The sequence below is a fragment of the Bacillus sp. AFS012607 genome, from assembly GCF_002558005.1.
Lineage (GTDB): Bacteria > Bacillota > Bacilli > Bacillales > Bacillaceae_G > Bacillus_A > Bacillus_A thuringiensis_S.
In genome coordinates, this window is record NZ_NTVM01000007.1 from 1 (window position 1) to 228,948 (window position 228,948).

Genomic DNA, 228,948 nt, shown 5'->3' on the forward strand with positions numbered 1-228,948 from the left:
AGCTTAGCTTGATAGCGATGGGGTAGCACCACACATCCATCAACTTAAGAATAAACGCCACCAAAACAAAAAAAGCCCCAAAGTTTTCTTGAAAATAAGTTGGGGCTTTTGAACCAGAAAAGTACATTTTCAACTATGAAAACTACGATAAATTTTTCCTTTTTTCCTACTTGCTAAATTCAGCAAGTAAAATATTTTTAAAAGGATTAGGACTGCCAGTTCTACCCAAACTATTCCAATTGACGACCAACGTATGATTGCCTCCAAGTGTACCTCCAACTAGAGTTGTAAACCCTAGAATGCCACCTGAGTGTCCCCATATCGAGACACCGCTTGGCAGCTTAGTTTCATAGATTCCAAGACCATATCCATCGATTCCTTCTTTTCCTGTAGGAACTGTAGTAAGCATTTGTTTTAGTTGCTGTTCCTTCAGTAATTTGCCACCGAGCAAGTAAGAGAAGAATTTGTTTAAGTCGTCAGCAGTAGAAATCATATCTCCAGCAGAGCTACCTGCACTTGGGTTATAATAAGTAACGTCTTTTAGCTCACTTGCTCCGTCTGGTTGGACATATCCACGGGCATGGTTAGTGCCTGGAATAACACTTGAGTTGCCTGGTAGGAATGTATTCGACAATTCAAGTGGTTCAATAATTCGATTTTCAACCTCTTCCGCATAGCTGTTTCCAGTTACTTTTTCAATAAGAATGCCCAGTAATACGTATCCTGTGTTTGAATAAGACCAGCCCTTTCCTGGAGCAAAGTCTGGAGGCAGAGAAACCCCCATCTTCACTAACTCTTCAGCCGTATACGATTTTTTTGTATCCGTAAAATCAGCGTCTTTTGACCTTGAGTATTCAGCGATACCACTTGTATGGTTCAATATGTGCCGGATAGTAATCTTGTTACCATCATATCCATTTCCTTGAATGACACCAGGCAACCAGTCTTCGATGTAGTCGTTTAGCTTCAGGCGATTCTCTCCAGCTAATTGAAGTACAACTGTTGCGGTGAACGTCTTCGTCACACTCCCAATGCGAAAGCGAAAATCTGTTTTCATTGGTTTCTTGGTTCTCAGATCCGCTATTCCAGCGGCATACCCCCACGTTTTTCCACCCTCAGAAGTTTTAGCAAGTATCCCCGGGTATCCAAGTTGCAATGTATCCCGCATTGCTTGCTTGACGGAAGTATGATCTCGTTGCGTATTTGTTTGTAACGAACTAGATACATTCTGAGTGGGCTCTGCTTTTATAATTGAGGTTGGTGTTGTATATAACAGGGAACTTCCAACTATTAAAAGGGCCAAACTTGCACATGTAATTTGACTACGTATTTTCATAAGGCATTCCTCTCCTCTATTCATATTGTATAAGTGTTTGCTTGCTGTTCCTTACTTCCTAACAAGACTTAGGGAAAGGCCCTCACGCATATAGATTAAAGCCCCAGTACAAAGGTATCTATCAATACCAACAATTTGAGCCATTTAAATCTCCATCCCTTCTATAACAAAATTATTCAAAGGTATGAAAGCATATTATGTACCCTTAGTTATTGTTAGGATTAACACAACATGAGACATAACCCTAACCCATATTTTACTTTATTTATCCATAATATGTATTGAGAAAGAATGTAAATTCGAATCCTTTCCGTAACCCAACTATTGATTGTTTTTTCACCTATTATAATTAGTTATTTTGAATTCCATAATAAAAAAACTGTAAAAAAATAACGATTCCCTTAACGTACAGGAAGCGGTTGAAAAATATGTCTATACGCACAATTTTCTTGTTTTGATATGGTGAACCCATCGCCATTAAGCTAAGGTTTTGAAGTACCCACTAAATGAAATTTTTCTTTCTCTACAGTTAGTTACTTTGAGAAGTCATCTCATTTTTTTGTTTTTGGGGTGTTTCTTTTTCTTAACTTGATGGATGTGGGGTCTCGCCACATCCATCAAGTTATCTAAATAAAACACCCTCTAAAAATTAAGAATATTCAAAAATGAAAATAGACATTTATTCACTTCGTTTGTTATAATTCAAACAAAATAAAAAATCGTTTACATTTTACGATATCAAATTTACTGGAGGGGATAAAGATGAAAAAAGCACTTTACATCAATATAGGTGGAGAAGGACACTTAAATCCAACATTAGGATTAGTACATGATTTAGTACAACGTGGAGACAACATTGTCTATTATTCATCAAATGATTTTGAAGAAAAAATCAAAAAAGCAGGTGCACAATTCCGTCCCATCAATCAAGAGGCACAAAGAGAGCTTTCGGAAACTATGAATCTTATGACTTCCCATCCTCAAGAGTACTTATTACACTTCCTTCATGCTATGGAAAGAATTACTGATGCCATTTTTGAAGAAATCTCCAAAGAAACATACGATTACATCCTCTATGATGCACAGTCTTTACCTGGAAAATGGGTTGCATATTTCTATGGGAACCATAATTAATAATCAGCCTGAATTCTATCAAAAATGTTTCGTCGGTTTAAAAGATCTCAATGCGAAAGTAGTACTTAGTATAGGCAAACAATTAATAGTGGAGCAGCTAGGAGATATACCTGATAATTTTATTGTTGGTAACTATCTTCCACAATTAGATATACTGCGTCAAGCGGATGTATTTATTAGTCATTGTGGAATGAATAGCACAAGTGAATCACTTTATTTTGAAGTACCTCTAGTTATGCTCCCATTTATAAATGATCAGCATACGATTGCTGAGCGAGTATACGAACTTGGCGCAGGATTTATGTTAAATATCCAGCAATTATCGGCCGAGGATTTAAAACATGCCGTTAATGAAGTGTTGCAGCATTCGATTTACAAAGAGAATGCCAAAAAAATTAGTCAATCATTCCGTGAGGCAGGTGGTTATATCAAAGCTGTTGATGAGATTGTTACATTTACTCGTTAATTCTGCTATTGTATGCCACTCAAGGCCTATTAACTTAAGAATTTTATATCACCCTACAACAAGAATATAGAAGATAGAAGAAATGCTGGCAGTATCCCATACTCATCAAGATAAGAAATTAAATACCCCATTACTATCAATTCTTAAGTTGATAGTAATGGGGTAGCACCATATACCCAGCAAGCTAAGGTCTTGAAGTAGCCCCTAAACAAAAATTTAAATTTTTCTACAGTAATTTATGTGAATTCAACTCGTTTTTGGGAACATATGTGGTCCTTTTATAATTTGAATTTCTTTTTAAGCTTCTTATATTTTCTGTACGAACGTCTAACAATGTTTAACATAAAATACGGTATTTTAACGGGGAAAGGCAATTTATAAATGAAAGGAAAATAAAAGGTGAAATATGCCTTTTCTAGGTCTCTCCACTTACTATCTTCTTTTGTTTTTAAGAAATCAGATACATCGACCACATATCCCCTTCCTTTTTCCATCATCACATTTTTCCCGTGAACATCACAAGGAGTTAACCCTTGTTCCCTCGCATACTCCAAAGCCTCATTGATATCAAGTATTACCTGCTTAGGAATTTTAATCCCCTTATGAATAGCATCATATAAAGTAATTTCTTTTAAACGTTTCAATACTATGAAATTTTCTCCTTTATATATAAGCTTTGAATAAGAAGGATGATTTCCAATTCTTCGGTATGCTTCTGACTCTTTTTCAATTCCTTCTCCTTCTCGCACGTAAACTTTCACTACCCAATCTTTGTATTCTCTGTGCATGAATACTGCGGCATAATTACCTGTCCCTAAACACTTCCAAAGTCTAGGAATATCTTTAACTACTACAGGCTCGAATTCATCCTCACTTCGTATGCTTACCTCTTTTAATAATTCGTCCTTTATTAATCCCACAAAACTATTTATACTCATCATTCCCACTCCGGTTTTGCTAAAAGGGGCCCACCCACATTTTAACGAAAATATACACTAAGCGAATTTTAGCATAAAACGAGTCATCTTTCTTCTTAAAATAAAAAGATGACTCGTTCTATTTGAACTGTTGAATACTTAATATTTATTCCGCTATTCATAGCCAAAAACTGTACAACATAAAAATATTTCTAACTATTTTCATTTTTTCACAGGCAACTGTATAGGGCTTTTCTTAGTGCAAGTTCTCTTAGTTCATTACCCATGCCAAATCTATATTACTCTATTTTATAATCTAAAACACGGTTTAGAAGTGTAGCAAGATTTTTTTAATTGTTCAAATTCTTGTTCCACTAATATCTTTGTTAGCTAAAACTTTTATTGTTTTAATAGCCTTTTGTTTAATTCCCACAATGCTGTTTTGTTGCTATCCCATTTCAAAAACGTTACTGCTTCCTCGAAGCATAACCATTTATAATTGAAGTGTTCTTTAGATAATGATATGTTTTTTGTAGGGACTTTAACTCCAAAAGAAAATTCTTTTATTACATAAACCTCTTCTCCCCAAAGGAATCCTCCAACTACATCCTCTACTGGTAGTGAAGACACAGAATCTAATTGTATATATGGACATTCTCTTGTAATACCAGCCTCTTCAAACGCTTCCCGTTTTGCTGATTCAATAGGAATCTCACCGTCTTCTCCGCCACCAGCTATTCCTTGCCAATAACCATAATCACTTCGGTTAAAAATACCATATTGAATAGAATCGTCAGTTTTTATATAAGGAAATATCAATACTTGATATGGTGCTCTCATTACTCAACCTCCTCTCGAAAATAAGTTTTAAAGCAATATGAATAAAGAGCCGACATCACAATTCTACATTATTAATGCAGGTTTATAATGTCGGCCCTCTATTTTTAAAGAATTTTATTTTTCATAAACAGGCATACTCTTAACAGAGGAAAAACTGTTTATTCCTTGTCAAATTTGTTTAGCATGGTTTTCCTAAATGTTAGCAGTACCCCATATTATTCAATTGCGCCAGCAACGTCATAATCATTTAAATCTAATTCAATCGGTTGTCCGAGCGCTAGTTTAGCAAGTTCCGCTCCTAGATATGGACCAGCTGTTAAACCCGAAGCTCCTAATCCATTCGCAACGAGAATTCCTTCAAAGTTAGGTAGCGGTCCGATAACAGGTAAGAATCCTGGTGTGAATGGTCTGAATCCAACTCTCGTTTCAAGCATTGTAGCATTTTCTAAGCCAGGTGCAACTGTTAATGCTTTATGGAATACTTCATGTAGACCACCTGCTGTTACACGATGATCGAAACCCGTATCATTCTCATGTGTTGCACCAATTACGACATGACCATTGTCGAACGTTAAAATATATTGATCGTTCGGTGGCATAACAACTGGCATATTTTCTGTTGCTGTATTTTCAATTTGCAGATGAACAATTTGTCCTTTTTGGAATGTAACTAAGAAATTAATTCCTAATGGGTTCAAGATTTCATTCGCCCATGCACCTGCAGTTACAAGAACCTTTTCTGCTAAAATTGTTTCATCGTTTACTATAACTCCAGTAATATGATTTCCTTCACGGACTAATATGGCATCGCCTTTTATAAAAGTTGCACCATGTTTTTTCGCAGCACTTATTAATGCATTGCGTAATAATCTTCCATTTACTCGTGCAGCACCACTAATATGAACAGAACTATATTCGTCTGATAATGCTGGGAATAATTTTTTTGTTTCTTCAGCTGATAAGCGAGTGATTTCACCAATCTCTGGGGCATCTTCACGTCGTTTATAAGCTCGCTCTTCCATTTGATCTAACTTTTTTTCGTCAGTATGTAAACTAATTGCACCTACACGATTATATCCTGTGTCAGTTTCACCGTCTTCTTCTAATTGCTGAATTAACGAAGAATAGTAACGTGCACCGCCTTTAACGATTTTATACCATGCTTTATTACGACGCTGTGATAGCCATGGACATACAATACCTGCTCCTGCATCAGTTGCTTGCCCTAATTGTTGGCGATCCACGATAGTAACATTCGCACCTGCTTTAGCAAGATGATAAGCAGTAGACGCTCCTAAAATTCCAGATCCAACTACAATATACGATTTCATTTCAAACACCTTTTCTCTTTTTGCTAATTATATAAATATAAGAACATTCCTTAGTATAATGGAAGGAATGCTTTTTTCAATGTACTCATCACAATTAATTGTTGCAGCATTGTGACTTTCTTAGTCATTATTTTTTCTTCTTACGGAATAATTCAATTGTTTTATAGCCTTGTGAAAGGATTTCTATCATTTTCTCTAGACGTTTTTCACGTGTTTTTTCTTGTTTCACAGAAAAAAGATTACGTGCCCAATCTTTTTGGTATCCAGGCGTTAAACTTTGATAAAACTTAAGTTCATTCGGATGATTAGCTAATAATGTTTCAACATCTTTAATTCGATCTGCATAATCGGCAACACATTGACTCATAGCAGATGTTTTCATTGTTTTTTTCTTTTCACGTTTTAAACCTACAACAGTAAAGACTTCATCCATACTTACCATTCGTGCAAATTTAATATTGCTTTCTCCCACATAACCATCTTCTCCAACGTTTAATGCCGGAAACATCTCATCACGGTGAATAAACGTACTATAACGAGCATTACCTTTTTTCGGATATGCGAAGAACACGTAACCTTTTTCAATTAGTAATTCTTCATTACTAATAATAAAATTCGTTTGTTTCACCATTTCATCAAGCGTTTCTACAAATATAAAGATAGCATCGTGTTCTTTTGAGAATACAGTTTCTTTACCTGTAAAAATGTCATAATTACTTGGTTCGTTAATTACGACCATATTTGTATACTTATTAAGTTTCAATTTATCAATAACTGACATAATAATCTTCCTTTACATTCAAAATTCATTGTACATACTTTTTCGTACTGTTCTAGTGTATTATATGTATTAAGAAAATCAAACTTTAAATCATATTATTCTGCTGCAAAAGAACCAGTTTTTCATACATATGAAGAAACTGAGGAAACATTAACTATACCGCAGTTTCCGAAACATATTAGACGAAAACCATTTACACCAAAAAATAATAAAGATAGCCGCCTCTGATTAAGTACCGGCTATCTTTATTATTCATAACTTAATAGCAAATAAAGTATATAAAAGCTCTCTATATTGCTCTTCTGTAACCTCACGCTTAGTTTTTGCTCCATAAATAATTTCAGTTACACTATTATTCGTTAAAGAGACATGCCCAGAGTCCGTCAATTTCACTGCAATTGGTCCCTTATTAAAAATAGATTTCTCATCTTCTATTACTCTTCTTTGAACATCGTTTACTACTATCTCATCAATAATATGTTTATAAAAGGCATGACAAACTTTCCATTCTCCTTCAGCATCTATTCTTTCTAAAACATAATTTCCTTTACTCGTATCTTTTCGTCTCACCCGGTACGACCCATTCTTTGAAGAAACAGACTCATCAGTAAAAGGTACAGGAACAAGAGGTACTAATGAAGCTATACCTACATCAATTAAATACTGTACATTAGCATAAGTTAAAATAATTGTTATATGGCCATCCTCAAGTGCCCATGCATTTATATCATTTTTATAAACCGTACCTAATGCCAGTTGTACATCATAGCCACAGTCTTTTAAGAAATAGTAAAAAAGGGTGTTTAATTCGTAGCAAAGTCCACCACGGGAACTAGTTAAAATTTTCTCTCGTAAGTTTTCCAGAGAGATTTGATTCGTATTTTGTGCTATAACGTCTAAATTCTCAAATGGTATAGTATGTGCAAATGAAAAGAGTATAGTAGGTAATTCTTCAAACGTTACTTCATTACGTTTTTTAAGATTTAATCTTGCGAAAAGCTGATCTTGTAAACTTGTCATATTTAGCACCCCTTAAAATTTTATAAGTTTAAATAATATATGCTGATTGTAAGTTTTAAGGGGTACTGTAACAACGTACATTTTATGTAACTGTACCGGTACAAAAAGTCTAACCGACAAGATCACTAAAGATAAGAAGCTACAAATACAAATTTAATAGTTTGTCTATAGGTAAATTATTACAATCGCTTAAATCAACAAAATACTGAAGTTGCCACATTTGGCTCTTTTTAGCTTGATTGCTAACAGGCTTATCCCATATAGGATAAATCCTCATAGCCATCTTGCCTTTTTGATTTTGTGTTCTCAAGATTTTTTCCTTAAGAAGAATCTCTTTAGGCAAAATGAATTGTCCTAGTTTATGATCATCTATACAAGTAATAACTAATAAATCAGGAGCAGCGTCATAAGAAAATGCTTGATTTTGCATATTGTCATCTTTCTCCCAAAAAGAAACAAATTGACCAATTTTATTAGGGGTAACTTTTGATTTTCTAAAACGAATGGTTTTGTTATTTAAGTGGAATAAACATCCTGCATATTCTGCGTTTTGCTTTTCTTCTTTTAGATTCGTAATCATTAAATTGTTAGGTTGGTAAACTATATTATTTAAATTTCGGATCGTATCATTAAAATTGTTCAAAAAAACTCCCCCTTTATTCATCTCTTAGTTTACCACAAACATCAGTTCTTCTATATCGTATATAATCATGAACTAAGTGAAATGGGGGAATTTAGCAGGATATAATTTTTACTTTAATGTACTTAGTTTTTCAATTGCTTGTTGCTCAGTTGCTAAGTAAAAAATGTCATTCCCTTTATTACATTCATAAATAAAGTCTTTTAAGCTTTTACTAGTGTAAATAGAGAAATCCCCAATGATAGCAATCTTTACCTTGTAGTTTATAAACTTTTGAAGGATATCACCCGCAAGACGTGTTTTTAAATCAAAGAAGCTTTCACTTATTAATGACTTGTGGATAATAATATGCTTCGCATCTACCTCGTATTGAACTGTTGCCATAGTATCTAATGCAGACTGAACATCCGATATTAATACCTTATCGTTTCTAATGACCGCAATATTGATTCCATCGATTACTACTTTCTTTATGTCCATAGTCCCACCCCTTTATAATGTGCACCGTATGAGTAAAATTGTTTTACAAAACTTCGTATTAATCATAGATTAAATTAGCCGCAGCTATTAAAATCGCCTCTATTCTTTATTACTAATACGGTCAATGAAATTAATGATAGTTTCTCTTTTTTATATTTTTGAATATATATATGAAATTGCTTTTACTTGTTATAAAAATATTGTGGAGTAACATAACTTAACAAACTATCCAAAGTGTTAATCTCGGCATATGGTTGTATTTTGGTAGTATTCTTGATTTTTTGAGGGTTAAACCACACACCTTTTATATTTATATTTTGAGGACCAGCAATATCCTTTTCTAAGTCATCCCCAACAAATAAAGTATTTTCCGGCTGTAAATTTAGCTTATTTAACGCTAGTTCGAATATACGTTTATCAGGTTTACTAAATCCCACTTCTTCAGAAATAATGATTGTTTCAAAATACCTATTTAAATTCGTGTTAAATATTTTAGCTTTTTGCCTCTGAGTTGAGCCATTTGTTATAATTCCAACTTTAAAGTGCTTCTTTATTTGATTTAAGAAATGAATAGTATTTTGGTCTATTGAAAAACATCTAGGGAAATTATTATTCCAAAAATCTTGGATATAATTGCGTGGCAATCTATACTTCGGCGTGAATTCATCAAACAATGATTCTAAAACTGTCGTTTTATTACTTATGCCATATTCTCTTTTATCGTATTCTTTGAATTTCTGTAACATGTTGCTTTTAGCCGCACCATCTACATTTTCATAACACTTTTCTAAAACAATTAAAAATAATGCCGCTACTGCCTTATCCCTATCAAGTAAGGTATCATCTAAATCAAACAGCATACCTTTATAACACTTCAAATCATTTCACAACCTTTCTAACATTATATAAATCTCTCCAAGTTTGTACCTTTAAACTTTTGGTTTAGCCAGAACATTGTTATGTAGTGATTAACGATTAAATAGAAACTAGATGAGAGAAATCCAAAGTTCTTGGCACACACTCTAGTATTACTGTAGCTTCTTCTATATTAAAATTCCTTTCCCTCTTTTGGTAAAGAAGCACAAGTATATTTTCACAAACTTTAAGAAATTACATACAATTCACATTATTATACATTAGTTTTTCGTAAATATTATTCATACATCAATTCATACGATAAGTTTTTTAATCAATTATTTCTCCATAAAAAGTAATATAGCTAATAATACTTTTTGGTAGTAAACGTCCTATGAAGTTTACTACTGTATCTCCACATAAACTCCAGATAGTACGGCTATAATGACTACCAGAGGTGATATTATGAAAAACTATCATATTCTCGTGGTAGAGGACGATCAAGAAATTCAGGAATTAATTAAACAATTTTTAATGACACAGCATTATACAGTGGTAGTCGCTTCAGATGGACTAGAGGGTATGACACAATTTAATAAGCAATCCTTTGATTTAATTCTCCTAGATGTCATGATGCCCAATCTTAATGGGTTTGAAGTTTCTAAAATGATTCGAAGTCAGTCAAACGTACCAATTATTATGCTAACTGCGTTGGAAGAAGAGGAAGATCAAATGAAAGGATTCGATCTTGGGATCGATGATTATATAACAAAACCCTTTTCATTTCATGTTTTGATTAGACGAGTCGAAGCTGTACTTAGAAGAAGTTATGATAAAAATGTAAATAATCATTTGATATTTAAAGAAGTTCGTATCGATGTGGATGCATATAGAGTCTATGTAAATGATGTTGAAATTATATTAACGACAAAAGAGTTTGAAATTCTACAACTACTATTTCAAAATGAGAGAAAAGTACTTACAAGAGAAAATATCGTAGAGAAGGTTTGGGGGTACGATTATTTTGGAGAAACACGAATAATTGATACACATATTAAAAACCTACGCAAAAAATTAGCTATCCCTTATATTAAAACAATAAAGGGTATTGGTTATAAAATTGATGAATAGTATTGTGAAACTCATGAAGATGAAGCAAATTACTTATAAACTCTTTATGACTACATCTCTCATTTTGTTATCCTTTGCAGTATTGATTTATTTAACTTTATACTTCTTTCTCCCTACGTTTTATGAGCAATATAAAACAGATCAACTTCAAACAGGGATAAACGAAATCATTGATAAGTCTAAAAATCTTACGTTTCAAGATGCGATACCACTTTTTGATGAATACGCAAAAAAAAATAATGCGATGCTTTACCTTCAAAATAAAGAAGGAGTAATTATTTACTCTCCTTCATTTTCTTTTATTCAAAGTGGTACGCAAAAAACAGTAGTTACTAAAGCAACACGATTCGAGAATGCAAGTACCCTTAGCAATTCATATAACGTTACGAAACCAATTCAATTCCAAGATGGTAGTTTAACACTTATAGTCTTTGCTACATTTCAACCGATTGATGAAGCTTCACAGGTTTTAGTACGATTTCTCCCCTATATTAGTATCATTGTGCTCATTATTGGTATAGGAAGTGCTTATTTTTATTCCAGGTTTATTACAAAGCCACTTATTTATATTAATGAAGGTGCACAAAAGATGGCAAATTTAGATTTCTCCGAAAAAATTGAGGTTCGCTCTACAGATGAGTTAGGAGAATTGTCTAATAGTTTGAATGACATGTCTATTAACTTACAACAAGCTATGTTTGATTTAAAAAAAGCAAATGAACAATTAAAAAATGATATTGAAAAAGAAAGAGAAATAGAAACAAAACGCAGAGAGTTTTTTGCGATTGTAGCACATGAATTAAAGTCCCCTCTTACTGTAATGAAAGGATACTTAGAAGGGATGATATACAATATTGGCCCTTATCAAAATCGCGATCAATATTTAAAGAAAAATCATCAAATTATTGAAAGTATGGAACAATTAGTTCGTGAAATTTTAAGCGTATCGAAATTAGAACAACACACCTTCAAACTAAAAGTAGAGGAAGTTAATCCTTCAAAGTTAATAGGTACAATCACAAAAGATCTCGAATTTTTTGCTTCTCAAAAAAGTATCGAAATAATAAAAGAATTTGATTCTGACCTTTCTATTTATACAGATTGTGCTCTTTTAGAAAAAGCATGCAAAAATATTATCCACAATGCGGTTATGTATTCACCACATAATGAAAAAGTCTATATAAAGTTAAGAGAGAATTCTAAACAAGATCAAATCGAAATGAAAATTATAAATACAGGTATCAATATTAAAGATGAAGATATTCAACAAATTTTCAAACCATTTTATCGAATTGAAAAATCAAGGAATCGAAATACTGGAGGAAGTGGTTTGGGGCTATATATTGTTAAACAAATTCTTGAAACGTTAGATATAAAGTATTCAATAAAAAATATGGAACATAGTGTGCAATTTTGCATGAGTATTCCGCTATCTAAACATAAAAACAAATAAACTCTCCTTTAAATAGGGCGAGTTTATTTGTTTTTGTAGTAAGTATAAACTTATTAACAGGCTTTTCGTTTAATGACGTATGCTACTTTTTAAATGGCGATTGTCATAAGTAGTGACAAACTGTATTCAACTTAAATGTTTACCTATAACAGCAAAAAAAGCGAAATTACGCTTAGCAGCAAATTAGATTCTCTTATTTGAGATACATTTCATCTATGAAACTGAAAAGGAGGATGAAAAATGTTTATTCACCTCCATTTTTCAGATTAATTTGGAATTCTTTTATGATAAGCTATATGTAAAGATTAAACATAAAGGATGATTCGTATGGAAATAAGACCAAAGGTAAGTGAATATAACTCCTATTATGCAACGTATACCAACTTGGTATCAGACGGAAATATCATACATATTCTAGAACAACAAATGAAGGAAACGAATCTTTTATTAAAGGGAATTTCTAATAGTAAGGGACTTTTCCGGTATGCTCCTACTAAATGGAGTATAAAAGAAGTAATCGGTCATATAGCAGATACAGAACGTATTATGGCGTATCGATTGCTATCTATCGCTCGAGGCGAGACAGCAGAACTTCCAGGCTATAATGATGATATGTATGTTCTTAGAGCTGCTTTTGATAAGCAATCTATGCAAGATCTTCTTGAGAATTTAATAGTTGTTCGCCAATCTACCCTGTATTTACTTAGAAGCTTAGATAAAGAAGCCTGGTCACAAAGAGGAAATGCGAATAATTCTGAAGTTACAGTTCGTGCATTAGCATACATCATTGCCGGTCATGAGCTTCATCATCTTCAAATTATAAAAGAACGTTATCTTGGTTCTGATGCATATCCAGCAAGTTAATATTTGAAGAACAAGAGTCCTATTTATGTAGGGCTCTTGTTCAGTATTTATAACGTATTAGCACTTAGAATCATGGCAATTAAATGCATTTATTTATAAAATTCACCACATAATATATATGCTATCCTCTTTTATTCTGTACATAATTTTCTTTAGGTTGATATACTATAAACACAATAGTTCTGGAAAGGTGATGATATTATGTATGAACAACAAAATAATAGAGATAGAGATCAAAAAATGATGTTTTCGATGCAAGGAGTTCCCACAAATAAAATTAACATGAATCAATTACCTAAATGGATTAAAATTTTTGGATATTGTGCGTTTGGTTGGATGATAGTATTTAGTTTAATTATGATTGTAGGTTTAATTCTGCAATAACTATACAGATACATAGATAGGTAAACGGGACGATATTTAGATTATACATCTAGGTAATGTTCCGTTTTTTATGTATGATTATCCCATGATATAGGTAACCAATTATACTAAAAAGAACTTGTAGAATATCCTACAAGTTCTTTTTCAAATATTATTAAAACGGGAACAACAAACTATTTTAACATTCAGTACAGGGAGACCATTTTGATTATGGCTTGATTTTATTATAAATCAAATATAAGCTTTTGAAAGGTCTAGATTTTGAAAATTATGTGAATTGAACAGCTACGATGTTTATATTAGATTTCATTTACAACCAACTTCTTCTTACTTAAATACACTGCACGATCTGATTTTTTAGCAACCTCCTGTGAGTGCGTCACAACAATAATACATTTATTCTCTTTATGTGCAAGTTCTTGAAACAGTTCTATAATATCCATTGCGGTTTGCTCATCAAGGTTTCCTGTTGGCTCATCCGCAATCAATAAATCAACATTACAAGATAGTGCTCGAGCAATTGCTACACGCTGTTGTTGCCCACCGCTTAGTTGCAGGACGTTTCGTTTCGCTTCAGCTTCTGAGAGTCCTACCCTCTCTAATAACTGTAATGCTCTTGCTGTTTTATTTTGCACTTTAACACCTGTAATTTCCATTGCTGTTAAGACATTTTGAAGAGCTGTCATATAGGTTATTAAGTTATAAGATTGGAAAATTACAGATACATTTTGATTACGGTATCGATCCAAACCAATTTTTCTAATATCTTTGCCATTATACAGTACATAACCATTTTTAGGGACATCTAGTCCACAACCTAAGCTTAGAGTTGTGGTTTTACCAGATCCAGATGGTCCTAAAATCGTGTAGAAATGTCCTTTTTGAAAAGAAAAGTTAACATTTTCTAGTATCGCTACATTTTTTCCATTACTTTCATAATAATAATCTAAATTTTTAAACTGTAAAATTGTCTCCATATCGAGCCTCCTCATTCATCTTTTAAAAGAATTTGTTTTGGGTTTAAACGTAGAATAGATAATGCCGGAAGAAGCGTTGCTATTATAGCAATAGCTAGTCCAATTCCACCCATTTTTCCTACATCTTCTCCTGTTACACTTACATCAATTTTATTAATCGGATCTTCTTTTTGATTTTGTAGAGTACCACCAGGTCCAGCCATCATTACAGTACCATGTTGCGAGGTATCTGTTTCTTCGCTTGAAGTAGCAATTTCATTCGAAAGTAAATTATCCCCGATATATTGAGAAACTTTAGCTCCTGTTGTTATGGATAATCCAAATGCTAAAATAGCGACACACACTACTTCTACTACGAATTGCGCCATCAGCTTCCACTTTTTCTCTCCAATGGACAATAGAATTCCCATTTCTTTACGACGCCCTTTAATTGATAGCATTATGATTAATCCTAAAATGATCGCACCTGCAATCGATACAATATAAATAATCATTTGAGAAGTCGAAGAGATATTTTCGATAGGACCAATCATTTGCTTGTACAATGAATCATGCGCATCTAATTTATAATAATTAAAATCAATATTAAATTTTCTTGCTTCTTTTTTAAATGCATCAATATATTGTGGATCATTCAAGAAATACACGACTTGAACACTACTTATACCTTGGTCTACTTCTAATTTTTTCATAGTTGAATGCGGCATATATAGTTTATTAGCTGGATCCATAATAGGAGGAGCCTGTTGACCCATTGCTTGCTCATTTGTTTCGTAAATACCGATAATTTCAACCTCAAGGGTTTCCTTCTTATCCCCTGATTGCACTTTAACTTTGTCTCCTACTTTCAAATTGTTTAATTCCGCTAATCGTTTTTCCATTAAAGCTACATTCTGATCCTTCATTTGCTCTGTTATTGGTTTTCCATCAATGATTTTACTTTTTCCGTTTTTAAAGCTTTCTTGTAATGCAGTCTTGCGAACTCCCTCAATCATAAAAGAAGCGTTCATATCGATTTCTGTACCAGAGCTTGAACCGCCTCGCGCAGCCGCCATTCCCACTTTACCTTTTCCTTCTCCTTCTGAAGCTCCTACTAGTTTAAGCCCATCAGAAATACCGAAAGTGTTAGCTATGTAATTATAATCTTTTACATACTTGGACTTCGCTAATTGATCTGTTTCTTTTGCATCGAGCTGCGGCGGATTTGGCATTTCTCCAGTTTCCTTAGCTTTTTGACCTAATTTGTCGAAATCAAGACCTAAAGTAACATCTGCACCAAGTTTTTTTCTTGCAGCATCCGCTGCTTTTTTTGATGCATTTTGGATTGTGAAACCTGAAAGAACCAAATTTGTAACAATCAGAAAAACTGCCATCAAAATTAATGATGTTCCTATCCTTTTTTTCATACTGAGAATTGCTCGTTTCATAAAATTCATTTTTTCTTACCTCCTTGATAACTTGTATTCTATATAGGTTATCTAGAGTTTATATGGAGCTAATCGGTAGTTTAACTAGAGATATAAGGAGTTTATGTGTAGTTATTTACCTGTTTCAGAAAAGCTAGAACACAAATTCAAAAATGCAGCCGTTTTTGAATATTGATAAGGAGTTATTCCGTTTAATAAATTTATTAAAGGTTAAGATTAATTTAATGTATGTAGCACAAAAAATATTTACTGTGTAATTTCTATACAATAAATATAGAGAAACCTATTTGTAAATATTTATATGAGAATGTAAGTTTCCTAATAGAAATTACATCTTTTAATAAGAAAAGAAACAATTTAATATTCTTTTATACGGATATGAACATTAACTTACTTCTTAAATTTTAGTATATATTTATAGTTTTATTTTATTGCAAGCTTTATAATATGATATACAAATTTATCACCTACTATTAGGAAAAGAGAATATTTTATAATTAATTTACAACATAAATTTTGTCCATGTTTTAAACAATATGTATTTTGGAGGAGGTTAATTTGATTTTTTCAAAACTCATTGATCGGTACGCCTTATATGATTTACATAAAAAAAGAAGTGTAGCATTTCAGTTTACTTCCCTTTCTAACACTTCATTAAATATAAAGGACATAGAATCTTTTTATAAAGTACAACCATCACATTTTCATTTTGACATTAAGCATTCAAAGCAGAAAAATGAATACATGGTTGGGCAATTCAACTATAAAAGTTCGGTTCAATCCGGTGATTCACGCAACGACTCTGTAACTGGGGAATTATTCTTACATAAAAATGAAAATGCACCTCATGTTATCTTTGTTCACGGTTGGAGAATGGATTCTAACGAACGTGTGAAAAAAATATTCCACGATCATATGACCAGCCTGAAGTGGAATATGTATTATTTCACTCTACCCTATCATTTTGAAAGAAAACCCGATCAATCCTTATTCAGTGGAGAGTATATGGTAAGTGCAAATATTGAACGAACATTACAAGCAACTAGACAAGCGGTAGCTGACTTACGAGCTTTGATTAAATGGATTAAAGCAAATAAAAATGGGCCCCTGATTCTAATAGGAATTAGTTTAGGCGGATTTATTACTAACTTAACCTCTCTTGTTGAAGAAGAAATTGATGTGTTAGCATCCATTTTCTATGCAAATCGACTTTCTTATTCTATTTGGAATACAACTCCAGGTAAATTTATTAGAGAAGACTTGGAACATCATGGTGTTACGTATGATGATTTAATAGATTATTGGAAAATCACTGAACCGAGTCAAGCATTGCCAAAAGTAAAAAAAGAAAATATTTTATTAATTTCAGGTAAGCATGATCTATATGTGCATTCTGAGGATACAGACTACTTGTGGGAATCTTGGGAAAGACCTCCACGATATATTTATAAATGTGGGCATGCCGGGATCGTTCTTAAACGTAAAAAAATTGCAACTGATACTATTGATTTTATTCAAAATCGATTGAACTCCCCGCACTTATCCAATGTCATGCCTTAAATCGCGAGATTACTAAGTACAAAATCTTATACTTATATTGTTATATTTTTTACTAGTCACCTTTGTAAATCTTCGCCCCTAGCCTTACACGATTGAAAATGAAATAAAATAAATAACTAAGGAACTAATTTACCATATGGAAAAACATTGCTCAACATTTTCACTAGTAGTCCCTGTATATGCAATATTACATATAAAAATCTTTATGTATTCCGTTATTAATTTAAAAGGAAATTATTCATCCATTAATCTATACCATCCGTATTTGCAGTTAAGGATACCCTAATTACATATGAAAAAGAGAGAAGAACATTGGTTAGTTCTTCTCTCTTTGTTTATTTTTAAGATAACTATCTATAAAATTTTGCTTTTCATAATTCTTCATGAGTCTAGAAAAGAATCTAATCCTTTTCTAGACTCAAAAAGAAATTTTTCTAATGTACATAATTACAACGACATTAAACCACTTTGCTCTTAAATCCAATACTTGTATTATTAATTGCATGAAAGTCCTTCTTGAGAAAGGTTTTAATTTCCGAATATTCTGTTGACCGTTATAACATATCCAATTTACAATTTAATTGTGGTGTTCTTTCACAATTAAACTACTTAGAATATACACTTCATTTATTTGAAAACAATTACAAATAGAGGTGCTAAAATGAAAACTAGAGTAAATCCAGAATTATTACAAGGGTTAGAGATGTTTCCGGATCTCGATTTACGCCCGGAAAACTTGCAATCAATCAGAGAAGGAATAGCTCAAATGAGACCACCTACCGTTGTTGATGACTCTCTTTCTTTAACAGATAAAGTCATTGTTGGGCCTGATGATAATCCGTTACCATTACGAATTTATCGTCCAAAATCAAATCATGAATCTTTACCTGTCTTATTATGGATACATGGTGGTGGTTATATCTTAGGTTCTATAGATGATAACGATGATACTTGTATGAGGTTTGCAAAAGAAGCTGGCTGTGTGGTTGTATCTGTAGACTACCGCTTAGCACCTGAACACCCTTACCCAGCACCAATTGAGGATTGTTATTCAGCTTTAAAATGGATTGCTGATAATGCAAAGTCATTAAACATTGATTCAAATCGTATTGGGGTTGCAGGAGTAAGTGCCGGCGGTGGACTAACAGCAGCATTATCATTATTAGCCCGAGATCGAAAATATCCTTCAATTTGTTTACAAATGCCACTATATCCAATGATTGATGACAGAAATGATACACCTTCAGCGAATGAAATTAAAGAGGGATTTGTTTGGAATCAAAAGGCAAATGAAGCTGGCTGGAAAATGTATTTAGGAGAAATGTATGGAACGGATCAAATCCCTGCCTATGCAGCACCTTCTCGAGCTGAGGATTATAGTGACTTACCGTATACTTACACATTTGTTGGTCAATTAGATCCATTCCGCAGCGAAACATTAACCTATGTAAGCAAACTAGCGCAAGCTGGTGTTGATGTGGAGTTTCATTTATATCCAAATGCCTATCACTGGTTTGAAGGGTTAAATCCAAATGCCGATGTATCTATTTATGCTGTGAACGAAATAGTACAAGCAATAAAGACTGGTTTCAAACGAGTATCCAAGGTTGAGGCTTAATCCCATTACAAGATAAATACTTATAAATAGTATATATGTTATCATTTAAACATAATAGCCGATTCTAAATGAGAATCGGCTATTAATATGTAAAATCCGCCTAATATATCAAGGTTGAGAAACAGATATAAGATGTTTAGGCGATGTGTTTATTTCCTCTGCCAATGCTTTTATGTTCATCATGATTTGAAGTATTTCTTCTTTTGTTGTCCTTGGGTTGATAGAGCAAAGTCGAATTACTACTTTTTCTTTTAATTTAGTAGTACTTAGCATAGCAAATCCTCTTTGATTAATTTCTTCCACCAATTTTTTGTTTATTTCATGAATTGTATCTGTAGATGTTAGCTCACATGGAATATAACGAAAAGTAACAATTCCTAATTGGGCGGGTGTTACTACTTCCCAATCTTTTTCTTTCCTTAAAAACTCTTCAACTTGTTCAGCTAGCATAATGCCATGATCAATTGCCTCACGAAAAGCTGTAACTCCGAATGCTTTAAAAGAAAGCCATACCTTTAATGCTCTAAATCTACGAGAAAGTTCAATTCCACGCTCCCCAAAATTCACTTTTTCTTCTATATTAGTTTCTGTATCCTTAATATACTCTGGGATCATACGGAATGTTTCACTTAAATATTGGCTATTTCGAATAAGTACACAACCAACATCATAAGGCTGAAAAAGCCATTTATGCGGGTCTAACGTTAAAGAATCGGCACGATGAATTCCACTTAATAACTCCCTTCCTTTTTCACTGAGAATTGCTGCAGCCCCATAAGCCCCATCCACGTGTAGCCATATATCTTCATCACCACATACATCAGCCAATTCATCGAGGGAGTCCACCGCTCCGCAATTCGTTGTCCCTGCATTAGCAATAACACAGAATGGTTTTTTCCCTTTTAATCGATCTTCTTTTATTTGTTTTCTTAAAGTACTAACTGAAATTTTTAAGTCTTCATCTGTCTCAATTCGGCAAATTTGATGCTGTTTAAAACCTAATACTTTAAGTGCTCGATCTACAGAAAAATGAGTTTGGTTAGAAAAATAAACAATCGCATTTTCTATGTCATTATTCAGCTTGACCTGTCTCGCTACAGTAAGTGCAGTCAAATTAGCCATGGAACCACCACTGACAAATAGTCCTTCAGCTGAATCAGGGAATCCTAGCATTGATTTTAACCAGTTAATTGTCGTTAATTCAATTTGTTCGGCACCTGCACCTACTATCCAAGCTGTAGGAAATACATTAAACCCACTTGCTAAAAAATCTGCTAATACACCAACATAATTGTTAGGACCTGGCACAAAAGCCATAAAATGAGGATGATCCACATGAGTAATTTGATTAAACACATTGTTATTAAGAAAATGAAGTAATTCTTTTGGATTAGATCCGTTTTCCGGAATCGTTTCAATTAGCTTGTCTCTAAAAATATTACTATCAATCGTTTCTGAAACTGGTTTACTTTTTAAATGATTCATATGATCAACAATCAAGTCAACCGCTTGATATCCTAACTGACGCATTTCTTCGGCTGATAGCTGCAAGTTTTTTGTCATTTGATTTACCCCTATTCTATTTAAAAAGGCGAGTTCTTGCTCGCCTTTTCATTTTTTATAATTTGTAATCACAAATTGTTTGTATTGGATTTTGAAGAATCATGTTGATTAAGCAATGGATGTGATTTAATATTTCCTGTATTTTCTTCGCTTCATATAAAGTTTGATCATATCCAAACTTTATTGTAAGTTTTTCTTCAGGGAAGCACATAATTCCATACTTTACATGTGGCTCATCAACAACTTCGTAATCCGTGATGGCAAAATGTCTGTTTTCATTTGAAGAAAAGATTGCTGGATTAGTTGGATAGTTTTCAAAAACCCAAAGATGGTCAGTCAACTCAGTTTTTAATTCACTTTGCTTTTGTATATCAACAAATGAATAGTATGCATACTCATTACATTTTAATGTTTCTAGTTGAACTTTTTGCAGGAAGTCCACAAAAGACTGCGTTTCTGTCCATGCTAATCGGATAGGCAAAACATTTGTGAATAGACCGAACATACTTTCAATTCCTTCTACTTCGGGAGGTCTGACTGATACGAGATTAGGCAATACTACTTCTCTCGTTCCGTTGAATTTGCCAAGTAATATTCCCCATACAGCTAGTAGTGCTGTATTCATAGTTATATTGTTTTTAGTTACAAATGTCTGTAACTGATTAGTCAAATCCTTGTCTAAGGTTAAATCCATAAAAGTGAAGTTTAACCCTTCACTTTTAGATGGGACTTTCTTTTTAGGAATACTAATTTTCTGATTGTATCCTGATAAATAATCCCTCCAAAAATGACGTGCTTTCTCATGATCTTGTACCAAAGTCCAGTCTATGAATGTTTCAAAAGGTTTTACTATAGGTAACCCCGCCGTAGTTCCCGCATTTGTTGTTTCATAGAGCTGGAATAATTCGTCTATCAAAATGCTGACGCTCCAACCATCACATAATAGATGATGGGAACTCCAAATTACCTTATGCTCGTTATTACCTAGTTGGAATATACAGAGACGTGTCATAAGTTCATCATTTTTAAATCCTCGACTTAAATTTTCATTCATCCACTGTTTTAGGAATTCTTGCTGTTCTTGTTTCGTCATCTCAATCAAGTTTTTTATTTCTGAATTTATTTGAACATCATATAGAACAGCTTGCCAAGGTTTTGCTTGTTCATCTTGCACAATTATTGTTCTTAAAGAATCATGACGATCAACTAATTGTTGGAAACACTGAATAAAGAGTTTAATATCCAACTCCCCCTCAAGTGCCCAAATTGTTTGTTCAAAATATGCATTTGTATCAGGTTCATTCGTAGCATGTTCATAAATAACTTCTTGGAAAGGTGCTAACGGGTAAATACGTTCTATTTTTATATCCGGCATTTTTTCTTGTATTTTGGTAAGTGTTTGTTGATTAAGTTGTTTATCTTTAATATTTAGTAATGTAGCTTTATTATCGTTCATTATGTTTACATCATTTGTTTGTGAACTTGAAAAATGGTCTAGCTTTTTAACAAATTGAACCATGTCCCTTAATATAGGAAATGAAAATAGATTTTTTGGTTCAAGCTCAAATCCTTGTCGATACAATCTGACGGACACTTGAATCGCTTTTATCGAATCTCCACCTAAGGCGAAGAAATGATCATTTACTCCAACTTGATCTATTTTGAGTACTTCTTGCCAAATACTAGTTAATATTTTTTCCATTTCAGTTTTTGGAGCAATAAATACTTCATTTGTTTGTTTCTCGGGAGTAGGGAGCGCTTTTCTATCTAATTTACCGTTTGGAGTCAAGGGTAATTGATCCAAATAAACAAAATAAGAAGGAATCATGTAATCTGGCAAGTGATCTCGCAAATGCTTTCGTAGTTCTGTTGTACTAATATTTTGCTCAGTTACCACATATGCAACTAAAAATTTTATTCCGTTCTCATCTGTTTGATCAATTACGACAGCATGTTCGACTTGTTTATAAGTTAGAAGACAATGAGCGATTTCTTCTAACTCTACTCGATACCCTTGAATTTTTACTTGGTAATCTTGGCGGCCTAAAAATTCAATATATCCCTCAGAATGCATTTTTCCACAATCTCCTGTTTTGTATATAAGACCAAAATCAGGATGTGACACAAACGCTTCATTTGTTTTCTTTTCATCATTTAAATATCCTTTAGCAAGGCCCACTCCCCCGATATATAAATCTCCAATTACACCAACAGGGCACATTTTCTTTTCATAGTTCAACACATAATACGTTTGGTTTGCCAAGGGCATCCCGTATGGAATACTATTCCAATGTGATTCCACCTGTTTGACCGGATAATAAATTGACCAAATCGATGCTTCTGTTGCCCCTCCTAGTGAAACTACTTCTGCAATCGGAAAATGTCGTTTTATTTTTTCTGGTAAAGAAAGCGGAATCCAATCTCCACTATGTAAAACTAAACGTAAAGAAGAATGTTCAAAATGAGAACCTACTTGATCCAATGCCAAATCCATGATTGCAGGCACTGTATTCCAAATTGTAATCCCTCTACGTTCGACAGTGCGGATTAATTCTTGCATGTCTCTCGGATCACGAATCATTACTAACATTGCACCTGTGCTTAAAGCTCCGAAAATATCGTATACAGATAGGTCAAAACACATGGAAGAGATACTAATAATACGATCATCTTCATTTACCTCATATTTTTGATTTATGTCTTGAATCGTATTTGTAACCGCTTGGTGAGTAATAATTACTCCTTTTGGTTTTCCTGTACTTCCTGAAGTGTATATAATATAGGCAATATCTTCTGGACCAGCAATAGCGGGCATGTCTTCTGTTGTATAAAATGACAAATCATTTTCTTCATAAAGACTAGGTTCTAATAAAAGCTTGCATGAGCTATTTTTTAAAATATATGTTTGGCGATCTAAAGGATGATCGGGATCAATCGGAACATAAGCAGCACCTGCTTTTAAAATACCTAGCATATTAACAATTGTGTCAACTCGTCTTTTGGCTAAAAGACCCACTTTGTCACCAAGACCAATGCCCTGCTCTTTTAAGAAGTGGGCAATTTGATTGGAGCGTTTATGAAGTTCCGAGTATGTTAACCATTTTTGCTCAAATACCACCGCTACTTCATTCGGTGTACGTTTTACTTGGTCTGTAAATAATTGATACAGAGTAGTTGAAGGTATTTTTTCTGTTGTTTCATTATATTGTTCAATTAAAGTTTGATCCGACTCTTCCATCTGCAAAGATGTTATATCGCTTTGTTTCACCAATTGTTCCAATAAGTCAACAAATTGGGAAAACATTGCTTCTATCACATCAATATCAAACAACTCTTCAACATAATTCCAGCTAATTAATAACTCACCATTTTTTTCAATTACTACATTATCCAAATACACTTGTGGAGTCCGAGCATGAATATAGCGAAGAGAACCAAGTTGTTCCCAAGAGAAAGCACCTGCACCTGCTAACATCGAGGTGAAAACGATTGGCATCACTGCTTTTGGTGTCATTTGATGATATCGAGTAAAATCTCGAATAAAGTTAACTCCATCGTAATGACGATGTTCAAGGCCATCTAATAAAGTAGATTGCGTTTCTTTTACTCTAGTAAAGAAAGTTTGCTCTGGTTTTACATCAACATCCAATAAAATAAGCGATGTGAAATCTCCAACAATCTGTTCTACTTCATCATGAACAGGATAACGGTTAAATACAGTCAAGTTAATTGCTAATCGACGTTGATTACTCCAATATGCCAACACATCACCATATATTGTACAAAGTAGAGCGGAAGGAGTTACCTCTTTCTCTTGTGCTAACTTTCTTAGCTTTGTCCATTTTTTATTATCCAGGATTTTTGTAAGTGATTGGAATTTAGGAGTAGCAATCTCTGCTGGATCCTTTTTTAACAGCAAAGAAGGTGCAAACGGAAAGTCAGGAAGCTTACTTGTCCAATAATCTTTTGCTGTTTTATATTCTTCGCTTTGTTCCATTTCATCATAGATAAACATATAATCTTGAAAATCAAAAGATAAAGATTCTAATTTTTGATTTGGTTTATAATAATAATGCAACAAATCCTGTCCAACAATGTTCATGCTTGCTCCGTCCATTAACAAAGCATCGTATCGAAAACATAATAAATACGTGTCTTCTTTTAAAAGAAAAGCTTTCAATTCAAACAAAGGCCATTGCCCCAAAGGGAATACATGGTTAGTCATTCGAGAACGCTCTTCTTGTAAGCGAGCATGTTGATTCCTATCATCTAAATCTATGAGACTCTCTATTTCAATCTCGTAATCAGGAACGCTTTGTAATATTTGCTGTTTTCCCTCTGGTAAAATTACAGCTCGCAACATTGGATGACGATGGATCACCTTTTGAAAACTTTTTGAAAGACGATTGATATCCAATGTTGTTTCATATTCAAAATATGTTTGAGGTGAAATACCACTTAATTCAAACTGTGAATTCCTTCCTAACATATACGCTGTCTGAACTTCTGTTAAGGAAAATGGATTAGATAAATCTTTAACATGAGTTGGTCTACTTTCAAAGTTTTCCTCTTTATGCTCTAACTTTACACAAGAACTCAGTTGAGCGATTGTAGGGTGCTTAAAAAAATCTGTTGTACTTATTTTTAAGCAGTCTTTTCTTAGTAAATTAATTACTTGAAGTGCTTTAATGGATTCTCCTTTTAATGCAAAAAAATTATCATGAATACCGATTCCCTCAATCTCCATAACTTTTTCCCATGCACACACTAATTTTTGTTCAATTTCATTGCGCGGGGCAACGTATGGGATTGATACATAATCCGTTTGTGTTATATCCAATAACCTTTTTCTATCCACTTTTCCATTTGGATTCAATGGAATCTCTTCTACCTGAATCATTTTTTCAGGAATCATAAACTCAGGTAATTTATCACTTAAATATTTTCTGATCTCACCAAAAGACACCTTGTTATCCGATACATAGTAGGCAGCTAATAATTTCCTATTTCCATACACTTGATCAACAACGATAGCCTGGTTTATTTCTGGATATTCCCTTAATTGAGTTTCGATTTCTCTTAATTCAATCCGATACCCCCGAATTTTCACTTGATGATCCATTCGACCTAAATACTCAAGCTCTCCATTAGGCAACCAACGAACGAGATCACCTGTATGATACATCATTTCTCCTGCCGTAAAAGGACTCGGTACAAATTTTTCATCTGTCAGTTTACTTTTACCAAGATACCCTCGTGCTACCGCTACTCCAGCAATGCAGAGTTCACCGGGAATTCCAAATGGTTTTAATTGGCCATACTTATTCAATATATAGGAATGATAATTCGGATTTGGTTTGCCGATCGTAACTTCTTTGGAAGTGCTCAAGTCTTTTACTGTTGCGCAAATGGTTGTTTCTGTGGGACCATAAATATTTAAAATTGTTGCTTCACTGATACAACGAATTTTTTCAACCAAATCAATGGAAAATGCTTCTCCTGCTAATAAAATAGATTTTAAATCTTTTAGAAAATTTGCCCCTTCTGGATCACTCAAAATCACTTCCATTCGCGATGGCGTTGATTCCCATAAATCCACCTTATGTTTTTTGACCAAATGAGCCAATTCTTTTGTTGCAAACTGTTCCTCTGTAGCAATTACTACTTTTGAACCTTGCGTTAAAGGAAGACATATTTCTAACAAGGAAATATCAAAAGATACACTAGCAAGAAACAAGAATGATTGATTAGCTTTTACTTTTTCTCTCATTACATTTAAAAAATGAACTAGCGATTTTTGTTCTATCATTACCCCTTTTGGATTTCCTGTCGATCCTGATGTGTAAATAACATAAGCCAAATCATTAGGATTATGTTCTCGTACTAAATTACTTTCTTCACCTTGGAAAAGATATTCTTTATCAAGATACAGTACTTCACCCGCAAATTGCGGCAATACTTCCTCTGTTCGCTTACTAAGTAAATATTTTGCTTGACTATCTTGTAACATATATTCAATTCGTTCAGTTGGGTAGTTAGGGTCGATTGGTAAATACGCTGCTCCTGCTTTTAAAATCCCCATCATACCAATAATCATTTCTAATGACCGATCTACCATAACGCCAATAATACTTTCTTTTGAAACACCTTTACTTTGAAGAATAGAAGCCAATTGATTCGCTTTCTTATTCAATTCTCTATATGTCAAAGATTGATCATTACAAACAACAGCAATTTGATCTGGAGTTTTTAATACTTGCGCTTCAAACAAATCTTGAAATGATTGAAACAAGTCTATGCCCGTTTGAAAAGTATTCAATCCTTCTAACAACTCTTTTTCTTCTTCTGCAATAATACAAATATCTTTCAATGCCAAATTCGGATTTTGTGAAACTTGCTTTAAAACATAACAATACGAATTGGCAAACTGTTGCAAAGAAGAGAATGAACGGGACTTACAAGAAATTTGAAATTCAAATTCATTATGTATTTCATTCCATTTTCTTCGTATCCATAGGACTAAATTATTCTCTGCGTATTCTTCTAGCGAATTTTCATTATGTAATCCTTCCATCCCGATTACAATTTGAAAAGGAGTTAAATTGTGTTTAACTAATAATTCAGAGAGCGGATACTCCTGATTTTCATACCCGAATAAAGTCGTTTGTTCAATCTCATTTACTAATTGTTTAAAGGGGTGATGCGGATGGATTTCACTTCCTAAAGGAATCAACTTATTAAGATTCTCACTTTGTTCAAGATTCTTTTCAATTATAGGAATACCAATAGTAATTCTTTCTTGATCTGTATAATGTGCCAAACAAACCCTTAAAGCGGCTTGAAACCAGCTAAATAATAATAAATCTTGAGACTTACTTATTTTTTGTATACTTTTACTAAATTCTACATTCACTATGACTTGAACGTACTCACAAGGTGTTTCTTTATTTAGTTGGTAATCGCTATTAAATTTAAATACAGAAAAATCGAGAATCTCGGAAGATAATTGCTCCTTCCAAAACGCTTCTACTTCTTTATTTTCATGAATTGAACTTCGATCTTTAATGTGCATTTTTACCTTTATCCCCCTAATATTCATTTCTTCTACTCGTTAATTTTTAAGCCAACTTCAAGCCCATGGAGAAACACTTGATGATTATCCAAACATAAAAATTGCTGAATATCTTCAAATTTCATATGACCAACTGAACAAACCCCTAAATTTAATGTTTCAGCAACCATATTTAAGGTAGCAGTGATAATGCCTGACTCAATACAAGCAAATAAATATCCATCTGAACCGTATTTCGGGATGGAAGCGTTCGCATTATAAACCAAATAAACTGAGAAGGCAGATTGAGTAAATAAATCCTGATTAATTAACTCATGATCACTTTTGATTACTTGATCAATGCTGTTTACAATCACAAGACTATTTTTTGATGGGTTATAATAATAAAATCCAGCTTTCATACCCTCTATACGTTTTGGTTTTACATAAACAAAGATATCAATGGGATAGAGCCCCCCTGCACTTGCGTAATGATAGTATATTTTTTCTTCCCTAACCTGTTTTAGAGTTGATAAGAATTGGGAAAATTCCGAAAAACTAATATGTTTTTCCGTATCAAATTGACGACAAGATCTACGTTCCTTAATTATAGTAGGTAGCTCATTTGTTGTTTCAAGTTGAATTTCGGTCGACCGTGCAGCAACGTGCGTGCGATTTAATTGTTCACTCATATACTTATCTAACTTTTCTTTAGAAAAGCGAATCTGGTTGCTATATGGATTTGAAAAAATCTTTTCTTGTGAAGAAAATACTTCTCTTGGGTGTAATATATTACTTACTAACACACGATTTTTTATCATGAGCTCTATGTTTTTTTGTGTCTCTTCTACATTTCCTAACGAAAAGCGCTCTACTAGTTCACTAATTTTCACACCTTTTTGAGCCATAAAATAAAAATCTGGAAACCACTCAGACAGAATACCTGTAAATCTCATTTCCCCTATCAAAACTTCATTATGCAACTTCTCCCAATGCTTAATCGGAGACCAGTAATAAATTTTCTCGCTCATATAACCCTCCATAAACGTTTAACTTATTTTTGAAATGCAATTTTCTAATTTACAAAAATTTTTTTGGATTCTGCTCCTTGTCTCATAGTGATTATAAATACATGCACTTTAACGAAACTTGAAAATAATGAAATAACTTTTTCTTCATTAAAATTTTTTATTTCATCATAAAAAATGATTTCTTTTTGGATATTTCACATCCTTTCCCATAGTAATCCTATAAGGTATAAACCATTTATAACATTGAGAATATTCATGTATTTCCAATGTGAAATTATTGTAATGGATTGGAGAGCGGTTGAATATAGTTATTAAATCAAATAATGTTGAGAAAGTTTTATTTATTATATCGATAAAATTTTATGATGTAATTTATTACAAATAGATTAAGAAAAGAGTTTTAAATTTTTCTTAATCAGTTAGTGTGAAAATATCACATACTATTACATACAATCGAGTTACTTACATTTCATATTCAAAATAGAGAAAAGACACCTTGAATGGTGTCTTTTCTCTATTTTAATTCCTTATACTTTTTACGCCTTTGTTATTTTTAAACGATTTGTAGGAATTAATACAACTCGAACATCTAGTTCGTTATATGTTCGAATATATAATAAACATTATCTGAATTACGAATGTATTTCAGGTAATTTTATAAATAAACTCAAAGATATCTTCTTCTCCTACTGCCACAAAAGAAATAATCTATTGCTTATTTCTTTTATTAAATTGTAATATAATTACAGTATGTGAAATTATATTACATTAACTTTAAAAACGAAGTGAGAATAATCTTCACTTCGCTTTTTTTATTTGCAATCCTTGTTAAATTTGCTCAATGCAGTATTTATTTCCACATTCTTCGCTTTTATTTAATCGGTTTCTCTGTTTTTAAGACAAATGAACTTAATGCAGGAACTTTAATTTTATTGTCATGGACAACATAAAGTGGTTTACTTCCCGCCTGCTTGCTGTCTACTAGTACTTTCCAAGGCCCTTTCGATGGAAGTGTTATTTCAACAGCTTCTCTATTTGCATTGTGAGCCACTGTAAAGTATTCATTTTTATTCCCCTCTATTGTATAAGCTACCGTATTTTTCGGAGCATCAATAAATGATACGTGTGTTTTTATTTGCTCTGCAGATGTCATTCGAAAAGCTGAGTACTTTTTGCGTAATTCTATTAAACCCTTCATATAATCTACTTCATTATTAAACGTTGCACGGCGCAGCCAATCCATCTGGTTAATTGAATCTGGAGATTTGTAACTATTATGATCACCGTATTTCGTCCGCATAAACTCTTGCCCTGCATGTAAAAATGGAACTCCTTGTGATGTTAATAAAATTGAAGAAGACAATTTGTGCATTTGTTTTCGCACTTCTTCACTGTCACCTGAATTAGTTAACTCAAGTTTATCCCATAATGTATGATTGTCATGTGCTTCCACATAAGTTAATACCTGTTCCGGATCTTGATAGGTAGACGAATTTGTATCGTAGTCAATACCTGCCGTAATACCTTTTTTAATACGATCTTCCATGTTTTCCTTTCCATTTATAAAACCATTTTCCTTTTCCTCAAATACACTACCTTTCAACCCATCACGTATATTATCGTTAAAATGAGCAATCCCTTTCATTTTCTCTGCATTTTTTTGATTTGCTTTCAGCTCAGCTGCAAGAGGTGTATTTAAATCCCATCCTTCTCCGTGTAGTATAATAGAAGGGTCAATTTGATTAACAGCTTTACGTATTTCATTCATCGTTTCATAATCATGAATACCCATTAAATCAAAACGGAATCCATCTAAATTGTATTCTTTTGCCCAATATGTGACGGAATCTATCATAAATTTCCTCATCATTTTTCTTTCTGAAGCAGTATCATTTCCTACTCCAGTTCCATTTGCAAATGTTCCATCTTCATTGTAACGATAATAATAACCTGGAACTAACTTATGGAAATTAGATTCAGCAGCGTTATACATATGGTTATATACTACATCCATCACTACTCGAAGATTATTATCATGTAGTGTTTGAACCATTTGCTTCAATTCAGTTATTCGCACAGTCGGCTCATAAGGATTTGTAGAATAGGAGCCTTCTGGAACGTTGAAATTTTTAGGATCATATCCCCAGTTATATTGCGGTTCATTTAAAGTCTCTTCATTTACAGAAGCATAATCAAATATCGGTAAAAACTGAACGTGAGTAACACCTAGATCCTTTATATGATCAAGTCCTGTTTTTACACCTTCTGGCCCTTTTGTTCCTTTTTCTGTTACACCTAAATACTTCCCTTTCTGTTTAATACCACTTTCAGGTTGGATGGAAAGATCGCGTACATGTAACTCATAAATAATAGCATCTTCCGGATTTTTAAATTTTGGCTTTTTGTTTGCTTTCCATTTTTTCGGATTTGTTTCTTCTAAATTAACGACTGCACCTTTATCTCCATTTACAGAAGCAGCACGCACATATGGATCAACCGCTTCAGTCCATGTATCACCAATTTTGACCTTATACGTATAAAAGAGCCCTTTTTGATTCCCCTTTAGTTCTGCTGTCCAAGTTCCCTTTTCACCTTGTTGCATGTTTATTTCAGCACCTATTTTATCGTTCCAGTTTTTATATGTAACTAACTTCGCTTCGCTTGCAGTAGGAGCCCATAAACGGAACTTTGTATGTTGCGCGGTATATGTATTCCCTAAATCGTTACCACTATAATAAAATAAATTATCAAATTCCTCGCTACGAATGACTTTACCAATTTCAGTATTCGTATCAGCTAAGTTTTCTATTTTAACTTTGTATGTTTGTTTTAAATCAATTTTCTGTTCCGTAATTATTTTGACCTTATTAGTAATATCTCCACTATTTATATCATAAGGACTAATATTTTTAATTTTAATGCCTTCAATTTCAATTTTCTTTTCCCTAATATGAAACGGGACATTAGTCGTTACGGTAATTTCATGGAAACTATCAATAGTTGCTTTTTGAATTGAGAGATCTGAAGAAGGCTTAGAGTTATATACTTTTTCATCGCCCGAAAGAATCCATACTTCAGCACGACCGCCCTTTATATTTTCAATCCAACGATCCCCACCATCTTTTTCCCATTCATTTGTTCGAACTATAAATCCTACACGATTATAGTCACCGTCTATTTTTATCTTAGCGTATTTTCCAAATTCATCTTCACCAGTAAATTCATAAGATGTACCATTTGCATTTTCTCCCCATAACCAAAGATTCCAGTCTTTTGTATTTCCAAGCTTCTCTTTGTAATGAATGATAACTTCAGTTGTTTTCGAATTTGAAACTGCCTTCACACCCTGAAAGGAGAAAACAGATGATAACATAACGATTAAAGTAAGTAATAAAACTGTTTTGTTAATTAATCTTTTTATAATTTGCACCACATACACCCTTTCTTCAAATATTACTAGCGATTTATTATGCTTACACTGAATAACACTGCTTAAATTAATCTAGAAATCTCTTTTGCTTCACCTCCATATTGGCTATTTTCACGTATGTATTTCAATGACCTTTTAATACGGAAGCGTTTGCATAAATTGCTTAAAAAAATAGATTTGTGTATGCCCTCATATATTTGTAAATGCTAAAAGGTCAGGGAAATCATTTTAAAGCAATCGTTTGTTATCGCTTTCATTTTATAGACTTTCTATCAAGAGGTCAATATATTATTAATTTTCTGTTTTTACACACTTTAAACCTTATTTATTTGTCGCAACTTCTTACAGATAACGCACCTAATTATTGCTTAGTCAGTTTATTTCCAACAATACATTGCTAAGTAAAAAAACAGCTAATATCCTTAAAATGATATTAGCTGTTTTTTCATAATGTATTAATATATGAATGATAACTATATTTCTAAATTACTTAATTTTTGCTGCATCAAATGCCTTTTGAACTGCTTGAACTTCAGCTGTATTTGCACCATATTTATTAGTTGCCACTCGAATACATGCTGATCTCAATTCTTTGAAATTAGAAGTCATGTTTAACTCATCAGTATTTGCATAATAGAAAATATCAAACATTTTATCTTCACCAATTCCTTTAACAGTCACTCCGTTATGAGTTCCGCCTTTTGCAATGAGATACGCAACTTTATTAATAATACTTGAATTAAAATGAACACCGCCTTGATCCCATCCATTAAAATCGTTAAATTCACTGTAATCATCTGGATAAGGTACTCCAAGTGAAGATGGAACAGAAGCTGGGTTTTCCATATCACGGAAAACAGATCCCGTTTGTTCTCCCATTGTCCAGTTAAAGTTTCCATTATTTACGTATTTCTCAATAGATGTTCCCATAATATCAGATAGTGCCTCATTAATCGCACCGGATTCCCCGTAATATTCAAGATTAGATTCGCTAGAAGTAACAGCATGTGTAAATTCATGTCCAGCTACGTCATATGCTTTAACAATAGGATCACCATATACAAGCATACTTCCATTATTAGCACTTAATGCATTCTGCCAATTCTTCGGATCATTCGTCTCTTCAGAATCCCAAGCGTGTACAACTGAAACTACCTTTTGTCCCTTATTATCAAAGCTATTACGCTTGTATTTATCTTTATAAAAATCAAATACTTTTGTTGCTAAGTAATGAGCACTTACCGCTTTGGGATCGTTAAATGTTGCCGAAGTACTAGTCGCTAATGTACCAGGATAATAGCTTTCTTCTTTAGTAATATCTTTGTAATTCACATCATATGTTTCAATCCCTTGCCCTCTTGTATAATCAGCAAGAGCATATTTGCCATTACTTTGTTTAGAGATACCAAATGAACGAGAAATACCTAAATCATCTTTTCCTGTTCCAGTTAATGATGTAAGACTGCTTTGTTTACTTTTCTTTAAAGCTCCAACTAGTTTGTCACTGGCCTTTAAGTTAGATTCTTGTACCATATTTTTTAACATATCACCATTTTGTGCATTTACTAAATAAGTACCAGAAACATAGTTTGGTGTTGCGGCTTCAAAGGTAACTTGGTATGCATTTTTAGCTTGTCCATTATTTTCATCAACAAAAATAACCTCTTTAACTTCTGGCTCAGTAATAAACTTGATATCGTTCCCGTACTTCGTATAAATAAATTGTTTTGCTTCATCTTTTGATAGATTAATAGGTTTTTTCAATTCTTCTTGTTTTAAATTTTGCGCGCTATCACCTGAAACACTTTTAATAACACCATTATTATCTACATGTGCAGTTAATTGATGGCCATATACTTCTTTTCCTTCGTATGTTTGCTGCATACGTACAAGTGTAGTTCCATCATACGAACCACGTTTTTGAAGGACTTTATAATCTACTCCTGCTTCTCCATTGACTTGTTTTTGGGACAGAGCTTGCTCTGTTTTCTCCTTAAGTGCATCCTTTACTACATTTTCTGGTGCCTTTTGTGACGGTTGTGTAAGTTCACCCGAACGGAACGATTCCTCCTGAATTTGAACTTGTAACTGATCTGTTTCCTCTGCATGACCTACCCCATATGGTGCCACAGCTGTTAAAGCTAATCCTGTTGTTAATGCTACCTTAGTTAATGTCTTTGTGTTTTTCATTATTTCACCTCGTATAATTTTTGAAATAGAAAGCTTGTACAAAGTATACTGTCTATTTCTGTCGGAAAAAAGAGAAAATACACAATTTATGTAACATTATGCAAAATTACATAAATTGTGGTCAATATTATAAATAATGAACGGAACACATATGAACATTAATTTGAATAAAAAAGAGTCCTTTTAGGCGCTCATCCAATTGGTTAATTATCTATATTCATTCTAATAAAAGTGCACTTACATCTAAATAACAACATAAAAACCCACTCTTTACTATTGTAAGAGTGGGTTTAATGCTATTAAAATAACAATTACTATAAGAAACCTTATAATTTATATTTTTTTAGTAATCCTACTAAGTTTTTTGTAAAATTCACCTTTCGTTTTTATATGCTTAAACTGATTTGGATTAATATTTGCTTTTTGTGAGAGTGCTACAATCTCTTCTTTTGTAATTGAATCTTTCGTATTTATAGATGCTATATTTGTGTATTTTCCGTCTTCTGTTTTTGGAATTTCTAAAATCCCTTTATTCACAAGATCAACTACAGCCTTATGCTCTGAAGAATGTAAATCTACACCAGTAATTTTCCAATTACGCATAACTTTTGGCGTGTATACACCGTTCTTTACCTCTTTTAAATATGTAATAGCAAGGTTACGAATGGTTCCACCTGTTTCTCCAAATGCATTCTCTTGTTTAGATGACCAAATTTGTTCAAACTTACGCCCCTCTAAAGCTCCTCCTTTTGCCTGAAGAGCCTCCATTCTGTATGCATTCATTCCCAGCGTCATAACATCGCTCATTTTGATTGGTTTGTTTGTACGAATAGAGCGTAAATTTGTAATTCTACTTCCGTATGGTTTTGTTAAGTCAATTTCGTATTTTACGCCTCCAAAGAAATCGTTCGTACTGTATTTAGATGCACGGCGGGTTTTATCAAAGCTAACGGTTACATCTCCGGCACGAGATGAGTTAAAATATCCTGCTGCCCATTCCATATAGTCTTTTAAATCTTTTCCAGAAATCTTATATACTGTAATCTCTCCCAAGGCATATTGGTAATTATACGCAATATCTTTTTTCTTAATAGGACCTGTATCCAAACGGGCATAATCATTATCAATTTGATGGGCTACTACATCTGCTTTACTGTAGTAGAGCATGACTTCATGAAAGAAATCTGATAAAGGTGTTTCTTGAATCTGAACACTTGGAATACCCTTTATTTCATTTTCAGGAACAAGATTTCTACCCTTTAATTGAGCGACTACAACATTTGCATCTCCTCTCGCATATTCGTGAAAAGGTGTTAGTGTTTCTTCAAGTGTAGGATCAGATAATATCGTTGTTCCATCAGCATTTTTTACAGGTATAGCGGTAGCAGTTTTATCTTTTAAAACCAACTTCCCATCTTGCTTTGTAAAAGTAAGGTCAATACGTGAAATATGTGTTCCATATTTATCTGGCTCTGTAATAATTACGCCATTTACAACTTCTTTTTTTACAAGTTTATGCATGTGAGCCGCAAAAATAGCGCTTAGTTCCGGACAAGCATTTGCAATATCTTGAACACCAGTACCAGGGATACCATTCTCATTTTCTAATCCCATATGCATAACTCCTACCATTACATCTACTTTACCTTCTAATTCCTTAATTGCCTTTTTCGTCTCTTCTACCGGATTTTTCACCACTAAACCATTTAAGTGATCTGTCCCTTTTTCAAAATCACTAATCATTGGTGTATTCATACCAATAATCCCAACTTTAATTCCACCTTTTTCTACAATTGTATATGCAGGAAGAAAGCGCTCTCCATTTTCCTTATAAATATTTCCTGCTAACGTTTTTCCCTTATATTGCTCACTAACTTTTTTCAATGTATCTAATCCAAAGTTGAATTCATGATTTCCAAATGCCCAGGCGTCATATCCCATTGTATTCATCGCTACCATCATTGGCGATTGTGGCTTATCGTTGAATAATTCTACTGAGTTTCCTTGAATTGTATCCCCGGCATCTACTAATATGGTATTTTGATTTTCTTGACGGACCTTCTTTATAACCGTATAAAGCTGCGTCAAACTTCCACTCATATTTGCTCCATCAAGCGCATAATCCCAAGGCATAAATCTGCCATGAATATCTGCAGTACCTAACAATGTAATATTAACTTCAGATTCCTCAGCCTTAGAGATAGGTGGTTTGACTATTACTGCTGTTCCGAGCAGTAATAGAATTACAAAGTAACATACATAGTTCTTCCATTTCATTTTTTGCATAATAATAATATTTCTCCCCTTTTTGTACTTTCGTAAAGTTGTTTGAACTTTAAAAATGTAACTTATTATTCGGGAAACTTCAACTACAAAAGATAATTTTGAAGGTGGTTCTGTTGCAAAAATAAAGAGAATAAATTGCATACATCCCCTAACAGAATTGTATTTTATCGTTTCCTGACAGAATACCCCTTCCTTAAGGGTGTGAAGTGTACTTTCAAAATAAGGATATATCATTCATTATCATTTCAATTTATTAAAACGTGCATATACAATATGTTATGATGATTAATTTTTTGAATTTCGTTGCTGATTTATTTCCTTCTAAATAAAAACACTTTCAAAAAAAATAACCCCGCTCTTCATTTAAGACGGGGTTACACTTATACAGAAAATCGGATAGTTTTATATTTTCTTAAGCTTATTGGTTACTTTCAACTAATTTCATTCTATTTTTGTTTTCTTCTGAATCAATATGAATCAATCGTTTCCCCTGTTTATAATACGCATCAATAAACAGGGAATGATTTTTACTTTTCAATTTCACAAAGCAATTTTATCTCTTTGATTTGTTCTATATGACGCTGTTCATGCAAATAGATTAATTCTATCCACTGATCAAGAAATAATTCTCCAAGAGCTGGATGCATCACTGATTTTTTTACTAATTTAGATTCATCTTCTATTGTACTCAGAAAACGCATCAATTCTTTTCTTGATTCGTTTAGCATATTGAGCATTTGCTCCACTTCAAATGGTTCTATACTTGGTTCAATCATTTCTGGAGCTATAAACTTTTTCGTTCTATCTAATAAAATAGTGTGAATTTCTTTACGCTCATTTTGGGTACTATCTAACTTTTTTAACCCTGAGGAAATAACTGTTATCACTCTTTCATCTAATAAAACTAAATGATGACAAACTTGTGCAATACTCCATTTATCCTTATCTGGTTTCCTATTAAATTGAGCATCACTCAACAAAGAAATTTCCTCAACTAATTGATTTCTCGTTTCATAAAACTTGTCATTTACAAATGTATCCATGCGGATTCTCCTTTCATTGCAACCTACATACTTAAATTTCTACGCTAAAAATATTATCTTCGAAAACAGATTTTCTTTCACTACTATTCCAATTTCATTTTAAAGCCACAAATAAATCAACTTTTAACTTTCCTTCTAGATCTTCAGCAACATTATTTAAGCAAAACTCTAAATTATCTCTATCATAATCTGCACCATACTCACTATTTAGTAGCCACTCTGCATACATGTATTGATACGCTTCACTTAATTTATGAGGTTCATCATAGAACTGGTATAGACCATATGTACCTCCATCTAATCTTTTAAATTGCACATCATGATACTTTTCTTTATCGAAGTTTTCAGGAATCGTAACACATGCATCATGCCGGCACTTATGACTTGCAACAAGTTCAGGATTATCTAATGATATTCCGATAAATGATTGCTCTGGTGGATACAGTTTATTTTCAATTGACCAGTTCAGTAACTTCCCCCAGTGATCTTGCGGTTCAAAGTAGCTACCAGTTCGTCTTATATACGCTACTTCTAATGGTGGTAATTTTTTTATAACAACTTTCATTTATATCTTCTCCCCTATAAATATGTACACTGTTTAATTAGCTTTTTTTAACATTTATTCCTTCTTAAATTAAAAGAATTCTCTAATCATATAAAGTGAAACTTTAATCAGCGGGAGATGAATTTTAATTGAAATATAATTGATTACTATTACTACTACTAAAGTAGTATGTACTTTCATACTTTTATTTGATTTTACATTCTTTTTAAATCGATATATTAATTGTAAGAAAATAAAAAGGTGGAGGATTTTAATTGATTAAAGGAATATACGAAGCGCATTTACCAGTGAGTAATTTACAACAATCTATCAGATTTTATGAAAAACTAGGGTTGAAGTTAGCCTGGAGCGATGAATCAACAGCATTCTTTTGGATTGAGGATGGGAAAAGTTGGCTAGGATTATGGGCGGGCTCTGAATACGAAACAAAATATCATCCTTCTTTACGTCATATTGCATTTAGAGTTTCATATGAGGATTTAAAAGAATCATTATATTGGTTACACTCACTTCAAATTAAAGCTGTTCCGTTTGGGAGTAATGAATCTATTGAACCATTTGTCCGTCCACATCAAGGTAATGCATCTGTTTATTTTATTGATCCAGATGGTAATAGCTTAGAACTTATTTGTCATATTTTTGTACCTAACGCACTAAAACATATAAATGATAAATTATCCTTTAAAGATTGGGAGACACTATTAGCTGACACATTTGAATGAATATTAGTTATAAATCATAATGGCTCGCCTTTATTTTTATAACATGTATAACAATCGTGAATAATAATGTCCTATCAATTTATCATTAAATAAATGTAAAAAATGACCCTATTTATTCATTTTTCATGCGTATGTATGTACATTTGTGAATTTATTCGATATATTATGGGTATTGAATGATTACGAAAAGTGTATAGGTCGCTTATATAACACCTTATATTTTTATATCCGTGAAAACTACAAAGTGTATGAAAATCCATTTGTCAAATGAATTTAGTGCGGAAGGAGGTTTGTGGTTACTTCATAGGGTATAATAATCAGTTTTTACTGATAAAAATATAGGAGGCGACATAATGTTTCGTACGATTTCAAATTTCATGAGAGTAGCTGAGATAAGAAGGAAAATCCTTTTTACACTAGCGATGTTAATCGTTTTTCGAATTGGCACGTTTATTCCAGTTCCTCATACTAACGCAGAGGTATTAAAAGTACAAGATCAAGCTAACGTTCTAGGTATGTTAAACGTATTTGGTGGAGGAGCATTGCAACATTTCTCAATCTTTGCTGTAGGTATTACACCATATATTACAGCTTCCATCATAGTACAATTACTACAAATGGATGTTATACCTAAGTTTTCGGAATGGGCAAAGCAAGGAGAAATGGGCCGTAAGAAATCAGCTCAATTCACTCGATACTTTACAATCATTCTCGCATTCATACAGGCCATCGGAATGTCTTATGGCTTTAATAATATAGCAGGTGGACAATTAATAACAGATCAAAGCTGGACTACATACTTATTTATTGCGACAGTTTTAACTGCAGGTACTGCATTTTTACTTTGGTTAGGCGAACAAATTACCGCTAACGGAGTTGGTAATGGTATTTCGATGATTATCTTCGCAGGTCTCGTTGCCGCGATTCCAAATGTTGCAAATCAAATTTATTTACAACAATTCCAAAATGCTGGCGATCAGCTATTCATGCACATAATAAAAATTGTTTTAATCGGACTCGTAATTTTAGCGATAGTTGTTGGCGTTATTTACATTCAACAAGCTGTACGTAAAATACCGATACAATATGCAAAAGCTGTTTCAGGAAACAATCAATATCAAGGAGCAAAAAACACTCATTTACCTCTTAAAGTAAATAGTGCTGGTGTTATACCAGTTATCTTTGCTTCTGCATTTTTAATGACGCCGCGTACAATTGCGCAGCTCTTCCCTGATTCAATCATATCAAAATGGTTAGTTGCAAATCTTGATTTCGCACATCCAATTGGAATGACACTTTATGTCGGTCTTATCGTTGCTTTCACATACTTCTACGCATTTATTCAAGTAAATCCTGAACAAATGGCTGAGAATTTGAAAAAGCAAAATGGATATGTTCCTGGTATTCGTCCTGGTAAAGCAACTGAACAATATGTAACTAAAATTTTATACCGTTTAACATTTATTGGTGCAATTTTCTTAGGTGCAATTTCTATATTACCGCTCGTATTCACGAAAATTGCTACGTTACCACCTTCTGCCCAAATTGGTGGTACAAGCTTACTTATCATTGTCGGTGTAGCACTAGAAACTATGAAGACGTTAGAAAGCCAGCTTGTAAAACGTCATTATAAAGGCTTTATTAAAAAAGTGAATTAATTATCAAAAACACAGTTGGTTATTTTTCCAACTGTGTTTTTGATTTTATCAGTCCTGTAATATACAGGGCTGTTGCTTTATTAAACTACATCTCCTTCTCTAATAACCGCCCTTTTTTGAAATAAGTCCGTAGTGTTGAACGATTGGCCAAAAATACACCAATCAATATAAGACAAGCTCCCATTCCCATTGTAGGATTTAAGGGTTCTCCTAATACGATATAACCTACGATAATTGCTATTAATGGTGATACATATAACCACGTCGATGGAAATACTGGGTTTGTTTTTGATAAGAGCCAGTAATATAATCCGTGTCCACCGATCGATCCGATAAATATGAGATATAAAATAGGCCATTGTACACTCCATGAAGTTAATACAGTTACATTTGGTTGTTCTACAATAATAGATGCGATTAATAGTAAAATCCCTCCATAAAACATTTGAATTCCGTTAATAAGAAATGGTGATACATTTGATAAATCTGAAAGTATTTCTTTCGAACGAATAGAGCCTATTCCGTAAAATAACTCTCCTATAACTAAAACAATACAAGCAATACTCCATATGAAACTTACTTGTTGATGCATTCCTGGTAAAGAAACAAATATAACACCTATTAGTGCAATAACTAAGGCAACGAGTTGTTCCTTTTGTAATTTCTCCCTATTCCTCTTTGCTTGTATTAATAAAATCATCATTGGTCCCGTAGCAGAAAGAACAGCAGCTAATCCCGAAGAAATATATTGTTCTGACCAATATAAACTTGCGAATGTCATAAATGTTAAACAAAATCCAGCATACATAATACGTTTTGAAAATATATGTGGCATAATTTCTTTTCGCTTTAGTTTAAAAATAATCATAAGGATTATGCCCGCTAAAAAGAATCGAATTCCTGCTGAAAACAACGGTGGCGCCCCTGCTTCAATTCCAATTTTTATTGTTAAAAATGTTGTCCCGAAAATAATACATACTAAAATGTAATTAAAAATGACCATTTTTCTTCCTCCTTTTTACTCTTAAAATGAGTATAGAGGGTATGGTGTATAACAGTGTATCAATACATATAACAGTTACTTCAAGTTGTAGTTGATTCCCTATATATTTTTCGCTTTAATTAAATTAAAAAGAAAAATAGGTGAAACTATGAAGATTGTATTGCGTAAAGAATCAAACATACCGTATTACAAGCAAATATATATGCAAATTGTTGAAAGAGTACAAAGTGGTATGCTTTCACATGGTGAATCCCTTCCTTCTTTACGTTGTATGGCCACAGATTTACAAATCAATGTATTAACTGTTCGTAAAGCGTATAAACAGTTAGAAACGAAAGGGTATATACGCATCGAACAAGGAAAAGGTGCTTACATATATAAACGTGTAAAGAAAGATTTCAAACCGATACCGTATAAATGGCAACAATCAAGATCTATTAATGTTATGCGTTCTCAATATGCAATGAATAAGCACCGTAAATATTATGATTTTTCACAAGCAATTCTGTATCCTCGTCTGTTACCAAATCCATTTTTGGCAGACGAAATGCATAAATTGCTAGATAAAAATCCGATGTTGTTAGCAACTTATGGGCCAGTTCAAGGCGATTATGAACTGCGAGTTGAAATAGCAAATTACTTAAATGAACACCAGAAATTAGTGACGGACCCATCTCAATTATTAATTACAAGCGGAGCACAACAAGGAATTGATTTAATTGCTCAAACATTATTAAAACCTGGAGATATCGTATTAGTAGAAAGTCCATGTTACAGTGCTGCGCTTGACGTTTTCATCAATAAAGGTGTTCAAATCATTCCTATTTCTCTTGATAATCATGGAGTTCGCTCCGACTTAATTGATGATATTTGTCAAAGTAAAAATCCTGTTTTATTGTATACAAATCCCACCTTCCAGAACCCGACAGGTACAGTAATGAGTAAAGAACGAAGAATGGAACTTATAGAACTAGCGGAGCTATATCAATTTTTTATCATTGAAGATGATTCTTTCGGAGAAATATATTTTGAAGGTGCTATAGTCCCACCACCAATCAAAAGTTTTGATAAGGATGGCCACGTGATATATATAAAAGGATTTAGTAAAACGTTAGCACCAGGACTCCGTATCGCAGCACTTTTTGCCGATGGTCCTATTTTTGAATGGCTATATGCAGTGAAAGGTTCCATGGATATCGGTAGTCCTTTATTAACACAGAAGGCACTTCTACCTTTCTTACGTGCGGAACGTATGAAAAATCATTTAGAAAAATTACGTACAGCTTTACAAATGAGACGTGATTTAACAATTGATATACTATCGCCATTAAAAGGACTAAACTTTGAGATACCAAATGGCGGTTTTAATTTATGGGTGAAACTGCCTGATTCGATAGATCCCTTTACCTTATTACAAAAAGCAAATGAAGTAGATGTCTCTTTTTTACCAGGAACAGCTTGTCTATTAAACTACGAAACAAATGATAACCAATTAAGAATTAGCTATTCAATGTTAAACGAGAAAGATATGCCAATTGGATTAGAGAAATTACATGATACAATACGAAACAGTATTTGTTAGAAGTAATAACACAATAGCCAACAATAAATAATACCCGAAAATGACAATGTGTAGTATGGGCTATTATTTATTGTTGAGCTTTTTCGTTATTCTTAACAACCGATTTTAAAACTTGTCTTTCTTTCAATTCTTCAACACTGCCATATCGATCAATAACAATTGCTTTCATTTCCTCTCCTCCTTGCTGTTTATTTTAATAACATACAATTATTTCTCAAATTTTTTTGTCTTGAATTACCATATAATTATTTTTGGGGGTAATTATGCAAGAAGCATTATAAAGTGAAACTTTAATCAGCCCTCACCAATTGGGCTCCTACTGCTCGTTAATACTGGATGAATTTCAAAACAAATCTTACACACATCTTAGAATCATCCAAAACTGTTTTATTAATTAAATTCAAAAGAAATGAGGCTAACTATATGAGTGAAAAGATATTTAAAATAAACGGAATTGATATATGTACAGAAAGCTTTGGGAACCCTAAGAACCCTGCTATTTTATTAATTATGGGCGCTACATGTTCCATGGTTTATTGGGACGAAGAGTTTTGTGAGCTGTTGGCTAGTACGGGGAAATTTGTTATTCGCTTTGATAACCGTGATGTTGGACGCTCTGTTGCCTACGAACCTAGAACTTCCAATTATACAGTAACAGATATGGCTGAAGATGCAATTGGAGTACTAGATGCTTATCATATTGATAAAGCTCACCTATTTGGTATGTCATTAGGTGGTATGATTGCTCAAATTGCCGCTATAAAACATCCCGAAAGAATTTTGACGCTAACTTTACTAGCGACTAGTGTAATAGGATCTGATGACAATACTCGCGATTTACCTCCAATGGATGAAAGAATTTTAACACATCATGTAAATGGCACAAGTATAGATTGGACAAATAAAAACGATGTGGCAGAGTATTTAGTTTCAGGATCTCGTCTATTATGTGGATCAGAACGAATATTTGATGAAAATAGAGTTTATACACAAGTAAAACAAGAAATAGAACGCGCAAATAATTTATTAAGTATGTTTAATCATGCTTTACTTCAAGGTGATGATGCATATGAAGGTGTACTTCACTCCATACAAGCACCTACATTGGTTATTCACGGAACAGATGATACAGCACTCCCATTCGAACATGGCCTCGCACTAATTGATGAAATTCCAAACTCAGTACTATTAACTCTTAAAGGGGCAGGCCATGAAAACCATCCAGATGACTGGGAAAACATAATTACTGCTGTTTCTAAACATACATCTGAAATTTAGACAAACAAATAATTAACAAAAGGGGCACAAATTATATTGTGCCCCTTCTATTTACAAACAAAAACCCATCACTGTATTCGTATGTATAGTGATGGGACTTCTTATATTTTTCTATGTTTAAAAAAATGGACAATCTAATTGATCAACAGATTCCCATAATTTTTTTTTTGCATTTTCGGTGGATGTATTTGTTTCTAGTGTCATGTTTTTAAAAGGGTTTACTTCAACTTTTAATAAGGATGAAGGCTCCACATATAATGAGAAAACATGGCTGCTTGGTAAAGCTTTAGAAACGTCAATATCTCCTACTTGTTTAAATAGTTGCTGCGCAGCAAAAAAGAAGAAATTAGTTGGATTTGATTGTTTATTCAGCCACGCAAGCATTTCAGGTGATACCGATTTATGAATATTGATTTTTACTCGATCACCACGTTTATATCGCCTAGATCGCATACTTCCACCAACTAACTTATCGTTAAGTTTGTAAATCCTAACTCTTTTTGCTTATGCTCTCTATATTTTGGCGAACAAGTATAGACTAATAATCCTCGTGCATTGGTAAATAACGGATTATCTACAAAGATTACATTTTTGAGTCGTCCTTTTTGCTTTAAAATCATTTTTAAACTGTTTTTAATAATTACTGCACCACCGCCATAAATAAACACGTATGGATCGTCTTTCATATCATCAATTTTATTTATAATATCTGTTGCAACACGAGCTGCTAAACCTAATAGTGCCGGCTGTGATTCCTCAACTAATAAGGTATTTCTCGGATGCTTATCATTTAAATAAATTTGATTGAATTCTGTAATACTATCAATCGTCTTAGTTGGATACTTTCGGTTCCATCTCGTGATAATTTGTAATAACGTCTCTTTTACACCATAAGATAAACCTTTACTTAGTTGCGGACGGAAATTTACCCCTAATGAAACAACTTCTTCTGTCGTCCCTGCACCAATATCAAAAGAGAGTAGAGTCTTATCTACAAAATCAATTTCAGAAACTTGATTCGGCTCACATTCTATTTTATGTTTCACAACATTTCCTTCTTCATCGTATACAATGCCCCACGTCCCAGATGCGCCCTCAGGCAGGCATTTACAAAACTCAATTGAAACATTAATTGTCACATCGCGTCCGTTCGGATAATGGAAAATAACCTTATGATTTCCCATATAACGTTTTGCATTTTCAGCAGCTATTTCTTGTGTAATAAGCTGCATAGGAAGAGCGACAGATAAATCATAACGAATATTAATATGGCTAGAAGTTGGACTTTGACGCATAGCGCTTACCGCCAAACCTGATAGTATTGTAATAACCATTAACTCATCCGTTGACTTATTCGATTTCTTCTCTACCTCAGTACCTTTTAATTGATCTTGAATGACTTTTTCTCCAACGATGTATCGTACATTATTTAGCATTAACGATGGCGAACTTATAGTCACATCAATGTGGTTTTCTAATTCAGATAATGAAACATCTACCTCATCTAAGAGTCCTGTAGGCTCACCTATATATAAAGAATAAATACTCGGAATAAAAATAGGGTCTTGCCCTTTCACCATTAACTTCAAACCGTTGTTTCCTGCATCTGCACCAGCTTTTAAAAGTATAGACATAACTACCCCCTAAATTAATCTGACATCCCTTCCAAATATATGCGAGCCCATTCTTTTACATTCAAATGTATTGTAATTTTTTATTTATCATAAAACCAAAATATTGCATACTTACATATTTTATGTAAAAAGTATTTGACATGATACTTTTCCAATTTTATACTTATATTTGTAAAGAGTTTTTTACAATCGAGGGGGGCAATTATTTATTGAATACTAAAAAAACTATTTTTATCATCATTGTTTTAGCATTAATTGCAATAATAGTACATGGCACATATAAATACATCACTGAAGGTTCTATTTTGGGTAGTACGATTTTTGCTATTTCGTTAATACTTAGTAATTTAATTAATCACATTACTTGGGGAGATCCCCACGGTGTATCAGAAGAAAGTCAAGATGAAATGGGCCAACAAATTACATATAAAAGCTTTAAAATTGCGTATTTTGTTCTTGTAGTTATAATGTTCCTTTTATTAATCTTCTCCGAAGGATTTTCTATGGGGGCTAATTTAGATGGCGTTAAAAACCTCCCTCTGTTCATCGCAATTTGCTCTTCATTCTTTATTTATCCTATTGTCGAACTCATAGTTGCAAAACAATATAAGTAAAAAGATGAGGTTTTCTACATGTAGAAAACCTCATCTTTTTATATTTACATACTCTCTACAATTGCTTTTAATTTATTCACAGTCCGCCAATTCCTAACTGTAGCTGGTGTATGTAACTTCTGAAACTGGTTCATTAATTTAGAATTTCGAATGCTATTTTTGAAAAACAAATAAGCAACCTTCTCATCTATATAGCAATCTTCAAGTTCACTTTTAAATGTAAGCAATTTACTACTCTCTTCTTCAGAAAGTACATTAGCTAAAAAAGCAACATGAACACTTTCTCCTTCTAACAATGAATGAACTTCATACGGACATTGTTTAATAATATTTATAAATTCATCATGTGTTCTTAGCATGACTGGAACATCGAAATCAAATTCATTTTTCATTTCAGATTGTATTCGGTCCTTTAGAAAGTTTATACCTTCCTCAGATTCGAACACGATATTACCACTTTGTATATATGTTTTCACATGTTTTAATTCTATTGATTCAAACAATCGTTTTAAATCAGCCATTTTGATTACTTTATGTCCACCGACATTGATTCCTCTTAGTAGTGCAACATAAATTGTCATATTATTCCCCCACAATAAAATGAATTTATCAACTGAATTGATTTTCCCACTCATATTTCTCGGATATTTGTTTTAATTCTTCTAACATATCATGAATAGATAATACCTCAAATAAAATAATAGATTCACTTGAAAAATGGTGATGATAATGATCTGGTTTATAATCTTTTAAATCATTTTTATAACTCCAAAATTGCTTGTCTAATTCAGCAATAAGTTTAAAATGTTCCTCATCAATTTCATTACAACGGTTTCTCAATATAGCAATTATAGAATAAGTTGTTTGTTGTAATATTTCCCTTTCACTTTGTGACCAGTCACAGGTCTCAATTGACACTCGAGCTAAATTATCTATATGGTAAATGATTTGCTGTAATAAATGCAATTGCTTTTGTACAAGTAAAAAGCTTCTCATTTCCTTCTTTGTATGGTGATGATATTTCCAATCTTTCTGCTCATATTGAACAAATTGTATCGCCTTATGCAATAATAAAGTCAATTTAGATAGATCCTGAGCTGTCTCCTTTTTCATACCTTTTCCTGCAAGTAATGCAGTAATCCATTCTTCCATAATATTTGCTGTTTTAGCAAATAGATCCTCTGTACATCCAAAAATCGTTTTCGTGTAGTGTGGTGGGAAAATGAAAAAATTCACTAAAGTAGATACTATAATACCAGTAGATGTAGTAGCTAAACGAATTAAAAATGCAGTAAAATAATGATCTGCCGTAATTGGAATCATAGCTACAGCAGTTAAAGTCGCGACTAATGTTCCCGCATGTAACCTTAGTTTTTGACATGTAACAATCGTAAACATCGCAGCTAATGCATAAGAAATTGCTTGATGGCCTAGGAAAAATGTGAAAGTCATGGCATATGCCGATCCAATTGTTGAGGCCGGAAAGCGAATAAACCCTTTTTTTATTGAGTCTGTTGCAGTTGGTTCAATTGTAACAATTGCTGTTATTACAGCAAAAATAGTTGGGATGTTAAAAAATTTACAAACTAACACTGTAAGAAAAACTGCAATCCCAGTTTTAATCACTCTTCCCCCAACAATATTCCATTGTCTATCTTGATTCATTTTTTATATCCTTCATTTCTGTTTCATTTTATATACATATATTATATATTGTTAAAATAAAAAAACCTACTACATGAATATTCAAGAGTAAGTTTTCTATCTCATTATTTCATTATAGGTAAATGCATTATTATTTGTTGGCCAATTGGTCCCATTCTTCTAAAACCTTTATCTTGGAAGCCGACTTTTGCATATAAATTTTGTGCAGGAATATTTCTTTCATTCACAGCAAGTACAACTTCATTTTTTATTGGAAAATAACGTTTTACAAACTCTTCTAATAATAACAATGACTTTTTAGCGTATCCCTTTCTTTGTCTATTGTGATTAATAGAAAATGATGTTAAAAGTAAAGCATCCTCATTATCCGTGAACTCCTTTACTCTATCTCCCGTTTGCAATGCGAAAAGACCAACCGGTACCCCATTGTAATCTAAAATAACAATCACATTTTTTGTACGATCACTTTTTGCTTTCTCCAGTAATGCGCTTGGATCTGATGTAAACTGAACTTGTTCACTTGGTAAAGTAAATGTTTGTATAACTTCTTTATATTTCTCCTTATACGGAACTAATTGAATTTCCCCTGTGTGTATGTTCATGCTAAACTCTCCCATTTTTTGCTTATTAACTTATACCTTGCTGTACTTTTGAATGCACTCTTCCATCTAAAAAGGTAATTTCAACAAATGAATTTGGATCGTTTCCTTTCCAAGCAAAAATTTGTTTAATTTGTGTAGAATGCTCTACCCCTTCTTCTATAAGTAAATCCCCTTCACAACCAATTAAATCTTTTACTTCTGTATAAGTCATTCCTTCATTTATGTTCGAGAAATGGTTTATATTGATAGACGCTTTCTGTTGCCTTTCCATCACAGTAGAAGAAGTTGCTGTTTGATTTTTCACTTCTTTTCTTTGTTCACACGCTGTCATACTGAAACCTAAGCAAAAACTAAACAATATACATGCGCTTTTTTTCATCATAACAGTTGTCCCTCCCATCATAATTAAACCATATATTCCCTTAAAAATAAACTGAATATTTAATATTATATTCAAAAACCTCGTACAATTAAGTACGAGGCTAATTTCATTTATTCAAATGATTATTTGATTGATCATCCTGTTCTTTTCTTAGCTCTTGTTTTTCATCTTTTGGTAATTGTTTATCATTATCTTTAATTGGATTCGTTTCTCTATTTTCAATCATATCATTTGGAACTTGTGGCATTACTCGGCCCACAATAGCCGCTAATTCATCTAGTATACCTTCACCTGTTTTTCCTTTTTTAATTTGCTTTCCAATTTGTTTGAGGCGTTCATACGTATCAACATCTGCTACAACGACTGCATTAGCACCGTCAGGATCATTTTTTAAACTTTCTGCAACAGAGTATTTAATTGATTCAACTCGAGTTCGATCAAGTTTTGCTTTTACGTCTATACCTACAATTGCATATTTGCCGACTACTACGGCTGTCGCATCATTCACACCTGGCACACTTGCAGCTAAAGATGCTAAATGATCTGCTGCTTTTTCATTTGGCTTATTTGATTTATTCGTATAATTAACATTTTTCATTGAGACATTTTTTTGTTCCGGCTTTTCGTTTGGATTGTCTTTTTTTCCAATACTGCATCCAGTTATAACGAAGCAAAGCATCAATATATATATTAGAGTTTTCATTATTTTCACCACTTCACTATTAAGGTTTAATCATAAATTTTTTCAACAGCTTGCATTTTCTTTACCTTTTCTTCGGCCCCACTATTAGCATTAATGAATATTTGGTACGTATCTTTTCCTAAAGTACCTACAAATTCATAGCAAAGTACTTCATTATGCAAATCATTGACTACTACAGCTTTACGTTCTTCCATTACTTTCACATCCGGATTGATTTTCTTTCTTGCTTCTGCTACAGTTAACTTTGCCGATGGAACTGTTCGTTTTTGATGCGACGCTAAATATTCTTTTGCGGAGAACCCTACGATAGAACCGTCATCTAAAGCAATTTTCATTTGGATTGCTTCTGGATAAATTCGTACTCCATTTTCATTTACTACATACGTAAACACACCAACATTATCATATTGAGAGCTATCATAAAGCTCCATATTATTAAACTTATGGTCCTTTAAAAATTTCAAACCTTTACTACCTGCATCGTTTAAACTAACTTTCTGTTCTTTAATTTCGCGGTTATTCATAACCCAAATTGGATATCCTCCTTTTCCCGTAATATCCATATAGAACTCATTGTTCGTTGCTTCATCTTTAATTTTCACACTATAGAAGGATTCTTTCGCACCTTTTCCGCTTTTCTCAACATCTACTTTTTCATTTCCTTTTAAATTCAAAAACGATTTTGCAATTTTCGCCGCTTCATCTTTAGAAATTGCCTTTCCTTGCGCTTCAAATCCGCCTTTTTTATTTTTTTGCGCACTTGTAAAGGTCGGTCCGAAGTTTGTAGAAGAATATGATGTTACGTTTTTCTCTACAGTTTTCAATCCATCAATAATTGTGTTATCTGCTGGATCGCGATTTGATGCAAGTGCCATTTCTACATCCATCCAGCGTAAATTATTTTTCAAAACAAGATGTTGTACTTTTCTTAGTTCATCTTGTATATTTCCTGCATTTGAATATAAAGTTTGCAACGTTTTATATTCTTGCTCATTTAAAGGCTCTTTTTCTAAATCACGAATGGCTGCACGGTAACTAAAATCACCGATATTCGCTAAAAATTCTTCCGTTTTATTAAATGGCATTAATGTTAAAGGAAGTTGCCCTACATCTGAGCGAGCTTCAGATGTTAAACGCCATACATCCGCTAATGCAGGTGATAAAGATGATCGTGAATTCATCGCAAGTGTTGTGCCAATTTTATCGTGTAATAAATCGACTTCGTATGCTAAATCATGGAATGCACGTTGATAGCTATTTTCCGCTCTAATTAAAACCGCATTTTTCTCTTGGTGCTCTTTATAGCCCCAGTATCCTGTTCCTACTACACCGACTGTTAATAATACAATGATAATACCTCGTAACATTGTCCCACCTCCGCTCTATTTACAGAAAATATGTTTACCGATTTTTTTAATTTGTGGACGAGTCCAAATCCATTTACTAGTCGCAGTATCTGGATTGAAATAATATAAAGCATTTCCTGTTGGATCCCATCCATTAATCGCATCTAATACAGCTTTTTTCGCTGTTTCATTTGGCGTTAAATATATTTGCCCATCCGCAACTGCCGTAAAGGCTCTTGGCTCAAATATTACTCCTGAAACGGTATTTGGAAATGATGCACTTGTAACACGATTTAAAATAACAGCAGCTACTGCAACTTGTCCTAAATACGGTTCACCACGTGATTCCCCGTATACTGCGTTTGCCATGAGTTGAATGTCATTTTGCGAATAACCATTCGGAACATTTGTCCCTTTATTTTGAGATGGTTTATTTTTTTGTGCAGTACTACCACTATTTCCTTTATTGGCAGTGGACTTGTCATACTTCGTTGCCTTCACGAGCATTTGCTTCGTTTTAGCTCCAGCTAAACCATCAACGGGTAATCCGAATTTCTCTTGAAAATTCCGAAGTGCCCAATATGTACCCCATCCGAAAACACCATCCACTTTTCCCGTATAAAATCCGTTATATTTCAAACGAGATTGCAGTTCAATGACATCTTCGCCAGATGCTCCTCTTTGAATGACTTGATTAGAAAAAGCTTCTACATTCTTTAGTTGTATACTACTGACCATTAAAGACAGTCCTATGAACGCAAGTAAAACTGCTATTTTAAAAATAGCTTTTTGGCGCATACTTTTCCCTCCTTAATTACAGAAATGATTTCTTGGTTATGTTTTGTAAAAGCCTCGCTTTTATGTAAAGAAGACAAAAAAATCCAAACTAATATCGTTGAAAAAATATGTAAACAATATAAAAAAAGGATAAAAGGAGTTCATCATGAAGAAATCGTTAAAACGTGTCGCACTCGTCATTCTGTTCCTAACAACATGTTCAAATATATATACAGGCTCATCAATTGTTCATGCGCAGCCGCCGTATGCCAAATGGGGTAAACTTGCCGTAGAAAAGACGAAAGAACAATACCCAAAAGCAGAAATTATTGATTATCTACATATAGGTAGAAAACCCAAAACAGTTCAAATAACTGTTGAAAAATTTAAATTGTGGTTACGTGAAGATGGAAAAGAATATGGTGTTTTTGTTGATGTAGAATTTGAAACGAAGACGGAGAAATTTATAAAGTTGTCGTTTCAGAAGACGAGTAGATAAAGTGAACCCCCACTGTTAAAAACAGAAACAGTGGGGGTTCTTGCATTTCTAAAATTCTTTCCTAAAATTTCGATTCCCTAAAAATCTTACCAATATACAAATAGCGCCAATTACAACAGCTATCCCTATACTATATAAAAGGACTCTACCATATCCTCCTATTCTCGGATCTAAAAAAGGATATGGATACCAATTTACGATTGGACCACGTAATAAGCTATATACAACGTAAAAAAACGGGAATAAGAGCCAACTTGCAGCTTTTTTCCAGGTGATTTTCTTATTTGGTGGATTTAAAATCCAATCTAAAAGCATGGTAATTGGCATGATATAATGCAGCACCGTATTTACCCATGGTATTGCAGTTTGAAGTGATTCTTCTAATCCTCTTAATAGTAAAAAATAAATTAGTCCTGTCGTAAGTATATATACCGTTGCCGCACCACGAAGTATACCAAACTGCTCTGATCGACCAAATGTAGCTGTTCCGATACTGCTTAAAAGGAGAATACATGCAACTAAAATGTTACTTTCGATCGTAAAGAAACTAAAAAAGTTAACTGGATTGAACGGTTTCACTTGTGCCCTGATTATGAATTGCGTAATAATGGCGCTACATGCTAGAAGACTTAAACATAATCTAAATAAAGATAAAGTTTTTTCACCCCTCATACATTCCCTCCTTTTCTTATAAATAATTAGAATTTCCCTGTACATGCTCAATAAATAATTTTAATGGAACGAGCCCACGCTTTGGCATATGACTACTTATAATAGCTACTACTTCTAACTGAGGAATGATAACGATGTATTGTCCGCCATATCCCATAGCGAAATATATACAATACGGTATGTGAAATCTTTCGTTATGTAATACCCACCAGTGATATCCATATGCACCGACATGTTCATATGTTTCAAATTGCGCCCTGCTTGACTCTTCTAACCATTGTGCTGATACAATTTCTTTCCCATTCCAATATCCATTTTGTAAACATAATTTTCCTAATTTTAATAAATCTGTAGATTTCATTTTCATACCGAAGCCGCCAACATATATACCCTGCGGATCTTGTTGCCATTCGTATTCGTTAATTTCTAATGGATCAAATAAATATTTCTTTGCAAACCGCTCTGTCGACATTCCAGTAGCTTCTTGAATAATATAGCTCAGTAAATGAGAAGAACCTGAATTATAATTCATTTTTGTAGCAGGTTTTTCAATTATTGGCTTTTCTAATATGTACTGTACCCAGTTCTCTGATTCTACAAAGTCATTTGGGAATACTACTCCATTCCCAAACTCTTTCCAATCCTCACCAGTAGTCATTGTTAATAAGTGATAAAGCGTCAAATCATGTTTTTCCCCAGGTACATTTTCAATCCACTCTGTAATCGGTGTATGTATATCATTTATATAGCCCTTATCAATTGCAATACCAATTAATAAAGATACGATACTTTTTGTAATCGAATTTATTTTATATAAGTTATTTGCACATTCAGGTGTTTTATAATACTCAGTTGTTAATTCCCCTTTTTGATAAACAAGAAATGTATTCACTTTTTTCTTTTCGAATTTATTTTCTAGTTGCTTGAAATCCAAAAACTTTACCTCCATTTAAATAGTTACTCCATTTATTATATCTTGTTACTTCATTTTAAACATAATTGTGCTCAAATAAAAATAAACCTGTCAGCCATAATGAACTGACAGGTTTATTTTTATAATTTCGTACGAACATTCCAAAGCTCTGGGAAGAATCTTTGATCAAGTACTCGTTTTAAATAAGAAACACCGGAGGATCCACCTGTTCCCATTTTATGTCCAATAATTCTTTCTACTGTTTTCATATGACGGAAACGCCATTGTTGTAGCCAGTCTTCAATATCAATCAATTTTTCAGCAAGCTGATATAAATTCCAATATTTTTTCACATCCACATACACTTCTAACCACGCCGCTTCTACTGTTGCATCTTCTTCATAAGGCTGCGTAATATCACGGTTTAACACATCTTTATGAATAGGGAATCCTTCTTTTACTAATGCTTGAATCGCGACATCATATAGACTTGGTGCATGTAGCGCTTTATGAAGTCGTGCATGTAATTCTGGATCCTTTTCATAAATTTTTAATGCGTGCGGCGTTTTATAGCCAAGTGCATACTCAATCATACGATATTGATACGATTGAAAACCTGAAGCTTGACCGAGTGAATCACGAAACTCAATATATTCTGATGGTGTTAATGTCGCAAGAATATCCCAAGATTGAATAATTTGAGACTGAATTTTTGATACACGTGCTAACATTTTAAAAGCTGGTTGTAATTTATCTTGTTTAATAGATTCAATCGCCGCATTTAGCTCATGTAAAATGAGCTTCATCCAAAGCTCACTTGCTTGGTGGATAACGATAAATAACATTTCATCATGATGGTCCGATAATCTTTTTTGAGAAGATAGTAAACTATCTAATTGTAAATACTCCCCATACGTCATATTCTCTTTAAAATCCGTATGAATCCCTTTTTCCATAATTACTTTTTCATTTTTTTTCATATTAGCCAAACGCCCCTTTTATATAATTCTACTTATATTGGTCTAATAACGGCTCGAACTGGACTTCCATCTGCATCAGTTAATGCAAGTGGTAATGCAATAAGTTCATAATCACCGTCTGCTACATGATCTAATACGACATTTTCTAAAATATGAATTCCATGTTTAAATAATTGATGATGCGCTGCTAATTCTTTATCATCTAACGGATCAACTGATGGTACATCTACTCCGATTAAACGAATACCTTTCTCTGATAGAAAAGGTGCTATGTCTGCACGTAAATGAGGGATCACATCTGGAAATTCTTCAGTTTTTCCATGTGAAGATGTACGTAATAATAATCGTTCTACACCTTCTAAATGAAAGTTTTCTAATTCCTTTTTCCCGATGCTTTCAAGATTAGAAACGTCAATAATTCGTGCTGGGCCAACATAAACTTGAACATCTAAATCCAATACTTTCTTTCCATCATTATCAAAATGAAATGGTGCATCAATATGAGTGCCTGTATGAATACTCATCGTTAACTTTCCGACATTTACCGAGCCGCTTTCTTCTTTTGACCATGAAACTTCATACGAGAACGGTGTGTCTCCTGGCCACGTTGCAATATTATTATTTAGCGGTTGTGAAATATCAATCCACTCTGATGTTTTCATACTTATGCCACAACCTCTCGCTTATTTTCAAACTGCTTATACTTTTCTTCTTTCATAATTCCCTTTAATATTTGTACAGATTTCCACACTTCTTCGTATGTGTTATATAAAGCGACCGGCGCAAGTCTCACTCCATTTGGCGCTCTAAAATCTGGAATTACTCCATTTGCCTTTAGCGCTTTACATATACGTGCTGCTTCTGCATGCTCTAAATAAATGTGCCCGCCTCGACTTTCATCCTCTAACGGATTTCCAATTGTAAATCCGAAATCTTTTAATTCATGATCAATTAAATTCAGCATGTATCTCGTAATATGTAAAGATTTCTCACGTAAACGTTCAATACCAGCATCTTTGAAAATTTCAAGAGAACCAATTAATGGTGCTATACTTAATACGTGAGGTGTACCAATTTGATAAGCACCTGCATAATCAGCGGCTGTTAATGTATGCTCCATATCAAACTGCTTATCTTTTTTAGAACTAAACCATCCAGACAATCCTGGCAGTCTATTAAAATGTTTATTATTTACATAAAGTCCTGCAACACCACCCGGTCCTGCATTTAAATATTTATAATTGCACCAAACAGCAAAATCAACATCCCAATCTTTGAAATGATGCGGAATAGATCCTATTGAATGACATAAATCAAATCCGATATGAATGTCTCGTTTATGTGCTTCCGTTGTTAAACGTTTCATATCAAGAATTTGACCACTTCTATATAAAACAGAAGGTAATAAAATTAAAGCGATATCATCTTCCATCGCATGAATAATATCTTCTTCAGAAAGTGTTCTACCATCTCGGCTTTTCACTCTTACTAGATGCTCATCTGGGTCTAATCCTTTTAAACGTATTTGACTTTGAAGTGCATAAATATCTGACGGGAAAGTTAATTCATCCGCAAGTATTTTTGTACGTATTCCTTTCGGTTCATAAAACGTCGCAATAACTTGGTGTATATTTGTAGTCGTAGAACCGGTTACAATAGTTTCCTCCGGTAAAGCTCCAATAAGAGGGGCTGTAAGTTTACCTAATTTCTCTGAAAGGAAGAACCACGGGTGTTCACCTTCTGTCCAGCCGTCAATGCCATACTCTTTCCACGAATCTAGCAACGTAAGTAATGATTTCTCTGCTCTTTTTGAAAGTAGCCCTAATGAGTTTCCATCTAAATATATAGTACCTTCTTTTTTATAGAATTCAGTTTGAAAATCTTTCAGTTCATCATGTTTATCACATTCAAGCGCATATTCATAATTCGGTTGAAATGGTTCTTTATACATGGTGTCACCTTCTTTTAATTTTCTTTTTATTCTAACTAATTGAAATATATCACCTCAATTGATACGACGTCAATGATATTATGTCAGTTGACTTTATATATGAATTTCTTTTACAATACACTTATATTTTCAGATATTTCAGTATAAAGAGGTGATTCTTTGAAAAACTCTACCCTTTCATCAAGAAAACACCGCTCCTTAGAAACGAAGAAGAAACTACTACACTCTGGTTACACTATTTTTATACGTAACGGATTTCAAAAAACGACAATTACACAAATTATTAAACATGCAGAAACCGGTTACGGAACAGCATATGTATACTTCAAAAACAAAGACGATCTCCTAATTAGTTTAATGGAAGATGTTATGAATCAATTTCATAATATTGCCAAGCGCTCCTTTTTGCCTCAAACGAAGGAAGAAGCTCATAAAATGATTCGAAATCAAGTTAGAGCATTTCTACAACTAGCAAAGAAAGAACGAGCTATTTTACAAGTTGTAGAAGAAGCAATCGGATTATCAAAAGAGATACGTAAAAAATGGGACGAGATACGGGAACGCTTCATAAACAATATTACGCAGGATATTACATACTCTCAAGAAAGTGGATTAGCACAGCCTGAATTAAATAAAGAAATTGTAGCACGTGCTTGGTTCGCAATGAATGAGATGTTTCTTTGGGCGATTGTGAAAAATGATAAAAAATTAGAGTTAGAAGAGATAGTACATACATTGACGGAAATGTATACGACGGGGTTATATAAATAGCACACCTGCAATAAATACGGTGTGCTATTTTAGATTTATAAAAATATTTTATCTGGGTATGGCAATGCTAAAAGGGGCTTTTCAGATAAAGGGAAATATTTTAGTTTTAACGATTCACCATCTATCGATTTCAACTCGCCACCGCTAACTTCACACTCAAACACAACAATAATATATTCTACTTCATCACCATTCGAATATGTATGGCGGTACTTTTCTCCTCCAAATACTCCTTTTTGTTTTTTTACTTGTACTTTCAATCCTGTTTCTTCCCAAACTTCCCTAACTACTGCTTCTTCTGGAGTTTCCCCAAGTTCAATTGCTCCAGCTGGCAAACTCCAGTATTCCCCACCAGGATATTGAAATAAAGTGAAACTTTAATCAGTGGGGGTTTTATTATCCCCCACTGATTATTAGTTGAACCAATCGGGCTTTTACGGGCAGTTGATCCCCCACCTAACTTCTTTGCTTTCGCTGAATTTTGAGATGGGAGTCTTACTGCCCGTTAATGCGAGATAAAATATCCCCCTGTTTATTTTTTATAATAGCAGCTACACTCGGCATGAATATTAGTTCATGCCCTAATTGCTCACGGATTTTTTTATAATATAGTGGTATTGACATACTATTCTCTCCTAATCTATTAATAACTGTATTTTCTGATATTTATTGTATAATATTCTTAATACAAACTTCTATATAGAAAGGATAAAAACATGTCGCAAGAAAAACTTGCAAACAAATTTCTATCATTTACTGAAAGTGGTACTCAATAGATTGAGTACCACTTTTACTTTACATGCTTTTCATTAGCGTACTTTTTCTTCAGTCACCCTACTCACAATTCCAACAATAAATTTATATTCAATCCTTCTCTTCTTATCTTTCTTAAAACCCTCTTTCGTATCAAAAATAAAACACGTTTTCCGAAACCAAATTCGTACGTATACAGACTCTAAGTAAATAGGTTTTATAATTCCTCGTTCTTCAAATTCAGTCCCATCTTTATTTTCAGTTTCCGTTCGAACGAACCACTTATTCCCGATTCCAATCTCAATATACTTCACATACTAACCTCCATTAGGAAATTTCCCTTCTAACAATTCTATTATTTCCCCGGTAAGCGCAGATTCCGACAGAACATGAGCCCACAAAGAAAAAGTAGATTACAAAAATCTACTTTATAACTTATATTTTTGCATTCGCTTATAAAATGTACTACGGGGTACATCTAATAGTTTTGCAGCTAATGAAACATTTCCGTTTGTCTTTTGTAATGCTTCAATCATGCTATCACGCTGTATTTTTTCGCGAAAATTTAGTGGATGTTCTGTTTTATTTTCAACTTGTAACTCAAGTTGTTGTTGATTTCCCATCATTGTTTGTAGCAAAAAAGCGACTTGCTTTTCGCATATTTCCCGTCCTTGCGACAAGATGTAAATGCGTTCTAATACATTTACTAGTTCTCGAATATTTCCGGGCCATGTATGTTGTAAAAATTGATTGCAAATACTCTTTGGAAATACAACATTCCAATTCTTCCGTTCGCAAAAGTGTTGTATAAAATATGAGATATCCTCTTTTCTTTCTATTAACGATGGAACATATAACGGATAAACGTGCAAACGATAATATAAATCTTGACGGAATTTCCCTTCTTCTACTAACCGTAGTAAATCTTTATGTGTGGCAGTAATAATACGAATATTTACTGGTACCTCTTTTGAACTTCCTATTGGAGTTATTGTACGTTCTTGTAAAACACGCAATAATGCTACTTGCATCTCTGGTGGTACTTCACCAATTTCATCTAAAAATAATGTTCCTCCATGCGCTTGTTCAAATTTCCCTTTATACCCTTGACGTCGCGCACCTGTAAACGCACCTTCAACGTAACCGAACAATTCACTTTCCATTAATTCTTTAGGCAGAGAACCGCAGTTAACAGCTATAAAGGGCCCATCTTTTCTTGGGCTATTTTCATGAATCGCTCTCGCAACATATTCCTTTCCTACTCCTGTCTCACCACATACATACACACTAGCATCAGTCGGTGAAACAAGCTTAATTTCTTCTAGTGTGTGTTGAAATGCTTTGCTTGTCCCGGTAACTCCTGAAAAAGTAATTCCTTTTATAAATGCGAAAGCAGAATATGTATTTATTTGTTTGTTTTTCTTTAAATACATACATTTCCCAATCATTCTTTCATTACTATATACTGGTATCTCTAATTTAGTTTCCAATCCATGGTGCATTAACTCTTCAAGCTTCATTCTTGACCAATTATTTATTCGTTCACGAACACTCTTACTCGCAGAAACGATAACATCACGATGATTACAAATAACTACTTGTTCGTCACTATCAATGACATCCAAAAAACGATGAATTAAGTGTAATTCATTTTGATGAACTCTTATGCTACATTCACGTTCTATCGCATGTGCAATTGAAGTTACCATACCGAGCATATATGGATGCGAAAATTCAATTGGACAGGAGAAATCTAGAACACCAATTAATTTCCCGTCATCATTATGGATAGGAGCAGCCGCACAACTCCAGCTATGAGATGCCACGGAATAATGTTCAGTACCACTTATCATAATAGCTTCTTCAATTTCTAGCGCTGTTCCAATTGCATTTGTACCAACAGCTGCTTCTGTCCATTTTACACCTTCAATAAAATTAATATGTTTCGCTCGCTTTAACGTTTGTTTATTTCCACTTAACGATAGAACATAACCATCTGGATCGATTAATAATGCCATCATTTGTAGTTCATCAATGGTTTTTCTCATATTTTGTATTTGAGGTAATGCTATATCAAGAAAAATTTCACTCTTTTTCTTTTGTTCTTGAAAAACATTAGAAGACAAAATTTTCTGACCTTTATTCATATAAGGATTCACATTTGCTTGTCTACATCGATGCCATGACTCTGAAATTCTTTCGTTTATACGGTTCGAATCAAAGACTCCTTCATCAATAAACTTTTTCCATGTATGTAAGTAAAACGGTGAAGCTAACATTGTATCATCTCCCTTTTAATTGTTTTGGAGATCTATAAAACATACTTCTATTATAAAACTGAATAAAAGCGTTTTCAATACAACTAGAAAGATGACACAAATATATTAATAATTTGAATATATTAATTCTCGTCTTTATTCTTTTTTAGTAGCACCATATTTTGTATAATGGACGCAAAGAAAATACATAACCAAAACCACTTTTGTGGATTACCATTTATAAAGAAAACAATCACGGCTATTGCAAATAAAATAGCGGCTGATAAACTAATATATAATTTCGTTCTGACCTGCATTAGTCTTCGCTCCTATTATTTTACAGTACATACTAACTCTTCATTTTTCATCTCTACTATGTACTTCTGTAAAACATATTCTCTTCCGCCATGTTTTTCATACCAATCATGTATTCTTTTTACATGAATCTCGTCACTTCTAATTTTCGATTCAATTTCTTTATACCGTTCAAAACTATCATATTCCCATATGGCAAATACTTCAGACGTACCATTCTTATTACCTTTCATCCAGCGTCCTATTAGCCTAGAGCCATGCTTTAACTGATTAGGTAAGTTCGTGTTATTGAAATGATCATTAAATACTTCTATGAATTCATTTTTCACTACATAGTACTTCCTTCTGTAAAACATACCTCTTCCCCTCTTTTATGAAAAGTATCAGTAAACCTTCCCATCACTACCGTATTATAATACTTTCCATCCGATAGTCTTTTGTCATTTTTCAAAATGCCTTCTACTTCAAAACCTAATTTTTTATACAAATGAATAGCTTTCTCGTTTGTCTCTAATACTTGTAAAGATATTTTATTTACTGCATTTTCATCAGCCCATTTAATAGATTGTTGCAATAGACTCTTACCCATTCTATATCCCCAAAACTCTTTTAAAATACAAACACCAAACTCCACTTTATGAGATAATCTCTTAAAATTTGACCCTTCACATCTTGAAAATCCAACGATTCGATTGTGCACTTCTATAACTAAAAAGAGATTCTTAGTCTCTTCACTATCTGTTTTTATTATTTTTTGAAATCCTAGATCATCTATAAATCCCTCTCCAGCATCTCTATCCATATTTTCAGTTTCTCCATCAATCTGAACTCTAATTTTCGATAACTGCTCTGCATCTTTCTCAGCTGCAGAACGAATTGTATAAGTTAATCCATTTATATGAAACTCTTGCTCTTTTACAATCATGTCAAACTCCTTTCAAATGATTATAATGGCGCTATTACAACTTGTTTACCTTGTTTCTCAAACTCCTGAACAGTTTCTTTACTAGCCTCTTCGTCAGTTATAATAAGATCAATTTCTTTTAGAGACTCTCCTCTTATAAAACAATCTATTCCAAGTTTATTATGTGGAGCTAAACAAATATTTCTTCTAGCAATTTCACTTACTCTTTTACTAAAATAAGCAACTTCAGGTGTTGCAGTACTAATACCTTGTAATGAAATGCCTCCACCTGTAGAGAAATAAAGATCAATAGAAAATCTACTTATCAATTCAGAGGCAAGTGTATCAGTAATATTTCCTGAAGGTTTTACTTTTCCTCCAATTAAATACGTATCAATTTTCTTATATTCTCTTAGATGACCAGCTATTTCTATAGAATTCGTAATAATCGTAAATGATACTTCCGGTAAATATTTCAGCATAGCATTATGAATGGAAGTCCCACCCATAAAAATTGAATCACCTTCTTGTATATATGATGCCGCAACTTTTGCGATTGTGTCCTCATATATTGAGCTATCACTATAACGTTTAGCTGGTTCCACAGCTAAGTTTCTCAATCGTGCAAGTTCAATTGCACCCCCATGGGTTCTTTTTAATAAACCTTCCTTCTCCATAATAGACAAATCTCTTCTTATAGAATCAATAGACATATCAAATCTTTCCGCAAGATCCTTTGCGATTACTCTTCCATCTGTATTAAGTAATTCTAAAATTTTCTCTCGACGTTCTTCAGTAAACATGTTATCACCACCGTTATTGAAGATTCAGAAATTTGAACTTTATATTAATTATATGCACGTTTCTTCCGTTTCACAATATTTTCAATCCTTTTTCTTCCGTCTTTATGCAGTGTTTTCCTCTTTTTCTATTTTGTTAACTTCACATAAAATAAATGCAGATTTGCATATTCCACTAAAAGACTTCTATTTATTTCCTTATTCATGTAAAATTATTCCTATGTTTTACTTTTTAATACAGAAAGGGATTACTATGAAATCATTAATCAAAACGACATGTACAGCATTATTATTTACAGGAATATTAACAGGGTGCAATAGCAATACTACACCAAAACAAGAAAAGAGCGCTCTCGAAAAGAATGCAATGCACTATGGAGAAATAGTTAAAAATGAATACTATAGAGCGACAGTTGAAAATGCAAAGTTTGAAAAAATAGACGAAGAGCGGCGCCTTACTACTCGTGTTATGATTAATAATGTTCGAGACGATGGACAAACTATTGATCTTTCGGAAATAAAATATTTCATACAAGATGAAAAAACTGGTCAGAAATATGAAGGTGAAGCTCATCCGATAGGTGACGAGCACTATAAAAATGTTCCACACGAATTCTCTTTAACTACTGACGTTGTATTTGAACTGAAAACTTCACCAAAAGATTTAAATAATATGTATTTATACATAGATAGCAAAGCTGCGCCGTTAACAAATACATATTGGAAACTTGATAATTTAGTATCTAAATAGAAAGACCAGTCTTATACGACTGGTCTTTTTACATTCATACATTTAACTTTCATTAACACTTATATTAATTTTCTAATAACAACTTGAATAACATCAGCTAAACCAGTGTGCCCTTTCCCTTCAACTCGCTCTTGTTCTCCATTAAAGAAATGAATTACCTTATGTTCTTCACACCAAGTAAGGATATCAATTGGATCATACAGCATATCAACACCTTTTGGTCCACCAGTACTATAGTTTATTTGTTTTTTTGAGTAAACTTCAAACATAATTAATCCACCAGGTTTTATCGTTTGTATCATTTTATCTAATATCATTTTTTTATAATCATCATGAAAATGTCCAAATACCATAATTGCCGCATCATATTCATTTTCTGGCAAACTATCAGCTAATAAATCTACTTTTTTTGTATGCACGTTTACGTTATGCTTCTCTGCCAATTTTTTTGTCTTTTCTAATCCATCTTTCGAATAATCAATAGCTGTTACTTCGTTCCCTTGTCTTGCTAGAAATACAGCATTTCTACCTTCTCCCTCCGCAAATGCTATTACTTTATTGTGATTTGCTAAACGAAATGCTTGTTCTTTAATAAATGTATTAGGTTCTTCCCCGTAAAAATATTCATCTGATTTATATCGATCATTCCAAAAATTATTCATCATCTTCTCTCCTTCTTCATATCATTTTCTAACTACAATTAAAGATATTAAAGAGCCTTTTTATCCTTAATTAATTTAAAAATAAAAGCAGATTAAAAATCCACTTTTATTTTTTTCGCAAGATCTACGATTTTTTGATTTCTTAACTCTTCTTCCATTTTCTCTTCTGCTGCGAGCATTGCCTCATTAATTAAACATCCAGGTTTGTCATGTAAACAACAGTCAAACAATGATGTTTTGCCTTCAATTGCATGTATAATATCTAAAAATGAAATATCTTCCCAATTCTTACTAAGCGAGTAACCGCCCTTTGGACCAGATGATGAGTGTATCATCCCTTCCTTCGTCAACTTAGTTAGTATTTTAGACAAGTACGTTGGTGAAACATTTTGCATTTCTGCTAATTGGTAAACACTAACTAACTTATTTGGTGTGGCCTTTGCCAGAAAAAGCATTGTATGAAGAGCATAATTTGTAGCTTTAGAATATTTCATAGTACAGCTCCTATTGTAGACTCCATGTATCTACAATAACTTTATTTTTTTATTATGTCAAACGTTTGTAATACTCCATACAACATTATTTCTTCACAAGTAATACATCTGCTGCGCAAATCGTCACTTCTCTAAATGGAGAGTCAAATAAAACACCTAGTTCAAAACCATCTTCAGTAAGAGCTATTTCATGATATAGCCACCAAGAACTGTCAAAGTTTTCCTGCATAGAACACTTTGTTACTCCTATAAAGGTTACTTCAAGTTTATCAAATTCACTAAAAGTACCACTGCAATCTAATACGATAGACAAAGTATCTTCTGATTCTCTCTTTATTACTTTAATTACACTATCGTGTAGTGATGTCTTGTGTAACTGAGCGACATTTGACGGAAGTTTTTTCTCAATGGAATTAAAATATTCTACGTATGATTGATCTAATTGTGCCATTCTTTTCTCATAATCTGTTGTCCACTCTTGCATAAGTTTTTTCAGTTCACCTGATGGGTATTCTGAATTAATTGTTATGTTTTGTATAATTGAGTATATCGATTCAGGAAGGAATTTTAATAAATCTATTTTCCTTTCCTCTATTTCTTCCTTTAAACTTTGTATATCCATTTCCGACCATTCTTTTATAGACTCTATAAAACTTACAAATTCTAAAACTTGCATTTTTTTATACCATTCTCTTGTAAAATATTTCAATGACACCTCTCCTAAAATATCTTTACATCCAGTAAAAGCAATACATCCACTTATTATATCATTCCAATAACCATTTTTTCTAAAGAAATAATGTAAAAATGTAAATATTCCGCCTATTATTTATAAAACTTCAGAATATTTACAAAAGTATAAAATTAGAATACATTTTAGCTGTACAAGATTCACCTGTACAAAAATTCAAACAAAAAGGGATGGTTATATGTTGAAGAAATTAGTAGCAGGGACATTAGTAGCGGGTTTTGCATTAACTGGAGGACTAGGTGCAGTAAGCGCTGAGGAAAAAAGTAACACAATTAAGTCATTTGATTATTTAAAAGTGGATGAACAAAATGTTAATTCATTTGCAAAATTAAGTGATCAGGATAAGAAAGATATCCAAATTACTATGGTATTACCTAAGCAAAATGAAAATGGAGATTGGCTAGCTTATGGTTTTACTAGCCGCGAAACATTGGATGCGTATATTGCAAAGGATAAAAAAGCAATTAAAAATAATATTAATCCTTTAGGTAGTGGTGCTGGTAGTACTGATTTTTATGAACATAAAGATAAAGGTGGCCAATATATTTACTGGAGCAGTGGCTTTAAAAACTTACCATCTAGCTGGAATGACAGAATTTCTTCTGTAAGTACAGCGTCGCCTTCTGCAAGTTATTCAACAACACTTTGGGAACACACTTCAACACAAGGATATGGAAAAGGCGTTTTATTTAAACACGCTGATTGGTACGGTAAAACTGCTAATTTAGCTCCTGAATGGAACGATAAAACTTCAGCTATTGACATTAAAAAGTAATAGAGGATTTAATTTCTTCTATAAAAATTCAAACCACTATTCTCTCATTCATTTAGAGAATAGTGGTTTATTATAATTCGATTTAAGCATGTACAGCCTGTCCTACAGCTTGCAATAATGCTTCATGAATCGCTTCAGATAAGGTTGGATGCGCTGCAATATAATCTCTCATTATATCAGCGGTAACTTCTGTATGAATCATTACGGTCCCTTGACCAATAAGTTCAGTTGCATGAGGACCGATAATAGAAATCCCTACAATTTCTTGGTATTTAGGTTCCACAATGACTTTTACTTTACCCGTTTGTTCTCCTAAAATAAGAGCTTTTCCGTTCGCTGTAAAATGGAATTCTCCAATGAGAATATCACCATATTGTTCTCTTGCACCTTTTTCACTTAACCCGACACTAGCTATTTCTGGAGCTGTGTATATACAACGGGGAACAGCGTGATAATTTACTTTCACGTCTTCTCCGCTTGCGTGTAATGCTGCTGTCGTTCCTTCATGGAAGGCAACGTGAGCAAGCTGAATTCCACCGATCACATCACCAACTGCGTAAATATGTGATACGTTCGTTTGCATATGTTCATTCACAGCAATCCCTTTATTTGAAAACTGAACTCCTGCCTTTTCTAATCCTAATTGTTGCACTCGTGGTTTTCTTCCTACAGAAACAAGAATAAATTCTGGAGTTACTTCGTGAGTAATTCCCTCGTATTCAAATGAAGCTTGCTTCTTATAGTTATTTAAACCTTTTAAAACTGCTCCCGTAAAAATTTCCACACCATCTTTTTCTAATTTCTCTCTTAAAGTATTCGCGATATCTTCATCTTCACCAGGTAGTAATTGCGGTGCCATCTCAACTATCGATACTTTTGTGCCGAGTCTACTATAAATACTTGCAAACTCACATCCTATTACACCACCGCCAACGATTAACAATGAAGATGGTACACTCTCAAGAGACATTGCATGGCTACTATTTAAAATCCATTTTCCATCGAACGGAGCGAATGGTAATTCTGTAGGTTCGGAACCAGCTGCAATAATAAAGCTCCCTCCATCAATTACTTCTTCTTTATTTCCTTGTACAACTCGCACACGATGATCCGTTTCGAATTTCGCTTTTCCTTTTACAACTTTAATTTTATTTTTCTTCATTAAATATTGTATTCCTTGGACGAGTTGCTTTACGATTTGTGATTTCCTCGCCTGTATTTGAACCCAATCAATTGAGATATTTTCTGTATTAATCGTAACTCCATAATCATTCGCTTTTCTCACAATGTCATGTACTTCAGCACTTTCTAACAGTGATTTCGTAGGCATACACCCAACATTTAAACATGTTCCGCCAAGGTCAGCTTCATCAATAAGAGTGACATCTTTGCCATTTTGAGCCGCGGTAATTGCTGCTACATAGCCAGCAGGTCCGCCCCCAATAACAACTAATTTACCCATTCTCTCACCTTCTCTTTATAAAAGAATTGTTATAGGTTCTTCTAAATAATATTTAATTGTGCGTAAAAATGCAGCTGCTGGTGCACCGTCTAATACACGATGATCGAATGTTAAACTTAAAGGTAACATACTTCCTTTTCTTAATTTTTTCCCTTTAAATACAGGAACATGTTCAATTGCACCTACACCTAAAATACCAGTTTCAGGTGTATTTAATACAGGTGTGAAATATTCAATACCAAAGCTACCTAAATTACTAATTGTAAATGTCGTTCCGTGCATATCATCACTACTTAAGCTACCTGCTCGTGCCTTTTGTACCACATTCTTAATCTCTTTAGACAACTCTACTAAAGATAAATTATTTGCAAAGCGAATAGCTGGAACGACTAACCCTTTTTCTAATGCGACTGCCATGCCTAAATGCACATGTTCAAATTGATGAATTGCATCATCTATATAAGCGCTGTTCATTTCTTTATGCTCTCCAAGTGCTAATACAACAGCATGCGAGACGAAATCCGTAATAGTTAATTTATTATCATATCTTTTTTGTACAACTTCCGCTATTTCTTTATGTAAAGCAACTAAATCTGTTACATCTACTTTCATCGTTAACGTTAATTGTGCGCTATTTTGTAAGCTTGCGTGCATACGATTTGCGATTGCTTTACGCATACCAGTAACAGGAATCACTTTACTTTCTTCTCGTTCAGATATTTCCGGAACGTTTACTCTTACCTCAAGTACTTTTAATACATCTGCCTTTGTAATCCTTCCGCCAGGACCTGTACCAACTAATGCCTTGATATCCAGATTTTCAGACTTTGCAATTTTCTTGGCTACAGGTGAAATTTTAATTCTTTGCTTCGATACTTCTTTCCCATTTGCTTCTTGATTTTGTACATTTTGTACTTCTATATTAGATGTTTTTTCTTCTACAACATGTGTGCTTTCCTGCATTTCTACCTTTTCATTCGGTTTACCGATGTAGCAAATTACAGTACCAGGCGGCACTCCTTCATCTTCACTTACAGCTATATCAAGTACCGTACCATCAGCTGGCGCTTCAATTTCCGTTTCAATTTTTTCTGAATTAATACTAGCAATTAGTTCTCCTTTTGCTACATTATCGCCTGCTTTAATATTCCAGTTCGTAATAATACCTTCTTTCATCGCCATACCTAACTTCGGCATTACAACTTCTACAGCCATGTGTCTCTCTCCCTTCTCATCGTTTTATTACACATGTAATAAAGATTGGTCTCCAATCATTTCTGATACAGTTTCAATTACTTTTTCTGGCGTTGGCAAATACAACTTTTCAAGTGGTGGCGAGAACGGAACAGGTGTATGTGGTGCTGTAATTCGTTTAATAGGTGCATCTAACAAATCAAAACCTTTATCCGCTACAATTGCCGCAATATCTGTTGCAATACTACATCTAGGATTCGCTTCGTCAATGACGATAAGACGATTTGTTTTTTCAACAGATGATAAAATAGTATCTTCATCAAGCGGTGATAAAGATCGTGGATCAATTACTTCTACTTCAAGCCCCTTTTTCGATAATTGCTTTGCAGCTGCAAGCGCTGTATGAACTTGCTTTCCGATTGCGACAATTGTTACATCAGAACCTTCCCGTTTAATATCTGCTTTTCCTAATGGAATTGTATAGTATCCTTCTGGCACTTCACCTTTCATATTGTAAAGTGTTTTATCCTCAAAGAAGATTACTGGATCATCATCTTCAATTGCCGCTAATAATAAGCCTTTTGCATCATACGGTGTGGAAGGAACAACAACTTTAATACCTGGTATGCTCGTAAATAATGCGTACAAACTTTGCGAATGTTGAGCTGCTGCACTAAAACCAGCGCCATGCATCGTACGTACTGTAACGGGTACTTTTGCTTTACCTCCAAACATATAACGGAATTTCGCACCTTGGTTTAATACTTGGTCAAGACAACTACCGATAAAATCATTAAACATTAACTCAGCTATCGGACGTAACCCAGTTGCAGCAGCTGCCATCGCAGCTCCCATATAACCCGCTTCAGAAATTGGTGTATCCAATATACGATTTCGGCCAAACTCTTGTACAAGTCCTTTCGTAACACCAAGAACACCACCCCAAGCTTCATCATCTTGCAGGTGATCAACTTGTGCACCGCCTGCAACATCTTCACCTATTAAAATTACATTTTCATCACGACGCATTGAGATTTTCATCGCTTCATTAATTGCAGTTGACATACTTACTGTTCTAGTCATAATTTTTCACCCTCCTCTTATTTGTAAGAAACGTATACATCTTTTAATAATTCTTCATCGTCTGGGTATGGACTATTTTCACTAAATTCAATGGATCTTTGTACTGCATCATCTACTGCTTTTTCCATATCAACAAGTTCAGATTCTGTTAATAAACCTTCATGAATTAAATGCTTACGGAAATTCACAATTGCATCTTTTTCGTTTAAATGTTCTTCTTTTTCTTCTGATGTTTTATATGTTTGCGCTTCACCTTCGAAATGACCATAATTACGATATGTCATACATTCAATAATTGTTGGACCATCACCATTACGCGCACGTTCAACTGCTTCTGCAGCAGCTTTATATACAGCTAGAAGATCTTTTCCATCTACTTGAACACCTGGAATATTATAAGCTTTTGCGCGATCAGCGATAGAATCACAACTTGAAGCATATTCAAATGTAGTTGCTTCACCGTAACCATTATTTTCTGCAATAAAAATAACTGGTAACTTCCAAATCGCCGCTAAATTAACCCCTTCATGGAATGTTCCTTCATTATTTGCTCCGTCACCGAAGAAGCAAACACTTACATCTTTTGTTCCTTTATATTTAGCTGTTAATGCTGAACCGCAAGCAAGTGGGAAACCCCCGCCTACAATGCCATTCGCACCAAGCATTCCTTTATCTAAATCGGCAATATGCATGGAACCGCCTTTACCTTTACATAATCCTGTCGCTTTCCCGAAAAGTTCAGCCATCATACCATTTAAATCACAACCTTTTGCGATACAATGTCCATGACCTCTATGTGTACTTGTAATACTGTCACTATCCGTTAAGTGGGCACATACACCAACTGCTACCGCTTCTTCACCTGCGTATAAATGAACGAAACCTGGCAAAACGCCTTGCGCGAACAATTCATGCACCTTATCTTCAAACTTACGAATTTCTAACATTTTTTCGTACATCCAACGAGCTTGTTCTTTCGTAATTTCATTCCCTTTACTTTCAGTTGTTTTTAACATGTCCAGCCCTCCTATTTTCTTGTTCTTCTTTTATATTGCAAGTATTGTGCCAATTTCGAATCCTTGTTTTAATAGGTTTTCTCTATCTTTTAACAATAAAAAAGTGGACAAAATGAGACGTTTGTCTCTTTTTGTCCACTTTTGTTCCCTTAATAAGAGAATTGATACTTTATTCATTATCAAAGCTCTTCTGTAATTTTCGGATGTAAATAATTTGACCAATATGATATGCATTATGAGTTGTTACATTCGCTAGCACTTCCCACCACTTTGCAGAAACAGGAAATCCCACTACATCACTTTCAACCTTTTCTTCATTTATGAGATTTTGCCATTGTAACAGTTTTTCTAGTAGTTTTTCCCGTAATTCATCGAAAGTTTGATTATCTGAGAGCATAAAACTTTTGTTGTTATCTCCTATAGCGGGTACTGCATTCACATTTGATTCTTTATACCTAGTTTGCCACGTAGAGTTCCAATACAGTAAATGTTGTACGATTTCAGCTATACTATTACTCTCTTCATTCGGTTTCCAGAAAGCTTCCCTCTCAGATAAATCCTTAACTGCATCTGAAAATGGCATATACCAACTGGGATCATTTGCATTCGCTAATAGCTGATCTGCTAATACAGCTTTTACATGGACCATTTTTCTTCCCTCATTTCATTATCATATTAATATACACTACTCTATATACGCTGATTCCCTATGATCCCCTTTTTTTACATACAAATTGATTTCATACTAAATGTAAGAATAATAGATTTTCTTATCATAACTCGTTATGATAAAAGAAAAAGAAAGCGAGCGAACAATGAATAAAAAAATTGCAATTATTACTGGGGCTTCAAGTGGATTCGGCCTATTAACATCGCTTGAACTTGCGAAAAAAGACTATTTAGTTATCGCTACAATGCGAAACCTAGAAAAACAAGAAACCTTACTATCTCAAGTTACTAAACTGAACTTACAGCACAATATAAAAGTTCAACAATTAGATGTAACAGATCAAAATTCTATACATAATTTTCAATTGTTTTTAAAAGAAATTAATAGAATAGATCTCCTTATAAATAACGCAGGATATGCAAATGGGGGCTTTGTAGAAGAAATCCCAGTAGACGAATATCGAAAGCAATTTGAAACGAACCTTTTTGGATCTATATCAATCACTCAGCTTGTTTTACCATATATGAGAGAAAAAAGAAGCGGAAAAATCATTAATATAAGCAGCATTAGCGGCCAAGTTGGATTTCCTGGTTTATCTCCTTATGTATCTTCAAAATATGCATTAGAAGGCTGGAGTGAATCGCTTCGCTTAGAATTAAAACCTTTCGGAATAGACGTCGCTTTAATTGAACCTGGTTCTTACAACACAAATATATGGGAGGTTGGTAAACAACTAGCTGAAAACCAATCTGATACAACATCTCCTTACAAAGAATATATGGATAAAATACAAAAACATATTAATAGCGGTAGTGATACATTTGGTAATCCGATAGATGTTGCTAATAAAATCGTTGAAATTGCTGAAACAAAGCGTACTACTTTACGATATCCTATTGGAAAAGGTGTAAAATTTATGATCTTTACGAAGAAGATTCTTCCTTGGAGATTGTGGGAACACCTTGTTTTGAGAAGCTTTAAGAAAATGTAATAAACTTTTTGAAAACTATTTTGAAAGAGGTGCTAATTAAATGTTAGGTTTACCGTATGGGAAAGTGTTTTTAGTGCCGTGGACTGAAGAATGGGAAATTGAGTTTATAAAAGAGAAATAAATTATTGAGGAACAAATTGGCGAACATATTTTAGCGATACACCATATTGGTAGTACTTCTATTCCACATTTAAGTGCAAAGCCAATTATTGATATAGCAATAGAACTAAAAGATAATGCAGTTGGCATACAATGTATCGCAAAGTTGGAACTACTAAATTATAAATACAGAAAAGATGTATTGCCTGAAAGATACTATTTTAATAAAGGAGAGCCACGAACTCATCAAATTCATATGTATGAACAAGGAAATAAATATTTAATAGAACAATTACAATTTCGAGATTACTTAATAGACAATAAAACATCTCGTATACAGTATGAACAATTAAAAATTCAACTTTCACAAGCTAATCCTACTGATAAACATAAGTATGCGGAGGACAAAACAAATTTCATTACATTTATACTAGCTAAAATAAATGATTGAATGAAAAAGACAGAATTTCATACACAGAATAAGAAATCGTTTATTCCTAAGTAAATGGTTTCTTATTCGTTAGTTATCTTATTATTTATACTATCAATTTTTTTATTATACAGCAGGTGGAAAGAAGTAAAATAGTATCGAAGTCATAAAAATAAACGTGAATACCCCAATTACCGAAAATATATATTCTTTCGATTCTTTATCATACTTCCATTCCATCAATGCTCTTAAGATTAACGTCCCACCTAAATAAGTAAAAATGACATAAGCGATATTAACACTTTCAAATTTAAAGATAAATATAAAGCTAGTTATTAAATAAATAAAAAGTAGTCCTATTTCCAATTTTTTATGTAAACTATTTACATGTTTCTTATATCCCCAAAAACCACCCTTGGGCATATTCAATTTTTTTCTTAAAAACTTATCGAGAAAGTAGACAGCTATACAAAAAACAATAGTTATAATCCCAAAAGTAGAAGCTCCCATTTTCACCCCTCCTATTATTTCATTTAATTACTTGAAATAAATTGGACTATATTACGGTTATCCCCTTCTAAATAACTTATGATGCCTTCAGGATATGTCGGCTTCTCCTGTAATTCCTCTAGACTTTTCCAAATTAATATAATATCCTCATGCTCTTTATGCCTTATTTCATTTGTAATGATTTTTTCAACAGTCCCCCAATGTATCAATGTACAATGATGACCATTTTCGTTGCCCCACTCAAAAATATGTTCATTTACAATTGCTAACTCTTGAACATGAACTTTCAAATCGTATTCTTCTATTAACTCTCGAATTATTGCTTCTTTTGACGTTTCACCAAATTCAATAGAGCCACCTGGAAAACGATAAAATGATTCGTTTTCATCACATTGTACTAGTACTTTTGAATGTTCGTCGTTTACAATCATTACTTCAGCCCGTAAATGTGGTCTTATCATTTTCTCACCCTTTATTTGTATGACCATCCATCACCAATACGTATTATAGAATACATTCAAAATAATACCTGTAATTATTAATAACGGAACAATTCCAAACGAAATAATATATTCTTTTGCTTTACTATCATATTTCCACTGCATATATCCTTGAAAAATGTACAACGTCATAAAAAAGAAAATTGGTATATAAGTCATGTATATTGGATTCCAAATTGAACCTATCATCATAAGTACTACATAAGAAATAATGATGATCCATTGTCCCCATTTATGTGATTGACTGACATATTTACTATTCCATCCTGTTTGTCTCAGTATATTTAACTTCTTCCTCACGATTTTTTCTAAAAAAATTAAAATTATAATCCATAACAATAAGACAATTAGTTTCAAAAGAAACAGAAAGGCCTCCTCCTTTACCTTTTCTCCGGCTGATTACTCGGATACGTAGCATTATCTTTATTTTCAACATCCCAACTAATAATGGTCGCACTATCTCGTCCGAATTGATGATGAACATGTTCTAATACATGATGAACACTTTCTTCAAGTTTTTTATTATTTCTATTCATATTATTATACAGATTTACTGGCGTTTCATATCGGCGTTCCCCGCATTCTAATACTCCATCTGTCACCATTACAATTCGGTTCTTTCCAGTACGTAATTCACGAATACCTGATGAATAACAAGGAACAGGTAAATCAAATGTGTTTACATTTCCAATCCATTCGTAAAAATGACGTTGATTTAATGCATATTGTCCTAACTTATGTAACTCTTCATGAAATACATACACTAAACAATCACCAATAGAAAGCCACCATATATAATTTTCTTTTCTTACACATAGTAAGCAAGCTGTTTCACCTTGTATTCTTTTGCACTTTTCCTTAAATGAAGATGACTGAAAAATTGTAAGTATATGATTTTCAACATACTGAAATACTGTATCAATTGGTTCATTCAAAATTATTCTTATATTTTCATATTCTTTTTCGATTGTATTTACTACTAAATCAACACTTTCTGCACTATTATGTCCATCTAATATAGCTGCAAATTCCCATTCACCATTTGACCAAACTAATGCACCATCTTCATTCTTTTTCGCTCCAGCACTTATATTCCCGCCATATTTACCAAGTACAATATCACCATATTGCTTAACTGAAATTTCTCCTAAACACATTTCTATATTTCCAACCCATGAATATTGTGTATTATTTGTTGTATGCATACTCATTTACCATATACTTACGTATTCTTTCGCATAGTTTTTTTATTTTCTCTTCATCACCATATGGTGCACCAGTCCATTTCGCTACTTCGGTTGGTGACCAAAATTCTTTTGGTGTATTGGGATAACGTGGAATAATGTGCATATGCATATGTGGTACACCATTTCCTGAAACAAAAGTGTAAATATGCTCTGCACCTTCGCTTTCTTTTAGCGCTTTACTTACTCTACTTGTTATAAGTCCTAACGCTTTCGCTTCTTCATCTGTTAGTTCAGCAAGGCCAGGTACATGTCTTTTTATATCTATCATTACATAACCTAGGTATGTTTCTTCACTATCCCAGTAGACATGTCCAACGTAAACGAGTTCATCTTCGTAAATAGCTCCACCTGGAACTATAATATTTCCTTTATGTTTTTCGCAAATGAAGCAGTTTTGTTCTACTTGATTGTTTGTTGACATATCCATCACCATCCTTTTCATATATAATATCACAAAAAAAGGAAAAACAGGTTTAACATTCAGAATATTCATTCTTTTGATACTACAACTTTGAAATGAATTTACACCTCATTATTTCTTCAAAAACGCAATCCCAATTATAATCCCAATCACAATTCCGATTACTAAATTATTTGTAAAGTGCCCTTGAAATACACCGATTACAACCCCTATACCGACACCTATTGCCAAAGCATCATTTCTTTTTTTATTTTTAGCCAAAATTGCATCTCCTCCCATCATTTCTCCCTAAACAACATGCATTCACTTAAATGTATTAATATACGCACTATCTCGCTTGAATCTTTTCAAAAAAAGCACTTTAACTTCATATATAATATTTTCCATTTTCTGTACATACTCCTTTTATAATGAAAAAAATTTCAAGTAACCATTAAATATATATAGGCATTTACTATAAGAAAGATCCGTAATTTATTGAAGGAGGAACGATTCAAATGCATCCTCATTGGAATCCAAATATAAATCAACAGTATGTTTATTCCCCCCATCCTGTAAGGAATACATTGCATCATGATTCACAATATATGATGCCGCGCATCGCTAGCCTTGAAAGTCAGTTAGCTAAATTAATCTCATTAATCGAAGAAAATAATCAATTAATTAAATCCATGGAACAACAGCAAAACCAAGTTTGTGCACCAGCTGGAGGTTCTGTTATCGTTCGTATGTAAACTGGATGCAATAAAAAACACACTTTGTAGTATAAAAGTGTGTTTTTTGGTCATTATTTTCTTTTCGTATGGAACCCTTGTGTAATTCGGTCTAATATAATTGCGATTACTACGATAGCTAATCCAGCTTCAAATCCCATTCCGATATTAACTTGTGTTACCGAGCGATATACATCAACTCCAAGCCCAGGAGCTCCTACAAGTGACGCTGTTACAACCATTGATAACGAAAGCATAATGCTTTGGTTCACACCAGCCATAATCGTTCCGGTTGCAAGTGGTAATTGTACTTTAAATAGTTTTTGTGATGCTGTGGATCCAAATGCATTCGCTGCTTCAATTAAATCTTCTGGAACTTGTCTAATTCCTAAGTCAGTAAAACGAATTGTAGGTGGCATTGCAAAGATTACCGATGCAATAATTCCAGGTACTACACCAACTCCGAAAAATGTAATCGCTGGAATGAGGTATACGAATGCCGGCATTGTTTGCATAAAATCTAATGTTGGTTTTAAAAATTTTGAAAAACGTTCATTTTGAGATGCTAATATTCCAATTGGAATTCCGACAATAATTGAAATAATAACAGACGTAAGTACGAGTGCTAATGTTTGCATCGTTTGTGCCCAGTAGTTAATATTTAAAATAAACAATAAGCCGATTAGTGTAAAAATAATTAATGATACTTTTCTCGTTGTGTACCAAATGAGGAAACAAAGGATAATAATCATCAATATGGCCGGTATTATTGTTAAAAAATTAGTGAGTAAATCAACGAATCCGCCGATAATATAAGAGAAACCTCGGAATATGCCTTCAAGGTGCTCATATAAACTTGCAACAAATGAGTCGACCCATTCTCCTAAAGGAATACGTGGTATATTATTCATCGTCTTTCACCTCTTCCTCAATGTTTCCTGCAAGAGCTTGAATGACACTTTCACGTTTAATAATTCCTCTTAGCCTTTTCTTCTCATCGATTACTGGTAACGGATATTTCATCTCCGCCATTTTTGCATATGTCTCTTCCAGTAAAGTATCTAAATACACATGCGGAATATCATTAAGTAATAAATCAGCAATCGGCCATTGTTTTTGAACTGCTTTACTCGCATCATCCGCGGTTAATATACCTAAAAACTCATACTTTTTATTGACAACATATACAGTTGAAACACCTGCATTCCTCATAATTTGAAGGGCTACACGTGGTCCACGATCAATTAATAAAGTTTCTGGTCGTTTTAATATAGATTCCGCTGTAATTACTTTTCCTAAATTCACATCCGCAACAAACTTTTCTACGAATTCATTAGCGGGGCTCATCATAATTTCTTCTGGCGTTCCAATTTGGACAATTTCTCCATCTTTCATTAATGCGATACGATCCCCAATTCGAAGCGCTTCATCTAAATCATGTGTAATAAATATAATCGTTTTTTCCATTTTATCTTGTAACTCTAACAATTCATCTTGCATTTCTTTTCGAATAAGTGGATCTAATGCACTGAATGACTCGTCCATTAGTAATACATCTGGATTATTCGTTAGTGCTCTTGCGATTCCAACGCGCTGCTGCATACCACCACTAAGTTGACTTGGATAATTATCTTTATGATGATCGAGTCCTACTAACTGTAGCGATTCTAACGCTTTTTTCTCTCGCTCTTCTACCGAAACCCCTTGTATTTCTAAACCATATGCAACATTTTGTATAACCGTACGATGCGGAAATAGAGCGAACTTCTGAAATACCATACTCATTTTCGTTCTTCTTACTCTCCGTAACTCTTCTTTTCCCATCGTTGCGATGTCTTCACCATCTATGTATATATGACCTGCAGTTGGTTTAATCAATTGATTTAACATACGAACTAGCGTAGATTTCCCGCTACCAGACAAACCCATAATAACGAAAATTTCTCCAGAGTATACCTCAAACGTTGCTTTTTTTACACCAACGTTCATTCCTGTCTCTTTTAAAATTTCCGATTTGCTTTTCCCCTCTTTTAATAAAGAAAGGGCTCTTTGCGGATGTTTCCCGAATACTTTTGTTACGTTTTCAACACGCACCTTTGTATTATCCATGTCACTACTCCTTTTCTACCCATCTATTCACATAGTGTTGCGATTTTGCAAAGAAATATTACATAAAAATGACATTCATAAGATTTCTTTAAAATTCTCGTTTCCGTTCATAATAAGAATGCTTACTTATACATTTATTTTATAAGGCAAACACTACTTAGGAGGTTTTCGATGCGAAAGAAAATTTGGTTTATATGCCTTGCATTATTTATTACTATGATTTTCACTTCATGTAATGCAACAAATGCAAATTCGAAAGGAAAAATTAAACTTGGTGTAACAAGTTGGAAAGAAAATATTGCAACTGCAAACATGTGGAAAGTTTTATTAGAAGAAAAAGGCTACAAAGTTGAGCTCATGTATTTAGAAAAAGCCGCAATTTGGACTGGTGTCGCTCGTGGTGATGTTGATGCGAATTTAGAAGTATGGCTACCCGTTACGGATAAGCCGCTAAACGATCGTTATAAAGATGATATTGTCTTAAAATCAAAATGGTACGAAGGTACTGGACTTGGTCTAGTCGTACCTTCCTATGTGAAAAATATTAACAGTATTGAAGACTTAAATGCTCATAAAGATGAATTAGATAATAAAATTGTCGGTATCGAACCTGGTAGTAGTCTTATGAATTTAACGAATAAAGCAATGAAAGAATATGATATAAAACTAAAACTTGTCCAATCCTCAGAAGCTGCGATGATGAGTGAATTAAAGAAAGCATATACGAAAAAGAAACCAATCGCTGTTACGCTTTGGAATCCGCATTGGGGTTTTTCAGAATTTGACTTAAAATATTTAAAAGACCCTAAGAAAGTATATGGTGAAAAAGATGACATTTATTACTCCGTTCGTAAAGGTTTCGAAAAAGATCACCCAGATGTTATAAAATACTTTGATAAATGGAAAATGACCGATGAACAACTTGGTACGTTAATGGTCATGTTAAATAAAACAAAAGATCCTGAAGAAGCTGCGCGAAAATGGATTAAAAAAAATCAAGCATTAGTTGATGAATGGGTAAAAGATTAATAAAAAGGCTAGAGAATTAACCTATCCTCTAGCCTTTTTCATCTTATTTTTTCGTAACAACATCATCTACAATTCCATATTCCTTAGCTTCTTCTGCGGTCATAAAATAATCTCTTTCTGTATCATGCGCTACTCTTTCAATCGGTTGGCCTGTTTTTTCTGCAATCATTTTATTAATATCATGCTTTAACTTTAATATCCTTTTTGCTGTTATTTCAATTTCTGTTGCTTGCCCCTGTGCACCACCAAGCGGCTGATGAATCATAATTTCACTGTTAGGGAGCGCAAACCGTTTTCCTTTTGCTCCTGATAATAATAACAATGCACCAAATGATGCCGCAAAACCCATGCATAGCGTTTGTACATCTGGTTTAATTAAATTCATCGTATCTAATATTGCAAAACCTGCTGTCGTTGAACCTCCTGGGCTATTGATATATAAATATATATCTTTTTCTGCATCTTCTGCTTCTAAAAATAATAGTTGAGCTACGACACTACTCGCTACTTGATCATTAATTTCTGAACCGATAATAATAATGCGGTCTTTTAATAGCCTTGAATATATATCATAGGAACGTTCTCCTAATTTTGTTTGTTCTACTACATATGGAATTGCATTCATTTTAAATCCCCCCAATACTTGTTATGCAACGCAAAGCATACAACTGTAGGAAGAAGGTTCTTTTACACTAAATAATAAGACTGGCTGTTTAGATGGTAACTTAGTAAAATCTATTGTCGGAAGAAGTTTCGTTAACAATTCCGGTCTTTCCTCACGAATAGACGTTACAACAACTTCAATATCCTCTGTGAATTCGACTATCTCGATCCCTTCTTCACTTACAGTTTTCAGCCTATTTCTACTCCGAAATAAAGAAGCTTTCACTGCACCTTCTGATACAGAACACAATTTAGCAATATCAGCGATACTATATTGAAAAACATCTTTTAATAATAAAATTGCGGATTGCTGTACATTTAATGAAGACAATACTTTCCCTACCATTTCATGCAAATCTGCAATGTTCTCATGTGGTTCTTCAACAGTGATTTGTTCTCTTATTTTTTCATGAACAGACTTAGACTTCATCTGATCTAACCAACGATTTCTAGCTATTTTATAGACGAGTGTCATACAAATATCTTTATTTCTATATTTTTGAAGCACTTTACACACCGTTTCTTGGGCGAGATCTTCCCCATCCCATTTGTTTTTCGTTAAAAAAGTACAGTATCTTTTTAGCTCTCCATATTGTTCAATTAAAAAATTTATATTTGAATGATTCATATCGATATGATTCTTTAAAACATGAGTTACTTTTGTGCACAAAATAACCACTCCTTTTCAGCGCTTACTTAATAAACGATTCTACATTTAAAAAAGTTACGGGGGTATAAAAAAATAATGTTTATGTTCAAGAATTCGCGGTCATAAATATGTTATGTACAATTTTACGTGAGGAGGAACAAATTTGCCAAAATTAACAATTGAAGGTGCGGGAACTTTTGATGTGAAAGAAGGAACAAAGTTAGTATTAGCAATTGAAGATAGCGGTGTCAACATTCTCCATCGTTGCGGCGGGAATGCACGTTGCACGACTTGTAGAGTAGAAATACTAGCAGGTGATTTCTGTGAAGCGAGTGCGAATGAGAAACATGCAATGACGGAAAAAGGGATTGAAGATCATTTACGATTATCTTGTCAAATGCGTGTACATAAAGATATAGTCGTTCGTCCGGTACTTACAGTTGAAAATTCAAGTCTTGATGCTGGGCCACGTCCGGCGGAGTAAAGCGATGAATTTAAAACAACTCGCTGGCGAATATGCTGCTAACTTTGTAAATGATGGCATGAAGATTGGGCTTGGTACAGGTTCTACTGTATATTGGACAATACAAAAATTAGGTGAGTATGTAAAAGAAGGATTATCATTTCAAGCTGTACCGACATCAAAGGAAACTGAAGCATTAGCACAGCAACTAAATATCCCCCTAATTTCGTTAAACGACGTACAAAGTCTTGATCTTACAATTGATGGAGCGGATGAAATCGATTCAAATTTACAACTTATAAAAGGCGGTGGTGGTGCATTACTTCGTGAAAAAATCGTTGCCTCTTCCTCTAAAGAACTAATTATCATTGCTGATGAATCGAAACTTGTAACACATTTAGGTAATTTTCCATTACCTGTTGAAATCATCCCTTTTTCATGGAAACAAACCGAAAATAAAATTCAGTCTTTAGGGTGTCAAACAACATTACGTTTGAAAAATAATGAAACCTATATAACCGATAACAATAACATGATTATCGATTGTATATTCTCTAATCATATTTCTAATCCTGCCCATTTACACACCCAATTAAAAATGATTACTGGTGTAGTTGAAACAGGATTGTTTATAAGTATGACGAGTAAAGCAATTATCTGCACTAAAAATGGGATAAAGGAATTGTAATAAAAGCTGACTTTTTAAAGTTGGCTTTTTAGTATGTTCATCTTCTCTTAATAGCACTTTATTATGATATACTATGAAAACACAAGCTGATTACACTAGAAAGGACTGAACATTTTGCAATCCAAACTTATAACAGAACTTACTGATTTAGAAACTGCCTTTCACATTCGAAAAGAAGTATTTGTAAAAGAACAAGGTGTCCCTCTTGCAGATGAATTCGATATATTCGATGAAATCGGAGAGCAATGTAAACATATTTTAGTTTATTATCATGAGTTTCCTGTAGGCACAGGGCGTATACGATTTGTTGATGGTGTCGGAAAATTAGAACGTATTTGTATTTTAAAAGATTATCGTACATACGGATTAGGTAAAGTTATCATTCAAACGTTAGAAGAAATTGCTCGTAACGAACAAGTTACAAAAGTGAAGCTACACGGTCAAACACAAGCTGAAGGATTTTATAAAAAATTAGGCTATCAAACTTCTTCTGATATATTCATGGAAGATAGCATTCCACATATACTTATGACGAAAATGTTATCATAATAGAAAGGTGACTATATTGTTTATTCATATAGTCACCTCTCTGTATCTTATTCACTTGAAAGTCTCTTTAGTGAATATTCCAATGAAAGAACTTTTAACTTGAAAGCAAAGAACCTAGCATACATAGTCTTAAAACACCCTTAATGAAATTGGCATTCTCTAGTTTTCTATTCGCACTATATTCTGTTTGCTTTCACTTTAAAAAGAATATTTTATTAAACTCACTATGAATTGTTGTCTAAAATCTCTTGTCTTTCTTCTCTTATTTGACCGATTAATGAAACTACTGAACCAACCGCTTGAATCCAGCTCCCCGTAATCACTATAATCTGTCCATCCTCCTCATTTCCTTCCGAAATTTCTTCCACTTTATCCCGACTAGCTTTCAATTCATCTATTCCACCTATTGCCTGTAATGAATTTCCAGTCGCTTGTAACACATTCCCAACAATGTTATACGATTCATCTATGTCGGAACTATCCTCTAATTCACCACCTATTGATGTAATACCACCTAATGCTTGAATCCAATTCCCTGCAATCACTACTTTTTTTTGTGTATTATCTTCAAATTCTATAATGAGTCCTGTTAAAACCGTTACATTACCAATTGATTGGATTTCATTACCGATTTTTTCAAGAGATATTTCCCCTTGTCCATCAGCTTCTAGGCCGTTCCCTGTTGCCTGTAATACATTCCCCCATACGTTTAAATCTCTTCTTAATTCGTCATTCAATTTTTTAAAAGGTGTACTACCAACCGCAGCAATAATTGTCCCTACTGCAACAAACCAAGCACCAACTATCTCCTTAATCGGATCATCCATTTTCAATCTATCCCGTCATTAATTTACTACTTACAGGATATGAATTTATGCATCTCCATGTTAATAGCCTACTTCTCTCCATTTGAATAAAAATCAATATTTCTTTAATATTATAAATACATCTAGTGTGACATCCCTGTTTGCCGTTAGCTTTTGCTAACGGCTCATTTATTTTTTTCTTGCTTCTCGGAGAATTCTCTAAATACGTTTCCCAATACGTACACATTCTTTATTCCTCCTCGAATACAATACATAACTCAATATAATATCTATATATCGATTAGTTAAACTTGGCTAACTGCTCCTTTATTTATAGTAAAATTAAATTTCTATAATTTTTTTAAAAATCCATCTCGACATCCATAATTCCAAACATTTAAAATCAAAAATATAATTTTATCATCACAGGAAAATTTTCTGAATAACTTTCTTGTTAAAAAGTTTTCACCTTAAAATTTGACAAGCATATGTTATTGAATGGAGATTCTCCATTCATAAGATTCTTACCTTTCTTATCTAGAGCACACTTTAATGTGTGCTTATTTTTAGTTAGAAACTACAACATTCTCAAATAGTATGCATATCAAATTGTTTTTTCAATTATTTTCAAGAGCGGATATTATTCTTTAGTACAAGCACTCTTTCCTTTTAATTAATACTATATATTGATATTCCAAAGAAAGGAGAGCAAAATAATTATGGCTAATTATTTTTATAAAGATGGTAAAAAATATTATAAAAACCAATCGTATTCGAACGATCAAAAAAATAACTGTTTTATTGAAACTCATACGATAACTGGTTCTGAAGAAAATGCAAATGGAAATATACCTTTATCTGTTTTCCTTGAAACCACCGCTCCACAAACTGTATTTGAGGATTTCACAAACAATCATAATAAAACATTAATTCAGTTATTCGTTGTCGGGATGAGTGCACCCGTTCAAGTAACTATTCTAACAAGAAAATCTAGCCGCCCAATTACTACAACATTACAACCTGTTCAAACAAAAATATTTCAAGTTGAAGATTTTCAAAGTCTTACTTTTACGAAACAGGAAGGCCCTACTAGTATAGTTAGTTTATTTGTGCAAAAAACATTTTGTATTTGCTGTAACGATAATAAAGATTCATGTGATGAATATCATCAAGATTGTAATTAATAGATTAACGCACCAAAAGAACCCGTTTTACAAAGGGTTCTTTTTATTTCACTCCATACATTTTCAAAAACATTTTAGAATCATACACAACGATTTTTCTATAAATCTCTCCTTTTCCCGCTATTTTATTAAAATAACACTTTAGTTTAATTAATTACGGGACTTATCATCATTGAATGAAGGGAAGTAAAATTTAGAAAAAAAGACGACGCTGAATACGTCGTCTTTTTTATAAATAGAAAAGCGAATTCTCAAGATTCCCTTTTGCATCAAAGCCCATCATCTCTTAGTTCATGCCTAGGTAAAGCTTACACTGTTTTCCATAATGATAATGCATAAATCCAGTTTGGATCACCATTTCCTTGATAACTCTGGACTGCTTCATATACTTTTCCTTCGTGTAGAACTCTATCTCCCTTTTTATATGCTTTTTTTGCATCCCACGCTTCATATGAAGCGCTTTCAGCTTTTGTAGTAATTGTGAATATATCACTCTGTACGGATTCATTTCCAGCTACATCAACAGCTTTCACTACATATTTATAAGTAGTATTAGCAAGCAGATTTTTATCCATATAAGAAGTTGTATTGGATGTTGCAATCTTTTTCATTAATCCTTCTATTTCTCTATAAATATCATAATGGTCTACACCAATGTTATCGTCAGATGGACTCCACATTAAATCCACACTTGATGCTGTCGTTCCCATACTATGTAATCCTTTTGGTTGTGTTGGTGCTTCTGTATCAGGAGTCGCAACTGTTGTTTTTACTGTAAGCGCTGTACTTTCTTTCGATACATTTCCAGCTGCGTCAATTGCTTTTACAGTATAAGAGTATTCTGTGCTTGGTTGTAATTTCTTATCAATAAAATGAGTGCCTAGTATTGTATCGATCATCTCTCCGTTACGGAAGATTTGATATCCTTTTACCCCTACATTATCCGTAGAAGAGTTCCATGTTAGTTCTACACTATTCGCTGTTACTTTTTTCGTCTGAAGTCCATTTGGAATACTTGGCGCTTCTATGTCTGGTTTCACATCATTAATAAGATTAACATCAATTACATTATAGAATGCATTTGCTGTATCAGCTACATCCCATACTGCTAAAATCACATGATATCCACTACGATCAGTAGGTACATTAATTTTATGAGTTAAATTATTTGAAGCTGCAGAACCATCGTGTTGCACAGTTCCAATTGGTTCAAAATCTGCTCTTGTTAGCGCTTTATTTGGATTCCATCCTTTTTTAGTAATATAGTAATGCCACTTACTCGTTAAGTGAGGCGCAGTATACTTCCAAGTAAATGTATTTTCCCCACCAGTGATTGTATTTTTAAACCAACGATTTGCTGTTTGTTGATCTAAAATACCACCAAATTTTCCGCCTGCTGAAGCAATTTGTCCATCTACTGGACCACCTTGTGGGAACCCTTTTGGAGCTTCTAAACTTTGTGGTTCATACATAACACTTCCGCAGTTTACATTTAGCGCACCATAAGTTGGACTACATAAAGCGGATCGGCTACCGGGCTTTTCAACAAAACCGTGCGCATAAGCATTTTGAGGAATAAGTGTCGTACTAATAATTCCAGCTGTTAATGCTACAGCTCCTAAACTTTTTTTGTTCATTTTCATGTTTTGTAGTTGTTTTAAAAATCGATTATTCATGTTCATGTCTCCTTCTTGTTATACTTTGTAGTGGAATGTGGGCTTTGATGTAAAAGAATAACAAGAGACAAACTTGTACCGATGTATGTATTAATTATGCATACACCGCAGTGAAAATATATTTTTTCCTTGTGAAATATTTCACTTTATGAATATATCATGACATAGAACTCGCCTAAGCATGTGCAGAAGTTGTGCAGAAACAGTGAAATTATTACTAACATATAAAACCACATCCTGAAATCATAAAGTAAAACTTTAATTAGTTGGGGTTTTACGGTCGGTTAATACGGGATAAAATAAAAGTGTGCAGCAGAAATTGTAGACTTAGTTCTCAAAATTCACATTTAGTATTTTCATTTTTTCCATTTAAACAATTCTTCTCTTCTTACAACAGAAAAGTGTCTATATCATTTAATATAGACACTTTTTTCATGTATAACTTTATATTTATTACTGACCTACAAATGTAAAAATTTCATCAACAGCTTCCTTATATCCACCCGATGTTCGGAATGATTCCTTCAAATTCAAAGCAGCCTCTTTATATGAAGGGTTATTTAAAATTAACTCCACACTTTCACGCAATTTCTCCACGGTTAATTCATTCATATGTAATTGAACTCCTGCTCCAAGACTCTCCACTTGCTTTGCGATTGCTGGCTGATCTGCACTTTGCGGTATTACAACGAGCAGAACCCCGTTATATAGTCCTTCATGCGTACTGTTCATCCCGCCGTGTGTAATAAATAGTTTCGTATAAGTAAGCAGTTCGGTTTGAGGCACATAGTGTTTCACAATGAAGTTTTTAGGAATTTCGCCTAGATTACTTATTTTCGTTTTATTACCAATAGACATAACAATTGTATGCTCACTATTCTCAAAGGCCTTCATACACAGTTTATAAAAGTCAATCGCTTCATTAAAAACAGTACCTAATGAAATATAAATCGGACTTTTTTCTTCAATTGAAGTAAAATCAACGTCTCTGTTTTTCACGTGTGCAGAGATAGATGGTCCTACAAATTTATATGTTTCATCAAACGTATCACCAAAAGGCTGGAACTCCTTAATTGTATACACAATAGTAAGGGGTGCAGGATTACAGAAAACTTCATACTGTGATTTTATTTCAACACCATATTTTTCAGCAATTCCCTTCGTTAAGTTTTGAAAATCATTCTGTATTTTATCATGAATTTCTACTGGAATATTTTTTGACAGATGACCTAACATTTGTTCAAAAGATTTTTCATCCTGCGCAAAAGATGTACATGAATTTATGGATGGCAGTTTAAGAATTTGAGCAATTAAGTGCCCACAGCCAAACATAGAATCATGAATTATGTAATCAAAATGTTCACCTTCAATTTGTTCTAGAACACTAGGTATAACAATATCCGCTGTATGTAGAAGACCGTTTATTCTTTCCTGTAAATAATTTCTGCCTCCAGATAGAAACGCTTTTATAAATTTTTGATCATCAATCGTTCGTACAGTAGCACCTGTCTTTTCAATCCGCTCCCTGAAAGCTTCTATTGAGAAATAAACGACCTCTTCACCGCGAGAAATCAATTCTTCTACAACCGGTAAAGTTGGATTTATATGTCCTTCTGATCCAGCGTTAATACATAAAACACGCGCCATTATAAACACTCCTTACGTTAAATCATTTCTATGTTAGCAAGAGTATGGATTCTCTCCATACTCTTTTCTTTGTTGTTCGTATCATATTCCTGCTAAATTGACCTAGCAAGTCTAAAACCGAGATCTTCTATATGAAATGTGGGATGGCTTCGGCGACGACAAGTAGCGCCGCAACCTCTCGCTGCCTCCGCCCAACTACCTCCACGAAAAATGCGGTATGATCCGTATACTTTTTCATCATACAAATCATAGCACCATTCCCAAACGTTCCCTAGCATATCATAAAGTCCCCATGCATTCGGTTCCTTTTGGCCAACGTCATGAATTTGTCCATTTGAATTTTCATTATACCACGCTATATCAAGAAGTTTCCCGTATGTATATCCGGTTGTACTTGCTTTACATGCATATTGCCACTCTGCCTCAGATGGTAATCGGTAGCCATTCGAATCTAAATTACATTTCACAATTTGACCAACATCACTAATAGAATAATATTCTTTTAATCCCGCTATTTTTGAAAGTACATTACAAAACGCAATGGCATCGTTCCATGAAATATTTACAACTGGTTTATGATTTTTTTCAAAATTATTTAATGTACTATTTGTAATAGCATCATATAGTTCCATTGTTACAGCATACTTTGCAAGAAGAAATGGTTGAATTTGTACTAGCCATTCTTTTTTTATTCGATCATTTCTTAATACTACCTCTCCAGCTGGAATATTGACCATTAATGAATCGATTAGTTGAATTAAATCGTTAGTCATTTTCTATTCCTCCAAACGTTCATTTTATATGAACTTATAGTCATATACTCATTACAAAATACAATTTTCAAAAAGCGTTAAATTTTTCATAATAAAAAACGATTAGTTTTATTAAACTAATCGGTAAGATCCACAAAGAATTTTTGTGTTACATTCTATTATTATATGTGCTCTAAAAATTTCCGAACCTCATTTGGAGATTTTAAAACAATAACCTTTTTCTCTTCGGGCAATTGCTCTAACTCTTTTAAAATTGTAGGTCGTTTAGCATTAGGATATTCCCATATCCATTTAAAAAATTGCAAATCAAATCTTTCTTCACATCCCGCGCCCATATCTGGTCTTGTTTTATTTCGGTATTTTACAATTCTTTTAAAAGCACGATAAATACAAATTGTTCTATGAATATCAAGGAAAATAATTGTATCAGCTGCATTCAGTCTGATACCCATCGTCCCGCCATAATTCCCATAAATAATCCACTTCTCATCTTTAATTAAGTTATTTTGAACTGTTATTTGTTCTTCTCTCGGAACACCTTCCCAATTCGGTTTCCAAAATAATACATCAAGATGATGCACCTTAATATTTAATTTATTTCCTAACTGTCTTGCTAGTGTAGATTTTCCTGAACCACCAGAACCAATTAATATTATTTTTTTCATACCTTTACGATACCTTCTATAACTTCTTCAATATCTTCCTTATTAGCAAAAATCCAGAAGAACATTTCTTCATTTAACTTTAATAAATCTGGTAACTGGACAAAATAAGCAATAAAGATAATTTGAATTGAAAGCATAACATACCAAATAGCTTTTAGTTCTTCTTTCGTTAAATCATTTTGTTTATAATAACCTTCAAAGACTTTGCTAACGATATGTAACCATTTTCCTCTTAATCTTTCATCACTAAATAGCTCGCTTAATACACTTGTACAGCAATAACATATATCAAATATTTTTACATTATTTTCTAAAATATCGAAATCTATAAACCCTTCCAGTTTATCATCTTTAAAGATTACATTTGATAGATGCATATCACGATGAATAATTTGTCTCGGTAATGGATGGACCGTTTCCTTGAAATCTGTGTGCATTCGCTCCATCTTTTGAATTACCTCTCGATGAACATACTCATTCTTTTCTAAAATTGGTATAGCCCATTCAAATACCGTCTTATATAAATTTCTTTTTATTAACTCATGATCACTATTCACCGAATGTAATGCTTTGTGCAGATTAGCTATTTCTTCTCCAATTGTACTTGCTAGCCTTTCCAGCTTATCCGTATCTTTTATTTCTAAAACACTTCCGGCAACATACTCATATAAGCAATAATATTTTTCTTTATATAATACATATTGTTCATCATTTTCTGTCTTTACTACTCTCTGTACTTTAATTCCCTTTTCATACAGTTGATCCAAAACATCGAATTCAACTAGAAGTTGGTCTATCGATCCCGTTCTCTTTAAAATATACTCTTTATTCTTGCATATAACCTTCGCTACTTTTGGTTGCATTACAGTAGCTGTGACATGTTCATTTTGAAACCAAAACTTTGCAATTTCCAGTGCTTGTTCCATTTACAAATACTCCTTTTACAATTCTTATTTCTTCCGAAAAATAACCTCACACAGTATTCCCACTCCAACACCAATTGTATAAGCCACTAAATCACTCCAAAAAAAACCGTATCCCAACACGAGTCCACCCAAAGTCGTTGCACGCATGCTATCTATCCATTCAGCATGATACAATTGGCTCACTTCAATCCCGTAGCAAAACATTAAACTAATAAAAGACAACTTCTTCGTCTCTGTTTTAAGAAACAAAAATCCAAAGCCAGTGAAAATCATTAATGCCCATAAAGCATCGCCTAAGTAATCATTTAATAGATGTGGTAGTGCAAAAGAAAACTTCCTTGAGCTAAGACCTAAAATAATAACAACTATAGTAAATAGTGCATATAATACTCTATTTCGTTTCGTATTCATTTTAAAGTCTCCTAATATATAATGTATAACTGTAAATAGCTAGTAAAATAAAGTTATTTTACTAGCTATTTATTAGTTGCTTTTATGATAAGAAAATGTGGATTCATATTTAGATAATAATATGATTTTTCGTCTACTTCTTTCATCTTTTCAACTGCCTTCGGTTCCACTATCTCTTCTAATACAAAATAATTTGTAGTTTCATTTATTATGTCTTGTAGTGACCTTCTGAAAAACTTGACTTCAATAGTAATATTCGGTTTAACCCAAGTATCTATTAATAACTGTTTTTCAAAATAATTTTCACATGGAAACTTTGTGAAATCCATAAAAGGATGATGAATAGAATAAATAAGTTCTCCACCTGGCTTCAGTACACGACGAAATTCTTGAAATACTTGATTCCAATTTTCTAAGTAATGAAGAGTTAACGAACTTACAATCACATCATACGTACTATCTTCAAATGGCAATGTTTCTTGCAGATCATGACAAAGGAACGTTGCTTCTTCTCCTATATTTTCTTTTGCTGCTTTTACCATTTCAGGACTTATATCAATTGCTGTAACATTTGCTCTTCTTCCTATGAATTGAGAAGTATACCATCCAGCTGCACATCCAGCATCTAGTATCTTTTTTCCTTCTAGTTCCTTTGGAATAAGCTCCATCATCGCCGGTCTTTCATAATAACTGTTATATGGATTTGCGAAATCTAGATTTTCTTTATATGTACTCGCTAATTTATCATACGTATCTTTAATCGAATCTTTCATTACACACACTCCTAATACATATTAATTCATTAACTCCTGCTGCTTTTTCTTTGAAAATGATTGTAGTACTAAATCATACGACCAATCAATCATTTTATTTATTTGCTCCTGTTCTATACCCTTACGAATATAAACGGTATTCCAATGTTTTTTATTCATATGATACCCTGGAATAATTGTTTCTGGATAATCTTCTCTTATTCTTAATGCGACTTCTGGATCACACTTCAATGTAATCGCAGCTTTTTCACCTTCTTCATGATTTACTATCGCAAATATTTTATTATTAAGCCTCATACATGTTGCACTCCAACCATCTGGAGAATCTTCTGTCGCTTTTCTTTTCGATAAACAGTACGCTCTTGTTGCATTCATTTTAATTGGCACCTCTTATTCTTTCCCTGTTTGATTACGATGCATCACAATTTGCTTCGTTGCTTGAAATTGTTGCTCACCATAAAACTTTATTAGCTTCTCTCCGCAAAATAGACTAACAATATCAATATGAGATATTTCTCGAAGTAATATTGTAAGCATCTTCTCTCCAATACCTTTATTTCTTACACTCTCATGTATGACAACATCTTCAATGTATGCTCGAAAAACACCATCAGAAACGACTCTAGCAAATCCAATTAATTCATTTTCTTCCCATACTCCAATTGCTATACTATTCTTTAACATTATTTCAATATCGACTTCTTTTCTTTCTGGCCACCAACCGACAGAATCATAAAGTTTTTTATTTTTTCTGCACAGACTGGTTGTTCTTGTTGCAATTTATACGTGTACATATGCTTTCTCCCATCAACCAGTATACATAATATTATTATCCCGCTATTTGCCGTGCAGTAAGACCCCACCTCAAAATTCAGCAAAAGCAAAGAAGTTTGGTGGGATCCGGCTACCCGTAAAACCCCCACTGATTAAAGTTTCACTTTATAATCTCTTTTCAAAAAAGTGCTGACTATGACCTTTCGGGTGATCTTCAACGACACCATACTCCCTGTAACCGTGCTTTTTATAAAATTCTGGTGCTTGGAAACTAAATGAATCTAGCAATATTAATCTACACCCTTTTTCCTTCGCAATACCTTCAATTTCATGTAAAAGTTGGCTACCATAACCGTCATGACGAACTGATTCATCAACCCATAAAAAGTCGATATGAAGGTGATAAAAATACATCGTACCTGTTACGCCACCAAAAATTTTTCCTTCTTCATTTTTTACTACGAGGCTTACTTCTTCCATCGTCTGTCTTGCCTCATCTGTTAAGATGGACATATTATATTGAATAACTTTATTTTTAATATATTCTCCTTCAGTGCGTGTACCGTTCTTTATATGTTTCATATATATTGCTTCCTTTCAGCTCAGTAAGCTACATTTTATTTTTTCTCTTTAAAATACTAATACATACGAATCCACCATATGTAACAAAGCATGAAAAGCCAATTATCCCTGGTACAGAGACATAGCCTATCCTTATGTAACTTATAACTGCGAAACAAGTGATAGACAATAAAATAGATGGCCAAAATATAAGAGCTGTTTTTCTTCGCCCTCGTTTCGATTTACTTTCTTTCTCTTCAGAAACACGTGTACCAAAAAGCAATACAATACAAATAAGGATTGCTGCAAAGTAAATTGTATCTAATGACAAATTGTGATTATATAGTGCGATTCCAACTTCAAGAGCAATAATCGTTAAAATTAAAATAATGATTGTTGAAGTCTTTAAGTTTCTTTTCAACCGCTCACTCCTAGCATGTTTTCACTATATTCTTTGTATATGTACTTTAAAACTACTGCAAAAGCTTCATCTACCTCTTTATTTTCACGTCGATTCGGTAAATCTTTTCCCCCAATCACATAAAGAAGCGGAAATTCGTTAAACATTCCTATTATACCAATATTTATTGTAGCTGTGAGCAATCCACCTGTCATATGAGCTAAATGATAATATGGGATTTCTTCATACTCTCCTTGTTGTCTTACCATGCCACTAATAATTGGCTCCCATAATTCTGGTTCTGATTTATAACCTTGAAAGGTTTGTATCAAAAGGGCAAGAACTTCATTTAAGTCTCCAATATTTTTCTCATCTCTAGCATTCTCTTGTATATGAATTTTTGAAAAGTACGTTTGTACATACATTTTCACAGCATCCCATCCACCACAGTGCATTACAACTGACTGTGCAACGTAGCTATCATGACAAGCTATCATTACCTCGACCGCTTGACTAAGTGTTAAAGAAGTTCTTCCTTGTAAATGCGGATATAACTGCGTACTATCTTCATGCGGATTAAATTTAATGTGATGAAGTATATCATTCCAATTATGTTTATTTTCCTTCACCATTTGTGCTACTACAAATCCAATAACTAATTTTGCTGCTGATGCTAACGGAATATTTAATTCACTATTATATGAAGCAACTATACGATTGTTTTTTGTAGAATAAATTTCCATTCCCACATAATTAGATTGTACCTCTTTTATTTTATTTATGACAGTTTCCATTTCCATCCCTCTTTTCATATCGTTATATTAACTTCTAATAATTCAATATTGAATATAAAAAACCTTTTCATCAGCTATTAAAATAAGAAAAAGGTAGCATGAATTTTTTCTTGCTACCGAAAAATATTTATTCTTCTATAAGATTTTCAGGACCGTTAAGCTCCAGCTGATAAAAAGCTAAATCTAGCCATTTATTAAACTTATAACCAGCTTTTTTTATTGTCCCTGCATGAACAAATCCATAGTTTTGATGCAAGGCAATACTTTTCTCATTCTCTGCATCAATTCCAGCAATTAAGGTCATATACTCTCGTTCCTTCGCAATTTTAATTAATTCTTTCATGAATAAAGACCCAATGCCATTTTTTCTATATGTCTTATCTACATACACAGAATGTTCAACTGAATATTTATAAGCAGGCCACGCTCTAAATGGGCCGAATGTCGCAAATCCTACTACTTTATTATCTAATTCGTATATGAAAATTGGATACCCTTCGGCCTTTTTTTGTTCATACCAATCTATTCTATTTTCAAGGGTTACAGGTTTATACGCATATACAGCTGTTGTATAAAGTATCGCATCGTTATAAATATCTAAAATGTATGCTAAATCTCTTTTCGTTGCTTCCCTTATCATTGTTTTCTTCCTTTCATCATGTTCATCTTATTTCACTATCTTTTTAATAGTTTTATTTTACCGAAATTTCCGATTTTTATCTACGTACGAATACTAGCTTTTCGGAAACCATCAAATATATTTATTGCAGCAGATAACGTATAGAAGAAAATTCCTCCCCCAATGAGCCACGTTTTAAACTCCTCTGTGGAAATAGTAAATGCATTTGCCAAATACGTAATAAATCCTGTGTTAAATAAATGTGGATTTACTACAATTACAATGAATACTATCGTCCCAGCTACTTGAAGAATAGCATTTCCAATCGCCAATCTTTGCGTCCATTTTCCTTGCACTAATTTATAAAGGGATATACCTATTTCAAAAACGATCATAATTACAACAATTGGCCAGTACTGCAGTAAAACATCTTGATTAAAAGTTGGCGAGACAAACTTCAGTCCATTTTCCGTACCATTGTATACGCCAACGAGATGATTCGCATAGAAGTAAAGTGTAGCCCATATTGCCGTCCACATTAGACCTCCAAACACTTCAAACTTTGAGATCGCCTTTTTCTTCGGGATATACGCAATATTTTTCAAATCATCCGGCGTCCATTTTTTTAAACTTGTTGTTAATGGTTGTGGGTCCTTTTCTTTATCCGTTCTTTCTATAACAGCAAACACAACTGTCAGCCAGAAAAATACTTGGAAACCTACTTCAAACGTTCTTCCAATGCCTTCACCTATCAATTTTAAAATAACATTTAATACAGCCTGATCACCACTATAACTAATAAAATTTTCTGCAACCATTGAAATAAGCGCAATTACAACTGCGATTGGTAAGATCATTTTTAATAATGTCATATATACATCAAAATAACGTGGTCCAATTAAATGCATTGGTCTATCCAAGTACCCATTAGCTAATGCAACTGGACTTCCCAATTTTTCAAGAACTCTTTTTTCATCATCTTCATTATAATCATCCGGTAACATATCCTCGATTGTTGACCGTAGTTCAAGAATAATATCTTCACGATTTTTTTCAGGTAATCTCTTCGCTACTTCCTCGACATAAATATCAATTAAATTCATTCTTGTCCTCCTTTAATAAGTTATAAAGTTCCTTCGAATCCTTTATCCATTCCTTTTTTAACTGCAAAAATATCTCTAATCCGTATTCACTTAAAACGTAATACTTACGCGGTCTACTCTCCGTTTTATCCCAACTACTCGTCACTAGCTCTTGCTTTTCTAATCGGCGAAGTAGTGGATATAAAGTACTTTGATCGATTGTGATCCCTGATTTCTCCAATAATTGGACAAGTGAATACCCATACTGCGGTGTTCTTAACTGGCTTAAAACCGCTAATGTTAATGTTCCTCTTCTTAGTTCAGTAATTAACGAATTTAATAAAGCATCCATTCACTCACCTCTTTCCCATTACTATATGTCATACAGTATATGTTTTATACTATGTATCGTACAGTATTAGTGTGATAAAAACAATATTTTTTACCAAAAAACGGATAATAAAACACACTAACTATATGATTTGCGCTTTTCTCACTAACATATATAACATACTTATCTTTTTTAATCAGTGGGGGTTTGGTTCATTCCCCACTGATTATCAGCCCTCACCAATCGAGCTGTCTGTTAATGCGGGATAAACTCTCCGTTTTCTTTATGCAATGGAACAACCTCTACAATCGCCTCAACATTAATTACTCCGTAAACATGCGGATATTCTTGACCGTTAGAAGCAAGTTCATATTTTACTTCTGCTTTTAATAGGGCTGGATCAATTGTAAGTAATAAAACATCTTCTTCATGCTTGAAATATTTTTCTGCAACTTTTAAAGCTTGATCTACTAATGAACAATGAATAAATCCCTCTTCTATAAGTGAATCTTCATTAATTTCTCCAATTATTTTTGCGATTTCCCAATTACTTTTCGTAATTACTTTTGTAATCATAGTAACTCTCCCTTTTTAATTTATGTAATGATATAATAACACTAAATTTTCAACACGTTCTTAATAGATTGGGGGACTTATAATACATAAACCTCACACTGCATTACAAACCATTATTATAAATATGAATACAAATGAACATTGGCATGATTTTATTTGTTACTGTCAGCATCGCGAAGCGGGACTTCGAAAATTAGCTTATAAACATTTAGAGACATTTATTTCAAATGCAAAGAAATGGGAATCAAAAGATCAAGAAGAGTTTGCCATTTCGCTGTTTACTATTTTAGATGCATTAAACGAAAAAGATGAGGTCTTAACTTTCTCACTAAATAGTTTTCTAATTGATATTCTATATAGATGGACAGAAAACAATCCGATTGATTCAAGACCTTTTAGATGGATAGGAATTTATATGGACTCTAGCAATAAAGAAGACGATTTAGAAAAATCCCTTCGAAAAGCGATTGAATTAGGTGGTTATACCGAACAAAAAGCCATGATATACCTAGTTTCTAATTACATCAATACTTTAGAATTTGGTACAAATGAATTCCCTTCAGGTTATTGCGGAGATTTAAGCGAATGTATAGAAAAACTTCCCTATATGCTGCAATTAATTAATAGAATTCAGAATAAGAACATAAAGAAGCTACACATTGGTCAAATACAAGTACAACTACACCTTATTCTAGATTGGTTAAAACATACACAAATTCCAGTAGATGCCGTTCGTATACGGGAAAAAGGACAAACTAAGGAATTAGAAAAGGTCATTGTATATTATTTATACAACAGCTCAAGTCGTTAATTCATCTTGTACAGAGATAATGAATTTGTTTAAAAAACGCCAGTCATGTTATTCAAAAATCGGGTTATATAACGGAATAAATTATTGTAAAAATTAGAAACATTTGAAATAATCGTTATTAAGTTGAAGCAGAGCGAATGCAGAAAAAGGTGATACGACTTTTTCTTACTTAAGAATCGCGAAACAGTTAAAAATTTTAATTAATTATATTCCGAAAGGGTGTGTGTAGTATCTTATCAACTAATGTTTTTACTTATAAATCTAAGGATGGAAAAACAGTAATAATTAGAGAAGCTAAAGAACAGGATGCAGAAAGAATACTAGATTCTGCTTCAAAAGCTTTAATAAACGCTCCATACACGCTAAGTACGGTTGAGGATGTAAAAAAGGTGCGTATCGATGCTATTCAAAAAACGTTAAAAGCTTATCATGAAAATCCAAATTATGTACAGTTTATTGCTGAAGTTGATGGTAAGTTAGTCGGTGCAATAGATTTTAAGAACGGAAACAAAGAAAAAATTAGTCATCAAGGGGCTTTCGCGATGACCATACTACCTGAATATCGAAATTATGGTATTGGAAGAGCTCTTCTAGAAACGTTAATCAATTGGGCTAAAAATAACAGTAAGATTGAAAAAGTTTGTCTTGAGGTAATGGAAGATAATCTAGGTGCAATCCAGTTATATAAGAATCTAGGCTTCTTTGAAGAGGGTAGAAAAGCAAAGGGTGTAAAATTGGATGATAGCTATCAAAATTTAATATTAATGGCTTTATTCGTTTAAAATTGAACATTATTCAACAATGGGCGATATTGTTGAATAAAACTTAGATTTTCAAACGACTTTATTGTTATATTTTTAAGTACAGTGAAGTATCTTATATCGAAAATTAAATAACTATGTTTTAACCCCGTCCTAAATTTAGAGCGGGGTTATACTTGTTTTAGGTTTTAAAATTAAATAACTTTATTGTCATTTTACACATCTACCATTTCAATATAAAAAAGAGGATTTTCATACAGTACTAGAAAATCCTCTTTTTATATTTATCCCACATTAGCTTGCAGTAAAACTCCCCACTGATTATAGTTTCACTTTATTTTAATCCTTTAATTAAAGGTGACGCTTCCCCACTATGGAAAATCCATAAATCATGAAGTGATCTCGTACATCCGACATATAGTAACTTTGCATCATGTTTTGTGTTTTTGTAATGTTCTTCATCCACATCAATTAAAAGCACCGCATCAAATTCTAAACCTTTCGCTAAATAGACAGGTACTACTGAAATACCACCTTCATATTTACTTTGATCTGCTTCAATAACGTTTACAGCCAATCCTGCTTTTGTTAATTTCTCATATATATCGCGGCATTCATCGTCTGTTCTTCCTATTACCGCAATGGTTTTCACATCTTCGTTTTGTAGATGTTTTAACGTCTTCATAATCTCATTAAATTGATCTTCTGCATGGATTACCTTAACATCTTCACCACTGCGAAAAACTGGTGTTGCGAGCCCAACTGGAATCTCTGCATTTTTAATTATTTCGTTCGCAAATTCTATAATTTCTTTTGTAGAACGATAACTTCTCGTCAGTTCATAATAACCTGTTTCTTGGAATACTTCTTTAAAAGCACTCCAATCTTCAATTCCTTGATAATCATAAATTGCTTGAGATAAATCACCTAATATAGTAAAAGAATTACCTAGTGTAATTTCTTTTAATACATAAACTTGGAATGGTGGAAAATCTTGCGCTTCATCAATAACGACGTGATGGAATTTCTGTCCGATTTCAATACCTGTTATGCGGTGATGTATGTAAATTAAAGCTGGTAAATCTTCTACATACACTTCTTTTTTACGACAACTCTTTTCAGTTTCTTTCACAAGTTCTTCAGGCAATACTTCGAGTATTTCTTTACTTTTCAATATTGAACTATATAGTGAAAGTGGGCTCATTTTCGGCCAAAACTTCATATAAGTGTTCAATCTCTTTGTCGCTTCTTTTTTTAATAATTTCTTCTCGTTTGTTTCTCCATACTTTTTCAGTTCAATTTCAATCCAGCGCTTCATTCGGCCGACTAATCTTTCTCTTCTTTTCTTTAATGGATAATGTTTATATTCAACTTGCATCCATTTTTTTATGTCTTCTACTGGAATAATAGCTTTGTCCCATGCCTCAAAATCACTTGTTGGTATTAATTCATTTTCAAATTGAATCATTCTCTCTTCAATAAAGAACTTAAATTCCAGTGTACCTTTCAATTTACCGAGCATAACCTTTTCTTCATCACGATTAATTGAAAATGCTTCTTTCAATTTTTCTTCTGTCTGCTTTAGTTTCACTGAATCATCTAACGTGCGTAATGCCCAATCCGGAAACGTTGTTTGACTAATATTCCCTACACCTAATTCAGGAAGTACACTCGAAATATAGTCTAAAAACAGACTATTCGGCGCAAATACGATCATTCTCTCAGCTTCTAGCTGCTCACGATATTCATAAATCAAAAAAGCAAGGCGATGTAAAGCAATTGTTGTCTTTCCGCTCCCTGCAACCCCTTGAATTAATAATGGCAAGTTTCTTTCCGCACGAATAATATCATTTTGTTCCGATTGAATCGTTGAAACAATATCCTTTAGTTTATTATCTTTATTCTCACCTAATCGATATAGAAGAAAATCATCGGCATGTGATACATCTTCATTTCCTTTTACATATGTATCAACGACACGTTCAAGTTCTCTTTTTCGAATAGAAATGTTTCGTTTTAAATACACATCACCTTCTACTAACCCATCTGGTGATTGATAAAATGCTAATTCTTCTCCACCGGTAAATGAATAAAACATACTTGCGACAGGTGCTCTCCAATCAATAATGATTGGTTTCATCGTGTCCATATCCGAAACCCCTACTTTTCCAATATAAATCGGCATAGCTGCTTCTTTACCATCTTCCTGAAAATCTAACCTTCCAAAGTACGGCTCTTGCACACCAATACGTAAATTTTGTCTATTAGACTCTCTCATACTTTCAAGAATTTGCTCCTTAAAATCTTCTCCATAATAAACTGGGATTTTTTCAAGCTTATCCAATTGCTCATCCATCGTATGCAAAGTATCCTTCATTTTTTGTAACTCATCTTCAAATATGTTGCTCATTTCGACGATTCCCTCCTGTCCGTTCTAATTTTTCAGTCGAAGTATCATTGTATTAAAAATCCAATCATAAAGTCAATAGTTTCTATTTAAATTTTCCGAAAAAACTTACTTTTCATCTTTCTAATTTAAAAAGAATATGCAACATTTAAATCACACAACTACACATATATTAAATTGATGTATACAAAAACGACAATTATTCACACAATAAAAGTAAAAAGAGTAAGGATTTAATCCCTACTCTTTTTTACTTTTATTCGATATGATAAACATTCATTTAAAGAGGATCGCTCTTTATATTTCCCAGCTTCAAAATCATGCGCTCCTCCTGGGAAAATCCCAACTATACTTAAATGAGCCTCGGCACATAAATTACTAATCTCACCTACAGCATAGCAGCGTAAAGATTGTGTCACGATATCATTTGAAGAATCTATTTCCCACCAATGGTCTAGCATTCTTGCATTTTCACTATCATATTCATACTTTCGCATTGCAGAACCTATCGGCATTTCTTGTCCATTGGCCTTTTCCCAATATAACGGTTGATAAATATCAATAAGTGCACATCCATCATCCATCATCCAATTTTTAATTCGTTTTAATAGAATCAATTGTTCCTCATCTGTTCCTACACCAAATCCGTCTAAATAAATAACAACATCAAACTTTTCTTTAAAGTTAATTTTATAAAAATCGGCGCAATGAACCTCAATATCATTAGTAGCATGTTCTTTTGCAAACATAGCTAACTCCGGTACAAGCTCAACAGTAGTCATTTTTACATTCAAATTAGACATCGCCCTTGCAAATCCGCCATTTCCAGCTCCTAGTTCTAACATCGTCTGAATTGGATATCCAACTTGTTCTTGCACTTCTTTAGCAACTTCCTGTAACCAATTTTCATTATTTATATCATAGCTTATTAGTTCAAATTGTTTTTTATAAAATTCTTTTACATTTAATTCGTTCATTATTATTCTCCTCCTGCAAATTATTTTTCTGTTACAGGTGAGAAACTAAATTTCTAATGCCCATGAAAAATCCTCCTTTTGATTTCCCTATATTTACAATTCATCAAAATAATAAGAATTTTGAAAGTGAAAGTATAAAAAATAGATAATGGATTATTCCACTATCTACTCTTTAGCTACTTTTATTTTTCTTTTTGATACTCCACCCAGTCACCAGAATCAATAACTTTCAATATCATCTTTTTATCTTGAGCGATATACACATATGCTTCTATTTCCCTATCAGCAACATATACTGTTTGCGTGATTCGATCATATAAATCGGTCTCCGCATTACCTGTATATTCTTCTAGTTCATCTAACTTACACAATATCTCATCATTTACTACATAAACTTCTCCATACACCTTTTCTTCAATCGAATAAGTCATAGCCGGATATCCTTCATTCGTATCAAATAATTTTCCATATGTCCAAGCTCTGTCTGCAATGCACGTTGCACCTAACATATAATGAGCATTCGTTTGTCCTCTTCTTAACGTGCCATAAACGAAAACATGATACATAAAATCTTATCCCCTTTATATGTCTCTACTTTCTTATTTGTAAATAAGCACGAATCATAAAGTAACTCACTTCATTCGGAAGCTGTTCTTTAATAGATTTCAGACCACCCTCAGCATTTTGAACGGCAGTTTCAATAAGAGATTCATACTCTGCTGGAACAAAACTTTGCCACTCTACTTCCATTCCATCCTCGTAGCAGCGAATTAAATGGTTTTCGATTGTTTGTCTTGATAAGTTACGTTCTTTTGCAATCTCATTCAAATCAATACCTTGTTTATACATTTCATACGTTTCTAAATGAGAATTTGCGGACGCTTTTCCTGACTTTTTACGCTCTGCAACTACTTCTGTCTTAATCGTTTCAGCGTAATTTGGATTTTCCTCAATAAAATGCTGAACTGCTTGTAAGAAGTGCGAGCCATATTTCACAAGTTTGTGTTCTCCGATACCTTTTACCGTCAACAATTCGGAATCACTTTGCGGCATTTTCACGCACATATCTTTTAATGTTTGGTCAGAGAAAATAACGAACGGAGGTACACCTTCTCCTTGTGCAATTTCTTTACGTACTTCACGAAGCACTTCAAATAAAGGATGGTCTTGTACAATTTGTCTTGTCTCTACTCGTTCTTTTCGTAAAACATTCTCTTTACCAAGTAATACTTCTTTCCCTTTTTCTGTTACTTTTAACGTCGGATAAGTGCCATGTTCAACTGCAATTAACTCATCTGAAATTAAAAACTCAATAAACTCACTGACCTCTTTTACACTACGGTTCGATAAAAGCCCATACGTTGGTAAAGTATGAAAATTAAATTCAATAACTTTCTTATTTTTCGACCCCGTTAATACTTGCGCTATCATTTGCTTCCCAAAGCGTTGGTTCGTTCTAATCATGCATGATAAAACCATTTGTGATTCCCTTGTCACATCAATGCTCTCGCGATCGTCTGTACAATTACCACAGCGTCCACAATCTTCTTTCGGTTCTTCTCCAAAGTATTGCAAAATGAATGATTGTAAACATTGTTCTGTATGACAGTAATCGGTCATATTTTGCAATTTTTCAAGTTCATTTGAAAAACGTGATTCTCCAGTTGATTGATCAATTAAAAAACGCTGTACTTGTACATCTTGAGAAGAATATAACAATATACATGTGCTATCTAATCCGTCACGACCAGCACGTCCTGCTTCTTGATAGTAACTTTCCATATTTTTTGGAAGCTGATAATGAATTACGTAACGAATATTCGATTTATCAATACCCATCCCGAATGCAGATGTTGCTACCATTACACTTACTTCATCTCGTAAAAAGAGTTCTTGTTGCTCATTTCGATCACTATCACTCATACCAGCATGATATTTTGATACAGAAACTCCAGCCTTCATTAAATCTTCATATAACTGATCGACTACTTTTCTAGTAGCTGCATATATAATCCCAGATTCCTTTTGATTTTGACGAATATAATCCGCCAAATATGCATTTCGATCTTGCCCTTTAATGACAGAAAACGATAAGTTCTCACGCTCAAACGTTGTCATAATTGTATTTTCTTGATTAATTTCAAGTGTGTTACAAATGTCCTCACGTACTTGCGGTGTTGCTGTTGCTGTTAATGCTAATACGAGCGGTTTTTCTGGAAGATAATCTAATATGCGATGTATATGTAAATAACTTGGACGGAAATCATGTCCCCACTGTGAAATACAGTGTGCTTCATCAATCGCAATCATAGGGATTTTCATATCGATAAGTTGGTCAACAAACTCCATCGAATCAAGACGCTCAGGCGCGACATAAAGTAATTTGTAATGTCCTTGTTTCGCTAATTGAATTCGCTGATTTGCTTCGGCAATAGAAATAGAACTATTAATATATGTAGCTGAAATGCCATTCTGTACCAATGTATCTACTTGATCCTTCATAAGTGATATTAAAGGCGATATAACCAACGTCGTTCCTTCAAATACTAATGCCGGAATTTGATAACAAATCGACTTACCGCCACCCGTTGGCATAATACATACTGTATCTTTCCCATCTAGTACATTTTTAATTGTTTCATCTTGTCCTCTTCGAAACGAAGAATAACCAAAATAGGACGCTAAAAGTTCTTGTGCTTTAGTAAACAAAAAAGAGTCACCTGCTTTTCTTTATCTTTCATCTACTTCTATTATATCAATCACTTATGCGACTTGAAAGAGATGAATAGATGCTTATTATTTTTTCGTTATTCTATGTTTCTCCACCTATTTAATATGAATTAGCATCCATGTTTTATATGTTTTACAACATTTATAACGTAAATCCAGTAAACATGAAGAAAGAGTTTCAATTTAAATATTCATTTTATTTCCCTTTCTTGAATACTACTAATCGTATACATATAAATTCAGGAGGTTTCTATATGAAACATCATAATATGAGTTCCATCACGGCAAAAAAGAAAACAACACAACTCCAATTCTCTAATAATGATGCGTGGAAATATGAATCATACTATAAGTACCAACCATTATTCTCTTATAAAAAGCTTTTTAATTTTCTTTCTCAACTTTTTAGATGTTAATATATGCGCAAAAAATATATCATTCGCAGAATTTTTCTCAATATTAAATGTATAGACTTACTACAATTCAGTTGTTACCATATATAATAATCTGTTGGATAAACCCCTTAAGTTGACCTGCTTATATTAGCAGGTCTTTTTCATGATTACTTACTTCTACACCTCAATCTCACTTCCAAGTCTTTTTTCCATTTTATAACCATATTTAAATCCCAACAATTAATGATAATCATAAATTGTTGGGATTTTAATTGTTCACATATAATTATGCAATTCTTCTTTCTCAATACACAAAACACATTTTACTTGTTACTATGAAAGTACTCCAGATGAGTTTTTGCTCATCGACATTATCTAGTTAATGGGGCCTGCCGCGGGAAGCAGGTCTCTTTGACTTTATTAAGGTCCCAATTTCATTTGGACACATTTACCAGGTTTTTTCAAAAGAATTTTATGATAACATTACGTAGTCGAGTCCGACATCTCGGCAATACCCTTTTGAGGGTCTGTAACTTCCCTTGCAGACCCTCTTTTACTTTATATTCAATTTATTCATATATACCACAAGATCATTCACCTAATTTCTCCAATTCAAATTCCCTAAAAATAATCTAGGACACGTAACTAAACATAAATCTATATCATACTTTGAGTTATACATGTTCAAAGGAGTGTTACTATTTATGTATTCTTATTGGCAATCGTATTACTCCCCCTACCATAACCCTTATGTAAACTATGATTTATCCGTACGTAACTACCGAATTAGTAAAAACGAGAATTTTTTAAAAGGGTATATGCGTTCTTTATGGGAACAACACGTCGCTTGGACGAGATTGGCTATTATAAGTATTGTATTTAATTTACCCGATGTTAACGTTACTGTTGGACGCCTTCTACAAAACGCAACACATATGGGACTATCACTTGAACCATTTTACGGTGAAGATGCAGTAAAAAAATATAGTGCATTAATTAAGGATCACTTAGTCATTGCAGCAGATCTTGTTAAAGCCGCAAAAACTGGTGATCAAAATGCAGCTGCCGCTATAGAGAAAAAATGGTACGCTAATGGTGATGAAATCGTTGAGTTTCTTAATAACATCAACCCATATATAGGAAAAGAAGAATTCCGAAAAATGTTTTATGAACATTTAGCACTAACGAAAGCAGAAGCACTTACCTTCCTAAATAAAGATTATGAAGCAGGAGTACAACTTTACGATAAAATTGAAAAAGAAGCATTAGAAATGGCCGACATGATAACAAACGCAATCGTAAAACAATTCCCACAAGTATTTCAATAAAGTGAAATGTTAATCAGAGTAGGTATTACTACTAAGTAATACTTGATAAAATAAGTCGATTCCCAAACATAAATCGGCTTATTTAACTTTCTCTCCATGATATTTCACCTCTCCTCTTTACATTTAGCTTATATCGATATATTTTATTAATATCCGTTTTTTATAGGAGGAAATAGTTTGATTAACGCGATTGGGCTCGTTTTTATACTTACAAATAAACACGAGAAAAAAAAGAAAGTTTACCTAAATGAAAAATTTGCACTAATAGATATTATTGATTCTAAAGAAGTATTTGATGATGAAGGGAATCCTTTAGTAGAACTAACATGTAAATACAGTATATATTTAGATGAAAAATATTACTGTAAATCTCTCGATGATTATACTGGACAAGTATTTCCTTTCTTAAGTGCAAAAATAGGAAAAGGTCTTCTAAGAAACTTAAACTACTACTTTTCTTACGTTGATGCCTATGATAAGAAACCACCAGTTAAAGAAATAAGACCGCTGATGAAACAAGTAACTAACAGATAGCGAAACATACAAAAAAGGAAAGCATCTAGCTCTGGATGTTTTCTTTTTTATTGAAAACTCATTCATTCTCATCCTCTTCTAAAAGTATGTATCCAAGCATATTTTAAATTAAAAACATTGGAGGATTAGACTGAATGAAATACTCAGAAACAATTATAAGTAAACGACTTCGAATGCTTAAAATGACGGGTATGTTTTTCATGCTAGTATTAATAGCATGGATTGGATATACAAAATTACTTTATGAAAACGGATTTCTTCAAGAAAAAAAGAATTCAGTAGAAGTAATGAATACTAGCATTACAGGAGAAATAGAGCAGCTTTTTCATATAAACTTGCAAGGTTATCGAAAAACAAACCTTGATGCTGTTATAGAAGCAAGTAAAACCGATCCAAGCGAACTATCCCTAATTGAACTGGTCAACAAATCCTGCTCGCGAGATTGCATAGGTGAGCCAGTAACATATGTAAACTCAAACAATGGATATATCTTTTATAAGGAATCTAATGGAACTAATGTAGCTATAACGGTTAAAAAGAAAGACACATGGGTAATTGTAAAGAAATCTGTTCAAGATGGAATATAACCACCCTAAAAAAGAGTACGTATCGTACTCTTTTTTATTATTAATACCCTTCATCTTCATCTCTACAATGGCATTTCGGTTTCGTTTTACAATGACATTTTTCACACTCACATTTCGGTTTCTCTTTGCAACAACATTCGTGAAAATCACTGCGTTTACATCTACATCTCCCAAACATTAAATTATCCCAAAATTTATTACAATTTCGGGAATGCCCACAATGACAAGTATTCCCCATGGATATGCTTCCTCCTTAATAGAATTCATCATATTCTATGTTTGAAAGTATACAAAGGCTTGTTTATTAGTCTATTTTCTCCATATTATAACTAGATTTAGAAGATTACATAAAAATAAAAAGCCGTCACATGACGGCTTTTTATTTAGCAAACTACTCTTTTGTATAAAAAAATTTAATTCCTTTCGTATCTAACCAAGCCGTTACTTTGTCCAGTTCGTTCCCTTGACGATAATCTGTCTCGAAATACACAAGTCCTTGGTTATTTCCGGGAGATATTATTTTAGAAGTATATCCAAGCTTATCCATCATTTGAATCATGTCAGGAATTAAATTTACACCAAATTCATAAGTAACTACTTTGTTATATTTATTCACTATAATTCCAACCCCTTCTTGTTTCTTTATTGGCTCAACAGTTTGATTTATAAACCAAGCTAACGGTTTATTTCCAATTAGCTCATTTAAATCACATTTTCCGATACCAGCTACATTCCCTGTTTCTGTGTATTGCCAAATATCACATGGATACGCCGGTTTGTTACCACCATAACGAGGAATCCATACAAAATCAGAATTGACATTTGCCATTCCAAATGGAGCATACATATGATGAGCAATATATAAACCGACCTTCTTAGCTCCTAATCTACGTAATTCATCAATAAATGCTTGTGCACCCGCTCTCATATCATTCATTGTTTTTACTTCTACGTCAGCTACCCAAACTGTGGCATTTTTTTCACCACGGTTCCAAAAGTCTCTTGCTTCTATCCGTGCATCCTCTACTGAAACGAAACGACAGAACGCATAATTACCAAACGGAATATTTCTTACTTTCATTGCTTGTACATAATTATTATATAAAGGATCAACATAAGTTGAACCATCTTGCACACGTGCAATTACGAAATCTAATTGTGGGGCTGCGATATCCCAGTTAATATTGCCATTCCATTTTGAAATATCTACAATGTAACCCATTATTCATCATCTCCTTTTTTATTATCATATTCAGAGATTGTATTTTTTGCTCTTATCCCTTAAACAATCAAGTCAGTTTTTTAATTAGCAGTAGAGATTTTGTATTCATTGATAATGATTTAAAATTTAACTTATGTATCGAAAAATAGAATATTATTATAGATTTAAAAGATGATTATTCAAAAAAACTAAAGTATATAATTAAAACCACCTTTTTGATAGGTGGTTTTAATTATATACATTGTCCATATTTGTGGTTACATAGTATATTATCGTGAGCCATTAAAATAATAAAAGCCAACTTGTATTTTTAACCCACTGATTAAAGTTTTACTTTATCTCACATACTCATAGTACCACTTACGCGCATCTAACCAAGTTGTAAATTTATCGATATTTCCAGCTGGATAGCCATTCGTTATAGCATAACCAATGCCATCTTTCTGAACGACAATTTGTCCATCAATACCCGCATCAACCATCGCTTGAGCCAAAGCTTGTAAATTACTAAATGCTACACCGCCAGTTTTTACTTTGAGCAAATCCACTGTACCTCCTCCAGTTTGTCCTGTAAGAGCAAACACAATAGAATTAGCGATTTTATCAACATTCCATTTTGCCATGTCAGATTCATTATCAATAAATCCTAATTCTATAAGAATAGCAGGTGCTTTCGTCCCATTTAATACCGCTAAATCTGTACGCTGTTTTGCACCTCGATCACGCCATCCAATATCTTTTGCTAGTTGAGCTGAGATTTTAGCCGCCAAGTCTTTCTGATCATAATACAGAACCTCAACACCCTGTCCATTTCCATCGCTTGCATTAAGATGAAAAGAAATAACTAAATCCACAGCATGGGAATTGCTTTTACGAATGATATTATTTAAATTTTGTGATTGAGTTGTTCCTACCTCGTCCGTATCGTCATAAACCGTGTGTCCTAAGGCTCTTAACTTAGCCGCCACGGCATCTTTAACTTGCCTATCCAGAACGTGTTCTTTCCGATTCCCGAAATTAGCACCTTGAACAATACTATTATGTCCTCCGTGCAAACTATATCTAGCCATTATTCATCAACATCTCCTTTCTTAATATTCTATTCAAAACTTGTCTTATTGCTATTCCCACTTACAATCTTAACTGTACCCATACACCCTACATTTTCTAAAATTGACGGCACGAACAAAAAAGCATCACCCTTTCGGCGATGCCTAAGCTCCCTAAATAAATAGAGTTTAAAATCACTGAAACTTCACCTATATTTCCTCCCCTTCCTTCACAGCTTCTTTCAACCTCTGCAACATATACCCAATCCCTTTACACCCCTCTAGCGGATATGTAATCATTTCTTCTGGATATAACTTTGTCACTACTTTTTTATGCTTTTTTCCTGCTAGTAAGACGATTTCGTCAAACTGTAATAAACTTTTATCTACCAACTGTTTTTGTAATTGCTCTATACTTATTACCTCATCGCTTTTTGAATCAAATGCAAGATCATAGTTTTCTAATACAATATCATTTGGTCTTAAAAATCCATGTTTCGCTGATAATATAACCCAGTTTTCGAAAAACATAGTTGCGTATGCCTGACATGCTTTTCCGAACGGACTAATATATACATCTTTTGCTTCCATCGGTCCGTAGTTTGAGTGCTTATCCCAAATTTTCTTTTTTCCACAAGGAATTATACATAGCCTTTTCATATATATTTCTACTCCCTTTACTTCTGTAAATAAAATTCGTTATTTTGTACATTTTTCTCTCGAAATACTATATAATAATTCCGAAAGCTAAAATTACACATTTTACCATATACGTACTATGGATCACTCTCATTGCAAATATTATAATACCATAAAAATTTTTGCTTTTTTTCTTCAAAATATTAAATATAAATTTTAACATAAGGATGTATAGATATAATTAAAAAGGAGGTTCATAAAAATGAAAAATATTATCCCTGCACTATTAGTCTATTTTATCGTTTGCGTTATTTCCGTTATCATCCCAGCATCTGAAGGCTATAATTATGTCGGCTGGAAGTTATTTGTTGGGCAAGTGTATGCGATACCTATTTTCTTCATTACTGCGATAATCACATTTTATATAAACAAGAAAAAATCTTACGAATAAACGATTATAAGGATAGCTAACGCTATCCTTATTTTAATTCGTTAATCAAATCTAAAATAGCCCTTGCAGTACTTTGTATCCTTTCTTCCGAAAAGTCAAACGCAACACCTGTATTTATATATATTTCCTGTATAGGTAAATTCCAATCTGAACTCGCTCCCTCTTTAAAGAAAGCAATCGCTTGTTCCTGATTCTCTCGATAAATTTGAAACAATTGCATCGCTCCTATTTGCGCAATTGCATATTCAATTTTATAAAAAGGAAACTGAACAAAGTGAAATGACTCGAACCAATTTCATTCTCTACTCCTGCAATATCAACTGATGAATATTGATACCTTTTACATAGTTCAATATATTTCTCATCTCGCTCTTCTGGTGAATGGTTTGGATTTGTATAAAGCCAGTGCTGGAATACATCTCCTGAAACTGACGATATTAATAACGATAAAGTACGATATAATTGAGCTTGCTGTACTTCTTTATAATCATCCTCTTGCGTATAAAAAATATTAAGCTTATCCATTAATAGTAATTCAAGACTAAGGGAATAAAGTTCCGCCACCTCTTCACGAAGGTATCTTTCCTGCATACTACTTTCATTGTTAAATTGTTTATAAAAGTGAAATGCATGCCCCAATTCATGTATTAATGCATGAATCGCATAAAATGAAGAACTAAAATTAGAATAAACAAAAACGTCTTTACTATGAGATAAGGTAAAGCAAGCAGCTCCTGGTGCTTTATTTTTCCGTTCTTGTACGTCAATTAATCCTGCTTTCCTTATATGAGTAAATTCCTCATGAAAACATGAATCTGTCTTCCGCAACATTTCTTCAATTCCATCCAATAAATTAATATAATTTTCAAATGGATATTTTTGCAAATTACAAGGAGCAAGATCCCAGGGACGATACGTTTTTACATCAAGATTCTTTTTAAGAAAACTTCCTAACTGTTTCCAAATTGGTACAACACACTTTTCTATCGACTCATGAAACTTAAAACAATCTTCAATACTGTAATCTCTATTTTTTTGTTTAAAGGCATACTCACTATAATTATTAAATCCTGCATTTAATTTTCTGTTTTTTAGAGATAAAAAAGGACAAGTAGCCAATCTGACTACTTGTCCTTGCTGTTTATGTGTACTCAATAAAATTAAGCTTGGAATGCTTCTGTTAATACTGGTACGATTTGTTTTTTACGAGATACAACACCTTTTAATGTAGCTGTGTTGTTTTCTAGTGATACGTTGTATGCTTTCTCAACAACGTTTGCTGCTTTACCGATCGCAAGACCGACAGAATCGTTAGTTAAGATATCAGTTACAACGAATAAGAATAGGTCTAAACCTTTTTCTTCTACTACTGCAGAAATTACTTTTTCAAGTTCCGCTTGGTGTACAAGAACGTCCTTTGTATCAACAGCGTTTACTTGTGCGATTTCAACTTTCGCATTACCCATTTGGAATTCTTTAGCGTCAAGAGAGATTAATTGCTCCATTGTTTTTCCGCTTAAGTCAGCACCAGCTTTTAACATTTCTAAGCCGTAGCTATCAGCATCTACACCAGCGATTTCCGCTAATTCACGAGCAGCTGCTACGTCTTGTTCTGTGCAAGTTGGAGATTTGAATAGTAAAGAATCTGAAATAATTGCAGATAACATTAAACCTGCAACTTCTTTACGAATTGTAACGCCATTTTCTTTGTACATTTTGTTTAAGATTGTAGCTGTACATCCAACTGGCTCACAACGATAGTATATAGGATCGCTTGTTTCAAAGTTAGCAATACGGTGATGGTCAATAACTTCTAACACACGAACTGATTCGATATCGTTAGCACTTTGTTGACGCTCGTTATGGTCAACTAAAATAACGTTGTCCACTTCGCTTGCTACTGTCTCAACAAAACGCGGTCCTTCTACTTTAAAATAGTCTAACGCAAATTGAGTTTCACCGCTGATTTCGCCTAAACGTACAGGCTCAGCATTCATTCCTAATTCTTTTTTCAATTCTGCATAAGCAATTGCAGAACAAATTGCATCTGTATCTGGGTTTTTATGCCCGAAAACTAGTACTTTTTCCATGTTTTCCACCTCTTCATGAAAAGGATATCTTAAAGAAGCAAATATGACAATATTTAAAGCATATTTTTTTATAAATAATTGCACTTTCTTCTATATTTTTCATCATTTTCATAAAAAAAATCATCTAAAATGAATTAGATGATCGAAATATATGTTTCAATTAAAATAGTGTAGGAGCTTGCACTACGTTGTTAAAAGCGAAATTTGAAGCTAAGCCATTATTCACAAGGTTTACATCTATAACTTGATAAAACGCATTTCCAGTGTCTGCAATTTCCCAAACAGCTAAAATAAGATGGTATCCACTACGATCAGTTGGTACATTTGCTTCATGCGTTACTGTTGTCCCTGGTCTAGCCCCACCGTCATTTTTCACATAGAATGGCACTAAATCTAAATCTGATCGCGTTAAAGGTTTATTTGGATTCCAGCCTTTTTTCGTAATATAATATTTCCACTCTTTCGTACTATGAGGAGCAGTTAGTTTCCACTTGAATGTATTCGTCCCGCCATTTAACGTAACTTTCTTCCACCTATCCACAGTTTGAACATCTAAAGCAGGAAAATGACCAGCCCCTGCAATTTGTCCATCAGAAGGTCCTAGTTGCGGAAATCCCCCTATCCCTTCTACACTTTGTGGTTCATATTGAATCGGTCCACAATTTACATTTACCCCTTGCTTACATAAATAAGATCGGCTCGCTGGTGATTCTACATAACCATGAGCTGAAGCCTTTTCTGAAAATCCAAATGTTAATAATCCCGTAAGTAATACGCCACCACTTAAAATAACTTTCTTCATCTTTTGTAAACTATTCTTTTTCATTCTTTCATCCCCTTCCGATAATAAAGCGAAAATAACTATAGTTGGCTAGTCATCTTCTCTACATTTATTATAAGACGAGAATCATTACTAAAAGAACCCTCTAAAAACTTTCTCAAATTCATTTAGTGCGTTAAATGGATTATATCAATAAATTTATTTAACACCGCCAGAAAAATATAGACGGTGTTAAAATAGTTTCTTATTATTCAGTATGATAACCTTTTAATCACAATTTATATGCATTTATAATAAAGAACCGTAGCATCTAACTTTCCATTCGGAGAAATTGCATACCCTGGTATTGTTCCAACTTCTTGGTAGTCTAGTGATTTGTACAATTTATTGGAAGGATCTCCTTCTCTAGTATCTAATACTAAAAGAGACCTGTTTTCTTGCTTCGCTCGTTCCTCTGCTTTTTGCATAAGCAATCGTCCAATACCGTTACGTCTAAAGTTTGGATGAGTCATTAATTTGCAAATCTCGGCTCTATGAATTCCGTTAGGCTTTGTAACTAATTGTAATTGAATACTCCCTGCTACTTCGTTGTTTATTTTAGCCACATACAATATCACTTCTGGCGCTAATACTGTTTGCCAATACTTTGTTGCGTCTTTTTGTTCCAGTGGAGGCAAAAAACCAATTGATGCCCCATCATTTACAACCGTTTTCAAAAGTTTCGAAAGTTCTTCCATATCATTTTCTAGTTGCTTAATTTCTTCAATTACTAAATTTCGCATTACTTTTCCCCCTTTTGTTTCATTGTAACAATTTTTAAAGAAGGAATAATGAAATAATAAGATGAATTTATTTAGGATATGATTTTTTTAGTGAAAGGATAACTATATGAAATATATATTAGATAGAACATATGCAAAAGAATTACTCGAATGGGCATATGAACAAAACCCGGGCCCTTGGTTTGAACATTCACTACATGTTGCTCATGCAACTGAAAACATAATTATAGAGCTTATCAAAAAAGGGTATGACCTAGACGCTGACATAGCATATAACGCTGCCCTTTTGCATGATATCGGAAGATACAAAGGTTTTACCAAATCGGTCATTCATTCCTATGATGGTTATATGTATATGAATGATTTAGGATATGCAGGAAACGCCATTATTTGTGTGACACACTCGTTTCCCTGTAAAAATGAACATATAGATATCGCAGCGGAATGGCATCTCGTTCCTGACCATATGAAAAGCCGGTTGGTTGCAATATTGAATGAACATAGTAACTACGACTTATACAATAAAGTAATTACTCTTTGTGACGCTCTTGCTGACGCGGATGGCTTTACTACGCTGGAAAGAAGATTAATTTCCGTTGGTTTGCGTCATGGTACAACATCTCATACATCTTTACATTGGAAAGGGTTTTATGCAATTAAGAAAGAATTAGAAGCTTTAATCGGTAAGAGTATATACACAGTTCTTCCTGATGTAGAGAATTCGATTTATGAAGATATAGAATACTAAAGTGAATACAAATTTAATTTCACATAAAAAAACGTTTTAAACATAAAGTTTAAAACGTTTTTTTATTCAATGCTTTTGATTTTTCAGTTCTGTTAAACACTCTTGCACTAAAGTTACCGCTTGACTCATCGCAGCTCCGCCAGCAAATGCTGCTGAAACACCACATGCTTCCAGAATCTCTTTATCCGAACATCCTTGATCAAGACAACCTTTTGTATGATAAATTGTACAATACTCATCTTGCGTTGCTAAACTAATTCCTAATGCAATAAGTTGTTTTTCTCTTTTTGTTAAAGCACCCTCTTGAAAACAAGCTTGCGTAAACGCATTATATGTCTCAGCGATTTCAGGAATTTGATTTGTAAAACTACCTATACCTTCTTTATAATGATGTAGAATATCATTTATCGAACTATGTTGCTCATGTTCCATCTTATTCCCTCCAGTCATATTATCCATACCTATTGTAGTATGCGATGAAATGGAGGCAATATACCTTCTTTTAAATCAAGAATTTTCAGTTAATTTACGTTATAATTTTAAATTATCATCTACTATAACTTTTTCTCTAGAACTTTTCCTTTCAACCTCTTTACTTCTTTCTTCCCAAAATGTTAATCCTTCAATCCCTACATTTTTAGGATCAAATACTGGATCTTTCCCTTCTTTTTTCTGCGTTTCATAGTCTTTTAACACTTTTAATGCGATTTTACTTAATAATAGAATCGCGATTAAGTTTAACCATGCCATACTACCGATTCCTAAATCTCCGAGATTCCATAAAAGCGACGCTGATTCAACACTACCGATGTAAACCATAATTAAAAATCCAAATTTTAAAACTGGTTTTAACCAGCCATACTTCAATTGACGATCTAAATAAGTAAGTGTCGTTTCAGCGATATAGTAATAAGCGAGTAACGTTGTAAATGCAAAAAAGAAAATTGCAATTGAAATAAATATTGGACCAAACCCTGTCATCACAGTTTCAACTGCTTGTTGCGTATAAATTGGACCTGCTTCCACACTTCCTATGTTTTTTACAATAGCGCGTTTCCCTTCAGGTATAACATTATACATACCTGTAATTAATATCATAAGAGCTGTCGCTGTACATACGACAATTGTATCGATATATACGGAAAACGCTTGAACTAATCCTTGTTTTGCAGGATGCGATACTTCAGCAGCAGCCGAACTATACGTCGCTTCTCCGACACCAGCAACGTTTGAAAATACAGCGCGTTTTACGCCCCATGCAATAGCTGCACCAACAATTCCACCAAACATTTCATTTACACCAAATGCGCTAGAGAAAATTAAAGCAAACATACTTGGAATCTCCGTTACATTCGCAATTAATATGATACATGTAACAATTACATAACCAATTGCCATAAATGGAACAAGCATTTGAGAAACGCCAGCAATTCTCTTTACACCACCAAAAATAATTGCTGCTAGTAACACGACTAAAAATATACCAGTTATATATTTGTTAATACCATTAGAGTTTTCAAATCCAACTGCGATACTACTAGATTGAATACCTGGTAATAACACGCCATATGAAAGTGTTACAACTACCGCTACAATGACTGCAAACCATTTCATTTTTAAACCTTTCTCAATGAAATATGGAGTACCGCCGCGATATTCATTCCCTACTTTACTTTTGTATACTTGAGATAATGTTGATTCAACAAACGCGCTCGCTGCCCCTAACAAAGCCATTACCCACATCCAAAATACAGCTCCAGGCCCGCCGAAAGCGATTGCTGTCGCTACCCCTGCGATATTACCAATTCCAACTCTTCCTGATAAGGCTAAACAAAATGCCTGAAAAGATGATATTCCCGTCTCTGAACTCTTTCCTTCAAATAATAGTTTAATCATCTCTTTAAAATAACGAATTTGCAAAAAGCGTGTTGCAATCGTGAAATATACGCCTGCCCCTAATGCAAAAACAACTAAACCGATACTCCACACTTGCCCTACTAACCATTCTACTAAATTCTCCATCCAAATCCCCCTTATCATTCTTTTGAAAAACAATTTTGTATATAAGAAAACGGACAACTATTATCAAACTTTCTAGTTGTCCGCATCTTTCATTATTTCATCCCTCAATTTTTGTCAGTAAAACGCCCTATTACTTTATATTTACCCAAACACTTTTCACTTCTGTATAATTATCAAGCGCATATGAACCTAATTCGCGGCCAATACCAGATTGTTTGTATCCACCAAATGGTGCAGCTGCATTTTCTAAGTTATAATCATTAATCCACACTGTTCCTGCTTTTAATTTATTTGCCACTTGATGACCCGTTTTGATATTTTGCGTCCATACACCCGCAGCAAGGCCATAAGATGAGTTGTTCGCTCGTTCAATTACTTCTTCTGTCGAATCAAATGGAAGTACAACAACAACTGGTCCAAATATTTCTTCCTTAACGATTGTCATATCGTCTGTAACGTCTGTGAATACAGTTGGCTTAACGAAATAACCTTTTTCAAGCGCACGTTCACCACCAGCCGCAACTGTAGCACCTTCTTTCTTCCCTTGCTCAATGTAATTTAACACACGCTCTTGTTGTTTCTTAGATACGAGTGGACCCATCTCCGTTCCTTTCTCCATACCTGCTCCAAGTTTTACGTTGTTCGCCATTTTCACAAGTGCATCTACTACAGTTTCATAATGTTTACGATGAACAAATACACGTGATCCTGCGCTACAATTTTGACCGTGATTATACATAATACCTTGGAATGCACCACTAATTGCTTCTTCCAAGTCCGCATCTTCTAAAATGATATTTGGTGATTTGCCGCCAAGCTCTAACGTTACATGCTTAATCATTTCTGCAGACTGACGCATAATATACTTTCCTGTAACAGTAGATCCTGTAAAAGCAACTTTATCAATGTCATGATGATTTACAATTGCCGCTCCTGCTTCAGGACCAAAGCCTGGTACAAAGTTTACAACACCGTTTGGAAATCCAGCCTCTTTAAAGAGTTTTGCTGTATATAGTAAGGATAAAGGTGTTTGCTCTGCTGGTTTTAATACGATCGTACAACCTGTCGCCAGTGCAGCTCCCATTTTCCAAGAAGACATAACGAGCGGAAAGTTCCACGGAATAATCTGACCTACAACACCTACAGGTTCATGTCTCGTATAGTTTAAGTAATCTTTTGAAATCGGGATTGTTTGCCCAATAATTTTTGTAGCCCATCCTGCGTAATAACGATAATTTTCTACAGTCGCTGAAATATCATCCTCAAGTGCTACTTGATACGGCTTCCCATTATCTAAAGCTTCTAATTGCGCTAACTCTTCTCTATGTTCTTCAATTAAATCTGCTAATTTATAAATAAGATGCGCTCTTTCAGCAGTAGTCATTTCTGCCCACGGACCAGATTTAAATGCAGATCTTGCTGCTTTTACTGCAGCATCAATATCCTCTTCTTGCGCTTCACATACGACTGCTAAAACATCTTCTGTTGCTGGATTGTACGTTTCAAACGTCTTTCCGCCAATAGCAGAAACAAATTCGCCATTAATAAACATTTTAATTTCTTCATTTAAAAACGCTTCCACTTTTGGTTTCAGCTCAATATTTGTCTTTAACATTATGTTCTCCTCCTTATTTAAACAGCTGCATGAGCTGCAATATTTGATAAAATCGTTTGAAGCTTTTGATCTTCGTTAACAGTTAATCCTAGTCTTGGATAGCGAGAAGGTCCTCCCGCTTGCCCATGTAATTCCATGGAACGTTTAACGATTTGAACATATTTCCCTGACCCTTCAAGAAACTCGCAAAGTGGTAAAATAGCATCGTTTATTTCCCATGCTTTTTCTAATTCACCATTTTGAAAATGCTCATACATTTTTGTAACGAGACCAGGAACGATATTTCCTGCTACTGAAACCCATCCCGAGGCACCAACTAAATATGATTCCATAACTAAATCTTCAGAACCACAGAAGACTTGGAAAGCCCCTTCACTTTGTCTTACTAAATCTCTTGCTTTTCGAATATCTCCGCTAGATTCTTTAATATGTGTAACATTTTCACACTCTTTTCCAATACGGAGCATTAGCTCTGTACTCATATCAACACCAGAAGTAAATGGATTATTGTATAACATAATTGGTATATTTACAGAGTTTGAGATTTCTTTAAAATGAAAATAGATCTCCTCTTCCTTCGGTTTACAATAGTAAGAGTTTATAATTAATGCACAATCCGCTCCGTGCGCTTCTGCATGTTTCGTATATTCAATTGTTTCTTTCGTGGTTTCCGCAGCAGTTCCAACAATGACTGGAATACGGCCATCAATTTCTTTCAAAACGGTTTCTACCATTTTAAATCGCTCTTCTTTTGATAAACTTACAAACTCTCCTGTACTTCCATTAATGATGATGCCTGCAACCTTTTGTTCGATAAAGTAATTTACATTTTGTTTTACCCCATCCCAATTAATTTCCTGAAATTCATCCATCGGTGTTATTAATACTGGAAATGCCCCTTTAATTTTTTGCATATTTATCTCTCCTTATCACATTTTATTTTAATAAGAACCCTGCCGGAAATGGATCCGTAGGGTCTAATAGAAACGTCTGCATTCCTGTAATAAATCCTCTACTTTCAAAACGGAAAATGTACCCTAGCTCCTCCTTCTTCACTTTTTCCACAGTTATAAAACTATTAAATATACTTTCATTTTTAAAAGGTTTATCCGCCATATAATCATTTTTAAATAACGCATGAACATAGGAAACGATAGTAGAAACAAAACCTGGCGAACGTACGATAAAGTTATCTTCATGAAATGTAATCGACTTTATATGGTTCTTTTCTTTTTGCGAAGGATCTACTAAAATAAGCCTTTTTATTAGCGACTGTTTTTGTATAACCTGCAGTGTAGCTTCTCCCCATCTTTTCAATTCTGGAATGTTTTCAACACGAATTTCTGGCGAATACGCACCTTTTTCTACAACTGCATATACTTTATCTGCTTGTATGAGAGAATAACTTACATTACCAACCTGTAAATTTTCCTCAATCAAATAGCAAAGTTTGCTTTCAAACGAAACAGATACAACTTCATCATTCTCTACATACGCATGAACTAAAAATATTCCAGATAACGTTTCAATTTTGTATTGATTGGACTCTCTCTTTTTTAAATACCCACTTTCGAGTAACATCGTTATTACCGCAACAATGCCCCCATAATGAAGCGGAATCGAACCTTCATGATTAAAAAATAATACAGCTGCATCCACTTCATTATGGATAGATGGAACGACAATACACCCATTCAAACCGATAAAACCACGTGGTTCATTTAATAAAAGCTTCCTCTCTTCTGCTAATTCACCTGAAAATTGTTCATTTAATTGCTCCAAACTGTAGTAGTATTTGCATGGTACGTCTTTCATTACACGAAATGCCTCGCCATTTACATGTACGTCTACTGCTGTATACATTTTTTGAATGTTCATTTTATATCCTCCGTTTCATGTTCCATCGGCGGAATTAGCAAAAATCCTTCTTTGAGTGGATCCATTTCATTGTAAAAAAATTTATGCATACCCATAAGCCAAGCTGATCCCGTAATTTTCGTTATGACAGCTTCAATATTTTCAACATGTGTCGTATTCACGACATATCCTTTAAATAAAGAACCAACGATACTCTCATGAATGAACTCTTCACCAATTTTGATTTCTTTTTGAGCGTATAATACAGCTAGCTTCGCAGATGTTCCTGTACCGCATGGGGATCGATCTATTCCGCCTGGTGGTACAACAACTGTATTTTTCACATTCGCACATTCATGAGTAGCATCTGTATAAAATTCAACATGTGTTAATCCTCTAATAAACGAATACTCTGGATGAATGATTTCAAACTTCTCATTAATTGTGTTTCTTATATGAATCGCCTTATCGATGATTGTAGATGCATTTTCTGGTACTAATTCTAGGCCTACTGAATTCGCATCAATAATGGCATAAAAATTCCCTCCATACGCAATATCAGCCTCTACAGTTCCAATGTCTTTGACGTGTACAGTAATATTTTTCAATAAAAAAGCTGGTATGTTACAGAAAGATACCTCTTTTGCTTTTCCATCTTGAACAGCAATATCTACTTCCACTAAGCCAGCCGGGGTATCTAGTTTTAAAGAAGTAATCGGTTCAACTACTGGAATTAAACCTGATTCAACTAACGCTGTACATACACCGATTGTATCGTGACCGCACATCGGTAAGTATCCACCTGTCTCTATGTATATAACACCTATATCAGCCTCAGGATGACACGGGTCTGTTAATAATGCCCCTGACATTACATCATGACCACGCGGTTCATTCATTAACAATTTTCGAATCCAATCATATTCCTTTTTCATATGTAACATCTTCTCTGCCATCGTCTCTCCAATCAACTTTGGAAGTCCGCTAATTAATGTCCTCGTTGGATTCCCGCCCGTATGTGTATCAATAGTCGTAAAGACTCTTTGTGACCTCATCCGTTTAACACCCTTTCTGTAAAACGACTCAAACGAAGTGGTTCAATAGGAATAATTGTCTCTTTTTCATTTAATAACTCTTCAATTACTTTCCCAGTAACTGCTGCAAGACTAATCCCATCCCCTTCATGTCCAGCGGCAATGAAATAATTCGGAATATGTTCCACTCGTGAAATAATCGGCAAATGATCTTCTGTCCACGGACGTAAACCAGCGTAAGAACGAATTACCATCATATCTGCCATTTTCGGATAAAAGCGAGTCGCTCTATTTGCGATACATTTAATGACTTCATTGTTTATTCTCGTATGAAACCCTACAAATTCACGACTACTTCCAATTAAGAAATTTTGACTTTCAGTAGGCTCAAATACGAGCGCAACCCCGTATTTTTCAGTTAAAGCATCTACTTTTCTTTTTCCGCCAAATTTAGAAATTAAATAACCGAATTCCATTACTTTACGGCATCCTACATGTTGTTGCCTTGATGCTACTATAATATGCCCTTTTCTCGGTTCAATTGGTATATTTACATTTAACATCTGACCAATCTTAGGAGCCCACACACCGGCTGCATTTACAACTTGTTTTGCTGTAAAAGTACCATTCGTAGTTTCTACAACAAATGAACCATTCGTCTCTATTTTCATACTCTTTACTTCGGTCTGCTTAAAGGCTTTTGCGCCAAACTTTTGTGCCTCTGACAGAAGCGAGAAAGCAAGGAGATATGGATTCACAGTTGAATCCGTCGCACATTCTAAACCGCCTAATAAATCATCAGCAAAAAAAGGCGACTCTTCTCTTATATCTTGCCTATCAAGCATTCGAAACGGTAATCCAGCTTCTTTTTGCCGATCTACCCATTGCTGCGCAGCTTCCATCTCTTCGTCTGACTCACATACGAGAATACTTCCTGGTGCCCTATATTCAAATGAATGCTCTAATTTTTCACTTAAATCAGTTACTAATTTTTGACTTACTAAAGACATTTGACTATCAAACCCTGGGTCTTTATCAATGGCCAAAATATTCCCATCACACCGTGAAGACGTCCCGCTGACAAATTCTCCTTTTTCAATGATTGTTACGTCTCTTCCGTATTTTGAAGTGTAATAAGCGATAGAACACCCTATTATTCCACCACCTATAATTAAAACGTCGCAGTGCCTCACAATATACTCCTCCTTTCCCTAAACCTCTCACTTTCTTTTATGCAATTGACGTGCCAATTCTGCACATATACAATTTCCATAAACAATATTTTTATTTGTAAAAATAATTCAAATTTATAGTAAATAGGTGTATTATTTTTTTATCACTGTCAAATTTTTTATACATAACGGGAGGATATTATGGCATTTTCATTTCCGACTATACAAGAGTTTTTGGAAAGTATTTTAATCGATCATACATGTAGCCTTAATCACATTAAGCAAGTAAACGGAAGGTTTTATTATCTCCCTTCTACTACAGAAGAATATAATTGCGCCATTATTTATGTAGATGACTCATTCACTGCATTAATTGACACTTTTTCTTATGAATTAGCTGTTATCATCCTTAACGAAAACGATGAGCCGATATTCTGTATAACCTCTCAGCAAATGATTCCATTTCTTTATAAGTCCTACAATGAACTACAGTCATTTTATAACACCGTAATACAAACAACTGACTCTTCTGTTACAGTCATTGATAGTAAAGAATGCGTTCGAACTTGGACAGATGGTGCTGAAAAAATATTTTCAGTCAACCATAATGAGATTATTGGGCAACCGATTACTCGTTTTTTTGATTATAAAGACTTGGAAATTTTACAATCTTTACATGATGGAAAAAATATAGTCGCTCAGTTCCATCAGCCTCGTCCCGATTTATTCGTATTAATTAATTCAAATCCAGTTTATTGTAATGATGAAATTATAGGAGCAGTCGTTTCAGAAACAGATGTTACAAATCAAGTCGCTTTAAATGAAAAACTATTTAATATGTCACATGAAATGCACCGTTTAGAACAAGAAGTGGCAAAGTATAAAGATGAATCCGATCCATTCCTTGCGATGAATGGGAAAAGTCCTGTTATACAAAGAACGATACAATTAGCTAGAAAAGTTTGTTCGGTGAAATCAACTGTTTTAATACTTGGGGAAAGCGGAGTTGGAAAAGAAGTATTTGCGAAAGCAATTCATGAAGCAAGTGAAGCAGCGAAGGCGCCTTTCATTTCGATTAACTGCGGGGCAATTCCAGAAGCTTTATTTGAAAGTGAATTATTCGGTTACGAGCGTGGGGCCTTTTCTGGAGCGAATAGTAAAGGGAAAAAAGGTAAAATCGAACTCGCACAAGGCGGTACTTTATTCCTCGATGAGATTGGCGAAATGCCGCTCGATATGCAAGTAAAACTGTTACGTGTACTACAAGAACGAAAGTATTACCGAGTTGGCGGAGAAAAAGAAATTAATATTGATTTCCGCATTATCGCTGCTACAAATCGGGATTTACAAGAAGAAATGAGAAAAGGAACTTTCCGAGAAGATTTATATTATCGTTTAAATGTAGTTAGCCTGCATATTCCACCGCTGCGTGAAAGACGAGAGGATATTATCGAACTCACATACTCATTCTTAAACGATTTTTCGATCAACTATAACCGACCAATTCGTGACCTACCTTCAAGCATTATGTATGAACTGCTTCATTACAATTGGCCAGGTAATATTCGCGAACTTCGAAACGTTGTTGAACGGCTTGTGGTATTCGCAACAGACGGAATTATAAAACAAGAATATTTACCATTTCATACGACTGAAACTTTAGACAACCATACAGCTCATTCCCTATTACTCAGCAACAATAATACAATCCTTTCTTTACAAGAAGAGATGGATGAGCATGAGAAAAAAGTTATTGAAAGGGCTTTACGAATTTTAAATGGGAATAAATTAGAATGCGCAAAACAACTTGGCGTAACAAGGGCTACTTTATATAACCGTTTAAAGAAACTCGGACTTCAATAAAGAATCAGTATGCACCAATCAGGCGTTTATAGGTAGCCCTCTCCCCTCTATATTGGCATGATTTTTGCATATATAATTTGTGCAAACCGAACTAGAGGAGGAATACATATGACAAATAAAAACAACTTAATCGTTTGTCGTTGTGAAGAGGTTACATATGGACAACTTCAATCGACAATTGCTGAATATAACTGCTCGGCAAGAGAATTAAAACTAAGAACACGTGCTGGCATGGGATTTTGCGGTGGTCGCACATGCAGAATAATGATAGATCGAATGATAGAAAATGCGAATCCTGACGTAACTCTTAATGAACTACCGTTAAAATATCAACCACCAATACGTGCAGTTACTTTTGGATCGGTAGGTGAAAGTAAATGAATAGAATTACACATCACCCTATTTTAGGTACTTTACAAAGTAGTGAGCGTATTACTTTTCAATTTAACGGTCATCAATACGAAGCATATGAACATGAAACGATAGCTGCTGCCCTGTTAGCAAATGAAATACGGACATTAAGAGTTCATGAAGATAGCGGGACACCGCGAGGTATTTATTGTAATATCGGGCACTGTTCCGAATGCCGCGTGACAGTAAATAATCAAACAAATGTACGCGCATGCTTAACTGTTGTAGAAGAAAACATGGTTGTTGAAAGCGGGAAACAGCATCCGAATATCGTGAGAGAGATGGTGAAAAAACGATGAGTGATGTAATTATCATTGGTGCAGGACCAGCGGGATTATCTGCTTCTATCTCTTGTGCTCGTTTCGGACTAAAAGTGCTCGTTATTGATGAATTTATGAAGCCGGGCGGGAGATTGTTAGGACAGTTGCATCAAGAGCCTACTGGAGAATGGTGGAACGGAATAGAAGAATCGAAGCGACTTCATGAAGAAGCAGAATCACTTTCAGTACATATCAGGTGCGGTGTTTCGGTCTATAATTTAGATAAAGATGAAAACAATTGGTTTGTACATACTAATATCGGTACGTTAGAAGCACCGTTCGTACTACTTGCTACTGGTGCTGCGGAATATTCTATTCCCCTTCCAGGCTGGACACTTCCAGGAGTGATGTCAATTGGAGCAGCTCAAGTTATGACAAATGTTCATCGCGTGCAAGTTGGAAAAAAAGGAATCATTATTGGTGCTAACATTTTGTCTTTCGCCATTTTAAGTGAATTGCAATTAGCGGGAATTAAAGTAGATCATATTGTACTCCCTGAAAAAAGCGAGTTAAGTCAAAAAGCTGGTGAACCTGAAGAAGTTTTAAACTCTCTTTTAAATGCAGCACATCTCGCTCCTTCTGCTATTTTACGAATAGGTAGCCACTTTATGAAATATGATTGGATTCGAAAAGCTGGATTAACATTCTATCCAAACAGCGGAATGAAAATAAACGGAACGCCACTTCACCTTCGGAAAGCAGCTCTTGAAATTATCGGAACAGATCAAGTTGAAGGTGTACGTATTGCTAATATTGACTCTAAAGGAAATGTTATTAATGGATCAGAGAAAATATATGAAGCAGATTTTGTTTGTATTGCCGGGGGATTATACCCACTTGCCGAACTTGCAGCTGTAGCTGGTTGTCCCTTCCATTACATTTCAGAATTAGGCGGACACGTTCCTCTCCATTCCGAAACAATGGAAACCCCTCTTCCAGGTTTATTTGTAGCTGGCAATATTACAGGCATTGAAAGCGGAAAAATTGCGATGGCGCAAGGAACTGTTGCAGGTCTATCAATTGCTAAATATGCAAGTAAAAAACGTGATATAGTCGACCAACAATTATATCACGCCATTCAAAACGTTCACTTTGTTCGTCAGAAAGCTGCAATTCAGTTTAATCCGATGGTAGATATCGGTAGACGAAAGATGAATGAAATTTGGCGTGATTATTCTTCTACATATGCACATACTAAAAAGAGCTGCTGAGATTATTCTCAACAGCTCTTTTCTCTACTCATCCGAGTTATTAAATTTCGCTAATGCGTAAATACCTTCTTCATCATCTAATTCAAGCTGTAATCTCGCTGCGAATGAATTGACATTATATTCTCTGTCAAGCAATAAGCGTAATGCTTCGATTAAGTTTGCTTGAATTAAAATTTGCTGGCGACCATTTACCTCTACTTCCGCAGAGAAACCGTAGTCATCGTCATACATGAGTTCAACTAACACTTCTTCTGGACCCACTTGTCTTTTTTCAGCTATATATACGCAAAGCGCATTTATTAATTCTTGTTCAGAAATTTTTATTGTTTCCATGCTACTTCATCTGCCTTCTTTTTACGTTGGTCTTTGAAGTATTTAAATGCACGAACTGCTAACATTACGATACCAGCCATTACTAACATATTTACCATAAACGCTAATACAGAACCAAGAGCTCCCATATTTGCAAATAAGCTACCCATTAGTAAACCACCAAGACCACCTAGTAATAAACCTTTCATAAAGCTTCCTTTATTACTTTTTGGTGCTGTGTTTGTTGCTTTCGTTTTTGAATCTGGAGTCGTTTTTTGAGAATTTACATTTGAGTCTTTTTTGTTTAAATCAACTTTTGACTTTTGACCTGAACTTGGTGTAAATGATTTTTTACCAGATTTGTAACTTTTCGCTGCCGCATGATCTACGAACATAAAGCTGCTAGCCCCAAAGATAACCATAAATGCTGTCATTACTGCTACAAGTTTTTTCAACATATTATATCCATTCTCCTTTTATATAGATATATGTGAAATCTATCTTTCTAGTAAATTCAGAATGATAGATTTGTTTTTAAGAACATTTTAAAGGTTCTTATGAACTTATTATATGAACTTTTGTCGGAATATGCAAGTATTATTTACTTCCGACAGTTTGGTGACAAAGGAAAATTTAAGCAAAACAGAATTGACTTTAAATGAAACAAAACATATTATAAGTTCATAAGAACTTTTTATTATTTTGGAGGTGAAAAGATGGAAACATTTCATCTCACACGAAACGAAATGGCTACCCTTCTTCTATCACTAAGAGGATGGAATACGAAAAAGCCTCTCGGTATTTTACAAGAAGCTTGGGCAAAGTCACATAAAAAAGATATTGAAAGCGGACAAAGCGTTACAGCTTTTATTACTACCGCACTTTCACCTATTTTTGAAAAGCTGATTAAAATTGACGATACTGATGTCGGTTTTTCTTTAAATGAAATAGTTGCGCTTGGCAATCAGATTGAAAACACAAGTTTCTCTGTAACTGCTATGCAAAACTGGGTGAAACGAGATATAAAAGAAATGATTGGCTCTCCTCAAAAAGGGAAAAAATATTCAATTGAACAAGCAGCCTTACTATTTATTGTCGAAGATTTAAAAACAGCACTTGATTTTGAATCCATTCGTAAGCTATTACGCCTTATTGTAAATGACCCAGCCGATCGAAGTGATGATTTAATCAATCCTGTTCATTTATATGTAGCATACTCTTCTCTATTTGAAGAACTCAATCAAGGGAATTGCTTACAATTAAATGCAACAGATACCGTTCATACAATTGAAAACATTGTAAAAGAAAAAGCTGATAAAATCGCAAGCAAGTTCGATCAAATTAATAACGAACAACGCGAAGCAATTCGTAACGCTATTATCATTGCGACCCTTTCTGTACATACCGCTTATGTACAAATGTTAGCAAAGCGTTACGTAACAGCAACGTTATTTTTACAGAACTTAGATGTGAAGCCTTAAAAAATAGGAGCAGAAATGCTTCTATTTTTTTATAACGGAAACAAGCAACCATCTGTTCCAAATATACAACAAATGCTTGCTTGATTTATTTAAATTTAAGTTTCATTTCATATAAAGCCGTAGTATTACGCATATCTACAAGTAGTGTCATTTAAGGTTCCATATATCCCTCTAACCCTCATTACATTCAGAATTAACTGTTTTTTAAATGTGCTATTTTCTCATTCTTAATTCTATGCATATCATACACTTTCACTTCATTCTCTATATATGATTTTACTTTTTTAAATTCAGCTTTCTCATAACAACGAATTGCCCTTTTGTTGTCTTCCCTTACCTGTAATACAACTGCTTGTATATCGGAATCTAAAAACGATTTACTTATGAAATACTTTGTAATTTCTGTTCCAAGTCCTTTTGAATATAAATTCGAAACGCCAATAAGAATAGAGTATTCCATCACATAGGTATCATCATATTTCGTCTTTTTTAATCCGACTCTTCCTATTACTTCATCTCTCACTATTATTACATGATAACTTGCATAAGACCGCGCTAATTTTTTAGTCCAATACTCCCGAAGTTCTTCTATTGTATATCGCTTAAATGGTTTCACATCTGCTATGTTATGTAATTCTTCGTCGTTATACCATTCTAATATAATTGGTAAATCATCCAATTATAGAAGACGTTCTTTCCAGTTCACATTTCCACCCCATCTATTTTATGTTTTCAAACCAATTTAAAAAGAATATGCATATTCTTTTTTAGGTAATCTCACTATCTGTTGAATAAAAGGGGATTTTTCTATAATATCCTCTAACTGCCCCTCACTATAGACGTAAATACCACCTACATATGAACTGTACGCCTTTTTCTCAGTTATTACTGCTAAAGTGCTATTTTCCTTTTTAAAATCACCCTCTAGTCCTTTTTCAAAAGATAAACTTTTGGCTTCTGAAAAATAAAGCTGAATTAACGTCGCTAATTGTACGTCCTTTGATTTTGCAAAGTACTTTATTTCATTTAAAATGATTTCATCTTGTAACGGAAGAAAGTCCTCTACTTCTAACTTCTCTCCGTTATGAAAGAAGTTTTGAAGTTCAGGAGTATAGAACGAAAGATTTTTCTCCTCTATCATTTTAAAAATTGTTTGCAGCAATATGTCTTTTCCTATCACAAACGGGTGGCCAAATCCATTATTGTAAAGCCCTTCTTTCATTTTCATTAATTGTTCAATGAAGGGGATTCCCGATTCTTCAATAACAAGTTTACCGTCAATTAAACGCATGTTAGCAATCAATTCTTCTATCTGTAAACCTTCTAATTCAAGCGATGAGTAATATATATCTCTATTCCAAAAATCTAATTGATCCATTCCTAATGAATTAAATAAGAGCTCATCTATAATTGGAAAAACTCCATCTTCTGTTAAAGCTTTCGTTACATCATCTAATAATCTAGGTGTTTGATTTAAAATCGTACGTATTTCTTCGTCCTCTTGAATGATTCGTACCGTCCACTCACCATGATCTTCACCCGATATTTGCTGAAAACAATGTGAATATGGCCCATGTCCAACATCGTGTAGAAGGGCTACAGTAGATACTAGCTTTCGTTCATATTTCGATAAATGTATGTCACGAATCTCAGTAAGATGTTCTATCACTTTATTTACTAGCACATATACACCTATCGAATGTTCTTCTCTTGTATGTATTGCGTTCTCATGTAAAAAATAAGTATGTCCTTGTTGTTTAATATGCGTCAACCTTTGAAATGCTTTTGTATCTATCAATCGAAGGATATCTCTATCACGAATAGAGATTGGTCCATAAATCGGATCTGTAATATACATACGTTCTCCTCCTATTTTTGTAAATGAAAGACCTATACCATTATACTTAATTTTCAGTCTATTATCATTGATATATGAGAAATTCTTAATAATCTTTTCATTAACCCTTCATAAAAACGCGGCTTATATCCTTTACTATAATACTTATGAGAGACATAAAAGAATTGAAATAGCAATCCCCTATGTAAATAAGGTATAATCTACATATAGTGAACCTTTTATGTGATTAAATAAAAGGTTCTTATACTCAAAAATTCATAAACTAGAAGGTGCAACAATGTTAAGTAGTTTTATTCATTCAGTATTAACGTTTTTTGAAGGATTAGGTTATTGGGGCATTATGCTTGGACTTATGATTGAAATTATCCCAAGTGAAATTGTCCTTGCTTATGCAGGATACTTAGTATTCAATGGAAGTATCTCATTTATAGGCGCTGTTGTATTCGGTACAATTGGCGGTGTTATTGCTCAAATCTTTATTTATTGGCTTGGACGATACGGCGGACGCCCTATATTAGAACGTTACGGAAAATATATTTTCATACATAAAAAACAAATAGATGCTGCAGAAGATTGGTTTAATCGTTACGGAACTGGCGTCATTTTTACAGCACGCTTCATTCCAGTAGTGCGTCATGCGATTTCAATTCCTGCTGGTATTACAAAAATGCCTTTACTACGTTTCACTACATTAACAGCACTCGCAATCATCCCTTGGTCAATCATTTTCATTTATTTAGGTGAAAAACTAGGTGAAAATTGGGAGAATATAAATGATATTGCTGGTCCGTATGTGAAATCATTCGCAATTGGTGGCGTCGTACTTATACTTTTATACTTCGTTATAAAAAAATGGACAAAAAAGCGTAAAAATCTCGCTTAAGAATATAATAAAAACCGCTATAAATTCATTCGGAATTATAGCGGTTTTTTATTTATATATGAATTAATCTTCAGAAATTATATAACACCTTTCCATCTACATTTACATGGATAAGCAACCATTCGATCATTCTTTTCGTATATTATCTCAAAAAGGAGTGATTCCCCTATGCATTGGCAGCAAAAAATACCATACTTAATCGGACGCCCTATCGGTATTTCCTTCATAAATGGGCAAGGAACTTCCGGCGTATTATGTTCAGCGCATGATGGTCAATTATATGTGTATGAATACCTTTATCAAGCTCAGTTCGCAATGAAACATTATGATTATAGACAGGTTCAAGATATACATGCATTCCCAAATTGTCCTCACCAAAATCCTCTATACTAAAAAAATCGGAACGGCTCATAGCCATTCCGATTTCTATACTTTATTTCTCAGAATAAAATTTCTGCACTGCTTCATCAAAATAAATCCAACCTTTCCAGCCCAAATGAATCGTATCTTTTAAGAAATACTTATCATATTCATGGCCAGAGAAATCAACTACTGGATATCCTGCTTTCTCAACCTGTTCTCGAACTTTTTTATAATACACTTCACGGCGTTCTTTCGGGAATCCAGTATAATCATACCAAGGCCCATTTACAGGTACAGAAATAAAGAGCGGTTTGACATTTTTCTCTTTAAATAAATCTAAAATAATTTGTAAATCATTATATTCTGGTGATTCATCATATGTTTCATTTGCTCTAAAGTTTTTTAAACCTTTAAGTTTTTTCTTCAGATTATTCTTATGATAATACGGATTTTCAATTCCAAATGTATTTGTAGTAGACTCAGCTTTCCCTTCTTGTTCTGCGTGTTTACGTGCGTCTTCCCAAGAAATTGAACGAAGTCCGCTATTTGTTTTCTCTTTCATCGGTTCGATTTTAAATAAAGAGTTAAATAAATCTCTATGATCTAAAATATTTCGATGCATATAAGCAAGTGGTTTAACTAAACCTGCTTTTATGTTATGTTTCGTATCATTATATACAATACCTTCTAATGAATTTTTTAATATATCATCTTCTTGAACAACTTTATAATCTAATAGCCGTTTCGCGATTTGCTTCTTCATTTCTGGATTTATCTCATCATTAAAAATAAAATGATATGCTTGTTGTTTGGAGAAATTATTAGTGAAATCCCCTTGTGATACACCAGTCTTTGTAAACCATTGTGGTGAAAGAACAAAGACTACTTTTTTACCTTCTAATTCATCCATAGTAGATGTCATATTTAAAATATGAGCTAAACTTTGTGTACCGCCAGTTCCAATTAAAAACGGTGTAAAACCAGCTGGATTTACTTTGAAATAATTAGACGGATGATATGCATCCATTCGTAAAAATTCTGATGAACCGTACATCGGTAAATACTGTGAATTATCTAACATTTTTTGCTGTAAGAAAACACTTTGTAATTTCTCTTTTTGTAAAGAAGTAGCCGCATCTTCTACCTTCTTATCACTAATAAGCGATACTAAACTTTTCGATGGGATTAGAATGATAATGAAAAAAAGCACACACGCTAAAATTATAGGACCAAAAGCATGCTTCATTTTCATCTTCTGTCCCTCTTTCTATCGTTATTAACTTGTAACCCTTGTCTTTGACACGCCATCTTTTCTCTCCTTTTTCTCTATACATGATGTTCCATTCTATTTGTCTATTATATACATGTATGTATTTCCTTCCTTGTTCTATTAAATCCTATAGAAATAGCGCAAGAAAATGTTTCCATAGAAACACGTTAATTATACAAGATTCTACATAAATTTCACACTGGAATTTTAGTAATAATTTTATTTTTAAGTCGTAAAAAAACATATGAAATGTCTATATTTCATTCGGAACTGTACAAAAAAACAGACTATCACATACGTGAAGTCTGTTTCCCCATTCTTTTATTTTTGTACATCTGCCCATTTTAAACTTGTAGCTGGACCAAATTGATGTACATATAAATCTTTCACATATGGTTTTTGTAAGTAAGATAATCCGCGCTGGAATACCGGTGCAATTACTGCATCATCAAGTAGCATTTTTTCAGCATCCTGCATTGCTTTCCAGCGAGCCTTTTCATCATTACCTAATTCTGTTTTAATCTTCTTAATTAACGCATCATATTCTGGGTTTGCATATTCTGTATTATTAACACTACTTCCAGAAAGGAATACTTCTAAGTAAGTCATTGGATCTGGATAATCCGGTAACCAGCGTGATAACGACATTTCATATTCTTTCTTCTTCTCTAGTGCTAATTTTTGCGTATGTGGTTGCAATTTCACATTCACTTTTAAACCTGGTAAATTTTTCTCAAGCTGCTCTTTAATGTACTCTCCAACTTTTTTAAAGTTTTCTAAGTCATAATTTAATAGTTCTAACGTCACTTCATCTGTAACTGTTTCTTGCTTTGCCTTTTCCCAATATTCTTTCGCTTTTTTTACATCAGTTTTATTAAACTCACCTGCCGTACTTCTAAAATCTTTTTTATCTGGTCCCTTTAAAAATCCTTTTGGTACGTAATAGTTTGCAGCAACCGAACCATCATTTAAAAATGAATCCGCAAGTCCTTTCTTATCAAAAACTGTACTTAGCGCAAGACGTGCATTTTTATTTTTAAGAATCGGTACATTTTCATTAAATCGGAAGAAGTACATAACTGGATCTGTATATTGTTTTAGCTCTTTATTATTTTTATATTTATCCACGAATTCTGTAGAAATAACAGCTCTATCAACTTTATCTGTTTCATATAAATTTACCGCAGTTGAAATTTCTTTTACAATTTGATAGTTTACTTCATCTAACTTCACTTCTTTTTTATCCCAATACTTATCGTTTTTCTTCATTGTAAAGCTAGCTTCATGCTTCCACTCTGATAATGTAAATGGTCCATTATATACCGCTTTATTTGCTTCTAATCCGTATTTATCACCTTGCTCTTTCGCATATTTTTCGTTAATTGGATAGAAGGATGGTAAAATTAATAATTTCGTAAAATACGGTACAGGATGTTCTAGCTCTACGACGAACGTTTTATCATCCTTCGCTTTTACTCCTAATTCATCTAGACCTAGTTGTTTTTTATTTATCTTCTCAGCGTTTTTCACATCGTACGCAATGTATGCATATTGAGAAGCGGTATCTGGATTAATCAATTGCTTCCAAGCGTATACGTAATCATGAGCGGTTACTGGATCTCCGTTTGACCATTTCGCATCACGCAAATGAAATGTATATGTCTTTCCATCTTTACTCACTTCATATTTTTGTGCGCCTGCCTCAATTACTTCATCATTTTTCGATAGACGGAATAGTCCTTCCATTACGTTATTCAAAACGTTAAACGAGATTGCATCTGTGACTTTCACTGAGTTTAACGACGGAATTTCACCCGTTTCTAGTAACTGTAATACTTTCTTTTCATCTTTCGGCTTTGTTGTAGTTTTTTCTTTTGCGCAGCCAACTAAAAATGAAGAAACTAATAGAGTACTAACTAATGAGTAACGAACAACTTTTTTCATTTAAAAACCCCCTCTATTTTTAAGGTAAGTAACGACGAGCACCAGCGTATTCTTCTATATATCCTGGTGTATTTAGTGGTATAATCTCTACCGACCTTTCAGCTCTTGGTGAGTGAATCATATTGCCATCACCAATATACATTGCAACGTGATGGACACTACCTTTCCCTTGATCATGTGCAAAGAAAATTAAATCTCCCTTTTGTAAGTTTTCTTTATCAACTGCAACCCCTGCTCTTGATTGCGGTCCAGAATCTCGCGGAATTGTAATGCCGTGCGATTTATAGATCGTATGCGTGAAGCCAGAGCAATCAAATCCAAAACCACTTGTACCAGCCCATATATACGGTAAACCTAAAAACATTTTCCCTGTGTTAATTAAATCATCAGCGGTCGGTTTTGGAATATCAGTTTGAGAGCGGTAAACTGTTCCATCATTTTTTCGTAGCCATGCTTTCTGACCATTTGGCAACAATACACGGTATGAAATTGTGTCTTCACTTAATAGCGGCAGTCTTGTATTATAACTGACTTCAAGTGATTTATGTTTTTCAGAAGGATTTATATATAAAATCGCTGTTGGCTTTGTTATTAACACAAAAGGTTCATTTGTTTTATCTGCAAATTCTTGATTATATGTTAATTGCTTTTCAGGCATCCAGCCCGGATAACCTTCTTCATTTCGTGGCGTTGGCTGTCCATGCACTAATACCTTCACCCACTCGCCTTTCTTATCAATAACAGTTACTTCTTGACCGAGTAACGCTTGTGTTTCTAATTTATTTGCATTTGTTAACCATAGTTTCTCGTCAAGTGTCATTGATTTCGTCCATTTCCATAGATCCACTGGATTTGTTGCACTCGGTGTATCGATTGGCCTTAATGCATCAGGTGCTGTCCATAACGTTGCAGCAGATACATCTATAAATGCTTTATTATCCTTCTTTTCTTCAGCATTTGCCGATGTAAACGATGAAAATATAAATAAAGTTGTTAAAAATGCAGTTCCTACTTTTTTCATATATATCCCCCTAAAAAAAAATAGTTTACTAGTCTCTTCTCCTAAGACTTACTATTCACTGTCGATTGAAGGTTTACCTTTGATCCAGAATAAGTCATTCCTTCCGGCTCTTCCATTAACCAAAGCGGTGCATCAAGATCAAAATAATGAATATTAGGATGCGCTGCCGCTAAATGCGCAACAGCACTAACGGAAAGTGAAGATTCCATCATGCTTCCCACCATACACTTCACACCAGCTGTTTCTGCGATATCTGCAATACGCCATGCTTCACGTATGCCACCACATTTCATTAATTTAATATTAATTAAGTCTGCATATCTTCCTTGAACGAGCTTTAATGCATCACTTGCTGAAAATATACTTTCATCGGCCATAATTGGCGTTTGCACACGATCTTTGACGTACTTTAACCCATCCCAATCTTTCGCGTGTACTGGTTGTTCAATAAATTCTATATTTAAATTACGATTTTCCATCCCTTGAATGATAGAGACCGCTTCTTTTGGACTCCAACCTTGATTCGCATCTAAACGTAATGTCGTATTTCTTGGTACCACATTTCGAATTGCCTCAATACGTTCCAAATCTAAATGCGCCTCTTTACCCACTTTAATCTTTAATGTTTGAAATCCTTTTTCTATATGTTTCTTCGCTTCTTTTGCCATTAATACAGGCTCATCCACACTTACTGTAATATCCGTATAAATTTCTTTCTTCCCGCCTAACAATGCATATAACGGCACCTTTTGATATTGGCAATATACATCATATAAAGCGATATCTACCGCTGCTTTCGCACTTGAATTTCTAATACAACTCATTTGAATGCGCTGTAGTAACTGCTGAAACTGAATGATATCTTGACCAATTAAACATGAACGCATCGGTCCTAAAATCGCTTCTTCTATTCCACTGGTGAAATCACCCGTAATAACTGGCGTTGCGGCTGCAGCTCCCTTACCAATCACTCCTTCATCTGTATGAATATAAACATCTATACTTTCAATTTCTGTTACAGTACGAAGCGCGGTTTTAAACGGTGTATGAAGTTTTACACGTCTACGATTTACTTTTACATCTGTAATTTTCATTTTGTTCATCCTTTCGTTCTCCAATGAAGTGAAATTTTAATCCACCGGAGATTTATACCCACAGATTATTAAGTAAACCTATTGGGCATTTACTCTCCTATCTCTCTACTTTGTTTCCGTTTACTTTTGATGTAGGATGATAATGTGAAATAAAAAAATCCAGCCATAAGAATGATTCTTACGGCTGGATTTTGTCTATGATTGAGTAGACAAAGCAGCAATCTGATTATATTTTTTCTGTGCATCTTTTAGCGCTACAAGTAACGCTTTTTGAGAAGAGCCGAAATATCGGTTCTTTACTTCCATTACTAACGCCGGGTCATTTATATTTTTATGTAGAAATAAATATTTAACAAATTGAGATGTTAATGCAATTGTCGCTGAGCAGTCTACATCTACAATTTCCCCTGTATCCTTAACAAGTACAAATGCTACGAAATAGCTTTTAAACTTTTCAGTAATGGGATTATTTTGAGGTGCTTTCGCATCCCCTACGATATAAATTGTATTTGAAGCGTACAACAGCTATCTTCCTTTCGTATACGAGGATAACGGGTTTCTTAATAGTCGTATGAGCGAGGAACTCAACGTTGATTAAAAAATGTATCCGCTTACCTTGTATTATAATATAATTGACAGAATTTTAACAACATTTATTTTAGTGCATATTCCATATCTATGAAAATAGCTTAAACTCTTCATTTTTACAATATGTGATTATTCCTTGTACCATTACATTCATACATAAAAAAAACAGTTAGCGACGGCTAACTATTTTTTTCATTACTTGGGCATCACAAATATAGTTTCATTTGACTTAGAAAATTGATACTCTTTTCTCGCAAACTTCAAAATTTCTTCCTCATCGTCTGTTAAATTTTCTATGTTAGTCTTTAAAGAATCTTTATCTTTCTTTAAAGATACTAATTGTTCCTTTTGATCCGTAATCGTACCTTTCTTCTTATCAATTACTTCTTGTTGTTTCGTTAAAATATATTGAACGTACAGAGTAGTTGCTGCAATAAAAAGGACCATTAAAATAAGTCGCCTTAACTTCTTTTTATTTATCCTACGCTTGTCACTAGGTTGTGATAACTGCTCTGGTATATTAGGAACATTTACTCGTTTGAGTTTCCTCATTCAAATCCCCCTAACCCATATTTTTCACTACCATCGGCACGTTTTCTTACTAAACTAAATTCTATTCTTATAAAATAAACTCCTTCACAAAAATATCCCATAAATTAACCAATTAAAGATAGCATTCGACGACATTTCCATATTTACACCGATTTTTTTTATACATGCTGCTATAAAATAGTAGTTTCTGTAATTCTTTTTCTACTATTGTAGAAGAGTTTTTTCACACACAAAATTCCTTCCCTACATATCCATGTTATAACATGCTTACAAGGAGGGGAAATATGCATTACCGCACATTAGGTAACACTGGAATAACTGTTTCTGAAATAGGTTTTGGGGCATGGGCAATCGGTGGTGATGAATGGGGACCTGTTAACGATAAACAATCTATAACTGCTATAAAAAAAGCCATTGAGTGTGGTGTGAATTTTATTGATACTGCGGATGTGTATGGTTTAGGACATAGTGAAAAGTTGGTGGCTACCGCGATTAAAGGACATCGTAATGATATTATACTATCAACGAAAGGTGGTTTAATCGGACATCACTACGACACTAATGGCGTTCCTGTATATGATACTCCTGAAAAAATCATCGCCGTATTTGAAACAAGTTTACAACGTCTTCAAACAGATTATATTGATCTTTATTTTTGTCATATTTGGTGGCATAATCGTAGAGAAACAGAAGCATTTCTACGTGCATTTGACATATTAAAACGTGATGGCAAAGTAAGAGCAGTCGGTGTTTCGACTCATGATTTACAATACATTCATCATTTCAATAACAACAACGAAATTGATATCGTACAACTTGATTACAATATATTAAATCGAAAACCAGAAAAAGATATATTACCATTCTTACAAGAGAAAAATCTAGGGGCTGTTATTCGTGGTCCATTAAAAATGGGCATTTTAACTGGAAAATTTACAAATAAAACAATTTTTCCAGATGGAGATTTACGCAAAGATTGGCCAAATGAAACTTGGTTTCAAGAAGACTTACAAACCGTAGAGAAACTTCGGTTGCTCTCAAAAAAAAATCAGACCCTAGGGCAACTTGCACTTCGCTATGTACTCTCTCATCCGGCAGTAAGTGTTGTAATTCCTGGTGCGAAGTCAGGAACGCAAGCACAAGAAAATGCAAATGCATCTGTTCGCCCTATTTTGAGTGATGAAGAGCTTAACTATATTCATTCAATATAAAAAGCCCAATCCGGGCTTTTTAATTTGGCAAACTAATATCATACTCCATTCGCTTCGCTGTGTCCTCCGCAACATGCACACCTAACAAGTTTTTCACAATATGAAATGCCATATTAATTCCAGCTGAAATTCCGGCAGATGTTATAATATGTCCTTCATCTACAAACTTTACATTTTCTATAACTTCAACATTTTGAAACTCATTTTTAAACTTTTCAATACTAGCCCAATGTGTTGTTGCTTTTAACCCTTCCAGTAAACCTGCTTTCGCCAGTAATAACGCTCCTGTACAAACTGAAGTCATCAGCTTTACTTCTTTCATTTGTTGGCGAATCCATTTTATTACTATTTCATTTTTTATTTCATATTTTCTAGCACCTAGCCCACCCGGAATTATTAAAATATCCACTGGTGGTAAATTTTCAATACTATAATCTGGCTGTACCTTCAATCCATTCCTTGCTGTAATCATTTCTCCATTCTCGCTAACTGTATAAACAGTAAATGGTTTTTCTTCATTCACCTCAGTTACAGAAAAAACTTCAAATGGTCCTGCAAAATCTAACACTTCTACTTCATTAAATAAAAATATACCAACACTCCATTTATTCATCATAAGTTCACTTCCTGTTTCAAATGATGTAAAAGGTGATCATATCCTTTTTCTAATGCAATATCATACGCTGTTTTCCCATCATTTTTCTTTATCATCTTATTAGCTCCATTTTTAAGGAGTAGCATAATTATTTCTTCATTTCCTAATAATGCCGCTTCGTGAAGTCCTGTCCAGCCACCACTTTGCATAATATTTACATTTGATCCTTTTTCAATTAAGAAAGCAACAAGTTCACTTTGCTTGTTCGCGATTGCTGCTTGCAAAGGCGTATTTTCATTTTCGTTTTTCGCTCTACTATGTATATCTGCACCGCTTTCTAAAAGAAAACTCGCTATTTCTTTTTGTCCAAAATAAGCTGCTAAATGAAGTGGTGTCCAGCCATCTTCACTACATTCGTTAACAATACTTGGACTCGCCTTTATAAACTTCACTACTTTTCTCTTATGACCACTTATAACAGCTTGTGCTATTGATTGTAAATGCTCCATAATAATCTCCCATCCTTCAAACTATTTAAGCATCTCCTTCTACATGTTCTATTAATTATTACATTTTCCTTTTAAAACCTTAAGTTTACATAATAATATTATATATCCCTTTTTGTGCTTAATGCTGAATAGCAATAATGTTAAAAATACTGCCTTTAAACAATGAAGACCATGATTTCATTAGAGTTACTGAAAAAGCAAGCAAAAAACTATACACATAGTTTTCATCATATTTGTTCAGTTGCATGAAATAAAACAGGTAATGTTTATTCTGCTATTCATGCTTTCAACATATCAAATAATATTATTCCAATAAAAAACAATCCATTTTTAAAATGGATTGTTTTTTTATTTCTGTTTTATGCGGTTTATTTTTTTGTATTTTCAATGAAGAAATAATTACGTTTACAAAAATGAAACGCCACTATCTTCGTCCCTCTTATATTGAGTTTTTCGTTTGAAAACAAAAAACTTTTTTCACCTTACGTTTGAAAAAAACATATGTAAAATTCTCTAAAACAGCTGCCTTATCATACTAATCTATAGCAATTCTGTCTTCTTCCCTTACCTGTTTCCTTTAACACATACGATTTTAAAACAAGCGCCGTTAATGAATCTGTTAATGTTTTATATGATAAATTTGATAATGCCAATAGATCGTTCGTATATAACATTCTATGCTTCTCTAATAATAATAGCACTAATCGTTCAGACGGTTTTAATGCCTCATCACTTTCTAGTATAAAGTCTATATTTTTCATTTCTCTAATTATTACTCCTTATATAAAAAAATACTTTAGTGCTAATTTAATATAAAAATAATACACAACAAAATTTGAAATATATTAAAATAACATTACTTTAGGACACTATTATACTATAACATATAAAAAGCATTTGCCGAAATAGGAAATGCTTTTTATATTGCTTATATAATTCTTCAAAAACCACATTTAAAAACGGTTAGTCATTCTCTAAATATGAATGACTAACCGTTTTCCAGCTTCTTCTCAATTAACATGTTTTACCTTAAATATTTATTGCAATATGCGGCTTACTGTAATGACTTGTTCCACCGCCACCTACTACTACTTTACCGCCTTTTTTAAAAATTAATAATTTACTTGAAGAAGCACTATTACTTCAGCATTATTACTTGTTGCTACATAAATTACATAACCACTCTTTGATATACAAGTTTCCCAATTCGCATCAAATTCTGATCTTACTACACGATTTGAATACACTTGATTTTCAATTCTATCTTGTTCTACGTTTTCCAAATTTATTCTCTCCTCTTCCCTGTATAGTTATATATATTAAAATAGCGACCGATTTTAACATAAATAGTATATGTAATTAGTAGGAGAATGCTTAGACAATGGAAACGAAATAGACTTCAAAAATTTTACAATTGAAACTTCTCTTTAATCATTTCCGCTACTTCTTTTGCACTCAAATACGTGTTATTAATTTTTATATACTCTTCTTTTTCAATTTCACCATGAAGAGAGTTTAATCTATGCTTTTTCATCGTCTCTTTCAAATTATTTTGAGACCACTCAATATCTCTTTTTTTCGGTTTATGTTCTAATCTATTCGGACTTTTATTCCGTTCTAATCTTTCATCTAATTCCGCTTCCAGCTCTATAAAATACACTGTCCCACCTTTTGATTCAAAAATACTTTCTACATAATGTATATAATCCCAATCCGATTGGAGGTCAAATGCCCATATATACGTAAAAATCATTCCAGATAAATCACTTTTAGATACTTCTTCAAATATTTCATTACGAAATAAACTTACTAGCCTTTTTGCTTCTGTCGTACTGTAATCAAAAATTGGACTTACTAAATCAATTGTCATGTGGTTATGAAAAAGTTTTAAACCGGTTAATGTTGCTAATTCTTGACCCACTGTCATTTTCCCAACTGCTTGTGGGCCAAATATTAATATAAGTTTCATTTATTTCCCTCCGATCTTTCTCTATAAACAATTACATAAAATTAAAAATAAGGCAGCCGATTTTTAATCGATTGCCTTATTTTTTTATTCATAGTATTAGTTCTATTCTTTTCGCACAGCTTCAAAAGTAAACATTTGATTTGCATTTGACGGTTCGTTTTTATAAGCATATTCAGCAGAGCAAGTAATATTAGAGAAACCTATACTTTCTAACAGAAGTTTAAACTCTTCTATTCCATACCAACGTACCGCAAAGCGTTGTAGTTCTGTTTGTACTAACTGTCCTTTACTCCACTTTTCATATTTCAAATATGATACAGTAACTTGGTTCAGCCAATCTATTTCAATTGATTTATTTTCTAATGTGATTCCGTCTCCGCTCGGCAAAGAAAAAGTCGATGTATGAATTTCCCCAGTCTTCCAGTCATACGGAAGCATAATATCTACGATTAATCGTCCGCCTGGATTAAGATGTTCATAAAAATATTTCAATGCGTTTATAGAATCGACACGATTTTCAATTAAACAAAAAGATCCAGTAGGAATGATAATTGCCTCATATTTATGCGGAAGTGATAATTGTTGCAAGCTTCCTTCATATAAATTAGGATGTAAGCCTCTCTCTTTACAGCGCTTACGGCAAGAATCTAGCATTTCAGGTGAATAATCTATCCCATCTACTGTAAAACCAGCCTCTAGAAGTGGAATGATGACACGCCCTGAACCTACTGCAGCTTCGAGGATTCTTCCTCTACAATCTTTTAAACGTTCTTTGTAATACTCAATATCACCATTCAAAGAATAACCGACTGGTTTTGTGTAATCATACAGTTCCGTACAAAGTGTACTATAAAAACTAAACATTTATTTTCTCCTCCGTTTTTACGTACGGAAGATTTCAATTCAACTAATCTTCCTGTACCTCGAATTTTAATGAGATTTTGAAAGAGCTGACTGTCATAATATATCACTCACTTTCCATAGAATATAATGATATTGTATTACATAACCTTCCAATTTGAAATATAAAAATTAAAAATTCAGACTGTAAATTAAAGAGCTTACTTTAGTAAGCTCTTTAGAAAAAATATTTATTTCACAATCGGCAATGTCACTTCACTTAATTTCACTGTAAGTTTCGTTCCAGCTTTCGGTCTAATTGTATAATCATAATCACTTGCAATTAAAACAACTCCGATTTGATGCCCCACTTTAAATACATAATCATCTGGCTGCATGTCCCATGTAAATGCATAATCTTTGCCCGGTTGAATCGCTGTTGAATTTTCTATACTCTTTAAGTTTTGTGGATCCATCCAGCCTCTCGTTACGATTTCCGGCTTCGCTCCTCCATAGTCAACAAGTAATGCTGTTAAATTTAATACAGATCGATCAATATTTCCTGTAATTGAAATCTTTGGTATACCACTTATACGCGTATCTTTTTGCAGTACAGGCATTGTATATACTAATCGATTGGCTACTTCTAATTCTGGGTTTGCTACTAATTGATTTGATTTTATTTGTGCATCATCTACGAATGAGAAAACTTTATTAACCGATCCCATACTTAGTCGCAAATTGACTGATTTATTACTTAAATACATACGGATTTTTGAAGGTACAGCCGCTGGATCTGGCCAATTTTTTATCTTTTGCCACGATTTATTTTCTCTTTGCACATCAACCATTGGTTCATCCATAATTCCATTTTCAATTCCGTACAACCAATAATCTAACCATTTATTTTGTGTTTGCTGCCAGTTATTACTTGATGTCCCACCGTGTCCACCTTAATATAGCCACATTTTACGAGGTACATCATTTTCTCCAAGAGCATCCCACCATTGTGCGAACTGTTTCGTTTTAACATTCCAATCGTTTAAACCATGAACAACAAATACACTCGCTTTTACATAATTTCTTTTATCCCAAAAATCGTTATAATTACCCGTTTTCCGATCTTGTCCAGCAGTAAGTTCTGTCATTATCGGACCACAAACTTCTGGATTCTTTCTTGTCAGTACTGCTTCTGCCATATTATCTGTATCTTCTCCTTGATATCCGCCTGGAGCAATGACTGCACCATTTGCACGATAATAATCATACCAACTACTAATTGCTGCGATTGGAATAATTGTTTTTAAACCTTCAACTCCAGTAGTCGCAACAGCATTTGGTAATGTACCATTATAAGAAACTCCAGTCATACCTACATTTCCTGTAGACCAATTTGCCTGAACTTCCTCACCCTGTTCTGTAAATGCTTTCGCGCGACCGTTTACCCAATCAATAACAGACTTTGTACCGAGTATTTCTTGTTCATCTCCAGTTGTAGGGCATCCATCTGATTTTCCAGTACCGATACTTTCGCCTAGAATAACTGCATAACCTCTTGGCACGTAATAGTTCCCATACGAACCAAGATTAACTGCTCCATACGGTTTTCCTTCATACGCATACAATTCTTCATCTACATTATATACAGGAACATCTTTTAATCCAGATCGATATGGACTCATTTCATAAATAACAGGAACCTTCACATTCGGATCTGTCTTTGGACGCATAACTTTTATCGATACTCTGTCTTTCTTACCGTCGCGATCACTATCAACTTCTGTCTCTACATATAAATTTTCGATAATAGCTTCATCGAGAGAATAAATCGGCTTTATCATCCCATTTTCTAATTCAATTTTCGTATTTTTAGTCTCTTCCTTCTTCTCTGCATGCACATCCATAGTAAAGCTAGGTATAATTGTTGCAGATAGCATTGCTGACAGTGTAATTGCCATTTTCTTTTTACTCAAAATGTTCCCTCCCCTTATTCGTTCTCTTTTACTATATAAAAAATAACTGAAAATTCAGTTTTATTTTTATATAAAAGTTGAGAAACTCAAAGATTTCTTATTAAGTAAAATTTAATGCAGGTGTGAAAGTATTTTCCCACTCCCCCCTTCTTTATAAAGTGAAACTGTAATCAGCACTCACCAATCGGGCGTTTACGAGCAGCAGGGCCCCCGTCTAACTTCTTTGCTTCCACTGAATTTTGAGGTGGGGGTCTTACTGCCCGGCAAATAGCGGGATAAATAGAGGAAAAGACAACCGATATTTCTATCGATTGTCTTACATTCCATTTATTATTTTTCTAACTCTTTAAAGGTATCTTTCAAGTCTTTATCAGATACCTTTATATCTGCATTTTTAAGCAGATCTCTAGTAACTTGTTGATGGAATTGAGGATCTTGTATACGTTGCTGTTCTAATTCTTTACGAATATTCTCTTTCTCTTCCTCATACGATTTAAGCTCTTTTTTATCCGTTAACTTAATAATATGATATCCGAAGGAAGATTTAACAGGTTCACTCAATTGACCAACTTCTAACTTATATGCAGCATCCTCAAATTCTTTCACCATCATACCTGGTCCAAATTCAGATAGTTCTCCACCTTTCTCTTTAGAACCTGGATCCTCTGAATATTGTTTAGCCAATGCCGCGAAATCTTCGCCACTATTTAATTTTTCTTTAATTTCTTTTGCTGTCTTTTCATCTTTCACTAAAATATGGCTAACTTGAAGCTTTGGCTTATAGTGATCTTTAAAATCTTTTTCCGTTACGGTTGCTTTAATAGCTTTTTCAAAAGCGAAAGTAAGCTTTAATTTCTCTTTCAACTGATCTTCATTTTTCACACCATTAGATTCCATATATGTATTAAAATTATCGCCCATCTTGTCTTTTAATTCTTTTAGTTGTTTCGTTACCTCTTCATCCGTAACTTTATATTTATCATCTAATACTTTCTCTACTACCATTTCAGATAAATTCTGTTTACCGTAGTTTTCTTTTAATTTTTTGTTAAAATCACTTTCTGAAATGCTTCCTGATTTTGTAGTTACAATATTATCTGATGAACCACATGCGGATAAAGATAACGTCATCCCCATTAAAATGCTACCTATTACTAATTTCTTTCTTTTCAAATCCGAATACCTCACTTCATTAAATTCAAATGTAACTATGTAAATGTAACGTTTCCCTGTGAACTTCACGTGAATTTAATGAAAGTAGAACATTTGCTAATTCTCCATTTAATACATCAATTTTGAAAATTATGGTGATTCATCCTGTATCGCTAACCTCTAAAGCTGCAAAAAGGACTAATATTTTCATTAATCCTTTTTCACATTTATATAAAATTGAATTTCTCCATCTATAGAGGAAACTCCATATTCAAAACCATGTCTTTCTAAAATACTTTTCACTATCGCTAGTCCTAATCCTGTACCTGATTTTTCTTTACTACGAGAAAATTCTAGTACGTAAAAAGGCTCCCAAATTTTATCGATATCTTTAATTTTTTCCGTATGAATGCCATTTTTTATTTGAAAATATATACTTTTATTTCTATCTTCTAAAGTAATTATTATGTTTTGATTTGCTGAATATTTTATTGCATTAGAAATTAAATTTTGAAATACCATTCTCATTTTATTTAAATCTGCATAAACGATTGTATCGCTCGTATTACAGTTTACTTGCAAGTTAATTTCTTTCGAATCCAGTTCAATCTGATGCTTATCTAATATACTCTGGACCAGTGGTTCAATAGGGAATTCTTCTTTTTGTAAAATATCTCTTTCTAGTTTAGAAAATCGTAATAGTTCTTCAATTAAGTTTGATATTTGATCTGTTTGTTTAATAATTGTATCTACGTAAGTCCCATCATCTAGTCTATCTTTAATCCCCATAGAGTATGCTTTTACTAATGCGATCGGTGTCTTTAATTCATGCGTCACATCACCCATAAATCGTTTTAAATGTTCATTACGATCAGTTAAATCTTGATGTGCTTCATGTAGTTTTTCGCTCATGATATTAATACTATTGGCCAACTCTCCTATTTCATCATTCGTTTTCACTTTCGTTCTTTTAAACTGCAAATGTGAAATATCCTGAGCTACATCACTTAGCTCTTTCAGTGGCGTCGTTATTATTTTTGAAAGTATCCACACAAGTAAAATAATAAGAAGCAGCGAGAAACATACGATGTATAAGTAAAATGTATTTAACGTACTTATAATTTCATTTGAATTCGCAATAGAAGTCCCAATTAAAATTATCGTATCATCTTTCGCAATATATTTAGCAAAAAAACTCGCTTTTACCTTTCCTTGATCGTACAGTTTATTCGATTGCCCTTCCGTCTTCACTTTCATGACTTCGTCTTTCGTAATCCAAAGCTTATTTAACGTCACTTTCTTTTTCGTAAGTTGCATGCGTAATGCTTCGTTCATAGCATCTTCTGACTGATTAATTGGCGTATACGCAATTGTAACGTTGTTTTCACTTTCAATTGTATGAATAACATCCTCTATATTTTCCACTGTTGTATTTTGTATTTGTGTTGTAAATTTATTTAAGTTTTCACGTGTTTTATAAATATTATAGTTCGGTAAGAGATTGTTAATGAATAATAACGAAATCATAAAGATGAGAATAACAGTTGCAGAAATACTGAAAAATAACTTTTTTCCAAGTTTATTCACTTTGTTCCTCCAAACTATAGCCCAGCCCGCGATGCGTCTTAATAATATTTTCTCCAATTTTTTTACGCAGCCTTCTTACATGTGTATCAACAGTTCTCTCTTCTCCAAAATAGTCAAATCCCCATACAATATCTAGCAATTTTTTACGAGTTAAAATCGTTCCTTTATGATTTAAAAAGCATTTTATTAATTCGAGCTCTGTTTTTGTAATTTCTAACTCTATATCATTTTTATATACTTTATTTTTGGCGAAATTTATCTTTACATCTTGTACTTGAATAATATCATCATGCTGAATAAGCTTTTTCGCTCGTGTAATTAGTACTCCTGGATGAAATGGTTTTTTTACGTACTCATCTGCCCCACTTTGAAGCGCTGCTAATTCATCTTCGCTTTCACTTTTCGCCGTAAGCATTAACACTTTTACGCTTGAATTCTTTTTTATTTCCTGACAGACAGTAATACCACTATGTTTCGGCATCATCCAATCCAAAATTGCTAAATCAATTTTTTCATCATAAAACATTTGAAGTGCTTCCTCTCCGTCTTTCGCTAATAAAACTTCGAAGCCTTCTTTTTCAAAATAAGCTTTTAAAATTCTTAACATATCTTGTTCGTCATCTGCAATTAAAACTTTCATATTTTTTCCTCCATTGCTTTTAAACAAAAACCAATTGTATCATACAACATCTTTGTTACATGAATGTGACAGAAAAATATTTAAAGCTTTTGAGGGGATAGTAATGGTGAGGTGTTGTATTATGATAAAAAAAATCGGGGTCATTTCTCTTCTTTTATTTCTATTATCAACAAATGCGTTCGCAAAAACCAATCAACAAATTGAAGTATTTGATTGTCAAAAAGAAATGGTCATTCAAAAACAATCTTTAGATCCAGTAATCCAAAAAGAAGCAGTTCAATACGCTAAAGCAATAACCGGTCCATTTAAAAACTTAAATGTCGTTCCAAAAGATGGCTATATGATAAAAATCCCATTATCTAAGCCGGTTTCTATTACTAATCAATGGTTACACACTACAATAGACGAAGTACTTATACTGCTCCCACTAAATGAAAAGCCTTATATTATGCTTTATGATGATGAAAATAATCCGCATTTTTATTATGTAAAAGGTAAACCAGGATTATTATTGAAACAAATGAACGTTAAAACGTAATTGACTGAAAAGGAGTCACCTTATAAGCTAAATTTTAAAAGCTAAGGTGCTCTTTTTTATAATAACAATTTAGTAAATGAAATTATAAAAGTTGTTTTTTTATATAAGGGTCGCAACTTCATATATATCAGCGATTTTTAAGATATATCGATTTACCAACAAAAACCCTGTCCGTAGCTATTCTTTGGATAGCAATCTCTATAATAGTTTGTAGTGACTCGATCCCTTATATAATCCCCCTTTTACAAATCCATTTGCAGTATAAAACACATCCCCTTGCTTCGTGTCAGCATGTAAAACAATCACTTCAAAATACTTTTCCGCATGACATAATAGTTGGTTTAATAATAAGTTCCCTAACCCTATACGCCGATAATCCCTTGAAATATAAAATCTCCTTAACCGCACAATCTTATTGTCTTTTGTGTACGGATCCTCATTTAAACCTCCAACTCCAATTAACATATCACCTTGGAAAACACCATATAAACATTCTCCAGTTTTATTGAATACATTTATTTTGTTTTTATATTCATTTATTAGTCTTATAAGGAAATTAAAACCTTCTTCTTCACTGTCTTGAACGAGATGACTGAATTCATACTCCATTAAATTTTCTATTTTTTGAATATGTATATCTTTCAAGTCCATTCCCCCTAAGTACGAAAACATATAAAATGCTCGAGAATCATTTATTCTGAGCATTTTTATGGTTGTTACTTTATGTAATTTATAGCGTGCGTATTCTTCACTTCATATCTAAACCGATAATACAGTTGATTAATTTTATTATGAAAATATAAGAGCCTTGCTACAATCTAGTGTGTGATAAGGCTCTTTAAAGTTGTTTAATTCTTATCGAATTAAAGCATGTGTTTTTTTAAGTGTATACATTCACCATTTATAAATTCTCTCAAATATACTATAAGTTTATATATTTCTCATTCTTCTCTAACAGGTTCAAAATAAATTGTAATTTGTTAATCGATATGTTTGTGTAACCACTGTTCAAATATCTTTAACTGTTCTTCAGTATGAAAGTAATGTTCACCCGTCTCCATAACTTCTAATTCACAACGATGTTTTTTTATAAAATAGTTAATAGTTTCAAATTCGCACAGTTCATCCTTGGCTCCGTACATAATATATGTATCTATATTCCATATATTAATAGGATGTTCTTTTACATAGCATAAATAATCCCAATATAACTTTTGACCAATAGGTGTCTCTATAATCATTTCTTTTTGCAAAAGCTCTGGTGTTACATTAAACCATTTCATCATATTTTCGATAATTCGTTCCATATTAACTACTGGTGATAAAAATAATGCCTTTTCTACCACATCATTTTGATAAGCTAAAAGGCTAAAATACGCTCCCATACTACATGCAAACACGTTTATTTCTTTCCAATGTTCTTTGGCATAATTCATAATTATAGATAATTCACTAACACAAATCTGTACTTTGCAAGGAGTATTATCATCTTTTCTTTCTCCATGCTCAGGTAAATCAAAGCTTAATACTTGATAACCTTTTTGTTTGGCTTCTTCAGCTAATATTTGAATAATTGTATCTTCCTTATTTGACATATTTCCATGTACTGCAATAAAAATTTTATCACTCTTATCTCCCCATAAAACCGCAGGAATATTACTAATTTTAAAATTATTTTTAATCATATTCCCTCCATAAACTAAGACATATAGGACTTGGCAAAAAACGCACACACTTTATTTACCTCTGTACAGCAGGTAATATCCCCTTCAACTCCATTAAATCATCTATTACTACATCAGCCTGAGCAAGTTCATCTTCTTGCGCAAAATCAAAATTACATCCAATCGCAAGTAAACCGTTGTCTTTCGCTGCATTTATATCAGATAGCCTGTCACCAACTACCGCTGCCTCTTTTATATCATATTTGTTCATAATACTTTTAACTAAGTCACCTTTATTTAGCGATTGTATTTGTTCAATACTAAACGTTTCAGTCACCCACTTGTCTAAAGCATAATAAGTTACGATTGCTCGTAAATATTCAGTTAAACCATTACTAGCAATGTAAATTGAACAATTATTTTCTTTTATATATGTAAATATTTCTTTTACATTTGAATATAAAGCGCCTTTTCCGCTTTTTATGTTTTCAATTAGTCTATCTAAAAAATATGCATCTGTTTGTTCTCTTACTTCAATAGAATGGTCCGGTAATAAAGCTTCCCAAACTTGCGGTAACGGCACACCCATAATTTCTCTATATTTATTAATTGGTGTTACTGTATCCCATAGTTGTAGTGATCTTAAGTGATTGAAAGTATCATCTAACGATAATTCTAAAATTTTATCTGTTTGAAATAACGTTCCGTCCATATCAAAAATTAACGCTTGTAACATGTCATTCTCCCCTTTTGAACTATAAGTATTACTCGATATATTTTTCAGCATCTCAACGATAATTTCTGAACAATAATTTGCGGCAGTTTTCGCGAAATCATCATAAGAAACTTGAGCTTCATCATCTGCACTGTCAGAAATACATCTTATAACAAGAAACGGTATATCATTTATGTAGGCGACATGTCCAATTGCTGCTCCTTCCATTTCTGTACAATGAGGTGCGTATTCGTCTATTAATTTCGCCTTTAACTTTGAATCTTCAACAAAACATTCACCGCTGACGATTCTTCCTTCATGAACCCTAGTACGTAAACTACTACTATTACATGCTTTACGTGCTAACTCTACCAATTCCTTACTTGCGATAAATTCTTCCTTGAACGGAAATAAGTTTTTCATTTGATTTTTACTTACATCATGATGGGTTACGTTAGTTGAAATAACTAAATCGCCAACTTTTACATCTGGATGTAACCCACCAGCAACGCCTGTATTAATGATAGAGTCTACATCAAATTTATGAATTAATGTTTGCGCGCATGCAGCTGCATTTACTTTCCCTACACCAGAACGTGTAATAATTACTTCTATCCCCATGAATTCTCCAATATAAAAAGGCATTCCCGCTATTGTCTGTTCCTCTTGTATAACTAGTTTTTCTAAAAGTAAATCTATTTCAATTTGCATTGCTCCAATAATGCCGATTCTGTTCATGTATGTAGTCTCCTTTATTAATTAATCCCTTTAATCCTCTCAGACATAACCGACAATAAAAATTTCGGAAGTACAAGTTGTCTCTTTAACCTTTTCGGCTGTGAGAGTAACCTATACAGCCATTCAGTTCCGGTATCCCTCATCATTTTCGGTGCTCTTTTTACAGTACCAGATATTATATCAATCATGCCTCCGATACCAATAGATAGCGGAACGTTTAATGTTTGTATGTTTTCATAGATGAACTCTTCTTGTTTTGGTGAACCTAGTCCTACTAGTAGTAAATGCGGCTTGAATTGCTTAATTTTCATTTTTATTTCTTCTATTTCTTCACCATTTACAAATCCATGCTGTCCTTTAAACTGCGCTCCTGGGAACTGCTCATTTAATTTTTCTAATGCCTTTTTATTACTTTCTGGAGCGGCTCCAAAAAGAAAGACACGATATTCATTGTCGTTACAATATTTTATTAAATCGTGAGTTAAATCCGCTCCAGTAACACGTTCTTTCAAAGTTCCTTTTAATATTTTCGAGCCAATTATGACACCAATCCCATCCGCTGTTATTAAATCCGCAGATAGTAACATCTTTTTAAACTGCTTTGATTTTTCCGTATTTTCCTTTGCAGACATAACAATTTCAGGATTTGCAGTTACTACAAACCTTGGTTTCTCTTGTTGTTCATGTAGCCAACCTTTTAATAAACTTATAGCTTTTGCATATTCTAAAGTTGAAAAAGGTATACCTTTTATAAACTGCTGATCCACTATACTCTCCCCTTACATAAGCTGCAAATATTCATCAATATCTTTAGAAATTTGAATAAAAGCCTTATTCCAAAATTCATAATTTCTTATATCTATTTCAAAATATTTTTTCATAAGCTCCTCTACTGGAACCTTTCCTGTTTCTCGTAAAAACTCTTTATATTTCGAATAAAAAGTACCTTTACTTTCTTGAGCGATTTCTAATAAACTAAAACTTACTAAATATCCAAATGTGTATGGATAATTGTAAAAAGGAACATCTGCTATATAAAATTGAATATATTTCATCCATACAAACGGTTGGTATTCACTTAAAGCATTTCCATAAGCTTCTTTCTGTGCCATTATAGATAATTTCTCAATTTCATCAGCACTTAAAGGACCCTCTTTACATTTTTCATAAAATGTTTTTTCAAACTGATACGATGCTCGTATTGCCATTACATAATTAAAACTATTTCTTATTTTCCAGCTAAGTAATGACTTTTTCATATCTTTACTATCCGTTGTTTCAATTAGATAATTTAAGAGTACCGTTTCAAAGAAAATAGATGCTGATTCAGCCGTACTCATTGGCAAATTATCATCTAAAAAAGATATAGATTGTTCGAAACTCATATTATAAAAATGCCAAGCGTGTCCTAATTCATGAGCGAGCACTCTTACACTATCTATACTCCCATCATAGCGCATTGAAATTCGTGATTTTTTCTCACTGAAAAATGGAGCACAAAACCCACCTGGTGGTTTATTCTCTCTCGGTTCAGCATCTACCCATCCACTTTCTATCGCATTACGTGCAAATTCTGCTAATTCTTCATCAATATTCTTACATGCATCATAAACGTTTTGTACTGCTACTGAAAAAGGAATTATAACCTCATTACTTTCCTTTACTGTCATAAGTTCATGCCATGTAATTGACTCTTTTCCCTTCTTATACACGTTTAAAGCACTTACTAATTTATCAAGGTTTTCTTCTGTCGCATTCCACATTTGGAATAATACAGCTTCTGAAATGCCATTCGCATGAAAAGATTGTGTTAAAATCTCTCTATCTTCTATTTCATTACTCTTTGCATTACGCAATCTCCCTATTTGATTTAATACAGTAGCAAAGATTTCTTTTTCCTTATGTAAAGTACTTGTAAGTAACTCGAATACTTCTAATCTTTCCTTTTCATTTTCACTATTCATTGCAATATTATTTGCTTGTCCAAAGGATAATTGTTTATTATTGTGCTCTATTTCTATCCTATCCCGTAATTGTATGTACATATCTTCCCACGCACTAAGTTCATTTTTTATAAACTTAATATTAATATTATCGGAAGTTTCTACTTCACTATGTTTTATTATTTGCTGTACTTCACTTTTTAGTTCCTTCACTTTCACATTCAATTTAGTAAGGTCAGATGAAACACTTTCTTCAACCCATTGACAATACAAATAGTATTCTGCTTTTTCAATAGCTTGTATAAGCTTTGAAAGAACCTCTACATCTTTTGTTACAAAATATTGCTCTTTCAACTCTAAAATCGGAAATAGAATATCCTCATTCAAATACAATCGATTTAAATCCCATCTAGCAATTTCTTGCATTTTTATAGCCGCCTCCTATTTTTACAAATAGTTACAGATATTTCTTCCTACACAATTATATATGAAATAAAAAAATTTCGATATCCTTAAATATTCAGATTCCTATAAATGCATTCTTATTTATATCTTTTCTTCTACCATAAAGTATCATTTTACATAAAAAAAATACTCCCTCTACAGGATTGCATTTGATATAGGCTAACTTCAAAGGTTTCATCTTCATCCATACCATATCGACCGATTATCACAGATTAAAAAATAAAAAAGGATTGATCAAAAGATCAATCCTTTACTCTACTTCATTTAAGAAAAATAACGTTATAACGCCAGGACCTGTATGTGCACCGATTGCTGCACCAATTGTATTTACGATAAATACTTCACAGCCAAATCTTTCAGTAATTAATGCTTTTAACGCTTCAGCTGTTTCTAAGTCGTCACCGTGAGTCATAGCGATTGTTTGACCTTTAAGGTATTTTCCACGTTCTTCCATAATATCAACAATACGGCTTAATACTTTCTTTTTCCCTCGTACTTTTTCAAGTGGGACAAGTTTTCCTTCTTCCACGTTCAAAATCGGCTTAATGTTTAATAAACCACCGATAAATCCTGCTACTTTACTTAAGCGCCCGCCTCTAACAAGGTACTGTAAGTCAGCTACAGTGAAGATATGTTCCATATGGTTCATTAGAAAAGCGACACGTTTTAATATGTCTTCTTTTGATGCGCCGTTTTTTGCCATTTTGGCAGCTTCTAATACGACAAGCCCTTGACCAAGCGAAGCACATTTCGTATCAATAATTTCTAAATCTAAATCTGCATATGTTTCTTTTACTTCCTCTTTAATGACAACTGATGATTGATATGTACCAGACAGTTCAGATGAAAAAGCTAAATATATACAAGGATTACCTTCTTTTGCATAAGAAACAAATTTTTCTTGGAAAGTTTCAAGTGAAGGCAATGACGTTTTATAAACAGCGCCTTCTCTCATTTTTTGCAGTAATGTAACTGACTCTAATGTTACTCCATCTAAATACTCTGTTTCTACTTCATCATATACACGGAGTGGAATTAAATCAATATCATATGCTTGCAGCAATTCTACTGGTAAATCCGCCGCACTATCCGTAATGATTTTAACACCCATTTTTAAACCTCTATTCTGTTATAAATATAAAATAATAAAATAAAAATAGTACTTTTAAATTATATACGTAAAACTTAAATGAAGAAAGGAAAACACTTTATATTGTATGCACTATTCTTCAAAACTTGAACTATTAATGAAAATGGTTCTATTTTAAACACCTTTTTCTTATCATTTTTCAATAACACGAATAATTTTATAAGTATTTTGTATCATCATATTTTAATTCTTTATCTTAATATAATCTTTTCAAATTTATACTGTTTAAAATTTAAAAGCCACATCCAATAAAGGAAATGGCTTTTAAATTTCCATAAAACAACCAAACTTTATTTCCCATCACATTGTTCTCATTATTATTTTGGCGATGTTAATGATTAATATTTATAGCCTGTACTATATTCACCTGTAAGAATCACTATATAAAAAAACAGGTTAAACATTTTATAAAATATTTAATTTTACTAGTAAAGCTAATAAAATTTGGAGAAGAATTTGAACATTTACTGCTATGTCTGTATCCGTAGTCGTAACTGTAACATTTCTAGAATTTCTAATAACAGTTTCTTGTTTATTAATTTGTTTAATAGATGATTTTTGAAACAATTCTTGTGCTACACGATCAGCTTTTTCACTATCTGCTATAGAAATACTTATTATAACCACAATAGCTGCTTGTAAAGCTGCTTGAATAGATAACGCAGCTTTTGTATCAGTAGTAGTAACTTCTACATCTGCTGAATCAACTATTGTAATAGATTCTTCAGAAATTTGATAAGTTTTACTTTCTTGCGCAGCTGCTTCTGAAACGCTAGCATTTTTAAAAGACGGATGAGGATTTGAAGAATCTAATGCACTCCACTTTTTATTTCCATCTGAATGACATGTTTTTTCCATAAGTTCACCCCCTTTCAATCTAAATAATTATTAACCTGTGATTGTATTTCAGAAATAATACTTTTAATTTGCTGCTTTTTTTCTGGCGATAAATTTTTTAGTTTTTCTTCATTTATCCCATGCCTATTAAAAATATCTGAGAGTAAAAGGTCTATAATTATATTCTTTTGATCTTTATCAAACTTAAAGGAAGAAAATTTATTTAAATCATCCATTTACAATGTTCACTCCTATCAGTTTTCTATAAAAATTTCAAATAACTACCAGCATTATATGTATTTAAATAACAATTGCTTGGACAAGTAACTTAATCTTCTATTTTCCCTTCTTTTTACTAATGAAATCAAAAGGCTGTCTTCTAATGCGAAGACAGCCTCCCGTTACTTAACATATATAAGTTTTAATTACTGTTAAATAATAAGTTCACCTTTGCTATTGTATAGTTATCCCCACTTACCTTCCCATCAATCTTGAATTTTAATTTAGTCATAATAAGAAGTCCAAGCTTGTACCACATATTACAACAAAAAAATATTTACTTTGAGTGAACCATTATAGCTAAATATAAATGGGATAGACACTTTATAAAATGTTTAGTTTAACTAGTAACGCTAATAAAATTTGAAGGAGAATTTGAATATTCACTGCAATATCTGTATCAGTAGTTGTTACGGTTACGTTTCTGGAATTTTTAATAAATGTTTTTTGTCTATTAATTTGTTTAATAGATGATTTTTGAAACAATTCTTGTGTTATTTTATCTGCCTTTTCACTATCTGCTATAGAAATACTTACTACAACCACAATAGCTGCTTGTAACGCAGCTTGGATGGATAGCGCAGCTTTTGTATCTGTAGTAGTAACTTGTACATCTGCTGAATCTACTATTTCAATATATTCCTCAGAAACTTGATCGATTTCATCTGTTTGTATAGCTTCTTCTAAAAAATTTGCATTTTTACTATATGAATAAGAATTTACTGATTCGGAATCCTGATTTATTGGCTCAGAAACCTGTTTTTTTGGTTCACAATCCTTTTTTATTGGCTCAGAATCCACTTTTTTTCGTTCAGAATCCCGATTTAATGGATCCCGGTTTTTCTTTCGTCTACAAACTTCACAATCACACATAAAATCACCCCTTTTAAACTAAAAAATTAGCAATATTAAAATATTGGCTAACTACTAGCATTTTATGTATTTTTTAATAATTTGTTTGGACAAGTAACTTGAATTTATATTTTACTTCTAATTCTTTTTTGTAATAACAAAAAATAGCCTTCTAACAAGAAGACAACCATCTTTTATTTCACATTTATATAAAAGACCCATACTTAAATACACTTAACTTCATATAATATTTTTAGAATGAGTAGTCGTTACTGAAGGGCACTTTTCGAAGTGCTCTTATCTTTAATCTCCCTCTTTTTCAGGAAGAGTTTTTTTACTAAATCCTAATATGATTTGTATCACTAATGCTGGCGATTACCACATTTCCTTAATAGCTTCAATGAATACAGTAGCTACTAATTAAAATATCCCTATGATTTTCTCTACACTAAAAAAATCGTGCGTTATCGAACACATGAACTATTTTTTATTTTGACTATGTAACACTAAATTCACAACATTATTATCCTATATTTGGTGAAGCCTACATTTCAATGCCAGCAACCCCACACTTTTAACTAATAACTTAAACAAATGTGCTATCTCAAGGTTCCTTTGATATAGTATCTTATGTTCTATATAATGAAGAGAGCGCTAGTATTCGGAAGGAGCATGTATATGAGTATTCAACTAGCTACATCTAACGATTTAAAATGGATTAATAATCAATATGAATCAATAGGATTTGTACGAAGTGATTTAAAGAGAGATAAAGTTGCAATTATTACATATAACAACGAGTATGCAGGTGTTGGACGATTAGTCCAAATAGATGCAGATACTATAGAAATGGGCGGGATTTTTATTCTCCCTAAATTTAGAGGGCTACAATTAGCTGGTGAGCTTGTTTCATTTTTAGTAGAAACTGTAAAAAAATCACAAATACAAGATGTATATTGTCTTCCTTTTGAGGAATTAGAAAACTTTTATAAGAAATATGGCTATACTGAAGTCGATACTACGAAAGAAGCAGTCCATCCAATTATTCTAAAAAAATATAATTGGTGTTTGGAGAACTACGATAAACACGTTCTACTATTTAAATTGTAAATATAATAAAAAGTATATTCTCAATCGTTTTTCTATCAGTACTCCTAATCGGAGCCTAAGGATTAATCAAAGATATTTTATCTCTCCTTTTATAAATGGCTGATTAAAACTCAATGTTCCGTCAATACTATAGGTAACATGATTGTATTTCTCCATTCTCCCTTGGAGAGGAGCAGTTAGCTTTTGCTAGCTGCTCTTTTATTTTTTCAAAAAGTCACATAAATATCTTTAATTCCAAACATTCAAAAGATAAAATGTGATAAGATTGTTATGAAGATATTTACCAACTAATAAATGCGCCCTAGACTTACGTACTAGGGCGTATTTATTTTTTAGTATGTAATTTCCTTCACTCATCTATTATCCACAAAATAAGTATCATACGCTTTATCAAAAACATATCCTAACTTTTCTGCTAGGTTAGCAGATGTAGTATTCGCTGCGTCCCAGTTTGGATACTTTCCATTTTCTAAGCAATCCAATATAAGAGCTGCACTAACTACAGTTGCCAAGCCTTTTCTTCTATGATTGTGATCAGTCGCAACTTCAATTTCAATTCCATCATTATAAATACTATACGAGGATGCACCACATACAACTTCTCCGTTATATAAAATGCTATAACCTATACCACGGTTTATATAATCTTCTACCGACTGAAATTGACTTATAAAATCTTCAGAGATTTTATGTAATGTAGGGCTATTTGCGATATGCTCATCTATTCTTTTTAACTCATATCCTTTTGGAAGTATTGATATAAAAGACTGTAATTTTGAACGATTAAAACCTTCTGAATTTCGTTTGAACTTATAGCGTAAAAACTTATCTATTTTTCTTTCATGGAATGTTTCTAAGCGTTGTTTCCACTCTTCACTATTTACGATAACTAAAATTCTTTCAGGAATGTTACGTAATAACTCTTCTGTTTCTTGCACATTTGGGTCTCCAGCGTAAAATGTGAAAATTCCTACCGTAACTTGTGCTACTGTTGGATTTTCAAGATCATTTACCCAAGCAGTCCCCATATGCCCTTGTAAATAAGAAAGTAAAATAACGTTATTGAAATCATCAAACATAGAAACTAGTTTTTTTCTTGTATGTATATTCGCTTCATGTATCATTTACATTCCCGCCTTCTATAAAATCAATCTTATTCTAAATCTTTTAGAATAAACTTATATAATTTTTCAATCAACCATTTACCATATAAGAAAACACCTATTAAACTAAATTTTTATATAATTATAAATCATTCACAAATATAAAATTATTATAACATCTAATAAAAAAAGAGTATCTCACTTTTTAAACTTTAGAATATACATCGTGTATGTATAAACCCTCAACATAATGTATGAGGATTTATCAAAAAATGCGTTATAACTCCTTCTTAGAAATAAAAGATTCCATTTCACCATTTTTATATACTTTAGTCAATTTAACAACTGACTTGTACGTGTTAACGTCATCCTTTATCATTTTTTTCAGCTCTTCTATTTCGATATTACCAGTTCCACTCTCTACCTTTAAACAATTTGAAATGTTTAAGTATCCACTAGATGCGAAAAGAATAACGAATGTAATATCAGGAAAATTAATGAACAGCATTCCAAACTTCAAAGGGTTCGCAGCAGTATCCGATAAAACTAATCGAAAATCTAACAGTTCAGGTACTTGAACAAAATCCTTAGAAACAATCGCTTCACCTACAATTGCAAATTGCTTTACTACATTCCCAAGTTCATCTGTAAATTCAGTACATATAGGTGCATCAATTGTTTTCGCTTGTAAAGATAAATTTAATTCTGGATTATGAAAATCAAAAAAGATTGTACTCCCCTCTGTTAAACATTGCGGGCACACATTTCCTAGCAAGCTAAAGTCCTCTTCAATATATTTAACTTTCGATTTGCAACTACAAACTTTTCCTATTCGGATTACATCAATTTTTGAGCAATCTACAAAAATAACCTCACTGTCTTCTTGTACGAATGATACAATCCCTTTCATCGCATTAAATGAAAGAAAATAAGATACAACGATTTCGTTTCCTACTATTACAATACTTTCAACTTTAGTATACGGTTCTAGACTTTGTAAAAATTCACATATACTATTTTGGCAACACCCACAATCACGTTTCGGCTCACAATCCACTTACACTCCATCCCTTCTCTATATAGAATAGCTAATACATATATATGAAAGGAAAACAAAAAAGCTTGGACAATATAACTTTAACGTAGGAATATCGTTATCTATTCATAATATTAGTACGGGAATTACACCAATAATGAGTAATAACACATAATTTTTACTATAAATACATATAACAATTTCATCTTTCATGAAAAAAACGTTATAATGAAGTGTAGCCTCTACGATTACGTTATAAAGGAGATTAAAACAATGGCTAAAATTAAAGTATACCAAGTAAAAGAAGAAAATATGGAAGCAGTAAAAAACATCATTGATGTTGAGGAACAAAACCCAACTGCTGAAAACTTACAAAATCTATATGCATGTGTATTAGAAACTGAAGATATGGTATTGCCTGAATCATACATTGAAGAAGATATCTTAATCGATTCTATGGAAGTTATGGTTAACGCTTCTCAAAGCAAAGTAAGAGACTTAGGTGCATACGATGTAATTGAAGTTCAAAACAAAGGTAAGAAAACACAAATTTTATTACTTGCAGACGAAGAATACGAAATTATTGAAGGCTAATCTAACACCATACATACGAAAAAGCTCCTTTCCAATTGGAAAGGAGCTTTTTCATTACGCTTTTGATGTTTCACTTTTTTTATTTGTTTGTTCTTTCTTTCTTAATTACCATGCGCTCATTTCCCATAAAGAAAATGAATATGAATGCTAATCCAGCTGGTACCAATGCCCACATGAATGTTTGAACAATTGAACTAGAAAGAGCATCAATAATCTTATCTAATATTTGCGGAGGGATTTGAGATCTTGCCGATTCTGATAAAATGGCTCTTGAATCCCCTAATGTGTTTGTATTCATTCCCCCGCTCATGCCTTTAAATGCTTCTTCTAATTGATCTTGGAAACCTGTTCTTTGGATCATTCCGAAGATTGTAATACCAAGTGTCATACCTAATGAACGAATGAAATTACTCGTCGAAGTCGCAGATCCGCGCTGTTCCATACCGAAGTTGTGAATAGCTGCCATACTTAGTACAGAGAATGAGAAGCCGACTCCAAATCCGATAATAATCATATACACTGTTAATAATACACGACTTGTTTCTGGCGTTAATGTGCTTAATAAAAATAGTCCAATTAGCATAATAACCGCAGAAATGATCATAATGTTTCGGTAGCTAAGCTTTGTCGTTAAAAACCCACCTAACTGCGCTGTTACGACTGAGCCTAACATCATTGGTAAAAGTAATAATCCCGAGTTTGTTGCAGTGCCACCGTATACACCTTGAATGAATAATGGAATGTATACAGTTGCTGACATAAACGCAGCTCCGTAACATAAAGCAATAATTGTACTCATTCCGAACAAACGTTGTTTAAACATCTCAAATGAAATGATCGGTTCTTCTACTTTACGTTCAATAAAAATGAATGCAATAATTAAAATAGCGAATCCACCAAATAAACTTAAAATAAAGTTAGAATCCCAATCATACTTTTGTCCGCCAAGTTCAAGCGCAAACATTAAAGAAACTACTGCTCCAACTAAAGTAATTGCGCCAAACCAATCAATTTTTTGCTTTCTATGAACTCTTGACTCTTTATAAAAGAATGTAATAAAAATAAGTGCTAAAACGCCAAGCGGTAAGTTAATATAAAATACCCAGTGCCAGCTTATGTAATCTGTAATATACGCACCAAGCAACGGACCAAAAATACTTGATAAACCAAATACTGCTCCGAATAAACCACCCATTTTCCCACGCTTTTCAGGAGGGAAAATATCAAAAACGATAGTAAACGCGATCGGCACTAATGCCCCGCCGCCAATACCTTGAATGGCACGATAAATCCCTAACTGTGTAATATTTTCAGCAGTACCACAAAGTGCCGAACCAATCATAAAGACGATTAAACCGAAAATAAAGAACCTCTTTCTACCATACATATCTGATAGTTTTCCGAATATCGGCATACCTGCCATTTCTGCGACCATATAGGCAGAAACGACCCATACAAAGTTTTCAAGGCCTCCTAAATCACCAACGATTGTTCCCATCGCTGTAACGACAATGGTATTATCCATTGATGCCATTAAAATACCTAGCAATAAGCCCGCTACAACAAAGCCGAGCCTATTATTCTTCTCAACCATAACCTTGCTCTCCCTCATACTACTTATATTTGTTTATGTTCTTTTACGACTGCATTACTTTTTTGGTTAAAACTAGTATGATATTCTACAATACTAATTTCACATCCAGGACCAATTGTAACGTTGTTTCCTCTTACAACTTCAGCAATCGTATGTTCTAAATAGATATCATCTCCTTCAATGATAGATGTTTGGAGGCTTCCAGCATGATTGGTAAATGGAATAAATCTCACTTTTTTACGAACGGTAATCTTCTGACCGCCAATTTCTCTTACTTTGCTACCTTCATAACGAAGTGAAATTTCAATATTTTCAGCATTAAGTAATCCATCACTTTCAAGGCCACCAGTTAGTGATAGTTCTTCAACTTCAATATCTCCTTTTACATTTAAAGCGCCTTTCACATCTACGAAATCACCAGTTAATTTCCCCTTAACTTCTATCATACCTCTTACTTTTATTTTTTCAATATGAGCATCACTATGCATTTGTGTATTTCCGTATACTTTTACAGATTCCGCATCTACATTTCCTTGTACTTCACTATCTCCATACACGACATAACTTTTCACTTTCATATTACCGCACACTTCACTCGTGCCGTACGTTTTAAATTCATTACAGCTCATATCATTAGAAATCGTTCCTTCACCGCGAATCTTTACTTTATTATAATCTCCGCCCGCTGAACTACCAGAACCATTAACAGTAAGACTGTGTTGATGTTCCATATCATTTTCTCCCTTCCATTAAATCTGCTTAATTTCTTTTACATTTGCGCTTTTATCAACAGTAAGAACACCCGTATATTCGATTAGTTCAATCTCACAGTTCGGTCCTACCGTAACATTATTTCCTCTTACCGTTCTTATGTGAGCATAATCAATATCGATATTGTCACCTTCTAATAGTTCAGCCTCTAATTGCATACCAAATACTGATTTAAACAGCCTACTAAAAGTACTTAGTCTATGCTTTACTTTAATCGTTTGACCACCAATTTCTTTCGCTCGACATGTACCGTGAATATTAATATTTATTTCATCAGCGCTTAATAATCCGCCAATTGTAAATTGTCCTTCTGAAGAAAAAGTATCCACTTCACAATTACCGTCAATTGTAGCTTGACCATTGACCTTAAATTCTTCACCAGTGACATTTCCACCTATCGTACCTTTTCCTGCAATTTTCAAACTGTTTGCCTTTACATCTTGCGTAATTGTTGCTTTCCCATCAATTCGCATCGTTTCAGCATGAACTGTGCCATCGACTTTACCAGATCCGCTAATTCGTGCACTGCTACTTTTCAAATCGCCAGTAACTGCACCGTAACCGTTACATTCAAATTGCTCACATTCAACATTTCCATTCACAGTTCCTTTTCCGTTTAATTGTACTTTATGAAACTCGCCGCCATTGGATGAACCGTAACCATTTATAATCAAATTATCTGTACGCATACTTTCTCCTCCACTACAACAATTTAGTTTTTAATGCTTCGGTATATTTCATAATCGCTTCGCGTAAAACGATTTTAGTGCCTTTTTCAAAAATTAAATCGTCCACGTTTGAAACTAATAAACATGTAGAAATCCCTAATTTTCGGACAACGATTAAATCACAAGTTTTATGTTTAATTGCTTCATAATTTTCACGTAAAACTTGCAAGACCATTTTTCCTTCTTCTAAACTAATCTCTCCCGATTGTAGTAATTCTTCTAACATGTACACATAAAGAATATCTACAAATTGAAACTCTGCTGTTTTATTCGTTTGTTCTATGAAAAATTGTAAAACTGGTTCTGATGCAATCTCCTTACGTAAAATGTCTTCCTTTGTTAAAAGAATTTCTCTCACACTCGGTGAAAACATATTCGCTAGTTCATCAAGTGATAAATCCTCTTTCATCGTTTGGATCTTATCGATGCGCTCTAATATCTTTTCTTTCGGAAAAAATGTCTCTTGACCCGTGAATGTTGACTTTCGTACAAACCAATCTTCCGGTATTAAATTTTTTCTCTTCCACCTATATAACTGTCCGTATGAAATACCAGTTAGTTCTAATAAATCTTTTTTTGAAATTAAATCTGTACTCAACTGTATAACACCCCTTCCTGATAACAATGCAACATAACACTGTTACGCTGTAAATAGACTTTTATCACAAGTAGGGTAACAATGTGTAAAACAAACCTATTCCCACATACAAAAAAAGGCTCTTACACATCTTATGAAAATGCGCAAAAGCCCTTATATATCAAGATTTAAACCAAATATTATAAAAATCAATCCAACCTTGTGAATTAATCATTATACTTTGGACTTTTTCATGTGTACTTACCTCTTGTTTATTACGATATAAAGGAATAATATGAATTTGACGTAACAAAGTATCCTCAATATCGCGTAACAGTGTAACTCTTTTCTCTAATTCTTCTTGTTTAAAATAAGGAGACAACTTTTCATGAAAGTCCATGCTGCTTTGTCCATGAATAAAACTATTTTTTGTAAGAAACATATATAATAGACTATCTTCTATTCGTTCACTTATTGTGGCACTATCATGCATCATATCGGCCTTTTGTATCGTACTTACTTCCAATAGCTCTTCTATGTCAAGAAAATTATTTTCTACACGAATCCCGTACTTCACACACTCTTTTTGTATCCATTGTGCATCTTCAACATGATCTCGTCCTGTAAATGTGTAGAGTTGTAGCACTTCATTATGATAAGTACTCCTTTTAATTAAACTTTCTACATCTTCCTCAATCTCTACAATGCTTTCACCTGCTAATATTAGTTTCTGTGCCACTTCTCCACGTTCTCCGCCGAGTTCTTGAACGATTGTATAACCATGAATGATTTTATATAATGCTTTCCGAAATAACTCATCTTGCATTGGTCCTTCTTTCGTATGATTACATGTTATATATGTCACGTTCGACTCAAGCCGAGACAATTCTTTATTATGTTTTTCTTTATCTTTATACTGCGCCTTTACTAAAACATCGTATGTACTTACACCTTGTTCTACATTCCACAACTCAACACGATCTAAAAAAGGTCTTTCACGAAAATATAAAGGATGACCTTCTAAAATGAACAAATTTTCATTACTTTTATATAATTGAAAAGGCCCTGTTCCAATTAGCTCTCCTGCTTCATCTTTATTCACGATAGAACACTGTTCTGCACTTAGCATATGTAAAAACATTCGATTTTCCGTATGTAATTGAATTTCGACAACGTAGTCATCCACTGAACGAATACTTTCAACGTGTTGTAACATCCATGCGTGTGCATTATTTTCCAGCTTCATAAATCGATTCAATGAGTATATAACATCATGTGCAGTAAGTTGTTTTCCATTATGAAAGTGAACTCCTTTTCGTAAATAAAACGTCCATATTTTTTCAGCATCATTATATTCCCAGTGAAATGCAAGTCTTGGCTCTATAATGTTTGTATTACCGTCTACATACACGAGTGTATCGAATATATGTTTTACCATATGGCATTCTGAACGCATTGTAGCGTATACAGGATCTAATGTGATATCTAAATTCATTTGTACTTGCAACCGGAGTACATCTCTTCTCCCTTCAGATGTCATTTCAATCTTATGACCAAATATTGAATCCACCCAGGAGTGATATTCTTCCTTTACTAATGGAAAATGTGAGCTATAGCGTTCCACAAATATGCTCCCGCTTTTCACATCCCCTTTTTTCGTTATTTCTTTTCCTCTATCTAAAATTAAAGATATCGGGTCCTTTTGAAATATTAACTTAGAACGATTTCCTCTGCCGCGACCTGGAAACCACTTGATCCAATTTAACTCATCTAATTTTTTTATAATTAATTTACTATTACGCTCTGTACAAAATAATGTTTCAGATATATTTTGCACTGTTACTTCCAATTGTTCTCCCTCTTTTTCCCCTTTTCCATAAGCACTCCATAGTTCAATGTATTGATCTAAAATAAACATCATAATCCCCCTAAAAGGTGAAAAATACTCCCTATTGTTTCTACACTTTTTCCAATTCTTCTTTCATCTTATCATTTCAATATAGAAAGGAGGAATTAATATTGAATTATCTCTTACTTCGTTACAATAAACCTATTTTTATTAGACTGTGTGGTGAATTATTAACCAGAACGACTGAATCTATGTTAGCTATCATTATGATTATTTACGTCAATAAAATGTTAAACGGCAATGTAATAATAACTATGCTGATTTTCGGATTACAGCCACTTTCAGACATTTTATTTACACTTATTGCTGGAGGAATTACTGATAAATATGGCCGGAAAAAGATTATGTTACTCGGCTTATTGCTACAAAGTGTTGCAATCGGTAGTTTCGTTTCCGCTCAATCCGTTTTTATATTTGCACTGTTATATGTCATTAATGGCATTGGCCGTTCCTTATATATTCCGGCTCAACGTGCACAAATTGCTGATTTAACAAAAAAAGAGCAGCAAGCAGAAATTTTTGCTCTCCTACAAACGATGGGAGCAATTGGATCCGTAGTCGGCCCTTTAATCGGTGCAAGTTTTTATAATACTCACCCAGAATATTTATTTATCGTGCAAAGTGTAACCCTTACGATATATGCCGTTGTTGTTTGGACCCAGCTCCCAGAAACCGTTCCACCAATAAGTATGTCAAAACAAACAGTTGAGGCAAGTTCACCAAAGCAATTTATTTTTAAACATTACGCCATATTCGGTCTTATGGTTTCTACACTTCCTATTAGCTTTTTTTATGCACAAACTGAGACGAATTATCGTATTTTTGCAGAACATGTATTTCTTAATCTCGTATTCATACTCGCATTTATTTCAACATGTAAAGCCATTTTGGAAATCATTCTACAAATCTTCCTCGTAAAATGGTCTGAACGATTTTCTATGGCGAAAATCATCCTTATTTCTTACGCCTGCTATACAATAGCTGCAGTTGGCTTTAGTTATTCAACGACGATATTGTCGTTATTCTTCACCTTACTCTTTTTAGTCATTGGAGAAAGTATTGCTCTAAACCATTTATTACGATTCGTTTCAGAAATTGCACCTCATGATAAACGTGGTTTATATTTTTCAATTTACGGTATACACTGGGATATATCTCGAACGTGTGGACCAGTTATTGGTGCAGTTTTATTAAGTAAGTTAAATGGAAGTATGCTGTTTTATATTTGCGCTAGTTTCTTATTAGTTGGAGGTATTGTACAAGCGTTATTTGTTCAAAATTTGGAACGAAAAAAAATCGCAAACCAGCCTACACATAATTTATAAGTTACTACTTTTTCAGTAGATCAACATTTCTTATTGGATGCATGCTAAAAAACAAAAGTGAAGTATTTCGCATATGAAATGAGACGTTCCTTGTTTACAACTAAAACACCTCACTTAAAGAGCGAGGTGTTTTTGAAATCACTTAATTTCTTATCCTGCCATTTTATTAATACTATCCTCTGGTGAAAACACGGAAATATGATCTACATTACCAGTCGATTTTGGAATGACAAATTTTAACTCATACTGGTTATTTACTTTGTATACATATATTTTGTCTCCACCATTCCCTTTAACTGAAGATGGTTTTCCTAACACTTTTTCAATTTCTTGTAATGTAATCGATTTTAGTTCTGCATGATATGAGCGTACATCAAAAACTTGTGACCCTTTATTAAATCCAAAAACAACATTTTTATTTGTAAAAGTTGCGTACATTCCGTTCCCTGCTTGTTCGGTTTTATTCGCTTTCCCCCATGCTTTTTCTATTTCTTCAATATCCCCTGTATGGGCTCCAAATGGTACATTAGGTACTTTTCCTTCTTTTGCTAATTCAAACAAATCTTTAATGTGGTTAATTGATTTTTGATTAAATGTTCTATTTTTCGAATCTGGCTCAGTTGATGGTTTTGTTGTTTTTTCATTACTTGGTTTTGTTTCAAGATTTTTCTGTTCTTCTGAAGAATTACTTTGTTTATTTTTATTATTTTCCAAAGTTGGATTTGTTTCGTTTTTTTCGTCTGTCTCTTTACATGCGGCTAGCGCAAACATACATGTAAACACCAAAAATAACATAACTATTTTTAAATATATTTTCATCATTTTTACCCCCTATTGCATCTTATTTATTTCGTTAACCAACCCATTACACTACTTTTCAAATTATGTTTGTTCAAAAAAGTCAGTACTTCACTCTCTCAAAAAGCTTGTACAAAATATATTACAAAAGCTGTTTCTAAAAAGTAACCAAGTCTGTTATATCCGAAGTAACTACCTCCTGATAAACGAAACCATTTTCATCTCCTTATTTAACCCTTCTCTTCTCAATGACAATATCCTCTATCTATCACTTAAAACATGTTGTCACAACAGCTCCTTCAAACAGAAAAAAAACCAGTAGGAAGTGATTACTCTTTTCCTACTGGTTGAAATGAAATTAAATGGTAAATCTTAGCTTCTTAAAAAGTGTAGCGATAGTGTTTTTTACAGTTTCAAAATTATAAACAAACGTGTTATCTCCACTTAATGATGAAATACATGTTAAACCTGCAGCTTTAATAAAAGCTTTTACATCTACAAGCATAGAATTAGCCTCCATGAATTTAATTACAATCATTATAACAGGTGTTTTACGATGCTAACATGAAAGTAATAAATAAATTTCTATTATGAATTTATCCTGCTATTTGCCGGGCAGTAAAATCTCCACCTCAAAATTCAGCAGAAGCAAAGAAGTTAGATGGGCAGGGCTGCCCGTAAAAGCCTTATTGGTTCAACTAATAATACACCAATTCAATGTCATAAAAAAAAGCTGCCCCAAAAGGACAGCTTCAAATATGTATATTATACTTCGATTGATTTACCATCTTCAACAATATGATAAAGTAAGTGCGCTAAATGATGAATTGGACCGTATTCTTCCTCTTCCTCATCTGTTTCGCCTTGGAATTCAAGATCGTTTAAGTATAGCGCTAAAAATTGATAATATAGTTTTAAATCAAATCCGTAGCACGCAGTTGGTTCTTCATGATCCCCTTCATATTGTAACATTAAGTATTGATCATTTCCTTCTGCATCTTCTGCATCAAAGAATACGAAGAAGCCAACGTTTGTATCTAAATCAAATAAATGACGAGTACCTTTTTCAGTTGCTTTATTGAAGTCCTCTTCACTTAATTTATGTACTGTTGTCGCTTTTGCATTATCTTCTTGATGGAAATTTACTGTAAATGATTTCAATGCTGACACCTCCTGATTGTATAATACTAGCATAACATATAAAAAGGACTGCTTACAAATGTAAACAGTCCTGCTACATTCATTTCCGCATTGCTCGTAGTAAAAAACTCACAATGAAAATCAAAATAACCGCACCAATTAAAGCAGGAATGATTGCAAATCCGCCTATTACAGGACCGAAACTACCAAGTAATTTCGTACCAATCCAAGAACCGATAATACCAGCAATAATATTACCAATTACACCACCTGGTACATCCCTTCCAGTAATTAAGCTTGCAAACCATCCTAATAAACCACCAACGATTAAAGACCAAATCATATAATAACCTCCTTTATATTTAACCAATCAAAATATAATTAGAAACAATTGCTTACCATTAGTTATGTGACATTTTTCATAAGTTATTCATGCTGCTCAACTATAAGACTTTTGAGAATAATACAGACTGATAAACCATTTTTCGGACTAACGATTTATCCGACTTATTATTAACACATTAAGGACAATCTGGCTTCAATATTGTTCGCATAAACTCTTCTTTAAAAGCAGGATAGTTAAAACCAACAGCAATTCTTTGAATCGGCCGACCATCAAACCTTGTTGGTTCAGCTATTTTTCTAAAGTCAGCTACACTTTGGCCCCTAGTCACATCATTTGTCGTACTAATCCACACTGCCGATTTTTTATATTCAAAAATACTATCATTTATAAACGAGACAAACGGTAGTAAATCGTGTATAGGGCTTCCACCAATACCCGGATATTCTTTTTTATAGAAGTTCTCATAATAAAAATCAATCATTGGTTTAATGAGTTTCGCCTGTCCAGTTCCTTGTTTATCTATTATATTGGCCATTTCAGGCGTAATAAGCGCGCCCTGTGTTACATTTAACGGGTATATACTAGCGTTTTTCGCATATTTCATAACAATATTTGCTGCAATTGGATCACCATAAAAATTCGCTTCAGATACTGGTGTAACATTACCTGGAAATAGGAAAGCACCGCCCATTATATAATACGAACAAATACGATCCATTATATTGGGATACAATAAAAATAACGTAGCAAGCGTCGTTAGTCTTCCTGTCGCCACAATTATAATATCTTCTGGACAAGGTTCGATTAATTTGATTAATTCACAAAAATTTTCTCGTTTACAAATTCTCATCTCAGGTGGATTAATAGGACCTAAACCGTGATCCCCATGGATTTCAGGGAAAAACAAAGGTTCTTCAGCTGTCATCGGCCTACTCGCACCTTCAATAATTTTTACATGTGTAGCATAGTACCTTTCTAAAAAATAAACATTTTCCGTAACGATTTCTCGTGATACATTCCCGTACTCTGCAACAATACCTAGAATATCTAATTTACATGTTTTATTTGCATAAATTAACGCTACGGCGTCATCAATACCAAAGTCTCCAAAAAAGATGATTTTCTTATTAACTATTCTCACCCCTCTTCAGCATAATCTACTATTATTATTATGTGAAAAAGACAAGGCGGTGAAACAGCGCAAACTAAAAAAGCCGCCTATTTATTGGCGACTTCAATCTTTTTATAAGACAAATATGCTAGTACATTTTTACTCGAATCGTATTTCGGGTTATTTCCTTTTCTCGGCTCTCTCATATGTGTCTTTTCAAATCCAGGAATGTCCGGCATTTTCCCCATAAATTCAAGCATTTCTTCCTCAGTACCTTCAATGCGTACACGAATCATTATAACTATTCCTCAATTCTCAGTTTCTCTGTACTAAGTATATCGTACTTCAGAAAGACTGCAACACATTTATCTTTTTAATGTTGTACTTTTTTTACATATAAACATAGCCATTTCAGTATAGAATGAATCTACTTTATTATTTTTAAATTGAATATTAAAATATCCCTTCATTTCGTTTGGTGCTTTCATCATACATTCTGTTAATTTTTCGCGCTTTTGTACAGGGACATTCATCATATTACACCACCAGTCAAAATCAAACTTCTTATCAAAAGTAAGACATGACTGCATTTGCAAACCGTTTTTTTCTAATAAAGTAAGCCATTCTGTCTTTTTTAGAGCTCGTTCATGACTTGGGTCCCGCTTTTTTTCTATAAAATTATAAAATGTATCATATTCATTATTTTCTGGCGAAACATTATCTATTAAGATGAATAATCCATTATCCTCCAACGTACGATTTACTTCAAAAATAAATTGAGCCGGATTCGTAAAATGATGGGCTGCAATCCGGCATGTAATTGTATCAAAAAAATGGTCTGCAAATGGTAAATCCTCTGCGTTTCCTACTACAAAAGACACATTTCCATGACCATTCTGCTTTATAAAACCTTTTGCTTCTTCTAACATCTGTTCTGTTAAATCAAGTGCAACTACTTCTTCAAACATAGGTGCTAACATATTCGCAACATGTCCGCCACCAGTAGCAACATCAAGAAGACGATTATTATGGCGAGACGCAACTTGTTGAACTACATATTGTAAGTCCTGTCCTTTAGCATGTATTTTACTATTCACATACTTATCTGCATTACTGCCAAACTGTTTTTTCACAAGCTCTTCCTTACTCATTTTATCATCTTCTTTCTATTGTTATTTACATATACGATTCATATAATTATTACAATTCTCTTCATGTATTTTCAAATCCTCTTTTCATCTCACTTCTTATCAAGTTTACCTATAATCAAAATAATATAATTTTACGTTTTACTATTAAACAAAAAAGGCTACGGGAACTTGTCCCCTAACCTGACTAAATATTTACTACATTTTTATTTCTTCGTATATATCTATATAATATAAATCCTCTTTCAACTTCATAATAACATCTACTTCGTTATAAGTAGCCTCACGAGCATGTAAACCAAATTGATCCATACCAATCCATATCCACCCAGGTGTATGATATAAAACATCTAAGTTAAAATAATCTAATTTAGTAAGCTCCGATGTAATAAATTTATCTTTATTAGCGATTTGTTTATCTAGTAAACCATATTCTTTACCATTTTCAAATAACGATATAACTTTCCCTACAATCGGATGTTCACGAACAATAAAATGATATTCCTTTTCCTCTACATTTGCCACAATCAAACGAGAAACAGATAAATCAGCCCCCGAATTCGACATATTTGTTTATTCACCTCCTTATATAGGTTTCTTCAATATAATAACAAATGAATATTCAAATTAAGTTAATATAATGTAAAAAATAAAAAGCTGACTTCCCTTTAGAAATCAGCCTTTACAATTTGATCAACTTTATACTTTTACAAATTATTATAATGTTTCTTTTTCCTCATCATTTCCGGAAACTAAACTTCCTATAGCATCCGCTGTTACTTCTACTACAAATTCACAAATACCTGCTACAACTTCTCCAATTACTTCATCCATCTTTTTACCCCCTTATTTTATGCAACTTATTTGTAGTATAGAAGAAATTGGTGAATGTAAACTATCGAAAAAGGTGACATAAACCTTACAAAATTGTAAGCTCTTTCATCCCTTTACTTACTTCCTTTGAAACTCCAAGTATTTTTAGCAGACATATAGGCCATCATAATATGAAGAAAGTAATAATCTAGTGTCAGGAGGCGTTTAATATATATTATGTAAAATTAATTAAAGGTCAATCTTTCTACGCTTTTGACCATCGTTTCTTAGTGTCTGAAGAAGAAGAAGTTTCTGAGAGAATTTATAATTACTTACGACGTAATGAATTTTTTGAAGTACGTAAAGAAGAATATTCTGCTTAATTACAAAAAGCATTAAGAAAAATATCATCTTATTATGATATATTCTTGATGCTTTTATGTAAATTGCTTCTTTTCAACAATTGTTGTGGACTCTATTATAATATTCTAGTATTTGTCCAAGATAATTCATCCCTATTTCCGTATTTCAGTATATGAAGAGGTTGTGAATATGACTCATATCATTGATTATTAAGCTACTCAACCTATAAGTAAAACTGATGCAACAACTTTTGCAATCCCCTCTTCTCCAAACAAAGTAATTCTAGCAAATTTGAAATTGAGAATTTCAAGTAGAGATTCACGTAATAATCGAGTAGAATTAATAGCTACAGTTGGTGTAGAAGGTATAACTGAGATTTCACAAGTTTTATTCCGAATTTTCCTTGATAACATTGAAATTTTCAATACACAAGTAGGTATTGAATCAACAAATTCTGAACAATTTTACGTACAAACATTCCAAGCTACAGACCAAAACGTTAGCAGTGGAACACACGAATATTCATTAACTGTAGAAAACCTTATTAGTAGTGCAAGTACAGAAGTTGCTGGTCCTCTATCTTTTAGCGCTTTAGCTATTGGACAAGAGCGTAAATATTGCTAATTGAAATTAATGTTTAATTTTGTACTTTGGAAAAGCAAGACGTAGTTATACGTTCTTGCTTTTTTATATTTATCCTTACTTTCTATTAGCTTTAATCATGAATTTTTTACGTTTTGCTTCATTTATTTCATCAATTAATACATCAAATTTTTTACAAATCAAAAAGATTGAAATCCAATTATGAAACACGTAATATAGACTCTGACTCTAAAAAAGTTCGTATAAAAATACTACATAAATAAGGAGGTTTTATATACGAGTTTTTCATTTTAAAAGACGGAGAGGTTTTATGTTATGTGGCGTAATAAAAACGTTTGGATTGTTTTAATTGGGGAGTTTATTGCAGGTCTAGGATTATGGCTTGGTATTCTTGGCAACCTTGAATTTATGCAAAAATATGTCCCTTCTGATTTCATGAAATCAGTTATATTATTTATCGGACTATTAGCCGGTGTTCTAGTTGGACCTATGGCTGGCCGTGTCATCGATCAGTATGAAAAGAAAAAAGTTCTTCTTTACGCTGGGTTTGGTCGAGTTTTAAGTGTTATTTTCATGTTTTTTGCTATTCAATTTGAAAGTATCGCATTTATGATTGCATTTATGGTTGCTCTTCAAATTTCAGCAGCATTTTATTTCCCTGCATTACAATCTGTAATTCCACTCATCGTACGTGAGCATGAGTTATTACAAATGAATGGTGTACATATGAATGTTGGTACAATCGCTCGTATTGCAGGTACTTCACTAGGTGGAATTCTTTTAGTTGTGATGAGTTTACAGTACATGTATGCCTTCTCAATGGCAGCATACGCCTTATTATTCCTCTCGACTTTCTTCCTACAATTCGAAGACAAGAAATCAACAACACCAAGTAAACAAGCTGCAAAAGATAATAGCTTTATGGAAGTATTTCGTATTTTAAAAGGAATTCCTATTGCTTTTACAGCACTTATATTAAGTATCATCCCTCTATTATTTATAGCAGGGTTTAATTTAATGGTTATTAACATTAGCGAAATGCAACATGATCCTACGATTAAAGGGTTCATATATACAATTGAAGGTGTCGCATTTATGTTAGGTGCCTTCGTAATTAAACGTCTATCTGATCATTTCAAACCCGAAAAATTACTATATTTCTTCGCAATTTGTACTGCTTTTGCACACCTGTCATTGTTCTTTAGCGATATAAAATGGATGGCTCTTACATCATTTGGTTTGTTTGGGTTTAGTGTTGGCTGCTTCTTCCCTATTATGTCGACAATTTTCCAAACGAAAGTGGAAAAAAGTTATCACGGTCGCCTCTTCTCATTCCGTAATATGTTTGAGAGGGTTATGTTCCAAATCGTCTTACTTGGCACAGGGTTCTTCTTAGATACAATTGGGTTACAATATATGGTTCTCATCTTCGGAGTCGTTTCATTATTGATTATTTCTATTTCCCTTTCTAAGCAGAAACATTATGAAAAACAGCATTCACAATCTGCGAATTTATAAAATAAACAAAGAAGTATGGATATAATATTGAATCCATACTTCTTTGTTCTATAATACGCCTATTTATTACGTTTATTGAAATTACCTAAAGGAGTATCCCCCTTTTATTTCGAATAGATTATAAAGAGTACTCTTTATAAAAGGAGTGGTAAAATGTCTGATGGCATTGAAGTATTTATTGTCCTGCTCTTTGCAATTGCTCTGTTTAGCATCCTAAACTTTTTAGCCATTTCCTTATCTGGACATAGTTTTAAAAAAAGAATCGTGGCAGGTTTCATATTTTTACTACTGACTCCCATTGTCTTTTTGACTATCGCAACATTTGCTTCTATATTCGATAAAGCAGGATTTGGCGCAGGTACGTTAGCCTTTATGATCGCAAGCGTATATATATTAAATGGAATAGTGCTTCTGCTTTCCTCTTTATTTATCCTCAAAAAAGATATAACATAGGCTATGGTACTAGCATGAATCTGACTTTACACTAGATTCATGCTTCTTTAATTTCTCCTAAATTTTTATATGAAATTAAATAATTCTTTAAAAAAATTTAAACTTTATTTATTATAATATCCCTATCGTATTCGCACGTTTATTCAAATTTAAAAGAAAGGAGCACAAAATGAAAAAGGTTCTACTTACAATTCCTATACTAATCATCCTACTTAGTGGATGCAGCAATAACGATATATACGGTTCTTGGGAAGTCGTTGACAATAAAAATGGTGAATGCCCTGTATATTATAAATTTGAAACAGTTGTCAAAAAAGAAAATAAAGAGGAAATTGTGCAAAATTTAGTAGAAATGCAAACCACAAAGAATAAAGACGATTTATATAAAGGCTCAGTTGTCAAAAATTCTAATGTATATCACATTGATTATGGTAATTCATTTACATCAGAGCAAACTTTAAAAGTTGCCGACGGTACATTAAATGTATACTTTTTGACAGCTGAAAAATTATGCACGTATAAAAAGAAATGATTACATTTCAGAGGAAACGCAGAAAATATTTTCTGCGTTATTTCACTTTAGAAATCTTCCACAAATACTTAATAAAAACTATCAAATAACTTAAGTTATATAAAATGAATCCTATAATAGACATTTCAATTAACACGTCTACGCTATTTACATCGATACTTTTCAAAATAGGCTAATACTTCCTCTAAATTTGTCAATCGTTTTAATTTTCATAAAAAAATGATAAAATATAAACATGTGTTTTCAGAATAATTAAAAACGCAGAATGAAAGCACTGTTTTAGGAGGGGTTTTGATGACTTACACGTTAGCAACTAGAATGAAAGCATTCCAATCTTCTATATTTAGTGAATTAGGAGCCTATAAAAAAGAAAAAATTGCAGCAGGTCATAACATGATTGATTTGAGCATCGGAAATCCTGATATGCCGCCCGCTGATTTTGTAAGAGAAACAATGGTACATACAGCGAGTGAGAAAGAGAGCTACGGGTATACATTATCAGGTATTCAAGAATTTCACGAAGCTGTAACTGAATATTACAACAACACTCATAACGTTTTATTAAATGCGGATAAAGAAGTTTTATTATTAATGGGTTCACAAGACGGGCTCGTTCATTTACCTATGGTTTATGCAAATCCAGGTGATATTATATTAGTTCCTGATCCAGGATATACAGCTTATGAAACAGGTATTCAAATGGCTGGTGCAACATCTTACTACATGCCTTTAAAGAAAGAGAATGATTTCTTACCAGACTTAGGGGTCATCCCTGAAGAAATTGCCGCTCAAGCGAAGATGATGATTTTAAACTTCCCAGGGAATCCCGTTCCAGCAATGGCCCATGAAGATTTCTTTAAAGAAGTAATCGCATTCGCGAAAAAGCATAATATTATCGTTGTCCATGATTTTGCTTATGCTGAATTTTATTTCGATGGTAATAAGTCAATTAGCTTCCTCTCTGTACATGGTGCTAAAGAAGTTGGTGTAGAAATCAATTCTTTGTCAAAAAGTTATAGTTTAGCAGGTAGCCGTATTGGATATATGATTGGAAACGAAGAAATTGTTCGTGCACTTACTCAATTTAAATCTAATACCGACTACGGTGTATTTTTACCAATTCAAAAAGCGGCATCTGCAGCACTAAGAAATGGCGCGGTATTTTGTGAGAAAAACCGCGATATTTATCAAGAACGGAGAGATACTTTAGTCGATGGATTCCGAACATTTGGTTGGAATGTCGATAAGCCAGCCGGTAGTATGTTTGTCTGGGCTGAAATTCCACAAGGATGGACTTCTCTAGACTTCGCTTATGCATTAATGGATCGTGCGAATGTCGTTGTTACACCTGGTCATGCATTTGGACCTCACGGAGAAGGCTTCGTACGTATTGCACTCGTTCAAGATAAAGAAGTGTTGCAACAAGTTGTTGAAAACATTAGAAATAGCGGCATTTTCGTCCTTGAAAAAGTAAATGAATTAGTTAAAAATTAGTTCCCACTCCCCTGCTTAACTTTAGCAGGGGTATTATTAATTGGAGGTACTTTCATATGCATATTAAAGACACACTTCCCCATCGTTATCCATTTTTAATGATTGATAAAGTAATAAATGTAAAACAAGATGAATTCGTTACAGGATATAAACTCATTACAAATAACGAATGGTTTATAAACGATAGTCACAAACATATGCCTCATATGTTAATTGTAGAAGCACTTGCTCAGCTTAGTGCATTTGTACATACAAGTGATTCTGAAGGACTAGGATTTCTCTCCTCTTTAGATGGAGTTGAATTCCACGGAAAAGCATATCCCGGTGATAAACTTGATTTACATTATGAGCTAACGCGCAATCGTCGAGGTTTTATTCTTGGTAAAGGTATTGCAACTGTAAACGACCAGCCTATTGTAACTATAGAAAAACTATTAATATATCAAGCAGATTAAAGCGTTCCTTATATTAGTTGGAAATATCTATTCTCAACCAATTAAATAAATAAGAAAATATATTACGTAGTTAGGAGCAGGGAAATGGAACGTACTATCGGTATCGATGCTGGAGGCACATTAACGAAAATAGCTTATTTTAACGAAAAAAAGCTATTAACTTTTGAAAAATTTTATTCGCATGAACAACATAAAATAATAGATTGGATTAAAAACAACAATGGCATAAAACAAATATGTATTACGGGTGGTAAATCGAAACTATTACAGCATCTGCTTACAGGTTCATATAAAATAATAGAGCTAAACGAATTTGAAGCTACTCTTGCAGGTGTCCAATACATATTAAAAGAAGAAAAACATGCTATACGCAATTTTATTTTAACCAATATCGGTACAGGTACTTCTATCCATTACGTTTATAATGAACAATATATTCGCGCTGGTGGAACCGGAGTTGGCGGTGGGACTATTATGGGACTTTCAAAATTGTTAACAAATATAGATCATTTTGAAGATGTAATCCCTCTAACAAAAGTAGGATCTAGAAAAGAACTAGATATTACGGTTGGAGATATTTATGGTGGTATTCTTTCCCCTATCGATAATAACTTAACTGCTAGTAACTTCGGAAAAGCAGCCATTACAGAATCAAATAATAGTAGCTCCGATATACTAGCTACTGTACAAGGACTTGTCGGTGAAGTCGTTACTGCATTAAGCCTTCAATTCGCTGAAACAAAAAACATTGAACACATTATTTATATTGGTTCAACTTTATGTAATAACATACAACTTCAACATATTATTAGTAGCTACACCGAATATCAAAATAAAACACCAATCTTTTTACAAGATGGTGGTAATAGCGGTGCAATTGGTGCATTACTTCATGCTACGAAATAAAAAGCTGACTTTTGTCAGCTTTTTAGAAATGGCACTTCAAATTCAATAATTGATTCCCCGTTCTCTCCAATTCGCTCCACGCTTATTCTATCAATCACACAATTTAACTTCCCATGAAAACTAGGAATCTCCTTCACTACTTCAGCAGCTAACGCGACACTTTCTTTTCTTCCGACTGTTACATGCGGGATGTATGGAATATCTTCTTTCAAAAATTGTAATAATGATCCTGCATTCTATGATAAGAAATTTTGTATACTAACTCCATCTTCTCCCCTCCATTATTTCAACTGGCTTACTGGATATTTAGCAAATAAAGATTTCCGAAAATCTTTATCTTCCACAAGCATTTTAATTTTTTCTTCATTGCCGTTAAAGAACTTTATAACTTTATTTTTATCCCATATATCTTTTTCTTTTGGAAAATCATCGAATTCCCTATGCAAAATTGATAACATTTCTTCCCTCGTTATCTTAAAGTTTTTATTTTCTATTTGAAACTCATAAGCTTTTGCGTTTGGTACTAAAATTACTAGATAGGTAGCATTAAAGAGAAAATTCTTCTTCATCGTATCTTTCTCATCAAACCAATACGTCTCAATCATTTCTTCTGTAAGAGCCCCACTCCCTTTTGCGCCATAGTTCACTTTTATATTTTCATTTTCTAAACTTATACTTTGAACTGTTCCACCACCGGGTAAATGATTAATAATTGCAACCACATCTGAATTATTACCAACGTATGTCCCAGTATATTTCTTAAAATCATCTGACCTAACATCATATATAGCTTTTATTCTTTCCCCGTTAGAACAAGCCGTAATAAATAAAAAAATTGTTAGCATAACGATCATGTTATGATGCATATATTTCATTTAGCATCCCCCATTTTTATCGATATTTCGTTAATTACAATATTTACTTTCAAATCCCTTTTTAAATATACGCATTTTAATCAAAATTAAAAATTTTCATTTTTTATGTTTACAATTATCCATTAATTGTATATACTTACTAACGTAAGAAAAAAATTCTAAAAGGAGGTCGAAGGAAATGATGAAATTACAATTACATGCATTAACTTTAGCGTTAACTGCACCTGTGTTTTCTGGACAATTAAATATGAATTCGACCACCCTAATGGAGAATTGAAAATCGTACTTTATTTCATTTAATTCATAAATTCGCCACAGGAGGTCGTATACTTTCCTGTGGCTTTTTCACGCCCCGCCATAGGAGAACTGTATCTTCCTGTGGTTTTTTTGCGCGGTTTTTTTAGTCTCTTACATTATTTTTCTAAGAAAGGAGCAACATTCAATGACTATTAGCGTATTGTTTTTAAGTATTACGATTCAAAGAAATACAATTTCCAAAGATGAAATTCTTCATAATGAGCAAATTGAAAAAGCTATGAATGATGTTAAGGAGCGCCAAGCACTTTACTGTGATCACCTGTAATTCCTTTTCGAAAGGAGGAATTCATTTATGACTTTTCATATTTTCTTTTTTACGACTGTGCTTCAAAAAAATACTTTATCTGAAACTGAAATCATTCGTAAACAACAGTTAAAACAACTGACTGATAAAATAACTGACATTAAAAGTTCATACTACACTCAAATGTATTAAAAATATATTTTAAAGGGGTAATATATTCATGAAATTTAAAGCATTCTTTTTAACAATCACCATTCAAAAACGTAAGCTTTCACAGAAAGAGATTTTACGTGAGCAACACATCCAAAACATTATGGACGAAGTAAAAGAGCGCCAATCTTCTTATTACACTCGTCTTTTCTAAATCACTTATAAAGGGGTAATTATCCAATGAAATTTAAAGTATTCTTTTTAACCATTACCATTCAAAAAAATAAATTTTCTGAATCTGAAATGCTTCATGAACGACAAATTAATCAGGCTATGGATTCTGTAAAAGAAAGACAAAGTCATTACTGTAGTCATCTGTAATTCCAATTCGAAAGGAGAAATTCACATATGAAGTTTCACCTTTTCTTTTTAACGATTACGATTCAAAAAGAAACAATATCTCAAAATGAATTAAAACAAGAAAGACAATATAAACAAGTTATTAATGAAATTCGAGATCGTAGAAGCAAATACTACACTCACCTTTAATCGTTTAACTATATAGAATTGAAAGGAGTCGATTTTGATGTTGATAGCGCGCTGTAAGGAAATGATTTGGATAGTTCAGAGGGATTCCACATAGTTTTATAGAGCCTTATATCACACAAGTTCATCACTGAATTTGATGTATAAAAAATATATAATAAAATCAAATCAACCCACTTTTAATTATTTTTTATAAACAAAAGATACACCACTTAAAAAGCGGTGTATCTTTCTCAGGTTTTACTATTTCCGATTACTTCTCTTCGTCTTAAACAATCTCACTAAGTTCGAAACAACTGTTTTTGTTACTGCATAAGCTGGTACTGCTAAAATCATTCCGATGATTCCAGCAAAGTTACCTACCCCTAAAATTAGGATAATAATTGTTAATGGGTGGATGTTTAATTTCGAGCTCATAATACGTGGTGAAATAATATTACTTTCAAACTGTTGTACAATTGTTACGATAATAATTACGTATAAGGCTTGCATCGGAGATACGAACAGTCCTACAATAACAGCTGGCGCTGCCCCAATAAATGGACCTAAGTTAGGAATGATGTTTGTAAATGCTGCAATAATTCCTAAAACGAAAGCGTACGGTAAATCGATAATTAAATAACCGATAAAAGTAAACGCACCTACAAATATACAAACGAGCGCTTGCCCTTGAATATATGCAGATAATGTTTCGTTCGTTTCCTTAATGATACGAAGCCCCTCTTCACGGTAAGACTCTGGTAATAAACTTACCGCTTTTCCTGGAAAGGCATGTCCATCTTTAAACATGTAAAATAAAATGAACGGTACAGTAAATACAACTAATGCAACGTTCGTGATAATACCAAATAAAGCCGTTGCACTCGACGTAATTGTATTTGGTATATCTTTTAAGTATTCAATCGCATTTTTTTCAATTGTTTCAATGGAAACGTAGTTTTGTGTAGATAACCATTCAAACAACCTATGATGTGATAATTCTTGTATGTATACTTTTCCCTCTTTTATGTAGCCTGGCATATTTTTCACTAAGTCCATTAGCTGTTGTGAAATCGTAGGAACAACTATTCCAACGCCAACCGCAGTTAATGTTATGATAAAAAGATATAACATTAATATCGCTAAATTTCTAGGTACTTTTTTATTCTCCAAAAAGATTAATACAGGATTAAATATGAAGTATAAAAAAAGCGCGATTAAGATTGGGAAAAATAATGTTGATATGAAGATACCAATCGGTTGAAATAAAAATGATATTTTTGTGCAAATAAATATGATTCCTACAACCATTAGCACTTCTAATGTCCAAAAGTGCACTTTTGATTTCAAAAAAACGGCCTCCTTTAAACTAGCACTTCTCTTCATTGTACCAAAATAAGTATGAATTTCACATAATATTTTCCTTTACAATATTCCAAAATACCGATAAATACACTACAATGAGATTACATACAAATTTGCAGGTAAAGGTGATAAAAATGACACAATGCATCATTTGCAGAAAAGATACGAAAGAACTTAGTGAACAATATGTCATTCCAGAAATATTATGTGGATATTATTTCACAAACTCAATTTGTGATACTTGTCATGAACAAATGACAACAAATATTGATCGTCCTTTAATTAGGCATAAATTGAGTCAATTTAAGATTGAACAAATGAAAAGACAAATTGATTCCCCACTCTATACGAATGAGCACGGTGAGGAACTTGCGGCTGCTGAGACTGATGTTGTCGAAGTAAGCGACGAGATTCTTTATTCTAATGCATTAATTATGAAACTATGTAAAAAGCACGATATTTCCTTACATAATGAAATTTGGAAAGAGGAACGTGTAACGAAAGTAGCGAGTTCTATTCAACGTGAATTACTATTAGATAACCGTAAATATAAAATGAGTGTATTAAAAATGGCTTATACATTCGCTGTACAAGCAGTTGACGGCTACTTTGAAGATCAAGATGCAATTGATATTTCTACCATTCTCTCCAATGCAGATTTCGTGGAACTAAAAGAAAAAAGCATTGTACGTGATTTAAGCAAAAGTTCTTTATGGAATACGCTAAATACAAGTAGTGAAAATCATTACTTTATTTTACTTAGCGATAAAGACGGCCTGTTTTGCTTCATTCGTTTGTTTGACATCTTTGATGTTGTCGTTCATTTATCAGAAAAAAGATTTGACCTTCCATCGCCGATTGTCGGTGTAAATAATGTGAATACGCAGAAATTTTATGTCCAAAGTTTAAAACAGTATATGGATGGGCTGTTTAAAGAAAAAGCACCTACTATATAACAGAAACCAGAACATACGGTCTCCTTTCTTGATGAAAAGACACTGTGTTATAATGAGTATGAAAAGAACAATACAATCACATAAACCAATTATAAATTGTATATAAATAAAAAAGACTAGTGTGCGGCTACACACTAGTCCACGTAACTTAGCAGATTGGATTGTTCATTTATCCTATTTGTTTCTTACAAACAAAACAACCCACATTCTATAAGCATAGGTGGGTTGTTATTTTTTGAGCTTGTCTATTAAAACGACGACGAACGTTAACAATGCAACGAGAAACAGTCCACCTTGCAGTAGCAACGCTATTTCACTCACGTATTATCACCCCCCTCCTACTCGGAGAAGTGATAATTGAACAACCAACCGCACCTTAAGTTACCCTTTAATTTTACCATATTTTCTAATAATTTACGATGAAAACCCGCAAGCGAATAACTTGCGGGTTTTTTATCCCGTATTAACAGGCAGTGAACAAAATAAAGCAATAAATATGTGAAACTTTATTTCTCACTATTTTTTTAATGCATATGCATCAGCAATCATTTCACCAACCATTTTATTTTCTTCTTTCTTCTCGTTTTTCAATAATGGGAATAACAATTCTGCCACTTCATACGCTTCTTCTAAATGCGGATATCCTGATAAAACAAACGTATCAATTCCTAACGATTCATATTCTTTTATCCTTTCTGCTACTGTATGTGGATTGCCTACAAGTGCAGTACCTGCCCCACCTCTTACAAGTCCGATTCCAGCCCATAAATTAGGGCTTATCTCTAACGACTCTCTCGTACCTTTATTTAAATGTGTCATCCTCTTTTGACCAACCGAATCATATCTTGCAAATGTCTTTTGAGCAAGCTCAATTGTTTCATTATCCACATATTGAATTAAACGTTCTGCCTCTTCCCACGCTTCTTCTTCTGTTTCTCTTACAATTACGTGTAATCTAATGCCAAATCGTACTGTACGCCCCTTCTCTTCTGCAAGTTTTCTTACTTCTTCTATTTTCTCTTTCACTTGCTCTGGTGGCTCTCCCCACGTTAAATATACATCACTATGTTCAGCTGCTACTTCTTTTCCAGCAGCTGATGATCCTCCGAAATATATAGGAGGATATGGTGTTTGAACTGGCGGGAATACAACTTTACTATCTGTAACTTGAATATGTTTTCCTTCTAAAGAGATCGTTTCACCTTGCAATGTCGATTTCCAAACTTTTAAAAATTCATCCGCTGCTTCATATCTTTCATCATGCTCAAGATATAATCCATCTCCTTGTAGTTCAACTGGATCTCCTCCAGCTACTACATTAATAAGTAGTCTCCCATCTGAAATTCTATCAAATGTAGATGCCATCCTCGCTGCAACTGTAGGTGACATTAGTCCTGGTCTCACTGCTACTAAAAATTTTAGTTTTTCTGTTTCAGCAGCAAGAGCTGAAGCTAACACCCAAGGGTCTTCACATCCTTGACCAGTTGGAAGTAACACACCCGTATATCCTAAATAATCAGCTGCCGCAGCAACTTGCTTATAATAACCATATTCAGCTGCTCTTCCTCGTTTTGTCGTTCCTAAATATCGACCATCTCCATAAGCCGGAATAAACCATAATAATTCCATACCTTTACACACCCCTTATTTATTTTGAAACGTATACTAACAAATTCTATATAAATTACCCCTAATAATTTATATGTTAATTCCTAGTCTCACCTTTAAAATTATCTCGCCATCTTAAAAACTTCACTTCTAGTAAACGTACTAGAGAGTCAGAAAACTTCCCAACAAATGCAAAGATAATTATGCCGACAAATACGATATCTGTATTTGAAAATTGCCTTGCATCCATAATCATATAACCAATACCTTCTGTAGATCCCATAAGTTCTGCTACTACTAAACTCACCCATGCAACACCTAACGATAACCTTGCTCCTAGTAAAAGGTTAGGCAATGCAGATGGTAAAATTAGTTTCGTAATTAGTTTTCTTTTGCTAAACTCTAACACTCTCGCAACATCAAATAACTTTGAATCCACACCTCTAATACCTAAAAATGCGTTTACGTATAAAGGAAAAAATGCACCATCTGCAATTAATAGCACTTTCGATGTTTCACCAAAACCGAACCATAATACGAAAAGCGGCGCAACAGCTAAATGAGGTACAGTTCTTAACATTTGCACAGATGGGTCTAAATATTGCTCACTTCTCGTTGAAAATCCAACAATCGTTCCTAAAATGATTCCTAAGCCCCCACCAATAAAGAAACCAGCCGCAGCCCTGAATACACTAATACTTAAATGGCCGAATAACTCTCCTGTTTTAATAAGCTCTTGGAAAGCTAGAAAAATATCTAATGGTGTTGGTAAAACTGTTTTAGAAACAAGACCGAATACGCCAGCCAACTGCCAAATTATTAATATAATAACCGGTATAGTAATCGCCCTTACTAAAACTTTTACATTTAACTTTCGTACCTTCTTTATGCCATTTTTCTTAATCGTTATACTCGCTGGTTTCATAACAGCTTTCGTATTTTCCACTTTACAAAACCTCTTTTCACTTCGCTTTCAATGCTTTTTCTACGAAAGAATTATCTACAACTTTTTCCGTCTTAATTTCTTTCTTTATAGAACCGAGCTTATATTGAAAATCCGCTGTCTTTTGTTGTTCTGCTATTATTTCCTTCGTTACCGGAACTAAAATTGGTTTGTCGTGATTAAACACTTCTTTTACAATCTCTGCATCTATCTTTTTTACAGAAGTGTATACTTTTATTGCTTCATCTAAGTTAGCATCTTGCCATACACGTGCTTTCTCATAAACTTTGAGGAATTTCTCAACTAATTCTGGATGTTCTTTCGCAAATTTTGTCCTCGTAATTAAAAATTCTGGTGAAGAGACATTTAATGTTTCACCGTCTGCAATCACCTTCGCACCTTTATTTAACGTATGTAATGATATGAAAGGGTCCCAAATCGCCCATGCATCTACTGATCCTGATTCGAATGCAGGCTGCGCTTCATCTGGTTGTAATTGAATGACATTTACATCTTTTGCATCAATACCTTCTTTATCAAGTGCTCGATACAATAAATTAAAGGCACTACTTCCTTTTGCTACTGCAATTTTTTTACCTTTTAAATCTTTTACACTCGCAATCTTGCTATCTTTTTGAACGAGAATTCCAGTTCCTTTTCTCGCATAACTTGTATTGGCGATTTCGGTAAATCCAACACCTGCTGCTTGCGCTGAAATGACTGGAGAATTCCCTACTTCACCAAAGTCTAACCGGTTTGATGCGATTGCTTCAAAATAAGGAGGTCCACTTTGGAACTCTGTCCATTTCACTTTAACTCCTTCTTTTTTAAACTCCTCTTCAAACCATCCCTTTTTCTTTGCTAGTAATAGCGGGCTTAATCCTTGCTGTATACCAATTTGTATTGTTACATCTTCTTTCTTACTACTTACTGTACTTTTTTCACATCCTAATAAAAATACTGATATAGCTAAAGCAAAAGAAAGAACTTTAAATTTTTTATACATATAAAATCACCCTTTTCCTATATACTTGTTTGAATCAACCCTCCATATTCAAACTGCTGTAATACTTTCGTTCGAAGTTGTTGGAACGATTGAGAAGTTTTATTTCGCGGATAAGGCAAATTATTTTCAATCACTTTATGTATTTTCCCTGGTTTTGCACTCATAATGATAATTCGGTTTGAAAGATATATCGCTTCGTCTATATCATGTGTAACGAATATCATTGTTGTTTTCTTCTGCTCCCAAATATTCAGCAATACTTCTTGCAAATGACTTCGAGTAAAAGCATCCAGCGCTCCAAAAGGTTCATCAAGTAATAATACATTCGGATCTCTTAATAACGCTCTCGCTATCGCAACACGTTGTGACATCCCGCCTGAAATTTCTTTCGGATACGATTTTTCAAAGCCATCTAACCGAACGATTTCAACCCATTCTCTCACCTTATCTTTCACATACTTATCTTTTAACGACAAATCTGCCGCTATATTTTCTTCAACTGTTAACCATGGAAAAAGCCTATGCTCTTGAAAAATAAAACCTTGTTTCTTGCTCGTTTTTAAGATAGGCTCCCCGTCAATAATAACTTCACCTTCAAAATCATTATCTAGACCTGCAACAATTTTTAGTAATGTACTTTTTCCGCACCCACTCGGACCAATTACTGTAACAAAATCCCCTTTCTCTAATTGAAAATTAATATTCTCTAATACTTGAACAGTACCAGTTTGTTTCAAAAAATATTTTGATACCCCATCAATTGAAACAGTCATTTCTTCCCCTCCTTAAAATGATTCATATAAATGAACAGATTCAGTATTTGTGCAATAAAAAAACCAAAGGCATTTTATCAACAGATAAAATGCCTTTGGTTTCTCCAATCAGCAATACGTTATGGAATTAAGTACATATTATACAAATATTTCCGATAAGTCAACTGGGTTTTAGCGAACATTATTTATTTTTAAAGATATCAGCAGTCCCTTTTATTATTTTTGGAAGGAACGTTTTAATTGTATCCATTAATATATAAAGAGCTTCCTTCACATAACCACCTTCGAAATTTCCTAATGGTTCTGGTAATTCATCCTCATCTAATATGAAGTATTCTCCATTTGGAAGTACCATAATATCAATGATTAAATCTTCGAAGGAAACCACTTCGTCTTTTATTTGTGTATTTTTTACGATATTAAAATAGGAACCTAAATACTTCCCTTTTATATCTCTCCATACGTATAAATTGTACGGACAATCTTTCCAGTAATATGCGATTGTATAACTCCCTTTTGGGATTGTTAACTTAGTATCATTTGCAGTCATTGTAAATGAATACTGCACCTCGTGAAATAAAACAATACTTTGTGATTGCTTTTCAAGTAATAAACACTTGTGATCTACTATTGTTGAGTTATATCGGATTTTTCTTTCTATAATTTCAATTTTCGATGTAAGTAACTTATTCATTATTTTGTTTCCCCTTACACTAGTTCTATCCTCAATTATATCCATTTATATAGTGATAAAGAAGTATATAGTTTTTTATATAATGATTTATACAAGAAAAACTCCTTCTTATTTAGAAAGAGTTTTTCACTTCTAACGGAAGTTTATTTGTTTTTATGTAACTAACAGCACTATTACTCATGTTTTAACTTTTCCTTAACCGCATCATAAAATTTTCGTTCTTCATCAACATTTAAGTGCACACGACTTACTGTTTTAGAAAATCCATATAACAACTGTGCTTTCACTGGCTCTTTTAATGTTATTTCAAAAGTAGCAGGTTCTTTTATGAACTCCATAACAGTTGCATCCAATACCTGTTTCCCTTCTTTTGCCGTTAGCAATTCATCCTTGTAGAACGCAATATTATCAATTTGTGTAAATGGTATAACAATTTTCTTTCCTAATCCAATTTGAATGATTACTTGTTCTTTTGTTACGATAAGTGGATTTTTACGCATCGCTTGTATTTCAGCTAAAAAATAAAACATTGCATATACATTTAAAATAAGTAACACCCATGCTACAACCGGATTCCATTGATGAAACAAATAATGAAAACCGATACTTTCTATTAAGGTCGCATGGATGATCATGATATATACACCTATTGCACCAGTCTTTTTGTGATATGAGTATACGGATTCACCTTCTGGTACTTTTTCACGCCACGATAAAAATGCATAATAGATTAACTTACACTCCGTTACAATGATATCTATTAATTTATTTCTTTTCATAGTAGCGTCAAACGCAGCATCAATCGCATAAGAAAAGGAATAATTTTCTCTTCTATGTTTTTTATATTTTTTTATTATTTTAGGAAGCACTCTAACAATTTTATAGAGACGGAATAATTCTAGACCTACAAATGCAATTTCAGCCGCAACAATAATATAAGAGATGAATGAAAAAGCTTGTAAATAGTAACTTGGAATAATAAATCTTGCAAAAATATATCCAGCTATTACAACAGGAAATATATACGTTAACGAGTATCTTTTTCGAATAATGAAGAAATACGTGATGATTGGAATGACAAACATGCAATCTAATAATGACCCAAGCACAACTTCTTTCGGCGCAGCTGGTACTATTGGAAGGGCATACAATAAGTAGTTTGATAGTATTATTAAAGAGACGAGTCCAATCCAAATACCTTTTCGCCTTCGCGATAGTGTAACATTCATACGTTCACTCCTTTATTTAAAAACCTCATTTAAATGGTCTTTATAAAATGAAATGGCACGTTCAAATTCTTTTACTTCCTCTACTTTCACGACAGTTTCAAGTAATAATTTCATAGCTGATTCGTGATCGTTTACATTATATTTTGCTAATGATAAAAATACTTTCATTGGATCGTTCTCTGGGAATTTTTTCACCCCAGCTTCTAATACTGTAATTGCCTTTTCATATTCCCCTATACAACGATATGTACTTCCTAAACCAATATAAGCACCGCAAAGTGATTCGCCATCAAGTCCATTTGCGATTGCTTGCTCATAATACGGAATTGCTTCTGTTTCTAGCCCCATTACATCATGTATCCACGCACACTGATACAGTACTTCTGCATCCTTTGTAAAGTTTGTTAATCCTATAAGCATCTCTTTAGACTGCGCATATTTCTTTTCATTTCTAAGTTTAATAGCTTGCTTTAATAAATGTTCCATAGAATCCACTCCTCACCAATTATTCTGTGTATAGCTCTTGATTGGTATACGCTTCACATTCGTGTAAAAGTAAAATTCCCACCAATTAAAGTTTCGCTTACTTATTACTATGCGGATTCATTCTTATCTAAAAACTTAATTTTAAAAAGCAGTAACACGATTACATAATATCTCTAAGCTTTTGACAATTTCTTTCGCTGTTTCATCTTTCCCATTACACAACTTCCCTTTACCATCCTGTCCAATTACATAATGTACAGCTCCGCGCGAATATAAAGAATGTGGTGAATTCGCAATCATTACATTCGCCCTTGCTTCTTTCATTCTATTTTTCGCTCTTTCAAATAGTTCTTCTTCATTTAAATCACTTTCAAGTTTAAAACCAATAAGTACTGTTTCTGGATCCCATTCTTTTATTTGTTTTAATACTTTTGGAGCCTTTTGAAAGTGAATAATCGGTGCTATATCACTTGAAATTTTTCCGTTCATATTAAGAACATTACCATCTTGATCACAAATCTTCTCCACAATCCAATCTGATCCAGCCGCGGCCATAATGACCGCATCAACCTTTTCATGTGTGATGATACTTTTCATTTTATCTTGCAAATCAACAATTCCTTCAAATGGATGTAATTCTAACCCTCTATGTACATCGCTCGGTTTCTCCGCAAAATAACCGTGTAAATATATAACATGTGCCCCTTTAGCTAGAAGTTCTTCTGCCATTATCCTTCCGATTGTACCTTTAGCCATATTCGTATGCCCGCGTACTTGATCCCATTTTTCTAGACAACCACCGCTCGTAATTAATACCTTTTTCCCCTTCATTGTAACCATCCCTTACTAATTTTTCTTACGAAACCATTCGGTTCCAAAGTCAACTATATCACGCTGTTTCATTAGACGACACGTTGCATTCCCTATCTTCCCGTTTTTTACAGTTCCTTTTCGCTCAAACTCCACACCAATTTCAACAAACTTCTCAGATTCGTAATCCATTTCAACAAACTCTTTCCACACTCTCTCACCGTTTTCTATAATAGGTGCTCCTACTTGTATTAACTCACATGTACCAGTACGCACCTCGGATAAATGAACAGACGTATTGGAATCATATCCAACACCAATTAATAATACGTACCCGTCTAAATCATATATTTTTCTTAATGGAGATTCTTCTCCAAAGCTCATTGATAACGAATGGTTCATTGTTATTTCTACTGCATGTTTTCCCCATGCAGCAAAACTTCCTAACGGATGATTACTACGTACTACATTCGGATATGTACGAAAACATTCAACTATTTCACCCATTCCCCTTGTTGGGGTTATACGTGAATCAAATGCCGGGACGTTATCTCGGATAATTTGCCACCAGTCTTCCGGTACAGGTGGTCTTGACCAATGTTTCGGATCGGATAAATCCGAAGATTGCGTTGGCATTATTATCGTTCCTTCTTCCGTAACAACTTTCATTAATGCTTCTACTACGGCAACCGCACCACCAGATATCCAGCCGATAGAACTTAGTGATGAATGAACGATAATTGTCATTCCTTTTTCGATTCCTAATGCTTTTAAATCTTTTGTTATTGTTTCGATTGTATTTGGAAATTTTGTACTTGCTACTATATCATTCATTTTCATATTGGTTCCCCCACTAGCCATGTAAATTTAAACTTTTATATAAATATATTATCATATTTTTCTTAATTTTTAACTTAATCATATTGATTACTACAAAAATATGTATATTATTATACTGAAGACTCAAAACTCTATTAAAATCGTAGATAATGATGAACGAGAGTTTTTTGAAATGAAGAAAAATGTAGATCTTATTTTTTCAGACTATACTCCATATGCATATTTTTATAATATTTTTCCAAATAACAATGAAATCTTTCGATTTCCTTATATTTTTCTCCTAAACTTTTAACTCGAAAACCAATTCTTTTATAAAATTCTACCGCCCCATCGTCTGTCTCTGCTTCTATATAAGTCAATTGATATATTCTTACAACCTCTTTAATCATTTGCAGTGCAATTCCTTTTTGACGATAATCTGGATCCACTGCTATATGACATACTCGTGCTTTAGTTGCTCCGATTACTTCTATACCTATACAAGCTTTTTCTTCATATTTGTACAAAGTCCCTTTATTATTTTGATAAAGTAATACTGCTTTCTTTAAGCTTATTTCATTTGGACCGACGGCATATTGTAGCACATTTAATATTGAATCTTTTTCAAGTTGTTCAACAAGTTGTAAATTCATACTTTCATCCCTTTCTACGAAAAAATACTAGCTCTTAATAAAAAGAGCTAGTCTCATTACGCCGTTATTTTTTCTTCTTTTTTTACAACGACAGCTACATAACTATGAAGTATCATCCCAATAATAACGAGACTCATACCAATCCAAGATAATGATGACGGAATTGGTGCAGATAACCAGATCAGCTCTCCTACTAGCGCAAATAAAACTTCACCAGACTGCGTCGCTTCCACTGTTGCTAGTTTTTGTGGATCATCTTTCACAAGATCTGTTGCAAAGAAAAATAATACTGTCGCGATTAACCCTGAACTAACTGCTACAATAAAACATTGAAAAACTTGGCTACTTGACGGTAATCCGCCAGTTGATACTTCGTAACCAGATAATAAAAACCAAAATGGTAAACTTGCTAATGTCATACCGAGTACTCGCTGAAATACATCTAATTCCCCTTTACAAACTTGCATCATTTTTCGATTTCCAAGAGGATACGCAAATGCTGCAATAAGTACAGGAACTACACATAAAACGGTTTCACGAATACCTAATGAAGAAGCATGTTCTACTTGCATGAGAACAACACCGAATAAAATAATACCCGACATAACTAATTCCTTCATCGGAAGTTTTTTATGTAGTGGATCCACCGCAAAAAATGGTGTTAACAAAATCCCTGCAACGATTGTAATTTGCCATGTTGATGCAACAAGCCAACCTGGTCCGAACGCTCCAGCAAAACTAAGCGGTGCATAAAAGAGACCAAATCCAACGATACTCCATACTAACCATTCTTTCGGATTGTTTTTCATATATTGAAAGAGTTGCTTTAAGTTCCCTCTATACATAACAATAAGTAATAGCATTGGAACCATAAAATAATACCGTAATGATGCACTCCAAATCCAGCTTCCACCTTCTAAGTCCATTGCCCGGTTTAAAACAAAGGTAAAGGCAAAGAAAAATGATGCCAGTATCCCTATAACAATTGCTTTCATTGTAAAACCCCTTGTTTAGTTTCTCCCTAATACTATACAACAAAATAAATATAATTAAAATTCACAATCTTTAACTTGTATGTAATCTAGCTCTATATAATTTCCTCAATCGACTTATATGTGCTTGATGATATCGATTATGATCTGCTATATGCCAAATTCCCCATCTTATAGTCGCAGTTTCCCCTTTTTCATACAAAACTTCCCGCGTTAAATCAGTTTCTGTTAGTTTCATACATTCTTCATGAAACAATTTTTGCACTGCTTCATAATCTTGCATTAACTCTTGCAACGTGTATTTTCTTAAACTCGGCATTTCTCCTACTTCATTCAACATAGGACCATATTTATTTTCAAATGTTGTTGGAACATCTTCTCCCTTGAAACGATACACCCAATGTAAATCGACAACTGCTAAATGCTGAAGTAACTGCCCAATACTATTTTCATTATTTTCAGACCCTTTATAGGATAGTTCGTTCTCTTCAGTACCTTCTACTAACCTTTGCAATCTATTAAACGTATCAGCAACCGTCGCATACAAAATCGCTACTTGAAGGTCCATATTTCTTTCTAAATGGAGATCTTTCATGCTAAACTTCCTCTCTTAAAAGAACAACACCATATGTTCATCATCACTATACACACCATTCATTTTTATAGCCCTTTTTTCAATTCCGTACGTTTTAAATCCCATTGATTCATATAATCGTTTGGCTGGTTCGTTCGTTGACACAACCCCTAAGTTCAATTGCTCTAGCTTCATCTCTTTTGCCCTTTCAATTGCTTTACGTATTAAATCACGTGCAAGACCACTTCTTCGATTTTCAGTATCTACATACATTGCAACGATATGCCCTTTATGCTTATATGCATCCTTTTCTTCTGTTAATAAAGTAACAACCCCAACTAAACGATTTTCATTATTAAAAGCACCAAATGTAAAACTACTGTTAGATGAAAGATTACTAGCAACGCGTTCAAGAGGGTTTTCTTGACGTACTGCTTCTTCATAAGTCGTTACAAATGCTTCTGGGTTTACTTGTAGTGCTTGTAAACGTAACTCCCAATATTGTTTTGCATCCGCTTTTGTAAGTAATCGAATCATTTTATCTTCCCCTTTTTCATTTACATAATATTTTTATAGGTTATTATTTTTTAATTCATACTCTTCTTTTAATATACTGTAACGATAGCGATGAATGAACTTCCCCTGTCTCAATCGATCATTTCTCATTAACCCTTCACATACAAATCCGGCATGTTCATAACTCTTTTTAGCTTGTGTATTATCTTCATCTACACGTAACCAAATTTTCTCCAATTCAAACTGGGAAAAACCTATATGTAACATGCTGTTTAGAGCTGCCATTCCAAATCCTTTACCCCAATAGTCTTTATTTCCAATCGCAATTCCTAGTTCTGCATTTTTATTTGTTTTATCAAAATTTTTAAGGTCTACCCATCCAATATGTATACCTTTCTCAGTAACAATTGCCCTTTGTTCATAACCATTTTTTCGGCTTATACAAGCTTCAATCCAGTTTCTCGTATCTTCACGAGTGAACGGAGGATATTGATCTGGTACGACTAAATGCTTTGTTACATCTCTATCTAATGACCATTGATAGCGATCTTCTACATCATCTAATGTCAATTCTCTTAATTGAACATATGGTACATTCATTTTTCTCTCCCCTTTTTATTTACCAATAGAAAATCCTTCGAACACTCTTCCACCATACTGTTCTAACGTCTTTTCTATAAAATGAATTAATTCATTTTTCTCTCCCGTTTTATAAAAATGATCAAAAGCGGCTACAAATTTGTTTGCATATTGCTCATCATACCTTCTTAGCACTCTAATGAACCATTTTGAACTCCCAAGCCACCTACCATTTACTCTTAATACATATTCATGTACTAAATCCGCTAATAGATTAGCGATAAACAATTCTTCTTCTCTTTTCGTTGCACCAATAAAGTCATCTAAAGTATCCGTAATAAAATATCGCTTCTGCTTAATCGTTTCTTCCGTCCATTTATCTGGTCCTTTATGTAGTAAACCATTCGCTTCTTTTTTTAATTTCTCAACAATTTCCTTTTCCCCTTTTAATGCAATCCCTTCTGAAACTAATTGTGGTAACGAAGGTCTCCCTCGATCACAATCCATTTTGAAAAAGGTTTTATATGTTTCAAAATTATGAACAAACACCTCAACAGGCCATCCATTACTATAGAAAGATTCTCTATAACAAGAAGTTAAACTTTGATCGACTATTACAATATCAAGGTCAGATGTTTTCGTCGCTTCTCCTCGTGCAACGCTTCCGCCGAGTAAAGCTACATCACAATTCGGAAATTGTGATGTAATTATGTTTTGTGCTGCTTCAATTGGTTTCATAACCGTTCCTCTTTTCTTATTTCACTTTCTTTTTTTCAGCTCTTTCTCTCGCTTTTTTTATATAGCTTTCTGCATCTGGTGTTTTACATGATGTCGCACCGTGATCAACCTCTACTTTTCCAATTTCACGCGCAATTCCAATCGTTTGTCGCTCTAAGTCTTCATTACGAATTCCTATTGCGATTAAAGCACTATTCATCGCTTCTTTTTTTCTATTTTTTTCATTATGTATATTTTCTTTAATCTCTTCTAAGTACGGAGAGAAGAAATCATCATGTAACGCTTTATTTTTAATCGCTATATTTGCTAATAAAGACCAGCCAGCTCTTCCAATCCATTCATCATTAAACTTTGTCCACTCTTCCATTCTTTCTATTGCAATTGGCGAAGTACATATAGATGTCATAAGAAGATCCATTAAACAGTAATAATCAACATCCTGAACCCAACTATTAAGCTGTTCTGTCGTTATTTTCTTCGGATCTAAAATATAAGTTGCTAATGTCATTGCGTCCATATTTTTTGTTTCCCACAATTCAACTGCTAAATCATGATCTTTTTTTAGCTTCTTTTTTAACAATTTTAAATTCGCAAAACTAACTCCGAATAGTGGCTCTTTCGCTCCGTGGTTTTTATACGTTTTACGATTTTGTTCTGTTCCATATTTCTCTAGTTGCTGCATTACTTCCTCAAGAAACATATACCCACCTCTTTATCTTTTATGTTGACTTTATACATGTATGCACGATATATTCTACATTACTTTTTGGTTTTCCTATATTTATTTTTTAAATACGGTATGTGAAATTTCTAAACATTACACAGCCACACCATCAAAAAACTGTACCAGTTAAACATACAGTTTTTTGATGGTCCTCTCTATCATTTGGTCTATCCCCTATTTTTCAACTAATTTTTTTACATCTGACCACTCTTCTATTGACCCTGCGTCCGGAAAAACTGTAACTACATTAAAATTCGCACCTTTTTCTTTCCCAATTTGTTTAGCAGCTAATAAATTCGCTGCCGCAGAAGTTCCTATTTTTATACCAGTATCTTTGTAAAAACGTGCCATTTCATACAGGGTATCTTCATATGAATAAGTCCATTGTTTTTCTATCAAATTTTCTTCCTGTTCTATGAAATGTTGTTTCCTTCCTAAGCCGAACCCACCTGATCCAGCATATTTCTTTAAATCATTTGGTGGTTGTTCCGAAGCATAAGGCAATTCAGCAGGCATTACTAAATGTAGTTCAACATTTTTTGTATAATTCTTTATTGCTGTATAGCCTCCCATTAGAGTTCCACCAGTACCAGCAGATGCTACCCATGCATGTATTGGTTTTCCAATCATTTGTGCAATAATTTCTCGCCCTGTACCTTCAATATGACTTACTATATTTGCATTATTATAATGTTGGAATAAAAAGTATAATTCTGGATTTTGTTTGCTAATCTCTATTGCCTTCTCAATTACTGCGTAAAACCCCTTACATTTATCAACTAAGATTACGTTAGCACCATAATATTTGATTTTATTTAATAGAGATTGACCAGTTGCAGAACTTAACACTAACGTGCATTCAATCCCTAAACAATTACAAATACACCCAATTGACCTCGCTAAGCTTCCACCACTATACTCTAAAATATTTTGTTTTTTGTCCGCTTCTTGTAAATATTTATTAATCATTCCAAGTGCGGCCCTATCCTTAATTGATCCTGTAGGATTATGCCATTCACATTTAGCATAGATAGAAAGGTTCTTCGTTTCTTCGCATTCTAATTTCATGAGAGGTGTATTTCCAACATGTTTAGAAAACTCTTTAAAATGTTTTACTATCATACTTTTATACCTCCTTCATAAATTATGTTTATTACATTTGCTCTTAGCCAAAATCTTTCTACATTTTAATAACTCTCTCAATAAGATTTTCTTATATAAAAATCCCTACAAACACTGTAGGGATTTATGTCTAAATCATTTTGTTACACTCTATTTCATATAATAATAGTTTCTTTATTCAGATGCATTCATAAGCACAATTCTCCAACCATCTGGATCCTCTATTGTGGTTCCTTTCTCTATCCAATACGGGTTTTCTGGTTCCACCTCATGATAGCCCATATTACTTAATCGATTCACTATCTTTTCAATTTCACCTTTATTAGGCATATAAAAAACTAGTAAATTATCTTTTGTCGGTGCCGGACATGGACTTCCATTAACATGTGTAGTAAACTCCAAATGATATTCTTCATCTGGTAAACCAAACATAACCCCGTCATATCCTTCATGATTGTGAAATTCCCCTATACGTTTTAATCCTAATCCTGTTTCATAAAAACTTATCACTTCTTCAAATCTATCTGTTGGTCTTGCAATTCTAAATTGAACCCAATTCTTCATGCAAATCTCCTCCTTTTCATTTTCCAAAGCTTTATAGTAATTAGTATAGGTTACATATATTCCCTTTAACATCCCTCATTAGTGTGAGCTTCCTAAGTTGAAAGACCTATAAGTTAATAAACAATAGGACTTTCGTATAAAATTCATATAAAATTAGTTATATAAATGTAGAGATGAAATACAAGCTATTACGTATGAAATAGTTCTCCTTGCAGGGCCTTTATATACCGATCAGCAGATCTTTGTACAGCTTTATTTGCATCTTCCACCACACCATGAAATGCATTATATAGTCGACTAAATTGGATATCTTTTACTTTCTCTGCCATATCTCTAACTTTATTCGCTGGTAATGGAATAAGATTGGGATAACTATACATAAAACTTACCCATTTTTGATCCGAAACTACTTGTATAATATCACCTGATAACAAAATACCTTTCCCTTCATTACCGTCTTTCCAATGTATAACAGTCCCGCCCTTAAAATGGCCTCCTAAGCGATGTAATATAAGTTCTTCCGATAACAAAAGATGCTCCCCAGACCAAAATTTAATTTGCTTACTCGGACGAACCACCCACTCTTTATCATCTTCATGAATATAAATAGGTACATTGAATGTTTCTGCCCATTTAACTTGTGTAGAATAATAATGTGGATGAGAAAGTGCTATTGCTTGAATACCACCTAAATCATATATACGTTGTATCGTTTTATCATCTAAATAACTAATGCAATCCCACATAACATTTAGAGTTTTACTTTGTATTAAAAATGCTGTTTGTCCAATCGCAAATTTAGGTTTAGTAGTAATGCTATACAAACCGCTTTCTTCTTTTATTATTTCGTTTTTGTATAAATTGCTATTTTGCATTGTTTCTAATGTTGTCCATGACTGCCCAATTGGATTAACATATTGTCTTTCCTCATTACAAATTTTACAACGAGAAGGTGCTTCTTCATTTTCGGGATACTGTACTCCACATGTAGTACAAATATAATTATTCATATTCCCACTCCTTTTTTTATGTAATTATTTCTTTACCAATATTTTAATAAAAAACAAAAATATTCGAATCAATAATTGGAACGAAAATGAAGTGATACGAAAGTATGATTAGTCTCCTTTCGTTTTAAGACTTTAGTCTAATTCCTATAAATTTTTTATTTCCTACTTCCAAGAAAATAGAGTTTTAATTTTATTAAAACTTTCTAATATATTTAATCCTTTAATCGTTAAAAGAAGGAGCAAATCTTCATAAAATAAACGAATAAATTAATAGTTTTTGTCAAAATTTTAACACAACAATACTTACTAACACACATCAGGGGGATATTAGGCTTAAATTAAGGAAAGATTTTAATAAAAAGCATTATAATGCTTTATGAAGGAATTACTGCATTAGGTGCTATTATGTTGTACGAGGTATTTAATATAGAAGTTTGTTGATAGAAATATCGGATCAATTAAATTTGATGATTGAAGAGTTTGTAACGAGAGATGAATATTGATTTCAAGCTTCATTTTAGGGGAAATAAACATCACAAACTACATGAATTAAAAAGTAGCCTTAAAGCAAAAGTCATATCCATGAAATGTTTAAATTCATATACAATTTTATACAACCACTTTTTTATAAAGCAAGAAAAGTGGTTGTATGTTTTAAAAAGTATTTTTTGTTACAAAATCATGCTACACATTTCATTAAACTACAACTACTCATTTTCTTTTTTCTTCTTTTGTTCCTCAGATGGCTCTTCTGTTGGATCTGGTTCTTGCTCATCCTTTTTGTTTAATTCATTATTTTTTTCCTCCTGTCTTTGTTCAGAAGGTTCCTCCGTTGGATCTGGCTCCTTTTCATCTTTTGGAGCTGGATTACAGCCAATTAATAATCCTACTGTAAATATGCTTGTCATTAATATTGAAAGCATTTTTTTATAATTCAATTAAAGCACCTCCTAAAATTAATATCCCTTGTATTGTTTCCAATTCACCATTCAATTTATCCAATCATTTGTGATGTTTCTTCCAAAATGACATTCCTTTAAAATCTTGCATACTTTTTGCCAAACTTTTTTACACTTGTAAAAAAGTTTTTTTGCATTTCCCTACCTATAATTGCTAATATAGTAGAGTAGAACTTTTATAGAGAGAAGGAAAATTATGCACAATGGAATTCGAATGACAACTTTGGTAAAAAGGGCTATGTTGGTTTGTGCGGGGGTATTATTTACATACGAAGCCGCTTTAGGATCAGTACATACTGCTTTAGCTAGTACAGAGGATGAAGCAAAATCTGTTCAACTTGTAAGTGAGATTCAAACATCTCTTGCTCCGAAAGAGGCTCCAAAGCATTATAACGGACAAGTTAGAAAAGTCGCTTACTTAACATTTGATGACGGTCCCGGAAAATACACAGCTGAGCTTTTAGATATGTTAAAGAAAGAAAATGCAAAAGCAACATTCTTCCTAATTGGTTCAAACGTAAAAGCTTTCCCTGATCTTGTAAAACGCGAAGATGCTGAAGGCCACTACGTTGGGATGCACAGTATGACTCATAACTACAAGAAACTTTACACTGAAGGTCATTATGTAGATGAAATGAAGGAAGATCAAGGCTTAATCGCTGGTGTTTTAGGTAAATCACCAGTATTAACTCGCCCATCTTACGGATCAATGCCAGGATTAAACGAAGCTCTTCGCAACAAAGTTGTAGAAAATGGCTTAAAGGTTTGGGATTGGACAATTGATTCTTTAGACTGGAAATATAACAAAATGCAAGTTGATGCTGCATCTGCTAAAATTGTAGAGAACGTACTACATGGTGCTACAAATCCAACAGAAGTTATCCTTATGCATGATATTCATCCACAATCGGTAAAAGCAGTACCTGGAATTATTAAAGGACTGAAAGAAAAAGGATATGAATTAGAAGCATATAATGAGAACGAACACTTCCCATTAAACTTCTGGCATGATAATCGTATGTAATGAAAAGACTTGATTCCCTCTAGTAGGTTATCAAGTCTTTTTTATCGTTTTGGGAAATTTCTTTGTTGCTCTTCAATAAAAAGAATAATCTTTTCTCTGTCCTCTTGTGTAATACTTATAGAAAATTCGTACTCCTCTTCCTTACACCATGAAGGGGTAAGTTCCTGAGATAATCGGACTACAATTTGAAACTCATCTTCATTTTCCCCCATTAATTCAAACGCTATATTAGGCTCTATGAAATCTAGTTCGGTATATGTAGGATTCGGTAATGATTGAAACCATTTTTTCATACGCTGTAAGTCGAACGTTTGTAGAAAAGGATCCATCGTTTCAAAAACTTTATTTCCTTCTGACAGTTTCGCTTTTACTATTAGCCAATTTCTATCACACTCCTCTTTTGCATCTTTAAATTGGTATTTCACCACCTCTAAATGTAATACTATTTTTTTATTTTGAAAATTCATAAATTCCTCCTCTTCTTGCTATAAAACTTTTACTTTATAAATTTGAAATTTATACGCCTTTCTTAACTTGTAAGACACTTTCTATCTCCCATTAATTTCAACTCTTAGATATAATGATTTTTATTTACTAATACATATGACTGATTTTAACATATCATCCTTTATACATTAAATAAATTTGATTTGCAATATAATCTGAACTAAAGTGAAGTCCATTCCTTATCCACCACATGATAATCCCTACCAAAGAGGCTGTTTTAATATCAACTGCAACGTAATCATCAGGTAAATTCTTTTTCGTATTCTCTCTTCTCGTTTCTATTAATTGCTTTAAAAATAAAAACAATTGCTCCTCAAATTGATTCATTTTAAATAATATAAATAAAAAATTTCGGTGAATATATAAATAATCTAGCAATTGTGTTAGCTTTTGTTTTTCTGATAAATCTTTTGCATGTATTAAATCAACAATTTTATTTGAATGCTCATTTAAAATTTCGCTAGTGATTTGGTCTAGTAAATCTTGAATATCTTGATAATGCAAATAAAATGTTGTTCGATTTAACCCTGCTTTTGTTGCGATTTTCTGAACCGTTAAGCTTGAAATAGTAGGATTCGCCAATTAGCAGGTGCTATTGGAACAGCAGTTATTATCACGGTGTATACAATTCAATCCACTTCACACATTTCACAGTTATCTAGTGAGAATGGAAATATATCAGCTATGCAAGTAACAAACTTATCTTCTATCTATAGCTCAAGTGATGCGTACGTATTTATGTTAGTCTTATCTATTGTGGCTTTAATTATTGCATGTTTCACGCCTAAAAAAGTAATAATCAAAGATACGAAAGTAAATCTTCAAACAAAAAATGATAATTAAAAATTAAGCACTTAAAAGATGGTTCCAGAATTGTACCGTATCCATCTTTTTAAGTGTTTATGCACCATAATTATAATCCTTAATTACTATTTGAAGAGATTGTATTTTAATAAATAATCCTTAGAATTCTTAATACGGAATAGCTTATAAGTACATATTAATTATAAGGAGTGATATATTTATGGATTTTCTTTCACCTGAATATTTGTCTGCCTTATTAGCAATTATCGTAATCGATTTAGTGTTAGCCGGAGATAACGCCATTGTAATTGGATTAGCAGCAAGACGATTACCGAAAGATCAACAAAAGAAAGTTATCATTTGGGGAACCGTTGGAGCAATTGCTATAAGAGCTCTTGCTACTTTAGTTGTCGTTTGGTTATTAAAAATACCAGGATTACTTTTAATTGGTGGTGTACTTCTTATATGGATTGCTTACAAATTAATTGCTGAAGGCAAAGACCATGATATTAAGGCAGAAGAAGGATTTTGGTCTGCTATTAAAACCATTATCATTGCTGATGCGTTAATGGGTATTGATAATGTACTCGCTGTTGCAGGAGCTGCGCATGGTAACTTTTCTTTAGTAATCATCGGGCTATTAGTTTCTATTCCTGTAGTCGTATGGGGCAGTACATTGATTTTAAAATGGGTAGATCGTTTTCCTGTCATCATTACGATTGGAGCAGCGGTTTTAGCTTATACTGCTGCAAAAATGATTGTAGATGAGAAATGGTTCGCTGGATTTTTCGAAAGTAACCCTTTCATTAAATGGGCATTTATCATTATGATCATTGTTGGTGTAGTGTTCTTCGGAAAAGCAAAACAAAAAGCAACAGCTAGTTCTGTCTAATAATGATGTTATATTTACAAATAAAAAGCGCTATTCATATGAATAGCGCCTTTTATTATTTAGCTTCCCCTTCCGGAGTCGTTTTTACCTTCGTTTTGTTTTTATCACGATTGTTATAGTTATACTTCGAACGATCTACTGGAGTGAATCCTTCCGGTGTGTAGAATCGTAATAAGTCACCATTTACGACTTGGTCAGAGTATTTTAGTGAGTTTTGAACCATTTGTTCATTTTTCTTTATTTCATCTGTAAATTCTACAGGTTTTCCAGTTGTTGTATCATAGTATTTGCCGTTTAGTGCAGTAACAGTTGGGCTTACGTAGTTACCGTTACGGAACGCAACGACTTGTTTATGCTCTGGTGATAATAAATCTGAACCGAATTGAACATAGTTTTTCGTATCTGTACCTAGTAAGTGTAATAACGTAGGAAGAACGTCAATTTCACCGCCATATTGATGTTGTACGCCACCTTTCACTCCTGGTACACGAACGATTAAAGGCACACGTTGTAACTGTGCATTTTCAAATGAGTTCATTTCTTTACCCATTACTTTTGACATTGCTGCGTTATGATTATCTGAAATACCGTAATGGTCTCCGTACATAACGATAATTGAGTTATCATATAAACCAGATTGTTTCAAGTAATCGATGAAGCCTTTTACAGATTCATCTAAATAGCGTGCTGTTTGGAAGTACGTATCTACTGATGAATCACCTGTTGTTGCTGGTTCAATCGTTGCTTCTGCCTTATCAATTGGATAAGGGAAATGGTTCGATAACGTAATAAACTTCGTATAGAACGGTTGTTTCAACGTTTGTAATAACGGAATAGATTCATTAAAGAACGGTTTATCTTTTAATCCGTAGTTTACTACGTCTTTTTCATTCATATCGTAGTATGACGCATCAAAGAATTTATTAAAACCAAATGATTTATAAATATCGTCACGGTTCCAGAATGTTTTGTAGTTACCATGGAATACTGCTGATGTGTATCCTTGTTGTCCTAAAATAGCTGGTGCTGATTGATACGTATTATGAGATTTCGTTGTAAAGACAGAACCTTGCGGTAAACCAAACATTGAATTCTCTAACATAAACTCCGCATCAGATGTTTTCCCTTGTCCTGTTTGATGGAAGAAGTTATCAAAGTATAGCGTATTCGCATCTTTTGTAAATGAGTTTAAGAACGGTGTAACTTCTTGACCATTTAATTTGTAATCAATTAAGAAGTTTTGGAATGACTCTAAATGAATATAAATTACGTTCATTCCCTTTCCTTTACCGAAATACTCAGGATTTGGACTTGCATAAGTTGATGTTAAATAATTTCGTACTTCTGTCATATTATCGCCATCAGCTAATGCTCGTTCTGTCGATGCTTTCGCACTTTGAATTCCATCATAAATTGTGTAGTTGTATGCCCCTAAATATTTCACAATATAATTACGGTCAAACGTTCTTGTTAATAATTCAGGACGGTCAGACTCTGCAAGACCTAAATTAACACTGAATAATAAAATACCTGCTACAAATACTAGAGATACTTTATGCTTCGCAACACGAATTGGTTTTGGATTTGCAAATTTTGTTGCAACTAACACAATTAATATAATCGTGTCTAAGAAGTATAGTGGATCATAAAGATGTAGCAACGCAAGAATACTACCACCTAAATCTCCAAAGTTATTCGTTTGTGTTAATGTTGGGAACGTAATAAAGTCACTGAAAAAGCGATAGTAAACTACGTTTGCATATAAAAGAATCGACAATAACAAGTTGATAACAATTAACCAAATATAAGATCGCTTCCCTTTTGCAAATAATGCAAGTCCTAAAAATAGAACTGCTGAACTAAGCGGGTTAAAAAACAGCAAGAATTTTTGGATTGTGTTTGAAATTCCTAAATTAAATTCCGTTACATAGGCTGCATACGTTTTGAGCCACAATAAAATAACGGCAAACAGAAAGAATCCAAAATGATTGCTTAACACACTTTTGCTCTTTAATAAGAACTGTTTCATTTCTCCACCTCTTTTGATCATCCAAGGCTTATTTTTTATAAGTCTGTCTCTCTATTCGATTTTTCTTCTTCAAATAGATTTTTTTATTTAACTATATGAAGAATATTAGTAATTATAATTTGAAGCTTGTATTTATTCAACTATTTCTTTTTAAACATTTTGACCTTGGTTTCTATTTAATAAAATAAATTTGTAACATTTCCTGTTTTCTCCCAAGATTCATCCACTAATTATGACATCCCATACTATATACCTTTATAAACTCATTCGCAAACTATTCTATCTCCAATTTTGGTACATATTTCACATGACAAAATAATGTTATTTAATTATATTGCTCACCTTACATTCCCCTGCTTCAACTAAATCTTAAAGTCATTACATCTCTTCCATACATGAAAAATCCTCATGTTCACTAATATTATATTTGAATAATTATTCATTTACCCCCACCAATGGTGTTATGTTTTCTCGACAAAAAAACTCGCTCTAAAAAGAGCGAGTTTTTTCATTATATATTATTGACCTTTGTACATTGCATCTACTTGTTTTTGAAGTTCTTCATTTTCTAAGTACTCATCGTAAGTTGCTTCTTTATCGATTACACCGTTTGGCGTTACTTCGATAATGCGGTTTGCAATTGTTTGTACGAACTGATGGTCATGAGATGTGAATAACATTGTACCTTTGAAAGCAATTAAACCGTTGTTTAATGCAGTGATAGACTCAAGGTCTAAGTGGTTCGTTGGATCGTCAAGTGTGATTACGTTCGCACCACTTAACATCATTTTAGATAACATACAACGAACTTTTTCGCCTCCAGATAATACAGAAACGTTCTTCTTAACTTCTTCACCTGAGAATAACATACGGCCTAAGAAACCACGTAAGAAGCTTTCTGACTCATCTTGTGGAGAGAATTGGCGTAACCAATCAACTAAGTTATAGTCACTGTTCTCAAAGTATTTAGAGTTATCTCTTGGGAAGTAAGATTGAGATGTTGTGACACCCCATTTGAATGAACCGCTATCTGGCTCCATTTCACCCATAAGGATTTTAAATAATGTTGTCATCGCGATATCGTTACGACCGATAAATGCAACTTTATCACCTTTATTTAAAGTGAAGTACACATTATCTAACACTTTTTCGCCATCAATTGTTTTAGAAAGGCCTTCAACAGTTAATAAGTCATTTCCTATTTCACGCTCAGGTGTGAAGCCAACGAATGGGTAACGACGTGATGATGGTCTAATATCATCTAATGTAATTTTATCTAATAATTTTTTACGAGAAGTTGCTTGTTTCGCTTTAGATGCGTTTGAGCTAAAGCGTGCAATGAAGTTTTGTAACTCTTTTACTTTCTCTTCTTTTTTCTTATTAGCATCTTGTGTTAATTTTAAAGCTAATTGGCTTGACTCATACCAGAAGTCATAGTTACCAACATAAAGTTGAATTTTACCGAAATCAAGATCAGCCATGTGCGTACATACTTTATTTAAGAAGTGACGGTCATGGGATACAACGATTACTGTATTTTCAAAGTTCATTAAGAAGTTTTCTAACCATTGAATCGCTTTTAAGTCCAAGTGGTTGGTAGGCTCATCTAGTAATAGAATATCAGGTTTACCGAATAATGCTTGAGCAAGTAATACTTTTACTTTCTCTGCACCAGTCAATTCTGATAATTTTTTGTCATGAAGATCTTCACCAATACCAAGACCTTTTAGAAGGATTGCAGCTTCTGACTCAGCTTCCCAACCGTTAAGCTCAGCGAACTCACCTTCAAGTTCTGCAGCACGCATTCCATCTTCATCACTAAAGTCTTCTTTCATGTAAATAGCATTTTTCTCTTGCATTACTTTGTAAAGTTGCGTGTGACCCATAATTACTGTTTCTAATACTGGGAACTCTTCATATTCGAAGTGGTTCTGTTTTAATACTGCTAGACGCTCACCTGGCGTAATATGTATATCACCTGTTGATGGTTCAATTTCTCCAGATAAAATCTTTAGAAATGTTGATTTACCAGCACCGTTTGCTCCGATTAAACCGTAGCAGTTACCTGGCGTGAATTTTATGTTAACATCTTCAAATAATTTGCGATCCGCGAAACGCAAACTAACGTTACTTACTGTAATCATTTGTGTCCTCCTACTAATACCGCTTATTTCAGCGTTTTCTCACCTATTGTCTTAAAAAATCGCATATTACGACTCAATTATTGTAGACTATAGCTATTATATAGTAGAAGCTGGATGAATAGCAACGGTTGATTACTATTCATCCCTTTTCTATCTTGAATAAAATGTACGTTTTTAACGAAATAATATTATATAGAAGCATATTTCATAATGAACAGAGATATGAAAGATGAAAAATTCGCAAAATATAAAGATGTGATGGACAAATTTATTAAATAAGAAGAATCCCCTTTTAAAAGGGGATTCTTTTACTTTCTTTTACTTAATTTTTTCGTATAATTCTTCATTTTATTCGTTAACCCTATTAACGCAGGTATCAATATTGGCATCACAATAATAGCTAATAATAACAGTGCAACACCAACAACAGATGCTACTTGTATAAGCGTCAATACACCTGAAGGGATTAATGCAGCAAATGTACCACCTAAAATAAGTGCCGCTGATAATACGACTCCTCCTATGTGACGAGATGCATTTACAATTTTCGTTGCTGGGTCCCCCTCTAGCTCATTGTATCTCATCATTACGAAAATGCTATAATCCACACCTAAAGCGACTATCATTATAAAACTAAAGAATGGTACATTCCAGCTCAATGACTCTACGTTTAGTATGTGTGTACTAATTTGTTCACTTATACCAAGTGATGCAAAATAAGCTAATATTAAAGATCCAATAATGAAGATTGTATTTAAAAATGACCGTGTAATAACGAGTAATACAACCGCAATTCCAATTAACATAATTGTAGCTGTACGTAAGAAATCTTGGCCCGTTACTTCTTTTAAATCAACGTTTCTTGCTGTTGTACCGCCGATCGCTTTTTTTGTTGATTTTAATTCTGTACCATTTAATGTACCTTCTATCGTTTTATTAATTTCTTCAATGATTGGCATCGCTTCTTTTGAATACGGATTTACGTCTAAAATGATTGTCATTTTAGCAGCCTTTCTATCATGTGACATGTACGTATTCAATGCTTTTTGGAAATCTTCTCCCTCTAAAACTTCTTTTGGAATATAAAATTTCTCAGAGCTTTTTGATTCATTCAATTCTCCTAAATATTTCTGAGCATCCCCTAGTCCGTTACTTACCTTTTCGAGCCCTTCTGTACTTTTAGATAATCCTGATTGTAATTGCCTCATCTGTTCTTGCAAGTCTTTCAGCCCGGTTAATAACTGGCCTTGCCCATCATTTATTTTTGTTAATCCGGTTTGTAACTCAGATGACTTGTTCGCAATTTGTTTAGAACCTGAAGCACCTTCATCTAATCCATTTTTAAGATCAGCTGCTCCTTTTTGTAATTTAGTAACTCCATTGTTCATTTCTTTTAAACCGTTATCCACTTTCAATAACGATTGATTCGCTTCTTTAAATGAGCCCATCGCCGCTTTATGATGCGTTGCTAATTGATTTAATTCATTTGAAAGCACACCTAATTGCTTCTGAGCCTCTTTAGCAATTCCTATCGTTTGTAGTATGTTCGGATCATTTGCTAATTCTGGTTTCGTTTGAATAAAATTGGTCATTAACACTTCAATTTGTTCATAACCTTTTTTCGCACCATCAATGGCTTGAGAAATACTTCCGAAGTATTGATCGTAAGAGCTTAAACCTTTTTCTAACTGTGCATAACCAGCATGAAGTTGTGAAGTTGCATTAGATAAAACATTTATATTTTCATTTACTGAAGTTAATCCACCCTCAATTTGTTGCGCACCTTGTGCTCCGTCATTTATACCACTTGATAGTTGATGTAAAGCTGTTCCTAATGCCGTTACACCGTTTTTCGCTTCGTTTGTTCCATCAATTAACTTTTGAACGTTTGCAAGACTATTTGAGTCTTTACTACCCATTTTATCTTTCGCAGCAGTTAACCCATCATTAATGTCCTTTATACCACCATTGGCATCTCCTAACCCCGTATTTAGTTCTCCAGCTTGTTTATTTATATATAGTTCTTTTATCCTTTCCCCAGTTGGACGCGTCGGTGAATATACTTCTGACACACCTTTCACTTTCAAAATCTTATCAGTTAGTTCATCTAAAGTTTGAAGAGAACTCGCCTCGTCTAACTTGTTATCCGATTGAATGACTAACGTACTTGGTGAAGAAAAACCAGGTGGAAAATGTTCTTCTATTACGTTAATCCCCTTTTTCGATTCATATTTATTATCTACTTCAAATAAATCATTGTAATTTAGTGTGTTAGAATATTTCATTAGGAAAGGAATCGATATCACAAATACAATGATTAAAGCTGCGAATGGTCTTACTACTGAGTTTTTCGCAAGAAATCCCCATAAACGACTATCCTCATGACCTTTAAATGTTTTTACTGGATAAAACATTCCTTTTCCTAAAAGCACCATAAAAAATGGATTTAACGTAGTTAATACGAGTAATAATACTGCGACACCAATTGCTACGGCTGAAGTAGATTGATATAATTTAAAACTCGCTAAAGCAAGAGATGCAAAACCAATTAGTACTGCTATCCCACTATATAAAACGGTTTTCCCTGCCGATTTAAACGTTTCTTTCGTAGCTAAAAATGCATTTTCTTGTTTACTTAATTCTTCCTTAAACCTTGTATATAATAAAATGTTATAGTCTGTTCCAACCCCAAACAGGACAACAACTACAAACACTTGTGTAAAGTTAGAAAACGGAAAATTAAATTGATCTACTAGATGGGCAATAATCCCCATTGAAACTAAATATGATACACCCACTGTAAGCAGAGAAACGATTGGAACAATTGGTGAACGAAATACAATGATTAATACAACTAAAATGAAAATGATAGAAATAACTTCTGTCTTTTTCACTCCCTCTTGAGAGGATGTAAGAAAATCACCCGCTATTAAATCACTTCCTGTTAAGTACGTTTTAACTCCCTTCGGTTTAATTTTATTATGAAGCCCATTTGCAATTTTTGATATTTCACCATGTTTTTTATCTACAGAAATTTGCGTTAAAATGGTCGTATTGTCTTTAGATATCAATTGTTTTTCCAAGTCTTTATTATCTAAATGTGAAACAACTTCCTTAATTCCTAATTGCTCTTTTTCATTTTGTAAAGCGTTGATTGTTTTTATTATTTCATCTTTTTGCTCAGTTGTTAAAGCTGCTTTACTTCCACTATTAAAAACAGCTATAACATCATATTTTTCTGTCCCGTCTTTATCCATCTCTCTTATCATTTTGTCAGCGATACTACTTTGCTCTGTATTCGGAATCGTAATATGCCCTTTTTCTTTCACTAATTTATCCATATTAGGCATCGTTACGATCATTGTAATAGTAATAACTATCCATAATAGAAAAGATAAACTTCTCCAATTTTTTAGCTTACTCATTTTAATCATCTCCCGTTTTGAAAGTATAATGTTAGTTCCGGAATGAATATTCATTCCTATTATTTTGAAACTATTTTTAGGAATGAACGTTCATTCCTATCATTCTATTGATTTATTCTATAGACCCTATTAAACTAATCTTTTCCGGAATGAATGTTCATTCCTTTGGTTGCACAAATACCCTCTCCTACTTTCATTTTTTAAATCTATTTAGGAATGAATATTCATTCCTGTCCTTATAAAGCTATAGAATCAAATGATTCTAATAGCATTCCAAGAGCTTTCTTCCAATTCTTTTACTAACTCTTTCGAGTATTCTAATTGCCCTGTTGCAATTACTTTCGTTAATGCTTCTAGCGGCTGATATACAATAATAATTAAAGCAACTGGAGGCAATGGACGAAGAAAACCTTTTGCGATTCCATCTTCAATAATATTCATAAAGAAGCCTATAAAATCGTCAAATATTTTCTTACTTTGTTCATCAAGAAAATAACTGTCACAGTGAGAATTTGTAAATAAAAAAGCGTCCACATTGTTTCTCGCAAATTCAAATAAACGGTTGTACGTATGACTAAACTGTTCACGAATATTTGCTTCAACAGGAAAATCTGTTTTTATCATTTCAGAAAGCTCTAACATACTTTTTGAAAATAATGAGTTAACTAGTGCCTCTTTATTTTCAAAATAGCGATAAATAGTACCCGCACCGACTTTTGCCTTTTCAGCGATCATTGGAATTGTCGTACCATCGTAACCACGCTCTGCAAAAAGTTGCATCGCAGCATCAAAAATATCCTCTTGTTTGTTTTTAGCCATTTTTTCCACCTCTATTTTTAGGAATGAAAATTCATTCCGTTTTTAATTATAAATTACAAGGACTAAAAGTCAAGTGCGTAACTACGTATAGTTGCAATTTTAATCCCTTGTTTGTGAATCAATTTATATCAGCGGTTTTTAGAATACATCGACTTACCGACAAAAACGAGAACCAAAGAGAAAACCGTCCCAAATTTTGTTTGGGACAGCCCCATTTCCTATTTAAAGCTTAAAAGAAATCATAAATAAAAGCTTTACGTACTGGAACTATATTCTCAAATGCTTGTATTTCCTCTTCGCTTCCGCTAATGAATTCTAGTTCATTAAGTTCTAACGGACGCTTGTAGCCAAACATTATTGTAGATAATGCGTTAATATCCAGCTTAATTCCTTTATCTATTGTTTCCTCTTTCATAATTGTTATTTCATGATTCGCAAGCCTCACTGATACGTTGTTCCACGGAGCAAATGCGTCTGTAATGTGTAGAATCACTTCTTGCTGTACATTGTTCCAGCTCAACTCATATTGTTTTAAAAACTGCTCTACATCTACAATTCTTCCCATAAAATATGGTTTTATTTCTGTCTTCACGCGTGGCTCTTGCAATGAATATAACAACGGTTCGTTTTCACTTACTGTCATTTCAAGTTCTTTAATCATAGAATCATGCTGGCAAATAAAGTTCCACAGACCATTTCGTGCTTCATTACGTAGTGGTACAAATTCTTCTACTGTCATTTTATAGTTTTCTATTTTGTATAACATGTAACCTGCTGCCCTTTTATTTTCATCATAGTAAATCGCTAATGTTAAATCATCATAAACCGCTTGTAACCACCAGTTCTTCTCTCGAACTAGCATACCTGAAAAACGTTCTGCAAATACTTCATAGAGCTTTTCGACCTCTTCTGGATGCTTTTCTTTATTGAAACGTTTCACAGTACCATTCACTTGTTTTTTCATCACTAAATCGCTCTTAGTCATATGACATGTGACTAAATTCGCACAAAGTTCCCAGCCGTATTTACGGTAAAATGAAACAGCAAATGGATGTAACATAGAGACTGTATAGCCATCTTTTTTCATCGTTTGAAGTGAATATTGAAGTAGCTCTTTTACATACCCACTTCTTCTGTACTCTGGATACGTCGCTACTCCTGCAACGCCACCCATTTTAAATTTTTCTTTACCTATGTAAATATGAAACGGAATAAGATGTAGTTTTGCTGCTAAGTCTTCCCCTTCCATAATGCCGTATATTTCATGACTTTCCTTCATCTTTGTAAGTTGCTGCTGTAATCGTTCCTCATCTACTTTATATTGAAAAGCGTATTCTGATAAACGTAATGCTTCTCTGAACTTATCTTCTTTTAATTGTATGACATTCATATAATTCTCCTCCATTCCCTGTTTGAATTGTATCATAATTCTTACTTTTGCAGTTCGGTAAGTGAAATTACAAGGACGTTTTAACAAAAAAAGCAGATACATCACGTATCTGCTTTCCATCCTTATTATTTAGCTAACTTTTGAAGTTCATCAAAGAATGTAGGATATGATACACCTACGGCTTCTGCACCTTCAATAATTGTTTTTCCTTCTGCCAGGCAGCCAGCAATCGCAAGCATCATTCCGATGCGATGATCACCATAACTATTTACTGTATTGCCTTTTAGAGCTGATTTTCCGTAAATGATCATGCCGTCATCAGTTGCTTCTATTCGAGCTCCTAGTTTCGTTAACTCAGCAACGACTGTATCAATACGATTTGTTTCTTTTACTTTTAATTCGTGTGCATCTCTAATAACTGTAATACCTTCTGCTTGTGTTGCCGCTAAAGCGATAACTGGAATTTCATCGATTAGTCTTGGAATAATATCCCCACCAATTTCAATTCCTTTTAATGAAGATGTTTCAATCGTAATGTTTGCAGCTGGTTCTGATGCGCCTTCGTTAATCGGCTCTACAGTAAATGTAGCACCCATTTTCTCTAAAACATCAATAATACCTGTACGAGTTGGATTCATTCCTACATTTTGTAATACTAGTTTACTATTTGGGATGATTGCACCTGCTACTAAGAAAAATGCTGCTGATGATACGTCACCTGGCACTTGAATGTCTGTTGCTGTTAATTTTTGTCCACCTGATAGCTTCACTGTTTTCCCTTCGCGAGTTACTTTAACACCAAATGCTTCAAGCATTCTTTCCGTATGGTCGCGTGAAATATGTGGTTCTGTAACAGCTGTTACACCTTCTGCACGAAGACCTGCAAGTAAAATAGCTGACTTTACTTGTGCACTTGCAACAGGAGAAATATATTCAATTGCTTTTAAATCTCCGCCACGTATTGTTAGCGGTGTAAATGTTCCTTCTTCTCTGCCGTCAATGTTTGCACCCATTTGTTTTAATGGGTTTGTTACACGCTTCATCGGTCTTTTTGCGATAGATTCATCACCTTGTACGCAAGAGAAAAATGGTGTGTTAGCTAATATACCTGACATTAATCGAATTGTTGTACCAGAATTACCAACATCTAATACAGCTTTCGGTTCTTGTAAACCTTCTAATCCTTTACCAACTACAGTAACTTCATCACCGTTTTGCGTAATTTCTACTCCCATTTCTTTAAAACATGAAATAGTACTTAAACAGTCTGCACCGGACAAGAAACCTTTAATTGTTGTTTTCCCTTCTGCAATCGAACCGAACATAACAGCACGGTGTGAAATGGATTTATCACCTGGGATTGTAATATTGCCATTCAATCCGTTATTAACAGGTTGTATTGTTCTTTCTTTCACGTTTTTCACCTTCTCATTTAAATTGTTTCATAAGTTTGGTATTCTTCTTCTCCAAGCGCTAGCTTTGCTTTCATACGATCTTCTTCCCTTTGGAAGCTAATACGTAATACCCCAAGCAGTCCTTCACGCGCTTCTAATATTTGCAAGTTCGTAATACTAATTTCCTCGCGCGCTAAAATACTCGTAATATGAGCCAATGCCCCCACCTTATCTAATACATCAACGTATAAGTCGTGATAAGCAGGAATTGCACCACTCTTTCTTACTGGTAAAGAATCACGGTATTCTTTCGCATCTGCAAAATAGTTTTGAATCTCGCCTGCATCTCCAGTAGAAACTGTCTTATATAAACCTTCCATTTCAGAGATCCACTCTTTTAATAATACCATTAAATGCTCTCGATTTTGCTTTACAATATCACTCCACATTTTCGGACTACTAGATGCGATACGTGTAATGTCTTTGAAACCTCCAGCAGCTAGTTGATGAATGAGCGGATTATCTCCTGCATGCTTCTCAACTTGCTTTACTAAACCTGCTGCGATAAGATGCGGGAAATGACTAACGATCCCTGTTACATAATCATGTTCTTCTGTATTTAAAACAAGAAAATGTGATCCTGTTCCTTTTAACCATACTTTAAGGTCTTCCACTTGTTCATTTGGTACATGATTCATCGGTGTTAAAATGTAAAATGCATTTTCAAATAAATGCGCCTTTGCGCTTTCAACTCCCGTTTTATGAGAACCCGCCATCGGATGTCCCCCAATGAAAGAAACTTCCTTTGAAAATAAAGCTTCCGCTTCGTTCATAATAGACCCTTTTGTACTACCAACATCAGTCACTATAACATCTTCTCGTAAACGGAATGACGCAAGTTTGTGTAATAACTTCTTCGTTTCTTCAACTGGAGAAGCAAAAACAATTAAATGTGCCTCTTCACATGCATGTTGTAAATCAACTGCTATTTCATCTACTACGTGTAATTCTTTTGCACGCTCTACTTGCTCTTTAAATATATCATAACCTGTTATCATTACATCGTGCTCTTTCTTAATTGCTAATGCGAGAGAGCCTCCTATTAAACCTGTTCCAATTAATACTACCTTTTTACGCATTTGCCTCATCTCGAGACTTACTTTTTTTATTTTCAAAGTGTTGTTTTAACACTGAAATCACTCCTTCATTTTGCTCCCTTGTTCCAACTGTAATACGGACACCATTTGGGAATGGACGAATAATAAACCCTGCATGTGCGCAAGCTTCATAAATCTCTCCAGCATTATCTACCGGTAAGAAGATGAAATTAGTTTGTGACGAATAAAATGGTATACCGTTTTCCTTACAGAAACTCTCGTATTGCTGTAATCCTTCTGTATTCACGCGAACTATTTCTTTAATAAACTCGTCATCACTAAAAGCAATTGTAGCTGCTTTTTGCGCTAATGAAGATACGTTAAATGGTAAACGTACAACATTTAATTTCTCAATTAGCTCTTCCTGTCCGATCGCATATCCAACGCGGAAAGAAGCTAATCCGTATGCTTTAGAAAACGTTCTAAGTACAAGAATGTTTTTATGTTTTTCTAAAAGCGGTAATGTCTCAGGGAAGTCTTTTGCTGTTACGTATTCATAGTACGCTTCATCAATGACAATTAACGTATTTTCACTAATGCCTTCAATAAATTGAGTTAATTTTTGCTCATTCACATATGTGCCCGTCGGGTTGTTCGGATTACAAATCCATACGATTTTCGTATTATTATTTACCGCTGACGAAATTTCGTCTAAATCGTATACACCTTTATTTAAAGGAATTTCTTTCACTTCACAGCCTTCAATAATCGCATGATGACGGTACTGCGGGAATGTTGCACCTGCTGTTACAATGTTATCTCCCGCTCGTAATACGGCGCGGCTTATTATTTGAATGATTTCATCTAAACCACTACCACAAAGTACTTGTTCCATTTGCACATGCAACTTATCTGCGATTGTTTGACGGAGCGTTGTAGCACCTCCGTCAGGATATAAAGAATGTTCCAACCAAGATTTTTGCAACTCTTCTAAAACTCTCGGTGAACAACCGAATGGATTTTCATTCGATGCTAATTTCACAAACGAATGATCTCCGTACACTTCTTTCATTTGTTCTGGTGATTTACCTGGTTTATATGGTTGTAATGATGATAGTTGATCCTTTACTTGCACGTTAAACCCACCTTTTTATTAAAATTCTTTTGCGTAGTTATTGTGTTGCATAATGTTTTGTTTTAATAATTCCATACGATCTTTTCCGAATTGTTCGACTAGTGCATCTGCAAGTTCCCATGCCACAACAGATTCAGCTACTACACCCGCTGCTGGTACTGCGCAACTATCAGATCTTTCAATACTCGCTTGGAATTCTTCTTTCGTATCAATATCAACGCTTGCTAACGGTTTGTATAAAGTAGGAATTGGCTTCATAACGCCTCTTACGACAATTGGCATACCTGTTGTCATACCGCCTTCTAAACCGCCGGCATTATTCGTTTTTCTCGTGTATCCTTTTTCTTTATCCCACAGAATTTCATCATGCACTTTGCTTCCAGGTTGTCGTGCCGCTTCAAAACCTACGCCAATTTCAGCACCTTTAAATGCATTTATACTCATAATTGCACCAGCAAGTTTTGCATCTAATTTACGATCGTAATGAACGTAACTACCAACGCCAATTGGCATACCTTCTGCAATGACTTCCACGATGCCACCGATTGAATCTCCACTACTTTTTGCGTTGTCAATCGCATTCATCATTTCTTGCTCTACTTCTTTATCTAAACATCGAACTGGTGAGTTTTCAGTAATTGTTTGAATTTCTTCAATTGATAAGTTTGAAATATGTTTTGCTTTTACTCCACCAATTTCAAGAACATGTCCTGCAATTTCCACGCCTAATTCGCTTAAAATTTGTTTTGCAACTGCACCAGCAGCTACACGAACTGTCGTTTCTCTTGCAGATGAGCGCTCTAATACGTTTCTTATATCACGATGACCATATTTAATTGCTCCATTTAAATCCGCATGTCCGGGACGTGGTTTTGTAATTGTACGTTTCATGTCTTTACTTTCTTTTTCCGAAATTGGCTCGGCACCCATTACTTTCGTCCAATGTTTGAAATCATCATTTTTTACGATTAACGTAATCGGTGATCCAAGTGTCATCCCGTGACGAACACCACTTACAATTTCAACTGTATCTGTTTCAATTTGCATGCGTCTTCCGCGTCCATGACCTTTTTGTCTTCTTAATAATTCTTTATTAATATGTTCCGCCGTAAGTGTCAAACCTGCTGGTACACCTTCTAAAATAACTGTTAACTGCGGTCCATGTGATTCTCCAGCTGTAATGTATCTCATTTCTCTTGCCCCTTTACTATTTTTTTGTACAAAAAAGTCCCTACTGAGCGCTCAGTAGGGACGATGTTTATCGCGGTACCACCCTAGTTGTAGACAACTGTCGTCTACCTCTCTTCTTCTTTAACGATCGTTTGACCGTCTTCCCCTCCATAAGTTGTCGGGAAAGATGCTCCAAGGCTGTAATTCATGCTTACCTTTGTACTGATTCACACCGACCATCAGCTCTCTTTAACAGTGAGATAAGCACTACTGTTTCCTCTTCAATGCATATATGATATGGAATTAAGATAATTTATTTTTGAAACCTTTTAACTCATCCATGAATCTATGGAATTCTGGAATGTCCATTTGTTGTGCAGAATCTGATAATGCAACTGCTGGATCTGGATGCACTTCAGCCATTACTGCATCGGCGCCAATTGCAAGTGCCGCTTTCGCTGTTGGTAATAATAAATCTCTGCGTCCAGTTGAATGTGTTACATCAACGATAACTGGTAAATGTGTTTCTTTCTTTAAAATTGGTACTGCAGAAATGTCTAATGTGTTACGTGTTGCTCTTTCGTATGTGCGGATACCACGCTCACAAAGAATAATTTGATCGTTGCCTTGCGCAATGATGTATTCCGCTGCGTTAATGAACTCATCAATTGTTGCTGCTAATCCACGTTTTAATAATACTGGTTTGTTAACTTTACCTACAGCACGTAATAAATCGAAGTTTTGCATGTTACGTGCACCAACTTGAATTACATCAACGTAGTCTAATGCCATTTCAACATCGTTCGGATTTAAAATTTCACTAATAATTGCTAAGTCGAACTCGTCTGCTACTTGACGTAAAATTTGAAGTCCTTCTACTCCTAAACCTTGGAAATCGTATGGAGATGTTCTCGGTTTGAATGCACCGCCGCGCATTAATTTTAAGCCTTGATCTTTCATCGCTTGCCCTACTTGACGAACTTGCTCTAAGCTTTCTACTGCACAAGGTCCCATGATGAACGTTTGTGCTCCGTTTCCAATCAATTCACCTTTTACATCAACGATTGTATTTTCTTGTTTCTTTTTACGTGATACTAGTAACGCTTTGCGGTTATCATCTTCTTGTAACTCTAAGCTTGCTTTGAAAATCGTTTTGAAAATATGTTGAACAGTTGATGTTTCGAATGGTCCTTCGTTATGCTCTGCGATCATATCAAGTACTTCACGCTCACGTACTGGATCAAAGCGTTTCGTACCTTGTACTTGCTTTTGCTCTCCAATTTTTTGAACAATTTCACCACGTTTGTTTAAAAGGTGTAATAGTTGTAAGTTAATTTCATCTACCTGTTTACGTAATTGATCTAATTCATGATTTGCCATTTGGAAATCCTCCTCTAATGTTTTAAAAGTATAGTAAGAGAATAAAAGATTCTCTATTTTCTGAACTGGTTAATTATACAAATTTATAGTGGAATCGATACCTCTTCTTATTTTAAACTAATAATTCGTACAAAGACATGAACTACTAGTTAAAAACCCACTTTTTTGTACAAAAAAGCCCTACTGATGCAATCAGTAGGGACGATATTTATCGCGGTACCACCCTAGTTGTAGACTTCTTTCGTCTACCTCTCTTCATTGTTAACGATCATCTGACCGTCTTTCCCTTCATAAAGACAAATACTATCTTTACTACGAAAAAGATGCTCCAGGACTGTAATTCGCTCTTGTTTTTGTACTGGTTCGCACCAACCACCAGCTCTCTGTTACAGGGAAACAACAACTACTGCTTTTCCTTTCAATGCATGACTATTTTATTTTCAAGTTGGACCACTAAAATACAAAAAGTCCCTACTGAATAAATCAGTAGGGACGATATTTATCGCGGTACCACCCTAGTTGTAGACTAACTTTCCGTCTACCTCTCTTCACTGTTAACGATCAATTGACCGCTTTTTCCTCATAAAGACAAACTATCTTTATTACGAAAAAGATGCTCCAAGACTGTAATTCATGATTATCCCTGTACTGGTTCACACCAACCACCAGCTCTCTGTTACAGTAAGACTAACCACTACTGTGATCTCTTCATTGCACTTTGTTTATTCAAATGTTTTTGAAATTGAATAAGTATGATTCGTATTATAGAACGCTTTTTAAAACACTGTCAACAACTTTTTATATATTTTTTTAAAATTCCACTTTCATCCTATACTTCTTTTTGTAAATCACCCATTACAATTCCTATGCGAATTATTTCATTTTCTAGTAAATGTAAAACATATTCCTCTACTTCATACTGAACTAATAATTCTTTTATTTGTATGATTTCTTTTTCAAATAAAACGGCTTCGTGACATGTTTGTAGTAAAATAAAAAACACATTTGCAAACATTTCTTTATGCGCTTTCATACTTTCTTTTTTATGAAGCATTTCAATCAATAACTGCTTCATTTCCTCACCTGTACATTTACCATGTACACTTGAAAATGCACGAGACATAATACATAATCCTTTTTCTAATATTTCATCCATGTATAAGATAATACGTAAAAGCATTACATATTCTCTCGCAGTTATCTCACCCATTTTTGGTCGTTCTCGTAAAAATACACTGAGCCAAGCTGTCCAAAATTTTTGTTGTTCTTTTACGCTTAATGTTTTGACGTAATAGCATAAAAACTGCATAAATTTAATTTTATTTTCTTCATTTTCTAGTATGAGTAAAGGGTATAACCACTCTGTTTTTTGCTCCCAATATAGTACACATTTAATAAATACAAAGCTAAGCCACTTCAAGAAAGCTTCCCTCGTATGCGGATGTAATACTTCCAAATGTTCTATCGCATACTTAATAAAACGCTTCATTTCTGTAAATAAAGGTAAATTTATTTGCGTGTAACATAAACCAGCCCATGCATATTCCGTAATTTCATTTTGTTTTTTTAAATCTAAGTATGGTAACAAATATTTTCGGCACCATTGCTTTTCAATATGATATAGAAATGTAATATCTGCTATTAAACGAGCAAACATAAAGTTTGTTCGTTCCAAATTAACTCTTACTTGTTCTTCAAATAAAAATAAATATTCATATACATTACGATCGTATAAATGATCATATGATAACAACTTTAATAATACAGCCGTCATTTTCCCAACAGGATGCTGAATTGATTCATTGTAAAAATCTTGTTTTCCAAGCTTAAAATCCGTATCACTCTTCATAACTTGAGGAAACACTGAAAAAGCAAAGCGTTTTACAACACGTATACTATTCTCTTCTAACTCTTCTAGTCGATTACTAATTTCATATAGAAAACTACTAATTAACCAATGATAAGCAGTATTTCTAACAAATTTCTGCAATAGCGGAATAATTTTTTGGATTTGATCATTTGTCAATCCTCGGTTATTTCGCCATTCTCTAATACAAACAAACCATACTTCATTACTTATTTCTTGCACTCCTACTAATTGATATGCGAATGAAATACTCCACTCTGTATTCAATTTACATGCTTTTGATAACATCTCTAAAAAATGGCGTTGTTCAAAAACACCATCTTGCGAAAATTGCCGAACTTGCTTCATAATTTCAACATCTTTCAGCTGCAATAATCCGTCAGCTGTTACATTACAAGTAATGCTTTGCGCTGTATCCTCTTTCTTTTGTACACTGTATCGTTCAGAATGAAAATGAGGATGCTTTTGCTTCATTAACTCATACCCATTTGCCGTAGATGGACTATTTGAATCACACTTGAATAATAAGTCTAATACGAGACATGCATCAAATACCCTCTCTTCTGTAAGATGCTTTATTACAGTTCGAGTGACTTCTTCTTTTGTTTCTTCTAAACAATGTGCATAATGCCTTTTTAAAAGTTGAAAAACTTCGTGTTTATAAGTGAAATCTAAAAGAAGTCCTTCATGTAACAACCATTTCATTTTGTCATCTACACGAACAAAAATATTTTTATTCATCGCGTCAATTGCAATTCGCTTTTGAAGTACACTATTTGCTTCTATCATTTCTGTAATATAATAATCCGCTTTTTTCTCATTGTTTTCACATAAATAAGTTAGACACTCTTTTACAATTTGTATTAAAAATGCAAGATCATTTTGATGAAAATCTTTTTCTACATCTTCCTTATTTCTTTTTTTCAGTGCCGTTTGTCTTAACGACAACATTCTCAATTTTTCTAATCCGATCATCATAATTGGAACAGCATAATGGGTGATATATGGCCTCATCTTTTCGTTCCAAATTTGCTCCACATGAGAAAATGTAGATACTGGTAAGCGACTCGATTCCTCGAGTTCTATTGATTCTTGCGTATCATTTCCCCATTTTCTTACACGTTTCAACTTCAGTTTTCCATCTAAAATAAAAGTTAGTAACAATAAGGCAATTTCCTTATGCTCAGGAAAAGAACATTTTTGCAGTAACTTAGAAATCTTTTCTATAGAGCTACTATCTTTTTCAGCTGTTTCTAATAAAAAGAGTGTCCATCTTGCAAACAACAACGGATCCATCTTACTCTTCGTTTCGTTTAAGTAGTTACAAATCGTTCTCCATAATAACGGTGATATTTTAGAATAGTTTTTATAAATTAATTGAAATAATTCTTTCTGATGACTAAAAAGAAATTGTTCCACTAACCATTCTGCAAGTAATTCATCTACTTCATTATAGTTTGGCGTAAGCATAAACAAATTTTGTAATTTACCTTCTGCTTCTAACCATTCGATCCATTCATAATCATGAGCAAATTCCACAAAGTAACGAACTGTTTCAATTTTTTTAATTGATTGCTTTATGTATGATAATTGTTCCTGTTCTACTGACGGGGGAACCGTTACAATATCCCGAATACGCATTCTTTTCGTAATATAATTATCGCCCATTAATTCCGCCCAGCGTTTTACCGCTTTTACGAGGGATTGATGATTATTCACTTTATTCGGATACACAATTGGTCTTATCCCTAAATGTTCCCAGTGGTACGTATTTTCCCCTTGTGCGACAAAAGCAAATCGTCTTGTACTTGGTGGTAAACCAGTTGCTAAATATTTCATTACTGGGTCATTATGACTATATCCAACGAATAAAACGGTGTAATTCGAGAATAGATCGACTAAAAATCTTCTCGCCCACCCTTCGGTTAAGTAAGCCCTTCCAAAATCACCGTCTGTTAAAATTAAAGCCTCTTTCTCCTGTTCTACATTACCATGTATATAAGCAAGACCTTTAAATGCTCTCCCAGTCGGTAAAGCTGGAGCATAATAAACATTGATATCTCTATTTATTTCCTTAATTGCAGTTGTAAAATGTTGATCAAAATTTGTTGTTACAATGCGGATATCTGTATCTAAAGGAAATAACCTTGGAATTGCAAAATGCAATGGATTCGGTTTTGATTTCTCTATATGAACAAGATCTCTTGCAACTTGATGTACATCTTTTGTTTTTGCAATTTTACCAAGATAATAATCATGTGGTTCTGTTATTTCACGTTTTTCGACATATAACGTTTTTGCAATTGCATCAACTAAATCATCAAAATTCGGTAAGTTTGATTTCCCTTTCATAGAAACTCCCGCTCCAACAAATAACACTAACTTTCCTTGCTCAAGGTGATCGATTAACTCATCTGGAATTTCTACTTCTGAAGTAATCCACATCCTGGATTCCCCCTTACCTAAAAATGTCATACACTCTCATTTTACTATAACATTTTTCCGTTGTTTTTATAATATTTAGACTAAATTCCGAACATGAAAAAGTTTTACGTAAATAAATCCGTTACAATGTATGAACTCCAGAATTTATTGAAAAACTATGTATAAATCGGAGGTGTGAATTTTGAATGATTTCACAGTAGTGCTTATCAAGTTTATATCGTGCATTATCGCATTTAGCATTGGGCTTGCTTTATTTTTCCCTGCAACGTTTGTTCAAATTATTTCATTCAGTCTCTTTGTTACAATCGTATCCTACATGTTCGTTGATAAAATCATTTTAAATCGAATTGGCAATACTGGTGCCATTATGTCGGATTTCTTATTAACATATTTAAGCGTATGGATTTTCGGTAATATTTTATTAGACAACTATATGCAAATTGCATGGGGCAGTATCCTTTCTGCCATCGTCTTCACTTTATCTGAAGTAATCGTTCATCGCTTCTCTAACTCTCATACAAGGCACAACAATGATAACATTCGTATTAATCGCCGCTTTGCATATGGTACGGAATTTGCTGAAGAACAAAATATATTGGATAAAGACAAGAAGAAGTAACATTTTAATGCAGGAGCACCCTTTTTAATTATGTGGTGCTCCTTTTTTGTATATTTTCATTATGGTACGTGAAATTATATAAACGATTATTTCAAAATATCGACTTACCGACAATATTTGACGCTTTTTTCTAATAAAAAAACTACCTCTTATTTAGAGGCAGCCACTTTCAAGTCTTTTAATGCAACAACATCCGCAAACGCTCCCAATACTGCGTTATGATGTTGCACAATATCTTCAGCACGTAACACTTCTGTATTAAATGTACTATGCGCATCACTCACTAACGTTACTTTATATCCTTCACTACATGCTCTGCGCGTTGTCGTATCTACACAATACTCTGATTGCATTCCCGAAAGAATAACGTGTTCAATTCCTTTCTCTTGTAACACTTCGCTTAAGTTTGTCTTATGGAATGAATCTGGCGTCGTCTTTTCAACAATATTATCTCCTTCTTGCGGAGCGATGGCCGCATGGATTCGCCATCCATCCGTACCTTTTTCTAACGGATGGTCTTTAGGACCGTTATGTTGGACATAAATAATTGGGATATCATTTGAACGACATTCCCCAATAAGCTCTTGCAGTGTTTGTAAAAACTTTCCCCCATTATGTACTGGCATTCCAGCTGTATACATACCCGCTTGCACATCAATTACGATTAACGCTTTTTTCATTTCGCACAGCTCCCTTCGTTTATATAAGCCATTGCATATTCATTATAATTGTTTGTATTCCATCATCCAACAATCTTCTAATTTCCCCTCATGCAGCTCATGTTCCTTTAAAATCTTTACTTTTTTAAATCCGCATTTTTCATAACACTTTATCGCTCGTTCATTATTTACTTTCGGATCCATTGCGATTGCTTCTGCTCCCATTTCACCCATAATGTATGTAATTGCTGCCTGAACGAGTTTTTGTCCAATTCCTTTTCCCCAATAGGCTGGTTCACCGATAAATTGGTCCATTCCCCATACATTTTGTGATTCTTTATAGCCATATAACGCTTTCCACTCTGAATCAACTGGGTACATTTGCATGTAACCAATCGGAACGGTATCAAATTCTATTAAACATCTTTTTTCATTACTGTTTGGATTATGTATAAAATGATCAAGCACCTTTTCTACAGACTGCGGATTATCTCGTCCTTCGTAATACCGCAGGACTGCTGGGTCCGTTAACCATTTAGAAACGATAGATGCATCATCTTCCATTACGTATCTAATCAATAAACCTTCTTTTTGAAAAAGCATATTATACCTCTATTATTCCTTTATATTTTTTCTTGATGTTATATCTTTCATTGCACCTACTAATGCATATGGTAGTAATGTAATCGCAAAAAATGCTGTAAATACGTTAAATTGCGGGATTGTATAGAGTGTGAACCATTCAGTAAAAAATTGAGAATTTAATATTCTATTAAAAAACTCTCCGCCTGGCCTAAAGTTTGGTGCCCACGCAGTTATTTCACACAAAATAAAGTGAAACTTTAATCAGTGGGGGTTTTGTTCATCCCCCACTGATTATTAGTTGAACCATTCGGGCTTTTACGGGCAGTTGATCCCCCACCTAACTTCTTCGCTTTCGCTGAATTTTGAGGTGGGGGTCTTACTGCCCGTTAATGCGGGATAAACAGTAACTGAACAATAAAAAATGCCCCTAGATAACGAAACCAAGTCCGTTTCCATATAGGTCGTGCATTTTTTAATATATCCCCCATCTAACCCCCTCCTTAAATATCCGTCATATTAATTATACACTTTCCTCACTTTATTTGTTAAAATTTTCTATATAATTAATACTGTTGGGGGGAATACATTATGTCTAATCCTATATTTACATCCACTTTAATCATTCTTAGAGGAAACTCCGCAAGTGGTAAAACAACGATTGCAAAGCAACTACAAGAACATTTCGGACAAGGTACACTTTTAGTATCACAGGATGTTGTGCGTAGAGATATGCTTAGAGTACACGACACAATGGGGAATTTATCACATGATTTACTATTTGAAATTACAAAGTACGGAAAAGGAAAATGTGAATTTGTTATTTTAGAAGGTATATTGAACAGTCGTAGGTATGGTGAGATGTTAAAAGAATTAATTCGTTATTTTGATAAAAATGCATTTACATATTACTTTGATTTATCATTAGAGGAAACTATTAGACGACATAACACAAGGGACAAACGACATGAATTTGGTGAAGATTCCCTACAAAAATGGTATAATCCGCACGATACAATTGAGGTTTCCAGAGAAACTATTTTTACAGATAACTTTACGCAAAAAGATATATTTGATGCGATTCTTAATGATGTTGCGATACAAAAACAAGACTAATATAATATGTTAGTCTTGTTATGTACTTTGTGTTTCCGTTTTTATAATTGAACAATCTTTACATAAATAATAGTATATATTCATTTCCCCAAACTGGAAATCAACTACTGAAATAAGTTCACGTTCCTCGATATCTTGTGTAATTGTAGCAACATACTATTCTTCTCTACTTCTCAATAACCTTCTGTTCTACTTCCTTACCTCATTCTTAATAGTTTTTCTAAACATGATACAATTTTTATGTTTTATTACAGTTTTATTAATAAGTCATTTAAGAATCCTATTATACTTCCACTAAAAAAATAAAAGCCAGCCTCAATAAAGAGAACTGACTTCTATTTAGATCATTATAGTTACTATAAAATTTTTACTTTAACAGTTTTTCTTCCCCAATTCATAGCTTTACTTTTTGACCCCATTAATACATCAATACGATTACCTTTAATTGCACTTCCAGTATCACCAGCGATAGCTTCTCCATAACCTTCTACCCATACTTTAGATCCTAATGGGATTACTTTCGGGTCAACTGCGATAATTCTCATATTCGGATTTGCCGTTAAATCATGCCCCATCGCAGTTAAAACGCGTCCACCATATGTACCATTTTCACTTGGATCAGCAGTATACGCTGTCGCTACTACCGTTAATTCACGTTTAGCAGACTGTATATTGTTTTTTGATACTTCTTTCGCTCTCTCTTCTTCTTTAGCTTTTGCTATTTCTTGCGCTTTCTCTTCTTCTTTGGCTTTTGCTATTTCTTTTGCTTTCTCTTCTTCTTTAACTCTTGCTATTTCTCTTGCTTTCTCTTCTTCTTTGGCTTTTGCTATTTCTTTTGCTTTCTCTTCTTCTTTAGCTCTTGCTATTTCTCTTGCTTTCTCTTCTTCTTTAGCTTTTGC

At 33.5% G+C, this 228,948-nt stretch carries 234 protein-coding genes, 13 pseudogenes and 3 other annotated features; of the genes and pseudogenes, 64 read left to right on the forward strand and 183 right to left on the reverse strand.

Features of this window, described 5'->3' with window-relative positions; translation table 11 throughout:
• Window positions 1–166 precede the first annotated feature (166 nt).
• Window positions 167–1,336, reverse strand: a complete 1,170-nt coding sequence (locus tag CN409_RS07630) for a serine hydrolase domain-containing protein (protein ID WP_000702513.1) — start codon at window positions 1,334–1,336, stop codon at window positions 167–169.
• A gap of 762 nt (window positions 1,337–2,098) precedes the next feature.
• On the opposite strand from CN409_RS07630, the gene CN409_RS32260 reads away from it, so the two are divergent.
• Complete coding sequence (locus CN409_RS32260) at window positions 2,099–2,470, forward strand: glycosyltransferase (protein WP_240518620.1); 372 nt, start codon at window positions 2,099–2,101, stop codon at window positions 2,468–2,470.
• Complete coding sequence (locus CN409_RS32265; RefSeq protein ID WP_229145180.1) at window positions 2,454–2,936, forward strand: nucleotide disphospho-sugar-binding domain-containing protein; 483 nt, start codon at window positions 2,454–2,456, stop codon at window positions 2,934–2,936. The genes CN409_RS32260 and CN409_RS32265 overlap by 17 nt, the downstream gene beginning before the upstream one ends.
• A 278-nt stretch (window positions 2,937–3,214) precedes the next feature.
• Here the strand turns inward: CN409_RS32265 and CN409_RS07640 are convergent, their stop codons facing one another.
• The 4 genes from CN409_RS07640 to CN409_RS07655 all read right to left on the reverse strand — a co-directional run bounded on the left by CN409_RS07640 (window position 3,215) and on the right by CN409_RS07655 (window position 6,805).
• On the reverse strand, window positions 3,215–3,874 hold the full coding sequence (locus tag CN409_RS07640) for a protein kinase family protein (RefSeq protein WP_000026523.1): 660 nt from the start codon (window positions 3,872–3,874) through the stop codon (window positions 3,215–3,217).
• A gap of 378 nt (window positions 3,875–4,252) precedes the next feature.
• Window positions 4,253–4,693: an NUDIX hydrolase gene (locus CN409_RS07645; RefSeq protein WP_001202616.1), complete on the reverse strand. Its 441-nt coding sequence runs from the start codon at window positions 4,691–4,693 to the stop codon at window positions 4,253–4,255.
• Window positions 4,694–4,908: 215 nt separating this feature from the next.
• Entirely contained in the window at window positions 4,909–6,024 is a 1,116-nt protein-coding gene (locus CN409_RS07650; protein WP_086390558.1) for an NAD(P)/FAD-dependent oxidoreductase, read from the reverse strand.
• Window positions 6,025–6,151: 127 nt separating this feature from the next.
• Entirely contained in the window at window positions 6,152–6,805 is a 654-nt protein-coding gene (locus tag CN409_RS07655; RefSeq protein ID WP_000110861.1) for a YdeI/OmpD-associated family protein, read from the reverse strand.
• Between the two features lie 27 nt (window positions 6,806–6,832).
• Between CN409_RS07655 and CN409_RS32760 the strand changes: the two are divergent.
• Window positions 6,833–7,037 (forward strand): annotated as a pseudogene (locus CN409_RS32760) (hypothetical protein).
• A 20-nt stretch (window positions 7,038–7,057) separates the two neighbouring features.
• On the opposite strand, the gene CN409_RS07660 reads toward CN409_RS32760, so the two are convergent.
• From CN409_RS07660 to CN409_RS07675, 4 genes are all read right to left on the reverse strand, one after another.
• Complete coding sequence (locus tag CN409_RS07660) at window positions 7,058–7,825, reverse strand: arylamine N-acetyltransferase family protein (protein WP_000202738.1); 768 nt, start codon at window positions 7,823–7,825, stop codon at window positions 7,058–7,060.
• A 139-nt stretch (window positions 7,826–7,964) separates the two neighbouring features.
• Entirely contained in the window at window positions 7,965–8,468 is a 504-nt protein-coding gene (locus CN409_RS07665; protein WP_001058784.1) for a MepB family protein, read from the reverse strand.
• A gap of 108 nt (window positions 8,469–8,576) precedes the next feature.
• Complete coding sequence (locus tag CN409_RS07670; RefSeq protein WP_000351862.1) at window positions 8,577–8,945, reverse strand: DUF4180 domain-containing protein; 369 nt, start codon at window positions 8,943–8,945, stop codon at window positions 8,577–8,579.
• Window positions 8,946–9,127: 182 nt separating this feature from the next.
• Window positions 9,128–9,805: an HAD family hydrolase gene (locus CN409_RS07675; protein ID WP_000895696.1), complete on the reverse strand. Its 678-nt coding sequence runs from the start codon at window positions 9,803–9,805 to the stop codon at window positions 9,128–9,130.
• Between the two features lie 460 nt (window positions 9,806–10,265).
• On the opposite strand from CN409_RS07675, the gene CN409_RS07680 reads away from it, so the two are divergent.
• The 4 genes from CN409_RS07680 to CN409_RS07695 all read left to right on the forward strand — a co-directional run bounded on the left by CN409_RS07680 (window position 10,266) and on the right by CN409_RS07695 (window position 13,632).
• Window positions 10,266–10,931 (forward strand): response regulator transcription factor, encoded by a 666-nt coding sequence (locus CN409_RS07680; RefSeq protein ID WP_000800727.1) that lies wholly within the window; start codon window positions 10,266–10,268, stop codon window positions 10,929–10,931.
• The gene (locus tag CN409_RS07685; RefSeq protein ID WP_001084893.1) at window positions 10,924–12,384 is read left to right on the forward strand and encodes a sensor histidine kinase; all 1,461 of its coding nucleotides are present in this window, start codon (window positions 10,924–10,926) and stop codon (window positions 12,382–12,384) included. The genes CN409_RS07680 and CN409_RS07685 overlap by 8 nt, the downstream gene beginning before the upstream one ends.
• Before the next feature lie 327 nt (window positions 12,385–12,711).
• Window positions 12,712–13,248 (forward strand): DinB family protein, encoded by a 537-nt coding sequence (locus CN409_RS07690; protein ID WP_000405918.1) that lies wholly within the window; start codon window positions 12,712–12,714, stop codon window positions 13,246–13,248.
• 201 nt (window positions 13,249–13,449) lie between these two features.
• The gene (locus tag CN409_RS07695) at window positions 13,450–13,632 is read left to right on the forward strand and encodes a hypothetical protein (RefSeq protein WP_000273237.1); all 183 of its coding nucleotides are present in this window, start codon (window positions 13,450–13,452) and stop codon (window positions 13,630–13,632) included.
• 299 nt (window positions 13,633–13,931) lie between these two features.
• Here the strand turns inward: CN409_RS07695 and CN409_RS07700 are convergent, their stop codons facing one another.
• Window positions 13,932–14,609 (reverse strand): ABC transporter ATP-binding protein, encoded by a 678-nt coding sequence (locus tag CN409_RS07700; protein ID WP_000447865.1) that lies wholly within the window; start codon window positions 14,607–14,609, stop codon window positions 13,932–13,934.
• A gap of 11 nt (window positions 14,610–14,620) precedes the next feature.
• Window positions 14,621–16,045 (reverse strand): ABC transporter permease, encoded by a 1,425-nt coding sequence (locus CN409_RS07705; protein ID WP_001010216.1) that lies wholly within the window; start codon window positions 16,043–16,045, stop codon window positions 14,621–14,623.
• Between the two features lie 549 nt (window positions 16,046–16,594).
• On the opposite strand from CN409_RS07705, the gene CN409_RS07710 reads away from it, so the two are divergent.
• Together CN409_RS07710 and CN409_RS07715 are read left to right on the forward strand one after the other, a co-directional pair.
• Window positions 16,595–17,596 (forward strand): alpha/beta hydrolase, encoded by a 1,002-nt coding sequence (locus CN409_RS07710; protein WP_086390562.1) that lies wholly within the window; start codon window positions 16,595–16,597, stop codon window positions 17,594–17,596.
• 661 nt (window positions 17,597–18,257) lie between these two features.
• A complete protein-coding gene (locus CN409_RS07715) occupies window positions 18,258–19,214 on the forward strand; it encodes an alpha/beta hydrolase (protein WP_000857939.1) in 957 nt (318 codons plus the stop codon).
• Window positions 19,215–19,322: 108 nt separating this feature from the next.
• On the opposite strand, the gene CN409_RS07720 is transcribed toward CN409_RS07715, so the two are convergent.
• From CN409_RS07720 to CN409_RS07755, 8 genes are all read right to left on the reverse strand, one after another.
• Window positions 19,323–20,777 (reverse strand): pyridoxal phosphate-dependent decarboxylase family protein, encoded by a 1,455-nt coding sequence (locus CN409_RS07720; protein ID WP_000164809.1) that lies wholly within the window; start codon window positions 20,775–20,777, stop codon window positions 19,323–19,325.
• Between the two features lie 55 nt (window positions 20,778–20,832).
• Window positions 20,833–27,849 carry a non-ribosomal peptide synthetase gene (locus CN409_RS07725; protein WP_141527695.1) on the reverse strand — a complete coding sequence of 2,339 codons (7,017 nt, stop codon included), beginning with the start codon at window positions 27,847–27,849 and terminating at the stop codon, window positions 20,833–20,835.
• A gap of 32 nt (window positions 27,850–27,881) precedes the next feature.
• On the reverse strand, window positions 27,882–28,859 hold the full coding sequence (locus CN409_RS07730; RefSeq protein WP_140161797.1) for a SagB/ThcOx family dehydrogenase: 978 nt from the start codon (window positions 28,857–28,859) through the stop codon (window positions 27,882–27,884).
• An 871-nt stretch (window positions 28,860–29,730) separates the two neighbouring features.
• The gene (gene pulA / locus CN409_RS07735; protein WP_086390565.1) at window positions 29,731–32,289 is read right to left on the reverse strand and encodes a type I pullulanase; all 2,559 of its coding nucleotides are present in this window, start codon (window positions 32,287–32,289) and stop codon (window positions 29,731–29,733) included.
• Between the two features lie 486 nt (window positions 32,290–32,775).
• Window positions 32,776–34,479 carry a M4 family metallopeptidase gene (locus CN409_RS07740; protein ID WP_000799184.1) on the reverse strand — a complete coding sequence of 568 codons (1,704 nt, stop codon included), beginning with the start codon at window positions 34,477–34,479 and terminating at the stop codon, window positions 32,776–32,778.
• Window positions 34,480–34,812: 333 nt separating this feature from the next.
• A complete protein-coding gene (locus CN409_RS07745) occupies window positions 34,813–36,765 on the reverse strand; it encodes a bifunctional metallophosphatase/5'-nucleotidase (protein WP_014895270.1) in 1,953 nt (650 codons plus the stop codon).
• Between the two features lie 527 nt (window positions 36,766–37,292).
• Window positions 37,293–37,808: a DinB family protein gene (locus CN409_RS07750; protein WP_017763234.1), complete on the reverse strand. Its 516-nt coding sequence runs from the start codon at window positions 37,806–37,808 to the stop codon at window positions 37,293–37,295.
• Window positions 37,809–37,902: 94 nt separating this feature from the next.
• Complete coding sequence (locus tag CN409_RS07755) at window positions 37,903–38,373, reverse strand: AraC family transcriptional regulator (protein WP_017763235.1); 471 nt, start codon at window positions 38,371–38,373, stop codon at window positions 37,903–37,905.
• 254 nt (window positions 38,374–38,627) lie between these two features.
• Between CN409_RS07755 and CN409_RS07765 the strand changes: the two genes are divergently transcribed.
• Both CN409_RS07765 and secY read left to right on the forward strand, forming a co-directional pair.
• The gene (locus CN409_RS07765) at window positions 38,628–39,095 is read left to right on the forward strand and encodes a VOC family protein (protein ID WP_000589643.1); all 468 of its coding nucleotides are present in this window, start codon (window positions 38,628–38,630) and stop codon (window positions 39,093–39,095) included.
• A gap of 353 nt (window positions 39,096–39,448) precedes the next feature.
• A complete protein-coding gene (secY, locus tag CN409_RS07770; RefSeq protein ID WP_017763236.1) occupies window positions 39,449–40,753 on the forward strand; it encodes a preprotein translocase subunit SecY in 1,305 nt (434 codons plus the stop codon).
• A gap of 85 nt (window positions 40,754–40,838) precedes the next feature.
• Here secY and CN409_RS07775 read toward each other — a convergent pair whose 3' ends face one another.
• Window positions 40,839–41,756 carry a DMT family transporter gene (locus tag CN409_RS07775; RefSeq protein ID WP_000234339.1) on the reverse strand — a complete coding sequence of 306 codons (918 nt, stop codon included), beginning with the start codon at window positions 41,754–41,756 and terminating at the stop codon, window positions 40,839–40,841.
• Window positions 41,757–41,904: 148 nt separating this feature from the next.
• Here CN409_RS07775 and pdxR point away from each other — a divergent pair, with 148 nt between their 5' ends.
• A complete protein-coding gene (pdxR, locus tag CN409_RS07780; protein WP_086390566.1) occupies window positions 41,905–43,338 on the forward strand; it encodes a MocR-like pyridoxine biosynthesis transcription factor PdxR in 1,434 nt (477 codons plus the stop codon).
• A 423-nt stretch (window positions 43,339–43,761) separates the two neighbouring features.
• Entirely contained in the window at window positions 43,762–44,616 is an 855-nt protein-coding gene (gene mleBCA, locus CN409_RS07785; RefSeq protein ID WP_001290768.1) for a BCA family alpha/beta fold macrolide esterase, read from the forward strand.
• Window positions 44,617–44,733: 117 nt separating this feature from the next.
• Here mleBCA and CN409_RS07790 read toward each other — a convergent pair whose 3' ends face one another.
• Both CN409_RS07790 and CN409_RS07795 read right to left on the reverse strand, forming a co-directional pair.
• Entirely contained in the window at window positions 44,734–45,069 is a 336-nt protein-coding gene (locus CN409_RS07790) for a hypothetical protein (protein WP_001257762.1), read from the reverse strand.
• A gap of 11 nt (window positions 45,070–45,080) precedes the next feature.
• Window positions 45,081–46,250, reverse strand: a complete 1,170-nt coding sequence (locus CN409_RS07795) for a ParM/StbA family protein (RefSeq protein ID WP_000025620.1) — start codon at window positions 46,248–46,250, stop codon at window positions 45,081–45,083.
• A gap of 209 nt (window positions 46,251–46,459) precedes the next feature.
• Between CN409_RS07795 and CN409_RS07800 the strand changes: the two genes are divergently transcribed.
• Window positions 46,460–46,864, forward strand: coding sequence for a hypothetical protein (locus CN409_RS07800; RefSeq protein WP_001093136.1), 405 nt, complete (start codon window positions 46,460–46,462; stop codon window positions 46,862–46,864).
• Window positions 46,865–46,908: 44 nt separating this feature from the next.
• Here the strand turns inward: CN409_RS07800 and CN409_RS07805 are convergent, their stop codons facing one another.
• The 7 genes from CN409_RS07805 to sleB form a co-directional block, all read right to left on the reverse strand.
• Window positions 46,909–47,445, reverse strand: coding sequence for a DUF1697 domain-containing protein (locus tag CN409_RS07805; protein ID WP_000158573.1), 537 nt, complete (start codon window positions 47,443–47,445; stop codon window positions 46,909–46,911).
• A gap of 28 nt (window positions 47,446–47,473) precedes the next feature.
• Window positions 47,474–48,529 carry an aromatic acid exporter family protein gene (locus CN409_RS07810; RefSeq protein WP_001070855.1) on the reverse strand — a complete coding sequence of 352 codons (1,056 nt, stop codon included), beginning with the start codon at window positions 48,527–48,529 and terminating at the stop codon, window positions 47,474–47,476.
• A 104-nt stretch (window positions 48,530–48,633) separates the two neighbouring features.
• Window positions 48,634–49,146 (reverse strand): GNAT family N-acetyltransferase, encoded by a 513-nt coding sequence (locus CN409_RS07815; RefSeq protein ID WP_003278429.1) that lies wholly within the window; start codon window positions 49,144–49,146, stop codon window positions 48,634–48,636.
• Between the two features lie 10 nt (window positions 49,147–49,156).
• Window positions 49,157–49,513 (reverse strand): hypothetical protein, encoded by a 357-nt coding sequence (locus CN409_RS07820; protein WP_000976437.1) that lies wholly within the window; start codon window positions 49,511–49,513, stop codon window positions 49,157–49,159.
• 106 nt (window positions 49,514–49,619) lie between these two features.
• Window positions 49,620–50,216 carry a YhcN/YlaJ family sporulation lipoprotein gene (locus CN409_RS07825; protein WP_000854056.1) on the reverse strand — a complete coding sequence of 199 codons (597 nt, stop codon included), beginning with the start codon at window positions 50,214–50,216 and terminating at the stop codon, window positions 49,620–49,622.
• Between the two features lie 26 nt (window positions 50,217–50,242).
• Window positions 50,243–51,583 carry a germination protein YpeB gene (gene ypeB, locus CN409_RS07830; RefSeq protein ID WP_000943737.1) on the reverse strand — a complete coding sequence of 447 codons (1,341 nt, stop codon included), beginning with the start codon at window positions 51,581–51,583 and terminating at the stop codon, window positions 50,243–50,245.
• 15 nt (window positions 51,584–51,598) lie between these two features.
• The gene (gene sleB, locus CN409_RS07835) at window positions 51,599–52,360 is read right to left on the reverse strand and encodes a spore cortex-lytic enzyme (RefSeq protein ID WP_001249046.1); all 762 of its coding nucleotides are present in this window, start codon (window positions 52,358–52,360) and stop codon (window positions 51,599–51,601) included.
• Between the two features lie 145 nt (window positions 52,361–52,505).
• On the opposite strand from sleB, the gene CN409_RS07840 reads away from it, so the two are divergent.
• Window positions 52,506–52,838 (forward strand): DUF3889 domain-containing protein, encoded by a 333-nt coding sequence (locus CN409_RS07840; RefSeq protein ID WP_000749154.1) that lies wholly within the window; start codon window positions 52,506–52,508, stop codon window positions 52,836–52,838.
• Window positions 52,839–52,886: 48 nt separating this feature from the next.
• Here CN409_RS07840 and CN409_RS07845 read toward each other — a convergent pair whose 3' ends face one another.
• The 5 genes from CN409_RS07845 to kynU all read right to left on the reverse strand — a co-directional run bounded on the left by CN409_RS07845 (window position 52,887) and on the right by kynU (window position 57,354).
• A complete protein-coding gene (locus tag CN409_RS07845) occupies window positions 52,887–53,510 on the reverse strand; it encodes a Pr6Pr family membrane protein (protein WP_001213866.1) in 624 nt (207 codons plus the stop codon).
• A 16-nt stretch (window positions 53,511–53,526) separates the two neighbouring features.
• On the reverse strand, window positions 53,527–54,444 hold the full coding sequence (locus CN409_RS07850; protein WP_000346246.1) for a serine hydrolase domain-containing protein: 918 nt from the start codon (window positions 54,442–54,444) through the stop codon (window positions 53,527–53,529).
• Window positions 54,445–54,563: 119 nt separating this feature from the next.
• On the reverse strand, window positions 54,564–55,403 hold the full coding sequence (kynA, locus tag CN409_RS07855; protein ID WP_097981609.1) for a tryptophan 2,3-dioxygenase: 840 nt from the start codon (window positions 55,401–55,403) through the stop codon (window positions 54,564–54,566).
• Window positions 55,404–55,435: 32 nt separating this feature from the next.
• Window positions 55,436–56,065: an arylformamidase gene (kynB, locus tag CN409_RS07860; RefSeq protein WP_086390569.1), complete on the reverse strand. Its 630-nt coding sequence runs from the start codon at window positions 56,063–56,065 to the stop codon at window positions 55,436–55,438.
• A 2-nt stretch (window positions 56,066–56,067) separates the two neighbouring features.
• Window positions 56,068–57,354: a kynureninase gene (gene kynU / locus CN409_RS07865; RefSeq protein WP_097981611.1), complete on the reverse strand. Its 1,287-nt coding sequence runs from the start codon at window positions 57,352–57,354 to the stop codon at window positions 56,068–56,070.
• A gap of 159 nt (window positions 57,355–57,513) precedes the next feature.
• On the opposite strand from kynU, the gene CN409_RS07870 reads away from it, so the two are divergent.
• Complete coding sequence (locus CN409_RS07870; protein WP_000798548.1) at window positions 57,514–58,125, forward strand: TetR/AcrR family transcriptional regulator; 612 nt, start codon at window positions 57,514–57,516, stop codon at window positions 58,123–58,125.
• Between the two features lie 35 nt (window positions 58,126–58,160).
• Here the strand turns inward: CN409_RS07870 and CN409_RS07875 are convergent.
• The 8 genes and pseudogenes from CN409_RS07875 to CN409_RS07915 all read right to left on the reverse strand — a co-directional run.
• Window positions 58,161–58,493: pseudogene (locus CN409_RS07875) on the reverse strand (NUDIX domain-containing protein); the annotation flags it as partial.
• A 151-nt stretch (window positions 58,494–58,644) separates the two neighbouring features.
• Window positions 58,645–58,749: pseudogene (locus tag CN409_RS07885) on the reverse strand (phosphohydrolase); the annotation flags it as partial.
• Window positions 58,750–58,934: 185 nt separating this feature from the next.
• Window positions 58,935–59,192 carry a DUF3977 family protein gene (locus tag CN409_RS07890; protein WP_000873836.1) on the reverse strand — a complete coding sequence of 86 codons (258 nt, stop codon included), beginning with the start codon at window positions 59,190–59,192 and terminating at the stop codon, window positions 58,935–58,937.
• 114 nt (window positions 59,193–59,306) lie between these two features.
• Window positions 59,307–61,157 (reverse strand): sigma-54-dependent Fis family transcriptional regulator, encoded by a 1,851-nt coding sequence (locus tag CN409_RS07895; RefSeq protein ID WP_086390572.1) that lies wholly within the window; start codon window positions 61,155–61,157, stop codon window positions 59,307–59,309.
• A 122-nt stretch (window positions 61,158–61,279) separates the two neighbouring features.
• Window positions 61,280–61,453: a hypothetical protein gene (locus CN409_RS31725; RefSeq protein WP_016098613.1), complete on the reverse strand. Its 174-nt coding sequence runs from the start codon at window positions 61,451–61,453 to the stop codon at window positions 61,280–61,282.
• 15 nt (window positions 61,454–61,468) lie between these two features.
• Window positions 61,469–61,807 carry an NIPSNAP family protein gene (locus CN409_RS07905; protein WP_000499995.1) on the reverse strand — a complete coding sequence of 113 codons (339 nt, stop codon included), beginning with the start codon at window positions 61,805–61,807 and terminating at the stop codon, window positions 61,469–61,471.
• On the reverse strand, window positions 61,780–62,376 hold the full coding sequence (locus tag CN409_RS07910; protein ID WP_086390573.1) for a GNAT family N-acetyltransferase: 597 nt from the start codon (window positions 62,374–62,376) through the stop codon (window positions 61,780–61,782). The genes CN409_RS07905 and CN409_RS07910 overlap by 28 nt, the downstream gene beginning before the upstream one ends.
• Before the next feature lie 20 nt (window positions 62,377–62,396).
• Window positions 62,397–63,158, reverse strand: coding sequence for a DeoR/GlpR family DNA-binding transcription regulator (locus CN409_RS07915; RefSeq protein WP_086390574.1), 762 nt, complete (start codon window positions 63,156–63,158; stop codon window positions 62,397–62,399).
• Window positions 63,159–63,408: 250 nt separating this feature from the next.
• Here CN409_RS07915 and CN409_RS07920 point away from each other — a divergent pair, with 250 nt between their 5' ends.
• Window positions 63,409–63,906 (forward strand): hypothetical protein, encoded by a 498-nt coding sequence (locus CN409_RS07920; RefSeq protein WP_000838461.1) that lies wholly within the window; start codon window positions 63,409–63,411, stop codon window positions 63,904–63,906.
• 59 nt (window positions 63,907–63,965) lie between these two features.
• On the opposite strand, the gene CN409_RS07925 is transcribed toward CN409_RS07920, so the two are convergent.
• From CN409_RS07925 to CN409_RS07935, 3 genes are all read right to left on the reverse strand, one after another.
• On the reverse strand, window positions 63,966–64,571 hold the full coding sequence (locus tag CN409_RS07925; RefSeq protein ID WP_141527696.1) for a class I SAM-dependent methyltransferase: 606 nt from the start codon (window positions 64,569–64,571) through the stop codon (window positions 63,966–63,968).
• Between the two features lie 89 nt (window positions 64,572–64,660).
• On the reverse strand, window positions 64,661–65,062 hold the full coding sequence (locus CN409_RS07930; RefSeq protein WP_000877653.1) for an Rrf2 family transcriptional regulator: 402 nt from the start codon (window positions 65,060–65,062) through the stop codon (window positions 64,661–64,663).
• A gap of 85 nt (window positions 65,063–65,147) precedes the next feature.
• Window positions 65,148–65,771, reverse strand: coding sequence for a DUF4085 domain-containing protein (locus CN409_RS07935; protein ID WP_086390575.1), 624 nt, complete (start codon window positions 65,769–65,771; stop codon window positions 65,148–65,150).
• Between the two features lie 220 nt (window positions 65,772–65,991).
• Here CN409_RS07935 and CN409_RS07940 point away from each other — a divergent pair, with 220 nt between their 5' ends.
• Window positions 65,992–66,588: a hypothetical protein gene (locus tag CN409_RS07940; RefSeq protein WP_000914437.1), complete on the forward strand. Its 597-nt coding sequence runs from the start codon at window positions 65,992–65,994 to the stop codon at window positions 66,586–66,588.
• Between the two features lie 82 nt (window positions 66,589–66,670).
• On the opposite strand, the gene lpdA is transcribed toward CN409_RS07940, so the two are convergent.
• From lpdA to CN409_RS07965, 5 genes are all read right to left on the reverse strand, one after another.
• Window positions 66,671–68,050, reverse strand: coding sequence for a dihydrolipoyl dehydrogenase (gene lpdA, locus CN409_RS07945; RefSeq protein ID WP_086390576.1), 1,380 nt, complete (start codon window positions 68,048–68,050; stop codon window positions 66,671–66,673).
• 15 nt (window positions 68,051–68,065) lie between these two features.
• Window positions 68,066–69,265: a dihydrolipoamide acetyltransferase family protein gene (locus CN409_RS07950; RefSeq protein ID WP_086390577.1), complete on the reverse strand. Its 1,200-nt coding sequence runs from the start codon at window positions 69,263–69,265 to the stop codon at window positions 68,066–68,068.
• Window positions 69,266–69,292: 27 nt separating this feature from the next.
• Complete coding sequence (gene acoB / locus CN409_RS07955) at window positions 69,293–70,327, reverse strand: acetoin:2,6-dichlorophenolindophenol oxidoreductase subunit beta (protein WP_000198898.1); 1,035 nt, start codon at window positions 70,325–70,327, stop codon at window positions 69,293–69,295.
• 17 nt (window positions 70,328–70,344) lie between these two features.
• Window positions 70,345–71,343, reverse strand: a complete 999-nt coding sequence (gene acoA, locus CN409_RS07960) for an acetoin:2,6-dichlorophenolindophenol oxidoreductase subunit alpha (protein ID WP_000921275.1) — start codon at window positions 71,341–71,343, stop codon at window positions 70,345–70,347.
• 169 nt (window positions 71,344–71,512) lie between these two features.
• Entirely contained in the window at window positions 71,513–71,992 is a 480-nt protein-coding gene (locus CN409_RS07965) for a DinB family protein (RefSeq protein WP_000233778.1), read from the reverse strand.
• A 166-nt stretch (window positions 71,993–72,158) separates the two neighbouring features.
• On the opposite strand from CN409_RS07965, the gene CN409_RS07970 reads away from it, so the two are divergent.
• A complete protein-coding gene (locus CN409_RS07970; protein WP_016098615.1) occupies window positions 72,159–73,004 on the forward strand; it encodes an oxidoreductase in 846 nt (281 codons plus the stop codon).
• A 40-nt stretch (window positions 73,005–73,044) separates the two neighbouring features.
• Window positions 73,045–73,554 (forward strand): annotated as a pseudogene (locus CN409_RS07975) (GrpB family protein).
• 105 nt (window positions 73,555–73,659) lie between these two features.
• On the opposite strand, the gene CN409_RS07980 reads toward CN409_RS07975, so the two are convergent.
• From CN409_RS07980 to CN409_RS08005, 6 genes are all read right to left on the reverse strand, one after another.
• A complete protein-coding gene (locus CN409_RS07980) occupies window positions 73,660–74,043 on the reverse strand; it encodes a DUF4181 domain-containing protein (RefSeq protein ID WP_000501282.1) in 384 nt (127 codons plus the stop codon).
• A 23-nt stretch (window positions 74,044–74,066) separates the two neighbouring features.
• Entirely contained in the window at window positions 74,067–74,504 is a 438-nt protein-coding gene (locus tag CN409_RS07985; protein ID WP_086390579.1) for an NUDIX domain-containing protein, read from the reverse strand.
• Window positions 74,505–74,534: 30 nt separating this feature from the next.
• Complete coding sequence (locus CN409_RS07990) at window positions 74,535–74,900, reverse strand: DUF4181 domain-containing protein (RefSeq protein ID WP_086390580.1); 366 nt, start codon at window positions 74,898–74,900, stop codon at window positions 74,535–74,537.
• A gap of 23 nt (window positions 74,901–74,923) precedes the next feature.
• The gene (locus CN409_RS07995) at window positions 74,924–75,748 is read right to left on the reverse strand and encodes a PP2C family serine/threonine-protein phosphatase (protein ID WP_140161798.1); all 825 of its coding nucleotides are present in this window, start codon (window positions 75,746–75,748) and stop codon (window positions 74,924–74,926) included.
• Window positions 75,732–76,232, reverse strand: a complete 501-nt coding sequence (locus CN409_RS08000; protein ID WP_057187477.1) for an HIT family protein — start codon at window positions 76,230–76,232, stop codon at window positions 75,732–75,734. Before CN409_RS08000 ends, CN409_RS07995 begins: the two co-directional genes overlap by 17 nt.
• A gap of 90 nt (window positions 76,233–76,322) precedes the next feature.
• The gene (locus tag CN409_RS08005) at window positions 76,323–76,490 is read right to left on the reverse strand and encodes a glycine zipper domain-containing protein (protein WP_000508401.1); all 168 of its coding nucleotides are present in this window, start codon (window positions 76,488–76,490) and stop codon (window positions 76,323–76,325) included.
• 218 nt (window positions 76,491–76,708) lie between these two features.
• On the opposite strand from CN409_RS08005, the gene CN409_RS31370 reads away from it, so the two are divergent.
• Window positions 76,709–76,945: a hypothetical protein gene (locus CN409_RS31370; RefSeq protein WP_000553346.1), complete on the forward strand. Its 237-nt coding sequence runs from the start codon at window positions 76,709–76,711 to the stop codon at window positions 76,943–76,945.
• Window positions 76,946–76,998: 53 nt separating this feature from the next.
• Here CN409_RS31370 and CN409_RS08015 read toward each other — a convergent pair whose 3' ends face one another.
• Window positions 76,999–77,835 (reverse strand): ABC transporter permease, encoded by an 837-nt coding sequence (locus CN409_RS08015; RefSeq protein ID WP_001059837.1) that lies wholly within the window; start codon window positions 77,833–77,835, stop codon window positions 76,999–77,001.
• Complete coding sequence (locus CN409_RS08020) at window positions 77,828–79,033, reverse strand: quaternary amine ABC transporter ATP-binding protein (RefSeq protein WP_000370608.1); 1,206 nt, start codon at window positions 79,031–79,033, stop codon at window positions 77,828–77,830. Before CN409_RS08020 ends, CN409_RS08015 begins: the two co-directional genes overlap by 8 nt.
• A 171-nt stretch (window positions 79,034–79,204) precedes the next feature.
• Here CN409_RS08020 and CN409_RS08025 point away from each other — a divergent pair, with 171 nt between their 5' ends.
• Complete coding sequence (locus tag CN409_RS08025) at window positions 79,205–80,062, forward strand: glycine betaine ABC transporter substrate-binding protein (RefSeq protein ID WP_001227626.1); 858 nt, start codon at window positions 79,205–79,207, stop codon at window positions 80,060–80,062.
• Window positions 80,063–80,105: 43 nt separating this feature from the next.
• Here the strand turns inward: CN409_RS08025 and clpP are convergent, their stop codons facing one another.
• Both clpP and CN409_RS08035 read right to left on the reverse strand, forming a co-directional pair.
• Window positions 80,106–80,687 (reverse strand): ATP-dependent Clp endopeptidase proteolytic subunit ClpP, encoded by a 582-nt coding sequence (clpP, locus tag CN409_RS08030; protein ID WP_000991620.1) that lies wholly within the window; start codon window positions 80,685–80,687, stop codon window positions 80,106–80,108.
• A 21-nt stretch (window positions 80,688–80,708) separates the two neighbouring features.
• Window positions 80,709–81,395: an RNA polymerase subunit sigma-70 gene (locus tag CN409_RS08035; RefSeq protein WP_000337517.1), complete on the reverse strand. Its 687-nt coding sequence runs from the start codon at window positions 81,393–81,395 to the stop codon at window positions 80,709–80,711.
• A 142-nt stretch (window positions 81,396–81,537) separates the two neighbouring features.
• Between CN409_RS08035 and CN409_RS08040 the strand changes: the two genes are divergently transcribed.
• The 3 genes from CN409_RS08040 (at window position 81,538) to CN409_RS08050 (ending at window position 83,074) form a co-directional block, all read left to right on the forward strand.
• Window positions 81,538–81,858, forward strand: a complete 321-nt coding sequence (locus CN409_RS08040) for a 2Fe-2S iron-sulfur cluster-binding protein (protein ID WP_001125391.1) — start codon at window positions 81,538–81,540, stop codon at window positions 81,856–81,858.
• A 4-nt stretch (window positions 81,859–81,862) separates the two neighbouring features.
• A complete protein-coding gene (rpiA, locus tag CN409_RS08045) occupies window positions 81,863–82,525 on the forward strand; it encodes a ribose 5-phosphate isomerase A (RefSeq protein WP_001049995.1) in 663 nt (220 codons plus the stop codon).
• A gap of 114 nt (window positions 82,526–82,639) precedes the next feature.
• Window positions 82,640–83,074 carry a GNAT family N-acetyltransferase gene (locus CN409_RS08050; protein WP_001190875.1) on the forward strand — a complete coding sequence of 145 codons (435 nt, stop codon included), beginning with the start codon at window positions 82,640–82,642 and terminating at the stop codon, window positions 83,072–83,074.
• Between the two features lie 224 nt (window positions 83,075–83,298).
• On the opposite strand, the gene CN409_RS08055 is transcribed toward CN409_RS08050, so the two are convergent.
• Both CN409_RS08055 and CN409_RS08060 read right to left on the reverse strand, forming a co-directional pair.
• Window positions 83,299–83,901: a DUF6944 family repetitive protein gene (locus tag CN409_RS08055; protein ID WP_000342605.1), complete on the reverse strand. Its 603-nt coding sequence runs from the start codon at window positions 83,899–83,901 to the stop codon at window positions 83,299–83,301.
• A 7-nt stretch (window positions 83,902–83,908) separates the two neighbouring features.
• Window positions 83,909–84,127, reverse strand: a complete 219-nt coding sequence (locus CN409_RS08060) for a hypothetical protein (RefSeq protein ID WP_000337734.1) — start codon at window positions 84,125–84,127, stop codon at window positions 83,909–83,911.
• Between the two features lie 472 nt (window positions 84,128–84,599).
• On the opposite strand from CN409_RS08060, the gene CN409_RS08065 reads away from it, so the two are divergent.
• A complete protein-coding gene (locus CN409_RS08065; RefSeq protein ID WP_000024965.1) occupies window positions 84,600–85,064 on the forward strand; it encodes a hypothetical protein in 465 nt (154 codons plus the stop codon).
• A gap of 308 nt (window positions 85,065–85,372) precedes the next feature.
• Here CN409_RS08065 and CN409_RS08070 read toward each other — a convergent pair whose 3' ends face one another.
• The 16 genes and pseudogenes from CN409_RS08070 to CN409_RS08145 all read right to left on the reverse strand — a co-directional run bounded on the left by CN409_RS08070 (window position 85,373) and on the right by CN409_RS08145 (window position 97,072).
• Entirely contained in the window at window positions 85,373–86,740 is a 1,368-nt protein-coding gene (locus CN409_RS08070; RefSeq protein WP_001065141.1) for a lytic polysaccharide monooxygenase, read from the reverse strand.
• Between the two features lie 453 nt (window positions 86,741–87,193).
• A complete protein-coding gene (locus CN409_RS08075; protein ID WP_000124873.1) occupies window positions 87,194–88,387 on the reverse strand; it encodes a macrolide family glycosyltransferase in 1,194 nt (397 codons plus the stop codon).
• Between the two features lie 92 nt (window positions 88,388–88,479).
• The gene (locus tag CN409_RS08080) at window positions 88,480–89,160 is read right to left on the reverse strand and encodes a formylglycine-generating enzyme family protein (protein ID WP_097981614.1); all 681 of its coding nucleotides are present in this window, start codon (window positions 89,158–89,160) and stop codon (window positions 88,480–88,482) included.
• A gap of 161 nt (window positions 89,161–89,321) precedes the next feature.
• On the reverse strand, window positions 89,322–89,825 hold the full coding sequence (locus CN409_RS08085) for a DNA topology modulation protein (RefSeq protein WP_000720572.1): 504 nt from the start codon (window positions 89,823–89,825) through the stop codon (window positions 89,322–89,324).
• A complete protein-coding gene (locus CN409_RS08090; RefSeq protein WP_000434083.1) occupies window positions 89,822–90,751 on the reverse strand; it encodes a phosphotransferase enzyme family protein in 930 nt (309 codons plus the stop codon). The genes CN409_RS08085 and CN409_RS08090 overlap by 4 nt, the downstream gene beginning before the upstream one ends.
• A 24-nt stretch (window positions 90,752–90,775) precedes the next feature.
• Window positions 90,776–91,162, reverse strand: a complete 387-nt coding sequence (locus CN409_RS08095; RefSeq protein ID WP_001093451.1) for a ribosomal maturation YjgA family protein — start codon at window positions 91,160–91,162, stop codon at window positions 90,776–90,778.
• A 65-nt stretch (window positions 91,163–91,227) separates the two neighbouring features.
• On the reverse strand, window positions 91,228–91,935 hold the full coding sequence (locus CN409_RS08100; protein ID WP_000655260.1) for a class I SAM-dependent methyltransferase: 708 nt from the start codon (window positions 91,933–91,935) through the stop codon (window positions 91,228–91,230).
• Window positions 91,936–91,956: 21 nt separating this feature from the next.
• Window positions 91,957–92,310 carry an MmcQ/YjbR family DNA-binding protein gene (locus CN409_RS08105; RefSeq protein ID WP_000994625.1) on the reverse strand — a complete coding sequence of 118 codons (354 nt, stop codon included), beginning with the start codon at window positions 92,308–92,310 and terminating at the stop codon, window positions 91,957–91,959.
• A 15-nt stretch (window positions 92,311–92,325) separates the two neighbouring features.
• A pseudogene (locus tag CN409_RS08110) lies at window positions 92,326–92,729 on the reverse strand (GNAT family N-acetyltransferase).
• Between the two features lie 145 nt (window positions 92,730–92,874).
• The gene (locus tag CN409_RS08115; RefSeq protein ID WP_000680538.1) at window positions 92,875–93,291 is read right to left on the reverse strand and encodes a GNAT family N-acetyltransferase; all 417 of its coding nucleotides are present in this window, start codon (window positions 93,289–93,291) and stop codon (window positions 92,875–92,877) included.
• Window positions 93,292–93,319: 28 nt separating this feature from the next.
• A complete protein-coding gene (locus CN409_RS08120; RefSeq protein ID WP_000828002.1) occupies window positions 93,320–93,691 on the reverse strand; it encodes a hypothetical protein in 372 nt (123 codons plus the stop codon).
• Window positions 93,688–94,464 carry a serine hydrolase gene (locus CN409_RS08125; RefSeq protein WP_000450757.1) on the reverse strand — a complete coding sequence of 259 codons (777 nt, stop codon included), beginning with the start codon at window positions 94,462–94,464 and terminating at the stop codon, window positions 93,688–93,690. Before CN409_RS08125 ends, CN409_RS08120 begins: the two co-directional genes overlap by 4 nt.
• Before the next feature lie 127 nt (window positions 94,465–94,591).
• Window positions 94,592–95,104: a GNAT family N-acetyltransferase gene (locus CN409_RS08130; RefSeq protein WP_097981616.1), complete on the reverse strand. Its 513-nt coding sequence runs from the start codon at window positions 95,102–95,104 to the stop codon at window positions 94,592–94,594.
• An 80-nt stretch (window positions 95,105–95,184) separates the two neighbouring features.
• Complete coding sequence (locus tag CN409_RS08135; RefSeq protein ID WP_001048843.1) at window positions 95,185–96,186, reverse strand: HAAS signaling domain-containing protein; 1,002 nt, start codon at window positions 96,184–96,186, stop codon at window positions 95,185–95,187.
• Complete coding sequence (locus CN409_RS08140; protein WP_000339346.1) at window positions 96,173–96,517, reverse strand: PadR family transcriptional regulator; 345 nt, start codon at window positions 96,515–96,517, stop codon at window positions 96,173–96,175. The genes CN409_RS08135 and CN409_RS08140 overlap by 14 nt, the downstream gene beginning before the upstream one ends.
• A gap of 234 nt (window positions 96,518–96,751) precedes the next feature.
• Window positions 96,752–97,072 (reverse strand): DUF952 domain-containing protein, encoded by a 321-nt coding sequence (locus CN409_RS08145; RefSeq protein ID WP_000629079.1) that lies wholly within the window; start codon window positions 97,070–97,072, stop codon window positions 96,752–96,754.
• A gap of 124 nt (window positions 97,073–97,196) precedes the next feature.
• On the opposite strand from CN409_RS08145, the gene CN409_RS08150 reads away from it, so the two are divergent.
• Both CN409_RS08150 and CN409_RS08155 read left to right on the forward strand, forming a co-directional pair.
• Entirely contained in the window at window positions 97,197–97,883 is a 687-nt protein-coding gene (locus tag CN409_RS08150; protein ID WP_001095278.1) for a hypothetical protein, read from the forward strand.
• 221 nt (window positions 97,884–98,104) lie between these two features.
• On the forward strand, window positions 98,105–98,665 hold the full coding sequence (locus tag CN409_RS08155; protein WP_000337120.1) for a GNAT family N-acetyltransferase: 561 nt from the start codon (window positions 98,105–98,107) through the stop codon (window positions 98,663–98,665).
• A 313-nt stretch (window positions 98,666–98,978) separates the two neighbouring features.
• On the opposite strand, the gene CN409_RS08160 is transcribed toward CN409_RS08155, so the two are convergent.
• The 4 genes from CN409_RS08160 to recQ form a co-directional block, all read right to left on the reverse strand.
• Window positions 98,979–101,054 carry a HelD family protein gene (locus CN409_RS08160; RefSeq protein WP_000065164.1) on the reverse strand — a complete coding sequence of 692 codons (2,076 nt, stop codon included), beginning with the start codon at window positions 101,052–101,054 and terminating at the stop codon, window positions 98,979–98,981.
• A gap of 230 nt (window positions 101,055–101,284) precedes the next feature.
• The gene (locus CN409_RS08165) at window positions 101,285–102,028 is read right to left on the reverse strand and encodes a class I SAM-dependent methyltransferase (RefSeq protein ID WP_001004294.1); all 744 of its coding nucleotides are present in this window, start codon (window positions 102,026–102,028) and stop codon (window positions 101,285–101,287) included.
• Between the two features lie 182 nt (window positions 102,029–102,210).
• On the reverse strand, window positions 102,211–102,594 hold the full coding sequence (locus CN409_RS08170) for a gamma-glutamylcyclotransferase family protein (protein WP_000274901.1): 384 nt from the start codon (window positions 102,592–102,594) through the stop codon (window positions 102,211–102,213).
• 25 nt (window positions 102,595–102,619) lie between these two features.
• The gene (recQ, locus tag CN409_RS08175) at window positions 102,620–104,737 is read right to left on the reverse strand and encodes a DNA helicase RecQ (protein ID WP_000494275.1); all 2,118 of its coding nucleotides are present in this window, start codon (window positions 104,735–104,737) and stop codon (window positions 102,620–102,622) included.
• Between the two features lie 1,120 nt (window positions 104,738–105,857).
• Between recQ and CN409_RS08185 the strand changes: the two genes are divergently transcribed.
• The 3 genes from CN409_RS08185 (at window position 105,858) to CN409_RS08195 (ending at window position 107,602) form a co-directional block, all read left to right on the forward strand.
• Window positions 105,858–106,481, forward strand: a complete 624-nt coding sequence (locus CN409_RS08185; protein ID WP_000287734.1) for a hypothetical protein — start codon at window positions 105,858–105,860, stop codon at window positions 106,479–106,481.
• Window positions 106,482–106,658: 177 nt separating this feature from the next.
• The gene (locus CN409_RS08190; RefSeq protein WP_000606231.1) at window positions 106,659–107,015 is read left to right on the forward strand and encodes a hypothetical protein; all 357 of its coding nucleotides are present in this window, start codon (window positions 106,659–106,661) and stop codon (window positions 107,013–107,015) included.
• Window positions 107,016–107,149: 134 nt separating this feature from the next.
• Window positions 107,150–107,602, forward strand: coding sequence for a hypothetical protein (locus CN409_RS08195; RefSeq protein WP_000877576.1), 453 nt, complete (start codon window positions 107,150–107,152; stop codon window positions 107,600–107,602).
• Between the two features lie 391 nt (window positions 107,603–107,993).
• Here CN409_RS08195 and CN409_RS08205 read toward each other — a convergent pair whose 3' ends face one another.
• From CN409_RS08205 to CN409_RS08215, 3 genes are all read right to left on the reverse strand, one after another.
• Window positions 107,994–108,824 (reverse strand): GH25 family lysozyme, encoded by an 831-nt coding sequence (locus CN409_RS08205; protein WP_000540626.1) that lies wholly within the window; start codon window positions 108,822–108,824, stop codon window positions 107,994–107,996.
• Window positions 108,825–109,159: 335 nt separating this feature from the next.
• Entirely contained in the window at window positions 109,160–109,894 is a 735-nt protein-coding gene (locus CN409_RS08210) for an N-acetylmuramoyl-L-alanine amidase (protein ID WP_097981618.1), read from the reverse strand.
• A gap of 189 nt (window positions 109,895–110,083) precedes the next feature.
• On the reverse strand, window positions 110,084–110,533 hold the full coding sequence (locus CN409_RS08215) for a DUF6884 domain-containing protein (protein WP_000824878.1): 450 nt from the start codon (window positions 110,531–110,533) through the stop codon (window positions 110,084–110,086).
• A gap of 241 nt (window positions 110,534–110,774) precedes the next feature.
• Between CN409_RS08215 and CN409_RS08220 the strand changes: the two genes are divergently transcribed.
• Entirely contained in the window at window positions 110,775–110,963 is a 189-nt protein-coding gene (locus CN409_RS08220) for a DUF4017 family protein (protein ID WP_000789485.1), read from the forward strand.
• Window positions 110,964–110,991: 28 nt separating this feature from the next.
• On the opposite strand, the pseudogene CN409_RS08225 reads toward CN409_RS08220, so the two are convergent.
• From CN409_RS08225 to CN409_RS08240, 4 genes and pseudogenes are all read right to left on the reverse strand, one after another.
• A pseudogene (locus CN409_RS08225) lies at window positions 110,992–112,052 on the reverse strand (M3 family oligoendopeptidase); the annotation flags it as partial.
• A 71-nt stretch (window positions 112,053–112,123) separates the two neighbouring features.
• Entirely contained in the window at window positions 112,124–113,053 is a 930-nt protein-coding gene (gene ppaC, locus CN409_RS08230) for a manganese-dependent inorganic pyrophosphatase (protein ID WP_097981620.1), read from the reverse strand.
• Between the two features lie 160 nt (window positions 113,054–113,213).
• On the reverse strand, window positions 113,214–113,879 hold the full coding sequence (locus CN409_RS08235; protein ID WP_000742282.1) for a lytic polysaccharide monooxygenase: 666 nt from the start codon (window positions 113,877–113,879) through the stop codon (window positions 113,214–113,216).
• A gap of 233 nt (window positions 113,880–114,112) precedes the next feature.
• Window positions 114,113–114,616, reverse strand: a complete 504-nt coding sequence (locus CN409_RS08240; RefSeq protein WP_001245262.1) for a GNAT family N-acetyltransferase — start codon at window positions 114,614–114,616, stop codon at window positions 114,113–114,115.
• Window positions 114,617–114,722: 106 nt separating this feature from the next.
• Between CN409_RS08240 and CN409_RS08245 the strand changes: the two genes are divergently transcribed.
• Window positions 114,723–115,364 (forward strand): HD domain-containing protein, encoded by a 642-nt coding sequence (locus CN409_RS08245; RefSeq protein WP_000874108.1) that lies wholly within the window; start codon window positions 114,723–114,725, stop codon window positions 115,362–115,364.
• A 66-nt stretch (window positions 115,365–115,430) separates the two neighbouring features.
• Here CN409_RS08245 and CN409_RS08250 read toward each other — a convergent pair whose 3' ends face one another.
• The 7 genes from CN409_RS08250 to CN409_RS08280 form a co-directional block, all read right to left on the reverse strand.
• The gene (locus tag CN409_RS08250) at window positions 115,431–115,823 is read right to left on the reverse strand and encodes a carboxymuconolactone decarboxylase family protein (protein ID WP_001999958.1); all 393 of its coding nucleotides are present in this window, start codon (window positions 115,821–115,823) and stop codon (window positions 115,431–115,433) included.
• A 72-nt stretch (window positions 115,824–115,895) separates the two neighbouring features.
• Window positions 115,896–117,386, reverse strand: a complete 1,491-nt coding sequence (locus CN409_RS08255) for an alanine/glycine:cation symporter family protein (protein WP_081143709.1) — start codon at window positions 117,384–117,386, stop codon at window positions 115,896–115,898.
• A gap of 130 nt (window positions 117,387–117,516) precedes the next feature.
• Complete coding sequence (locus CN409_RS08260) at window positions 117,517–119,001, reverse strand: aldehyde dehydrogenase family protein (RefSeq protein ID WP_000920980.1); 1,485 nt, start codon at window positions 118,999–119,001, stop codon at window positions 117,517–117,519.
• A gap of 17 nt (window positions 119,002–119,018) precedes the next feature.
• The gene (gene dapA / locus CN409_RS08265; protein WP_001169450.1) at window positions 119,019–119,915 is read right to left on the reverse strand and encodes a 4-hydroxy-tetrahydrodipicolinate synthase; all 897 of its coding nucleotides are present in this window, start codon (window positions 119,913–119,915) and stop codon (window positions 119,019–119,021) included.
• 22 nt (window positions 119,916–119,937) lie between these two features.
• A complete protein-coding gene (locus CN409_RS08270) occupies window positions 119,938–120,879 on the reverse strand; it encodes a proline racemase family protein (RefSeq protein ID WP_001025577.1) in 942 nt (313 codons plus the stop codon).
• A complete protein-coding gene (locus CN409_RS08275) occupies window positions 120,876–121,913 on the reverse strand; it encodes a proline racemase family protein (RefSeq protein WP_001257539.1) in 1,038 nt (345 codons plus the stop codon). Before CN409_RS08275 ends, CN409_RS08270 begins: the two co-directional genes overlap by 4 nt.
• Complete coding sequence (locus tag CN409_RS08280) at window positions 121,910–123,085, reverse strand: NAD(P)/FAD-dependent oxidoreductase (protein ID WP_081143710.1); 1,176 nt, start codon at window positions 123,083–123,085, stop codon at window positions 121,910–121,912. Before CN409_RS08280 ends, CN409_RS08275 begins: the two co-directional genes overlap by 4 nt.
• A 180-nt stretch (window positions 123,086–123,265) precedes the next feature.
• On the opposite strand from CN409_RS08280, the gene CN409_RS08285 reads away from it, so the two are divergent.
• The 4 genes from CN409_RS08285 to CN409_RS08300 all read left to right on the forward strand — a co-directional run bounded on the left by CN409_RS08285 (window position 123,266) and on the right by CN409_RS08300 (window position 126,869).
• A complete protein-coding gene (locus tag CN409_RS08285) occupies window positions 123,266–124,927 on the forward strand; it encodes a sigma-54 interaction domain-containing protein (protein WP_097981621.1) in 1,662 nt (553 codons plus the stop codon).
• A gap of 108 nt (window positions 124,928–125,035) precedes the next feature.
• On the forward strand, window positions 125,036–125,308 hold the full coding sequence (locus CN409_RS08290; protein WP_000182619.1) for a (2Fe-2S)-binding protein: 273 nt from the start codon (window positions 125,036–125,038) through the stop codon (window positions 125,306–125,308).
• A complete protein-coding gene (locus tag CN409_RS08295; protein ID WP_001080019.1) occupies window positions 125,305–125,637 on the forward strand; it encodes a (2Fe-2S)-binding protein in 333 nt (110 codons plus the stop codon). The genes CN409_RS08290 and CN409_RS08295 overlap by 4 nt, the downstream gene beginning before the upstream one ends.
• Window positions 125,634–126,869 carry an NAD(P)/FAD-dependent oxidoreductase gene (locus CN409_RS08300; RefSeq protein WP_016098630.1) on the forward strand — a complete coding sequence of 412 codons (1,236 nt, stop codon included), beginning with the start codon at window positions 125,634–125,636 and terminating at the stop codon, window positions 126,867–126,869. The genes CN409_RS08295 and CN409_RS08300 overlap by 4 nt, the downstream gene beginning before the upstream one ends.
• Window positions 126,870–126,893: 24 nt before the next feature.
• Here CN409_RS08300 and CN409_RS08305 read toward each other — a convergent pair whose 3' ends face one another.
• Window positions 126,894–127,202: a YxcD family protein gene (locus tag CN409_RS08305; RefSeq protein WP_000447759.1), complete on the reverse strand. Its 309-nt coding sequence runs from the start codon at window positions 127,200–127,202 to the stop codon at window positions 126,894–126,896.
• Window positions 127,190–127,639: a hypothetical protein gene (locus CN409_RS08310; RefSeq protein ID WP_000914478.1), complete on the reverse strand. Its 450-nt coding sequence runs from the start codon at window positions 127,637–127,639 to the stop codon at window positions 127,190–127,192. The genes CN409_RS08305 and CN409_RS08310 overlap by 13 nt, the downstream gene beginning before the upstream one ends.
• A gap of 258 nt (window positions 127,640–127,897) precedes the next feature.
• On the opposite strand from CN409_RS08310, the gene CN409_RS08315 reads away from it, so the two are divergent.
• Window positions 127,898–128,662 carry a DUF1836 domain-containing protein gene (locus CN409_RS08315; RefSeq protein ID WP_000447231.1) on the forward strand — a complete coding sequence of 255 codons (765 nt, stop codon included), beginning with the start codon at window positions 127,898–127,900 and terminating at the stop codon, window positions 128,660–128,662.
• 193 nt (window positions 128,663–128,855) lie between these two features.
• Here the strand turns inward: CN409_RS08315 and CN409_RS08320 are convergent, their stop codons facing one another.
• Both CN409_RS08320 and CN409_RS08325 read right to left on the reverse strand, forming a co-directional pair.
• Entirely contained in the window at window positions 128,856–129,341 is a 486-nt protein-coding gene (locus CN409_RS08320) for a GNAT family N-acetyltransferase (protein ID WP_240518622.1), read from the reverse strand.
• A gap of 63 nt (window positions 129,342–129,404) precedes the next feature.
• A complete protein-coding gene (locus CN409_RS08325; RefSeq protein ID WP_017763259.1) occupies window positions 129,405–130,520 on the reverse strand; it encodes an HD domain-containing protein in 1,116 nt (371 codons plus the stop codon).
• Between the two features lie 277 nt (window positions 130,521–130,797).
• Here CN409_RS08325 and uptA point away from each other — a divergent pair, with 277 nt between their 5' ends.
• Window positions 130,798–131,403 (forward strand): undecaprenyl phosphate transporter UptA, encoded by a 606-nt coding sequence (uptA, locus tag CN409_RS08330; protein WP_000952913.1) that lies wholly within the window; start codon window positions 130,798–130,800, stop codon window positions 131,401–131,403.
• A gap of 168 nt (window positions 131,404–131,571) precedes the next feature.
• Window positions 131,572–131,796, forward strand: coding sequence for a hypothetical protein (locus CN409_RS08335; RefSeq protein WP_000558692.1), 225 nt, complete (start codon window positions 131,572–131,574; stop codon window positions 131,794–131,796).
• Between the two features lie 40 nt (window positions 131,797–131,836).
• Here the strand turns inward: CN409_RS08335 and dltD are convergent, their stop codons facing one another.
• The 6 genes from dltD to CN409_RS08365 form a co-directional block, all read right to left on the reverse strand.
• On the reverse strand, window positions 131,837–133,018 hold the full coding sequence (gene dltD, locus CN409_RS08340; protein WP_000782293.1) for a D-alanyl-lipoteichoic acid biosynthesis protein DltD: 1,182 nt from the start codon (window positions 133,016–133,018) through the stop codon (window positions 131,837–131,839).
• Between the two features lie 339 nt (window positions 133,019–133,357).
• On the reverse strand, window positions 133,358–134,980 hold the full coding sequence (locus CN409_RS08345) for a peptide ABC transporter substrate-binding protein (protein ID WP_097981623.1): 1,623 nt from the start codon (window positions 134,978–134,980) through the stop codon (window positions 133,358–133,360).
• A gap of 19 nt (window positions 134,981–134,999) precedes the next feature.
• Window positions 135,000–136,001, reverse strand: coding sequence for a C40 family peptidase (locus CN409_RS08350; protein ID WP_000755414.1), 1,002 nt, complete (start codon window positions 135,999–136,001; stop codon window positions 135,000–135,002).
• Between the two features lie 41 nt (window positions 136,002–136,042).
• Window positions 136,043–137,104: a dipeptide epimerase gene (locus tag CN409_RS08355; RefSeq protein WP_001038454.1), complete on the reverse strand. Its 1,062-nt coding sequence runs from the start codon at window positions 137,102–137,104 to the stop codon at window positions 136,043–136,045.
• A gap of 186 nt (window positions 137,105–137,290) precedes the next feature.
• Window positions 137,291–137,617: a DUF3870 domain-containing protein gene (locus CN409_RS08360; RefSeq protein ID WP_000271316.1), complete on the reverse strand. Its 327-nt coding sequence runs from the start codon at window positions 137,615–137,617 to the stop codon at window positions 137,291–137,293.
• 261 nt (window positions 137,618–137,878) lie between these two features.
• The gene (locus tag CN409_RS08365; protein ID WP_001228728.1) at window positions 137,879–138,235 is read right to left on the reverse strand and encodes an FtsB family cell division protein; all 357 of its coding nucleotides are present in this window, start codon (window positions 138,233–138,235) and stop codon (window positions 137,879–137,881) included.
• 284 nt (window positions 138,236–138,519) lie between these two features.
• Here CN409_RS08365 and CN409_RS08370 point away from each other — a divergent pair, with 284 nt between their 5' ends.
• Window positions 138,520–139,446, forward strand: coding sequence for an aldo/keto reductase (locus CN409_RS08370; RefSeq protein WP_000559372.1), 927 nt, complete (start codon window positions 138,520–138,522; stop codon window positions 139,444–139,446).
• Between the two features lie 19 nt (window positions 139,447–139,465).
• Here CN409_RS08370 and CN409_RS08375 read toward each other — a convergent pair whose 3' ends face one another.
• The 10 genes and pseudogenes from CN409_RS08375 to CN409_RS08420 form a co-directional block, all read right to left on the reverse strand.
• Window positions 139,466–140,062, reverse strand: coding sequence for a DJ-1/PfpI family protein (locus CN409_RS08375; protein WP_000981426.1), 597 nt, complete (start codon window positions 140,060–140,062; stop codon window positions 139,466–139,468).
• Window positions 140,059–140,550, reverse strand: a complete 492-nt coding sequence (locus CN409_RS08380) for an ankyrin repeat domain-containing protein (RefSeq protein WP_097981625.1) — start codon at window positions 140,548–140,550, stop codon at window positions 140,059–140,061. The genes CN409_RS08375 and CN409_RS08380 overlap by 4 nt, the downstream gene beginning before the upstream one ends.
• Before the next feature lie 530 nt (window positions 140,551–141,080).
• Complete coding sequence (locus tag CN409_RS08385) at window positions 141,081–141,311, reverse strand: hypothetical protein (protein WP_000789031.1); 231 nt, start codon at window positions 141,309–141,311, stop codon at window positions 141,081–141,083.
• A gap of 268 nt (window positions 141,312–141,579) precedes the next feature.
• A pseudogene (locus tag CN409_RS08390) lies at window positions 141,580–141,833 on the reverse strand (hypothetical protein).
• A 125-nt stretch (window positions 141,834–141,958) separates the two neighbouring features.
• Window positions 141,959–142,519 (reverse strand): AAA family ATPase, encoded by a 561-nt coding sequence (locus CN409_RS08395; RefSeq protein WP_000767068.1) that lies wholly within the window; start codon window positions 142,517–142,519, stop codon window positions 141,959–141,961.
• 102 nt (window positions 142,520–142,621) lie between these two features.
• Window positions 142,622–143,383, reverse strand: coding sequence for a class I SAM-dependent methyltransferase (locus CN409_RS08400; protein WP_000490920.1), 762 nt, complete (start codon window positions 143,381–143,383; stop codon window positions 142,622–142,624).
• 227 nt (window positions 143,384–143,610) lie between these two features.
• Window positions 143,611–145,332 (reverse strand): annotated as a pseudogene (locus CN409_RS08405) (Xaa-Pro dipeptidyl-peptidase).
• Window positions 145,333–145,662: 330 nt separating this feature from the next.
• Window positions 145,663–146,505: a peptidylprolyl isomerase PrsA gene (locus tag CN409_RS08410; RefSeq protein ID WP_015945822.1), complete on the reverse strand. Its 843-nt coding sequence runs from the start codon at window positions 146,503–146,505 to the stop codon at window positions 145,663–145,665.
• Between the two features lie 189 nt (window positions 146,506–146,694).
• Window positions 146,695–148,071 (reverse strand): sensor histidine kinase, encoded by a 1,377-nt coding sequence (locus CN409_RS08415; RefSeq protein ID WP_097981626.1) that lies wholly within the window; start codon window positions 148,069–148,071, stop codon window positions 146,695–146,697.
• Window positions 148,064–148,711: a response regulator transcription factor gene (locus CN409_RS08420; protein WP_000865984.1), complete on the reverse strand. Its 648-nt coding sequence runs from the start codon at window positions 148,709–148,711 to the stop codon at window positions 148,064–148,066. The genes CN409_RS08415 and CN409_RS08420 overlap by 8 nt, the downstream gene beginning before the upstream one ends.
• 121 nt (window positions 148,712–148,832) lie before the next feature.
• Here CN409_RS08420 and CN409_RS08425 point away from each other — a divergent pair, with 121 nt between their 5' ends.
• A complete protein-coding gene (locus tag CN409_RS08425; protein WP_000591758.1) occupies window positions 148,833–149,249 on the forward strand; it encodes a hypothetical protein in 417 nt (138 codons plus the stop codon).
• A gap of 198 nt (window positions 149,250–149,447) precedes the next feature.
• Here CN409_RS08425 and CN409_RS08430 read toward each other — a convergent pair whose 3' ends face one another.
• From CN409_RS08430 to CN409_RS08470, 9 genes are all read right to left on the reverse strand, one after another.
• Window positions 149,448–149,894 carry a GNAT family N-acetyltransferase gene (locus tag CN409_RS08430; RefSeq protein ID WP_000651652.1) on the reverse strand — a complete coding sequence of 149 codons (447 nt, stop codon included), beginning with the start codon at window positions 149,892–149,894 and terminating at the stop codon, window positions 149,448–149,450.
• A 335-nt stretch (window positions 149,895–150,229) separates the two neighbouring features.
• Window positions 150,230–150,934: an alpha/beta hydrolase gene (locus CN409_RS08435; RefSeq protein ID WP_017763266.1), complete on the reverse strand. Its 705-nt coding sequence runs from the start codon at window positions 150,932–150,934 to the stop codon at window positions 150,230–150,232.
• Window positions 150,935–150,989: 55 nt separating this feature from the next.
• Window positions 150,990–152,366: a 5'-methylthioadenosine/adenosylhomocysteine nucleosidase gene (locus tag CN409_RS08440; protein ID WP_086390593.1), complete on the reverse strand. Its 1,377-nt coding sequence runs from the start codon at window positions 152,364–152,366 to the stop codon at window positions 150,990–150,992.
• A 17-nt stretch (window positions 152,367–152,383) separates the two neighbouring features.
• Window positions 152,384–153,133 carry a WecB/TagA/CpsF family glycosyltransferase gene (locus tag CN409_RS08445; protein WP_000372659.1) on the reverse strand — a complete coding sequence of 250 codons (750 nt, stop codon included), beginning with the start codon at window positions 153,131–153,133 and terminating at the stop codon, window positions 152,384–152,386.
• Window positions 153,134–153,145: 12 nt separating this feature from the next.
• Complete coding sequence (locus tag CN409_RS08450) at window positions 153,146–154,735, reverse strand: M3 family metallopeptidase (protein WP_097981628.1); 1,590 nt, start codon at window positions 154,733–154,735, stop codon at window positions 153,146–153,148.
• 289 nt (window positions 154,736–155,024) lie between these two features.
• The gene (locus CN409_RS08455; protein ID WP_000538298.1) at window positions 155,025–155,885 is read right to left on the reverse strand and encodes a DegV family protein; all 861 of its coding nucleotides are present in this window, start codon (window positions 155,883–155,885) and stop codon (window positions 155,025–155,027) included.
• Window positions 155,886–156,329: 444 nt separating this feature from the next.
• Complete coding sequence (locus tag CN409_RS08460; protein WP_000415813.1) at window positions 156,330–156,782, reverse strand: spore coat protein; 453 nt, start codon at window positions 156,780–156,782, stop codon at window positions 156,330–156,332.
• 14 nt (window positions 156,783–156,796) lie between these two features.
• Window positions 156,797–156,997: a spore coat protein gene (locus CN409_RS08465; RefSeq protein ID WP_000342252.1), complete on the reverse strand. Its 201-nt coding sequence runs from the start codon at window positions 156,995–156,997 to the stop codon at window positions 156,797–156,799.
• 367 nt (window positions 156,998–157,364) lie between these two features.
• The gene (locus CN409_RS08470) at window positions 157,365–157,913 is read right to left on the reverse strand and encodes a spore coat protein (RefSeq protein ID WP_000332789.1); all 549 of its coding nucleotides are present in this window, start codon (window positions 157,911–157,913) and stop codon (window positions 157,365–157,367) included.
• Window positions 157,914–158,570: 657 nt separating this feature from the next.
• On the opposite strand from CN409_RS08470, the gene CN409_RS08475 reads away from it, so the two are divergent.
• Entirely contained in the window at window positions 158,571–159,002 is a 432-nt protein-coding gene (locus tag CN409_RS08475; protein ID WP_000027164.1) for a GNAT family N-acetyltransferase, read from the forward strand.
• A gap of 353 nt (window positions 159,003–159,355) precedes the next feature.
• Here the strand turns inward: CN409_RS08475 and CN409_RS08480 are convergent, their stop codons facing one another.
• Together CN409_RS08480 and CN409_RS08485 are read right to left on the reverse strand one after the other, a co-directional pair.
• Window positions 159,356–160,126: a GNAT family N-acetyltransferase gene (locus CN409_RS08480; RefSeq protein ID WP_000581062.1), complete on the reverse strand. Its 771-nt coding sequence runs from the start codon at window positions 160,124–160,126 to the stop codon at window positions 159,356–159,358.
• A gap of 256 nt (window positions 160,127–160,382) precedes the next feature.
• Entirely contained in the window at window positions 160,383–161,162 is a 780-nt protein-coding gene (locus tag CN409_RS08485) for a BC_2878 family exosporium-associated protein (RefSeq protein ID WP_000340384.1), read from the reverse strand.
• A gap of 252 nt (window positions 161,163–161,414) precedes the next feature.
• Here CN409_RS08485 and CN409_RS08490 point away from each other — a divergent pair, with 252 nt between their 5' ends.
• Window positions 161,415–161,735, forward strand: a complete 321-nt coding sequence (locus CN409_RS08490; protein ID WP_097981630.1) for a hypothetical protein — start codon at window positions 161,415–161,417, stop codon at window positions 161,733–161,735.
• Between the two features lie 79 nt (window positions 161,736–161,814).
• Here CN409_RS08490 and CN409_RS08495 read toward each other — a convergent pair whose 3' ends face one another.
• The 5 genes from CN409_RS08495 to CN409_RS08515 form a co-directional block, all read right to left on the reverse strand.
• On the reverse strand, window positions 161,815–163,329 hold the full coding sequence (locus tag CN409_RS08495; protein ID WP_141527697.1) for an MDR family MFS transporter: 1,515 nt from the start codon (window positions 163,327–163,329) through the stop codon (window positions 161,815–161,817).
• Between the two features lie 23 nt (window positions 163,330–163,352).
• A complete protein-coding gene (locus tag CN409_RS08500; RefSeq protein ID WP_000401029.1) occupies window positions 163,353–164,060 on the reverse strand; it encodes a hypothetical protein in 708 nt (235 codons plus the stop codon).
• An 18-nt stretch (window positions 164,061–164,078) separates the two neighbouring features.
• Window positions 164,079–164,789, reverse strand: coding sequence for a bactofilin family protein (locus CN409_RS08505; RefSeq protein ID WP_001258382.1), 711 nt, complete (start codon window positions 164,787–164,789; stop codon window positions 164,079–164,081).
• Window positions 164,790–164,802: 13 nt separating this feature from the next.
• Entirely contained in the window at window positions 164,803–165,426 is a 624-nt protein-coding gene (locus CN409_RS08510) for a YhbD family protein (protein WP_000102242.1), read from the reverse strand.
• Between the two features lie 160 nt (window positions 165,427–165,586).
• The gene (locus tag CN409_RS08515) at window positions 165,587–167,323 is read right to left on the reverse strand and encodes an ABC transporter substrate-binding protein (RefSeq protein ID WP_044782803.1); all 1,737 of its coding nucleotides are present in this window, start codon (window positions 167,321–167,323) and stop codon (window positions 165,587–165,589) included.
• 101 nt (window positions 167,324–167,424) lie between these two features.
• On the opposite strand from CN409_RS08515, the gene CN409_RS08520 reads away from it, so the two are divergent.
• Window positions 167,425–168,639 carry an MDR family MFS transporter gene (locus tag CN409_RS08520; protein WP_044782804.1) on the forward strand — a complete coding sequence of 405 codons (1,215 nt, stop codon included), beginning with the start codon at window positions 167,425–167,427 and terminating at the stop codon, window positions 168,637–168,639.
• Window positions 168,640–168,789: 150 nt separating this feature from the next.
• Here the strand turns inward: CN409_RS08520 and CN409_RS08525 are convergent, their stop codons facing one another.
• The 9 genes and pseudogenes from CN409_RS08525 to CN409_RS08565 all read right to left on the reverse strand — a co-directional run bounded on the left by CN409_RS08525 (window position 168,790) and on the right by CN409_RS08565 (window position 173,749).
• On the reverse strand, window positions 168,790–169,461 hold the full coding sequence (locus tag CN409_RS08525; RefSeq protein ID WP_015945824.1) for a YjgB family protein: 672 nt from the start codon (window positions 169,459–169,461) through the stop codon (window positions 168,790–168,792).
• 23 nt (window positions 169,462–169,484) lie between these two features.
• Window positions 169,485–169,655: pseudogene (locus CN409_RS08530) on the reverse strand (aminopeptidase); the annotation flags it as partial.
• Between the two features lie 140 nt (window positions 169,656–169,795).
• Window positions 169,796–169,942, reverse strand: coding sequence for a hypothetical protein (locus tag CN409_RS08535; RefSeq protein ID WP_000959552.1), 147 nt, complete (start codon window positions 169,940–169,942; stop codon window positions 169,796–169,798).
• Window positions 169,943–170,202: 260 nt separating this feature from the next.
• Window positions 170,203–170,598, reverse strand: coding sequence for a hypothetical protein (locus CN409_RS08540; RefSeq protein WP_000834883.1), 396 nt, complete (start codon window positions 170,596–170,598; stop codon window positions 170,203–170,205).
• 79 nt (window positions 170,599–170,677) lie between these two features.
• Window positions 170,678–170,920: a GlsB/YeaQ/YmgE family stress response membrane protein gene (locus tag CN409_RS08545; protein WP_000638310.1), complete on the reverse strand. Its 243-nt coding sequence runs from the start codon at window positions 170,918–170,920 to the stop codon at window positions 170,678–170,680.
• Window positions 170,921–171,098: 178 nt separating this feature from the next.
• On the reverse strand, window positions 171,099–172,064 hold the full coding sequence (locus CN409_RS08550; RefSeq protein WP_001223689.1) for a nucleoside hydrolase: 966 nt from the start codon (window positions 172,062–172,064) through the stop codon (window positions 171,099–171,101).
• A 77-nt stretch (window positions 172,065–172,141) separates the two neighbouring features.
• A complete protein-coding gene (locus CN409_RS08555; protein WP_000621885.1) occupies window positions 172,142–172,330 on the reverse strand; it encodes a DUF3970 family protein in 189 nt (62 codons plus the stop codon).
• A gap of 69 nt (window positions 172,331–172,399) precedes the next feature.
• Window positions 172,400–173,185 (reverse strand): class I SAM-dependent methyltransferase, encoded by a 786-nt coding sequence (locus CN409_RS08560; protein WP_000031314.1) that lies wholly within the window; start codon window positions 173,183–173,185, stop codon window positions 172,400–172,402.
• 195 nt (window positions 173,186–173,380) lie between these two features.
• Window positions 173,381–173,749 (reverse strand): hypothetical protein, encoded by a 369-nt coding sequence (locus CN409_RS08565; protein WP_000071474.1) that lies wholly within the window; start codon window positions 173,747–173,749, stop codon window positions 173,381–173,383.
• Window positions 173,750–174,225: 476 nt separating this feature from the next.
• On the opposite strand from CN409_RS08565, the gene CN409_RS08575 reads away from it, so the two are divergent.
• From CN409_RS08575 to coaW, 8 genes are all read left to right on the forward strand, one after another.
• Entirely contained in the window at window positions 174,226–174,378 is a 153-nt protein-coding gene (locus CN409_RS08575) for a YqbF domain-containing protein (protein ID WP_074789873.1), read from the forward strand.
• Window positions 174,379–174,583: 205 nt separating this feature from the next.
• Window positions 174,584–174,982, forward strand: a complete 399-nt coding sequence (gene exsC, locus CN409_RS08580; RefSeq protein ID WP_223837280.1) for an exosporium protein ExsC — start codon at window positions 174,584–174,586, stop codon at window positions 174,980–174,982.
• 294 nt (window positions 174,983–175,276) lie between these two features.
• Entirely contained in the window at window positions 175,277–176,479 is a 1,203-nt protein-coding gene (locus CN409_RS08585) for an MFS transporter (RefSeq protein ID WP_000269259.1), read from the forward strand.
• A 153-nt stretch (window positions 176,480–176,632) separates the two neighbouring features.
• Entirely contained in the window at window positions 176,633–176,932 is a 300-nt protein-coding gene (locus CN409_RS08590; RefSeq protein WP_001279466.1) for a hypothetical protein, read from the forward strand.
• A gap of 169 nt (window positions 176,933–177,101) precedes the next feature.
• Window positions 177,102–177,464, forward strand: a complete 363-nt coding sequence (locus CN409_RS08595; RefSeq protein ID WP_000757025.1) for a hypothetical protein — start codon at window positions 177,102–177,104, stop codon at window positions 177,462–177,464.
• Window positions 177,465–177,758: 294 nt separating this feature from the next.
• Window positions 177,759–178,958: an LL-diaminopimelate aminotransferase gene (locus tag CN409_RS08600; RefSeq protein WP_141527698.1), complete on the forward strand. Its 1,200-nt coding sequence runs from the start codon at window positions 177,759–177,761 to the stop codon at window positions 178,956–178,958.
• A gap of 56 nt (window positions 178,959–179,014) precedes the next feature.
• Entirely contained in the window at window positions 179,015–179,413 is a 399-nt protein-coding gene (locus CN409_RS08605) for a 3-hydroxyacyl-ACP dehydratase FabZ family protein (RefSeq protein WP_000547638.1), read from the forward strand.
• A gap of 84 nt (window positions 179,414–179,497) precedes the next feature.
• Entirely contained in the window at window positions 179,498–180,319 is an 822-nt protein-coding gene (gene coaW, locus CN409_RS08610; RefSeq protein WP_000442491.1) for a type II pantothenate kinase, read from the forward strand.
• Window positions 180,320–180,333: 14 nt separating this feature from the next.
• Here coaW and CN409_RS08615 read toward each other — a convergent pair.
• Window positions 180,334–180,549: pseudogene (locus CN409_RS08615) on the reverse strand (2'-5' RNA ligase family protein); the annotation flags it as partial.
• 51 nt (window positions 180,550–180,600) lie between these two features.
• Window positions 180,601–181,194 (reverse strand): DUF4825 domain-containing protein, encoded by a 594-nt coding sequence (locus CN409_RS08620; protein WP_097981633.1) that lies wholly within the window; start codon window positions 181,192–181,194, stop codon window positions 180,601–180,603.
• Between the two features lie 442 nt (window positions 181,195–181,636).
• Between CN409_RS08620 and CN409_RS08630 the strand changes: the two genes are divergently transcribed.
• The 5 genes from CN409_RS08630 to CN409_RS08650 are packed head-to-tail and all read left to right on the forward strand — an operon-like array spanning window position 181,637 to window position 182,455.
• Window positions 181,637–181,777, forward strand: coding sequence for a YrzI family small protein (locus CN409_RS08630; RefSeq protein ID WP_000156193.1), 141 nt, complete (start codon window positions 181,637–181,639; stop codon window positions 181,775–181,777).
• A 27-nt stretch (window positions 181,778–181,804) separates the two neighbouring features.
• On the forward strand, window positions 181,805–181,948 hold the full coding sequence (locus tag CN409_RS08635; RefSeq protein WP_000142727.1) for a YrzI family small protein: 144 nt from the start codon (window positions 181,805–181,807) through the stop codon (window positions 181,946–181,948).
• A gap of 28 nt (window positions 181,949–181,976) precedes the next feature.
• Complete coding sequence (locus CN409_RS08640; protein WP_000668963.1) at window positions 181,977–182,120, forward strand: YrzI family small protein; 144 nt, start codon at window positions 181,977–181,979, stop codon at window positions 182,118–182,120.
• A gap of 26 nt (window positions 182,121–182,146) precedes the next feature.
• Window positions 182,147–182,287 (forward strand): YrzI family small protein, encoded by a 141-nt coding sequence (locus CN409_RS08645; RefSeq protein ID WP_000669805.1) that lies wholly within the window; start codon window positions 182,147–182,149, stop codon window positions 182,285–182,287.
• A gap of 27 nt (window positions 182,288–182,314) precedes the next feature.
• Window positions 182,315–182,455 carry a YrzI family small protein gene (locus CN409_RS08650; RefSeq protein ID WP_000668498.1) on the forward strand — a complete coding sequence of 47 codons (141 nt, stop codon included), beginning with the start codon at window positions 182,315–182,317 and terminating at the stop codon, window positions 182,453–182,455.
• A 240-nt stretch (window positions 182,456–182,695) separates the two neighbouring features.
• On the opposite strand, the gene CN409_RS08655 is transcribed toward CN409_RS08650, so the two are convergent.
• Window positions 182,696–183,781 (reverse strand): AI-2E family transporter, encoded by a 1,086-nt coding sequence (locus CN409_RS08655; protein WP_097981635.1) that lies wholly within the window; start codon window positions 183,779–183,781, stop codon window positions 182,696–182,698.
• A gap of 149 nt (window positions 183,782–183,930) precedes the next feature.
• Here CN409_RS08655 and CN409_RS08660 point away from each other — a divergent pair, with 149 nt between their 5' ends.
• Window positions 183,931–184,752 carry an HNH endonuclease gene (locus tag CN409_RS08660; protein WP_000189714.1) on the forward strand — a complete coding sequence of 274 codons (822 nt, stop codon included), beginning with the start codon at window positions 183,931–183,933 and terminating at the stop codon, window positions 184,750–184,752.
• Between the two features lie 228 nt (window positions 184,753–184,980).
• Here CN409_RS08660 and CN409_RS32270 read toward each other — a convergent pair whose 3' ends face one another.
• From CN409_RS32270 to CN409_RS08765, 21 genes are all read right to left on the reverse strand, one after another.
• The gene (locus tag CN409_RS32270) at window positions 184,981–185,073 is read right to left on the reverse strand and encodes a putative holin-like toxin (RefSeq protein WP_001289320.1); all 93 of its coding nucleotides are present in this window, start codon (window positions 185,071–185,073) and stop codon (window positions 184,981–184,983) included.
• A gap of 195 nt (window positions 185,074–185,268) precedes the next feature.
• Window positions 185,269–186,381 carry an FMNH2-dependent alkanesulfonate monooxygenase gene (gene ssuD / locus CN409_RS08670; RefSeq protein ID WP_000422253.1) on the reverse strand — a complete coding sequence of 371 codons (1,113 nt, stop codon included), beginning with the start codon at window positions 186,379–186,381 and terminating at the stop codon, window positions 185,269–185,271.
• A gap of 76 nt (window positions 186,382–186,457) precedes the next feature.
• Window positions 186,458–187,306, reverse strand: a complete 849-nt coding sequence (locus tag CN409_RS08675; protein WP_000432136.1) for an ABC transporter permease — start codon at window positions 187,304–187,306, stop codon at window positions 186,458–186,460.
• 16 nt (window positions 187,307–187,322) lie between these two features.
• Window positions 187,323–188,309, reverse strand: a complete 987-nt coding sequence (locus CN409_RS08680; protein ID WP_097981636.1) for an aliphatic sulfonate ABC transporter substrate-binding protein — start codon at window positions 188,307–188,309, stop codon at window positions 187,323–187,325.
• Between the two features lie 17 nt (window positions 188,310–188,326).
• Complete coding sequence (locus CN409_RS08685) at window positions 188,327–189,082, reverse strand: ABC transporter ATP-binding protein (protein ID WP_000218578.1); 756 nt, start codon at window positions 189,080–189,082, stop codon at window positions 188,327–188,329.
• Between the two features lie 181 nt (window positions 189,083–189,263).
• The gene (locus CN409_RS08690; RefSeq protein WP_001037871.1) at window positions 189,264–189,776 is read right to left on the reverse strand and encodes a ribonuclease FAU-1 family protein; all 513 of its coding nucleotides are present in this window, start codon (window positions 189,774–189,776) and stop codon (window positions 189,264–189,266) included.
• Window positions 189,777–189,949: 173 nt separating this feature from the next.
• Complete coding sequence (locus CN409_RS08695; protein ID WP_097981638.1) at window positions 189,950–191,005, reverse strand: hypothetical protein; 1,056 nt, start codon at window positions 191,003–191,005, stop codon at window positions 189,950–189,952.
• Window positions 191,006–191,017: 12 nt separating this feature from the next.
• Window positions 191,018–191,491, reverse strand: a complete 474-nt coding sequence (locus tag CN409_RS08700) for a tetratricopeptide repeat protein (RefSeq protein WP_042598051.1) — start codon at window positions 191,489–191,491, stop codon at window positions 191,018–191,020.
• 141 nt (window positions 191,492–191,632) lie between these two features.
• The gene (locus tag CN409_RS08705) at window positions 191,633–192,322 is read right to left on the reverse strand and encodes a phosphopantothenoylcysteine decarboxylase domain-containing protein (RefSeq protein WP_097981639.1); all 690 of its coding nucleotides are present in this window, start codon (window positions 192,320–192,322) and stop codon (window positions 191,633–191,635) included.
• 15 nt (window positions 192,323–192,337) lie between these two features.
• Window positions 192,338–193,135 (reverse strand): AAC(3) family N-acetyltransferase, encoded by a 798-nt coding sequence (locus CN409_RS08710; protein ID WP_141527701.1) that lies wholly within the window; start codon window positions 193,133–193,135, stop codon window positions 192,338–192,340.
• A 197-nt stretch (window positions 193,136–193,332) separates the two neighbouring features.
• Window positions 193,333–193,773 carry a GNAT family N-acetyltransferase gene (locus CN409_RS08715; protein WP_097981642.1) on the reverse strand — a complete coding sequence of 147 codons (441 nt, stop codon included), beginning with the start codon at window positions 193,771–193,773 and terminating at the stop codon, window positions 193,333–193,335.
• A 56-nt stretch (window positions 193,774–193,829) separates the two neighbouring features.
• Entirely contained in the window at window positions 193,830–194,768 is a 939-nt protein-coding gene (locus CN409_RS08720) for a DMT family transporter (RefSeq protein ID WP_000644594.1), read from the reverse strand.
• Window positions 194,769–194,838: 70 nt separating this feature from the next.
• The gene (locus tag CN409_RS08725; RefSeq protein WP_000653847.1) at window positions 194,839–195,360 is read right to left on the reverse strand and encodes a DinB family protein; all 522 of its coding nucleotides are present in this window, start codon (window positions 195,358–195,360) and stop codon (window positions 194,839–194,841) included.
• Between the two features lie 15 nt (window positions 195,361–195,375).
• Window positions 195,376–195,876 carry a GNAT family N-acetyltransferase gene (locus tag CN409_RS08730; protein ID WP_000620322.1) on the reverse strand — a complete coding sequence of 167 codons (501 nt, stop codon included), beginning with the start codon at window positions 195,874–195,876 and terminating at the stop codon, window positions 195,376–195,378.
• Window positions 195,877–195,909: 33 nt separating this feature from the next.
• Window positions 195,910–196,455: a GNAT family N-acetyltransferase gene (locus tag CN409_RS08735; protein ID WP_001102493.1), complete on the reverse strand. Its 546-nt coding sequence runs from the start codon at window positions 196,453–196,455 to the stop codon at window positions 195,910–195,912.
• A gap of 15 nt (window positions 196,456–196,470) precedes the next feature.
• Entirely contained in the window at window positions 196,471–197,172 is a 702-nt protein-coding gene (locus tag CN409_RS08740) for a nucleotidyltransferase domain-containing protein (RefSeq protein WP_000802430.1), read from the reverse strand.
• A gap of 16 nt (window positions 197,173–197,188) precedes the next feature.
• Window positions 197,189–197,872 (reverse strand): DNA alkylation repair protein, encoded by a 684-nt coding sequence (locus CN409_RS08745; RefSeq protein ID WP_000478212.1) that lies wholly within the window; start codon window positions 197,870–197,872, stop codon window positions 197,189–197,191.
• 198 nt (window positions 197,873–198,070) lie between these two features.
• Window positions 198,071–199,018 carry a PLP-dependent cysteine synthase family protein gene (locus CN409_RS08750; RefSeq protein ID WP_086390608.1) on the reverse strand — a complete coding sequence of 316 codons (948 nt, stop codon included), beginning with the start codon at window positions 199,016–199,018 and terminating at the stop codon, window positions 198,071–198,073.
• A 174-nt stretch (window positions 199,019–199,192) separates the two neighbouring features.
• The gene (locus CN409_RS08755) at window positions 199,193–199,582 is read right to left on the reverse strand and encodes a VOC family protein (protein WP_000800678.1); all 390 of its coding nucleotides are present in this window, start codon (window positions 199,580–199,582) and stop codon (window positions 199,193–199,195) included.
• A 188-nt stretch (window positions 199,583–199,770) separates the two neighbouring features.
• Window positions 199,771–200,592, reverse strand: a complete 822-nt coding sequence (locus CN409_RS08760; protein ID WP_001067271.1) for an MBL fold metallo-hydrolase — start codon at window positions 200,590–200,592, stop codon at window positions 199,771–199,773.
• 707 nt (window positions 200,593–201,299) lie between these two features.
• Window positions 201,300–201,530, reverse strand: a complete 231-nt coding sequence (locus CN409_RS08765; RefSeq protein WP_001106986.1) for a hypothetical protein — start codon at window positions 201,528–201,530, stop codon at window positions 201,300–201,302.
• 217 nt (window positions 201,531–201,747) lie between these two features.
• Between CN409_RS08765 and CN409_RS08775 the strand changes: the two genes are divergently transcribed.
• Window positions 201,748–202,575, forward strand: a complete 828-nt coding sequence (locus CN409_RS08775; RefSeq protein WP_000551449.1) for a peptidoglycan-N-acetylglucosamine deacetylase — start codon at window positions 201,748–201,750, stop codon at window positions 202,573–202,575.
• 41 nt (window positions 202,576–202,616) lie between these two features.
• Here CN409_RS08775 and CN409_RS08780 read toward each other — a convergent pair whose 3' ends face one another.
• Entirely contained in the window at window positions 202,617–203,042 is a 426-nt protein-coding gene (locus CN409_RS08780) for a WapI family immunity protein (protein WP_001010973.1), read from the reverse strand.
• A 154-nt stretch (window positions 203,043–203,196) separates the two neighbouring features.
• Window positions 203,197–203,658 (reverse strand): annotated as a pseudogene (locus tag CN409_RS08785) (TetR/AcrR family transcriptional regulator); the annotation flags it as partial.
• A 42-nt stretch (window positions 203,659–203,700) separates the two neighbouring features.
• Here CN409_RS08785 and CN409_RS08790 point away from each other — a divergent pair.
• The gene (locus tag CN409_RS08790; protein WP_000288051.1) at window positions 203,701–203,925 is read left to right on the forward strand and encodes a hypothetical protein; all 225 of its coding nucleotides are present in this window, start codon (window positions 203,701–203,703) and stop codon (window positions 203,923–203,925) included.
• Window positions 203,926–204,106: 181 nt separating this feature from the next.
• Window positions 204,107–204,778, forward strand: a complete 672-nt coding sequence (locus CN409_RS08795) for a TerC family protein (protein ID WP_000346946.1) — start codon at window positions 204,107–204,109, stop codon at window positions 204,776–204,778.
• A gap of 55 nt (window positions 204,779–204,833) precedes the next feature.
• Here the strand turns inward: CN409_RS08795 and ltaS are convergent, their stop codons facing one another.
• The 11 genes from ltaS to CN409_RS08855 all read right to left on the reverse strand — a co-directional run bounded on the left by ltaS (window position 204,834) and on the right by CN409_RS08855 (window position 225,073).
• On the reverse strand, window positions 204,834–206,807 hold the full coding sequence (ltaS, locus tag CN409_RS08800; RefSeq protein WP_000808776.1) for a lipoteichoic acid synthase: 1,974 nt from the start codon (window positions 206,805–206,807) through the stop codon (window positions 204,834–204,836).
• A 518-nt stretch (window positions 206,808–207,325) separates the two neighbouring features.
• A complete protein-coding gene (locus tag CN409_RS08805; RefSeq protein ID WP_000633860.1) occupies window positions 207,326–208,951 on the reverse strand; it encodes an ABC-F family ATP-binding cassette domain-containing protein in 1,626 nt (541 codons plus the stop codon).
• Between the two features lie 308 nt (window positions 208,952–209,259).
• The gene (locus CN409_RS08810; protein ID WP_141527699.1) at window positions 209,260–212,376 is read right to left on the reverse strand and encodes an MMPL family transporter; all 3,117 of its coding nucleotides are present in this window, start codon (window positions 212,374–212,376) and stop codon (window positions 209,260–209,262) included.
• 252 nt (window positions 212,377–212,628) lie between these two features.
• Entirely contained in the window at window positions 212,629–213,195 is a 567-nt protein-coding gene (locus tag CN409_RS08815) for a TetR/AcrR family transcriptional regulator (protein WP_001107300.1), read from the reverse strand.
• Between the two features lie 229 nt (window positions 213,196–213,424).
• Window positions 213,425–214,585, reverse strand: coding sequence for a GNAT family N-acetyltransferase (locus tag CN409_RS08820; RefSeq protein ID WP_140161801.1), 1,161 nt, complete (start codon window positions 214,583–214,585; stop codon window positions 213,425–213,427).
• A 125-nt stretch (window positions 214,586–214,710) separates the two neighbouring features.
• Window positions 214,711–216,000 carry a 3-phosphoshikimate 1-carboxyvinyltransferase gene (aroA, locus tag CN409_RS08825; RefSeq protein ID WP_044782816.1) on the reverse strand — a complete coding sequence of 430 codons (1,290 nt, stop codon included), beginning with the start codon at window positions 215,998–216,000 and terminating at the stop codon, window positions 214,711–214,713.
• A gap of 17 nt (window positions 216,001–216,017) precedes the next feature.
• A complete protein-coding gene (tyrA, locus tag CN409_RS08830) occupies window positions 216,018–217,118 on the reverse strand; it encodes a prephenate dehydrogenase (protein ID WP_001228126.1) in 1,101 nt (366 codons plus the stop codon).
• Window positions 217,111–218,211, reverse strand: a complete 1,101-nt coding sequence (gene hisC / locus CN409_RS08835) for a histidinol-phosphate transaminase (RefSeq protein ID WP_044782817.1) — start codon at window positions 218,209–218,211, stop codon at window positions 217,111–217,113. Before hisC ends, tyrA begins: the two co-directional genes overlap by 8 nt.
• A gap of 18 nt (window positions 218,212–218,229) precedes the next feature.
• A complete protein-coding gene (gene aroC / locus CN409_RS08840) occupies window positions 218,230–219,402 on the reverse strand; it encodes a chorismate synthase (RefSeq protein WP_001269426.1) in 1,173 nt (390 codons plus the stop codon).
• Between the two features lie 53 nt (window positions 219,403–219,455).
• Window positions 219,456–219,675 (reverse strand) — a binding site (T-box leader).
• A 9-nt stretch (window positions 219,676–219,684) separates the two neighbouring features.
• Window positions 219,685–220,761: a bifunctional 3-deoxy-7-phosphoheptulonate synthase/chorismate mutase gene (locus CN409_RS08850; RefSeq protein ID WP_001273573.1), complete on the reverse strand. Its 1,077-nt coding sequence runs from the start codon at window positions 220,759–220,761 to the stop codon at window positions 219,685–219,687.
• A gap of 194 nt (window positions 220,762–220,955) precedes the next feature.
• Window positions 220,956–221,192, reverse strand: a binding site (T-box leader).
• 54 nt (window positions 221,193–221,246) lie between these two features.
• Window positions 221,247–221,482, reverse strand: a binding site (T-box leader).
• A gap of 108 nt (window positions 221,483–221,590) precedes the next feature.
• Window positions 221,591–225,073 carry a DUF4020 domain-containing protein gene (locus tag CN409_RS08855; RefSeq protein WP_141527700.1) on the reverse strand — a complete coding sequence of 1,161 codons (3,483 nt, stop codon included), beginning with the start codon at window positions 225,071–225,073 and terminating at the stop codon, window positions 221,591–221,593.
• 181 nt (window positions 225,074–225,254) lie between these two features.
• On the opposite strand from CN409_RS08855, the gene CN409_RS08860 reads away from it, so the two are divergent.
• A complete protein-coding gene (locus CN409_RS08860) occupies window positions 225,255–225,692 on the forward strand; it encodes a YndM family protein (RefSeq protein WP_000997702.1) in 438 nt (145 codons plus the stop codon).
• Window positions 225,693–225,841: 149 nt separating this feature from the next.
• On the opposite strand, the gene CN409_RS31375 is transcribed toward CN409_RS08860, so the two are convergent.
• The 4 genes and pseudogenes from CN409_RS31375 to CN409_RS32170 all read right to left on the reverse strand — a co-directional run.
• Complete coding sequence (locus tag CN409_RS31375) at window positions 225,842–226,372, reverse strand: cysteine hydrolase family protein (protein WP_000709533.1); 531 nt, start codon at window positions 226,370–226,372, stop codon at window positions 225,842–225,844.
• Window positions 226,373–226,414: 42 nt separating this feature from the next.
• Complete coding sequence (locus CN409_RS31380) at window positions 226,415–226,954, reverse strand: GNAT family N-acetyltransferase (protein ID WP_000898780.1); 540 nt, start codon at window positions 226,952–226,954, stop codon at window positions 226,415–226,417.
• 12 nt (window positions 226,955–226,966) lie between these two features.
• Window positions 226,967–227,185 (reverse strand): annotated as a pseudogene (locus CN409_RS08875) (YfzA family protein); the annotation flags it as partial.
• Between the two features lie 155 nt (window positions 227,186–227,340).
• Window positions 227,341–227,424: pseudogene (locus tag CN409_RS32170) on the reverse strand (YfzA family protein); the annotation flags it as partial.
• A gap of 100 nt (window positions 227,425–227,524) precedes the next feature.
• On the opposite strand from CN409_RS32170, the gene CN409_RS08885 reads away from it, so the two are divergent.
• The gene (locus CN409_RS08885) at window positions 227,525–228,049 is read left to right on the forward strand and encodes a kinase (protein WP_000070084.1); all 525 of its coding nucleotides are present in this window, start codon (window positions 227,525–227,527) and stop codon (window positions 228,047–228,049) included.
• A gap of 356 nt (window positions 228,050–228,405) precedes the next feature.
• On the opposite strand, the gene CN409_RS08890 is transcribed toward CN409_RS08885, so the two are convergent.
• Window positions 228,406–228,948: 3D domain-containing protein (locus CN409_RS08890; protein WP_240518624.1), on the reverse strand; the 543-nt coding region annotated here is incomplete at its 5' end.

Excerpts from the sequence above, each read along its gene's own strand:
- CN409_RS08650 (WP_000668498.1), top strand. The coding sequence starts at position 182,315 with ATGAAGTTTCACCTTTTCTTTTTAACGATTACGATTCAAAAAGAAACA.
- CN409_RS08490 (WP_097981630.1), top strand. The coding sequence starts at position 161,415 with ATGGCTAAAATTAAAGTATACCAAGTAAAAGAAGAAAATATGGAAGCA.
- CN409_RS08370 (WP_000559372.1), top strand. The coding sequence starts at position 138,520 with ATGCATTACCGCACATTAGGTAACACTGGAATAACTGTTTCTGAAATA.
- CN409_RS07745 (WP_014895270.1), bottom strand. The coding sequence starts at position 36,765 with ATGCAAAAAATGAAATGGAAGAACTATGTATGTTACTTTGTAATTCTA.
- secY (WP_017763236.1), top strand. The coding sequence starts at position 39,449 with ATGTTTCGTACGATTTCAAATTTCATGAGAGTAGCTGAGATAAGAAGG.
- CN409_RS31725 (WP_016098613.1), bottom strand. The coding sequence starts at position 61,453 with ATGCAGGTCAGAACGAAATTATATATTAGTTTATCAGCCGCTATTTTA.
- CN409_RS08705 (WP_097981639.1), bottom strand. The coding sequence starts at position 192,322 with ATGAAGGGGAAAAAGGTATTAATTACGAGCGGTGGTTGTCTAGAAAAA.
- CN409_RS08345 (WP_097981623.1), bottom strand. The coding sequence starts at position 134,980 with ATGAAAAAAGTTGTTCGTTACTCATTAGTTAGTACTCTATTAGTTTCT.
- CN409_RS08815 (WP_001107300.1), bottom strand. The coding sequence starts at position 213,195 with ATGGCTAAAAACAAACAAGAGGATATTTTTGATGCTGCGATGCAACTT.
- CN409_RS07705 (WP_001010216.1), bottom strand. The coding sequence starts at position 16,045 with ATGAATTTTATGAAACGAGCAATTCTCAGTATGAAAAAAAGGATAGGA.
- CN409_RS08290 (WP_000182619.1), top strand. The coding sequence starts at position 125,036 with ATGACAAATAAAAACAACTTAATCGTTTGTCGTTGTGAAGAGGTTACA.
- lpdA (WP_086390576.1), bottom strand. The coding sequence starts at position 68,050 with ATGGGTAAATTAGTTGTTATTGGGGGCGGACCTGCTGGCTATGTAGCA.
- CN409_RS08885 (WP_000070084.1), top strand. The coding sequence starts at position 227,525 with ATGTCTAATCCTATATTTACATCCACTTTAATCATTCTTAGAGGAAAC.
- CN409_RS08185 (WP_000287734.1), top strand. The coding sequence starts at position 105,858 with ATGTATTCTTATTGGCAATCGTATTACTCCCCCTACCATAACCCTTAT.
- CN409_RS07940 (WP_000914437.1), top strand. The coding sequence starts at position 65,992 with ATGTTGAAGAAATTAGTAGCAGGGACATTAGTAGCGGGTTTTGCATTA.
- dapA (WP_001169450.1), bottom strand. The coding sequence starts at position 119,915 with ATGCAAAAAATTAAAGGGGCATTTCCAGTATTAATAACACCGATGGAT.
- CN409_RS08780 (WP_001010973.1), bottom strand. The coding sequence starts at position 203,042 with ATGAATTTTCAAAATAAAAAAATAGTATTACATTTAGAGGTGGTGAAA.
- CN409_RS08025 (WP_001227626.1), top strand. The coding sequence starts at position 79,205 with ATGCGAAAGAAAATTTGGTTTATATGCCTTGCATTATTTATTACTATG.
- CN409_RS08145 (WP_000629079.1), bottom strand. The coding sequence starts at position 97,072 with ATGATTACAAAAGTAATTACGAAAAGTAATTGGGAAATCGCAAAAATA.
- CN409_RS07970 (WP_016098615.1), top strand. The coding sequence starts at position 72,159 with ATGAATAAAAAAATTGCAATTATTACTGGGGCTTCAAGTGGATTCGGC.
- CN409_RS08855 (WP_141527700.1), bottom strand. The coding sequence starts at position 225,073 with ATGTGGATTACTTCAGAAGTAGAAATTCCAGATGAGTTAATCGATCAC.
- CN409_RS08300 (WP_016098630.1), top strand. The coding sequence starts at position 125,634 with ATGAGTGATGTAATTATCATTGGTGCAGGACCAGCGGGATTATCTGCT.
- CN409_RS07730 (WP_140161797.1), bottom strand. The coding sequence starts at position 28,859 with ATGAGCGAGAAAATTTATTACTGGTCTCCGATTAAGCATTGGGAGAAG.
- CN409_RS08170 (WP_000274901.1), bottom strand. The coding sequence starts at position 102,594 with ATGTATCATGTTTTCGTTTATGGCACGTTAAGAAGAGGACAAACGAAT.
- CN409_RS08275 (WP_001257539.1), bottom strand. The coding sequence starts at position 121,913 with ATGAGGTCACAAAGAGTCTTTACGACTATTGATACACATACGGGCGGG.
- CN409_RS08325 (WP_017763259.1), bottom strand. The coding sequence starts at position 130,520 with ATGTATATTACAGATCCGATTTATGGACCAATCTCTATTCGTGATAGA.
- CN409_RS07655 (WP_000110861.1), bottom strand. The coding sequence starts at position 6,805 with ATGTCAGTTATTGATAAATTGAAACTTAATAAGTATACAAATATGGTC.
- CN409_RS08310 (WP_000914478.1), bottom strand. The coding sequence starts at position 127,639 with ATGTTGAAAAAACTTGTAGCAGTAATGACAGCATTTATGGTTATCTTT.
- CN409_RS07815 (WP_003278429.1), bottom strand. The coding sequence starts at position 49,146 with ATGGGAGAGTTTAGCATGAACATACACACAGGGGAAATTCAATTAGTT.
- CN409_RS08560 (WP_000031314.1), bottom strand. The coding sequence starts at position 173,185 with ATGAGTAAGGAAGAGCTTGTGAAAAAACAGTTTGGCAGTAATGCAGAT.
- CN409_RS08590 (WP_001279466.1), top strand. The coding sequence starts at position 176,633 with ATGTCTGATGGCATTGAAGTATTTATTGTCCTGCTCTTTGCAATTGCT.
- uptA (WP_000952913.1), top strand. The coding sequence starts at position 130,798 with ATGTTAAGTAGTTTTATTCATTCAGTATTAACGTTTTTTGAAGGATTA.
- CN409_RS07690 (WP_000405918.1), top strand. The coding sequence starts at position 12,712 with ATGGAAATAAGACCAAAGGTAAGTGAATATAACTCCTATTATGCAACG.
- CN409_RS07740 (WP_000799184.1), bottom strand. The coding sequence starts at position 34,479 with ATGAAAAACACAAAGACATTAACTAAGGTAGCATTAACAACAGGATTA.
- CN409_RS07840 (WP_000749154.1), top strand. The coding sequence starts at position 52,506 with ATGAAGAAATCGTTAAAACGTGTCGCACTCGTCATTCTGTTCCTAACA.
- CN409_RS08135 (WP_001048843.1), bottom strand. The coding sequence starts at position 96,186 with ATGAATTTAATTGATATTTATGTCGAGGAAGTAGCGAAGAGATTACCT.
- CN409_RS08850 (WP_001273573.1), bottom strand. The coding sequence starts at position 220,761 with ATGGCAAATCATGAATTAGATCAATTACGTAAACAGGTAGATGAAATT.
- ltaS (WP_000808776.1), bottom strand. The coding sequence starts at position 206,807 with ATGAAACAGTTCTTATTAAAGAGCAAAAGTGTGTTAAGCAATCATTTT.
- CN409_RS08715 (WP_097981642.1), bottom strand. The coding sequence starts at position 193,773 with ATGAATTTACAACTTGTTGAACAACTTGAAAAAGATTCAATATTAAAT.
- CN409_RS07680 (WP_000800727.1), top strand. The coding sequence starts at position 10,266 with ATGAAAAACTATCATATTCTCGTGGTAGAGGACGATCAAGAAATTCAG.
- CN409_RS07675 (WP_000895696.1), bottom strand. The coding sequence starts at position 9,805 with ATGCTGTTTGATTTAGATGATACCTTACTTGATAGGGATAAGGCAGTA.
- CN409_RS07915 (WP_086390574.1), bottom strand. The coding sequence starts at position 63,158 with ATGTTTACTGAAGAACGTCGAGAGAAAATTTTAGAATTACTTAATACA.
- CN409_RS08270 (WP_001025577.1), bottom strand. The coding sequence starts at position 120,879 with ATGAACATTCAAAAAATGTATACAGCAGTAGACGTACATGTAAATGGC.
- mleBCA (WP_001290768.1), top strand. The coding sequence starts at position 43,762 with ATGAGTGAAAAGATATTTAAAATAAACGGAATTGATATATGTACAGAA.
- CN409_RS08425 (WP_000591758.1), top strand. The coding sequence starts at position 148,833 with ATGATAAAAAAAATCGGGGTCATTTCTCTTCTTTTATTTCTATTATCA.
- CN409_RS08440 (WP_086390593.1), bottom strand. The coding sequence starts at position 152,366 with ATGAACAGAATCGGCATTATTGGAGCAATGCAAATTGAAATAGATTTA.
- CN409_RS07695 (WP_000273237.1), top strand. The coding sequence starts at position 13,450 with ATGTATGAACAACAAAATAATAGAGATAGAGATCAAAAAATGATGTTT.
- CN409_RS08480 (WP_000581062.1), bottom strand. The coding sequence starts at position 160,126 with ATGATACATGAAGCGAATATACATACAAGAAAAAAACTAGTTTCTATG.
- CN409_RS08005 (WP_000508401.1), bottom strand. The coding sequence starts at position 76,490 with ATGGGAGGAGATGCAATTTTGGCTAAAAATAAAAAAAGAAATGATGCT.
- CN409_RS08470 (WP_000332789.1), bottom strand. The coding sequence starts at position 157,913 with ATGTGTGATTGTGAAGTTTGTAGACGAAAGAAAAACCGGGATCCATTA.
- CN409_RS08710 (WP_141527701.1), bottom strand. The coding sequence starts at position 193,135 with ATGAATGATATAGTAGCAAGTACAAAATTTCCAAATACAATCGAAACA.
- CN409_RS08515 (WP_044782803.1), bottom strand. The coding sequence starts at position 167,323 with ATGTTTATTTTAGATCAATACATTGAACTATGGAGTGCTTATGGAAAA.
- CN409_RS08435 (WP_017763266.1), bottom strand. The coding sequence starts at position 150,934 with ATGATTAAAAATAATTTTAAAATTAGTAATATTCCTGCGGTTTTATGG.
- pdxR (WP_086390566.1), top strand. The coding sequence starts at position 41,905 with ATGAAGATTGTATTGCGTAAAGAATCAAACATACCGTATTACAAGCAA.
- CN409_RS07845 (WP_001213866.1), bottom strand. The coding sequence starts at position 53,510 with ATGAGGGGTGAAAAAACTTTATCTTTATTTAGATTATGTTTAAGTCTT.
- CN409_RS08685 (WP_000218578.1), bottom strand. The coding sequence starts at position 189,082 with ATGACTGTTTCAATTGATGGGGTATCAAAATATTTTTTGAAACAAACT.
- CN409_RS07725 (WP_141527695.1), bottom strand. The coding sequence starts at position 27,849 with ATGCACATTAAAGATCGAAGTTCAATTCATGAAAATAAAGAAGTAGAA.
- CN409_RS08660 (WP_000189714.1), top strand. The coding sequence starts at position 183,931 with ATGACACAATGCATCATTTGCAGAAAAGATACGAAAGAACTTAGTGAA.
- CN409_RS07805 (WP_000158573.1), bottom strand. The coding sequence starts at position 47,445 with ATGACAATTTATGTTGCACTACTAAGAGGAATCAATGTCGGTGGACAT.
- CN409_RS08105 (WP_000994625.1), bottom strand. The coding sequence starts at position 92,310 with ATGAATGCAACAAGAGCGTACTGTTTATCGAAAAGAAAAGCGACAGAA.
- CN409_RS08725 (WP_000653847.1), bottom strand. The coding sequence starts at position 195,360 with ATGAAAGATCTCCATTTAGAAAGAAATATGGACCTTCAAGTAGCGATT.
- CN409_RS08235 (WP_000742282.1), bottom strand. The coding sequence starts at position 113,879 with ATGAAAAAGAATAGTTTACAAAAGATGAAGAAAGTTATTTTAAGTGGT.
- CN409_RS07630 (WP_000702513.1), bottom strand. The coding sequence starts at position 1,336 with ATGAAAATACGTAGTCAAATTACATGTGCAAGTTTGGCCCTTTTAATA.
- CN409_RS08495 (WP_141527697.1), bottom strand. The coding sequence starts at position 163,329 with ATGGTTGAGAAGAATAATAGGCTCGGCTTTGTTGTAGCGGGCTTATTG.
- CN409_RS08700 (WP_042598051.1), bottom strand. The coding sequence starts at position 191,491 with ATGGAACATTTATTAAAGCAAGCTATTAAACTTAGAAATGAAAAGAAA.
- CN409_RS08810 (WP_141527699.1), bottom strand. The coding sequence starts at position 212,376 with ATGAGTAAGCTAAAAAATTGGAGAAGTTTATCTTTTCTATTATGGATA.
- CN409_RS31370 (WP_000553346.1), top strand. The coding sequence starts at position 76,709 with ATGCATCCTCATTGGAATCCAAATATAAATCAACAGTATGTTTATTCC.
- CN409_RS08565 (WP_000071474.1), bottom strand. The coding sequence starts at position 173,749 with ATGTCGAATTCGGGGGCTGATTTATCTGTTTCTCGTTTGATTGTGGCA.
- CN409_RS08555 (WP_000621885.1), bottom strand. The coding sequence starts at position 172,330 with ATGATTCGTGTACGCATTGAAGGTACTGAGGAAGAAATGCTTGAATTT.
- CN409_RS08400 (WP_000490920.1), bottom strand. The coding sequence starts at position 143,383 with ATGTTTAGTTTTTATAGTACACTTTGTACGGAACTGTATGATTACACA.
- CN409_RS08720 (WP_000644594.1), bottom strand. The coding sequence starts at position 194,768 with ATGAAAGCAATTGTTATAGGGATACTGGCATCATTTTTCTTTGCCTTT.
- CN409_RS08680 (WP_097981636.1), bottom strand. The coding sequence starts at position 188,309 with ATGTATAAAAAATTTAAAGTTCTTTCTTTTGCTTTAGCTATATCAGTA.
- CN409_RS08525 (WP_015945824.1), bottom strand. The coding sequence starts at position 169,461 with ATGATGAAAATATATTTAAAAATAGTTATGTTATTTTTGGTGTTTACA.
- CN409_RS08695 (WP_097981638.1), bottom strand. The coding sequence starts at position 191,005 with ATGAATGTTACACTATCGCGAAGGCGAAAAGGTATTTGGATTGGACTC.
- CN409_RS08450 (WP_097981628.1), bottom strand. The coding sequence starts at position 154,735 with ATGCAAGAAATTGCTAGATGGGATTTAAATCGATTGTATTTGAATGAG.
- CN409_RS07775 (WP_000234339.1), bottom strand. The coding sequence starts at position 41,756 with ATGGTCATTTTTAATTACATTTTAGTATGTATTATTTTCGGGACAACA.
- ppaC (WP_097981620.1), bottom strand. The coding sequence starts at position 113,053 with ATGGAAAAAGTACTAGTTTTCGGGCATAAAAACCCAGATACAGATGCA.
- CN409_RS07905 (WP_000499995.1), bottom strand. The coding sequence starts at position 61,807 with ATGTTTTACAGAAGGAAGTACTATGTAGTGAAAAATGAATTCATAGAA.
- ypeB (WP_000943737.1), bottom strand. The coding sequence starts at position 51,583 with ATGTTACGAGGTATTATCATTGTATTATTAACAGTCGGTGTAGTAGGA.
- CN409_RS08315 (WP_000447231.1), top strand. The coding sequence starts at position 127,898 with ATGGAAACATTTCATCTCACACGAAACGAAATGGCTACCCTTCTTCTA.
- CN409_RS08805 (WP_000633860.1), bottom strand. The coding sequence starts at position 208,951 with ATGATTACAGTAAGTAACGTTAGTTTGCGTTTCGCGGATCGCAAATTA.
- CN409_RS07685 (WP_001084893.1), top strand. The coding sequence starts at position 10,924 with ATGAATAGTATTGTGAAACTCATGAAGATGAAGCAAATTACTTATAAA.
- CN409_RS08090 (WP_000434083.1), bottom strand. The coding sequence starts at position 90,751 with ATGGAACAAGCACTGGAAATTGCAAAGTTTTGGTTTCAAAATGAACAT.
- CN409_RS08595 (WP_000757025.1), top strand. The coding sequence starts at position 177,102 with ATGAAAAAGGTTCTACTTACAATTCCTATACTAATCATCCTACTTAGT.
- CN409_RS08635 (WP_000142727.1), top strand. The coding sequence starts at position 181,805 with ATGACTTTTCATATTTTCTTTTTTACGACTGTGCTTCAAAAAAATACT.
- CN409_RS08820 (WP_140161801.1), bottom strand. The coding sequence starts at position 214,585 with ATGAATGTCATACAATTAAAAGAAGATAAGTTCAGAGAAGCATTACGT.
- CN409_RS08365 (WP_001228728.1), bottom strand. The coding sequence starts at position 138,235 with ATGAGGAAACTCAAACGAGTAAATGTTCCTAATATACCAGAGCAGTTA.
- CN409_RS07810 (WP_001070855.1), bottom strand. The coding sequence starts at position 48,529 with ATGAATCAAGATAGACAATGGAATATTGTTGGGGGAAGAGTGATTAAA.
- CN409_RS08285 (WP_097981621.1), top strand. The coding sequence starts at position 123,266 with ATGGCATTTTCATTTCCGACTATACAAGAGTTTTTGGAAAGTATTTTA.
- ssuD (WP_000422253.1), bottom strand. The coding sequence starts at position 186,381 with ATGGAATTATTATGGTTTATTCCGGCTTATGGAGATGGTCGATATTTA.
- CN409_RS08735 (WP_001102493.1), bottom strand. The coding sequence starts at position 196,455 with ATGAATGTACCATATGTTCAATTAAGAGAATTGACATTAGATGATGTA.
- CN409_RS31380 (WP_000898780.1), bottom strand. The coding sequence starts at position 226,954 with ATGCTTTTTCAAAAAGAAGGTTTATTGATTAGATACGTAATGGAAGAT.
- acoA (WP_000921275.1), bottom strand. The coding sequence starts at position 71,343 with ATGTTAAAAACAACTGAAAGTAAAGGGAATGAAATTACGAAAGAACAA.
- CN409_RS07895 (WP_086390572.1), bottom strand. The coding sequence starts at position 61,157 with ATGTTAGCTTCACCGTTTTACTTACATACATGGAAAAAGTTTATTGAT.
- CN409_RS08385 (WP_000789031.1), bottom strand. The coding sequence starts at position 141,311 with ATGAAAAATATAGACTTTATACTAGAAAGTGATGAGGCATTAAAACCG.
- CN409_RS08165 (WP_001004294.1), bottom strand. The coding sequence starts at position 102,028 with ATGAACGAATTAAATGTAAAAGAATTTTATAAAAAACAATTTGAACTA.
- CN409_RS08505 (WP_001258382.1), bottom strand. The coding sequence starts at position 164,789 with ATGCGTACAGATAATTTGATTATAAATGGTTACGGTTCATCCAATGGC.
- CN409_RS08305 (WP_000447759.1), bottom strand. The coding sequence starts at position 127,202 with ATGGAAACAATAAAAATTTCTGAACAAGAATTAATAAATGCGCTTTGC.
- CN409_RS07965 (WP_000233778.1), bottom strand. The coding sequence starts at position 71,992 with ATGGTCCATGTAAAAGCTGTATTAGCAGATCAGCTATTAGCGAATGCA.
- CN409_RS08250 (WP_001999958.1), bottom strand. The coding sequence starts at position 115,823 with ATGGATAATATGACTGGAGGGAATAAGATGGAACATGAGCAACATAGT.
- CN409_RS07980 (WP_000501282.1), bottom strand. The coding sequence starts at position 74,043 with ATGGGAGCTTCTACTTTTGGGATTATAACTATTGTTTTTTGTATAGCT.
- CN409_RS08215 (WP_000824878.1), bottom strand. The coding sequence starts at position 110,533 with ATGAAAAGGCTATGTATAATTCCTTGTGGAAAAAAGAAAATTTGGGAT.
- CN409_RS08295 (WP_001080019.1), top strand. The coding sequence starts at position 125,305 with ATGAATAGAATTACACATCACCCTATTTTAGGTACTTTACAAAGTAGT.
- CN409_RS08080 (WP_097981614.1), bottom strand. The coding sequence starts at position 89,160 with ATGACTAACGATTTAATTCAACTAATCGATTCATTAATGGTCAATATT.
- CN409_RS07670 (WP_000351862.1), bottom strand. The coding sequence starts at position 8,945 with ATGGACATAAAGAAAGTAGTAATCGATGGAATCAATATTGCGGTCATT.
- CN409_RS08690 (WP_001037871.1), bottom strand. The coding sequence starts at position 189,776 with ATGAATAAGTTACTTACATCGAAAATTGAAATTATAGAAAGAAAAATC.
- CN409_RS08375 (WP_000981426.1), bottom strand. The coding sequence starts at position 140,062 with ATGATGAATAAATGGAGTGTTGGTATATTTTTATTTAATGAAGTAGAA.
- CN409_RS08795 (WP_000346946.1), top strand. The coding sequence starts at position 204,107 with ATGGATTTTCTTTCACCTGAATATTTGTCTGCCTTATTAGCAATTATC.
- CN409_RS07790 (WP_001257762.1), bottom strand. The coding sequence starts at position 45,069 with ATGCGATCTAGGCGATATAAACGTGGTGATCGAGTAAAAATCAATATT.
- CN409_RS08380 (WP_097981625.1), bottom strand. The coding sequence starts at position 140,550 with ATGGAGCATTTACAATCAATAGCACAAGCTGTTATAAGTGGTCATAAG.
- aroC (WP_001269426.1), bottom strand. The coding sequence starts at position 219,402 with ATGAGATACATTACAGCTGGAGAATCACATGGACCGCAGTTAACAGTT.
- CN409_RS08240 (WP_001245262.1), bottom strand. The coding sequence starts at position 114,616 with ATGCGAAATTTAGTAATTGAAGAAATTAAGCAACTAGAAAATGATATG.
- CN409_RS08195 (WP_000877576.1), top strand. The coding sequence starts at position 107,150 with ATGAAATACTCAGAAACAATTATAAGTAAACGACTTCGAATGCTTAAA.
- CN409_RS08395 (WP_000767068.1), bottom strand. The coding sequence starts at position 142,519 with ATGAAACTTATATTAATATTTGGCCCACAAGCAGTTGGGAAAATGACA.
- CN409_RS08730 (WP_000620322.1), bottom strand. The coding sequence starts at position 195,876 with ATGATTCGATTACTTACAAAAGCGGATGCAAAACAATATTGGGAGTTA.
- CN409_RS08065 (WP_000024965.1), top strand. The coding sequence starts at position 84,600 with ATGGCTAATTATTTTTATAAAGATGGTAAAAAATATTATAAAAACCAA.
- CN409_RS08075 (WP_000124873.1), bottom strand. The coding sequence starts at position 88,387 with ATGGCGCGTGTTTTATGTATTAACGCTGGATCAGAAGGACATATAAAT.
- CN409_RS08350 (WP_000755414.1), bottom strand. The coding sequence starts at position 136,001 with ATGAAAAAAGTAGGAACTGCATTTTTAACAACTTTATTTATATTTTCA.
- CN409_RS07925 (WP_141527696.1), bottom strand. The coding sequence starts at position 64,571 with ATGATGAATAATTTTTGGAATGATCGATATAAATCAGATGAATATTTT.
- CN409_RS08645 (WP_000669805.1), top strand. The coding sequence starts at position 182,147 with ATGAAATTTAAAGTATTCTTTTTAACCATTACCATTCAAAAAAATAAA.
- sleB (WP_001249046.1), bottom strand. The coding sequence starts at position 52,360 with ATGCGCCAAAAAGCTATTTTTAAAATAGCAGTTTTACTTGCGTTCATA.
- CN409_RS08020 (WP_000370608.1), bottom strand. The coding sequence starts at position 79,033 with ATGGATAATACAAAGGTGCGTGTTGAAAACGTAACAAAAGTATTCGGG.
- acoB (WP_000198898.1), bottom strand. The coding sequence starts at position 70,327 with ATGACTAGAACAGTAAGTATGTCAACTGCAATTAATGAAGCGATGAAA.
- kynB (WP_086390569.1), bottom strand. The coding sequence starts at position 56,065 with ATGAAAACATCAGAGTGGATTGATATTTCACAACCGCTAAATAATAAT.
- CN409_RS08620 (WP_097981633.1), bottom strand. The coding sequence starts at position 181,194 with ATGAAATATATGCATCATAACATGATCGTTATGCTAACAATTTTTTTA.
- CN409_RS08095 (WP_001093451.1), bottom strand. The coding sequence starts at position 91,162 with ATGAATACGAAACGAAATAGAGTATTATATGCACTATTTACTATAGTT.
- CN409_RS32260 (WP_240518620.1), top strand. The coding sequence starts at position 2,099 with ATGAAAAAAGCACTTTACATCAATATAGGTGGAGAAGGACACTTAAAT.
- CN409_RS07715 (WP_000857939.1), top strand. The coding sequence starts at position 18,258 with ATGAAAACTAGAGTAAATCCAGAATTATTACAAGGGTTAGAGATGTTT.
- CN409_RS08600 (WP_141527698.1), top strand. The coding sequence starts at position 177,759 with ATGACTTACACGTTAGCAACTAGAATGAAAGCATTCCAATCTTCTATA.
- CN409_RS08465 (WP_000342252.1), bottom strand. The coding sequence starts at position 156,997 with ATGGATGATTTAAATAAATTTTCTTCCTTTAAGTTTGATAAAGATCAA.
- CN409_RS31375 (WP_000709533.1), bottom strand. The coding sequence starts at position 226,372 with ATGAAAAAAGCGTTAATCGTAATTGATGTGCAAGCGGGTATGTATACA.
- CN409_RS07660 (WP_000202738.1), bottom strand. The coding sequence starts at position 7,825 with ATGACAAGTTTACAAGATCAGCTTTTCGCAAGATTAAATCTTAAAAAA.
- CN409_RS08055 (WP_000342605.1), bottom strand. The coding sequence starts at position 83,901 with ATGGATGATCCGATTAAGGAGATAGTTGGTGCTTGGTTTGTTGCAGTA.
- CN409_RS08130 (WP_097981616.1), bottom strand. The coding sequence starts at position 95,104 with ATGATAAGGGAAGCAACGAAAAGAGATTTAGCATACATTTTAGATATT.
- CN409_RS08585 (WP_000269259.1), top strand. The coding sequence starts at position 175,277 with ATGTGGCGTAATAAAAACGTTTGGATTGTTTTAATTGGGGAGTTTATT.
- CN409_RS08210 (WP_097981618.1), bottom strand. The coding sequence starts at position 109,894 with ATGGCTAGATATAGTTTGCACGGAGGACATAATAGTATTGTTCAAGGT.
- CN409_RS08220 (WP_000789485.1), top strand. The coding sequence starts at position 110,775 with ATGAAAAATATTATCCCTGCACTATTAGTCTATTTTATCGTTTGCGTT.
- CN409_RS08500 (WP_000401029.1), bottom strand. The coding sequence starts at position 164,060 with ATGGAACATCAACACAGTCTTACTGTTAATGGTTCTGGTAGTTCAGCG.
- CN409_RS07995 (WP_140161798.1), bottom strand. The coding sequence starts at position 75,748 with ATGCATACAACAAATAATACACAATATTCATGGGTTGGAAATATAGAA.
- CN409_RS08630 (WP_000156193.1), top strand. The coding sequence starts at position 181,637 with ATGACTATTAGCGTATTGTTTTTAAGTATTACGATTCAAAGAAATACA.
- CN409_RS07985 (WP_086390579.1), bottom strand. The coding sequence starts at position 74,504 with ATGATAAGACCACATTTACGGGCTGAAGTAATGATTGTAAACGACGAA.
- CN409_RS08085 (WP_000720572.1), bottom strand. The coding sequence starts at position 89,825 with ATGAAAAAAATAATATTAATTGGTTCTGGTGGTTCAGGAAAATCTACA.
- CN409_RS08455 (WP_000538298.1), bottom strand. The coding sequence starts at position 155,885 with ATGGGTGTTAAAATCATTACGGATAGTGCGGCGGATTTACCAGTAGAA.
- CN409_RS08150 (WP_001095278.1), top strand. The coding sequence starts at position 97,197 with ATGAATACAAATGAACATTGGCATGATTTTATTTGTTACTGTCAGCAT.
- CN409_RS08100 (WP_000655260.1), bottom strand. The coding sequence starts at position 91,935 with ATGAAAGATTCGATTAAAGATACGTATGATAAATTAGCGAGTACATAT.
- CN409_RS07645 (WP_001202616.1), bottom strand. The coding sequence starts at position 4,693 with ATGAGAGCACCATATCAAGTATTGATATTTCCTTATATAAAAACTGAC.
- CN409_RS08355 (WP_001038454.1), bottom strand. The coding sequence starts at position 137,104 with ATGAACAAAATGAAAATTACAGATGTAAAAGTAAATCGTAGACGTGTA.
- CN409_RS08140 (WP_000339346.1), bottom strand. The coding sequence starts at position 96,517 with ATGGATGCTTTATTAAATTCGTTAATTACTGAACTAAGAAGAGGAACA.
- CN409_RS07920 (WP_000838461.1), top strand. The coding sequence starts at position 63,409 with ATGAAATCATTAATCAAAACGACATGTACAGCATTATTATTTACAGGA.
- CN409_RS08605 (WP_000547638.1), top strand. The coding sequence starts at position 179,015 with ATGCATATTAAAGACACACTTCCCCATCGTTATCCATTTTTAATGATT.
- CN409_RS08260 (WP_000920980.1), bottom strand. The coding sequence starts at position 119,001 with ATGTTAAAGACAAATATTGAGCTGAAACCAAAAGTGGAAGCGTTTTTA.
- CN409_RS08755 (WP_000800678.1), bottom strand. The coding sequence starts at position 199,582 with ATGAAGAATTGGGTTCAATTTAGAATTGCAAGACCAACAGATAGATTT.
- CN409_RS08000 (WP_057187477.1), bottom strand. The coding sequence starts at position 76,232 with ATGAAAAGGATGGTGATGGATATGTCAACAAACAATCAAGTAGAACAA.
- CN409_RS07950 (WP_086390577.1), bottom strand. The coding sequence starts at position 69,265 with ATGGCTGTAGAAGTTGTAATGCCGAAGTTAGGTATGGCGATGAAAGAA.
- CN409_RS07750 (WP_017763234.1), bottom strand. The coding sequence starts at position 37,808 with ATGGATACATTTGTAAATGACAAGTTTTATGAAACGAGAAATCAATTA.
- clpP (WP_000991620.1), bottom strand. The coding sequence starts at position 80,687 with ATGAATGCAATTCCATATGTAGTAGAACAAACAAAATTAGGAGAACGT.
- CN409_RS08760 (WP_001067271.1), bottom strand. The coding sequence starts at position 200,592 with ATGAATAATTATATTTGTACTACATGTGGAGTACAGTATCCCGAAAAT.
- CN409_RS07930 (WP_000877653.1), bottom strand. The coding sequence starts at position 65,062 with ATGAAATATTCTAAAGCTACAAATTATGCTCTTCATACAATGCTTTTT.
- CN409_RS08125 (WP_000450757.1), bottom strand. The coding sequence starts at position 94,464 with ATGGAAACTGTCATAAATAAAATAAAAGAGGTACAATCTAATTATGTG.
- CN409_RS08335 (WP_000558692.1), top strand. The coding sequence starts at position 131,572 with ATGCATTGGCAGCAAAAAATACCATACTTAATCGGACGCCCTATCGGT.
- CN409_RS07755 (WP_017763235.1), bottom strand. The coding sequence starts at position 38,373 with ATGAAAGTTGTTATAAAAAAATTACCACCATTAGAAGTAGCGTATATA.
- CN409_RS08460 (WP_000415813.1), bottom strand. The coding sequence starts at position 156,782 with ATGGAAAAAACATGTCATTCAGATGGAAATAAAAAGTGGAGTGCATTA.
- kynU (WP_097981611.1), bottom strand. The coding sequence starts at position 57,354 with ATGTATAAAGAACCATTTCAACCGAATTATGAATATGCGCTTGAATGT.
- CN409_RS08420 (WP_000865984.1), bottom strand. The coding sequence starts at position 148,711 with ATGAAAGTTTTAATTGCAGATGACGAACAAGATATGTTAAGAATTTTA.
- CN409_RS08115 (WP_000680538.1), bottom strand. The coding sequence starts at position 93,291 with ATGAAACATATAAAGAACGGTACACGCACTGAAGGAGAATATATTAAA.
- CN409_RS07720 (WP_000164809.1), bottom strand. The coding sequence starts at position 20,777 with ATGACAAAAAACTTGCAGCTATCAGCCGAAGAAATGCGTCAGTTAGGA.
- CN409_RS07700 (WP_000447865.1), bottom strand. The coding sequence starts at position 14,609 with ATGGAGACAATTTTACAGTTTAAAAATTTAGATTATTATTATGAAAGT.
- CN409_RS08640 (WP_000668963.1), top strand. The coding sequence starts at position 181,977 with ATGAAATTTAAAGCATTCTTTTTAACAATCACCATTCAAAAACGTAAG.
- coaW (WP_000442491.1), top strand. The coding sequence starts at position 179,498 with ATGGAACGTACTATCGGTATCGATGCTGGAGGCACATTAACGAAAATA.
- CN409_RS07820 (WP_000976437.1), bottom strand. The coding sequence starts at position 49,513 with ATGATGAAAAAAAGCGCATGTATATTGTTTAGTTTTTGCTTAGGTTTC.
- CN409_RS08070 (WP_001065141.1), bottom strand. The coding sequence starts at position 86,740 with ATGAATAATCGATTTTTAAAACAACTACAAAACATGAAAATGAACAAA.
- CN409_RS08255 (WP_081143709.1), bottom strand. The coding sequence starts at position 117,386 with ATGGAGAATTTAGTAGAATGGTTAGTAGGGCAAGTGTGGAGTATCGGT.
- CN409_RS08750 (WP_086390608.1), bottom strand. The coding sequence starts at position 199,018 with ATGATAGTAAAACATTTTAAAGAGTTTTCTAAACATGTTGGAAATACA.
- CN409_RS08475 (WP_000027164.1), top strand. The coding sequence starts at position 158,571 with ATGAGTATTCAACTAGCTACATCTAACGATTTAAAATGGATTAATAAT.
- kynA (WP_097981609.1), bottom strand. The coding sequence starts at position 55,403 with ATGAAAAAAAATGAAAAAGTAATTATGGAAAAAGGGATTCATACGGAT.
- CN409_RS07910 (WP_086390573.1), bottom strand. The coding sequence starts at position 62,376 with ATGATTGTAAAAGAGCAAGAGTTTCATATAAATGGATTAACTTATACA.
- CN409_RS32265 (WP_229145180.1), top strand. The coding sequence starts at position 2,454 with ATGGGAACCATAATTAATAATCAGCCTGAATTCTATCAAAAATGTTTC.
- rpiA (WP_001049995.1), top strand. The coding sequence starts at position 81,863 with ATGAATTTAAAACAACTCGCTGGCGAATATGCTGCTAACTTTGTAAAT.
- CN409_RS08740 (WP_000802430.1), bottom strand. The coding sequence starts at position 197,172 with ATGAAACCAATTGAAGCAGCACAAAACATAATTACATCACAATTTCCG.
- CN409_RS08205 (WP_000540626.1), bottom strand. The coding sequence starts at position 108,824 with ATGGGTTACATTGTAGATATTTCAAAATGGAATGGCAATATTAACTGG.
- dltD (WP_000782293.1), bottom strand. The coding sequence starts at position 133,018 with ATGAAAATGAAGCATGCTTTTGGTCCTATAATTTTAGCGTGTGTGCTT.
- CN409_RS07640 (WP_000026523.1), bottom strand. The coding sequence starts at position 3,874 with ATGAGTATAAATAGTTTTGTGGGATTAATAAAGGACGAATTATTAAAA.
- tyrA (WP_001228126.1), bottom strand. The coding sequence starts at position 217,118 with ATGCGTAAAAAGGTAGTATTAATTGGAACAGGTTTAATAGGAGGCTCT.
- CN409_RS08160 (WP_000065164.1), bottom strand. The coding sequence starts at position 101,054 with ATGAGCAACATATTTGAAGATGAGTTACAAAAAATGAAGGATACTTTG.
- CN409_RS08245 (WP_000874108.1), top strand. The coding sequence starts at position 114,723 with ATGAAATATATATTAGATAGAACATATGCAAAAGAATTACTCGAATGG.
- CN409_RS07795 (WP_000025620.1), bottom strand. The coding sequence starts at position 46,250 with ATGTCTATACTTTTAAAAGCTGGTGCAGATGCAGGAAACAACGGTTTG.
- CN409_RS07825 (WP_000854056.1), bottom strand. The coding sequence starts at position 50,216 with ATGAAAACTCTAATATATATATTGATGCTTTGCTTCGTTATAACTGGA.
- CN409_RS08545 (WP_000638310.1), bottom strand. The coding sequence starts at position 170,920 with ATGATTTGGTCTTTAATCGTTGGTGGTTTATTAGGATGGTTTGCAAGC.
- CN409_RS08015 (WP_001059837.1), bottom strand. The coding sequence starts at position 77,835 with ATGAATAATATACCACGTATTCCTTTAGGAGAATGGGTCGACTCATTT.
- CN409_RS08060 (WP_000337734.1), bottom strand. The coding sequence starts at position 84,127 with ATGTGTACGTATTGGGAAACGTATTTAGAGAATTCTCCGAGAAGCAAG.
- CN409_RS08775 (WP_000551449.1), top strand. The coding sequence starts at position 201,748 with ATGCACAATGGAATTCGAATGACAACTTTGGTAAAAAGGGCTATGTTG.
- CN409_RS08535 (WP_000959552.1), bottom strand. The coding sequence starts at position 169,942 with ATGCTTGTAGATGTAAAAGCTTTTATTAAAGCTGCAGGTTTAACATGT.
- CN409_RS08745 (WP_000478212.1), bottom strand. The coding sequence starts at position 197,872 with ATGTTTCTTGAGGAAGTAATGCAGCAACTAGAGAAATATGGAACAGAA.
- CN409_RS07650 (WP_086390558.1), bottom strand. The coding sequence starts at position 6,024 with ATGAAATCGTATATTGTAGTTGGATCTGGAATTTTAGGAGCGTCTACT.